194 protein-coding genes, 5 tRNA genes and 3 pseudogenes are annotated in these 201,375 nt (G+C 58.9%); 95 read left to right on the forward strand and 107 right to left on the reverse strand.

Annotated elements, in window-relative coordinates; all coding sequences use genetic code 11:
* Positions 1–138: 138 nt before the first annotated feature.
* Positions 139–1,371 (reverse strand): serine/threonine transporter SstT, encoded by a 1,233-nt coding sequence (gene sstT / locus ACZ9IM_RS20280; protein WP_008011408.1) that lies wholly within the window; start codon positions 1,369–1,371, stop codon positions 139–141.
* A gap of 335 nt (positions 1,372–1,706) precedes the next feature.
* On the opposite strand from sstT, the gene ACZ9IM_RS20285 reads away from it, so the two are divergent.
* Positions 1,707–2,861, forward strand: a complete 1,155-nt coding sequence (locus ACZ9IM_RS20285; protein ID WP_008073084.1) for an MFS transporter — start codon at positions 1,707–1,709, stop codon at positions 2,859–2,861.
* Between the two features lie 4 nt (positions 2,862–2,865).
* Here ACZ9IM_RS20285 and nhaR read toward each other — a convergent pair whose 3' ends face one another.
* Entirely contained in the window at positions 2,866–3,765 is a 900-nt protein-coding gene (gene nhaR / locus ACZ9IM_RS20290; RefSeq protein WP_476224832.1) for a transcriptional activator NhaR, read from the reverse strand.
* 181 nt (positions 3,766–3,946) lie between these two features.
* On the opposite strand from nhaR, the gene ACZ9IM_RS20295 reads away from it, so the two are divergent.
* Complete coding sequence (locus ACZ9IM_RS20295) at positions 3,947–4,189, forward strand: hypothetical protein (RefSeq protein WP_123496528.1); 243 nt, start codon at positions 3,947–3,949, stop codon at positions 4,187–4,189.
* A 28-nt stretch (positions 4,190–4,217) separates the two neighbouring features.
* Entirely contained in the window at positions 4,218–4,967 is a 750-nt protein-coding gene (locus ACZ9IM_RS20300; protein WP_008073087.1) for a TerC family protein, read from the forward strand.
* 79 nt (positions 4,968–5,046) lie between these two features.
* Here the strand turns inward: ACZ9IM_RS20300 and ACZ9IM_RS20305 are convergent, their stop codons facing one another.
* A complete protein-coding gene (locus tag ACZ9IM_RS20305) occupies positions 5,047–5,217 on the reverse strand; it encodes a hypothetical protein (protein ID WP_476224833.1) in 171 nt (56 codons plus the stop codon).
* Between the two features lie 171 nt (positions 5,218–5,388).
* Between ACZ9IM_RS20305 and ACZ9IM_RS20310 the strand changes: the two genes are divergently transcribed.
* From ACZ9IM_RS20310 to ACZ9IM_RS20320, 3 genes are all read left to right on the forward strand, one after another.
* Positions 5,389–6,117, forward strand: coding sequence for a cysteine peptidase family C39 domain-containing protein (locus tag ACZ9IM_RS20310; protein ID WP_476224834.1), 729 nt, complete (start codon positions 5,389–5,391; stop codon positions 6,115–6,117).
* Positions 6,118–6,211: 94 nt separating this feature from the next.
* Positions 6,212–6,430 carry a DUF6021 family protein gene (locus ACZ9IM_RS20315; protein ID WP_427622725.1) on the forward strand — a complete coding sequence of 73 codons (219 nt, stop codon included), beginning with the start codon at positions 6,212–6,214 and terminating at the stop codon, positions 6,428–6,430.
* 7 nt (positions 6,431–6,437) lie between these two features.
* The gene (locus ACZ9IM_RS20320; protein ID WP_007901789.1) at positions 6,438–6,662 is read left to right on the forward strand and encodes a hypothetical protein; all 225 of its coding nucleotides are present in this window, start codon (positions 6,438–6,440) and stop codon (positions 6,660–6,662) included.
* 67 nt (positions 6,663–6,729) lie between these two features.
* Here ACZ9IM_RS20320 and pbpG read toward each other — a convergent pair whose 3' ends face one another.
* Positions 6,730–7,668, reverse strand: a complete 939-nt coding sequence (pbpG, locus tag ACZ9IM_RS20325; RefSeq protein WP_123496540.1) for a D-alanyl-D-alanine endopeptidase — start codon at positions 7,666–7,668, stop codon at positions 6,730–6,732.
* 76 nt (positions 7,669–7,744) lie between these two features.
* Here pbpG and ACZ9IM_RS20330 point away from each other — a divergent pair, with 76 nt between their 5' ends.
* Positions 7,745–7,903: a hypothetical protein gene (locus tag ACZ9IM_RS20330; RefSeq protein ID WP_427622724.1), complete on the forward strand. Its 159-nt coding sequence runs from the start codon at positions 7,745–7,747 to the stop codon at positions 7,901–7,903.
* A 2-nt stretch (positions 7,904–7,905) separates the two neighbouring features.
* Here ACZ9IM_RS20330 and folD read toward each other — a convergent pair whose 3' ends face one another.
* A complete protein-coding gene (gene folD, locus ACZ9IM_RS20335) occupies positions 7,906–8,760 on the reverse strand; it encodes a bifunctional methylenetetrahydrofolate dehydrogenase/methenyltetrahydrofolate cyclohydrolase FolD (protein ID WP_008073092.1) in 855 nt (284 codons plus the stop codon).
* A 275-nt stretch (positions 8,761–9,035) separates the two neighbouring features.
* Between folD and ACZ9IM_RS20340 the strand changes: the two genes are divergently transcribed.
* The 12 genes from ACZ9IM_RS20340 to ACZ9IM_RS20395 all read left to right on the forward strand — a co-directional run bounded on the left by ACZ9IM_RS20340 (position 9,036) and on the right by ACZ9IM_RS20395 (position 19,674).
* Positions 9,036–9,112: transfer RNA gene (locus ACZ9IM_RS20340), tRNA-Arg, on the forward strand.
* A gap of 32 nt (positions 9,113–9,144) precedes the next feature.
* Positions 9,145–9,220, forward strand: a tRNA-His gene (locus ACZ9IM_RS20345).
* Between the two features lie 57 nt (positions 9,221–9,277).
* Positions 9,278–9,362 (forward strand) — tRNA-Leu (locus ACZ9IM_RS20350).
* Positions 9,363–9,440: 78 nt separating this feature from the next.
* A tRNA-His gene (locus tag ACZ9IM_RS20355) sits at positions 9,441–9,516 on the forward strand.
* Positions 9,517–9,916: 400 nt separating this feature from the next.
* Positions 9,917–11,227 (forward strand): trigger factor, encoded by a 1,311-nt coding sequence (gene tig / locus ACZ9IM_RS20360; RefSeq protein WP_476224835.1) that lies wholly within the window; start codon positions 9,917–9,919, stop codon positions 11,225–11,227.
* 93 nt (positions 11,228–11,320) lie between these two features.
* Complete coding sequence (gene clpP / locus ACZ9IM_RS20365; RefSeq protein WP_007901795.1) at positions 11,321–11,956, forward strand: ATP-dependent Clp endopeptidase proteolytic subunit ClpP; 636 nt, start codon at positions 11,321–11,323, stop codon at positions 11,954–11,956.
* A 113-nt stretch (positions 11,957–12,069) separates the two neighbouring features.
* A complete protein-coding gene (gene clpX / locus ACZ9IM_RS20370) occupies positions 12,070–13,353 on the forward strand; it encodes an ATP-dependent Clp protease ATP-binding subunit ClpX (protein WP_007946893.1) in 1,284 nt (427 codons plus the stop codon).
* 263 nt (positions 13,354–13,616) lie between these two features.
* A complete protein-coding gene (gene lon, locus ACZ9IM_RS20375) occupies positions 13,617–16,013 on the forward strand; it encodes an endopeptidase La (RefSeq protein WP_427622723.1) in 2,397 nt (798 codons plus the stop codon).
* 149 nt (positions 16,014–16,162) lie between these two features.
* Positions 16,163–16,435 (forward strand): HU family DNA-binding protein, encoded by a 273-nt coding sequence (locus ACZ9IM_RS20380; protein WP_002552737.1) that lies wholly within the window; start codon positions 16,163–16,165, stop codon positions 16,433–16,435.
* A gap of 53 nt (positions 16,436–16,488) precedes the next feature.
* Positions 16,489–16,565 (forward strand) — tRNA-Asp (locus ACZ9IM_RS20385).
* Between the two features lie 102 nt (positions 16,566–16,667).
* Complete coding sequence (locus tag ACZ9IM_RS20390; protein ID WP_427622722.1) at positions 16,668–18,539, forward strand: SurA N-terminal domain-containing protein; 1,872 nt, start codon at positions 16,668–16,670, stop codon at positions 18,537–18,539.
* A 280-nt stretch (positions 18,540–18,819) separates the two neighbouring features.
* On the forward strand, positions 18,820–19,674 hold the full coding sequence (locus tag ACZ9IM_RS20395; protein WP_427622721.1) for a DUF2242 domain-containing protein: 855 nt from the start codon (positions 18,820–18,822) through the stop codon (positions 19,672–19,674).
* Between the two features lie 385 nt (positions 19,675–20,059).
* On the opposite strand, the gene ACZ9IM_RS20400 is transcribed toward ACZ9IM_RS20395, so the two are convergent.
* Both ACZ9IM_RS20400 and ACZ9IM_RS20405 read right to left on the reverse strand, forming a co-directional pair.
* Positions 20,060–21,100: an AraC family transcriptional regulator gene (locus ACZ9IM_RS20400; protein WP_427622720.1), complete on the reverse strand. Its 1,041-nt coding sequence runs from the start codon at positions 21,098–21,100 to the stop codon at positions 20,060–20,062.
* A 4-nt stretch (positions 21,101–21,104) separates the two neighbouring features.
* Positions 21,105–22,235: a carbon-nitrogen hydrolase family protein gene (locus tag ACZ9IM_RS20405; protein ID WP_427622719.1), complete on the reverse strand. Its 1,131-nt coding sequence runs from the start codon at positions 22,233–22,235 to the stop codon at positions 21,105–21,107.
* Between the two features lie 209 nt (positions 22,236–22,444).
* On the opposite strand from ACZ9IM_RS20405, the gene ACZ9IM_RS20410 reads away from it, so the two are divergent.
* Together ACZ9IM_RS20410 and ACZ9IM_RS20415 are read left to right on the forward strand one after the other, a co-directional pair.
* Positions 22,445–24,484 (forward strand): 2,4-dienoyl-CoA reductase FMN-binding domain-containing protein, encoded by a 2,040-nt coding sequence (locus ACZ9IM_RS20410; protein ID WP_427622718.1) that lies wholly within the window; start codon positions 22,445–22,447, stop codon positions 24,482–24,484.
* 189 nt (positions 24,485–24,673) lie between these two features.
* Positions 24,674–25,651, forward strand: coding sequence for a 1-aminocyclopropane-1-carboxylate deaminase/D-cysteine desulfhydrase (locus ACZ9IM_RS20415; RefSeq protein WP_476224836.1), 978 nt, complete (start codon positions 24,674–24,676; stop codon positions 25,649–25,651).
* Between the two features lie 105 nt (positions 25,652–25,756).
* Here the strand turns inward: ACZ9IM_RS20415 and ACZ9IM_RS20420 are convergent, their stop codons facing one another.
* The 4 genes and pseudogenes from ACZ9IM_RS20420 to ACZ9IM_RS20435 form a co-directional block, all read right to left on the reverse strand.
* Positions 25,757–26,305 carry a cytochrome b gene (locus ACZ9IM_RS20420; RefSeq protein ID WP_038982411.1) on the reverse strand — a complete coding sequence of 183 codons (549 nt, stop codon included), beginning with the start codon at positions 26,303–26,305 and terminating at the stop codon, positions 25,757–25,759.
* Between the two features lie 190 nt (positions 26,306–26,495).
* Positions 26,496–26,678, reverse strand: a pseudogene (locus ACZ9IM_RS20425) (phosphonoacetaldehyde hydrolase); the annotation flags it as partial.
* Positions 26,651–26,776 (reverse strand): annotated as a pseudogene (locus tag ACZ9IM_RS20430) (hypothetical protein); the annotation flags it as partial. The pseudogenes ACZ9IM_RS20430 and ACZ9IM_RS20425, both read right to left, overlap by 28 nt.
* 175 nt (positions 26,777–26,951) lie before the next feature.
* Positions 26,952–28,376 (reverse strand): type VI secretion system Vgr family protein, encoded by a 1,425-nt coding sequence (locus tag ACZ9IM_RS20435; RefSeq protein WP_427622716.1) that lies wholly within the window; start codon positions 28,374–28,376, stop codon positions 26,952–26,954.
* 231 nt (positions 28,377–28,607) lie between these two features.
* Here ACZ9IM_RS20435 and ACZ9IM_RS20440 point away from each other — a divergent pair, with 231 nt between their 5' ends.
* Positions 28,608–29,312, forward strand: a complete 705-nt coding sequence (locus tag ACZ9IM_RS20440; protein ID WP_007903391.1) for a YebC/PmpR family DNA-binding transcriptional regulator — start codon at positions 28,608–28,610, stop codon at positions 29,310–29,312.
* A gap of 155 nt (positions 29,313–29,467) precedes the next feature.
* Here ACZ9IM_RS20440 and ACZ9IM_RS20445 read toward each other — a convergent pair whose 3' ends face one another.
* From ACZ9IM_RS20445 to ACZ9IM_RS20485, 9 genes are all read right to left on the reverse strand, one after another.
* The gene (locus ACZ9IM_RS20445) at positions 29,468–30,772 is read right to left on the reverse strand and encodes a leucine-rich repeat-containing protein kinase family protein (protein ID WP_427622715.1); all 1,305 of its coding nucleotides are present in this window, start codon (positions 30,770–30,772) and stop codon (positions 29,468–29,470) included.
* A 101-nt stretch (positions 30,773–30,873) separates the two neighbouring features.
* Positions 30,874–32,004, reverse strand: coding sequence for a cell division protein ZapE (gene zapE / locus ACZ9IM_RS20450; RefSeq protein ID WP_476224837.1), 1,131 nt, complete (start codon positions 32,002–32,004; stop codon positions 30,874–30,876).
* A 295-nt stretch (positions 32,005–32,299) separates the two neighbouring features.
* The gene (locus ACZ9IM_RS20455; protein WP_427622713.1) at positions 32,300–33,346 is read right to left on the reverse strand and encodes an ABC transporter substrate-binding protein; all 1,047 of its coding nucleotides are present in this window, start codon (positions 33,344–33,346) and stop codon (positions 32,300–32,302) included.
* 17 nt (positions 33,347–33,363) lie between these two features.
* A complete protein-coding gene (locus ACZ9IM_RS20460) occupies positions 33,364–34,479 on the reverse strand; it encodes an NAD(P)/FAD-dependent oxidoreductase (protein WP_427622712.1) in 1,116 nt (371 codons plus the stop codon).
* A complete protein-coding gene (locus ACZ9IM_RS20465; protein WP_476224838.1) occupies positions 34,476–35,831 on the reverse strand; it encodes an FAD/NAD(P)-dependent oxidoreductase in 1,356 nt (451 codons plus the stop codon). Before ACZ9IM_RS20465 ends, ACZ9IM_RS20460 begins: the two co-directional genes overlap by 4 nt.
* 151 nt (positions 35,832–35,982) lie before the next feature.
* On the reverse strand, positions 35,983–36,273 hold the full coding sequence (locus tag ACZ9IM_RS20470) for a (2Fe-2S)-binding protein (protein WP_427622710.1): 291 nt from the start codon (positions 36,271–36,273) through the stop codon (positions 35,983–35,985).
* A 7-nt stretch (positions 36,274–36,280) separates the two neighbouring features.
* The gene (locus ACZ9IM_RS20475; protein WP_007896923.1) at positions 36,281–37,075 is read right to left on the reverse strand and encodes an ABC transporter permease; all 795 of its coding nucleotides are present in this window, start codon (positions 37,073–37,075) and stop codon (positions 36,281–36,283) included.
* A 6-nt stretch (positions 37,076–37,081) separates the two neighbouring features.
* Positions 37,082–37,951, reverse strand: a complete 870-nt coding sequence (locus ACZ9IM_RS20480; protein ID WP_476224839.1) for an ABC transporter permease — start codon at positions 37,949–37,951, stop codon at positions 37,082–37,084.
* The gene (locus ACZ9IM_RS20485; protein WP_476224840.1) at positions 37,948–38,973 is read right to left on the reverse strand and encodes an ABC transporter ATP-binding protein; all 1,026 of its coding nucleotides are present in this window, start codon (positions 38,971–38,973) and stop codon (positions 37,948–37,950) included. Before ACZ9IM_RS20485 ends, ACZ9IM_RS20480 begins: the two co-directional genes overlap by 4 nt.
* Before the next feature lie 244 nt (positions 38,974–39,217).
* On the opposite strand from ACZ9IM_RS20485, the gene ACZ9IM_RS20490 reads away from it, so the two are divergent.
* Positions 39,218–40,054, forward strand: a complete 837-nt coding sequence (locus tag ACZ9IM_RS20490) for an IclR family transcriptional regulator (protein WP_476224841.1) — start codon at positions 39,218–39,220, stop codon at positions 40,052–40,054.
* A gap of 133 nt (positions 40,055–40,187) precedes the next feature.
* Here the strand turns inward: ACZ9IM_RS20490 and ACZ9IM_RS20495 are convergent, their stop codons facing one another.
* Positions 40,188–40,940 (reverse strand): anti-sigma factor family protein, encoded by a 753-nt coding sequence (locus ACZ9IM_RS20495; protein WP_476224842.1) that lies wholly within the window; start codon positions 40,938–40,940, stop codon positions 40,188–40,190.
* Positions 40,937–41,443, reverse strand: coding sequence for an RNA polymerase sigma factor (locus ACZ9IM_RS20500; protein WP_427622876.1), 507 nt, complete (start codon positions 41,441–41,443; stop codon positions 40,937–40,939). Before ACZ9IM_RS20500 ends, ACZ9IM_RS20495 begins: the two co-directional genes overlap by 4 nt.
* Positions 41,444–41,607: 164 nt before the next feature.
* Between ACZ9IM_RS20500 and ACZ9IM_RS20505 the strand changes: the two genes are divergently transcribed.
* Both ACZ9IM_RS20505 and ACZ9IM_RS20510 read left to right on the forward strand, forming a co-directional pair.
* Positions 41,608–42,702 carry a catalase family peroxidase gene (locus tag ACZ9IM_RS20505; protein ID WP_427622707.1) on the forward strand — a complete coding sequence of 365 codons (1,095 nt, stop codon included), beginning with the start codon at positions 41,608–41,610 and terminating at the stop codon, positions 42,700–42,702.
* The gene (locus tag ACZ9IM_RS20510) at positions 42,699–43,244 is read left to right on the forward strand and encodes a cytochrome b (RefSeq protein ID WP_427622706.1); all 546 of its coding nucleotides are present in this window, start codon (positions 42,699–42,701) and stop codon (positions 43,242–43,244) included. Before ACZ9IM_RS20505 ends, ACZ9IM_RS20510 begins: the two co-directional genes overlap by 4 nt.
* 99 nt (positions 43,245–43,343) lie before the next feature.
* On the opposite strand, the gene ACZ9IM_RS20515 is transcribed toward ACZ9IM_RS20510, so the two are convergent.
* Complete coding sequence (locus ACZ9IM_RS20515) at positions 43,344–44,570, reverse strand: MFS transporter (RefSeq protein ID WP_476224843.1); 1,227 nt, start codon at positions 44,568–44,570, stop codon at positions 43,344–43,346.
* Positions 44,571–44,666: 96 nt separating this feature from the next.
* On the opposite strand from ACZ9IM_RS20515, the gene ACZ9IM_RS20520 reads away from it, so the two are divergent.
* On the forward strand, positions 44,667–45,113 hold the full coding sequence (locus ACZ9IM_RS20520; protein WP_008073121.1) for a winged helix-turn-helix transcriptional regulator: 447 nt from the start codon (positions 44,667–44,669) through the stop codon (positions 45,111–45,113).
* Positions 45,114–45,173: 60 nt separating this feature from the next.
* On the opposite strand, the gene ACZ9IM_RS20525 is transcribed toward ACZ9IM_RS20520, so the two are convergent.
* Complete coding sequence (locus ACZ9IM_RS20525; protein ID WP_476224844.1) at positions 45,174–46,325, reverse strand: M14 family metallopeptidase; 1,152 nt, start codon at positions 46,323–46,325, stop codon at positions 45,174–45,176.
* Positions 46,326–46,807: 482 nt separating this feature from the next.
* On the reverse strand, positions 46,808–47,149 hold the full coding sequence (locus ACZ9IM_RS20530; RefSeq protein WP_123496598.1) for a DUF6124 family protein: 342 nt from the start codon (positions 47,147–47,149) through the stop codon (positions 46,808–46,810).
* 129 nt (positions 47,150–47,278) lie between these two features.
* Between ACZ9IM_RS20530 and ACZ9IM_RS20535 the strand changes: the two genes are divergently transcribed.
* Positions 47,279–47,944: a LexA family protein gene (locus ACZ9IM_RS20535; RefSeq protein ID WP_007896907.1), complete on the forward strand. Its 666-nt coding sequence runs from the start codon at positions 47,279–47,281 to the stop codon at positions 47,942–47,944.
* Positions 47,945–47,983: 39 nt separating this feature from the next.
* On the opposite strand, the gene ACZ9IM_RS20540 is transcribed toward ACZ9IM_RS20535, so the two are convergent.
* The 4 genes from ACZ9IM_RS20540 to ACZ9IM_RS20555 form a co-directional block, all read right to left on the reverse strand.
* Positions 47,984–49,939, reverse strand: a complete 1,956-nt coding sequence (locus ACZ9IM_RS20540; protein WP_427622703.1) for an acetyl/propionyl/methylcrotonyl-CoA carboxylase subunit alpha — start codon at positions 49,937–49,939, stop codon at positions 47,984–47,986.
* Complete coding sequence (locus ACZ9IM_RS20545) at positions 49,939–50,754, reverse strand: gamma-carboxygeranoyl-CoA hydratase (protein ID WP_007904070.1); 816 nt, start codon at positions 50,752–50,754, stop codon at positions 49,939–49,941. The genes ACZ9IM_RS20540 and ACZ9IM_RS20545 overlap by 1 nt, the downstream gene beginning before the upstream one ends.
* Positions 50,755–50,879: 125 nt before the next feature.
* Positions 50,880–52,487, reverse strand: coding sequence for a carboxyl transferase domain-containing protein (locus ACZ9IM_RS20550; RefSeq protein ID WP_008014290.1), 1,608 nt, complete (start codon positions 52,485–52,487; stop codon positions 50,880–50,882).
* Positions 52,488–52,499: 12 nt separating this feature from the next.
* On the reverse strand, positions 52,500–53,663 hold the full coding sequence (locus tag ACZ9IM_RS20555) for an isovaleryl-CoA dehydrogenase (protein ID WP_008014292.1): 1,164 nt from the start codon (positions 53,661–53,663) through the stop codon (positions 52,500–52,502).
* A 330-nt stretch (positions 53,664–53,993) separates the two neighbouring features.
* Between ACZ9IM_RS20555 and ACZ9IM_RS20560 the strand changes: the two genes are divergently transcribed.
* A complete protein-coding gene (locus ACZ9IM_RS20560; RefSeq protein WP_476224845.1) occupies positions 53,994–55,700 on the forward strand; it encodes an AMP-binding protein in 1,707 nt (568 codons plus the stop codon).
* A gap of 38 nt (positions 55,701–55,738) precedes the next feature.
* Here the strand turns inward: ACZ9IM_RS20560 and ACZ9IM_RS20565 are convergent, their stop codons facing one another.
* The 4 genes from ACZ9IM_RS20565 to ACZ9IM_RS20580 all read right to left on the reverse strand — a co-directional run bounded on the left by ACZ9IM_RS20565 (position 55,739) and on the right by ACZ9IM_RS20580 (position 60,166).
* Positions 55,739–56,800: a 2-oxoglutarate and iron-dependent oxygenase domain-containing protein gene (locus ACZ9IM_RS20565; RefSeq protein ID WP_476224846.1), complete on the reverse strand. Its 1,062-nt coding sequence runs from the start codon at positions 56,798–56,800 to the stop codon at positions 55,739–55,741.
* 781 nt (positions 56,801–57,581) lie between these two features.
* Positions 57,582–58,481 carry a hydroxymethylglutaryl-CoA lyase gene (locus ACZ9IM_RS20570; RefSeq protein WP_476224847.1) on the reverse strand — a complete coding sequence of 300 codons (900 nt, stop codon included), beginning with the start codon at positions 58,479–58,481 and terminating at the stop codon, positions 57,582–57,584.
* Between the two features lie 147 nt (positions 58,482–58,628).
* Positions 58,629–59,030, reverse strand: a complete 402-nt coding sequence (locus tag ACZ9IM_RS20575; RefSeq protein WP_008068244.1) for a MerR family transcriptional regulator — start codon at positions 59,028–59,030, stop codon at positions 58,629–58,631.
* Between the two features lie 206 nt (positions 59,031–59,236).
* Positions 59,237–60,166, reverse strand: a complete 930-nt coding sequence (locus ACZ9IM_RS20580; RefSeq protein ID WP_007904083.1) for a LysR family transcriptional regulator — start codon at positions 60,164–60,166, stop codon at positions 59,237–59,239.
* 164 nt (positions 60,167–60,330) lie between these two features.
* Here ACZ9IM_RS20580 and ACZ9IM_RS20585 point away from each other — a divergent pair, with 164 nt between their 5' ends.
* Entirely contained in the window at positions 60,331–61,560 is a 1,230-nt protein-coding gene (locus ACZ9IM_RS20585) for an acyl-CoA dehydrogenase (protein ID WP_030130892.1), read from the forward strand.
* A 165-nt stretch (positions 61,561–61,725) separates the two neighbouring features.
* Here ACZ9IM_RS20585 and ACZ9IM_RS20590 read toward each other — a convergent pair whose 3' ends face one another.
* Together ACZ9IM_RS20590 and xthA are read right to left on the reverse strand one after the other, a co-directional pair.
* Positions 61,726–63,060 carry a substrate-binding domain-containing protein gene (locus ACZ9IM_RS20590; protein ID WP_476224848.1) on the reverse strand — a complete coding sequence of 445 codons (1,335 nt, stop codon included), beginning with the start codon at positions 63,058–63,060 and terminating at the stop codon, positions 61,726–61,728.
* A 195-nt stretch (positions 63,061–63,255) separates the two neighbouring features.
* On the reverse strand, positions 63,256–64,068 hold the full coding sequence (gene xthA, locus ACZ9IM_RS20595; RefSeq protein ID WP_427622699.1) for an exodeoxyribonuclease III: 813 nt from the start codon (positions 64,066–64,068) through the stop codon (positions 63,256–63,258).
* A 329-nt stretch (positions 64,069–64,397) separates the two neighbouring features.
* On the opposite strand from xthA, the gene ACZ9IM_RS20600 reads away from it, so the two are divergent.
* From ACZ9IM_RS20600 to ACZ9IM_RS20630, 7 genes are all read left to right on the forward strand, one after another.
* Entirely contained in the window at positions 64,398–65,048 is a 651-nt protein-coding gene (locus tag ACZ9IM_RS20600) for a GNAT family N-acetyltransferase (RefSeq protein WP_476224849.1), read from the forward strand.
* 64 nt (positions 65,049–65,112) lie between these two features.
* Positions 65,113–66,840 carry an autotransporter assembly complex protein TamA gene (locus tag ACZ9IM_RS20605; protein WP_476224850.1) on the forward strand — a complete coding sequence of 576 codons (1,728 nt, stop codon included), beginning with the start codon at positions 65,113–65,115 and terminating at the stop codon, positions 66,838–66,840.
* Positions 66,837–70,511: a translocation/assembly module TamB domain-containing protein gene (locus tag ACZ9IM_RS20610; RefSeq protein WP_476224851.1), complete on the forward strand. Its 3,675-nt coding sequence runs from the start codon at positions 66,837–66,839 to the stop codon at positions 70,509–70,511. The genes ACZ9IM_RS20605 and ACZ9IM_RS20610 overlap by 4 nt, the downstream gene beginning before the upstream one ends.
* A 239-nt stretch (positions 70,512–70,750) precedes the next feature.
* Entirely contained in the window at positions 70,751–71,230 is a 480-nt protein-coding gene (locus tag ACZ9IM_RS20615; protein ID WP_007896150.1) for a MarR family winged helix-turn-helix transcriptional regulator, read from the forward strand.
* Positions 71,220–72,689: an efflux transporter outer membrane subunit gene (locus tag ACZ9IM_RS20620; protein WP_476224852.1), complete on the forward strand. Its 1,470-nt coding sequence runs from the start codon at positions 71,220–71,222 to the stop codon at positions 72,687–72,689. Before ACZ9IM_RS20615 ends, ACZ9IM_RS20620 begins: the two co-directional genes overlap by 11 nt.
* Positions 72,690–72,704: 15 nt before the next feature.
* A complete protein-coding gene (locus ACZ9IM_RS20625) occupies positions 72,705–73,907 on the forward strand; it encodes an EmrA/EmrK family multidrug efflux transporter periplasmic adaptor subunit (protein ID WP_476224853.1) in 1,203 nt (400 codons plus the stop codon).
* A 201-nt stretch (positions 73,908–74,108) separates the two neighbouring features.
* A complete protein-coding gene (locus ACZ9IM_RS20630) occupies positions 74,109–75,638 on the forward strand; it encodes a DHA2 family efflux MFS transporter permease subunit (RefSeq protein WP_427622694.1) in 1,530 nt (509 codons plus the stop codon).
* A gap of 126 nt (positions 75,639–75,764) precedes the next feature.
* Here the strand turns inward: ACZ9IM_RS20630 and lpxH are convergent, their stop codons facing one another.
* Both lpxH and ACZ9IM_RS20640 read right to left on the reverse strand, forming a co-directional pair.
* Positions 75,765–76,517: a UDP-2,3-diacylglucosamine diphosphatase gene (lpxH, locus tag ACZ9IM_RS20635; RefSeq protein ID WP_427622693.1), complete on the reverse strand. Its 753-nt coding sequence runs from the start codon at positions 76,515–76,517 to the stop codon at positions 75,765–75,767.
* Positions 76,514–77,017, reverse strand: coding sequence for a peptidylprolyl isomerase (locus ACZ9IM_RS20640; RefSeq protein WP_007896145.1), 504 nt, complete (start codon positions 77,015–77,017; stop codon positions 76,514–76,516). The genes lpxH and ACZ9IM_RS20640 overlap by 4 nt, the downstream gene beginning before the upstream one ends.
* Before the next feature lie 265 nt (positions 77,018–77,282).
* Between ACZ9IM_RS20640 and ACZ9IM_RS20645 the strand changes: the two genes are divergently transcribed.
* Both ACZ9IM_RS20645 and cysS read left to right on the forward strand, forming a co-directional pair.
* Entirely contained in the window at positions 77,283–78,980 is a 1,698-nt protein-coding gene (locus ACZ9IM_RS20645; RefSeq protein WP_427622692.1) for a glutamine--tRNA ligase/YqeY domain fusion protein, read from the forward strand.
* Between the two features lie 18 nt (positions 78,981–78,998).
* On the forward strand, positions 78,999–80,381 hold the full coding sequence (gene cysS, locus ACZ9IM_RS20650; RefSeq protein ID WP_008014309.1) for a cysteine--tRNA ligase: 1,383 nt from the start codon (positions 78,999–79,001) through the stop codon (positions 80,379–80,381).
* 111 nt (positions 80,382–80,492) lie between these two features.
* On the opposite strand, the gene ACZ9IM_RS20655 is transcribed toward cysS, so the two are convergent.
* Entirely contained in the window at positions 80,493–82,343 is a 1,851-nt protein-coding gene (locus ACZ9IM_RS20655; protein WP_476224854.1) for a sigma-54-dependent Fis family transcriptional regulator, read from the reverse strand.
* 455 nt (positions 82,344–82,798) lie between these two features.
* Between ACZ9IM_RS20655 and ACZ9IM_RS20660 the strand changes: the two genes are divergently transcribed.
* Genes ACZ9IM_RS20660 through ACZ9IM_RS20685 form a run of 6 tightly spaced genes read left to right on the forward strand, consistent with a single transcriptional unit; the run spans position 82,799 to position 88,736 of the window.
* Entirely contained in the window at positions 82,799–83,893 is a 1,095-nt protein-coding gene (locus tag ACZ9IM_RS20660) for an ABC transporter ATP-binding protein (protein WP_030130905.1), read from the forward strand.
* Complete coding sequence (locus tag ACZ9IM_RS20665; protein WP_476224855.1) at positions 83,893–84,990, forward strand: ABC transporter ATP-binding protein; 1,098 nt, start codon at positions 83,893–83,895, stop codon at positions 84,988–84,990. The genes ACZ9IM_RS20660 and ACZ9IM_RS20665 overlap by 1 nt, the downstream gene beginning before the upstream one ends.
* Complete coding sequence (locus ACZ9IM_RS20670; protein ID WP_008068280.1) at positions 84,987–85,853, forward strand: carbohydrate ABC transporter permease; 867 nt, start codon at positions 84,987–84,989, stop codon at positions 85,851–85,853. The genes ACZ9IM_RS20665 and ACZ9IM_RS20670 overlap by 4 nt, the downstream gene beginning before the upstream one ends.
* Before the next feature lie 8 nt (positions 85,854–85,861).
* Positions 85,862–86,662, forward strand: coding sequence for a carbohydrate ABC transporter permease (locus tag ACZ9IM_RS20675; RefSeq protein WP_007896138.1), 801 nt, complete (start codon positions 85,862–85,864; stop codon positions 86,660–86,662).
* A 10-nt stretch (positions 86,663–86,672) separates the two neighbouring features.
* Complete coding sequence (locus ACZ9IM_RS20680) at positions 86,673–86,945, forward strand: DUF2160 domain-containing protein (RefSeq protein WP_032830117.1); 273 nt, start codon at positions 86,673–86,675, stop codon at positions 86,943–86,945.
* Between the two features lie 48 nt (positions 86,946–86,993).
* Positions 86,994–88,736 (forward strand): ABC transporter substrate-binding protein, encoded by a 1,743-nt coding sequence (locus tag ACZ9IM_RS20685; RefSeq protein ID WP_123496647.1) that lies wholly within the window; start codon positions 86,994–86,996, stop codon positions 88,734–88,736.
* Between the two features lie 198 nt (positions 88,737–88,934).
* Here the strand turns inward: ACZ9IM_RS20685 and ACZ9IM_RS20690 are convergent, their stop codons facing one another.
* From ACZ9IM_RS20690 to ACZ9IM_RS20760, 15 genes are all read right to left on the reverse strand, one after another.
* Complete coding sequence (locus tag ACZ9IM_RS20690; protein WP_217857158.1) at positions 88,935–89,249, reverse strand: helix-turn-helix domain-containing protein; 315 nt, start codon at positions 89,247–89,249, stop codon at positions 88,935–88,937.
* Positions 89,239–89,589: a toxin gene (locus ACZ9IM_RS20695; RefSeq protein ID WP_476224899.1), complete on the reverse strand. Its 351-nt coding sequence runs from the start codon at positions 89,587–89,589 to the stop codon at positions 89,239–89,241. The genes ACZ9IM_RS20690 and ACZ9IM_RS20695 overlap by 11 nt, the downstream gene beginning before the upstream one ends.
* 317 nt (positions 89,590–89,906) lie before the next feature.
* Positions 89,907–91,370 (reverse strand): NADH-quinone oxidoreductase subunit NuoN, encoded by a 1,464-nt coding sequence (gene nuoN, locus ACZ9IM_RS20700; protein ID WP_007905081.1) that lies wholly within the window; start codon positions 91,368–91,370, stop codon positions 89,907–89,909.
* Between the two features lie 7 nt (positions 91,371–91,377).
* Entirely contained in the window at positions 91,378–92,910 is a 1,533-nt protein-coding gene (gene nuoM / locus ACZ9IM_RS20705; RefSeq protein WP_007905080.1) for an NADH-quinone oxidoreductase subunit M, read from the reverse strand.
* 39 nt (positions 92,911–92,949) lie between these two features.
* Positions 92,950–94,803, reverse strand: a complete 1,854-nt coding sequence (gene nuoL / locus ACZ9IM_RS20710; protein ID WP_007905078.1) for an NADH-quinone oxidoreductase subunit L — start codon at positions 94,801–94,803, stop codon at positions 92,950–92,952.
* On the reverse strand, positions 94,800–95,108 hold the full coding sequence (gene nuoK / locus ACZ9IM_RS20715) for an NADH-quinone oxidoreductase subunit NuoK (protein ID WP_007905077.1): 309 nt from the start codon (positions 95,106–95,108) through the stop codon (positions 94,800–94,802). The genes nuoL and nuoK overlap by 4 nt, the downstream gene beginning before the upstream one ends.
* A gap of 2 nt (positions 95,109–95,110) precedes the next feature.
* On the reverse strand, positions 95,111–95,614 hold the full coding sequence (gene nuoJ, locus ACZ9IM_RS20720) for an NADH-quinone oxidoreductase subunit J (RefSeq protein ID WP_007905076.1): 504 nt from the start codon (positions 95,612–95,614) through the stop codon (positions 95,111–95,113).
* Between the two features lie 9 nt (positions 95,615–95,623).
* Complete coding sequence (gene nuoI / locus ACZ9IM_RS20725) at positions 95,624–96,169, reverse strand: NADH-quinone oxidoreductase subunit NuoI (protein WP_008014903.1); 546 nt, start codon at positions 96,167–96,169, stop codon at positions 95,624–95,626.
* A gap of 12 nt (positions 96,170–96,181) precedes the next feature.
* A complete protein-coding gene (nuoH, locus tag ACZ9IM_RS20730) occupies positions 96,182–97,189 on the reverse strand; it encodes an NADH-quinone oxidoreductase subunit NuoH (RefSeq protein WP_008014900.1) in 1,008 nt (335 codons plus the stop codon).
* The gene (nuoG, locus tag ACZ9IM_RS20735; protein ID WP_427622689.1) at positions 97,186–99,900 is read right to left on the reverse strand and encodes an NADH-quinone oxidoreductase subunit NuoG; all 2,715 of its coding nucleotides are present in this window, start codon (positions 99,898–99,900) and stop codon (positions 97,186–97,188) included. The genes nuoH and nuoG overlap by 4 nt, the downstream gene beginning before the upstream one ends.
* 137 nt (positions 99,901–100,037) lie before the next feature.
* Positions 100,038–101,393 (reverse strand): NADH-quinone oxidoreductase subunit NuoF, encoded by a 1,356-nt coding sequence (gene nuoF, locus ACZ9IM_RS20740; protein WP_476224857.1) that lies wholly within the window; start codon positions 101,391–101,393, stop codon positions 100,038–100,040.
* Positions 101,390–101,887 carry an NADH-quinone oxidoreductase subunit NuoE gene (gene nuoE, locus ACZ9IM_RS20745; protein WP_007905058.1) on the reverse strand — a complete coding sequence of 166 codons (498 nt, stop codon included), beginning with the start codon at positions 101,885–101,887 and terminating at the stop codon, positions 101,390–101,392. The genes nuoF and nuoE overlap by 4 nt, the downstream gene beginning before the upstream one ends.
* A 2-nt stretch (positions 101,888–101,889) precedes the next feature.
* Positions 101,890–103,674, reverse strand: a complete 1,785-nt coding sequence (nuoC, locus tag ACZ9IM_RS20750; RefSeq protein WP_008014895.1) for an NADH-quinone oxidoreductase subunit C/D — start codon at positions 103,672–103,674, stop codon at positions 101,890–101,892.
* Positions 103,675–103,746: 72 nt separating this feature from the next.
* Complete coding sequence (locus ACZ9IM_RS20755) at positions 103,747–104,421, reverse strand: NuoB/complex I 20 kDa subunit family protein (RefSeq protein WP_007905053.1); 675 nt, start codon at positions 104,419–104,421, stop codon at positions 103,747–103,749.
* Between the two features lie 10 nt (positions 104,422–104,431).
* Complete coding sequence (locus ACZ9IM_RS20760; RefSeq protein ID WP_007905050.1) at positions 104,432–104,845, reverse strand: NADH-quinone oxidoreductase subunit A; 414 nt, start codon at positions 104,843–104,845, stop codon at positions 104,432–104,434.
* Between the two features lie 376 nt (positions 104,846–105,221).
* Here ACZ9IM_RS20760 and ACZ9IM_RS20765 point away from each other — a divergent pair, with 376 nt between their 5' ends.
* Entirely contained in the window at positions 105,222–105,488 is a 267-nt protein-coding gene (locus ACZ9IM_RS20765; RefSeq protein WP_476224859.1) for a hypothetical protein, read from the forward strand.
* Positions 105,489–105,494: 6 nt separating this feature from the next.
* On the opposite strand, the gene aceA is transcribed toward ACZ9IM_RS20765, so the two are convergent.
* The 9 genes from aceA to ACZ9IM_RS20810 all read right to left on the reverse strand — a co-directional run bounded on the left by aceA (position 105,495) and on the right by ACZ9IM_RS20810 (position 116,197).
* Positions 105,495–106,820 (reverse strand): isocitrate lyase, encoded by a 1,326-nt coding sequence (gene aceA, locus ACZ9IM_RS20770; protein ID WP_476224860.1) that lies wholly within the window; start codon positions 106,818–106,820, stop codon positions 105,495–105,497.
* A 509-nt stretch (positions 106,821–107,329) separates the two neighbouring features.
* Complete coding sequence (locus ACZ9IM_RS20775; RefSeq protein WP_476224861.1) at positions 107,330–108,091, reverse strand: secretin N-terminal domain-containing protein; 762 nt, start codon at positions 108,089–108,091, stop codon at positions 107,330–107,332.
* 235 nt (positions 108,092–108,326) lie between these two features.
* Positions 108,327–108,752: a GNAT family N-acetyltransferase gene (locus ACZ9IM_RS20780; protein ID WP_007905044.1), complete on the reverse strand. Its 426-nt coding sequence runs from the start codon at positions 108,750–108,752 to the stop codon at positions 108,327–108,329.
* Positions 108,745–109,914: a ribosomal protein uL16 3-hydroxylase gene (locus tag ACZ9IM_RS20785; RefSeq protein WP_427622872.1), complete on the reverse strand. Its 1,170-nt coding sequence runs from the start codon at positions 109,912–109,914 to the stop codon at positions 108,745–108,747. Before ACZ9IM_RS20785 ends, ACZ9IM_RS20780 begins: the two co-directional genes overlap by 8 nt.
* Positions 109,915–110,000: 86 nt before the next feature.
* A complete protein-coding gene (purB, locus tag ACZ9IM_RS20790) occupies positions 110,001–111,371 on the reverse strand; it encodes an adenylosuccinate lyase (RefSeq protein ID WP_123493780.1) in 1,371 nt (456 codons plus the stop codon).
* A gap of 127 nt (positions 111,372–111,498) precedes the next feature.
* Positions 111,499–112,122, reverse strand: coding sequence for a high frequency lysogenization protein HflD (gene hflD / locus ACZ9IM_RS20795; RefSeq protein ID WP_008068314.1), 624 nt, complete (start codon positions 112,120–112,122; stop codon positions 111,499–111,501).
* The gene (gene mnmA / locus ACZ9IM_RS20800; RefSeq protein ID WP_476224862.1) at positions 112,119–113,252 is read right to left on the reverse strand and encodes a tRNA 2-thiouridine(34) synthase MnmA; all 1,134 of its coding nucleotides are present in this window, start codon (positions 113,250–113,252) and stop codon (positions 112,119–112,121) included. The genes hflD and mnmA overlap by 4 nt, the downstream gene beginning before the upstream one ends.
* A gap of 59 nt (positions 113,253–113,311) precedes the next feature.
* Entirely contained in the window at positions 113,312–113,758 is a 447-nt protein-coding gene (locus tag ACZ9IM_RS20805) for an NUDIX hydrolase (RefSeq protein WP_007905033.1), read from the reverse strand.
* Between the two features lie 213 nt (positions 113,759–113,971).
* A complete protein-coding gene (locus ACZ9IM_RS20810) occupies positions 113,972–116,197 on the reverse strand; it encodes an NADP-dependent isocitrate dehydrogenase (RefSeq protein ID WP_305426269.1) in 2,226 nt (741 codons plus the stop codon).
* Between the two features lie 493 nt (positions 116,198–116,690).
* Between ACZ9IM_RS20810 and icd the strand changes: the two genes are divergently transcribed.
* A complete protein-coding gene (gene icd / locus ACZ9IM_RS20815) occupies positions 116,691–117,947 on the forward strand; it encodes an NADP-dependent isocitrate dehydrogenase (protein ID WP_007905029.1) in 1,257 nt (418 codons plus the stop codon).
* Positions 117,948–118,006: 59 nt separating this feature from the next.
* On the opposite strand, the gene ACZ9IM_RS20820 is transcribed toward icd, so the two are convergent.
* A complete protein-coding gene (locus ACZ9IM_RS20820) occupies positions 118,007–118,288 on the reverse strand; it encodes a cold shock domain-containing protein (protein WP_427622869.1) in 282 nt (93 codons plus the stop codon).
* A 224-nt stretch (positions 118,289–118,512) separates the two neighbouring features.
* On the opposite strand from ACZ9IM_RS20820, the gene clpS reads away from it, so the two are divergent.
* Both clpS and clpA read left to right on the forward strand, forming a co-directional pair.
* Entirely contained in the window at positions 118,513–118,875 is a 363-nt protein-coding gene (gene clpS, locus ACZ9IM_RS20825; RefSeq protein WP_015094394.1) for an ATP-dependent Clp protease adapter ClpS, read from the forward strand.
* A gap of 30 nt (positions 118,876–118,905) precedes the next feature.
* Complete coding sequence (gene clpA, locus ACZ9IM_RS20830; protein ID WP_007905018.1) at positions 118,906–121,176, forward strand: ATP-dependent Clp protease ATP-binding subunit ClpA; 2,271 nt, start codon at positions 118,906–118,908, stop codon at positions 121,174–121,176.
* A gap of 225 nt (positions 121,177–121,401) precedes the next feature.
* Here clpA and infA read toward each other — a convergent pair whose 3' ends face one another.
* The 4 genes from infA to trxB all read right to left on the reverse strand — a co-directional run bounded on the left by infA (position 121,402) and on the right by trxB (position 124,381).
* Entirely contained in the window at positions 121,402–121,620 is a 219-nt protein-coding gene (gene infA, locus ACZ9IM_RS20835; RefSeq protein ID WP_002553999.1) for a translation initiation factor IF-1, read from the reverse strand.
* A 258-nt stretch (positions 121,621–121,878) separates the two neighbouring features.
* Positions 121,879–122,586 carry an arginyltransferase gene (locus ACZ9IM_RS20840; protein ID WP_476224863.1) on the reverse strand — a complete coding sequence of 236 codons (708 nt, stop codon included), beginning with the start codon at positions 122,584–122,586 and terminating at the stop codon, positions 121,879–121,881.
* 87 nt (positions 122,587–122,673) lie between these two features.
* Positions 122,674–123,354, reverse strand: coding sequence for a leucyl/phenylalanyl-tRNA--protein transferase (aat, locus tag ACZ9IM_RS20845; RefSeq protein ID WP_476224864.1), 681 nt, complete (start codon positions 123,352–123,354; stop codon positions 122,674–122,676).
* 67 nt (positions 123,355–123,421) lie between these two features.
* Complete coding sequence (trxB, locus tag ACZ9IM_RS20850) at positions 123,422–124,381, reverse strand: thioredoxin-disulfide reductase (protein WP_008068332.1); 960 nt, start codon at positions 124,379–124,381, stop codon at positions 123,422–123,424.
* 306 nt (positions 124,382–124,687) lie between these two features.
* On the opposite strand from trxB, the gene ACZ9IM_RS20855 reads away from it, so the two are divergent.
* The 6 genes from ACZ9IM_RS20855 (at position 124,688) to cysG (ending at position 132,345) form a co-directional block, all read left to right on the forward strand.
* Positions 124,688–127,093 (forward strand): DNA translocase FtsK, encoded by a 2,406-nt coding sequence (locus ACZ9IM_RS20855; RefSeq protein WP_032830114.1) that lies wholly within the window; start codon positions 124,688–124,690, stop codon positions 127,091–127,093.
* Between the two features lie 68 nt (positions 127,094–127,161).
* Complete coding sequence (gene lolA, locus ACZ9IM_RS20860; protein ID WP_007904916.1) at positions 127,162–127,785, forward strand: outer membrane lipoprotein periplasmic chaperone LolA; 624 nt, start codon at positions 127,162–127,164, stop codon at positions 127,783–127,785.
* 172 nt (positions 127,786–127,957) lie between these two features.
* Positions 127,958–129,280 carry a replication-associated recombination protein A gene (locus ACZ9IM_RS20865; protein ID WP_008068335.1) on the forward strand — a complete coding sequence of 441 codons (1,323 nt, stop codon included), beginning with the start codon at positions 127,958–127,960 and terminating at the stop codon, positions 129,278–129,280.
* Complete coding sequence (gene crcB, locus ACZ9IM_RS20870; RefSeq protein ID WP_008008558.1) at positions 129,280–129,654, forward strand: fluoride efflux transporter CrcB; 375 nt, start codon at positions 129,280–129,282, stop codon at positions 129,652–129,654. The genes ACZ9IM_RS20865 and crcB overlap by 1 nt, the downstream gene beginning before the upstream one ends.
* 15 nt (positions 129,655–129,669) lie before the next feature.
* On the forward strand, positions 129,670–130,950 hold the full coding sequence (gene serS / locus ACZ9IM_RS20875; protein WP_427622867.1) for a serine--tRNA ligase: 1,281 nt from the start codon (positions 129,670–129,672) through the stop codon (positions 130,948–130,950).
* Positions 130,951–132,345 carry a siroheme synthase CysG gene (gene cysG, locus ACZ9IM_RS20880; protein ID WP_427622866.1) on the forward strand — a complete coding sequence of 465 codons (1,395 nt, stop codon included), beginning with the start codon at positions 130,951–130,953 and terminating at the stop codon, positions 132,343–132,345.
* Between the two features lie 169 nt (positions 132,346–132,514).
* Here cysG and ACZ9IM_RS20885 read toward each other — a convergent pair whose 3' ends face one another.
* The 9 genes from ACZ9IM_RS20885 to ACZ9IM_RS20925 form a co-directional block, all read right to left on the reverse strand.
* Entirely contained in the window at positions 132,515–133,513 is a 999-nt protein-coding gene (locus ACZ9IM_RS20885; RefSeq protein ID WP_476224865.1) for a glutathione S-transferase family protein, read from the reverse strand.
* Between the two features lie 90 nt (positions 133,514–133,603).
* Positions 133,604–134,605: a glycosyl transferase family protein gene (locus ACZ9IM_RS20890; protein WP_476224866.1), complete on the reverse strand. Its 1,002-nt coding sequence runs from the start codon at positions 134,603–134,605 to the stop codon at positions 133,604–133,606.
* Entirely contained in the window at positions 134,602–134,937 is a 336-nt protein-coding gene (locus tag ACZ9IM_RS20895) for a TusE/DsrC/DsvC family sulfur relay protein (RefSeq protein WP_007904907.1), read from the reverse strand. The genes ACZ9IM_RS20890 and ACZ9IM_RS20895 overlap by 4 nt, the downstream gene beginning before the upstream one ends.
* Positions 134,934–135,227, reverse strand: a complete 294-nt coding sequence (gene tusB / locus ACZ9IM_RS20900; RefSeq protein ID WP_427622850.1) for a sulfurtransferase complex subunit TusB — start codon at positions 135,225–135,227, stop codon at positions 134,934–134,936. Before tusB ends, ACZ9IM_RS20895 begins: the two co-directional genes overlap by 4 nt.
* Positions 135,227–135,589 carry a sulfurtransferase complex subunit TusC gene (gene tusC / locus ACZ9IM_RS20905; protein WP_427622849.1) on the reverse strand — a complete coding sequence of 121 codons (363 nt, stop codon included), beginning with the start codon at positions 135,587–135,589 and terminating at the stop codon, positions 135,227–135,229. Before tusC ends, tusB begins: the two co-directional genes overlap by 1 nt.
* 1 nt (position 135,590) lies before the next feature.
* Positions 135,591–135,983, reverse strand: coding sequence for a sulfurtransferase complex subunit TusD (gene tusD, locus ACZ9IM_RS20910; RefSeq protein ID WP_427622848.1), 393 nt, complete (start codon positions 135,981–135,983; stop codon positions 135,591–135,593).
* A gap of 223 nt (positions 135,984–136,206) precedes the next feature.
* Positions 136,207–136,911: a YoaK family protein gene (locus tag ACZ9IM_RS20915; RefSeq protein ID WP_476224867.1), complete on the reverse strand. Its 705-nt coding sequence runs from the start codon at positions 136,909–136,911 to the stop codon at positions 136,207–136,209.
* Positions 136,912–136,938: 27 nt separating this feature from the next.
* Complete coding sequence (locus ACZ9IM_RS20920; protein WP_476224868.1) at positions 136,939–137,268, reverse strand: DUF6388 family protein; 330 nt, start codon at positions 137,266–137,268, stop codon at positions 136,939–136,941.
* A gap of 2 nt (positions 137,269–137,270) precedes the next feature.
* Entirely contained in the window at positions 137,271–137,525 is a 255-nt protein-coding gene (locus tag ACZ9IM_RS20925; RefSeq protein ID WP_008008546.1) for a hypothetical protein, read from the reverse strand.
* Positions 137,526–137,687: 162 nt separating this feature from the next.
* Here ACZ9IM_RS20925 and ACZ9IM_RS20930 point away from each other — a divergent pair, with 162 nt between their 5' ends.
* Complete coding sequence (locus tag ACZ9IM_RS20930; protein WP_007904889.1) at positions 137,688–138,038, forward strand: hypothetical protein; 351 nt, start codon at positions 137,688–137,690, stop codon at positions 138,036–138,038.
* Between the two features lie 65 nt (positions 138,039–138,103).
* Here ACZ9IM_RS20930 and ACZ9IM_RS20935 read toward each other — a convergent pair whose 3' ends face one another.
* A complete protein-coding gene (locus tag ACZ9IM_RS20935; protein ID WP_427622845.1) occupies positions 138,104–138,532 on the reverse strand; it encodes a GNAT family N-acetyltransferase in 429 nt (142 codons plus the stop codon).
* A gap of 147 nt (positions 138,533–138,679) precedes the next feature.
* Between ACZ9IM_RS20935 and ACZ9IM_RS20940 the strand changes: the two genes are divergently transcribed.
* From ACZ9IM_RS20940 to ACZ9IM_RS20965, 6 genes are all read left to right on the forward strand, one after another.
* Positions 138,680–139,117, forward strand: a complete 438-nt coding sequence (locus ACZ9IM_RS20940) for a hemerythrin domain-containing protein (protein WP_476224869.1) — start codon at positions 138,680–138,682, stop codon at positions 139,115–139,117.
* A 158-nt stretch (positions 139,118–139,275) separates the two neighbouring features.
* Entirely contained in the window at positions 139,276–139,776 is a 501-nt protein-coding gene (locus tag ACZ9IM_RS20945; RefSeq protein ID WP_427622844.1) for a hypothetical protein, read from the forward strand.
* Between the two features lie 12 nt (positions 139,777–139,788).
* Positions 139,789–140,031 carry a hypothetical protein gene (locus ACZ9IM_RS20950; protein WP_019580101.1) on the forward strand — a complete coding sequence of 81 codons (243 nt, stop codon included), beginning with the start codon at positions 139,789–139,791 and terminating at the stop codon, positions 140,029–140,031.
* A 240-nt stretch (positions 140,032–140,271) separates the two neighbouring features.
* Positions 140,272–140,865 (forward strand): NUDIX domain-containing protein, encoded by a 594-nt coding sequence (locus tag ACZ9IM_RS20955; RefSeq protein ID WP_427622843.1) that lies wholly within the window; start codon positions 140,272–140,274, stop codon positions 140,863–140,865.
* Positions 140,866–140,990: 125 nt separating this feature from the next.
* Positions 140,991–141,530 (forward strand): kinase inhibitor, encoded by a 540-nt coding sequence (locus tag ACZ9IM_RS20960; protein ID WP_427622842.1) that lies wholly within the window; start codon positions 140,991–140,993, stop codon positions 141,528–141,530.
* Positions 141,531–141,535: 5 nt separating this feature from the next.
* Positions 141,536–142,354: a helix-turn-helix transcriptional regulator gene (locus ACZ9IM_RS20965; RefSeq protein ID WP_476224870.1), complete on the forward strand. Its 819-nt coding sequence runs from the start codon at positions 141,536–141,538 to the stop codon at positions 142,352–142,354.
* 151 nt (positions 142,355–142,505) lie between these two features.
* On the opposite strand, the gene ACZ9IM_RS20970 is transcribed toward ACZ9IM_RS20965, so the two are convergent.
* Positions 142,506–143,027, reverse strand: coding sequence for a methylated-DNA--[protein]-cysteine S-methyltransferase (locus ACZ9IM_RS20970; protein ID WP_033036799.1), 522 nt, complete (start codon positions 143,025–143,027; stop codon positions 142,506–142,508).
* Positions 143,028–143,178: 151 nt separating this feature from the next.
* On the opposite strand from ACZ9IM_RS20970, the gene ggt reads away from it, so the two are divergent.
* On the forward strand, positions 143,179–144,906 hold the full coding sequence (gene ggt, locus ACZ9IM_RS20975) for a gamma-glutamyltransferase (RefSeq protein WP_008068370.1): 1,728 nt from the start codon (positions 143,179–143,181) through the stop codon (positions 144,904–144,906).
* A 228-nt stretch (positions 144,907–145,134) separates the two neighbouring features.
* Complete coding sequence (locus ACZ9IM_RS20980) at positions 145,135–145,668, forward strand: cysteine hydrolase family protein (protein WP_476224871.1); 534 nt, start codon at positions 145,135–145,137, stop codon at positions 145,666–145,668.
* Positions 145,669–145,764: 96 nt separating this feature from the next.
* Here the strand turns inward: ACZ9IM_RS20980 and ACZ9IM_RS20985 are convergent, their stop codons facing one another.
* Positions 145,765–146,055, reverse strand: coding sequence for a DUF3630 family protein (locus ACZ9IM_RS20985; protein WP_063343122.1), 291 nt, complete (start codon positions 146,053–146,055; stop codon positions 145,765–145,767).
* 157 nt (positions 146,056–146,212) lie between these two features.
* Here ACZ9IM_RS20985 and ACZ9IM_RS20990 point away from each other — a divergent pair, with 157 nt between their 5' ends.
* Positions 146,213–147,235, forward strand: coding sequence for a helix-turn-helix transcriptional regulator (locus ACZ9IM_RS20990; RefSeq protein WP_476224900.1), 1,023 nt, complete (start codon positions 146,213–146,215; stop codon positions 147,233–147,235).
* 112 nt (positions 147,236–147,347) lie between these two features.
* Here ACZ9IM_RS20990 and ACZ9IM_RS20995 read toward each other — a convergent pair whose 3' ends face one another.
* Entirely contained in the window at positions 147,348–147,704 is a 357-nt protein-coding gene (locus ACZ9IM_RS20995; RefSeq protein WP_008068376.1) for a DUF6124 family protein, read from the reverse strand.
* Between the two features lie 576 nt (positions 147,705–148,280).
* Here ACZ9IM_RS20995 and ACZ9IM_RS21000 point away from each other — a divergent pair.
* The 5 genes from ACZ9IM_RS21000 to ACZ9IM_RS21020 all read left to right on the forward strand — a co-directional run bounded on the left by ACZ9IM_RS21000 (position 148,281) and on the right by ACZ9IM_RS21020 (position 155,184).
* Positions 148,281–150,149, forward strand: a complete 1,869-nt coding sequence (locus ACZ9IM_RS21000; RefSeq protein ID WP_476224872.1) for an amidohydrolase — start codon at positions 148,281–148,283, stop codon at positions 150,147–150,149.
* Between the two features lie 18 nt (positions 150,150–150,167).
* Positions 150,168–151,910: an amidohydrolase gene (locus ACZ9IM_RS21005; protein WP_476224873.1), complete on the forward strand. Its 1,743-nt coding sequence runs from the start codon at positions 150,168–150,170 to the stop codon at positions 151,908–151,910.
* A gap of 111 nt (positions 151,911–152,021) precedes the next feature.
* Positions 152,022–152,762 carry a TorF family putative porin gene (locus ACZ9IM_RS21010; protein ID WP_476224874.1) on the forward strand — a complete coding sequence of 247 codons (741 nt, stop codon included), beginning with the start codon at positions 152,022–152,024 and terminating at the stop codon, positions 152,760–152,762.
* Positions 152,763–152,958: 196 nt separating this feature from the next.
* On the forward strand, positions 152,959–154,371 hold the full coding sequence (locus ACZ9IM_RS21015) for a purine-cytosine permease family protein (protein WP_476224875.1): 1,413 nt from the start codon (positions 152,959–152,961) through the stop codon (positions 154,369–154,371).
* Positions 154,372–154,530: 159 nt separating this feature from the next.
* The gene (locus ACZ9IM_RS21020; RefSeq protein WP_007904854.1) at positions 154,531–155,184 is read left to right on the forward strand and encodes a peroxiredoxin; all 654 of its coding nucleotides are present in this window, start codon (positions 154,531–154,533) and stop codon (positions 155,182–155,184) included.
* A 225-nt stretch (positions 155,185–155,409) separates the two neighbouring features.
* Here the strand turns inward: ACZ9IM_RS21020 and ACZ9IM_RS21025 are convergent, their stop codons facing one another.
* Both ACZ9IM_RS21025 and ACZ9IM_RS21030 read right to left on the reverse strand, forming a co-directional pair.
* The gene (locus tag ACZ9IM_RS21025) at positions 155,410–155,907 is read right to left on the reverse strand and encodes a heme-degrading domain-containing protein (RefSeq protein WP_476224876.1); all 498 of its coding nucleotides are present in this window, start codon (positions 155,905–155,907) and stop codon (positions 155,410–155,412) included.
* 10 nt (positions 155,908–155,917) lie between these two features.
* Positions 155,918–156,919 (reverse strand): LacI family DNA-binding transcriptional regulator, encoded by a 1,002-nt coding sequence (locus tag ACZ9IM_RS21030; RefSeq protein ID WP_427622834.1) that lies wholly within the window; start codon positions 156,917–156,919, stop codon positions 155,918–155,920.
* Positions 156,920–157,147: 228 nt separating this feature from the next.
* Between ACZ9IM_RS21030 and ACZ9IM_RS21035 the strand changes: the two genes are divergently transcribed.
* The 3 genes from ACZ9IM_RS21035 to ACZ9IM_RS21045 are packed head-to-tail and all read left to right on the forward strand — an operon-like array spanning position 157,148 to position 160,675.
* Positions 157,148–158,287 (forward strand): Gfo/Idh/MocA family protein, encoded by a 1,140-nt coding sequence (locus ACZ9IM_RS21035; protein WP_476224901.1) that lies wholly within the window; start codon positions 157,148–157,150, stop codon positions 158,285–158,287.
* Positions 158,284–159,387 (forward strand): sugar phosphate isomerase/epimerase family protein, encoded by a 1,104-nt coding sequence (locus tag ACZ9IM_RS21040; protein ID WP_476224877.1) that lies wholly within the window; start codon positions 158,284–158,286, stop codon positions 159,385–159,387. Before ACZ9IM_RS21035 ends, ACZ9IM_RS21040 begins: the two co-directional genes overlap by 4 nt.
* A gap of 55 nt (positions 159,388–159,442) precedes the next feature.
* Positions 159,443–160,675, forward strand: a complete 1,233-nt coding sequence (locus ACZ9IM_RS21045; protein WP_476224878.1) for a nucleoside permease — start codon at positions 159,443–159,445, stop codon at positions 160,673–160,675.
* 220 nt (positions 160,676–160,895) lie between these two features.
* Here the strand turns inward: ACZ9IM_RS21045 and ACZ9IM_RS21050 are convergent, their stop codons facing one another.
* Entirely contained in the window at positions 160,896–161,756 is an 861-nt protein-coding gene (locus ACZ9IM_RS21050; RefSeq protein ID WP_427622830.1) for a CAP domain-containing protein, read from the reverse strand.
* A gap of 252 nt (positions 161,757–162,008) precedes the next feature.
* Between ACZ9IM_RS21050 and ACZ9IM_RS21055 the strand changes: the two genes are divergently transcribed.
* The 3 genes from ACZ9IM_RS21055 (at position 162,009) to ACZ9IM_RS21065 (ending at position 164,404) form a co-directional block, all read left to right on the forward strand.
* Positions 162,009–162,821, forward strand: a complete 813-nt coding sequence (locus ACZ9IM_RS21055) for an AraC family transcriptional regulator (RefSeq protein ID WP_476224879.1) — start codon at positions 162,009–162,011, stop codon at positions 162,819–162,821.
* Between the two features lie 90 nt (positions 162,822–162,911).
* Positions 162,912–163,298, forward strand: a complete 387-nt coding sequence (locus tag ACZ9IM_RS21060; RefSeq protein WP_030130977.1) for a cupin domain-containing protein — start codon at positions 162,912–162,914, stop codon at positions 163,296–163,298.
* A gap of 284 nt (positions 163,299–163,582) precedes the next feature.
* On the forward strand, positions 163,583–164,404 hold the full coding sequence (locus ACZ9IM_RS21065; protein WP_008008512.1) for a MinD/ParA family protein: 822 nt from the start codon (positions 163,583–163,585) through the stop codon (positions 164,402–164,404).
* 201 nt (positions 164,405–164,605) lie between these two features.
* Here the strand turns inward: ACZ9IM_RS21065 and ACZ9IM_RS21070 are convergent, their stop codons facing one another.
* Genes ACZ9IM_RS21070 through ACZ9IM_RS21080 form a run of 3 tightly spaced genes read right to left on the reverse strand, consistent with a single transcriptional unit; the run spans position 164,606 to position 166,272 of the window.
* A complete protein-coding gene (locus ACZ9IM_RS21070; RefSeq protein WP_476224880.1) occupies positions 164,606–165,091 on the reverse strand; it encodes an adenosine-specific kinase in 486 nt (161 codons plus the stop codon).
* A 47-nt stretch (positions 165,092–165,138) separates the two neighbouring features.
* On the reverse strand, positions 165,139–165,642 hold the full coding sequence (locus ACZ9IM_RS21075; RefSeq protein WP_192342661.1) for an SLATT domain-containing protein: 504 nt from the start codon (positions 165,640–165,642) through the stop codon (positions 165,139–165,141).
* A gap of 57 nt (positions 165,643–165,699) precedes the next feature.
* Positions 165,700–166,272: a thioesterase family protein gene (locus ACZ9IM_RS21080; protein ID WP_008075105.1), complete on the reverse strand. Its 573-nt coding sequence runs from the start codon at positions 166,270–166,272 to the stop codon at positions 165,700–165,702.
* Positions 166,273–166,513: 241 nt separating this feature from the next.
* Here ACZ9IM_RS21080 and yfcF point away from each other — a divergent pair, with 241 nt between their 5' ends.
* The gene (gene yfcF / locus ACZ9IM_RS21085; protein WP_427622826.1) at positions 166,514–167,146 is read left to right on the forward strand and encodes a glutathione transferase; all 633 of its coding nucleotides are present in this window, start codon (positions 166,514–166,516) and stop codon (positions 167,144–167,146) included.
* Positions 167,147–167,161: 15 nt separating this feature from the next.
* On the opposite strand, the gene ACZ9IM_RS21090 is transcribed toward yfcF, so the two are convergent.
* Positions 167,162–167,959 carry an alpha/beta fold hydrolase gene (locus tag ACZ9IM_RS21090; protein ID WP_476224881.1) on the reverse strand — a complete coding sequence of 266 codons (798 nt, stop codon included), beginning with the start codon at positions 167,957–167,959 and terminating at the stop codon, positions 167,162–167,164.
* Positions 167,960–168,092: 133 nt separating this feature from the next.
* On the opposite strand from ACZ9IM_RS21090, the gene ACZ9IM_RS21095 reads away from it, so the two are divergent.
* Both ACZ9IM_RS21095 and ACZ9IM_RS21100 read left to right on the forward strand, forming a co-directional pair.
* The gene (locus tag ACZ9IM_RS21095; RefSeq protein WP_476224882.1) at positions 168,093–168,482 is read left to right on the forward strand and encodes a c-type cytochrome; all 390 of its coding nucleotides are present in this window, start codon (positions 168,093–168,095) and stop codon (positions 168,480–168,482) included.
* Between the two features lie 131 nt (positions 168,483–168,613).
* A complete protein-coding gene (locus tag ACZ9IM_RS21100) occupies positions 168,614–168,949 on the forward strand; it encodes a hypothetical protein (RefSeq protein WP_008008496.1) in 336 nt (111 codons plus the stop codon).
* Between the two features lie 169 nt (positions 168,950–169,118).
* On the opposite strand, the gene ACZ9IM_RS21105 is transcribed toward ACZ9IM_RS21100, so the two are convergent.
* Together ACZ9IM_RS21105 and ACZ9IM_RS21110 are read right to left on the reverse strand one after the other, a co-directional pair.
* Positions 169,119–169,424: a panthothenate synthetase gene (locus tag ACZ9IM_RS21105; RefSeq protein WP_476224883.1), complete on the reverse strand. Its 306-nt coding sequence runs from the start codon at positions 169,422–169,424 to the stop codon at positions 169,119–169,121.
* A gap of 311 nt (positions 169,425–169,735) precedes the next feature.
* The gene (locus tag ACZ9IM_RS21110) at positions 169,736–170,128 is read right to left on the reverse strand and encodes a VOC family protein (RefSeq protein ID WP_427622823.1); all 393 of its coding nucleotides are present in this window, start codon (positions 170,126–170,128) and stop codon (positions 169,736–169,738) included.
* A 113-nt stretch (positions 170,129–170,241) separates the two neighbouring features.
* Here ACZ9IM_RS21110 and ACZ9IM_RS21115 point away from each other — a divergent pair.
* Positions 170,242–170,543 (forward strand): annotated as a pseudogene (locus ACZ9IM_RS21115) (arsenate reductase/protein-tyrosine-phosphatase family protein); the annotation flags it as partial.
* Between the two features lie 120 nt (positions 170,544–170,663).
* Here the strand turns inward: ACZ9IM_RS21115 and ACZ9IM_RS21120 are convergent.
* From ACZ9IM_RS21120 to ACZ9IM_RS21135, 4 genes are all read right to left on the reverse strand, one after another.
* Positions 170,664–171,143, reverse strand: a complete 480-nt coding sequence (locus ACZ9IM_RS21120; RefSeq protein WP_427622822.1) for a phage infection protein — start codon at positions 171,141–171,143, stop codon at positions 170,664–170,666.
* 209 nt (positions 171,144–171,352) lie between these two features.
* A complete protein-coding gene (locus tag ACZ9IM_RS21125; RefSeq protein WP_008074055.1) occupies positions 171,353–171,832 on the reverse strand; it encodes a YbaK/prolyl-tRNA synthetase associated domain-containing protein in 480 nt (159 codons plus the stop codon).
* Positions 171,833–171,848: 16 nt separating this feature from the next.
* Positions 171,849–172,607, reverse strand: a complete 759-nt coding sequence (locus ACZ9IM_RS21130) for a sulfite exporter TauE/SafE family protein (RefSeq protein ID WP_427622821.1) — start codon at positions 172,605–172,607, stop codon at positions 171,849–171,851.
* A 4-nt stretch (positions 172,608–172,611) separates the two neighbouring features.
* Positions 172,612–173,697 (reverse strand): TauD/TfdA family dioxygenase, encoded by a 1,086-nt coding sequence (locus ACZ9IM_RS21135; protein ID WP_427622820.1) that lies wholly within the window; start codon positions 173,695–173,697, stop codon positions 172,612–172,614.
* Between the two features lie 109 nt (positions 173,698–173,806).
* Between ACZ9IM_RS21135 and ACZ9IM_RS21140 the strand changes: the two genes are divergently transcribed.
* The 4 genes from ACZ9IM_RS21140 (at position 173,807) to ACZ9IM_RS21155 (ending at position 177,078) form a co-directional block, all read left to right on the forward strand.
* A complete protein-coding gene (locus tag ACZ9IM_RS21140; RefSeq protein WP_476224884.1) occupies positions 173,807–174,736 on the forward strand; it encodes a LysR family transcriptional regulator in 930 nt (309 codons plus the stop codon).
* Positions 174,737–175,049: 313 nt separating this feature from the next.
* On the forward strand, positions 175,050–175,526 hold the full coding sequence (locus tag ACZ9IM_RS21145) for a VOC family protein (RefSeq protein ID WP_427622819.1): 477 nt from the start codon (positions 175,050–175,052) through the stop codon (positions 175,524–175,526).
* 67 nt (positions 175,527–175,593) lie between these two features.
* The gene (locus ACZ9IM_RS21150) at positions 175,594–176,430 is read left to right on the forward strand and encodes an AraC family ligand binding domain-containing protein (RefSeq protein ID WP_476224885.1); all 837 of its coding nucleotides are present in this window, start codon (positions 175,594–175,596) and stop codon (positions 176,428–176,430) included.
* A 51-nt stretch (positions 176,431–176,481) separates the two neighbouring features.
* Entirely contained in the window at positions 176,482–177,078 is a 597-nt protein-coding gene (locus tag ACZ9IM_RS21155; RefSeq protein WP_427622818.1) for a LysE family translocator, read from the forward strand.
* Positions 177,079–177,179: 101 nt separating this feature from the next.
* On the opposite strand, the gene ACZ9IM_RS21160 is transcribed toward ACZ9IM_RS21155, so the two are convergent.
* The 6 genes from ACZ9IM_RS21160 to ACZ9IM_RS21185 form a co-directional block, all read right to left on the reverse strand.
* Positions 177,180–177,734, reverse strand: coding sequence for a lipid-binding SYLF domain-containing protein (locus tag ACZ9IM_RS21160; protein WP_476224886.1), 555 nt, complete (start codon positions 177,732–177,734; stop codon positions 177,180–177,182).
* A 259-nt stretch (positions 177,735–177,993) separates the two neighbouring features.
* A complete protein-coding gene (locus ACZ9IM_RS21165; RefSeq protein ID WP_476224887.1) occupies positions 177,994–178,494 on the reverse strand; it encodes a GNAT family N-acetyltransferase in 501 nt (166 codons plus the stop codon).
* Between the two features lie 48 nt (positions 178,495–178,542).
* Positions 178,543–178,863: an isochorismate lyase gene (locus tag ACZ9IM_RS21170; protein ID WP_063343151.1), complete on the reverse strand. Its 321-nt coding sequence runs from the start codon at positions 178,861–178,863 to the stop codon at positions 178,543–178,545.
* Between the two features lie 90 nt (positions 178,864–178,953).
* Positions 178,954–179,499 (reverse strand): histidine phosphatase family protein, encoded by a 546-nt coding sequence (locus ACZ9IM_RS21175; protein WP_427622815.1) that lies wholly within the window; start codon positions 179,497–179,499, stop codon positions 178,954–178,956.
* A gap of 89 nt (positions 179,500–179,588) precedes the next feature.
* Complete coding sequence (locus ACZ9IM_RS21180; protein ID WP_476224888.1) at positions 179,589–180,656, reverse strand: SDR family oxidoreductase; 1,068 nt, start codon at positions 180,654–180,656, stop codon at positions 179,589–179,591.
* Between the two features lie 10 nt (positions 180,657–180,666).
* Positions 180,667–181,083, reverse strand: a complete 417-nt coding sequence (locus ACZ9IM_RS21185; RefSeq protein ID WP_008074035.1) for an ester cyclase — start codon at positions 181,081–181,083, stop codon at positions 180,667–180,669.
* Positions 181,084–181,199: 116 nt separating this feature from the next.
* Here ACZ9IM_RS21185 and ACZ9IM_RS21190 point away from each other — a divergent pair, with 116 nt between their 5' ends.
* Positions 181,200–182,102 (forward strand): LysR family transcriptional regulator, encoded by a 903-nt coding sequence (locus tag ACZ9IM_RS21190; RefSeq protein ID WP_476224889.1) that lies wholly within the window; start codon positions 181,200–181,202, stop codon positions 182,100–182,102.
* A 122-nt stretch (positions 182,103–182,224) separates the two neighbouring features.
* On the forward strand, positions 182,225–182,851 hold the full coding sequence (locus tag ACZ9IM_RS21195) for a LysE family translocator (protein WP_476224890.1): 627 nt from the start codon (positions 182,225–182,227) through the stop codon (positions 182,849–182,851).
* Positions 182,852–183,484: 633 nt separating this feature from the next.
* Here ACZ9IM_RS21195 and ACZ9IM_RS21200 read toward each other — a convergent pair.
* From ACZ9IM_RS21200 to ACZ9IM_RS21210, 3 genes are all read right to left on the reverse strand, one after another.
* A complete protein-coding gene (locus tag ACZ9IM_RS21200) occupies positions 183,485–183,991 on the reverse strand; it encodes a P-loop nucleotide/nucleoside kinase family protein (RefSeq protein WP_123493927.1) in 507 nt (168 codons plus the stop codon).
* Positions 183,992–184,078: 87 nt separating this feature from the next.
* Positions 184,079–184,501 carry an MAPEG family protein gene (locus ACZ9IM_RS21205; protein WP_476224891.1) on the reverse strand — a complete coding sequence of 141 codons (423 nt, stop codon included), beginning with the start codon at positions 184,499–184,501 and terminating at the stop codon, positions 184,079–184,081.
* Between the two features lie 81 nt (positions 184,502–184,582).
* Positions 184,583–185,536, reverse strand: coding sequence for a diiron oxygenase (locus tag ACZ9IM_RS21210; protein WP_476224892.1), 954 nt, complete (start codon positions 185,534–185,536; stop codon positions 184,583–184,585).
* A 199-nt stretch (positions 185,537–185,735) separates the two neighbouring features.
* Between ACZ9IM_RS21210 and ACZ9IM_RS21215 the strand changes: the two genes are divergently transcribed.
* Both ACZ9IM_RS21215 and yiaY read left to right on the forward strand, forming a co-directional pair.
* Complete coding sequence (locus ACZ9IM_RS21215) at positions 185,736–186,692, forward strand: AraC family transcriptional regulator (RefSeq protein ID WP_007905716.1); 957 nt, start codon at positions 185,736–185,738, stop codon at positions 186,690–186,692.
* A 376-nt stretch (positions 186,693–187,068) separates the two neighbouring features.
* Positions 187,069–188,217 carry an L-threonine dehydrogenase gene (gene yiaY, locus ACZ9IM_RS21220; RefSeq protein ID WP_476224893.1) on the forward strand — a complete coding sequence of 383 codons (1,149 nt, stop codon included), beginning with the start codon at positions 187,069–187,071 and terminating at the stop codon, positions 188,215–188,217.
* A 218-nt stretch (positions 188,218–188,435) separates the two neighbouring features.
* On the opposite strand, the gene ACZ9IM_RS21225 is transcribed toward yiaY, so the two are convergent.
* Entirely contained in the window at positions 188,436–188,708 is a 273-nt protein-coding gene (locus tag ACZ9IM_RS21225; protein ID WP_048397200.1) for a hypothetical protein, read from the reverse strand.
* A gap of 386 nt (positions 188,709–189,094) precedes the next feature.
* Between ACZ9IM_RS21225 and ACZ9IM_RS21230 the strand changes: the two genes are divergently transcribed.
* The gene (locus ACZ9IM_RS21230; protein ID WP_427622807.1) at positions 189,095–189,688 is read left to right on the forward strand and encodes a sce7726 family protein; all 594 of its coding nucleotides are present in this window, start codon (positions 189,095–189,097) and stop codon (positions 189,686–189,688) included.
* On the opposite strand, the gene ACZ9IM_RS21235 is transcribed toward ACZ9IM_RS21230, so the two are convergent.
* The gene (locus tag ACZ9IM_RS21235) at positions 189,643–190,701 is read right to left on the reverse strand and encodes a beta family protein (protein ID WP_427622806.1); all 1,059 of its coding nucleotides are present in this window, start codon (positions 190,699–190,701) and stop codon (positions 189,643–189,645) included. The two genes, ACZ9IM_RS21230 and ACZ9IM_RS21235, sit on opposite strands and share 46 nt — an antisense overlap.
* Before the next feature lie 234 nt (positions 190,702–190,935).
* On the opposite strand from ACZ9IM_RS21235, the gene ACZ9IM_RS21240 reads away from it, so the two are divergent.
* Positions 190,936–192,294: an MATE family efflux transporter gene (locus tag ACZ9IM_RS21240; RefSeq protein ID WP_427622805.1), complete on the forward strand. Its 1,359-nt coding sequence runs from the start codon at positions 190,936–190,938 to the stop codon at positions 192,292–192,294.
* Between the two features lie 283 nt (positions 192,295–192,577).
* Here ACZ9IM_RS21240 and ACZ9IM_RS21245 read toward each other — a convergent pair whose 3' ends face one another.
* Positions 192,578–193,630 (reverse strand): alpha/beta hydrolase family protein, encoded by a 1,053-nt coding sequence (locus ACZ9IM_RS21245; protein ID WP_476224902.1) that lies wholly within the window; start codon positions 193,628–193,630, stop codon positions 192,578–192,580.
* A 360-nt stretch (positions 193,631–193,990) separates the two neighbouring features.
* On the opposite strand from ACZ9IM_RS21245, the gene ACZ9IM_RS21250 reads away from it, so the two are divergent.
* Entirely contained in the window at positions 193,991–194,707 is a 717-nt protein-coding gene (locus ACZ9IM_RS21250; RefSeq protein ID WP_476224894.1) for a class I SAM-dependent methyltransferase, read from the forward strand.
* A 107-nt stretch (positions 194,708–194,814) separates the two neighbouring features.
* Here ACZ9IM_RS21250 and ACZ9IM_RS21255 read toward each other — a convergent pair whose 3' ends face one another.
* Positions 194,815–195,084, reverse strand: a complete 270-nt coding sequence (locus ACZ9IM_RS21255) for a hypothetical protein (RefSeq protein ID WP_427622803.1) — start codon at positions 195,082–195,084, stop codon at positions 194,815–194,817.
* A gap of 273 nt (positions 195,085–195,357) precedes the next feature.
* On the opposite strand from ACZ9IM_RS21255, the gene ACZ9IM_RS21260 reads away from it, so the two are divergent.
* From ACZ9IM_RS21260 to ACZ9IM_RS21270, 3 genes are all read left to right on the forward strand, one after another.
* A complete protein-coding gene (locus ACZ9IM_RS21260; RefSeq protein WP_476224895.1) occupies positions 195,358–196,452 on the forward strand; it encodes an alpha/beta hydrolase in 1,095 nt (364 codons plus the stop codon).
* A 61-nt stretch (positions 196,453–196,513) separates the two neighbouring features.
* Entirely contained in the window at positions 196,514–197,569 is a 1,056-nt protein-coding gene (locus ACZ9IM_RS21265) for an alpha/beta hydrolase (RefSeq protein WP_476224896.1), read from the forward strand.
* A gap of 19 nt (positions 197,570–197,588) precedes the next feature.
* Positions 197,589–198,764 (forward strand): (R)-mandelonitrile lyase, encoded by a 1,176-nt coding sequence (locus tag ACZ9IM_RS21270; RefSeq protein ID WP_476224897.1) that lies wholly within the window; start codon positions 197,589–197,591, stop codon positions 198,762–198,764.
* Here the strand turns inward: ACZ9IM_RS21270 and ACZ9IM_RS21275 are convergent.
* Complete coding sequence (locus ACZ9IM_RS21275; RefSeq protein WP_427622800.1) at positions 198,752–199,645, reverse strand: LysR family transcriptional regulator; 894 nt, start codon at positions 199,643–199,645, stop codon at positions 198,752–198,754. The genes ACZ9IM_RS21270 and ACZ9IM_RS21275 overlap by 13 nt on opposite strands.
* 237 nt (positions 199,646–199,882) lie before the next feature.
* Between ACZ9IM_RS21275 and ACZ9IM_RS21280 the strand changes: the two genes are divergently transcribed.
* Both ACZ9IM_RS21280 and ACZ9IM_RS21285 read left to right on the forward strand, forming a co-directional pair.
* Positions 199,883–200,350, forward strand: a complete 468-nt coding sequence (locus ACZ9IM_RS21280; protein WP_427622799.1) for a hypothetical protein — start codon at positions 199,883–199,885, stop codon at positions 200,348–200,350.
* 149 nt (positions 200,351–200,499) lie between these two features.
* Entirely contained in the window at positions 200,500–201,240 is a 741-nt protein-coding gene (locus tag ACZ9IM_RS21285) for an NAD-dependent epimerase/dehydratase family protein (protein WP_008047277.1), read from the forward strand.
* Positions 201,241–201,375 lie beyond the last annotated feature (135 nt).

Here is a 201,375-nt window from a genome sequence, read left to right on the forward strand (position 1 = left end):
CTTGCCGCGGAACCTGTGGGAGCGGGCTTGCTCGCGAAGACGGAGTGTCAGTCGACATCATCGTTGCCTGATACACCGCCTTCGCGAGCAAGCCCGCTCCCACGTTTCGCCGGCAAGCCTGGCTCCTACAGGTGCGTTTTACGCCAAACGCTGCGCCTTCAACTCCTCACCTTGGCACGCCGCCGCGGTGAACAGCACGTCGGTGGAGGAGTTCAGCGCGGTTTCCGCCGAGTCCTGCAACACACCGATGATGAAGCCGACTGCCACCACCTGCATGGCGATTTCGCTCGGGATGCCGAAGAGGCTGCACGCCAGTGGAATCAGCAACAACGAACCGCCGGCCACGCCCGAGGCTCCACAGGCACAGATCGCCGCGACAATGCTGAGCAGGATGGCTGTCGGAATGTCCACGGCGATGCCCAGGGTATGCACGGCGGCCAGGGTCAACACGGTGATGGTGATCGCAGCGCCGGCCATGTTGATGGTGGCGCCGAGCGGGATCGACACCGAGTAAGTGTCTTCGTGCAGGCCCAGGCGCTTGCTCAACTCCAGGTTGACCGGAATATTCGCCGCCGAACTACGGGTGAAGAAGGCGGTGATGCCGCTCTCGCGCAGGCAGGTGAGTACCAGCGGATACGGGTTGCGACGCAGCTTCCAGAACACAATGGCCGGGTTCATCACCAGCGCCACGAACAGCATGCAGCCCAACAACACAGCCAGCAGATGCATGTAACCGATCAAGGCGCCGAAACCGGAGGTGGCGAGGGTCGAGGCCACCAGGCCGAAGATCCCCAATGGCGCAAAGCGAATCACCAGACGCACGATTAAGGTCACGCCATTGGACAGATCGCCCAGTACTTCGCGCGTCGTCTCGCCGGCATGGCGAATCGCAACACCCATGCCGATCGCCCAAGCCAGAATGCCGATGAAGTTGGCGTTCATCAACGCACTGACCGGGTTGTCGACCACGCTGAGCAACAGACTCTGCAACACTTCGCTGATGCCACCCGGTGCGGTCACCGCAACGTCTTGGGTCGACAGCACCAGGCTCGACGGAAACAGCGTACTGGCGATCACCGCCACCACGGCCGCCGCGAAGGTGCCCAGCAGGTACAGAAACAGAATCGGCCGGATGTGGGTTTCCTGGCCGTGCTTATGGTTGGCAATCGAGGCCATGACCAGCACGAACACCAGAATCGGCGCGACAGCCTTGAGCGCCGAGACGAACACTTTGCCGATGAAGGCGGTGGACTTGGCCAACTCAGGCGCGAACAGCGCCAGGGTAATCCCGGCGATCAGGCCGATGATGATTTGCGTGACCAGGCTGCTGTGTTTCAGGCGTTGCAAGAGAGAAGGGGATGAAGCGGTCATAACGGCATCTCTGATTTTATTAGGGTGCAGGGTTCCTTGGCTCATGCAGCAAAAAGCCGGGCAGGCCACATGGAGGGAACCGAAGGGGATCGCGACATCAATGCCAATGATTGGCCGATGAACAGGGTGTACGTACTGCAGGTCGCGGACTTTATCACAGCGTAGCCGTGATCCTTCAGACCTGTGACGATCTGCCACCCGATTGCTCAACGCGATTTGCAGGTTCGTGCAACCTCGTCCGGAAACACTCTGTTAAGCTTCGCCATCCTCATTTTCAAGTTCTGCCAGTGAGCCTTCGGGCTGTCGCTGGTGTCGTCGTTTTCCTGGAGTTCTGCATGCTGTTGCCCATTCTTCTGTTGTCCGCCGCCGGTTTTACGGTGCTGACCACGGAATTCATCATCGTCGGCCTGTTGCCGGCAATCGCCCGTGATCTGGACGTCAGCATCCCTCAAGCGGGTTTGCTGGTGACCCTGTTCGCCTTTACCGTGGCCGCTTTCGGGCCGTTCCTGACCGCCTACTTTGCAAGGTTTGAACGGCGCAAACTGTTTATCAGCGTGCTGATCATGTTCGGCCTGGCCAACACGCTGGCGGCACTGGCGCCGAACATCGGGGTGATGGCCGTTGCGCGATTGATTCCGGCGTTGGGGCTGCCGGTGTTCTGGGCATTGGCCAGTGAAACTGCAGTGGACATCGTCGGGCCGGACTACGCCGGGCGGGCCATCGCCAAGATTGGTTTCGGCATTGTCTGCGCCACGGTGTTCGGTATTCCGGTGGGTACGCTGATTTCCGATGCGTTCGGCTGGCGCAGTGCTTTCGGCATTCTGGCGGTGATCGCATTTGCCAAGGCGTTGCTGCTGTTTATTTACCTGCCGAAAACCAACCTGCACCAGCATCAGGTGAGTTTTCGCTCGCAGTTCAAAATTCTGCGCAGCCCGTTGATGCTGGGGCATGTGCTGTTATCGATCCTGGTGTTCAGCGGCATGTTCACCGCGTACACCTACCTGGCGGACATTCTTGAGCGGCTGGCCGGTTTCGACGGCACGGTGGTCGGCTGGTGCCTGATGGGCTTTGGTGCGGTCGGCTTGATCGGCAATTCGCTGGGCGGCCGTGCGGTGGATCGGCATCCGCTGATCGCTTCTGTGACGTTTTGTGCGTTCATGATTGCCGGCATGGTGGCCTTGGTGCCGAACATTCATTCACCCCTCGGTCTGGCGGCAGCGATGGGTATTTGGGGCGTGACTCAGGCCGCACTGTTCCTGGTCAGTCACGTGCGCCTGATGAAGGCTGCGCCTGAGGCTCCGGCTTTTGCTGCATCGCTGAATATCGCCGGGGCCAACCTCGGAATCGGTCTGGGCGCGATGGTCGGTGGGCGAGTGATCGACAGTGTGGGCCTGGGCGGCCTGGGTTTCGCGGCGGCTGGTTTTATTCTGGTCTCGATCCTGTTGGCGATGGCGCTGATGACCTTCAAACCTCGCGAAATCTGCGCCTGACGTCTCACATCTCGACAAACAACTCGCGTCGGGCACCTTCGGTAATGGCGACAATGCCGGGGTGCTTGACCTTGCGTTCCACTGAGATGGCGTAGAACGACTCGCGCACCGCGTCGGTCTGGCCGATCAACTCCACGTCGCATTGGCGTTTCACTTCGTCGGCAATCACGCTCGGGCCGATGAATATCCCGCTGCCGGATTGGCCGAAGGCCTGCATCAGGGCGCTGTCGTCGAATTCGCCGACGATCCGCGGCTGGATCTGCTGTTCGGCAAACCAGCGTTGCAAGCGACTGCGCACCACGGTTTCCGGTCCGGGAATCAGCAGTGGGGCGCCGTGCAGGCTGCGGGGGAATTGCTGGCCATATCGAGCCGCCAACTCTGTGGTGGCGAAGAAGCTGATGCCGCATTCGCCGAGCTTCTGGCTGTAGCCCTTGATGTCCAGATTCGAGGGCATCGGGCTGTCGGAGATCACCAGATCAAGGCGTTGAATCGCCAGGTCGGCAAGCAAACGTTCCAGTTTGTCTTCGCGACAGGTGATACGCAGGGGCTCGCTCAACTCCATGGTCGGTGCGATCAGGCGATAAACGATGGATTTGGGCACCACGTCGGCGACGCCCACCCGAAACAGAATCTGTTGCTCATTGGGCTGCGCCCGCAGCATCAACTCCAGTTCGCCACCGAGTTGGAACATCTGCTCGGCGTAAGGGAGCGTCTGACGTCCGGCTTCGGTGAGTTCCAGCTGTCGGCCGACCCTGCGAAACAACTCGATGCCATAGGTTTGCTCGAGCAGGGAAATCTGCCCGCTGATGGTCTGTGGCGTCAGGTTCAATTGCTCGCAGGCGCGCACAATGCTGCCGGTCTTGGCCACCACCCAGAAGTAATGCAGCTGTCGATAATTAAGCATGTTGGTGAAATCCCGTTGTTCACATCATCCGTAGGGCATACGCCATACACTGTATGGATTCGTTAAAACCGAAGTATAACCGCTAAAAATACGAATTTTCCTGAAGTGTTTGCTTCCTTAGAATGCCTCGCTATCGACGGATCGCCTTTTCGGTTCTGTCTGTTCTATCGAGGGAAGCATCATGAAGCTTAAAACCACAGCACTGCTGATCACGTCTTTACTGGTGCTGGCCGGTTGCGACCAGGCCGAGAAAAGCGCTCAGCAATTGATGGGCAAGGCTGCCGAAACCGCCAAACAGGCGATTGACGATACCCACAAGGCGGCAGAGCAAGCGCTCAGCGATGCCACGGGCGGTTTGATCAGCAAGAAAGAACAACCGGCCAAAGAGACGGACAAAACCGACTCTTCGTCCCAGGAAATCTAAACCGTTTACAACGAGTCAGGACTGACCCATGGAATACCTTTTAGAACTTGCTGCAAGCCCCACTGCCTGGGTCGCCCTGGCCACGCTGGTGGTGATGGAAATCGTGCTCGGCATCGATAACCTGATCTTTATCTCGATCCTCACCAACAAGCTGCCCGAACAGCATCGCCAGAAAGCGCGACGCATCGGTATCGGCATGGCGTTGATCCTGCGCCTGGCGCTGTTGAGCACCATCGCGTTCATCGTACAGTTGACGGAGCCGGTGATCGATATTCTCGGCCATGCGTTCTCCTGGAAGGACATGATCCTGATTGCCGGTGGCCTGTTCCTGTTGTGGAAGGCGACCACCGAGATCCATCACAGCATGGACCCGGCGCCGGATGATCCGACCTCGGCCACCTCGACCGTGACCCTGGGTTTTGCTGCTGCGATCGGTCAGATCCTGATGCTGGACATGGTGTTCTCCATCGACAGCATCATTACCGCCGTCGGCATGACCGAGCATTTGCCGATCATGATCATCGCGGTGGTGGTGTCGGTACTGGTGATGTTGCTGGCCGCTGACCCTCTGGCCAAGTTCATCAACGACAACCCGACGGTGGTGATGCTGGCGCTGGGCTTCCTGATCATGATCGGCATGACGCTGATCGCCGAAGGTTTTGGCGCCCACGTACCGAAAGGCTACGTCTACGCGGCCATGGCGTTCTCGGCCACGATCGAAGGCTTGAACATGCTGTCGCGTCGGGCCAGGCAGAAGCGCATCGCCGCTCAAGCGTAACCTTCGTTAAATGAAACGGCCGCCTGAACTCGCAAGAGTCCAGGCGGCCGTTTTAGTTTGGACGACCGAAAAGCGCCGGTCAGTGCGCGGTGGCGGGGCGGGCAGCCGGCTGATCGGTTTTCGCCACAGGCGCCGATTGAACCGGGTGGTGATGGTGCCGGTGGGTAATACGCAAAACGCCCCACAGCATGGCGGTGGCCACGGCCAGCCAGCCGGAGATCAACATTACAATGGTCATTGTCAGGCTCATCAGTGCCTCCTCTTTGCCCTGCATCGGGCACACACTCGTCCTTGGTAAATGACAGTCTAGCCGCTGCTGTATTTCAGGCTATTGACCAAAGGTCGCCTATAACCAACCAGTTCGCTCTATCGAATGCAATCAACTGCCGGTTAAGGCTATACCGCTGTCGCGCGGCATCCTATGATCGACGGCCAAGCCGGCTGTGCGATTGCCTGGCGTCTGAACAAGAGAGTGATGATGGTGCGGGTATTTTCTCGAATTCGATCTTTGGTGCTGATCGTTGGCTGCGTTGCCAGCCTGGCTGGCTGTGCGGGGAGCGTGGCGCCTGAGATCAAGCGTCTGCCGGAGCGGGTCGAACTCAGCGGTACGTTCTACCGTGGGCAAAGTTATCAAAGCGGGCCTCAGGTGCTGGCTAGTCTGCTGTCCCGGCAGGGCATCGTGATAACCCCGGGGCTGCTCGACAAACCTCTGCATTTGCCGGGTGCCGAAGACCGGTTGCAGCAGAACATGCAGAATCTCGCCCGCGAATACGGGATGGTGGTCTACCCCCTCGACAAAAATTTGCCGGCGCTGCTGACCCAGGTCGCCGCCGGTTATCCGGTGATGGTGCGCTTCACGGAAGGCTCGGCGTTTTGGGCGGAGCCGCGATACGCCATTCTCGCCGGTTACAATCGTCAGAAGCAGACGGTGTTGCTGCGCGCCGGGATGGAGCGTCGGTTGCTGATGGGGTTCAGCGCCTTTGAATCGGCGTTCGAGAATGCCGGTGGCTGGGCTGTATTGATCCAGAAGCCGGACCAGATTCCGGCCAATGTCGATCAGCAGCGCTGGCTGAAGGCGGCGAGCGATCTTGCCCAGTCAGGTCAGGAACAGGCGGCAGCCCGGGCGAAGAAGGCGCTGACCGCGCAGTAAGTTTCCGCTCGTCATCAGCATGGCACCGCCACGCTATGCTGAAGTCTCAAGTAGAGGGCCCGGATTTTTCCGGGACCATGAACAGGAGGCGTCCATGGCACAGTCCAATACCCCCACCGGCCCGCACTCGTCTGAGCATTCGTCTGATAATGAGTTGGGGTTCGACCCCGATTCTCCAGACCTCGCCGATCCTCAGGTCGACCCCATCGGGCCCGCCAAGGCGCCCAGGGATATAAAGCCGGGTGAGGCGGGCAAGAAGGCACCCGCGAAGCCTTACGACCCACTCGGTAATCTGAAACCCAAGTCTCAGTGAGGTGCGTATGTCTACCGATTCGAGCTTTGACGACAAACGTCCAGACCCTCCAGACAGTGTTCCGACAACCCCTGAAGCGGACCTGGACCCGGTGATGGATCCGGACAGCCCGTTAAGGGATCCCTTGGCCAGGCCGACAGTGGTGCCGACCAAGCATCCACAGGGCTGGAGAGACCCGAGTGCCGGGGATGGCATCCCGGATGACGATCAGATGCCGTTGCCCAATGATTAAACGTGGACAAAAAAAGCCCCGAACATTCGGGGCTTTCATTTACCGGCTGTTTACAGACGTTTCGACCTTATTTCGATGCTTCAACCACACCGCTCTGGCGATGCTTGAGATTCTTGTCGGATTTGTACTGCAGGGCTACGGACGGCACGTTGGCGCTCTTGCCGGTTTCGACCCAGCTGCGAATCCGGCTGGCATCGGCAAAGTGCGTGTACTTGCCGAAGGCATCGAGAATCACCAGCGCCATCGGCCGATCTCCCATGTGGGTCACCAGCACCAGGCAGTGACCGGCCGCGTTGGTAAAGCCGGTTTTGGTCAGTTTGATGTCCCAGTTAGGCTTGTTGACCAAATGGTCGGTGTTGCGGAAACCCAAGCTGTAGTTGGGTTTGCGGAACGAAACGGTTTTTTCCTTGGTGGTGCTCAATTGAGTCAATAGCGGGTACTTGTGTGCGGCGATCAGCAGTTTGCTCAAATCGCGGGCGGTGGACACATTGCGAGGAGAGAGGCCCGTCGGTTCGACAAAGTGGGTGCTGGTCATTCCCAGCGCTTTGGCTTTGGCGTTCATGGCGGCAATGAACGCGACATAGCCGCCCGGATAGTGATGGGCCAGACTCGCAGCGGCACGGTTTTCCGAGGACATCAGGGCAATCAGCAGCATCTCTCGGCGTGGCAATTCGCTTTTGAGTTTGACTCGGGAAAACACGCCTTTCATTTCCGGGGTATCGCTGATGTTGATGGAAAGATACTCGTCCATGTTCTGCCGGGCTTCTACCACCACCAGGCCAGTCATCAGTTTGCTGACGGATGCGATTGGCACTACGACGTCAGGGTTGCTGGCATAGATCACTTTGTTGGTTTGCATATCCATCAGCAAGACACTGCCGGAAGCGATCTTCAGTTGTGAAGTGTCTCGGGGGGCGGCAGTAGTTTCTGCAGCGTTGATCGTTGGCGTGGTGAAAGTCCCTGTAAATGCAAAAAATAGGCTCAGGATTGAAAGACGGATTTTCACGCTGGCGGACTCATAAAGGGTGGATATACCGTTTTGTAACGGGCTGTTTCTTTAAAAAGCGACGCATTTTAGGAGTATGGCTGAAGAACTGTCGATGGTTGTTCGATGTTCAGATGAAAGTGCCTGGGCGCCTGATAAAAACGGGCTTTTCCGGCGGATGGTCGAGCTTTTTCTGCAGGCAAAAAGAACCCCGCGACTGGCGGGGTTCCTTTATGCGGCGCTGCAAGCAGCGTGAACTCAGCCGTGCAGTGTTTCCGCGGCGTACAGCGTGTTTTCCAGCAGGCATGCGCGGGTCATCGGGCCAACGCCACCCGGTACCGGAGTGATCCAGCCGGCGCGGGGCAGGGCGGTTTCATAGATCACGTCACCGACCAGCTTGCCGTCTTCCTGGCGATTGATGCCGACGTCGATCACGATCGCGCCTTCCTTGATCCACTCACCTTTGACCAGGCCCGGCTTACCGGCGGCAACCACCACCAGGTCGGCGCGACCGACATGGTCCGCCAGATCTTTGGTGAAGCGGTGGGTAACGGTCACGGTGCAACCGGCCAGCAGCAGTTCCATTGCCATCGGACGGCCAACAATGTTGGAAGCCCCGACAATGATCGCATCCATCCCGTTTAGCTTGGCGCCGGTGCTTTCCAGCAGCGCCATGATGCCTTTGGGTGTGCACGGACGCAGCAGCGGGATACGCTGGGCCAGGCGGCCGACGTTATAAGGGTGGAAACCGTCGACATCCTTGTCAGGACGAATGCGCTCCAGCAATTTGGAGGCGTCCAGATGTTTAGGTAAAGGCAGTTGAAGCAGAACGCCGTCAATCGCCGGGTCATCGTTCAGGCGATCGATCAGATCGGTCAGTGCTTCTTGAGTGGTTTCGGCAGGCAGGTCATAGGCTTGCGAAAGGAAGCCGACCTCTTCACAGTCTTTACGCTTGTGCGAGACATAAACCTGAGAGGCAGGATCGCTGCCGACCAGGATCACCGCGAGGCCGGGTGTGCGCAGGCCTTGCTGGCGACGCTCGGCGACTCGTTTGGCGATCTGCTGGCGCAGGCTGGCGGCGATCGATTTGCCGTCGATTAGTTGTGCAGTCATTGCGCGTGATTAACCATCGAGAGGGGAAAAAAAGAGAGCGCATTCTCGCATGTCATGAGGTGAGGGCAAAGGCGCTTGGTCTGCAAATTCCCCTAACTCCTTTAATTAAATGAATTTTTTTTAAAAAGGATTTGACGACCTCTGGGGGGCTCTATACTATTCGTCGCACTTGTCGGGCACAGCCTAGCACTGGTTGAGAAGGTCGAGCGGAGTTACGCTTCCGCAAGGCTGAAAAGCACTTAGTTTGTAGTCCTTCAAGGGTACAGATTAACAAGGCGCCCGTAGCTCAGCTGGATAGAGCATCCGCCTTCTAAGCGGATGGTCGCAGGTTCGAGTCCTGCCGGGTGCGCCATTAGGCAACTTTGGCACAAGTAGCGCGATATGGTGGGCGTAGCTCAGTTGGTAGAGCACGGGATTGTGACTCCCGTTGTCGTGGGTTCGATCCCCATCGTCCACCCCATATTTCGAAAGGCGCCAGATTAACAGTCTGGCGCCTTTGCTTTAACAGCTTCAATCCGCGGATGTGGTGGAATTGGTAGACACACTGGATTTAGGTTCCAGCGCCGCGAGGCGTAAGAGTTCGAGTCTCTTCATCCGCACCAAATAAAGCTTCACTCTTGCCGCTTGGCTTGGTTGGGGCTCAGCAAAGAAGTTGTTTGGCTTCTTTGTCACGCAATATGGTGGGCGTAGCTCAGTTGGTAGAGCACGGGATTGTGACTCCCGTTGTCGTGGGTTCGATCCCCATCGTCCACCCCATATTTCGAAAGGCGCCAGATTTAACAGTCTGGCGCCTTTTTTGTTTCAGTTGTTTGAGTGTCGACGACTGCAGGTTGTGGGTCGCAGGGTCAGGTCGTTTCATCGTATTTATGTTTCTCGATGATGCACGATTTGTCCGTCGATCCCTTCGCGGGGTCGGCTGTCAGGGATGGATTGCCGATTCCTTCTATATATAGAAGGATGGGTGCAGAGCCTTGGCATGACTGGCTGTATTTGCTAACAGGGCGAGGCACAACCGTTTGTCCCCGCCTATAAATTGCCTGCTGCTTTTTTACCCGTTTTCAGTAGGGTGACTTCTTGAGTTTGACCCACTAGAATGCATGCCCTTGATTCTGGGGTCGGAAACGGCCGGCTAACGTCTGTGCAACGAGGAATATCCATGCAAGTTTCTGTTGAAAATACTACTGCTCTTGAGCGCCGCATGAGCGTCACCGTGCCGGCTGAGCGTATCGAGAGCCAGGTCAACAAGCGTCTGCAGCAGACCGCCCAAAAGGCCAAGATCGCTGGCTTCCGTCCAGGCAAAGTGCCAATGAGCGAAATCAAGCGCCGTTTCGGTGCTGACGCTCGCCAGGAAGCTGTAGGCGACGTAATCCAGTCTTCTTTCTACGAAGCTGTGGTTGAGCAGAAGCTGAACCCGGCTGGTCAGCCTTCGATCGAGCCTAAATCCCTGGAAGCAGGCAAGGACCTGGAATACGTAGCCGTATTCGAAGTGTTCCCGGAGTTCACCGTTGCCGGTTTCGAAGGTATCGCTGTCGAGCGCCTGAGCGCTGACGTGGCTGATGCCGATCTGGACAAGATGCTGGAAATCCTGCGCAAGCAGAACACCCGTTTCGAAGTCGCCGATCGCGCTGCTCAGAACGAAGATCAACTGAACATCGATTTCGTCGGCAAGGTCGACGGTGAAGTGTTCGCTGGCGGTTCCGCCAAAGGCACCCAACTGGTGCTGGGTTCCGGTCGTATGATCCCAGGCTTCGAAGACGGTCTGGTCGGCGCTAAAGCCGGCGAAGAGCGCGTTCTGAACCTGACCTTCCCTGAGGACTATCAGAACCTCGACCTGGCAGGCAAAGTCGCTGAGTTCACCGTAACCGTGAACACCGTTTCCGAGCCTAAACTGCCAGAGCTGACCGAAGAATTCTTCGCTCAATTCGGCATCAAGGAAACCGGTCTGGAAGGCTTCCGCACCGAAGTTCGCAAGAACATGGAGCGTGAACTGCGTCAGGCGATCAAATCCAAGGTCAAGAATCAGGTTATGGACGGTCTGCTGGCCACCAACCCGATCGAAGTACCAAAGGCTCTGCTGTCCAACGAAGTTGACCGTCTGCGCGTGCAGGCTGTTCAGCAGTTTGGTGGCAACATCAAGCCTGACCAGCTGCCGGCCGAGCTGTTCGAAGAGCAAGCCAAGCGCCGCGTTGTGCTGGGTCTGATCGTGGCTGAAGTGGTCAAGCAATTCGACCTCAAGCCTGACGAAGCCCGCGTTCGCGAGATGATTCAGGAAATGGCTTCGGCTTACCAGGAGCCTGAGCAGGTTGTGTCCTGGTACTACAAGAACGACCAGCAACTGAACGAAGTCCGTTCGGTTGTGCTGGAAGAACAAGTTGTGGATACTGTTCTGCAGAAAGCTAGCGTGACCGACAAATCGGTCTCTTACGAAGAAGCTGTCAAGCCGGTAGAAGCTCCACAAGCCGACTGATCGTTTTTGCGGTAAGAAGCACACACCATAAGCCAGCCTTCGTGCTGGCTTATGCGTATTCAAGACATAACTATTTGGGAGTGACTGCAGAGCATGTTCCGTAATTCCTATATTCAGCAGAACTCTGATATCCAGGCCGCAGGCGGCCTGGTCCCGATGGTTGTCGAGCAGTCTGCTCGTGGCGAGCGCGCCTATGACATCTACTCGCGCCTTCTCAAGGAGCGAGTGATTTTTCTGGTTGGTCCGGTAGAGGACTACATGGCCAACCTGATCTGTGCGCAACTGCTGTTCCTTGAAGCGGAAAACCCGGACAAGGACATCCATCTCTATATCAACTCCCCGGGCGGTTCGGTCACGGCGGGCATGTCGATCTATGACACCATGCAGTTCATCAAGCCAAACGTGTCGACCACTTGTATTGGTCAAGCGTGCAGCATGGGCGCGTTTCTTCTGACGGCCGGTGCCCAGGGCAAGCGTTACTGCCTGCCGAACTCGCGTGTGATGATTCACCAGCCACTGGGCGGTTTCCAGGGCCAGGCTTCGGATATCGAAATCCATGCCAAGGAAATCCTCTTCATTCGTGAGCGTCTCAACACGCTGATGGCCAAGCATAGCGGGCGCACTCTTGAAGAAATCGAGCGCGATACCAACCGCGATAATTTCATGAGCGCTGAAGCCGCGCGTGAATACGGGTTGATCGATGAAGTGATCAACCAGCGCCCCGCTTAATAATAAGCAGCTCAAAATAGGGTTGGTCAGCTGGTCTGATCACCGGCGGGCTTGAAAAAGCCCGCAATAGCCTTCATCTTGTGTTGCAAGCCTATCGGATTTGGATCGAACGAATGACTGACACCCGCAACGGCGAGGACAACGGCAAGCTGCTCTATTGCTCCTTCTGTGGCAAAAGCCAGCATGAAGTACGCAAATTGATTGCCGGCCCCTCGGTCTTTATCTGCGACGAGTGCGTCGACCTGTGCAATGACATCATCCGTGAGGAGGTGCAGGAAGCCCAGGCCGAAAGCAGCGCGCATAAATTGCCTTCGCCTAAAGAAATCAGCGGCATCCTTGATCAGTACGTGATTGGTCAGGAGCGTGCGAAAAAGGTTCTGGCCGTAGCGGTGTACAACCACTACAAGCGTTTGAACCAGCGTGACAAAAAGAATGACGACGTCGAACTCGGCAAAAGCAACATCTTGCTGATCGGCCCGACAGGCTCGGGTAAAACCCTGCTTGCCGAAACACTGGCCCGCTTGCTGAACGTTCCGTTCACCATCGCCGACGCAACCACCCTCACCGAGGCGGGTTATGTAGGTGAAGATGTCGAGAACATCATTCAGAAGCTGCTGCAGAAGTGTGATTACGACGTAGAAAAAGCCCAGATGGGCATTGTCTACATCGATGAGATCGACAAGATCTCGCGCAAGTCTGACAACCCGTCGATCACCCGGGACGTTTCCGGTGAAGGCGTGCAGCAGGCCCTGCTCAAGTTGATCGAAGGCACGGTCGCTTCCGTTCCGCCTCAAGGTGGTCGCAAGCATCCGCAGCAGGAATTCCTTCAGGTCGACACCCGTAACATCCTGTTCATCTGCGGTGGTGCGTTCTCCGGTCTGGAAAAGGTTATTCAAAACCGTTCCACCAAGGGTGGCATTGGTTTCAACGCGGAAGTGCGCAGCAAGGAAGAAGGCAAGAAAGTCGGCGAATCCCTGCGTGAAGTCGAGCCTGACGATCTGGTCAAGTTCGGTCTGATCCCGGAGTTCGTTGGTCGTCTGCCGGTACTTGCCACGCTGGACGAGCTTGATGAGGCTGCGTTGATGCAGATTCTCACCGAGCCGAAAAATGCTCTGACCAAGCAGTATGCCAAGCTGTTCGAGATGGAAGGCGTGGACCTGGAATTCCGGGCTGACGCGCTGAAATCGGTCGCCAAACGTGCCCTGGAACGCAAAACCGGTGCCCGTGGTCTGCGTTCGATTCTCGAAGGTGTATTGCTCGACACTATGTATGAAATCCCCTCGCAATCCGAGGTGAGTAAAGTAGTGATCGATGAAAGCGTTATAGAAGGCAAGTCCAAGCCACTGTATATCTACGAAAACAGTGAGCCGGCTGCCAAGGCAGCGCCAGACGCCTAAGCGTCACACTGCTGAAATAAAGAAGGGGCCTTCGGGCCCCTTTGCTATTGTGGGAGCTGGCTTGTCGGATCGCCGCACCGCTGCGAAGGCAGCATGACATCCGACCTTTTTGGATGTATCCGGACCCACGCAGGCGCTACCGTAAGCGGCGATCTTTAAAGTGGTTTTTTTATCCGCTTGTTTTTTTTGAAAACAGCCCCCATCTTGGTTTCAAGCTTACTTCCATCTGTTTACGGCCTTATGGCCGCCGTAGAGGCGAAATCATGAAGACAACCATCGAATTGCCTCTCCTGCCATTGCGTGATGTCGTGGTTTATCCGCACATGGTTATCCCGCTGTTCGTGGGGCGCGAGAAATCCATCGAAGCCCTCGAGGCAGCGATGACGGGCGACAAGCAGATCCTTCTGCTGGCTCAGCGAAATCCTGCTGACGACGATCCCGGTGAAGATGCACTTTATCGCGTAGGCACCATCGCCACCGTTCTGCAGCTGCTCAAGCTGCCTGACGGCACGGTCAAGGTTCTTGTCGAAGGCGAGCAGCGGGGCGCCGTGGAGCGCTTCAGCGAAGTCGACGGCCACTGCCGTGCCGAAGTTTCGCTGATCGACGAAGTCGACGCGCCTGAGCGCGAGTCGGAAGTGTTTGTCCGCAGCCTGCTGGCTCAATTCGAACAATATGTGCAGTTGGGCAAGAAAGTCCCCGCTGAAGTCCTGTCGTCGCTTAACAGCATCGACGAGCCAGGCCGCCTGGTTGACACCATGGCCGCGCACATGGCCCTGAAAATCGAGCAGAAGCAGGAAATCCTCGAAATCATCGATTTGTCGGCCCGGGTCGAGCACGTTCTGGCGTTGCTGGATGCCGAGATCGATCTGCTGCAAGTCGAAAAACGCATTCGCGGCCGCGTTAAAAAGCAAATGGAGCGCAGCCAGCGCGAGTACTACCTGAATGAGCAGATGAAGGCCATTCAGAAAGAACTGGGAGACAGCGACGAAGGCCACAACGAAATCGAAGAGCTGAAGAAGCGTATCGATGCCGCCGGTCTGCCGAAAGACGCGTTGGCCAAGGCTCAGGCCGAACTGAACAAGCTCAAGCAAATGTCGCCAATGTCCGCGGAAGCGACGGTGGTGCGTTCGTATATCGACTGGCTGGTTCAAGTGCCGTGGAAGGCCCAGAGCAAGGTGCGTCTGGACCTCGCTCGTGCCGAAGATATTCTCGACGCCGACCACTATGGTCTGGAAGAAGTCAAAGAGCGGATCCTCGAATACCTCGCCGTGCAGAAGCGCGTGAAGAAGATTCGTGGTCCGGTGCTGTGCCTGGTCGGTCCTCCCGGGGTGGGTAAAACCTCTCTGGCGGAGTCGATCGCTCACGCCACCAACCGCAAATTCGTGCGCATGGCCCTCGGTGGTGTGCGCGATGAGGCGGAAATTCGTGGTCATCGCCGGACTTATATCGGTTCGATGCCAGGAAGATTGATTCAAAAAATGACAAAGGTGGGCGTCCGCAACCCGCTGTTCCTGCTCGATGAAATCGACAAAATGGGCAGCGACATGCGTGGCGATCCGGCGTCGGCGTTGCTGGAAGTGCTCGATCCCGAGCAGAACCACAACTTCAACGATCACTATCTGGAAGTCGATTACGACCTGTCCGATGTGATGTTCCTTTGCACATCCAACTCCATGAACATTCCGCCGGCGCTGCTGGACCGGATGGAAGTGATTCGTCTGCCGGGTTACACCGAAGACGAGAAGATCAACATCGCTGTCAAATATCTTTCGCCGAAGCAGATTACGGCCAACGGACTGAAGAAAGGCGAGCTGGAATTCGACGCCGAAGCGATCCGCGACATCATCCGCTACTACACCCGCGAAGCCGGTGTACGTGGGCTGGAGCGCCAGATTGCCAAGGTTTGCCGCAAGGCGGTCAAAGAGCATGCGATGGAAAAACGCTTCTCGGTGAAGGTCACTGCCGACATGCTCGAGCACTTCCTGGGCGTGCGTAAATTCCGCTACGGCCTGGCTGAGTCGCAGGATCAGATCGGTCAGGTCACAGGCTTGGCGTGGACTCAAGTGGGTGGCGAATTGCTGACCATCGAAGCCGCGGTCGTGCCGGGTAAAGGCCAGTTGATCAAAACCGGTTCTCTGGGTGACGTGATGGTCGAATCGATCACCGCAGCCCTGACCGTTGTCCGCAGCCGTGCGAAGAGCCTGGGGATTCCTCTGGACTTCCACGAGAAGCGCGACACCCACATCCATATGCCTGAAGGGGCAACGCCGAAAGATGGCCCTAGCGCCGGTGTAGGCATGTGCACGGCCCTGGTGTCAGCATTGACTGGCATTCCTGTACGCGCAGATGTTGCCATGACCGGCGAAATCACCTTGCGTGGTCAGGTGTTGGCGATTGGTGGTTTGAAAGAAAAACTGCTGGCTGCTCACCGTGGTGGAATCAAGACGGTGATCATTCCTGAAGAGAACGTACGCGATCTGAAGGAAATTCCTGACAATATCAAGCAAGATCTACAGATTAAACCAGTTAAATGGATTGACGAGGTCCTGCAAATTGCGCTGCAATACGCGCCGGAGCCCTTGCCGGATGTGGTTCCGGAGATCGTTGCAAAGGATGAAAAACGCGAGACTGACTCTAAGGAAAGAATTAGCACGCATTAGTACGCATTTGCCTGGGGGGCTTGTTGACAGTTTTTTAGAGCCCTTGTTATAAAGCGGCTCTTAAGTGTCTGTAGGCCATTCAGCACTCGTTTTTTTGCTTTTACCAAAAAACTTAGAATCAAACTCAAATAGATATAAGGGGACTTAGAGTGAACAAGTCGGAACTGATTGATGCTATCGCTGCATCCGCTGATATCCCGAAAGCTGCTGCTGGCCGTGCGCTGGACGCTGTAATCGAATCCGTCACTGGCGCTCTCAAGGCTGGTGACTCTGTTGTTCTGGTTGGTTTCGGTACCTTCTCCGTAACCGATCGTCCAGCTCGCATCGGTCGTAACCCACAGACCGGTAAGACGCTGGAAATCGCCGCTGCCAAAAAGCCAGGTTTCAAAGCCGGTAAAGCACTGAAAGAAGCTGTCAACTAAGTTCGATTCAGGTTTTTGCCTATCCGGGTCGGGGTCATTCCTGACTTGGCAGCGGAGCGGTAGTTCAGTCGGTTAGAATACCGGCCTGTCACGCCGGGGGTCGCGGGTTCGAGTCCCGTCCGCTCCGCCAGTTACGAGAAGGCGCATCCTCGGATGCGCCTTTCTTCTATCCGGATTCTACCCACGCTCCACGGTTGCCTAATTTTGAAGTTCAACCGTTTCTGGGGGACGCATGCTGCAGAATATCAGGGACAATTCACAAGGCTGGATTGCCAAGACCATTATCGGGATCATCGTTGTACTGATGGCTTTCACCGGTATCGAGGCCATTTTCCAGGCGACGACCAACAGCCAGGATGCGGCCAAGGTCAATGGTGAAGAAATCAGTCAAAACGAGCTGAACCAGGCGGTTGATATGCAACGCCGTCAGCTCATGCAACAGCTTGGCAAGGATTTCGATGCTTCCTTGCTCGACGAAAAAATGCTGCGCGAATCGGCCCTCAAAGGCCTGATCGATCGCAAACTGCTGCTGCAAGGCGCAGAAAAATCGAAATTCGCTTTCTCCGAAGCGGCTTTGGATCAGGTGATCCTGCAAACGCCTGAATTCCAGGTGGAAGGCAAATTCAACGCCGATCGCTTCGATCAGGTGATCCGTCAACTGGGCTATAGCCGTCTGCAATTTCGCCAGATGCTGGCTCAGGAAATGCTGATCGGTCAGCTACGTGCTGGCTTGGCTGGTAGCGGCTTTGTCACCGATGCACAGGTTCTGGCCTTCGCCCGTCTGGAAAAACAGACCCGCGATTTCGCCACCTTGAACGTCAAGGCAGATCCAGCGGCGGTGAAACTGACTGACGACGAAGTCAAAGCCTACTACGACGAACACGCCAAGGAATTCATGACGCCGGATCAGGTGGTCATCGACTACCTCGAATTGAAGAAGGCGTCCTTCTTTGATCAGGTCAGCGTCAAGGACGAAGACTTGCAAGCGGCGTATCAGAAAGAAACCGCGAACCTGTCCGAGCAACGCCGGGCTGCGCATATTCTGGTCGAAGTGAACGATAAGGTGAGCGAGGCGCAAGCCAAGGCCAAAATCGAAGAAGTGCAGGCGCGTCTGGCCAAAGGCGAGAAATTCGAGGCTCTGGCCAAGGAGTTCTCCCAGGATCCAGGCTCGGCGAACAACGGCGGTGACCTCGGTTATGCAGGTCCAGGCGTCTACGATCCAGCGTTTGAAAAAGCCCTGTATTCGTTGGCCAAGGATCAGGTTTCGGAGCCGGTTCGCACTGACTTCGGTTTCCACCTGATCAAGCTGCTGGGCGTTGAAGCCCCTGAAGTGCCGACGTTTGCCAGCCTGAAAGACAAGCTGACCCGCGAGCTGAAAACCCAGCAGGTCGAGCAGCGCTTCGTCGAGGCGACCAAGCAATTGGAAGACTCGTCGTTCGAAGCCTCCGATCTGGCCCAGCCAGCACAAGACCTGAAGCTGACTGTCCACACGTCCGCGCCATTCGGCCGGGAAGGTGGCGAAGGTATTGCGGCCAATCGTGCCGTAGTGACCGCTGCGTTCAGTCCTGAAGTGCTGGATGAGGGTGCCAACAGCACCGCCATCGAGCTGGACCCGGAAACCGTGATCGTGCTGCGCGCCAAGGAGCACCGCAAGCCTGAGCAACTGCCGCTGGAAAGCGTGGCTGCCAGCATCCGTGCGCAGCTGACCAAGGAGCATGCCAGTGCTGCCGCCAAGACCAAGGCTGATCAACTGATCGTCAGCCTGCGCGATGGCAAGACTGCACTGGACCAGGCGATCGATGGCCAGAACTGGAAAGTGACTCAAGCTGCGACGCGTGCTCAGGAAGGGGTCGACCCGACTGTGCTGCAAGCGCTGTTCCGCATGCCCAAGCCTGTTTCCAAAGACAAGCCGACCTTCAGCAGCGTGACCCTGGCCGATGGTAGCCTGGTGATCGTGCGTCTGAACGCTGTGAACGAAGCTGCGGCGCCGACCGAAGAAGAGAAGGTTCAATACCGTCGCTTCCTCGCCTCGCGCATTGGCCAGCAAGACTTCGCGGCTTACCGCAAGCTGTTGGAGAGCGAGGCTGAGATCAAGCGTTTCTGATGCTTGACTGAGTTTCCTGCGACATAAAAAACCCTGGCCAGACAGCCGGGGTTTTTTTATGGGCGAAGATCGGAAGATCGCAGCCTGCGGTAGCTCCTGCCCGGGATTGCGTATAGCGGAAGCCACCGCAGGCTGCGATCTTTGGCCTCCGTCCGAGCGGGACTTTTTCCTGTCAATGACAGTCAGTAGACTTGTAACTGTGTCAAGACACTAAACGGTGCGACGCTAAGCATCGATCTGTTGCACAATACGCCCCGAACCGTTTTTCTCAGGATGTTCAATGTTTAGATCAATTCCCATGCATGTTGTCGGGCTGGCCTTGGTGCTGGCCGCCGCTGCCGGTTGTTCCTCGAAGAAAGCCGCCATCTACGAGCATGAGAACTTCGACGACTCCGGAACGTTCTCGCGCAGCTACCCGGTGACCGATGCGCAAACCTGCGAGGCGGCCCGCCGGGCTCTGCTCAGCCAGGGTTACATCATCACCAGCGCCGATCCGAAGCTGGTCAGTGGACACAAGAGCTTCCAGCAGACTGGCGATACCCACATGGAGATCAGCTTCAGCGTGGTCTGTGCCGATGACGGCAGCGAAGGGCATCACGCGACCATGTTCGCCAACGCCTTGCAGGACCGTTATGCGCTGAAGAAGACCAACAACTCCGCCAGCCTCGGTGTCGGTGTGTTGGGCTCGGTATCGATGCCGATCGGCTCGTCTGACGATTCGATGGTCAAGGTCGCCAGTGAAACCGTGTCCTCGGCCAAGTTCTACGAGCGTTTCTTTGCCCTGGTCGAGTTGTTCCTGCCACCGGAGGCGAAGAAGGCGGCACACATTACCGAGAAGCCGAAGACTGATCTGGGTGTGCCCGAAGCCAAGGCTGCGCCGGCTCAGTTGGCGCCGACCTCGACCCCAGCGGCAGAACCTGCGCCTGCTCCAGCGCCGGCAGCCGAACCTGCACCAGCTGAAACCGCTCCAGCCAGTTCGGAGCCTGTTGCGCCACCTGCCGAAACAGCGCCGATTACCCCGGCGCAGAGCAGCGAGCCGACTTCGTCCACCGAAACAGTGGCTCCACCGGCGGATTCAAGCACCATGCCGGCACCGACCGAGCCAATTTCGGCCATGCCTGTCTCCGGCCAGTAATAGCCTGATGTTACGGGATCGGGTCAGACGACTCCGATCCCGTAACACCTTCCAAGATTGATCCACATCAAATCGAGCCGTATTCCTACCGCTCGTATCGAAAAAATCCTGTGATAAATTCCTGACCACCTGCTACGTTTTATTCAGTAGCGATGTAGTGTCATGCCCGCGTCATTTTTCTTTCATACGGGCACTTTATGCTCAGGGCGCTGGTCATTTATTCAGACGATTTTTTCAGTAGGCGATGGGGGTTTAATAATGGACGATTATCAAGAAGAACTGCTCGAGTATCAGGCGTTTGAACTGGACCCGCTGGAACCGGCCGAAGACGCTACCGAGCTTTAGGGGGCGCCGCGGGGAAACTAATTGAGAACGCCCCCTAACCTTACGCGGATTGGCGATGACTGCGGCGAAACTCGCCGGGGGTCTGGCCGTTCCAGCGTTTGAAAGCCCGTTGAAAGGCTTCGGCAGAGGCAAATCCCAGCAGGTAGGCGATTTCCCCAAACGCCAGTTCAGTGTCGCGGATGTAGGTCATGGCGAGGTCGCGGCGTGTGTCGTTGAGAATTGCACGAAACTGCGTGCCTTCCTCGGCGAGTTTGCGACGCAAGGTCCAGGTTGGCAGCTTCAGGCGTGCCGCCACTTCTTCCAGGTCGGGTTCCCGACCACCATTGAGCAACGGCCCCAGTAACTGAGTGATGCGTTCACGCAGGCTGCGGGTGCGTGTCAGTTGCTCCAGTTCCCGTTCACACAGTTGCAGCAGGAGCCGCCAGGTGCTCGGGCAGTGTTCCGGGTTGCGCTGGGCGAGGCTCTCCAGGCTCAGGCGCAGTTGATTCTGTTCGGCGCCAAACTGAATCGGACAATCCCCCAGCACGGCGTAGGCCTCACGGTAATCCGGCGCCTGGAATTCGATCTCGATCCGTTCGGCGCGTAGCGGGGCAGGGCTTACGCTGGACAATTGCTGCAACCAGCCGGCGATGATCGAATCCACCACGAAGCGGTTGTAGGCATTGTAGGGACTGATCGAATAGAACCGCAGCCAAGCCCCCTGGGCGTCTTCATGAAAGCTCGATTGGCCGCGATAGTTGGAGCCATACAGCGCTTCAAAGCGAATCAGGCAGCGCGCCGCTTCCCGCACGGTAGGTGCCTGGGCGGCGGTGACTCCGGCCAGGCCGGCCTGGCTCAGACGGCTGAGCTGGCCCATGCGCAAACCCAGTGCCGGGTCGTCAGTCAGTTGAATGGCCCCGTGACCCAAGCGCATGTAGCGCGGGATCGAGAGGCGGGCGCCGGCCTCGGCCAGTCGCGCGGCGTCGAGGCCGTACTGTTCGAGCAGCGGTTGTGGGTCCAGGCCATGGCTGCGCACGGCGTCGGCCAGGCTATGGACGAAGCCCACCGACAAATCCCCGAGGCGCATCGGCTGCGGTTTCATCGGCTTACAGCCAGAGGTTCAGCAAACGGGCGCCCCGGGCATCGCCGTCGGCGAATTGTTGCCCGTTGCTGCTGAGGAAGCTTTGACCGGCGCTGCCCTTGTCCCAGAACTGACCGCGCAGGAACACGCTCATGCCGGCGATGGTCTGGCTGCCGGACGGTTGGGCAATCAGCGTCAGCCGATGCCAGGCCTGACCTTCGCTGAGTTCGCCAGCCTTGAGACTGACAGAGCTCGGCGTGGACTGGCCTTTGTAGCCGCGCCACGGTTGGTCCCAAGACCCGCGCCCGACGACGAACGCCGGGACCGCCACCAGTTGCGCGCCTTGATCGTCGAGTTTGCGATAGTTTTCCGGATACCAACTGTCGCTGCCGATCAACACGCCCAAGCGTCCGGCCGGTGTGTCGACGACGTTGATCGTGTGTTCGGAATTGGCATCGACGGTGTCGTGACCAGCGAAAGTCGGGTGCATTTGCCGCTGCGGCTGGCCGATCGGCAAACCGTCGCGACCGAACACTACGCTGCTGTTGTACAGGGCACCGCGGCCAATCTTCAGGGTGCCATCGCTGACACTCGGCTCGGGCAACACGATGGAACCCGCCACCAGAGTGATGTGGAATTCTTTTGCCAAGCCGCCGAACAGTGCCTGGTAACTCTTGGCCATTTTCCTGGCTTTCATCCGCAAGTGCGCATCGTCGAGACGGCTACCGCCCTCGGCACTGATCAGGGCGCGGATGAACTGCAACGGGTTGCTCACCGCCAGCCAGTTCATGGCCTCCTTGAGCGTGGTGGCCTGGTACAACTCATCTTTTTCGCCACTGATCATCAGCCAGGTACCGACATGTTCGGGCAGTACGACGATGGTCTTTTCATTCAGCAGGCCCTGATCCTGAGCCTTCTGCAAGTAAGCCGCGAGCTTGCGGTGCAAGCGTTCGGGGCTTTGATAGTCGGTGGGGAACAGCTCGGGCTGAATACCCAGCAGATTGCCGCGATCGGCAGGAGTGCCCTGATCAACCGCGAGACTGATGCGCAGGTCCGACAGGTAATGACCCACCGGACGGTCCGCGGCCCACATGGCGTAGGTCGTGAGGGCGGCGATCAACGCCATGGAGAGGGTCAGGTACAAAAGTTTGCGCATGGGGAAACAGTCAACGGCCGTGTGCAGGGTTCGCGACTAGGGTAGGGCCCATCCCCGCGCTTGCCAAGGGGCGCTGCACATTTGGATCAATAAGTTGTCAGTTACGGTCATTGAGTGACAGCGGTGCGACTCTTAGTCTGTCGAACATGACTGACGGGGGCCGAAGAGCTCCTGCATTTTTTCCGTGATCGCTCGTTGTGGAGTTACCGATGGCCGCCGCTCATTACCCGCACCTGTTGGCCCCGCTGGACCTGGGTTTTACCACGTTGCGCAACCGCACCCTGATGGGCTCGATGCACACGGGTCTTGAGGAAAAGCCCGGCGGTTTCGAGCGCATGGCCGCGTACTTCGCCGAGCGTGCCCGTGGTGGCGTTGGCCTGATGGTCACCGGCGGTATCGGCCCGAATGATGAGGGCGGGGTTTATTCCGGCGCGGCCAAGCTGACCACCGAGGAAGAAGCACTCAAACACCTGATCGTCACCCGAGCAGTGCACGAGGCGGGAGGCAAGATCTGCATGCAGATTCTCCATGCCGGGCGTTATGCCTACAGCCCGAAACAAGTGGCCCCGAGCGCGATCCAGGCGCCGATCAACCCGTTCAAGCCTAAAGAGCTGGACGAAGAAGGCATCGAGAAGCAGATCAGCGATTTCGTCACTTGCTCGACCCTGGCGCAAAAAGCCGAGTACGACGGCGTCGAGATCATGGGCTCCGAAGGTTATTTCATTAACCAGTTTCTCGCGGCTCACACCAACCATCGCACTGACCGTTGGGGCGGCGCTTACGAAAACCGCATGCGCCTGCCGGTGGAAATCGTCCGCCGGGTGCGCGAAGCGGTCGGCCCCAACTTCATCATTATCTTCCGCCTGTCGATGCTCGACCTGGTGGAAGGCGGCAGCAGCTGGGAAGAGATCGTGCAATTGGCCAAGGCCATCGAGCAGGCCGGTGCGACGATCATCAACACTGGCATCGGCTGGCACGAAGCGCGGATTCCGACCATCGCCACCAAGGTGCCGCGTGCGGCGTTCAGCAAGGTCACGGCCAAGCTGCGTGGAACGGTGAACATTCCGCTGATCACCACCAACCGCATCAACACCCCGGAAGTCGCCGAGCAGATTCTGGCCGAAGGCGATGCCGACATGGTGTCCATGGCGCGCCCGTTCCTCGCCGACCCGGATTTCGTCAACAAGGCTGCGGCCGGTCGTGGCGATGAAATCAACACCTGCATCGGTTGCAACCAGGCGTGCCTGGATCATACCTTTGGCGGCAAGTTGACCAGTTGCCTGGTGAACCCACGGGCCTGTCATGAAACCGAACTCAATTACCTGCCGGTGCAGCAGATCAAGAAAATCGCCGTGGTCGGTGCCGGCCCTGCCGGTCTGTCCGCCGCCACTGTGGCCGCCGAACGTGGTCATCAGGTGACGTTGTTCGATTCGGCCAGCGAAATCGGCGGCCAGTTCAACATTGCCAAGCGCGTGCCGGGCAAAGAAGAGTTCTTCGAAACCCTGCGCTACTTCAACCGCAAATTGCAGACCACCCACGTCGAACTGTGCCTGAACACCCGTGTGGACGTGGCGCAGCTGGTTGAGGGCGGTTACGACGAAATCATCCTGGCGACCGGCATTGCGCCACGGGTGCCGGCGATTCCGGGCGTCGAGCACGCCAAGGTGCTGAGCTACCTGGACGTGATCCTCGAGCGTAAACCGGTGGGCAAGCGCGTCGCGGTGATCGGCGCCGGCGGTATCGGTTTCGATGTGTCGGAATTCCTCGTTCACGAGGGTGTGGCCACCAGTCAGGACCGCGAAGCGTTCTGGAAAGAATGGGGCATCGATACACACCTGGAAGCGCGCGGCGGCGTTGCGGGTATCAAGGCTGAGCCGCATGCGCCGGCCCGTGAAGTGTTCCTGCTGCAACGCAAGAAATCCAAGGTCGGCGACGGCCTGGGCAAGACCACTGGCTGGATTCACCGCACGGGTCTTAAGAACAAGCAGGTACAGATGCTCAATAGCGTCGAGTACCTGAAGATCGACGACGAAGGCCTGCACATCCGCATCGGCGAAAGCGGCGAACCGCAGGTGCTGCCGGTGGACAACATCGTGATCTGCGCCGGACAGGATCCGTTGCGTGAGTTGCAGGACGGCCTGGTCGCGGCGGGGCAGAACGTGCATTTGATCGGCGGCGCGGACGTGGCGGCGGAGCTGGATGCCAAGCGCGCGATCAACCAGGGTTCGCGGTTGGCGGCTGAGTTGTAATACGCATAACTCTGTGGCGAGGGAGCTTGCTCCCGCTGGAGGCCGAAGGACTCCCTCTATCAGCGATGATGTAGTGTCAGGTTAATCAACTTCGCTGATTCTGTGGCTGCTGCGCAGCCAAGCGGGAGCAAGCTCCCTCGCCACAAGTCTGCTGCTAAGATACCGGCTCTTTACCCCGAGCCGGCATCAATGCTTTCCCCACCAACAGACTGGCTTCCCCAAGCCCCTCTCGAACCCCTTCACCTCGACTGGCTCACCACTGCCGGCATCGACGTCGCGATCCTGCGTCTGGATCAGATCGACCCGCTGATCAGCGGCAACAAGTGGTTCAAACTCATCGAACACCTCAAAGCCGCTGACCAGAATGGCGCCCAAGGCATCATCAGCCTGGGCGGTGCCCATTCCAACCATCTCCATGCATTGGCCGCAGCGGGCAAACGCTTCGGTTTCACCACGGTCGGACTACTGCGTGGGCATCCGCAAGACACTCCGACGGTAAAGGACTTGCAGGCATTCGGCATGCACTTGCACTGGTTGGGTTATGGCGGTTATCGAGCGCGGCACGAACCAGGCTTCTGGGCGCCATGGCGGGAGCAATACCCCGAGCTACATCCAGTGCCGGAAGGTGGCGGCGGTTTGCTTGGGGCGAAGGGCTGCATGCGGCTGAAGGAGATGGCCTGCGAGCAACTGAGTGCTTTGGTCTGGAGCAATTATGATGGCTGGTGGCTGGCCTGTGGAACGGGTACCACCCTGGCCGGTCTGGTTCTGGCCGAGGCGGGCGAACATCCGGTGTATGGCGCGCTGGCGGTGCCTGACGACCATGGCGTGGCGCAGCAGGTCGACATGATTGTGCAGGAAGCCGGACTGATCGATCCCGCCTATGAACTGCTGGACGCCAGCCGTGGCGGTTTTGCCAAAGTCGATCCGCTGTTACTCGAGTTCATCGAGCAGACCGAACAGGCCAGTGGCATTCCTCTCGAGCCGCTGTACACCGGCAAAGCGCTGCTGGCGCTCAAGCAACAAATCGAGGCGGGTAAATTTGCCCGGGGCACGCGCTTGATCTTCATCCACACCGGCGGTTTGCAGGGCCGCCGGGGTTTCAGTTCACAAACCTTTGTGGCGAGGGGGCTTGCCCCCGTTGGACTGCGCAGCAGTCCCAAAACCTAAAGATGCGGTGTGTCAGGCGCGACACGGTCACAGATTATGGGGCCGCTTCGCAGCCCCACGGGGGCAAGCCCCCTCGCCACAGGGATCAGTGGTTTCGGTAGCCGATCAACCGCGCTTGGGCATCATCCGCAGCAAGGTGTTATCGCGCACCACATAGTGATGATAAAGCCCGGCCACGGCGTGCAGTCCGATCAGCCAATAGCCGATCGTCCCGCCGAGCACATGCCAGCCCTCAAGCTGCTTGGCCAGCGGTTTGTTCTCTTCGATCAGCAACGGCAGATCAATGCCATAGAACATCACCTGATGCCCCTCGGCGCTGGTAATCAGCCAGCCCAGAATCGGCATGGTGATCATGAAAATATACAACGCCCAATGCATCAGTTTGGCGAGCAGGGTTTGCCAGCGAGGCGAGGCGGGGAAGATCTGCGGCGCTGGCCCCAGGCTGCGCGCGAACAGCCGCAGCCAGACCAGCACGAACACCGTCAAGCCGAGCATGAAGTGCGCTTCCTTGATCAGCGTCCGGCCGCCACTGCCTTTGGGGAATATCCCGCGCAATTCGATGCAGGCGTAAACCACTATTAGCAGTACCAGCATCAACCAGTGCAGCGCGATCGATACGGTGCTGTAGCGTGATTCGGAATTCTTCCAGGGCATACGGTGTTTCCTCACAGGTCTGGTCTGAAGTCACCGTTCTTGTTCGACGGCGTGGGTTAACTGTAATCCTGTTTGGGGGATTTGCCTGAGGCCAATGGGCTGTTCAATGCTCTGGATCAAGTGATCGGCCACAAAAAAGCGTCAGTTCCGTTAAGGGAGCTGGCGCTTTTTTATGAAACGAGAGGTGGAATCAGTCGGTTTGCGGCATCTCGCCCTTGGCCAGGCGCTTGTTGATGTCGGCAATCACCTCGGGCAAGTCGGTGATGGTGTCGATCATGTAGTGCGGCCGCGAGCCTTCGAACATCGCGTGAATGCGCTTGCGTTCGCTGGCCAGCTTATCGCTGCTCAGGGCGCGATAGCCTTCGTAACTTCCATCTCGCGCAGCACCTCGGCGACCACCGCCACCGCCGCGTGCATTTCGGCCTGGTTGACGTGGCCGATGCAGCCGACGCGGAAGGGCGTTTTTTGGGTTGGCGCCCGTCAGGTAGACCGAGGCGCGACGATCGCGGGCAAGCCACGCTCCCACAGGTTTTGCGTCGTTCACAAGATATGCGGCCAGCACAAATCCCTGTGGGAGCGCGGCTTGCCCGCGAAGAGGCCGGACCTGCCTACATCAGACTCCCGGTGTGCCGACAAGGATTGAAACTCAAGGGGCGAGATCCGAGCGGTTGACCAGCCAATCGAGCAGCAGACGGCCATCGCGGCGTGGCTCGGAAGCAGGCCGGGAAGGCTTTGGATGGCCCATGCCGGCACACAGCACTGGCCGGTCCGGATCGCTGTCGAGAAAACTGATCAGCACGTCGGTGCCGGCCGTGGGCAGCCTGGCCGGATCGATCCGACCGTCCGGCGCTGCGAGGGCGATCGGTAGCCAGAGACCGACGGATTCATCCGCCTCGAACGCCGGCGTCGGCCATAGCCTGACCTGTATCCGGCCTTGATCATCGAGTGCCGCCGGTTGCCCGGCGGGGCCGAGTACCCGGGCGATCTGATAGCCCGGGATGCTCGGCTTGATCTGTTTAAGCGCCGGCCTGAAGACCGTTGACCAGGGAATGGCCGTGAACTGATTGCTATAGCGCCGGGCACTGCCGGGCTGATCCTCGGCGAGAATCGAGGGCTGCTGCCCCTGGTGCCGGATATCGGTGAGCAACCACTGATCGTTGAAACTCGAGAGCGGATGCTGCGCCACTTGCAGGATCCGTCCACTGCGCAGTTCGCTCTGGTTGCTTTGGCCGTGGATCTGCCGTTGCGGGCAACGCAGGCGTTCCAGCCGTCGGCGGCTGAGCTGGTCGTGATGAAGCTGTGCAGGTGCAGGGCGTGCCGTGACCGGGCCCGTTCTGGCGAGCATGTGATTAGCCGCTCCATCGCCGACCACCGGCGCGCCGCGGTTTCTGGCTTCCCATCGTGCCGGGGCGGGGACCGGCTCATGGCGCTGGAACAGTTCGCTGATTACCGGCAAGACGGAGTCGTTGAATGCGTCGTCCTGGAACGGCATCAGCAGTGGCTCCTGGGGGAAACTCAAGCTGTCATCGGCCAGCACCAGTACGTGTCCATCGGGCTGATGTTCGAAGTGATAGTGGATGCCTTCTTCCTCACACAGCCGCTGCAGGAAGGCCAGATCGCTCTCATCGAACTGAATGCAAAAAGGCCGGGGCGGGTAGCAGCCGTTTGCCAGTTCGAAACGATAACTGTGCTCGGGCAACTGATGCTCTTCCAGCAACTGGCGCACGATCGCGGGGACGCTGAGACGATGAAACACCCGACGCAAACTGTGTCGATCCAAGTGTTGCAGATGGGGCGTCAGCACCAGGGAATAGCCGACCCGGTGCGGGCCGCGATGTTCGCGACTGACGCTGTGGATCATGCCGTGAATGCCTTGGTCATCCGCCAGCCGCAAAAACGCCGGTTGTTGTAACCATTGGTCGAGGTGCATCGCCGGTGCGAGGCCGATCACGTCGATGTCGAAGCGATAGGGCTGGTTGAGACCTTCACGGCCGCTGAACTGCAAGACCTGCAGACTCAAACCGCCGTCGAGCAGTGTCAGGGTAAAGGGGCTTTCCTTGTCGTTGTGCATCGAACGCGCTTCTGCCAGGGAGGATGGGCGCAGAGGGTACGAAACCACAGCCCTGAAGCGTCACCGCAAATCGACTTTTCAGAATCGCCCTACAAACACTGGTGAAGATGTCGATTCGTCACAGGGTGAAGATCTTGGAATTTTTGGTCGATTGGCGTCTTTAGGCCGTATAAACTTGCGCAACGCGTCGGCCAATAGATGTCTCGGCGCCACAGATCAAGAGAGTGAGTAATGGGCGCACAGTGGAAGGTTAAACACAAAGAAGCGGCAGCCAACGCCAAAGGCAAGATCTTCGGCAAACTGGTGAAAGAAATCACCATCGCTGCCCGCAACGGTGCCGATACCACCACCAACGCACACCTGCGTCTGGTGGTCGAACAGGCGAAAAAAGCCTCGATGCCCCGCGAAACCCTGGAACGCGCGATCAAGAAAGGCTCCGGCCAGCTCGGCGAAACCGTGCAATACCATCGCGTGACGTATGAAGGGTTCGCACCGCATCAGGTGCCGCTGATCGTTGAATGCGTGACTGACAACATCAACCGCACCGTCGCTGAAATCCGCGTCGCGTTCCGTAAGGGCCAGTTGGGCGCTTCCGGTTCGGTGGCCTGGGACTTCAACCACGTCGGCATGATCGAGGCGTCCCCGGACAGCCCTGACGCCGACCCGGAAATGGCTGCGATCGAAGCCGGTGCCCAGGATTTCGAACCGGGTGAAGACGGCGCGACGCTGTTCCTGACCGAACCTGCGGACCTGGATGCGGTACAGAAAGCGCTGCCAGAGCAGGGTTTCACCGTATTGTCGGCCAAGTTGGGCTACCAGCCGAAGAACCCGGTCAGCGGCCTGAGCGATGAGCAGATGGCTGAAGTCGAAGCGTTCCTCGAAGGCCTCGATAACCACGATGACGTGCAGGATATGTTTGTCGGGTTGGCGGGTTAAGCGGTTCCGACAGTTTGTGGTCTGACTTGTGGTGAGGGAACTTGCCTGTGGCGAGGGAGCTTGCTCCCGTTCGGTTGCGCAGCAGCCGTCGCTTTTGGGGTCGCTTCGCAACCCAACGGGAGCAAGCTCCCTCGCCACAGGTTTTGTATTTGCCGCTAGTTTAATTCAGCCAGTTCCCGCACAACCTCGCTGAACCCCGGTCGCGCCAGCACATTCGGCAGACAGCAACGCTGCTGTAGATCCTCTAACGCGACCCGCTGTTCATCACTCAACCCCGAGTCGATGCGCTCCAGCAATTCCCCCAGCAGCACCCCGAACGCCCGCACTTCGATCCGTTGCAGCGCGCGGCTTTCAAGGCTGACCGAAGTGGCATGGAAAGACGCCGCGCCAAAGTCGCCCAACAGGCAATCGCCGTGCTCGTTCCACATGATGTTGTGAGCATAGAGGTCGCCGTGGGTGATGCCTTGGTGGTGCAAATGTTCAGCCACCGAAGCAATGCCACTGGCGATGCGCAGTGCCACGCCAGCGCTGAACCGGGTGTCATTGGCGTAGACGTCGCGGGTGCAGGACGCCAGGCTCGGCAGCCCGGCCAGGTTGCGATAACTCGGATCGATCAGTTGCATCACCAGCCCGGCCGTTTGCTGGGGGTGATCGACAATTCGGCCCTCGACCCGGATCAGGTTGGGGTGGATGCCGGCAGTGATGCAGGCATTCATTTCGTGTAAAGGCGAGCCATCGCTGGTCATTTCGCCTTTGTAGAGTTTCACCGCGACCTGTTTCGTCTGCTCCCACAACGCCTGATGAATAACTCCCGACGCGCCTTCGCCGAGTTTTCTCTCCAGGTTTAGTTGGGACCAGGGAATGCTTGCCGTGGCTTCGAGGGCCGCGGCATCGGCTTCGGTTTCCAGCGGGTTACCGGCGTACGCCAGCCAGGTCAGGCTCGGCAGGGTCAGCAGCCATTCGGGAAGCTCGGTGAGCTGATTGGCGGCGATGCGGATCAGTTCGAGTTGATGACAGTGCCGCAGGCTTTCGGGCAAATGCTGTAACCGGTTGCCGGCGAGCATGAGTTTTTGCAGGTGCGGGCGCTCACCCAGTTCGGTCGGCAGCTCCGTGATGCAGTTATCGGTGAGGATCAGCCAGCGCAACAGCGGCGGCAGGGCGGCGCCCGGCACGTATTCGATGGCGTTGGCCTTGAAGCCGATCATCGTCAGCGCGGTGCACTGGCCAAGGCAAGCGGGCAGTTCGGTGAACTGATTGTCCGAGCAAAACAGCACACGTAAACGGGTCAGGCGATGCAGGTCGTCCGGCAGGCTGCGCAAGGCATTGCCGCTGAGGTTGAGCACTTCCAGCGAGTCCGCCAGATCGAAAATTTCCTGGGGGAACTCGGTCAGGCCGCAGGACAAGTCCAGACGGGTGATGCCCGACAGTTGGCCGGCGCGCAGTTGGGCGAGGGTATCCATGGGCAGGTTCGCTATTGATCAGAAGGAGGGCGTGGGGGCCTGGAAATGAGCGACATGATAGCGGGAAAGTTGGGGTGGCAGCCCAAACCCAATCTCCTCGGTCAAGCCAGATCCCTCACCTCCACCAACTGCCCCAACCGGCTGCGCGTGCGCGCCAGGTCGATAGCATCGCCACCCAGGCTTTCGCGCAATGACTGGTGACCGAGCAGAATCAGGTGCTTGTCCTGGTCGTACAAGACGTCGATCAGGTTGATGAAGCGCTGCTGGGCGGCGATTGAACAGTCGGCGAGACTGGGCAGTTTGTCGATGATCCAGCGGTCGAAACGCCGGCACAGTTCCAGGTAGTCCATGACCGCGGTGGGGTGTTCGCACAGGTCGGCGAAGGTGAAGCCGACGCTTCGCCCTTCACAGTATCGGGCTTGCAGGTGCCGTGTCCCGACGGGCAGCTGGATGGCCGGTGCGTCGTGTTCGAGCAGCTGCAACACCTGACGCTGCACCTCCGTGGCCGGCCAGATGTACCGGCCCTGGGTGAACAGCTGCTGTGCGTGGGTGCGCGCCTGACTGCGGTAATCATGCGGCCCGCCGACTTCCATCACCTGCATGCGCGTGTTGACCAGATCGATTACCGGTTTGAAACGGGCGTGGTAAAGCGGGTTGGGCAGCAAACCTTCCGGCGGGTAGTTGGAGGTCACCAGCAGCACAATCCCCCGGCGAAACAGCGCCTTGAACAGCCGCGTGATGAGCATCGCATCGCCGATGTCATGCATGTGGAATTCATCGAAACACAGCACCCGGCAGTCTTGCAGCAGTTCGTCGAGGGTGACCGCCAGCGCATCGGGCTGATCGCGATGGCTGAACATGCCTTGGTGCAGTTGCGCAAAAAACTCATGGAAGTGCAGGCGCTGTTTTTCCGCGATGGGGATGGCCTGGAAAAAACCGTCGAGCAACCAGCTCTTGCCGCGCCCGACTGCACCAAAGAGGTAAAGACCGGGGAGTGTCGGCGCTGATGTGCCCAGCAGCGCCGAAGCGTGCTGCGCCATGCAGTCGATCACTCGTTGCTGGCTATGGCTGAGGGTGTAGCCCTGGTTATGGGCCTTGCGGTGGAAGTAGTCGTGGATCACCCGGCCCTGCGTACTGCCACTGGCCGGCGTCGCAACTGCCTTGCCGAAGAAACGGCGTAGCGCGGGCCAGCGTGGTGTGAGTCGCGGAGGGTTGGGCGGTCGAACGGTCACTGTGAAGTCACCCCGTAGTCTTCAGGCCGGCTCACCCTGAGCCGCGGCGGCGTAGTTTAACCAAATGGGGAATTTGCCTTCCACTGGTGTTGCTGAAGCTACTGTGGTGAGAGGGCTTTTGTGGCGAGGGAGCTTGCCTGTGGCGAGGGGGCTTGCCCCCGTTCGACTGCGTAGCAGTCGCCCTCAACCATTTCCTCCCGGTATTTCTGATAAACCGGGGTGTATGGTTTTTGGGGCTGCTTCGCAACCCAACGGGGGCAAGCCCCCTCGCCACAGGTTTGGGGCGCTCAGTTATTTAGCGCTCGATACTGCGATTCCACCGGGCATTCCACGCCGGGCGCTGTTCGTTGACCTGATCCCAGTCGATGGCGATCGCGGTCGTCAGATACTGCTTCATCGCCTCGACCTGACCGCGGGTCTTGTCGGTGGTTGGCGTATTCGGGTTGGACGGAATCTGATCGCCGTCTTCAAGCGCGGCGGCTTGCGCTTCGGGCGTCAGCAGGAAGGCTGCGAGTTTCTGCGCCAGTTCCGGTTGGGTGTTGTTGGCGATGGCGCATTCGGCGACGTTGAGCACCACGGAGCCTTCCTTGGGCTGTGCATATTCCACCGGCATGCCCTTGAGTTTCAGCGCGGTGACCTGGGTCGGCGTCAGCGGGAACAGCGCCGCTTCGTCGGTCTGGAGCATTTCGGAGATCTTCGCTGAACTCGGAATGTACTCCAGCACGTTGCGCCCGACGGTGTTCGGCCAAGCCTTGAACCCCGGTTCGACGTCGGTTTCGCTGCCGCCCTGAATCCGGTTGAACATCAGGAAACCATGCAGGCCGAAGGTCGAAGATGCCATCGACTGAAACACCAGTTTGTCCTTGAAGCGCGGGTCGGCCATGTCCATCCAGGAGGTCGGTGCGTTCCAGCCTTTTTCCTTGAACAGCCGTGTGTTGTACGCCAGCCCGGTGACCCCAAGGCTGACCGCCACCGCTTGATCCTTGATGCGGCCCTTGGCCGGAATCTGCGCCAGGGTCGGGCTGTCTTCGAGTTTGTCGCACAAGCCCATGGCGATGGCGCGGTACATGATGCCGTCGTCGAGGAACATCACGTGCATCTGCGGGTTGCCTTTGCTGGCCTGGACCTTGGCCAGAATATCGGCGGAGGTTCCCGGCACGATCACCACTTTGACGTTGTTGGCTTTCTCAAAAGCCGGCAGCACCTTGTCGGCGTAGAGCCGCTCCATGGTTCCGCCGTTCATGCCCAGGTAAAGCGTCGGTTCGGCCTGGGCCTGGTTGACCGTGAGCATGGCGCCCAAGCAAGAGAAACCGAGCAGTGCACTGCGTTTGAAATTATTCATGGCGCGACCTTCCTCTATCAAGCAACGGAGATGGAGTGAAACCGGGTGATGGAAAACGCATCCAGCGGCGTCTTTGACGCGCCGCTACAGATGATCTCGGTGAGCGCCTGGCCCACCGCGGGCCCGATCTGAAAGCCCGCGCCGGCAAAGCCGAACGCGTGCAACAGACCGGGTTGGGTGCTGCTGTGGCCGATCACCGGTTGGCGATCGGGCAGATAACCTTCGGTGCCGCTCCAGGTGCGAATCGCCTGGGCGCCCTCAAGAAACGGGTAGAGTTCGACGGCCTGGCGCAGGATCTCGATGACTGCGTTCTGACCAGGCCGGGCGCGGGCGTCATCGAGGGCAAAGCCCTGGCCGCCGCCCAACACACAATTGCCGCGAGCGACCTGACGGGCATAAATGCCGCCACCCTCGACGCCGGTGCTGGCATTCATCACCAGCGGCAACGGTTCGGTGACCAGCATTGCCGGGTGCCCGGCGTGCATCGGCACTGCTTCGCCGAATTGTGCGGCGAGGCTGCCGGCCCAGGCGCCAGCGCAGTTCAGCAGCCAGGGGGCTTGCAGTTCGTGGCCGGTTTGAGTACTGACGCGAAAGCGCTGACCGTCATGCTCCACCGCCGTCACTGCGCATTGTTCATGGATTTGCGCACCGTGCCGACGCGCCGCCTGCGCGAAGGCGGGGGACACCAGTCGCGGGTTGGCGTGGCCGTCGTCCGGGCACAACGAGGCACCGACTGCGACCTCACCGACCCAGGGGAAACGTGCGCGCAACTCAGTGCGGTCAAGCACCTGCAAATCGAGGCCGAACCCCTGGCTGCTGGCGGCGTAATCCTGTAAGGCGTGCAGGTCGTTGAGGCTGCGGGCGAGCTTCAGGTGACCACTGCGCTGGTACTCGCCGTCGATGCCGATCAACTGCGGCAGTTGCCCCCAGATTTCGTGAGCCCGTTGCGACAGCGGTAATTGCGACAACGGCCGGCCCTGACGGCGCACGCCGCCGTAGTTCACACCGCTGGAGTGCGAACCGCAAAAGTCCCGCTCCAGCAACGCGACGCGACGGCCGGCCTTGCTCAAGAACAGGGCGGCGGAGGAGCCGACAATGCCGCCGCCAATGATGAGTGCATCGACCTCGATCATGGCTCGACCTCCAGACCGAACGGCAGGGGTTTGATCGGCGCCTGAGCCCGCAACCGGCCGATGTCGGACAGGTTGCGCTGGCTTTCGCAGGCGATGATTTCCGCTGCGGCGGCGCCACACATCCGTCCCTGGCAGCGACCCATGCCGACCCGGCAATGGGCCTTGACCCGATTGATCTCCCAATGGCCTTCGCGCACCACCTGGCGGATGTCGCCGGCGCGCACTTCTTCGCAGCGGCAGATCATCAGGTCATCCGCGGCGTCGGTGGCCCAGCTTTCGGGAAAGATAAACGCGCGCTCAAGGCCTTGGCGGAATCTGCCGATAGTGTTCAGCGACTGTTCCAGCCATGTGGCACGTTGCGGCGGGATCAGGTAACCGATGTCTTCGAGCAGCGCCAGGGCTGCTCGTTCACCGGCCATTTCCGCGGCGTCGGCACCCATGATGCCGGCGCCGTCACCGGCCAGGTACACCTCGGCGACACTGCTGCGACCGGCGCTGTCGCGCTGCGGCAGCCAGGCGCGGTTGAGTGGGTTCCAGGTGAATTCACAGCCCAGCAAGTCGGCGAGTTGGGTTTCGCTGCGCAGGCCGTGGGCGAAGGCTATGGCGTCGCAATCCAGCTGATGCTCGCCTTTCGAGTTGGACCAATTCAGCGATTGCACGCGGTGTTCGCCATCGATGCGTTTCAAAGTAGCGCCCTGGTGCACCGGGATGCCATGGGCGGTCAGCCAGGTGCGGTAATAAATGCCTTTGGCCAACGTGGTCGGTTGCGCCAGCAGACCGGGCAGGGCGCGGGCCTGCGCGCTGAAGGGCGAGCTGTCGAGCACGGCGATCACGTTGGCGCCGGCCTTGGCATATTGGTATGCCACCAAGTACAGCAACGGCCCGCTGCCGGCGAACACCACCCGTTCACCGATGGCACAGCCTTGAAACTTCAAGGCAATCTGCGCCGCACCGAGGCTGTATGTCCCCGGCAACGTCCAGCCTGGCACCGGCAGAATCCGGTCGGTGGCGCCCGTGGCGACGATCACCCGGGAGAATTCCAGCCGTGCGGCGCGGCCCTCATGCAAGGTGTCGAGCGCGCCAGCCTCGGCGTTCCATACCAGGGTGTCGGGGCGGTAATCGAGTTGCTCGCGCAGTTCGTCGATTGTTTGATGCAGTACCTTGGCCTTGCGTGCTTCGAAGCCATACAGCTTGATCGCCGAACGCTTGAAATTCGCCGGCTGACGCCGATAAATCTGCCCGCCACCGCGCGCGGCTTCGTCCAGCAGGACGGGGCGCTCGCCGTGGGCGACGAGGGTTTGCGCCGCACGGATTCCAGCGGGGCCTGCGCCGATGATGATCACAGACTTCATACCCACCTCATATGTGATCGACGCCGAACCCTTGTGGGAGCGAGCCTGCTCGCGATGGCGGTACATTCAACATCGGTGGTGGCTGACAGATTGCTATCGCGAGCAGGCTCGCTCCCACAGGGAAATGGGTTTCTGCAGGGGAAGTTGGTGTTCATACCGATCGCCCCGGTTCGCGGTTGATGTGCTGTCCGGCTTCAAGCAGCGTCGAGCAAGCCCGCACCCGGCGGCCATCGCCCAGGCGTACCCAGCAGTCCTGGCAGGCGCCCATCAGGCAGAAACCGGCGCGGGGTTCGGCGCTGAAGTCGCTGCCGCGCAGGTGTTCGCTGCAGGTCAGCACGGCGGTCAGCAGGGTGTCGCCGAGCAAGCCACGGGCAGGCTTGCCATCAAGGGTAAAGTCCAGGGCCGGGCGGTCGCCTTCGGCCAGTCGTTTCAGCAGAGCCATGGCGACCTCATTGTTTACCCACCAGCACCCGATCCAGGCCGTAGACCCGATCAAGCAGAATCATCGTCAACGCCGTCAGCGCGATCACCAGGGCCGACACCGCCGCCATCATTGGATCGATGGACTCGGTGGCGTACACGTACATGCGCACCGGCAGGGTTTGCGTGGCCGGCGAGGTGACGAAGATCGACAACGTGACCTCATCGAAACTGTTGATGAACGCCAGCAGCCAGCCACCGGCGACCCCCGGCAAAATCATCGGCAAGGTGATTTGCCGGAACAACGTGAAGCGTCCGGCGCCCAGGGATTGCGCGGCGTGTTCGGCACTTCGGTCCAGGCCGATGGCCGAGGCCAACACCAGTCGCAGCACGTACGGCGTGATCACCAGCACATGGGCGAAGATCAGCCAGGCGAAGCTGCCGTTGACACCCATCAGCGCAAACAACCGCAGCAACGCGACGCCCAGCACCAGGTGCGGAATGATGATCGGCGACAGGAACAGCCCGTTGAAAAAGTCCCGGCCGGGGAACTCGAATCGAGTGATCGCCAGGGCTGCCGGCACCGCGATCAGCGTCGCCAGCGTGGCGGCGCAGAACGCCAGGATCAGGCTGTTGTAGAACGCATCGACAAAGTCTGCGCGCTCGAACACTGCACGGAACCAGCGCAGGGAAAACTCCGTGGTCGGCAGGCTCAGGGTGTTTTCCGGGGTGAAGGCGACGAGGCACACCACCACCAGCGGCGCGAGCATGAACAGCACCACAAGGGTATGGAACAGCAGGGCGAAAGGACCGTTTCTGGACATGACGAATTATCCCAATGACTTCTTGTAGCGGCCTTCGATCATCCGGTTCCACGACAGCATGATCAGCAGGTTGAGCAACAGCAGCGCGACGGCAATGGACGCGCCCATCGGCCAGTTCAGCTCCGACAGGTACTGGTCGTAGATCAGCGTGGCGACCATCTTTATCCGGCGTCCGCCGAGCAGTCCGGGGATGGCAAATGAACTGGCCGCGAGGCCGAACACGATCAAGGTGCCGGAGAGCACGCCGGGCATGATTTGTGGCAGCACCACTTTGCGCATCACTGTGAGGTGGCTGGCGCCCAGCGACAGCGCGGCTTGTTCGGCGGCCGGGTCGAGTTTTTGCAGGGAGGTCCAGACCGGAATGATCATGAACGGCAGCATCACGTGAACCAACGCGATCACCACGGCGAACGGCGTATAAAGCAACTTCATCGGCGAGCCACCGAAGGCTTGCAGGGTCTGGTTGACCAGGCCGTCGGCGCCGAGCAACAGGCTCCAGCCGAAGGCGCGCACCACCACCGAAATCAGCAACGGCGTGAGGATCAGAATCAGGAAGATCGAGCGCCACGGCGGGCCCATGCGGCTGAGGATGTAGGCCTCGGGCACGCCGATCACCACGCAGAGCAGGGTGGTCAGGGCGCTGATCCAGAACGTCCTCAGAAAGATCTCGTAGAAGTACGGATCGCCCAGCAGGCTGCTGTAGTGATCGAGGGTGTAGGCGTCGCTGTTAATTCCCGAGCTGTAGTCGAAAACGTTGAACGACAGCACCAGCGTCAGGCCCAACGGGATGACCAGTAAACCGAGGTACAAGGCCAGGGCCGGTGCTGACAGCCAATAACCCTGGCGTCCCTGGCGAATGACGACAAGCGTACTCATGCCGACACCTCATCGACACTCAGCACCCGCAGCAGCGCCGTGTCCCAGTCGAGGCCGACCGCCGTGCCTTCGATCAAGGGCGCCGAACCGTCGTTGCGGCGCACTACGCTGAGTTCGCCCAACGATGTCGATACGCCGTACAGCCATTGGCTACCGAGGAAGAAGCGGCTGACGATCTTGCCTTGCAGACGGCCCAGGCCAACATCACGCAGATCGATTTTTTCCGGGCGCAGGCTCAGGGTCAGCTCGCCGTTGTCACGATTGCAGACCTGCACAACACCAGCGCTGTCCCGTTCGCCGGGTAGCAGATTGGCCTTGCCGACGAAACCGGAAATGAACTCGGTGCGCGGGTGTTCGTAGAGGGTGTAGGGCGCGTCGATCTGGGTGATGCGTCCGGCCTGCATCACCACCACTCGGTCGCTGATCGACAGCGCTTCGGACTGATCATGGGTGACCATCAGCGTGGTGATGCCGACCTCACGCTGGATGCGGCGGATTTCGAACTGCATCTCCTCGCGCAAATTGGCGTCGAGGTTGGACAGCGGTTCGTCGAGCAGCAGCACCGGCGGCTCGATCACCAATGCCCGGGCCAGCGCAACACGTTGACGCTGACCGCCGGAGAGTTCTCGTGGGTAACGCTCGGCGTGTTGATTCAGACGCACCAGTTTCAGCACCCGATCCACCCGTTGCTGCAACTCGCCGTTGGGCACTTTGCGCATGCGCAGGCCGAAGGCGACGTTGTCTCGCACGGTCATGTGCGGGAACAACGCGTAACTCTGGAACACCACGCCCAGACCACGACTGGCGGGTTTGGCGTGGGTGATGTCGCGACCGTCCAGCACAATGCGCCCGCTGCTGACTTCGACGAAGCCGGCGATCATTTGCAGGGTGGTGGTTTTGCCGCAGCCGGAGGGGCCGAGCAAGGAAACGAACTCGCCTTTTTCCACCGACAGATTGGTGGCGACGACCGCGTCGATCTCGCCGTAACGTTTGCCGAGGTTTTCAAGTTGCACGAAGGCCATGACTGCGCTCCACCTGAGATTGTTATGCGTCGCCAAAGGCGCGCTTTTTTGTATGGGCAGATACGAAAAGGATGTTGCCGGGGTGCGTTGGCGCTCGACTTCTGTCGGCTGCCGCTGTTGTTCGAATCGCCCCTGATGGACGCAGAGTAGGACGAAGAATAGGATGGGCTCAATGGCCTATTTCACTGAAGCGATGACTATTTTCAGTTTCATTCAGTGAGTAAATTTATTGTCGAGAAATCACATGCCTAATTCCATTGAGCGGAATGAAAATAAAAATGAAGTCGGTGTTGGTGCAGTCTCAAGACTGTTTGCAGTGCTGCGCAGTCTGGGGGACACCGTCGAAGGCGGAGAGCGCGTCACCCAACTGGCGCAGCGCATCGGTTTGTCGCAACCAACGACGCACCGCTTGCTGCGTAGCCTGATGGACGAGGGCATGGTCGAGCAGGATGCACGCAGCAAACGTTATCGCCTGAGCCTGGAGTTTTTTGCCTTGGCAGCCCGCGCCGGCAACACCGGCAATTTGCGCGAGCTGGCGCGGCCGGCATTGCTGCGGCTGTCGGCGTCGTTGGGGGACTCGTTGTTTTTGCTGGCGCGCAGCGGTTTTGATGCGATCTGTCTGGATCGTAGTGAAGGGCCGTTTCCGATCCGCACGTTTACCGGTGACATCGGCGGGCGGGTGGCGCTCGGTGTGGGGCAGGGCAGTCTGGCGATTCTGGCGTTTCTGCCGGAAGAGGAGCGCGACACGGTGATTCATTACAACTTGCCGCGGCTCAAGGATTTCCATCTGTATGACGAGGTGTTTCTGCGTTCGGAAGTCGAGAATGTGCGCACCCTCGGTTACGCCGGGCGCAACACCGGCGTATTGCAAGGCATGGCCGGGGTGGCCGTGCCGATTCTCGACCGCGAAGGCCGGGCGGTGGCGGCGCTGAGTGTGGCCACGGTCAGCGATCGCCTGGGGCCGGATCGCTTGCCGACAGTGGTGGAGATGCTCAAACGCGAAGCCGCCCTGATCGGGCCGCGGATCAATCCGTTCGATCCGCTGTTGCGAAGGCCTTCGCAGGTGTTTGGGCAGGGTTGAATGCAATCTCCAAATAATCGCTGACCCTGTGGGAGCGGGCTTGCCCGCGATAGCGGCGGATCAGTCACCATCAGTGTTGGATGTGCGGCCGCAATCGCGGGCAAGCCCGCTCCCACAGGGATCAGTGGCGTGATCAGAACTGCGCAGTTTGCTTGAGCATCTGCGCCGCCGGCGTGTCACTTGGGCTGACCATCGCATAGTTGTACCCGGCCCCCGACCAGTACTCGGCCTGCAACTCACCATCGCTGCGGCTACCCCGAGGCAGGAGGAAGTTTCTCGGCCCTGGCGGGCGGACGTAGAAGCTGATCTTGTGGCTGCTCTGATCCTCATACACCACCATCGCCGCCGGCCCTTGTTCGGTGCTGAGCAGCCGCCCGCTGATGGGTTTGTATCCAGCAGCGGTCAGGTTCGGCAGGCGTTGGGCCTGGCTGAAATATTGATCGAGCCAGCCCTGCATATCGCCGTCATCGCTGACTTTGTAGTCCGCCGGCAGGATGCCTTGCTGGGCAATCAGCCGGTAGGCTTGCATCGCATCAGTCATCGGCAGCGGGGCGCTGACCAGGGTCATTTGTCGCGCCTGCCAACCGCCCAATCCGCCGATGCTGACCGCAATCAGCAGCACCGCGGCGCTGGTCAGATGGCGGCGGGACTGGTGTTTGACTCGCTGGCGAATCATTGCCGGGTCGAGTTGCGGGTTGGCCGGTTGCTGCAAGGCGCCGCTCAGGGCCGCGCGCAACTGTTGGGCATCGTGCTGCCAGGCGCGTACTTGCGCGGCCACTTCGACGTTGCCGGCCAGATAAGTCTCCACCAGATGCCGGTCGGCATCGCTGAGTTGGTGATCGACGTAGGCGTGCAGGTCACGTTCACTGGGAGGCATGCTGATCATTTGAGTCTCCGCAGAGAAGGACGGGTGATTTCGCCGTCGCTGAGCTGGCGCAAGGCCTGGCGCGCGCGGGACAGGCGCGACATCACGGTGCCGGTGGGGACGTCGAGAATCTCGGCGACCTCCTTGTAACTCAAGCCTTCCACCGACACCCAGAGCAACAGCGCACGTTGTTCGGTGCTGAGTTGATCGAAGGCTTGCAAGGTCGATTGGGCGATCACGGTGCGCTCTGCCGAAGGCTGCGCATCGTCACGGCCAGTAAAGAATTCGAGCATCCGCGCATAACGCCGGGAGCGGCGATGAGCGTCGAGAAACTGCCGATAAAGAATCGAAAACAGCCAGGCACGCAAATCGCCTTCGGGGCGTTTTGCGCCCCAACTCGACAGCGCGCGCTCAAGGCAGGCCTGCACCAGATCGTCGGCGCTGCTGGGGTTGCGCGTCAGCGAAACGGCGAAACGTCGTAGCCTGGGAATGACTTCCCTGAGTTGTTCGTCGATATCGTTCATGGAGTTCTGACTAGTCACTACGCTGTGGTGAGTGTTCAGGAAGACGTCCGGCATTCGAGGTTATTCCACGCCTGGAAAAATAAACACCGGGCGATGGAATAAACCCTGACGCGGTTCGTCTGCCTGATTCTTCTCACTTGTGGCCGATGGCCCTGGAGTCATTCATGGTAGATCGCTCATCACCGCCAACGGGGCCTGGCCGGCCACCGCTGAGTGCCGCGAGCCTGACGTTGCGTCTGACCGGCATTGCCGTGGTGGTCACTGCGCTGGCCGGGGCTTTTGCCTACGTCAACGGCACACTCGACCCACAGCGCCTGACGCCGAAAGATTTGGTCAATGTACTGGAGAAAAACAACGGCGTGCACCCGGGATTCCGTCGCAATCATGCCAAAGGCGTGTGCGTGATCGGGCATTTCGAGAGCAGCAGCCAGGCGCGCGAGTATTCCACTGCCCAAGTGTTCAGCGAAGCGCGGACCCCGGTGGTCGGGCGTTTTGCGCTGCCTGCCGGCAACCCTTACGCGCCGGACAACAGCGTGCCGATCCGCAGCCTGGCGTTGCGTTTCACCCAGGCCAACGGCCAGCAATGGCGCACCGGGATGAACAGCATGCCGGTGTTCCCGGTGGGCACGCCCGAGGCGTTCTATCAGTTGCAACAAGCGCAGTCACCGGATCCGTCTACCGGCAAACCAAACCCGGCGGCTGTTCCAGCGTTTTTCGGTTCTCACCCGGAAGCCGCGCCGTTTCTGGCCTGGATCAAAACCGCCAAACCTTCGGCCAGTTACGCGACGGAAATCTATAACAGCGTCAACGCGTTTTACCTGGTGAACGCGGCCGGTCAGCGGCAAGCGGTGCGTTGGAGCATGACGCCAGTGGCCCAGGACGCGGCAGGTGCAACGGCCCCCGAGGGCGGTGATTTCCTTGAGAAAGACTTGGTGCAGCGTTTGGCCGCCGGACCGCTGCGTTGGCAGTTGAACATTACTTTGGCGAACCCCGAAGATCCGGTCAACGACGCGAGCAAGGCCTGGCCCGACGGCCGAAAAGTGCTGAACGCCGGTACCTTGGTGCTCGAAAGTACTCAGCCGCAACTCAGTGGTGAGTGCCGTGACATCAACTACGACCCACTGGTATTGCCCAGCGGTATCGAAGGCTCCGACGACCCGCTGCTTGCCGCTCGCTCAGCGGGTTACGCCCGTTCCTACCTGCGCCGCACCAGCGAAGTGACGCAATTGCCCAACGCTAAGCAGGAGTCTCGACAATGAGCGCACAACCGAATCATTTCGCGCCATTGGCGCGGCTGCTGCATTGGCTGATGGCGCTGATGATCATCTCGATGCTGTTTATCGGCGCGGGCATGGTGGCCTCGGTGTCCGAGCGTCATGAGTGGCTGATCCATCTGCACAAACCTTTGGGTGTTGCGATTCTGTTGCTGGTGATCGTGCGTCTGGCCGTGCGCTTTTCGACCCGGCAACCACCGCTGCCAGCGGACCTGCCGGGCTGGCAAGCGTTCGCGGCCAAGGCTTCGCATATCTTGTTGTACGCCTTGATGTTGATTTTGCCATTGCTGGGTTGGGCGATGATTTCGGCGGCTGGCGATCCGGTAATGCTCAGTAGTTCACTGCAATTGCCGTCGATCCTGCCGGCGAATGCGCAGGTGTTTGCGTTCCTGCGCCAGGCGCATGGGTATCTGGCGTACCTGCTGTTCCTGACCGTGCTGCTGCATTTGGCGGCGGCGTTGTTTCACGGTTGGGTGCGCCGCGATGACGTGCTGAACAGCATGCTGCGGGGTAAGGATCGCGGGTGATCAGGAGGCTGGCACGGCATTGTGGCGAGGGCGCTTGCTCCCGTCGGGCTGCGAAGCAGCCCTAAATGCGATAGGTCAGGCATACCGCGTTTAATCGATTTACGACTGCTGCGCAGCCGAACGGGGGCAAGCCCCCTCGCCACAGGATTTGCTCGGGGTTGGGGCCAACGTCATGCACCAATAAATCAGCGCCACGGCATTGATGCCCGCACCCAGCCAACACACCCCGATCCATCCCGCCCAGGCGTACATCGCCGTCGAACCGATAGAACCCAAGGCGCTGCCGATTGAATAGAACAGCATGTAGCCGGCGGTGAGTCGGCTTTGCGCTTCGGGACGCACGCTGTAGATCATGCTTTGGCTGGTGACATGAACGGCCTGCAAACCCAGATCCAGCGTAATCACCCCGAGCAGCAGCGCCCATAGCGAGGATTGGGTGAGAGCGATGGGCAGCCATGAGGCGAGCATCAGCAGCAACGACAGTCCACTGGTCCATTGACCCAAACCGCGATCGGCCAGATGCCCGGCGCGAGCGGCGGCCAGCGCACCGGCGGCTCCGGCCAGGCCGAACAGTCCGATTTCAGTGTGGGAAAGTGAAAGTGGCGGGGCACTCAGCGGCAGCACCAAGGGTGTCCACAACACCATGGCGCTGGCGAAGGTCAGCAGGGCGAGCATGGCCCGTTGACGCAATACCGGTTCTTCCTTGAACAACGTGAATACCGAGCCGATCAACGCACCGTAAGCACTATCCGGTCGCGGGTCTTCGTGCCTGGGCAGCACACGAAACAACAGCAGCGCCATCACCAGGGTCAACCCGGCGGATAGCAGATAAATCGAACGCCAACCGGCCAGATCGGCCATGCCGCCCGCGACTGTTCGTGCCAACAGAATGCCGACGACAATGCCGCTGGTGATCACGCCCACCACACGTCCACGTTGCGCCGGGATAGCCAGGGTCGCGGCGTAGGCCACCAGGACTTGCGTCACGACCGCCAGTAACCCGGTCAGCGCCATGCCGAGCAGTAGCCAGGCGCTGTTCGAGGCTAACGCGATCATCAACAAGGCCAGCGCCGATAGCAGGGTTTGCACGACGATCAGCCGGCGGCGGTTGAGCAGATCCCCTAGCGGAACCAGCAACAACAGACCCACGCCATAACCGATTTGGGTAAGGGTGACGACGATACCGATGGTTGCCCGGTCCATGGCGAAGGCCTCGGCCATGGCATCGAGCAGCGGTTGTGCGTAATACACATTGCCGACGGCCAGGCCGCAGGCAACGGCAATCAGCAGCACCACTGCGCCGCTTAATGGGTGGTCAGGTTTCATCACGGGCTTCCTTTTGTGGTTTCAAAATAAAACCAGTTGTACGGTAGGGAGTCTGGTTTTATATTGCAACCACATTGGTTGCCGGCGGACGCGGTCATGGTTAAACGTACAAGCATGGAAGGCGCCGAATGCCCGGTCGCCCGTTCACTGGACGCGATTGGTGATTGGTGGTCGTTATTGATCGTGCGCGATGCGTTCGATGGCTTGCGGCGATTCGGTGAGTTCCAGCGCAATCTGGGCATGGCCAAAAACATCCTCTCGGCACGCCTGCGCACGTTGGTGGCTCACGGGATTTTCGATCTGGTGCCAGCGTCGGACGGCAGCGCGTATCAGGAATACGTGCTGACGGAGAAGGGCAAGGGCCTGTTCCCGTTGATCATCGGATTGCGGCAGTGGGGCGAGGCGTTTTTCTTTGAGGCGGGGGAGGCGCATTCGCGGGTTGTCGATCGTGAGAACGGTCGACCGGTGCGGGCGCTGGAGTTGCGTGCCGAGGATGGGCGTTTGTTGGGGCCGCAGGATTGTGTGCGGATCGCTGCCCAGTGAAAACGTCAAAAGATCGCAGCCTTCGGCGAAAGCCTGCGATCTTTTGACGTTAAAGGACAATCAGCGCAGGGTATCGACCATGTCGGCGATGGTCGTCAGCACGTCCTTGCCCAATTGCTTGGAGCGTTTGCCGCACCAGCCGGTCAGCGGGTTCGGTGCGTCGTTGTGGTCTTTGAAGGGCATTTCCAGGGTCAGCGACAGGCAGTCGAACTTCTGACCGACGCTGTTGCAGGCCAGGGTCATGTTGGCTTTGCCAGGCTCGTCGCGGGTGTAGCCGTACTTGGTCTGGAAGTCTTTGGTCTGATGTTTCAGATGACTGCGGAAATGCTCTTCGAGTTTTTCGATCCGCGGCGTATAGCCCGGGTTGCCTTCGCAACCGGCGGTGAACACGTGGGGGATTTCTTCATCGCCATGGATGTCGAGGAACAGGTCGACGCCATACTTTTCCATCTGTTGCTGAACGAACAGCACTTCCGGGCTGACTTCCTGGCTGGCGCTCTGCCAAGCGCGGTTCAGGTCCTGGCCCATGGCGTTGGTGCGCAAATGACCGTGGAAAGCGCCGTCCGGGTTCATGTTCGGCACCAGGTACAGGTCGGCGCTGGCCAGGAGTTTTTTCAGCACCGGGTCGTCGTGTTTTTCCAGGCGCTCGATCACGCCTTCCATGAACCATTCGGCCATGTGTTCGCCGGGGTGTTGCTGGGCGATGATCCAGACCTTGCGCTGGCCTTCGGCTCCAGTACCTTTGCGCAACAACTGGATGTCGCGGCCTTCAACGCTCTTGCCGGTAGCCAGCAGTTCGGTGCCGGCCTTGGTGAGTGCCTGTTCGATCAGCCAGTCATGGCGGCCGCGGCTGTAAGGTTCGAAGTAGGCGAACCAGGCATGGGTCGCAGTGGCTTCGAGACTGAAACGCAGGCAGTCGCCTTCAAAGATGGTCGGCACCCGGAACCAATTGACGTGGTCATAGGACGCCACCGCCTGATAGCCATCCCAGGCTTTGTTGTACGAAGATTTACTGGCGTTGTTCAGGCGAAACCAATGCTCTTGACCGACGTGCAGACCGCTGGCCTTGAAGTGGAACCACTGGAAATGCTGGCTACGAGTGTCTGGCTTGATCGCCAGCAGTGCTTGCAAAGGATTGCTGATGTCCAGCACTTCGATGTTGCCACTGTCGAAGTTCGCGTTGATGTCGAAAGAAGATCTAGCCACGGCCATAATCAATTCCTGAATATGTTTTTTATGGCTGCTACTTTACACGCAAGGGAGGGAAAAACCGGGGGAAATTGCGAGGGTGAAAAGGGGGGGCGTCCTCCTTGACGCCGATGCAGCTTAGAGACTGTGCAAGTGATTCTCAAGTGCTATTTTGCGTTAGTTTGGCCCAATGCTACCGGGCCTCTCTTGCCAACAGATATTCTTTTGATATCATCCGCGCCAATCGGATTTTGCAGCACCCACAGACTTCATTAGCCTGAAGCCAAAGCCAGAATAACTGGCAAAAAAAGACCCGGCAAAAAGCCGGGTCAAAAACCGTGATTAGCCTGATGAGGAGATAGTCCAGGAGACCGACCTAAGGTCCCTGGTCCATCGACTGATCTCGCGACCAGCTGCCTGCAATAATAATCATTATCATTTGCAAGTCAAATGTTTTTATCTGCGTGATTGGAAAATTCTTTCCTTTCTACTCCTGCGTATTCGCCTCAACCCTGCTGTGCCCCTTCCAGGGATCGATCGACCATCGCCTTGGCCATATCGATCATGTGGACTGTCGAAAACGCCAGATCCCTGCTTGCGCCCTGCAGCTGGTTGGCTGATTCATGCGCGGTGGCGGCGGCACATCGCAATAGATCCGAAGCATGGACCAATGCCTCTTCGCTGCTGATGTTACGGTTCACATCGAAGAAACGTTCTTCGCCGGCCTGTTCTGACACAGCTGGTTTCAAGTAATAGTCCAGTGCCCGCTGCGCGGCAGCCGAGCCTTTTGGCGAGTTGAGTGTGGTGTCGAATTGCATGTCGGGCAGGGTAATGCTGGGGATGGTCATGACGATGGCAAGCTCCGTGAGAGATTCAAATCCGTGAGCCCAGCTTAGTACGTACTGTATTTGTGTCTTGAATTTAAATACTACAATTTGTGTTTTGTTGGTCGGAGTACCCCACGTATCGTGCCGCACATGGATAAATGGATTGAATTGGTCAAGGCCAAAATGAGTGAACTCAAAGTCACTCAAGAAATACTCGCCGAGCGCATCGGAATGTCCCAGGGCGGCGTCGGCCATTGGCTGAATAAACGTCGTCAGCCCCGCATCCAAGAGATGAACCGTGTCTTGCAGGCGCTGGGGATGGACTATCTGGAAGTCGCGATGGTGATCAGGGAACCGCAGATCTCACAGGATGAGGAGATCTCTCTGACGCAAAAGTACAACCCGTACTTTCGCTACCCGGTCAGTGACTGGCGGGAAACCGGAGAGGTGCGCGATGGAGAACTATCGGCTTACGGCGCCTCATCGACTGTCAGCAAGCCGCGCTTCGAGTTGTCCGATTACCATGCCCAGGGCGCAGCGTTCTGGCTGGTGGTGGTTGGCGATGCGATGACCGCACCCACGGGTGTGAGCATTGCCGCGGACATGTTGATTCTGGTGGACCCGGCCATCGTGCCCGAGCCTGGCAAACTGGTGATCGCCCAATGGCCCGGCAGCGCCGAGGCGGTTTTTCGCAAACTGATCGAAGAGGGCGGGCAGCGTTATCTGGTCCCGCTCAATCCGACCTATCCGAAAGCCCTTTTCACCGAGGAATGCCGAATTATCGGCGTAGTGGTTCAGGCGACTGCCAAATTCTAATCAGATCGGTCCTCGCAACGCGTAGGACCGATCTTCATTTCACGCGTGTTCCAACTCCACCAACGCACTGCCTTCGCTGACCATCTCGCCTTCCTGGCAATACAACGCCTTGATAATCCCAGCGTGGGGCGCGCGAATGCTGTGCTCCATTTTCATCGCTTCCAGCACCACCAATTGCGCCCCGGCTTCGACCGTTTGCCCGGCCTCCACCAGCACTCGCACGATGCTGCCGTTCATAGGCGCGGTGAGCCCGCCCTGATGGCTGTGACTGGCTTCGACGGCACTGATCGGGTCATACGACTCGATGCGGCGCAGCTCACCGTCCCATTGCAGATACAGCGTATGGCCCCGGCGGATTGCCCGATGCTGGCGGCGCAAGCCGTTGTGTTCGGTCAGCAGATATTCATCCTTGAGCTGCGCGGTATGAGCGTCGACATCGCCCAGGGTCAGCGCCCGGTCTTGCTCTTCGCAACTCAAATGCAGGGTGATTTCTGTTGGCAGTCCGGCACGGAATCCGTTGCCGATACCCCAAGGCGAACTCAGGTCATCAGCGCGGGTCGTGCTCGACTGACTCTGGGCAAATGCCTGCGCGGCCGCTTGCCAGAACTCATCGCTGAGGTCTGAAGGTGCTGGCAGCAGTTGTTCCTGATAACGCGGAATAAAACCGGTATCCAGCTCCGCCGCGGCAAATGCAGGGTGGCCGATGATTCGGCGCAGGAAGTTGATGTTGGTTTTCAGCCCGCCGATGGCAAACTCATCAAGCATGCTCAGCAAACGCAGCCGTGCCTGTTCACGGTCTTCGCCCCAGGCAATCAGCTTGCCGAGCATCGGGTCGTAGAAGGGCGAAATCTCGTCGCCTTCTTCGACACCACTGTCGACGCGACGCCCCGGTCCTGCGGCGGATTCACGATACAACGCCAGACGCCCGGTGGCCGGTAGAAAATCGTTGCCCGGGTCTTCGGCATACAGCCGCACTTCAATCGCATGGCCGATCAGCGGCACCTGGTCTTGAGTCATCGGCAGCGCTTCACCGCGGGCCACGCGAATCTGCCAGGCCACCAGATCGAGGCCGGTGATCGCTTCGGTGACCGGGTGTTCAACTTGCAGGCGCGTGTTCATCTCCATGAAGAAGAACTCACCGCGCGCATCCAGCAAAAACTCCACGGTGCCGGCGCCGACGTAACCGATGGCCTGTGCCGAGCGCACGGCGGCTTCGCCCATGGCGCGACGCAGTTCCGGGCTCAGACCCGGAGCCGGGGCTTCTTCGACGACTTTCTGATGCCGACGCTGGATCGAGCAATCACGTTCGTTGAGGTATAGGCAGTTGCCATGCTGGTCGGCAAATACCTGGATTTCCACGTGGCGTGGTTTGAGCAGGTACTTCTCCACCAACATCCGCGAGTCGCCGAACGAGGACAGCGCTTCACGTTGCGCCGAGGCCAGGGCTTCGGCCAGTTGGCTGACGTCCTCGACGACTTTCATGCCTTTGCCACCGCCGCCCGCCGTGGCCTTGAGCAGCACCGGATAACCGATGCGTTCGCAGGCGTCGCGGAAGGTTTCGAGGTCTTGGGCTTCGCCGTGATAGCCGGGTACCAGTGGTACGCCTGCGGTTTCCATCAAGGCTTTGGCCGCGGACTTGCTGCCCATGGCGTCGATGGCCGAGGCGGGCGGGCCGAGAAAAATCAGGCCGGCCGCTTCGATTGCGCGGGCGAACCCGGCGTTCTCCGAAAGAAAGCCGTAGCCCGGATGAATCGCCTGGGCGCCGCTGGCTTTCGCAGCGGCGATCAGTTTGTCGATTTGCAGGTAACTGTCGGCGGCTTTGCTGCCGCCCAGGTCAACGCGGATATCGGCTTCGCGGCTGTGCCGGGCATCCCGGTCGGTGGCGCTGTGCACGGCCACGGTGGTCAGGCCCAGGGCTTTGGCGGTGCGCATCACCCGGCAAGCGATTTCGCCGCGGTTGGCCACCAGCAAGGTGGTGAGAACAGGTGCGCTCATCAACGCGGCTCCTTGAGGGTGGTTTCGGCTTGCCAGGTTGGCGAGCGTTTTTGCAGGAAGGCGCGCAGGCCTTCCTGGCCTTCGGGACTGACGCGGATTCGGGCGATGGCGTTCTCGGTGTAACGTCGCAGCGCCGGGGTCAGCGCGCCATGGCCGACTTCACGCAGCAAGTCCTTGCTGGCGCGCATGGCCGCCGGACTGTTGAGCAGCAGGTTGTCGATCCACTGATCGACTTTCTGTTCCAGTTCAGCCATCGGGTAACTCTCCGACAACAAGCCGATTTCCCGAGCCCGTTGCCCGCCGAAACGTTCTGCGGTCAACGCATAGCGCCGTGCCGCGCGCTCGCCGATGGCTTGCACCACGAACGGGCTGATGACCGCCGGTGCCAGGCCGATGCGCACTTCCGACAGGCAGAATTGCGCGTCGTCGGCGCCGATGGCCATGTCGCAGCAACTGATCAGGCCCAGCGCGCCGCCATAGGCTGCGCCTTGCACCACTGCCACGGTCGGGATTTTCAGCTTGGCGAGGTTGTACATCAACTCCGCCAGTTCCCGGGCGTCGTCGAGGTTGGTGTGGTAATCGAGCTCGGCCGATTGCTGCATCCAGGCCAGATCAGCGCCGGCGCTGAAGTGTTTGCCACGCCCGCGGATCAACAGAAAACGCAGGCTGGCATCGCTCGACACTTTGTCCAGCGCGAGGATCAGTTCGCGGATCATTTCGGCGTTGAAGGCGTTGTTTTTTTCTTCACGGCTGAGCCACAAGGTCGCAAAACCCCTTGGATCGCTCAGCAGTTCGAGGGTGTTGAAGTCGCTCATATTTGTCCGTCTCCACAACTCATGTGGGAGCGGGCTTGCTCGCGAATGCGATCACTGGTTTACGATTGCTTCGCAATCGAACGGGGGCAAGCCCCCTCGCCACACAAGCCCGCTCCCACAAAAAATCACATCCGGAACACGCCGAAGCGGCTCGGTTCGATTGGCGCATTCAGCGATGCCGACAAGGCCAGGGCCAACACGTCGCGGGTCTGCGCCGGGTCGATGACACCGTCGTCCCACAGTCGAGCGCTGGAATAATAGGGATGCCCCTGTTCTTCGTATTGATCGAGGATCGGTTGCTTGATCTCGGCTTCTTGCTCGGCGCTGAAACCATGGCCACTGCGCTCAGCCTGCTCACGCTTGACCTGCACCAGTACGCCCGCCGCCTGTTCGGCCCCCATCACGCCAATCCGCGCGTTCGGCCACATCCACAGGAAGCGCGGATCGTAAGCCCGACCGCACATGCCGTAGTTACCGGCGCCGAAGCTGCCGCCGATGATCACGGTGAATTTCGGCACCTTCGCGCAGGCCACGGCGGTCACCAGTTTCGCGCCGTGCTTGGCGATGCCGCCGGCTTCGTATTTCTGGCCGACCATGAAACCGGTGATGTTTTGCAGGAACAGCAACGGGATGCCGCGCTGGCAGGCCAGTTCGATGAAGTGCGCGCCTTTCTGCGCGGCTTCGGCGAACAGGATGCCGTTGTTGGCGAGGATCGCGATCGGGTAACCGTGCAGGTGGGCAAAGCCGCAGACCAAAGTAGTGCCGAACAACGCCTTGAACTCATCGAACACCGAGCCATCCACCAGCCGCGCGATCACTTCGCGCACGTCGAACGGTTGCTTGGCGTCCGCCGACACCACGCCGTACAACTCGTCGCTGCTGTACAGCGGCGCGATCGGCGTGCGTTGTTGCAGTTCACCGAGCTTGCGCCAATTAAGGTTGGCGACGCTGCGCCGGGCCAAGGCGAGGGCGTGTTCATCGCTTTCGGCGTAGTGGTCGGCAACCCCGGAAATCTTGCAGTGCACATCGGCACCGCCGAGGTCTTCGGCGCTGACCACTTCGCCCGTCGCGGCTTTCACCAGCGGTGGGCCGGCGAGGAAAATCGTTGCCTGCTGACGAACCATGATCGCCTCGTCGGCCATCGCTGGTACATAAGCGCCACCGGCGGTGCAGGAGCCCATGACCACCGCAATCTGCGGAATGCCCATGGCGCTCATGTTGGCCTGGTTGAAGAAGATCCGCCCGAAGTGTTCGCGGTCCGGGAACACTTCATCCTGACGCGGCAAGTTGGCGCCGCCGGAGTCCACCAGATAAATGCAGGGCAGGCGATTCTGTTGGGCGATGGTTTGTGCGCGTAGGTGTTTTTTCACGGTCAGCGGGTAATACGAGCCGCCTTTCACGGTGGCATCGTTGGCGACGATCATGCATTCGACGCCTTCCACCCGGCCGATTCCGGCAATCACGCCAGCGGCGGGAACGTCTTCGCCGTACACCGCGTAGGCCGCCAATTGGCTGATTTCGAGAAATGGCGAACCCGGATCGAGCAGGCGATTGATCCGCTCACGGGGCAGCAGTTTGCCTCGCGATGTGTGGCGCTCTTGAGCCTTCGGGCCACCACCTTGCTGCACTTGCGCGAGCAGGGTGTGCAGGGCGTCGACCTGTTTGAGCATTGCCGCGCTATTGGCCGCGAACTCCGCCGAACGGGGGTTGAGCTGGGTATGCAGGATAGCCATGTGCAGCTCCGTTTAGCGGGTTTCGTTGAACAGTTCGCGACCGATGAGCATGCGACGGATCTCACTGGTGCCGGCGCCGATTTCGTACAGCTTGGCGTCACGCAGCAGACGACCGGCGGGGAATTCGTTGATGTAGCCGTTACCGCCGAGAATCTGGATCGCGTCCAGGGCCATTCGGGTCGCGCATTCGGCGCTGTAGAGGATGACGCCGGCGGCGTCCTTGCGCGCGGTTTCGCCGCGCTCGCACGCCTGGGCCACCGCATAGAGGTAGGCGCGACTGGCATTGAGTTGGGTGTACATGTCGGCGACTTTGCCCTGGATCAACTGGAATTCGCCGATGCTCTGGCCGAACTGTTTGCGGTCATGAATGTACGGAACGATCAAGTCCATGCAGGCCTGCATGATCCCGGTCGGGCCACCGGAAAGCACCACGCGCTCGTAGTCGAGGCCGCTCATCAGCACTTTCACGCCACCGTTGAGTACGCCGAGGATGTTTTCTTCCGGGACTTCGACGTCATCGAAAAACAGCTCGCAGGTGTTGGAACCGCGCATGCCGAGCTTGTCGAACTTGCTGCTGCGGCTGAAGCCTTTCCAGTCACGCTCGACGATGAACGCGGTGATGCCGTGCGGCCCTTTTTCCAGGTCGGTCTTGGCGTAGATCACGTAAGTGTTGGCGTCAGGGCCGTTGGTGATCCAGGTTTTGCTGCCGTTGAGTACGTAGTGGTCGCCACGTTTATCGGCGCGCAGTTTCATCGACACCACGTCGGAACCGGCATTCGGTTCACTCATGGCCAAGGCACCGATGTGCTCGCCGCTGATCAGTTTTGGCAGGTATTTGCTTTTCTGTTCGTGAGTGCCGTTGCGGTTGATCTGGTTGACGCAAAGGTTGGAGTGGGCGCCGTAGGACAGGGCGACCGAGGCCGAACCGCGGCTGATTTCTTCCATGGCGACGACGTGCGCCAGGTAACCCAGGCCCGCACCGCCGTACTCTTCCGGCACGGTGATACCCAGCAGGCCCATGTCGCCGAATTTGCGCCACAGGTCAGCGGGGAACAGGTTGTCGATGTCGATCTGAGCGGCGCGCGGGGCGATCTCTTTGGCGACGAAGGACTGAACCTGATCGCGCAGCATGTCGATGGTTTCACCGAGGGCAAAGTTCAGGGATGGGTAGCTCATGGGGCACCTTTTGGCTTTTTTGTAGGGTGGGGAGGGCAGTGATTCGGCTCTCACCTTTACGTTAACGTAAGCCTGTGTCGAATGGCTGTCAATGACCCTTTACGTTAACGTCAACTTGAGCGAGAGTAGAGCCAGTTCTGAAAGACCAGCGTCGCACTCTGTGGCGAGGGAGCTTGCTCCCGTTCGAGCGTGAAGCGGTCGCAAAGTCAGCATCCGAGGTGTGTCAGGCATCCCCCGATAGCTGATTTCACGACTGCTGCGCAGCCGAGCGCGAGCAAGCTCCCTCGCCACACAAGCCTCGCTCCTACAATAAAGACAATAGGGGTCGTCATGGATCAACCCAGTGCAAGCCCGCAGCGCAGCTATACCCGTGGTTCCCAGGATAAAGCCTTGCTGGCGATGACCATCGGGCAGGCGTTTGATAACACCGCCGCGCAACACCCGAACGGGGAGGCGCTGGTCGTGCGCCATCAACAACTGCGTTACACCTGGCAGCAGTTGGCAGAGACCGTCGACCTGCACGCCAGAGCATTTTTGGCGCTGGGCTTGCAGACCGGTGATCGGCTCGGTATCTGGGCGCCGAATTGTGCCCAGTGGTGCATCAGCCAGTTCGCCAGCGCGAAAATCGGCGTGATCCTGGTCAACATCAACCCGGCTTACCGCAGTTCCGAACTCGAATACGTGTTGAAGCAGTCCGGTTGCCAATGGCTGGTCTGTGCCGGTGCCTTCAAGACCTCCGACTATCACGGCATGCTGCAGGGGCTGGTACCGGAACTGGCGGAGCAATCCATCGGCCAGTTGCAGAGCGAACGCCTGCCGGAACTGCGCGGGGTGATCAGCCTGGATGCGCAACCGCCATCGGGTTTCCTGCCGTGGTCGCAGCTGACTGATCTGGCGGCCAGCGTGTCGGTCGAGCAATTGCGCGAACGCCAGGACAGCCTGCATTTCGATCAAGCGGTAAACATCCAATACACCTCCGGCACCACCGGTTTCCCCAAGGGCGCGACCCTCAGCCACTACAACATTCTCAACAACGGTTACATGGTCGGCGAAAGCCTGGGGCTGACGGCCGATGATCGGCTGGTAATTCCTGTGCCGCTGTATCACTGCTTCGGGATGGTCATGGGCAACCTCGGCTGCGTCACCCACGGCAGTACCATGATTTATCCCAACGACGCTTTCGATCCGTTGCTGACGCTGAGCACCGTCGCCGAAGAAAAAGCCACCGCGCTTTACGGCGTGCCGACCATGTTCATCGCCATGCTCGATCAGCCCAAGCGCGCTGAGTTTGATTTGTCGAGCCTGCGCACCGGGATCATGGCCGGGGCGACGTGTCCGATCGAGGTGATGCGCCGGGTTATCAATGAAATGCACATGAGCGAAGTGCAGATTGCCTACGGCATGACGGAAACCAGCCCCGTGTCTTTGCAGACCGGTCCGTCAGACGAGCTGGAATTGCGCGTCACCACCGTTGGCCGAACACAGCCGCAACTGGAAAGCAAAATCATCGACGAGGCGGGCAATCTGGTACCGCGAGGCACCATCGGTGAGCTGTGTACCCGGGGCTACAGCGTGATGCTCGGCTACTGGAATAACCCGCAAGGCACCGCCGAGGCTATCGATGAGGCGGGCTGGATGCACACCGGCGATCTGGCAAGCATGAACGACGAAGGCTACGTGTGCATTGCCGGGCGTAACAAAGACATGATCATCCGCGGTGGTGAGAATATTTACCCAAGGGAGCTGGAAGAGTTCTTCTTCACTCACCCGGCGGTCGCCGACGTGCAGGTGATCGGCATTCCTTGCTCCCGGTACGGCGAAGAGATCGTCGCCTGGATCAAGTTCCATCCCGGCCACAGCGCCACCGAGCAGGAGCTGCAAGCCTGGTGCAAGGAGCGCATTGCGCACTTCAAGACGCCGCGTTACTTCAAGTTCGTCGAGGAGTTTCCGATGACGGTGACCGGCAAGATCCAGAAGTTCCGGATGCGTGAGATCAGCATTGAGGAATTGGCCTCAACGGATCGCCAAGAGGTTTGAATGCCCTGACCGGTAATACCGGCCAGGGCACACTCAGCCTATGAGTGGGTTGCAATTTGCGGAGCTCGCTTGTCGCGCGCTTTCAGTTCTTCCAGCCGCGCGAGGCGATTCTGCTCGTGGATGCGTCGGGTGGTGATTCGATCCGGGTAGCAGCGCATGAACATATGGGTGAAGTGCTCGCCGTAATGAATGCGCTCTTGGCTGCCTGGTTCGAACAACGGTCGGGCAGAAGCTTCGAAACCCGGTTCGTGGAAGTACGCGCAGGCGAAGCGTTCACGAGTATTGAGCTTGACCTTGTGTGGGGTGGAAAGCAGGAAGCCATTGGTCATGAACTGCATGATGTCGCCAGGGAACACCGTCCACACCCTTGGCGTGGGTGTCACGAAAGTCCAGGGTTCCTCGTGTTCGAACAAGCCTGCCGAACTTTCTTCCGGCAGCCAGTTGCGGTTGCGCTTCTCGCCCTTGACCGGTGGGCGAATGTACAGACCGCCGACGTCGTCCTGGGCCGCGATAACCAGCAGGCCATAGTCCGTGTGCGCGCCAATGCCACGGGATGATTTAGAGGTTTCGGTTGGGAAGCGCAATACGCGCATGTGGTGCCAGCCATCGCGTGTCAGGTCGGTGAAGGTGCTGATTGGCAGCTTCATGCCCAGCGCCGTGAGCTTGAGTAGTTTCTCGCCTGTTGCGCCGAGCTCGTCCATGAACGCTTTCATGCGTTTGTGATAAACGCTATCGGGCCATGGCACCGGACCATGGCAAGGCCAGCCCTTCTGGACGCGCGGGTCACTCTCGGGCAAGTCTTTGCAAATGGTGAAAATCTCCGAGTAATCCGCTTGGCCGGCAGTGATTTCCTCGCCGGAAGCGATATAGCCGCTGTAGGCTGAATCGTTGATGCAACCGCTTTTGAAGGTTTGAGGTTTCTTGAAAAAGCGCTTGCTGACGGCTATTGCCGCTTGCGTCTTGCGATCCTGTTCTACAAGGGTCTTGATCTGGAAAATGCCATCTGTCTGCCAGGCGCGGATCAGTTGTTCTCCCAACGTGATATCGGCGGTGCTGCCCGTTACCTTGGCGGGCAGCTTGAAGGTTTTCAACGTGATCATGTTCGTCTCCTTTTATCCAGTAAAGGGACGTGTACTCATTCCAGAGACGTTGACGAACAGCGGTGGCCAACGGAACAGCTCCAGACCTTCATGGCATGGATCATGAGTGTCCCTGCAATCCCCGGAGGGAAGGCGAGTTATAGGACATCCGGGTTTTGATTTGACCTGTCATTTATGGCAGTTTCGACGAGCGGGGCAGTCAGAGGGTGTTGCGCAGGGGGTATACAAGGGGCAGAAAGCACAAAGGGGAGCCGAAGCTCCCCTTTAATTTTGTCGTACGTGCTCTTTTTTTATTATTGAGGGGCGGTCTGTTGTTGTTTTTGGCAACCGTGGCCCTTTACCGCTGTTTTTGTCGATCCCCATCCGGGATCAAGAGCAAACGTATTTTTTTGAGCGCTGATCTACTTTTTCGCTAAGCGATCCAACCAGTTCGGGAGCTACCTGAAGGTAGTTTTATTGTTCTCTGCCCGGTTGCGGGTTACTTCGAAAAGCACCCTGAAAAGCACATCCTCTCCAAAAAAATCTGTTAGCTGCGTCTCTGCCGTGTTGTTCTTGTTATGTCAGAGTCGTTACGTCTTATTTTTATTGGTTTGCAGTTTTTATTCTTGTTATGCCATAGAGATAGCAGAAGCCGTGCCAACTTTTAAAAATCCTTTAAATTCAATGAGTTGAGTTTTTAGTAGGATTTTTCATCCGACCAAAACCCGACAATTTGTTTCCGTGTTACTCGCTTCCGCCCACGTTTCTGCACACCCGGTAACACCCTGACACATCCACGCTGTCACTGTGCGCTGCGAGCCTTGGCCACGCGCGAACCGGTAGGGCGCCCCAGCACCGCGCAAATCTGTTGGCCGGCTCGAATCAAGGCGTCCAGGTCGATTCCGGTTTCAATACCCAGGCCGTTGAGCAGGTAAACCACGTCTTCGGTCGCGACATTACCGCTGGCGCCCTTGGCGTATGGGCAGCCGCCGAGGCCGGCGATGGAGCTGTCGAACACCGCGATGCCTTCCAGCAGGCTGGCGTAGATGTTGGCCATGGCCTGGCCGTAGGTATCGTGAAAGTGCCCGGCCAGTTTTTCACGTGGTACATCGGCCGAGACCACTTCGAACATCTTGCGGGTCGCGCCAGCGGTGCCGGTGCCGATGGTGTCTCCCAGCGAAACCCCGTAGCAGCCCATCGCATAGAGCTCACGAGCAACCCGGGCGACTTGTTCCGGTGCGATGTCCCCTTCGTAAGGGCAGCCCAGCACGCAGGACACGTAACCGCGCACGCTGACGCCATGTTGCTTTGCGGCGTCCATGATCGGCACGAAGCGCTCAAGGCTCTCGCTGATCGAGCAATTGATGTTGCGCTGGGAAAACGATTCGGACGCTGCGGCAAACACGGCGACTTCCTTGACCCCGGCGGCGATGGCATCTTCAAAGCCCCGCAGGTTGGGGGCGAGGGCGCCATAGGTCACGCCCGGCTTGCGCTGGATCTGCGCGAAGACCTCGGCGGAACCGGCCATTTGCGGCACCCATTTGGGCGAGACGAAACTGCCAACTTCTATATAGCCCAGGCCTGCGGCGGTCAGTGCGTCGACCAGTTGCACCTTGTCTGCAACGCTGATGGGCTGGGCTTCGTTTTGCAAACCGTCGCGGGGGCCGACTTCGACCAGGCGTACGTGGGTGGGTAGGGACATGGCAATGGACCTGTGCTGATTGTCTGAATGTTCAGAGAACCCTGTGGGAGCGAGCCTGCTCGCGATGGCGGTAGCACATTCAACATTGATGTCGACTGACCCGGCGCTTTCGCGAGCAGGCTCGCTCCCACAGGGGATTGTGTAGACCTATTGGACGGCCTGCTGGCTCTTGATTGTCTGTTCCAGCGCCTGGGTACAGCGCTCTTCGGCCGTGTCGAGTTCCAGTTTCATCTGTTCGATGTCCAGCAATTGCTGTTCAAGTTGTTCCCGACGCTCGGCGATTTTCGCCAGCATGCTGTGCAGTTGCTTGGTGTTACCGCTGGAGGGGTCATAGAGCTCGATCAGCTCGCGGCATTCGGCCAGGGAAAAACCAATGCGCTTGCCCCGCAGGATCAGCTTCAGGCTGACCTTGTCACGGGGCGAGTAAATGCGTTCCTGGCCACGACGCTCGGGGCTGAGCAGGCCTTGCTCTTCATAGAAGCGAATAGCCCGGGTGGTGATGTCGAGCTCGCGGGCGAGGTCGGAAATGCTATAGGTCTGGCTGCTCATGGAAGCGCTCGAAAAAGGTCATGGCGCTAAGCTAATGGCAGGTTGACGTTTACGTCAAGGGGCAGAGGTTTCCACTGTTCTTGCTGGCCCCATCGCGAGCAGGCTCGCTCCCACAATAGATCTACGGTGAACACAATATTTGTGTAAAACAGAGATTCCCTGTGGGAGCGAGCCTGCTCGCGATGAGGGCGCTGCGGTCCAAAGCCCTACACCTTATCGAGCTTCTTCTCATGCGCCGTAACCTGTTGGCACAACTCGATCATTTGCTCGCGCATCCAGCGGTTGGCCGGGTCCTGGTCGGTGCTTTCGTGCCAGTAGAGGTGGGTTTCCACCGGCGGAACTTCTTTGACCGGCAGGTTCACCGCGTACAAGTCATGGCGACGGGCGAAACGTTCCGGCACGGTCATGACCATGTCGGTCTGCTGCAACACCTGGGACGCCATCAAGTAATGCTGGGAGCGCAGGGCAATCTTGCGCTGGATGCCCATTTTGCCCAAGGCCAGATCGACATAACCCAGACCGCTGCGCCGGCTGGAGATGTGGATGTGGGTCAGGGACAGATAATCGTCGAGGGTGAATTTCTCTTTGCCCGCCAACGGATGGCCCTTGCGCATGGCGCACACGTAACGGTCTTCCATCAACTTGACATGACGCACCTGTGGGTCAGTGTTGAGCGGCGCATCCACCGCGAAATCGAGACGCCCGGCCGCCAGCTCCTTGGTGGTTTCGCGACGTTTGGACAGGAAGCTTTCGATGATTACCGTCGGCGCCAGGCGTCGCAGGCGCTGGAACAGCGGCGGCAGGATCACCGCTTCAGTGAGGTCGGTCATGCTGATGCGGTAGGTCTTGACCGCCTGTAACGGGTTGAAGATGCGGCTTTCCTGCACCGACACCCGCAGCAAAGAAAGGGCGTTACGCACCGGGCCGATGATGTTTTGCGCCATCGGCGTGGGCACCATGCCTTGGGCGGTACGCACGAAAAGCGGATCGTTGAAGGTCTCGCGCAGGCGGGCCAGAGCGTTCGAGACTGCCGGTTGAGTAATGCCGACAATTTGCCCGGCGCGCGTCAGGTTGGCTTCGGTGTAGATCGCGTCGAAGACGATGAAAAGGTTGAGGTCGACCTTGCTCAGATTCATTGCGCTGCGCTCTCTGCTCTTGTTTTAGGAAGGTAGCTCGATCAGTCGATCATATATCGGTGATGAATGTTAATACACGCCGAGAATAGGCTAGGTAAATTATCAACGCTGTTCTAGCATCGATTGCATGACCTGAACAACCTCCCTTTAGAAGGTAGCTGCCCATGGATTTCGCTTATTCGCCCAAAGTGCAAGAACTGCGTGAGCGCGTGACCGCGTTCATGGACACCTACGTTTATCCCGCTGAAGCGGTGTTCGAACGCCAGGTCGCCGAGGGCGATCGCTGGCAGCCGACAGCGATCATGGAAGAACTCAAACTCAAGGCCAAAGCTGAAGGCCTGTGGAATTTGTTTCTGCCTGAATCCGAACTCGGCGCCGGCCTGACCAACCTCGAATACGCGCCATTGGCGGAAATCATGGGCCGCTCGCTGCTGGGCCCTGAGCCGTTCAACTGCTCTGCGCCGGACACCGGCAACATGGAAGTGCTGGTGCGTTACGCCAATGAAGAACAGAAGCAACGCTGGCTCGAACCGCTGTTGCGCGGCGAGATCCGCTCCGCGTTCGCCATGACTGAGCCGGACGTGGCCTCGTCTGATGCCACCAACATGGCCGCCCGCGCTGTGCGTGATGGCGACGAATGGGTGATCAACGGCAAGAAATGGTGGACCTCTGGCGCCTGCGATCCACGCTGTAAGATCCTGATCTTCATGGGCCTGAGCAATCCGGATGCGCCGCGCCATGCGCAGCACTCGATGATTCTGGTGCCGGTGGATACCCCAGGCGTGAAGATTGTGCGTCCGCTGCCGGTGTTCGGTTACGACGATGCGCCTCACGGCCACGCCGAAGTACTGTTCGAAAACGTCCGGGTGCCGTACGAAAATGTCCTGTTGGGTGAAGGACGCGGCTTCGAAATTGCTCAGGGTCGCCTCGGCCCGGGCCGGATTCACCACTGCATGCGTTCGATCGGCATGGCCGAGCGTGCGTTGGAGCTGATGTGCAAACGTGCAGTCAACCGCACTGCGTTCGGCAAACCCCTCGCGCGTCTGGGCGGTAACATCGACAAAATCGCCGACTCACGGATGGAGATCGACATGGCGCGCCTGCTGACGTTGAAAGCGGCGTACATGATGGATACCGTCGGCAACAAGGTGGCGAAGAGCGAAATCGCGCAGATCAAAGTCGTGGCGCCGAACGTGGCATTGCGGGTGATCGACCGGGCGATCCAGATCCATGGCGGGGCAGGGGTTTCCAACGATTTCCCGCTGGCCTACATGTATGCCATGCAACGCACCCTGCGCCTGGCCGACGGCCCGGACGAAGTGCACCGCGCGGCGATCGGCAAGTTCGAGATCGGCAAATATGTGCCGAAGGAAATGATGCGTAGCGGTCAATAAGACTGGTGGGCTCTTGTGGCGAGGGAGCTTGCTCCCGCTGGGGCGCGAAGCGGCCCTAAAATACGGCAATCCGATTGTTTCAGATGTATCGGGTCGCCTGGTTTTACGACTGCTTCGCAGCCGAGCGGGAGCAAGCTCCCTCGCCACAGTTGTTCGCACTCCGTTTCAATACACCCAAACCTCAACCCGCCGATTCTTGATCCGTCCCTCATCCCCGCTGTTGTTCGCCACGGGCATCTCGGCGCCGAAACCGCGAATCTCGCGAAACACCACGCCGCTTTTCACCAGTTCTCGCCGCACCGCCATGGCCCGCAGTTTCGACAGCAGGTCCGCCCGCGCCGGATCGCTCTTGGCGTCGCCAAACCCTACCAGCGTCACTTGCCGATTGGTTTTGTCGTGCTGCTTTATATAGTCGAGCACCCGCGACAGGTCTTGTCGGGCCTTGTTGTCCAGCGTCGCGCTACCTTCTTCAAAACGAAAGTTCACCGTCAGCCGCTGGGCATGACGGCTGAGTGCCTGATAACCCTCGGGCATCAACACATTCGGCGTGACCGCCATGGCCTGAACAGTCTGTGCGATAAAGCCATTGGCTGCGACGATCGCCTGGCCTTTGCTGCTTTGCGCGAACTTCACCAAGGCCTTGGCCCAGGGATTTTTCCCATTCGGCGGCAGGTAAAAGAACAGCCGACGGGATAGCGGGTAATCTTCCGTCGCGATCAGGCTATTGACCGGCAGCATGGCCTGGGAGTCGCCATCGACAATCGCTACGGCTTTGGCCTGGCGCACATAAGGCAAGCCGATGAAGCCGATGCCTTGCGGGTCGAGACTGACGGCATCCGACAATTGCTCGCTGGATTCGAAGCGTTTCGCGTTGCTGCTCAGGGTTTTCCCACGCGGGCTGAGGACCAGTTCCTTGAGCGTGTCATAGGTGCCCGATTGATCATCCCGCGCGTACAGATGGATCGTCCCACCGCTGCTGCCGAGTGCTTCCCAGGTTTTCGCTTCGCCGCTGAAGATTCGCGCCAGTTGTTCGGTGTTGAGTTGCTTCAGCGGATTGTGCGGATGAAGGATGATTGCCAGCCCGTCGATGGCGATGACTTGCTCGGCAATCGGGCTTTTCAGGTCACCCAGCAGCTCAAGATCCAGCCGTTCGTTGTCCTTGATCGGGCGCGACGAAGCCGCGAGATCGGCAGAGGTGATTCTCAGGGCTTTGAACCCGGTGCTGGAACCATGGGCCGCGACCTCCACCTCGACTCGGCGTCCCTGAACGGTTTCGCCGACGATGCGTTGTTCGTTGGCTTTGTCCGGGGCTTCGCGGTGAACCTTGAGCAGGCCCTGTTCACGCATCAAGCCCTCGACCAGCGCCGGGCCCAATGCTGCGCCAATGGTGTTGGAGCCTTGAATGCGCAACACCGGCCCACGTTCGGACGTCGGCAAGTCGCCGGCCGACGCCGGCAGCACAGCGCCGAGCAGTAACAGGAACAACACGCGCAGCGTCATGCCGGTACCTAATGAAGCCAAAGAAAGTGCCGGGAGAATAAGTCAGTAAGGTTTCTGAACGATGACAGTGATCGTTCCCACGCTCTGCGTGGGAACGCCGCCGGGGACGCTCCGCGTTCCGCTCTTGATGTGACGCAGAGCGTCACGGGATGCATTCCCACGCAGAGCGTGGGAATGATCAGCAACGCCGCCGGATCAGCTCAACTCAAGCCAGATCGGTGCGTGGTCGGAGGGTTTTTCCATCCCGCGCAAGTCGTAATCCACGCCGGCATCCTTCACGCGCGGCAACAATCCATGGGATGCCATAATCAAGTCAATCCGCAGCCCACGCTTGGGTTCATCTTCAAAACCGCGGCTGCGGTAGTCGAACCAGCTGAAACGGTCGGCAACGTCCGGGTTCAGGTGACGGAAGCTGTCCACCAGGCCCCAATTCTTCAAGCGGGCCATCCATTCGCGTTCTTCCGGCAGGAAGCTGCATTTGCCGGTTTTCAGCCAGCGTTTCATGTTGTCCGGGCCGATGCCGATGTCGCAGTCTTCCGGGGAAATGTTCACATCGCCCATCACCACAATCGGCTGGTCGTTGCTGAACTGGCTTTCCAGCAACTGCTGCAAATCGTTGTAGAAACGTTCCTTGGCCGGGAATTTGGTGGGGTGATCGCGGCTTTCGCCCTGTGGGAAATAGCCGTTCATGATGGTTACCGGCACGCCATTGGCGTCGGCGAACGTGCCCCAGATGAAGCGCCGCTGAGCGTCGTCTTCATCGGTAGCGAAACCTTTGTACAGCGCAATTGGCTCCTGGCGCGAGAGCAGGGCCACGCCGTAGTGGCCTTTTTGCCCATGGAAATGCACGTGATAACCCAGTGCCTGAACCTCGGCCAGGGGAAACTGGTCGTCGTGAACCTTGGTTTCCTGCAGGCCGATCACGTCCGGTTGATGTTTCTCAATCAGCGCCGCCAGCTGATGCGGGCGAGCGCGCAGCCCGTTGATGTTGAAGGAGACGATCTTCATGGTCGGCAGTCCTGGCAAAAGTGCGATGCTAGCTGACATGTAGGAATGGGGCCAGCCTTGGGGTGAGGCGATTCGTTGTGTTCTGTCAGAGATGTGTTGGCAGATCGGGCCTCTTCGCGGGCAAGCCCGCTCCCACAGTATCCGTGTCGCACACAAGATCTGTGAACGCCACTGAAACTGTGGGAGCGGGCTTGCCCGCGAAGGCGTCAGCCCGGTCGATGAAGATCCCGGCTTGGTCTATACCTGTGTGGGGAACTGTGAAGCCACCCAAAGGCTCGTACCAATAAGAACGCGGCCTTCTGAGCCGCGCCCAGGGGAGAACTACCGTTATGCCCGAAACCTCGACCGCCATCGCCGACATTCACATGCTCGACAGCGGCTATTCCCGCGAAGCACGCTCCTTGTTGTATCAGGCGTACCGGCACGAGCCGACGTTCGGCTACCTGTTCGAAGCCGAACGCCCCGGTTATGAACAGCGAGTACGGGCCACGGTGCGCGAACTGGTCAAGCAACACTTTCTTCAGGAGTTGCCAGCCATCGGCCTGCTAGTGAATGACCGCTTGATCGGCATCGCCCTGATCGCACCGCCACAACGCCGCCTGGGCATTACCGAAAGCTGGGCCTGGCGTCTGCGGATGGTACTCAGCACCGGGTTTCGCTGTACCCGACGCTACCTCGATTACCACGCCGCCGTGATGGCGTGCGTGCCGTCCGACTCGGTGCACGTTTTGCCATTACTGGGGGTTCATCCGCAATTCCAGGGCAAGCACTTCGGCGAACAATTGCTGCAAGCGGTCCATAACTGGTGCGCGGTCGATGAGCACTCACAGGGTGTGATCCTCGACACCGGGAATCCTCGTTATCTGGAGTTCTATAAGCGACAGGGCTATGAGGAAATCGGCGAAGTAGCAGTAGGACCGATTCTTGAACACGTGTTTTTCCACGCGAATCCGCAGGTGTTACAAACGGCAACGGCATAACAGTAGAACTTTCACGGCAGGTCAGGCTCTATCAGGCCCCCAGGCTCGTGATAGCATCCGCGCTATGAAGTTTTCCGGAAGATTTACCAGTGGCGTGCTGATGCTGATCTCCAGCTGCGCGGCGCTGGCGCAAAGTGAATTGGATGTACGGATCAAACCATCCAACGATGAACTGAAAGCCAATATAGAAGGCTATATCGGTAGCCTCGGCGATCGCGATGAAGAAGCTTTGCTGCGCTTCAGTCGCGGCGCCGAAGAACAGGCGCGCAAGGCCGCCCAGGCCTTGGGTTATTACCAGCCGCAAATCGACAGCGACGTGAAGGGCGGCAAGACGCCGCGCCTGGTGCTGAACATCGACCCCGGTGAGCCGATCCATTTGCGCAACGTCACGGTGCGCATCGACGGTCCGGCGGCCTCCTTCAAATCCTTTCGTGTACCGAAAAGCGACCTGCTCAAACCCGGCGCAGTGCTTAACCATGGCCGTTACGAAGACGCCAAGCGGCTGATCCAGAACCAGGCCTCGCGCTACGGCTTTTTCAGTGGGCGCTTCACCCGCCAGAAACTGTTGGTGGACCCGAGGGCTGGCGTCGCCGACATCGAATTGATCTACGACAGCGGCCCACGCTATGCGCTGGGCAAGGTCAGTTTTGAAGGCGACACGCCGTTCGACGAAGACCTGCTGCAACGCATGGTGCCGTTCAAGGCCGGTGCACCCTATGACTCCGAACTGATCGCCGAACTCAATCAGGCGCTGCAATCGAGCGGTTATTTCGAGGGCGTGCGTGTGGACGCGGCGCCGACCGCGTCCAAGGACGACGTGATCCCGGTGGCGGTCAAACTGGAAACCCGCAAGCCACGGACCATGGGTCTTGGCCTGGGCTTTTCCACCGACGTCGGTCCACGGGTCAAAGCTAACTGGACCCGTCATTGGGTCAATCCTCAAGGGCATAGTTACGGCTGGGAGGCGGAGATTTCGGCGCCACGGCAGAACGTCGGGCTGTTTTACGACGTTCCGCTGGACCCACCGTTGACCGACAAACTGCGCTTTGCCGGTGGTTATCAATATGAAGAAATCGCTGGCACCGATACCCTCAGCAAACTGCTGACCCTCGGCCCCGAATGGCACAGCAAGTTGCCCAGCGGCTGGCAGCGGGTGGTATCACTCAAATGGCAGCGCGAGGAATACCAACTCGGTGACGATTCGGGGCTTAGCACCCTGCTAATGCCCGGCGTGAGCTATTCGTACCTGAAAAGTGACAACCGCATCGATCCGCACAACGGCTATCGCCTGCAATTCGAAACCAAAGTCGCCAAGGAAGGATTGGGTTCGGACACCAACCTGGTCTACGGCACGGCGCTGGTCAAAGGCTTGACCACGGTCTTCGACAAACACCGCTTGCTCGGTCGGGTGCAGGTCGGCGGCAGCGCCACCAACGGCTACAAATCGGTGCCGCCGTCCTTGCGCTTCTTCGCCGGTGGCGATCAGAGCGTGCGCGGTTACGACTACCAGAGCCTGTCTCCGGAAAACTCCGATGGCGACCGTATCGGTGGCCGCTACATGGTGGCCGGCAGCGTCGAGTATCAATACTCCATCGCCGAAAAATGGCGGGTCGCGACCTTCATCGACCAGGGCAACTCCTTCAACACACTCGAATTGCCGAACCTCAAAACCGGGGTCGGTATTGGTGTGCGCTGGGTTTCGCCGGTGGGGCCAATTCGCCTTGACCTGGCCCACGCGATGGACGACGACGGCGGCATTCGATTGCACTTTTCCATGGGGCCTGAGCTGTGAAGCGTGGTTTGAAAATAACGCTGCTGGCGATTCCGGCGCTGCTGATGCTGATGGTGCTGACACTGGTGACCGTGCTGGGCACTCCGACGGGCAGTCGCTGGGCGCTCGGGTTTGTGCCGGGTTTGACCGTGGAGAATTTCCAGGGCCGTTTGGGTGGGCAGTGGAGCGCCGATCATCTGGAGTGGCAGAAGGACAGCAGCCGGGTTGAGCTGAACAAAGCGATTTTCGCCTGGTCGCCGCTGTGCCTGATGCGCATGACGTTGTGCATTGAGCAATTGCAGGCCGAGCAGGTCAGCCTGCAATTCCCGCCGGGTGTGGAAGAGGAAAGCAGCGGGCCGATCAGTCTCCCGGACTTGAAATTGCCGCTGGCCATCGAATTGGGCGACGTCAAAATCGGCCGTCTGCTGTTCAACGGCAGTGAAGAGCTCAAGGGCCTGCAACTGGCGGCGCACTGGACCGAGAAGGGTTTGCAGATCGACTCGGTGCACTTGCAGCGTGACGAACTGAGCCTGAACCTGTCCGGCCTGCTGCAACCCAGCGGCAACTGGCCGCTGACCGCTGAAGGCAAACTGACCTTGCCGGCGCCGGGTACCGAACCATGGGCACTGGCCCTGAAGGTCGACGGCGATCTGCTGAAAACCCTGAACCTGAAAGCCGACAGCAGCGGCTACCTGAACGGCCAACTCACTGGCGAGCTGCAACCGCTGGTGGAAAACCTTCCGGCCAAAGTGCGCATCACCGCTGACGGCTTCAAGGCCAGCGCTGATCTACCGGACACCCTGCAACTCAATCAACTGGAACTCACCGGCGACGGCGACCTGAAAAACGGCTACCAGTTGCTCGGCAAAGCCACGCTGCCCGCAGAGCAAGGCCCGGTTGCGCTGTTGCTGCAAGGCAAGGTCGACGCCAAGGGCGCGCAGATCGCTGGCCTCGACCTGACGGCCAACGACAAACAGAGCCTCAAACTCACCGGGCAAGTGGACTGGAGCAAAGGCTTGAGTGCTGAAGCGAAAATCGACTGGCTGGATTTCCCGTGGCATCGCCTCTATCCGCTGATCGACGAGCCGCAAGTGGCGCTGCGCAGCTTCAACGGTGAAGTCTCCTACACCGACGGCAACTACATCGGTAACTTCAAAGCCGCACTGGATGGCCCGGCCGGGGCGTTCAGCCTGAACAGCCCGTTCAGCGGCAACCTAACCCAAATCCACCTGCCGCAATTCAAGCTTGAAGCCGGGCAGGGCAAGGCCGAAGGGCACCTGAATCTGCAGTTCGCCGACGGTATCGCCTGGGATACTGCGCTGGACCTCTCGGCAATCAACCCGGCGTACTGGCTCGCGGAGCTACCGGGCACGTTGGCCGGTCCCTTGCGCAGCAAAGGTGAGATGAAGAATGAAACGCTCAGCCTGACCGCCGACCTGGACCTGAAAGGCAAGCTGCGCGGGCAACCGGCGGTGATCCAGGCCAAGGCCGATGGCGCCGGCGAGCAGTGGAACCTCAATACCTTGCAGATTCGCCTCGGCGACAACAGCATCAACGGCAAAGGCAGCCTGCAACAGAAACTTGCCGGGCAGATCGACATTAAAATGCCGCGCCTGGCCCAGCTCTGGCCGCAACTGCGTGGTCAGCTCAATGGCCGGGTCGATGTCGCCGGCACGCTCAAGGCGCCTCAAGGCAAGCTGGGTCTGCAAGGCACGCAACTGGCGTTCGAAGACAATCGCCTGCAAAGCCTCAATCTGGACGCCACCCTCGACAGCGCCCAGCGGGCGAAAATCGACCTCAAGGGCAGCGGCATTCAGACTGGCGACACGTCACTGGGCACATTGACCGCCAGCGGTCAGGGTGACATCAAAAACCAGAAACTGGCCCTCGACCTGCAAGGACCAAAGCTGAAGCTGGCGCTTGGTCTCGACGGTGCGCTGGACAAGGGCAATTGGCGCGGGCGTCTGGCCAGTGGCGATATCCAGGCCGGCGGTCAGGACTGGAAACTGCAAAATCCGGCGAAGCTTGAGCGACTGGCGGACGGCAAGATCAACTTCGGCGCCCATTGCTGGATGTCCGGCCCGGCTAGCCTGTGCGGCGAAGACCAGCGCTTGATGCCCGAGCCAAAACTGCGTTACCACCTCAAGCAGTTCCCCATCGACAGCCTCGCGCAGTGGTTGCCGAAGGATTTTGCCTGGAAGGGCAAGCTCAACGCCGACCTGCAACTGGACTTGCCGGCCAGCGGCCCGAACGGCCTGGTCAGCATCGACGCCAGTGGCGGCACGTTGCGTATGCGCGAGAAGGAACAATGGCTGGACTTCCCGTACCAGACCCTGAAACTCACCAGCAAACTCACGCCAAAACGCATCGATACCGACCTCAACTTTGTCGGTGGCAAGCTCGGTGAACTGATGGTTCAGGCGCAGATCAATCCGCTACCGAAGAACAAACCGTTGACCGGTTCATTCCGCCTCAGTGGTCTGGACTTGTCGGTGGCGCGTCCGTTTGTGCCGATGGTCGAGAAACTCACCGGGCATTTGAGCGGCAGCGGCACATTGTCCGGCGGACTGCTGGCGCCGCTGGTCAATGGCAACCTTGAGCTGCGCGACGGTGAAATCTCCGGGCCTGAGTTGCCGATGGCGCTCGAAGCCTTGCAACTTCAAGCCGTGATTGCCGGCGAAACCGTGCAACTGAACGGCGGCTGGAAAAGCGGCAAGAGCGGGCAGGGCAGCCTCAATGGCAACATCGCCTGGGGGCAGGCGCTGGTGGTGGACCTGGCGCTCAAGGGCTCGCAGTTGCCGGTCACTGTCGAGCCCTACGCCGCGCTGGAAGTCGCGCCGGACCTGAAGATTTCCATGAAGGACGACAGACTGGCAATCGTCGGCAAAGTGCTGGTGCCCAAGGGCGAAATCACCGTGCGCGAGCTGCCGCCGTCCACGGTCAAGGTCTCCGATGACACGGTGATCGTCGGTCAGCAGACCGAAGAGGGCAAACCGCCAATGGCCATGGCGATGGACATCGATGTGGTGGTGGGGCAGGACAAACTCAGCTTTGCCGGGTTCGGCCTGACCGCCAACCTGCAAGGTCAGGTGCACATCGGCGACAACATGGACACCCGTGGTGAGCTGTGGCTCAACGACGGGCGTTATCGCGCCTACGGTCAGCGACTGACGGTGCGCCGGGCGCGCCTGTTATTTGCAGGTCCCATCGATCAGCCGTATCTGGACATCGAAGCGATTCGCCAGACCGATGATGTCATCGCCGGCATTCGCCTGAGTGGCAGCGCCGAGCAGCCGACCACGCAGATCTTTTCCGAACCGGCGATGAGTCAGGAGCAGGCATTGTCCTATCTGGTGCTGGGGCGTCCGCTGAGCACCACCGGTGAAGACAACAACATGCTCGCCCAGGCTGCCCTCGGGTTGGGTTTGATGGGCAGTTCGGGGGTGACCAGCGGCTTGGCCAAGGACCTGGGCATTCAAGACTTCCAGCTCGATACCCAAGGCAGCGGCGCCAACACCGCCGTGGTGGCCAGCGGCAACATCTCGGAAAAACTCAGCCTGCGTTATGGCGTCGGGGTGTTCGAACCGGCCAACACCATCGCCTTGCGCTACAAACTGAGCAAAAAGGTCTACCTCGAAGCCGCCAGCGGCGTGGCCAGTTCGCTGGACATCTTCTACAAGCGGGATTTCTAACCCCCAACCTGATCATTCCCACGCTCCGCGTGGGAATGCAGCCCGGGACGCTCCGCGTCCCTTCCCAAGCCGAACGCAGAGCGTCCGTTGAGGCATTCCCACGCAGAGCGTGGGAACGATCAGCGGTGCACCATTTATCAACTAAATAGAAAGCAACCTAACTATTGCGTTGACATTCTCTGCCTAGGCAGTAACATCTCGACATACATTCTCTGCCTAGGCAGCTAATCGGTGGTCAGATGAAACATTTCACCTCATACGATTTCCATAATTGCCATCTCGGCCTTTTGCTCGGGCGCGCCGCGCTGCTCAAGGACCGGATCATCGACACACACATGGAACCCCACGGCATCACCGCCGCGCAGTTCAAAGTGCTGATCATCATGGCCCAGTTCGGCGTCGATACCCCGGCCGAGCTGTGCCGTCACCTGTCGCTGGACAGCGGTTCGATGACCCGCATGCTCGATCGTCTGGAACAGAAAGGTTTCCTCGCCCGCCAACGCTCTGAGGCAGATCGGCGTCAGGTTCAGCTGGTGCTGACCGAACAGGGCCAACAGCTGACCGACCAGCTGCCGCAGATCGGCGCCGACGCGATGAATGAACTGGCCGGCGCCATCACCCCGGAAGAATTGAAAACCCTGGAACAGATCCTGAAGAAAATTCTGGTAGCCGCGGGTGACTCGATCACCCTGCTGCGGGTAGGTGGCCATGAACAGTAAAAGCCTGCGCAGCGGACTGAGCCTGGTGCTGTTGGCCATGAGCCTCGCCGGTTGCGCCAGTTACAGCGGCCTGACCACCGAAGGTGTCAGCCTCGATGCGAAAAATCTAAAGGCCGGGCAGTCCCTCAACGGCGTGACGCTGTCGCCCGCCGCGTGGCCAAAAAGCGACTGGTGGAAAAGCCTCGGCGATCCGCAGCTCGACGGCCTGATCCGCGAAGCCCTGCACGACAGCCCCGACATGCAAATCGCCGATGCCCGGGCCCATCAGGCCAGCGCCGCTGCCTATGCCGCCGACGCTGCGCGGATGCCGACCCTCGATGCCAGCGCCGGCGTCAGCCGTTCGCGTCTGGCTCGCGATCAGGACCCGAGCGGGCAGGGCGGCACCTACTCCACCGTGCGTAACGTTGGGGCCAGTTTCAATTACAACTTCGACCTTTGGGGCGGTCAGCGCGACGCCTGGGAAGCCGCATTGGGCCAGGCCCGTGCCGCCGAAGTCGATCAGCAGGCCGCGCAGCTGACCTTGTCCGCCGATGTCGCCCGCGCCTACAGCGATCTGGGGCAGGCGCACATCATCCATGACCTGGCCAGCGAAGACCTCAAGCGCACCCAACAAATGCTCGACCTCAGCCAGCGTCGCCTGAGCTCGGGGATCGACAGCCAGTACCAGTTCCAGCAGACCGAAAGCCTGGAAGCCAGCGCCGAAGCCAGCCTGATCGACGCCGAGAAACGCCTGCAAAGCGCGAAAATCGCCTTGGCGGTGCTGCTGGGCAAAGGCCCGGATCGCGGCAATGAAATCGCCCGACCGAAAGTTCTCCAGGCCAGCGCCGTGGCGTTGCCGTCGGTGCTGCCGGCGGAGTTGCTCGGTCGTCGCCCGGACCTGGTGGCGGCACGCTGGCGGGTTGAAGCCGCGAGCAAAAACATCGCGGCGGGCAATACTCAGTTTTACCCCAACCTCAACCTGAGCGCGGCGGCCGGTGTCGAATCATTGCTGGGCGATGCGATGTTCGGTTCGGCGAGTCGTTTCTTCAACGTCGCGCCGACGATCTCGGTGCCGATTTTCGACGGTGGCCGCCTGCGTGCCGACCTCGATTCCCGCGACGCCGATTACGACCTCGCGGTGGCGCAGTACAACAAAAGCCTGGTGAAAGCCCTGGGTGATGTCAGCGACACCATCAATCAGTTACGCGATATCGGCCGGCAAATCGGCGCCCAGCAGCACGCCACCGACATTGCCCAGGATTCTTACAACACCGTGGTCCAGCGCTACGGTTCCGGCATCGGTAACTACCTGGATGTGCTCAGCATCGAGCAGCAATTGCTCCAGGCCCAGCGTCAACTGGCCAACCTGAATGCCGAGCAGATCGACCTGTCGATTCAACTGATGCAAGCGCTGGGCGGCGGCTTCCAGGGCGAAACCCTGACCGCAGCCAACGCAACCCCAGCCACGCAGCACAACTAATTCAAGGGACCCGTCATGGCCACTGTCGATACATCCCAAGCCTCTGACAACGCTCAAGACACGAGCAATCCACGCAAGCGCAAAGTGATGCTGTTTGCACTGACCATCGTGGTGATCCTCGCCGGGCTCGGCGTGTGGGGTTATCAAGAGTTTTACGGTCGCTGGAATGAAAGCACCGACGACGCCTATGTGAACGGCAACGTGGTGGAAATCACCCCGCTGGTCACTGGCACCGTGGTCAGCATCGGCGCCGATGATGGCGACCTGGTTCACGAAGGCCAGGTATTGGTCAACTTTGACCCGAACGACGCCGAAGTCGGTCTGCAAAGTGCCCAGGCCAATCTGGCCCGCACCGTGCGCGAGGTGCGCGGTTTGTACAGCAATGTCGACGGCATGAAAGCCCAGGTCAATGCGCAACAGGCCGAAGTGCAAAAGGCCCAGGACAACTTCAATCGGCGGAAAAACCTCGCCGCCGGCGGGGCGATTTCCCAGGAAGAACTGTCCCACGCCCGTGATGACCTGACCTCGGCGCAGAACGCCCTGGCCAACGCCAAACAACAACTCATGACCACCAGCGCGCTGGTCGATGACACCGTGGTGTCGTCGCACCCGGACGTGATGTCCGCCGCCGCGCAATTGCGTCAGGCGTACCTGACCCATGCCCGTAGCACCTTGATCGCGCCGGTCACCGGTTACGTGGCCAAACGCAGCGTGCAACTGGGCCAGCGGGTCCAGCCGGGCACCGCGCTGATGGCGGTGATCCCGTTGGATCAGCTGTGGATCGACGCCAACTTCAAGGAAACCCAACTGCGTGACATGCGCATCGGTCAGCCGGTGGACATCGAGGCCGACCTCTACGGCAGCGACGTCAAATACAGCGGCACCATCGACAGCCTCGGTGCCGGGACCGGCAGTGCGTTTGCCTTGCTGCCGGCGCAGAACGCCACCGGTAACTGGATCAAGATCGTCCAGCGGGTGCCGGTGCGGATTCACATCAATGCCGAAGAGCTGGCCAGGCACCCATTGCGGGTTGGCCTGTCGACTCAGGTCGATGTGAACCTGCGTGACCAGAGCGGTCCGGTGCTGGCCCAACAATCGCCGCAAAAGGCCTCTTTCAGCACCGGCATCTACGACCGTCAGTTGGCCGAGGCCGATGCGATGATCACCCAGTTGATCCATGACAACAGCGCCGCGGTCAGCAAAACCGCGAACCGCTGATTGGTCATCACACCGACCCTGTGGGAGTGAGCTTTTGTGGTGAGGGAGCTTGCTCCCGCTGGGTCGCGAAGCGACCCCAAAAACTCTGCGACTGCTTCGCAGCCGAGCGGGAGCAAGCTCCCTCGCCACAAAGGCTCGCTCCCACAAGGTCAGCTGCGTCTGTAACAGGCGCAGCGCCAATCAGGTTTCAAAGGATTTGCGATGAGCAATAACGCGTCTTTCACGCCGCCCAGCCTACTGCTCAGTACCATCGGCCTGTCGCTGGCGACCTTCATGCAGGTGCTCGACACCACCATCGCCAACGTGGCCTTGCCGACGATTTCCGGCAACCTGGGCGTGAGTTCGGAGCAGGGCACCTGGGTCATTACCTCGTTTGCCGTGAGCAACGCCATTGCGCTGCCGCTGACCGGTTGGCTCAGCCGGCGTTTTGGTGAGGTGAAGCTGTTTCTCTGGGCGACAATGCTGTTCGTGCTGGCCTCGTTTCTCTGTGGCATCTCAACCTCGATGCCAGAGCTGATCGGCTTTCGGGTGCTTCAAGGCCTGGTGGCCGGTCCCTTGTACCCGATGACCCAGACGCTGCTGATTGCAGTCTATCCGCCCGCCAGGCGAGGCATGGCCCTGGCGTTGCTGGCGATGGTCACGGTGGTGGCGCCGATTGCAGGGCCGATCCTCGGCGGCTGGATCACCGACAGCTACAGCTGGCCGTGGATTTTCTTTATCAACGTACCGATCGGAGTTTTCGCGGTGATGGTGGTGCGCCAGCAACTCAAGGCGCGGCCGGTGGTGACCAGTTACCAGCCAATGGATTACGTCGGTTTGATCACCTTGATCATCGGTGTCGGCGCGTTGCAGGTGATCCTCGACAAGGGCAATGATCTGGACTGGTTCGAATCGAACTTCATCATCGTCGGCGCGGCTATTTCAGTGATTGCGCTGGCGGTGTTCGTGATCTGGGAAATGACTGACAAACACCCGGTGGTCAACCTGCGGCTGTTCGCTTACCGCAACTTCCGTATCGGCACCATCGTGCTGGTGGGCGGTTATGCCGGGTTTTTCGGCATCAACCTGATCCTGCCACAATGGCTGCAAACCCAAATGGGCTACACCGCCACCTGGGCCGGATTGGCGGTGGCGCCGATCGGTATTTTGCCGGTGCTGCTGTCGCCGTTTGTCGGCAAGTACGCGCACAAGTTCGACCTGCGACTATTGGCCGGTGGCGCGTTCCTGTGCATCGGTTTGAGTTGCTTCATGCGCGCCGGGTTTACCAACGAAGTGGACTTCCAGCACATCGCGCTGGTGCAATTGTTCATGGGCATTGGCGTGGCGCTGTTCTTCATGCCGACCCTGAGCATTTTGATGTCGGACTTGCCGCCGAGCCAGATTGCCGACGGCGCAGGCCTTGCGACCTTCCTGCGGACCCTGGGCGGTAGTTTTGCGGCATCGTTGACCACCTGGATCTGGATTCGCCGCGCCGATCAACACCATGCATATTTGAGTGAAAGCATTACCACGTATGAGCCGGCGACCCGGGAGGCGTTGAACACGCTCGGCGGGGCGGGTAACCCGGCTTACGCGCAACTGGATCATGTGCTGACCAGCCAGGCGTACATGCTCTCCACCGTGGATTACTTCACGTTGCTCGGGTGGGCGTTCATGGGGTTGATTCTGCTGGTGTGGCTGGCGAAACCGCCATTTGCGGCGAAAGCGGGCCCGGCTGCCTCCGGTCATTGAGCCCAGAAGATCGTTCCCACGCTCCGCGTGGGAATGCAGCCCGGGACGCTCCGCGTCCCATTCAAAGCCGAACGCAGAGCGTCCGTTGAGGCATTCCCACGCAGAGCGTGGGAATGATCGGGTCGATTAGGCAGAAGGGGCTGCCAGTTGTGGCGGCGGGGTGAAATCAAACGGCGCCAACGCAAACCCTTGCTCATCCACCTGCAACGCCCAACCCTGACGATCCCAATCCCCCAACACAATGCGTTTGGCTGCTTGCTCGCCAATCTGCAACTTGTGGATGGCCGGGCGATGGGTGTGGCCGTGGATCAAGGTCTTCACGCCGTACTGCTGCATGACCCGTGGCACTTCTTCCGGCGTGACATCGACAATGTCATTAGCCTTCATCCGCGTTTGCGCGCGGCTTTCGCTGCGCAGCTTGCGCGCCAGCTTATGGCGAGTGCGCAAGGGCAGATTTCGCAGGATGAACCGGGTGATCGGGTTGCGCAGGTAGCGCCGCAGCTTCATATACGCTTCGTCGCGAGTGCAGAGACTGTCGCCGTGCATCAATAGCACTGGCTCGCCGTAGAACTGCACGACACTCGGGTCTTTCAACAACGTGCAGCCGGCCTGTTTGCAGAAAGCCTGGCCGAGCATGAAGTCGCGATTGCCGTGCATCAGAAAAATGGCCGTGCCGCTGTCGCTGAGGTCGCGCAGGGCCTGGCAGATGGAACGCTGGAACGGCGTCATGGCATCGTCGCCAATCCACGCCTCGAAAAAGTCGCCCAGAATGTACAACGCACTCGCTGAGCGGGCACGTCTAGCGAGCAAATCCAGAAACGCCCGGGTAATGTCCGGGCGCTCCTCTTCCAGATGCAAGTCTGAAATCAGCAGTATCACTCAATGATCTCGGCTTTCTCGATGATCACGTCTTCTGCTGGTACGTCCTGGTGGCCGGCTTTGGAAGTCGTGGCCACGCCTTTGATCTTGTCGACCACGTCGGTGCCTTCGACTACTTTGGCGAATACGGCGTAGCCCCAGCCCTGAGTGGTTTTGCCACTGTGGTTGAGGAAGCTGTTGTCAGCCACGTTGATGAAGAACTGGGCGGAAGCCGAATGCGGCTCCATGGTGCGGGCCATGGCCACGCTATATTTCACGTTCGGCAGGCCGTTGTCGGCTTCGTTCTGGATGCTTGGGCGCTTGTCTTTCTTTTCTTTCATGCCTGGCTCGAAACCGCCGCCCTGGATCATGAAGTTGCCGATGACACGGTGGAAAACGGTGTTTTCGTAGTGACCGGCTTTGACGTATTCGATGAAGTTGGCCACGGTGATCGGGGCTTTCTCAGCGTTCAGTTCCAGGACGATGTCGCCATGGTTGGTGGTCAGTTTGACTTGGGTCATGATCGGTACTCTTTTTTCTATGAATTCGTGGGTTTCGGGGCGTTCAGGCCCTCAACCAGTCCGGCCAGTGTCGGCCAAGGCAGGCAGTTTAGCGTGCCGGGCGCGAATTTCGAGGCTGTTTTTCATCGCCGGCCGATTAAATGCAACCGATTGCCGGCCTGCTCTGTCAGCCACTTGACAGCATCGGCTATGATAAGCCCCTTTGATTTATAACAGCCGCTTTGATTTGGCCAACTGGCCGCGCACCTGTACGTTCAAGGATCCTATGAGCAAGCCCACTGTCGACCCTACCTCGAATTCCAAGACTGGCCCTGCCGTGCCGGTCAATTTCCTGCGCCCGATCATCCAGGCGGACCTGGACTCGGGTAAGCACACGCAGATCGTCACCCGCTTCCCGCCTGAGCCCAACGGCTACCTGCACATCGGTCACGCCAAGTCGATCTGTGTGAACTTCGGTCTGGCCCAGGAATTCGGCGGCGTCACGCACCTGCGTTTCGACGACACCAACCCGGCCAAGGAAGACCAGGAATACATCGACGCAATCGAAAGCGACGTCAAATGGCTGGGCTTCGAATGGTCCGGTGAAGTGCGCTATGCCTCGCAGTATTTCGACCAGTTGCACGACTGGGCGGTAGAGCTGATCAAGGCCGGCAAGGCCTACGTCGACGACCTGACCCCCGAGCAAGCCAAGGAATACCGTGGCAGCCTGACCGAACCGGGCAAGAACAGCCCGTTCCGTGACCGCTCGGTTGAAGAAAACCTCGACCTGTTCGCCCGCATGAAGGCTGGCGAGTTCAAGGACGGCGCACGCGTGCTGCGGGCCAAGATCGACATGGCCTCGCCGAACATGAACCTGCGCGACCCGATCATGTATCGCATCCGTCATGCCCATCACCACCAGACCGGCGACAAGTGGTGCATCTACCCGAACTACGACTTCACCCACGGCCAGTCGGACGCCCTCGAAGGCATCACCCACTCGATCTGCACCCTGGAGTTCGAAAGCCATCGTCCGCTGTACGAATGGTTCCTCGAGAACCTGCCAGTACCGGCGAAACCGCGTCAGTACGAGTTCAGCCGCCTGAACCTGAACTACACCATCACCAGCAAGCGCAAGCTCAAGCAACTGGTCGATGAAAAGCACGTTCACGGTTGGGACGATCCGCGCATGTCCACGCTGTCGGGTTTCCGCCGCCGTGGCTACACGCCGAAATCGATCCGCAACTTCTGCGAAATGATCGGCACCAACCGTTCCGACGGCGTGGTCGACTTTGGCATGCTTGAATTCAGCATCCGTGACGATCTCGACCACAGCGCCCCACGCGCCATGTGCGTATTGCGTCCGCTGAAAGTCGTGATCACCAACTACCCGGAAGGCCAGGTCGAAAACCTCGAATTGGCGTGCCACCCGAAAGAAGACATGGGCGTGCGCGTTCTGCCGTTCGCCCGTGAGCTCTACATCGACCGTGAAGACTTCATGGAAGAGCCGCCAAAAGGCTACAAGCGCCTGGAGCCGAACGGCGAAGTGCGCCTGCGCGGCAGCTACGTGATCCGTGCCGACGAAGCGATCAAGGACGCCGATGGCAACATCGTCGAACTGCGTTGCTCGTACGATCCGGAAACCCTGGGCAAGAACCCTGAAGGCCGCAAGGTCAAAGGCGTGGTGCATTGGGTGCCGGCTGCGGCCAGCGTCGAGTGCGAAGTGCGTCTGTACGATCGCCTGTTCCGTTCGGCCAACCCTGAAAAGGCCGAAGACAGCGCCAGTTTCCTGGACAACATCAACCCTGACTCGCTGCAAGTTCTCACTGGTTGTCGTGCCGAGCCTTCGCTGGGCAATGCACAGCCGGAAGACCGTTTCCAGTTCGAGCGCGAAGGTTACTTCGTCGCGGATATCAAGGACTCGAAACCGGGCGCTCCGGTATTCAACCGTACCGTGACCTTGCGTGATTCGTGGGGCCAGTGATTCAAGGAACAACATAAAGTGCTAACGATCTACAACACGCTCACCAAGAGCAAAGAAGTTTTCAAGCCGCTGGATGGCAACAATGTGCGCATGTACGTCTGCGGGATGACCGTGTACGACTACTGCCACATTGGCCACGGCCGCAGCATGGTCGCGTTCGACCTGGTGACCCGCTGGTTGCGTTTCAGCGGTTATAACCTGACGTATGTGCGCAACATCACCGATATTGAAGACAAGATCATCAATCGGGCCAAGGAGAACGGCGAGCCGTTCGATGTGTTGACCGAACGCATGATCACCGCGATGCACGAGGACGAGGCGCGCCTCAATATCCTCAAGCCGGACATGGAGCCGCGGGCCACCGATCATATCGCTGGCATGCAGAGCATGATCCAGACCTTGATAGACAAGGGCTACGCCTACGCACCGGGCAATGGCGACGTGTACTACCGCGTCGCCAAGTTCATGGGTTACGGCAAGCTGTCGCGCAAGAAGATCGAAGACCTGCGCATCGGCGCACGGATCGAAGTCGACGAGTCGAAACAGGACCCACTGGACTTCGTGCTGTGGAAAGGCGCCAAGCCGGGCGAGCCGAGCTGGCCTTCGCCGTGGGGCGACGGACGTCCGGGTTGGCACATCGAGTGCTCAGTGATGTCGACTTGCTGCCTCGGCGAGACCTTCGACATTCATGGCGGCGGCAGCGACCTCGAGTTCCCGCACCATGAAAACGAAATCGCCCAGAGCGAAGCGGCCACCGGCAAGACCTACGCCAACGCGTGGATGCATTGCGGCATGATTCGCATCAATGGCGAGAAGATGTCCAAGTCCTTGAACAACTTCTTCACCATTCGCGACGTGCTGGAAAAGTACCACCCGGAAGTCGTGCGTTACCTGCTGGTATCCAGCCACTACCGCAGCGCGATCAACTATTCGGAAGACAACCTCAAGGACGCCAAAGGCGCGCTCGAGCGTTTCTACCATGCGTTGAAAGGCCTGCCGAACGTGGCACCGGCTGGTGGCGAAGCCTTTGTCGAACGTTTCACTCAGGTGATGAACGACGACTTCGGTACCCCGGAAGCCTGTGCGGTGCTGTTCGAGATGGTCCGCGAGATCAACCGTCTGCGCGAGAGCGATCTCGATGCAGCGGCCGGTCTGGCGGCTCGTTTGAAAGAATTGGCGAGCGTGCTGGGTGTGTTGCAGCTTGAAGCCGATGACTTCCTGCAGGCCGGTGCCGAAGGGCGGGTCGATGCGGCTGAGGTCGATGCACTGATCCAGGCTCGTTTGACGGCTCGTGCCAACAAGGACTGGGCCGAATCCGACCGCATCCGCGACCAGCTCACCGCCATGGGTGTGGTGCTGGAAGACGGCAAGGGTGGAACGACCTGGCGTTTGGCTGACTGATGATCGTTCCCACGCTCCGCGTGGGAATGCCTCAACGGACGCTCCGCGTTCGGCTTTTGAAAGGGACGCGGAGCGTCCCGGGCTGCGTTCCCACGCGGAGCGTGGGAACGATCAGTCGCCTGACTGGCGCAATCGCTTGTAAAGGGTGTTGCGACTAACCCCGAGCCTGCGGGCTAAATGGGAAATATTCCCCCCAGCCGCCTGCAACTGCCGATTCAATTCCTCGGCATCATTGAGGTCGACGGTTATCGGCTCCGGCGAATCCACCGGCTCCATCTCCAGATCGACAAAGAAATCATCCGGCAAATGCTCCGGCCGCACCGGTTGTTCCTCGGCCATGGCCAGCGCTACTTGCATCACGCTGCTGACCTGGCGCAAATTCCCCGGCCACGGATGACGGCTGAACAGCTCCATCACTTCACGGCTCAAGCCAGCCCATTGGCTCGGTTCGCGGTGCTGTTCCCACAGCCGTTTGAACAACGCTTCCTTATCGCTGCGTTCCCGTAGCGGCGGCAGTTCAAGGGTCAAACCGCCGATGCGGTAATACAAATCCTCACGAAACCGCCCCAGCTGAACCTGTTCGCGCAACGAGCGGTTGGTCGCTGAAATGATCCGAATGTCCACCGGGAACAACTCGCTGCTGCCCACCGGTTGCACGCAACGCTCTTGCAATACCCGCAACAGCCGGGCTTGGGTCGGCAGCGGCATGTCGCCGATTTCATCGAGGAACAGGGTGCCTTTGTCGGCCTTGCGGATCAGCCCGATGCTGCCTTTCTGATTGGCACCGGTGAACGCGCCTTTCTCATAGCCAAACAGCTCGGACTCCACCAGTTCGGCGGGGATCGCGGCACAGTTGACGGCAATGAACGGTTGTTTGCTGCGTGAACTGGCCTGATGCAGGGCTTTGACGAAGACTTCCTTGCCGACGCCGGTTTCCCCATGGATCAACAGCGGAATGTCTTTTTCCAGCAAACGCTCGGCCTGGCGCACGGCTTTTTCCACGCGGCTATCGCCAAAATGCAGGGTGTTGAGGCTGATCGCGGCGGGCGCTGGCGCCGTGGGTTCAGCACGCTCAGGTTCAGAAAACAGACGAGCCCGAATCGGCGCCTGTTTCGGCCGCTTCAACAGGCACTGGAAACGGTTGCGCCCCGAGGCTTGCAGGGCAAACGGCAGGCCGTCCGGCTGGTTCAGCAGTTCCAGCAAAGAGACTTTGAACAGGCTTTCGACGCTGACCCGCGACAGGCTGATGCCCAGCAGGTTGTCGGCCCGGCGATTGGCGGACAGCACCTGACCGGTCTCATCGAAGATCAGCAACCCGGCCCATTGGCTGTCGAGGTTGTTCAGTCCGGTGTTGAAGGTCAGCTGGAAATGCTGGCCATGGAACAGGTTGAGGATCAGCCGGTTCTCCACGGTCTGGCTCATCATCTTGACCATGCCCAAGGTGTGGGACGGCGGCAGGTAGCTGTCGCTGGACACATCCAGCACCGCGATCACCTTGCGCTCGGCATCGAAAATCGGCGCGGCGGAGCCGGTCATGAAGCGGTTGGCCTTGAGAAAATGCTCATCGTGTTCGATGTGCACCGCCTGCTCGCAGGCCAATGCAGTGCCGATCGCATTGGTCCCGCTGCAACGCTCCATCCAGCTGGCGCCGGCGCTGAAGCCGCGGGTCAGGCTCGGCTCGATGAAACGTTGGGTACCCCAGGACGTCAGCACCTGGCCCTGATTGTCGGCGAGCATGATCAGGCAGTTGGAGTTGCTGAGGATGTTCTCGTAATACGGCAGGACTTCCTGGTGAGTGGTTTGCACCAGTGAGTGCTGGCTCTCCAGCAACTGGGCGATGCCATCGGCCGGCAGTTGATCGAACGCTGGTGCGCTCTGATGATCGAGCCCGAACGCGCGGCAGCGAGACCAGGAGTCCTGGATGATGGCGTCGTGGGAGAGCGGCGGGGCAGGTGCGGCCATGGCAGTCGATCTCTGAGCAAGCTTTTATTGTTTTTATGGGTTTTGCAAAACGTTCAGCGCGCCACAGAGCCTCTTTGGGCCACCGCGATATCACGCCGAAAACAATACCTGTAGGAGCTGCCGCAGGCTGCGATCTTTTGATCTTCGGCGTTTGTACAGACGCTAAAAGTCAAAAGATCGCAGCCTTCGGCAGCTCCTACAGTGGCCGCGTTCATCACGAGATGAATGCGGTGGATCACGCAAAAAGCATCTGTAGAGTGTTGTTCACATTTGTTCATTGTCAATCTTTTAACTGTTCAATTGTTCAGTCGCGGTTGTTCATTTCTGTTCAGCAACGAACGCGGTTTTTCCTCCATTTGAAGGATTTCCAAGCCAGATCAACCGCTTGGAATTTCTGGCACGAATGTCGCTGTAGTGCTCCGGTCGCTTGACTCCAATAATAAAAAGGCCGAGCCATGTCACTAATCCTGGAGCACGTCAGCCGTACCGTCGAGGGTCAAACCTGGATCGACGATGCGTGCCTTAACTTCGAACCCGGATCGTTCAACGTTTTGCTCGGTCGCACGCTGTCCGGCAAAACCAGCCTCATGCGCCTGATGGCAGGTCTGGACAAGCCCGACAGCGGTCGCATCCTGATGAACGGCGTCGACGTCACTCAACGCCCGGTGCGTTTGCGCAACGTGTCGATGGTCTATCAGCAGTTCATCAATTACCCGACCATGACGGTGTTCGAGAACATCGCCTCGCCGCTGCGTCAGTCCGGCGTTTCCAACGAGCTGATCCAGAGCAAAGTGCTGGAAACCGCGAAGATGCTGCGCATCGAGAAATTCCTCCAGCGTTATCCTTTGGAGCTCTCCGGTGGCCAGCAACAGCGCACGGCCATGGCCCGGGCGCTGGTCAAGGATGCCGAGCTGATTCTGTTCGACGAGCCACTGGTCAACCTCGACTACAAGCTGCGCGAAGAGCTACGCCAGGAAATGCGCGAGCTGTTCAAGGCCCGGCACACCATTGCGATTTACGCCACCACGGAACCCAACGAAGCCCTGGCGCTGGGCGGTACAACCACGATTCTTCACGAAGGTCGGGTGATTCAAAGCGGCAAGTCCTCCGAGGTGTATCACCAGCCACAAACCGTGCTGGCGGCGGAATTGTTCTCCGAACCGCCGATCAACCTGATGCCGGGGCGTATCGCCGGTAACGAAGTCAGTTTCGCCAATTTTGTGCACTTTCCGTTGAACGTCGATCTGCGGCCGGTGGGCGAGGGCGAGTTCCGTTTCGGCGTGCGCCCCAGCCACATTTCGCTGGTGCCGAGCAACGACGACGATCTGGAGTTGGCGGTGACCGTCGAGGTGGCCGAGATCAGCGGTTCGGAAACCTTCCTGCACGTGCGCAACGAGTATTTCCTGCTGGTGCTGCACTTGCCGGGTGTTCACGAATACGACGTCGACGCGCCGATTCGCATCTATATCCCGACCCATAAACTGTTTGTGTTCGATATGCAGGGGCGGCTGGTTCAGGCGCCCGGTCGGCGCATTGCGAGGGTTGCCTGATGGCCGAAATCCGTTTGCAGAACCTTGCCCACAGCTACACTCCTACGCCGACTGGCCCTGAGGATTACGCGATCCGCGAGATGGACCACGTCTGGGAGCAGGGCGGCGCGTATGCGCTGCTCGGGCCTTCGGGGTGCGGCAAGTCGACCTTGCTCAACATCATTTCCGGGTTACTCAGCCCGTCCCAGGGCCAAGTACTGTTCGACAGTAAAGTGGTTAACGAACTGACCCCGGAAAAGCGCAACATCGCCCAGGTTTTCCAGTTTCCGGTGGTCTACGACACCATGACGGTGTTCGATAACCTGGCCTTCCCGTTGCGCAATCAGGGCATGGCGGAAGCGAAAATTCACACCAAGGTGCAGGAAATCGCTGAAGTCCTCGATCTCCAGGCACTGCTGTACAAAAAGGCGCGCAACCTTACCGCCGATGAAAAACAGAAAGTCTCCATGGGCCGTGGACTGGTGCGCGATGACGTGTCGGCAATCCTCTTCGATGAACCGCTGACGGTGATCGACCCGCACCTGAAATGGAAACTGCGGCGCAAGCTCAAGCAGATCCACGAGCAGTTCAACATCACCATGGTCTACGTCACCCACGATCAGCTCGAAGCTTCGACCTTCGCTGACAAGATCGCAGTGATGTATGGCGGCCAAATCGTGCAGTTCGGCACGCCACGGGAATTGTTCGAGCGACCGAGCCACACCTTTGTCGGTTATTTCATTGGCAGCCCGGGGATGAACCTGATCGAGGTCCAGCCACAAGCCGGCGGTGTTGGTTTTGCCGGGACTCATTTGCCGTTGTCCGACGCGATGCAGAAACGAATCGCCGAGTCCGAATGGAAAACCCTGAAGGTCGGCATTCGTCCGGAGTTCGTCCATGTGTGGGACGAACCCTTTGATGACGCGATGCAGGCACAGGTCGTACACGTTGAAGACCTGGGGACCTACAAGATCATGACCCTGAACCTGGACGGCGTTCCTTTGAAAGTACGCCTGGCCGAAGACAAACCGGTGCCCGAAGGCACGGCATACATCAGTTTTCCGGCGCAATGGCTGATGGTCTATGCCGATGATTACCTGTTGGAGCTGCTGCCATGAACAAGGTGCAGAACAACAAGGCCTGGTGGCTGGTGTTGCCGGTATTTCTGCTGGTGGCGTTCAGTGCGGTGATCCCGATGATGACCGTGGTCAACTACTCGGTGCAGGACATCTTCGACCAGTCCAGCCGCTACTTCGTCGGCGCCGACTGGTACAAGCAAGTGCTGCTCGACCCTCGGTTGCATGACTCGCTGCTGCGCCAGTTCATCTACTCCGGTTGCGTGTTGCTGATCGAAATTCCGTTGGGCATCGCCATCGCCCTGACCATGCCGACCAAGGGCCGCTGGTCGTCGGTTGTGCTGATTATTCTGGCGATTCCGCTGCTGATCCCGTGGAACGTGGTCGGCACCATCTGGCAGATTTTCGGCCGCGCGGACATTGGTCTGCTCGGCGCCAGCCTCAAGGCCATGGGCCTTAACTACAACTATGCATCCAACACCATGGACGCCTGGGTCACGGTGTTGGTGATGGACGTCTGGCACTGGACGTCGCTGGTTGCGCTGTTGTGTTTCTCCGGTTTACGGGCGATTCCGGACGTGTATTACCAGGCGGCGCGGATTGATCGAGCGTCGGCCTGGGCGGTTTTCCGACACATCCAGTTGCCCAAGCTCAAGAGCGTGCTGCTGATTGCGGTGATGCTGCGGTTCATGGACAGCTTCATGATCTACACCGAGCCGTTTGTGTTGACCGGTGGTGGTCCGGGGAATGCCACGACCTTCCTGAGTCAGACTCTGACCCAAATGGCCGTAGGGCAATTCGACCTCGGCCCGGCGGCTGCATTCTCGCTGGTGTACTTCCTGATCATTCTGTTGGTGTCGTGGCTGTTCTACACCGCCATGACTCACTCTGACGCCAATCGGTGAGGCCCGCCATGAGCAAGAGAAAGCTGATTCCACTGCTGATCTACATCCTGTTCCTGCTGGTGCCGATCTACTGGCTGCTGAACATGTCCTTCAAGAGCAACACCGAAATCCTTGGCGGTCTGACCCTGTTTCCCCAGGATTTCACCTTCGCCAACTACAAGGTGATCTTCACTGACCCGAGCTGGTACACCGGTTATCTCAACTCGCTGTACTACGTGAGCCTGAACACGGTGATTTCCTTGAGCGTGGCGCTGCCGGCGGCGTATGCGTTTTCGCGCTATCGTTTCCTCGGTGACAAGCACCTGTTTTTCTGGCTACTGACTAACCGCATGGCGCCACCGGCAGTTTTCCTGCTGCCGTTCTTCCAGTTGTATTCCTCGATCGGGCTGTTCGACACCCACATCGCGGTTGCGCTGGCTCACTGCCTGTTCAACGTGCCGTTGGCGGTGTGGATTCTTGAAGGCTTCATGTCTGGCGTTCCCAAGGAAATTGACGAAACTGCCTACATCGACGGCTACAGTTTCCCCAAGTTCTTCGTGAAGATCTTCGTCCCGCTGATCGGCTCCGGGATCGGCGTCACGGCGTTTTTCTGCTTCATGTTTTCCTGGGTCGAGCTGTTGCTGGCGCGAACCCTGACCTCAGTGAACGCCAAACCCATCGCGGCGGTGATGACCCGCACGGTCTCGGCGTCCGGCATCGACTGGGGCGTGCTGGCGGCAGCGGGGGTGTTGACTATCCTGCCGGGCATGTTGGTGATCTGGTTTGTTCGCAACCACGTGGCCAAGGGCTTTGCCCTGGGCCGGGTATGAGGAACTGATGATGGAATGGATGAGTTGGACTGGCCCCACGGCGGCGTTCTTCAGCGTCATTGCCTTGATCCTGACGGGCATGACGACCTGGGAATTGCGTTCGCCGAGTATCCCTCGGCGTGGTTTTTTGCCGATTGCCACCACCCGTGGCGATCGGCTGTTTATCGGTCTTCTCGGCAGCGCCTACCTGCATTTGCTGGTAATCGGCGTCACCGACTGGAGCATCTGGGTAGCGTTCGCGTTGTCCCTGGTGTGGCTGTTGGCTGTGATGCGTTGGGGCTAGTCGAAATCGATCGGCATGCATGTCCCGAAACCTAAACAGGAGGTCTCTATGTTCGACAAAAACAATAAGCTGCGACATAGCGTTTCATTGGCAGCCATGCTGGCACTCAGCGGGTTGAGCGCTGCGGCCTGGGCCGATGCCTATGAAGACGCTGCCAAGAAATGGATTGGCAGCGAGTTCAAACCGTCCACCCTGACCGAAGCCCAGCAACTCGAAGAGCTGAAGTGGTTCATCAAGGCGTCCGAGCCGTTTCGCGGGATGAGCATCAAGGTGGTTTCGGAAACCATCGCGACCCACGAATATGAATCCAAAACGCTGGCCAAGGCCTTTACCGAGATCACCGGGATCAAGCTGACCCACGACTTGCTGCAAGAAGGCGACGTGGTGGAAAAACTGCAGACCCAGATGCAATCGGACAAGAACATCTATGACGGTTGGGTCAATGACTCGGACCTGATCGGTACGCACTTTCGCTACGGCAAGACCGAATCGATTACCGACCTGATGGCCAACGAAGGCAAGGCCTACACCTCGCCAACGCTGGACATCAAAGACTTCATCGGTATCTCGTTCACCACCGCGCCGGACGGCAAAGTCTATCAACTGCCCGACCAGCAGTTCGCCAACCTCTACTGGTTTCGCGCCGACTGGTTCGAGCGGGCGGATCTGAAAGCGAAATTCAAAGAAAAATACGGTTATGAACTGGGCGTACCGGTGAACTGGTCGGCCTATGAAGACATCGCCAAATTCTTCAGCGAAGACGTCAAGGAAATCGACGGCAAACGCGTCTACGGCCACATGGACTACGGCAAGAAAGACCCATCCCTCGGCTGGCGCTTCACCGATGCCTGGTTCTCCATGGCGGGTGCTGGCGATAAAGGCATACCCAACGGTTTGCCGGTGGACGAGTGGGGTATCCGCGTCGAGGATTGTCATCCGGTCGGCTCCAGCGTGACCCGCGGCGGCGATACCAATGGCCCGGCGGCGGTGTATGCGACCACCAAGTACGTAGACTGGATGAAAAAATACGCGCCACCGGAAGCGGCGGGCATGACCTTCTCCGAGTCTGGGCCGGTGCCGTCCCAGGGCAACATCGCCCAGCAGATCTTCTGGTACACCGCGTTTACCGCCGACATGACCAAACCGGGCCTGCCGGTGATGAACGCCGACGGCACGCCGAAATGGCGCATGGCACCCTCGCCAAAAGGTCCGTACTGGGAGGAGGGCATGAAGCTCGGTTATCAGGACGCCGGTTCCTGGACCTTCCTCAAGTCCACGCCTGAAAAGCAAAAACTCGCGGCCTGGCTGTACGCGCAGTTCGTGACGTCGAAAACCGTATCGTTGAAGAAAACCATTGTCGGTCTGACCCCGATCCGCGAATCGGATATCAACTCGCAAGCCATGACCGACCTGGCGCCGAAACTCGGTGGCCTGGTGGAGTTCTATCGCAGCCCGGCCCGCGTGCAATGGACCCCGACCGGGACCAACGTGCCGGACTATCCGCGTTTGGCGCAACTGTGGTGGAGCCACATCGCCGAAGCCGCCAGTGGCGAGAAAACGCCGCAACAGGCACTGGACGGTCTGGCCAAGGATCAGGACGCGATCATGACCCGTCTGGAACGTTCCAAGGTACAACCGACCTGCGGGCCGAAAATGAATCCGGAGCGGGATGCGCAGTACTGGTTCGATCAACCGGGTGCGCCGAAAGCGAAACTGGCGAACGAGAAGCCTAAAGGCGAAACCGTGAGCTATGCCGAACTGCTGAAATCGTGGGAGGCGGCGCGTAAGTAAGCGTCTGTAATGTGAAAGGCGAACGGCACCGTAAGGTGCCGTTTTTGTTTGTGCCTGTTCCACCGCCATCGCGGGCAAGCCCGCTCCCACAGTGGATAGGGAATGGTCATAAAATCTGCTACTAGCGCGAAACCTGTGGGAGCGGCGGTGCGGCGACCCGACTTGCCCGCGATGGCGTCATCGGACACAACAGTGGATTCAGGTCAGCGCCGCCAGTTGTTGAACCGTCTCCGGAAAGCGCTCAACCAGCCGGATCAGTGTTGTCGCCTGAGCATTAGGTTTCGCCCGCCCTTGCTCCCAGTTCTCCAGCGTCCGGGTGTTGGTGCGCAAGTACATCGCGAATACCGAACGGGAAAGGTTGAGCTGTTGGCGTATGGCTACCACTTCTTCGGCAGTGATTGGCACCAGTTTTGGCAGTTTGACCTTGTGGGTTCGCAGCGTGACCTTGCCTTGGCGCTCGTCGGCCAAGGCTTCAAGGCCTTCCATCAGTTCGGCAAAAATGTCACGTTTCATAGTGGGATCTCGTGTTGATTTCGCTATCTAGAGTTTGTCTGAAAAGTTTCTTCCGGGAAGGCGACAAGTCGTCTTGCTCGTTTTTGCCATATATGGTGAACAGCCAGAATTGATCAAAACCCGACCACCAGTAATAAATCACCCTTAGTCCACTGCGCTTGCCTTTACCTCGTCGCTGGTCGGAGAAACGGACCTTTCGCAACCCGCCCATACCTTCCACCAGGTCGCCAGTTTCCGGGTTTTTCAGCAGCTCCAGTTGAAAGCTGCGAAACAGTTCGTCGTCCAGGTAGTCATTTCGATGCTTTTGAAATGCGGGTAATTCGATAAAAAGAGCGTCCATGTTCTGTACGTTACCTGCGTATATTTCTATCACAAGAATCGAATAGGTCAAGGCTTCTGTGCCTGCCAATTCGGTCAAGTCATTACGTTAAAGTCGCAGGCAGGATCGGGATGTAGGACGCGGCTGATTCATCCGCGAGGCGATTCTGGATATCGGGGAGGAGAGGGGATTCAACATCAAAAGATCGCAGCCTTCGGCAGCTCCTACACGCTTGTAGGCGCCGCCGAAGGCTGCGATCTTTTGATGTTGAATCCCCAAACGCAAAAACGGCACCCGAAGGTGCCGTTTCTGTTTTCTACCGAGTATCGCTTACGCGATCAACCTGCCAACCCCGATTGCTGAACCAGGTTCAGCAGCGGCTGTGGATACAGGCCGAGGAAGAACGCCAGTACAGCAATCGCCAGCAGCATCACGCCGCCTGCACGTTGTTCCCAGTGCAGTTGCGCGTCGTGGCGACGCAGGTTCGGTTCCATCAGGTACAAGGTGACCATCACACGCAGGTAGTAGAAGACGCCGATGGCGCTGCCCAATACCAGGGAGCCGACCAGCCACCATTGGTGCGATTCGACACCGGTAGCGATGATGTAGAACTTGCCGATGAAGCCCGCGGTCAGCGGGATACCGGCCAGGGACAGCATCATCACGGTCAGGACGGCGGTCAGGTACGGACGGCGCCAGAACAGGCCGCGGTATTCGTACAGGGCATCCGCGTCACGGCCGTTGTACGGCGAGGACATCAGGGTGATCACACCGAATGCGCCGAGGCTGGTGATCACGTAGGTGACCAGGTACACGCCGATGGCTTCCACGGCCAGGCCTTTGCTCGCCACCAGGGCGATCAGCAGGTAGCCGAAGTGGGCGATGGACGAGTAACCCAGCAGACGTTTGAGGTTGCTTTGGGTCAGTGCCAGCAGGTTACCGAACAGGATCGATGCGATGGCGATGATGGTCAGTACGTCGCTCAGCACACCGCTGCTCGCCGCTGGCGAGATCTGGAACAGACGCACCATCACCGCGAACACAGCGACTTTTGACGCGGTGGCCAGGAACGCTGCCACCGGTGCCGGAGCACCTTCGTAAACGTCCGGGGTCCAGAGGTGGAACGGTACCAGCGACAACTTGAACGCTAGGCCGATCAGCATCATGCCCAGGCCCAATTGAGCCAGAGAGCTTGGCAGACCGGTGGCCGCCAGGGCCTGACCGATGCCGTTGAAGCTCAGGCTGCCAGCGTCGGCGTAGAGCAGGGCCATGCCGAACAACAGGAACGCGGAACCGGCGGCCGACAGCACCATGTACTTGATACCGGCTTCCAGCGAACGCTTGTTGAAGAAGGCATATGCCACCAGACCGTAGACCGGTACCGAGAGCAGTTCCAGACCGACGAACAACCCGGCCAGGTGCTGCGCGCTGACCAGCACCAGGCCACCGGCGGCGGACATCAGGATCAGCAGGTAAAGTTCTTCACGGTTGCCCGGGTAACCCGAACCGCCATCGCCCAGGTAGGCGTGGGCGAGGGTTACACAGGCGAGGGTGGCGACCAGGATCAGCGCCATGTACAGGCAGGCGAAGGTGTCGATCTGCAGCAATGGCGTCACGGCCAGTGGCGCGACTTTCAGGGCTGGCAGGATCGATAGCAACGCCAGGTTCAGGCCTGCCACCGACAGCAAGAAGGTCTGTGAGTGGTTGCGGCGCCATGCGATAGCCAGCATCACCACGATGATCGTGGCGCTGGTGATCAACAACGGCGCAAGCGCGATAAAGTGTTGAGTCGTGAATTCCATAGCGCTCTTACCGGGCCGAAGCGAGTTGAGTGAAGGCGGTGCCGAGCCACTGCTGCACGCCATGCATCGTCGCGGCAGAGGTATCGAGGAACGGTTGCGGGTACACGCCGATGTAGATCAGCAGCGCCGCAAGCCCAACCACCATGATCAGTTCGCGACCGTCCATGCCATGCAGCACCGCGTCCGATTTCGACGGGCCGAAGAAGGCACGGTGGACCATGATCAGCGAGTAGACCGAACCGAACACCAGGCCGGACGTCGCAATCACAGTGATCCATGGGGCGCTGGCGAAGGTGCCGATCAGGATCAGGAACTCACCGACAAAGTTACCGGTCGCCGGCAAGCCCAGGGACGCGGCGGCGAAGAACAGGCTGAGAGCCGGCAGGTAGGCAATCTTCGACCACAGGCCACCCATCTCACGCATATCGCGGGTGTGGGTACGCTCGTACAGCTGACCGGAGAGGATAAAGAGTGCCGCGGCCGACAGACCGTGCGCCAGCATCTGCATCACTGCGCCCTGCAGCGCCAGTTGGCTGCCGGAGTAGATGCCGATCAACACGAAGCCCATGTGGGAAACGGACGAGAAGGCGATCAGACGCTTGATGTCGGTTTGTGCGAAAGCCAGGAACGCACCGTAGAAGATCCCGATCAGACCCAGGGTCATCGCGAACGGCGCGAACTCGGCCGAGGCATTCGGGAACAGTGGCAGGGCGAAACGCAGCAGGCCATAGGCCGCAGTCTTCAACAAGATACCGGCCAGGTCCACGGAACCCGCGGTCGGTGCCTGGGCGTGAGCGTCAGGCAACCAGGAGTGGAACGGCACGACTGGCAGCTTGACCGCGAAGGCGATGAAGAAGCCGAGCATCAGGATGTACTCGGTGGTCGTCGACATCTTGGTTTTCAACAGATCGGCGTAGTTGAAGGTAATCACGCCAGTGTCGTTGAAGTTGACCAGTACCAGCCCCAGGATCGCCACCAACATGATCAGGCCGGAAGCCTGAGTGAAGATGAAGAACTTGGTTGCCGCGTAGATCCGGGTTTTCTTGCCGTCCGAAGAACTGTGACCCCAGAGCGCGATGAGGAAGTACATCGGCACCAGCATCATTTCCCAGAAGAAGAAGAACATGAACAGGTCGAGGGCGAGGAACACGCCAACGACACCGCCCAGGATCCACATCAGGTTCAGGTGGAAGAAGCCCACATGACGCTGGATCTCTTTCCACGAGCAGAGTACCGAGAGGACACCCAGCAGGCCGGTCAGCAGGATCATCAACAGCGACAGGCCGTCGAGGGCCAGGTGCACGTTGATGCCGAAGCGCTGGATCCAGACGTGCTTGAACTCAATCGCCCAGGTCGGATCGGCGCCAGGCGCCGGTGCAAATGAATAGTCACCGTTGGCCCACAGCCAGAGGCCAAGGGAGAGCAACAGGGACATGGTGATCAGCGCAATCCAGCGGGGGAGGGTGGCGCCGAAGCGCTCACCCATCCAGCACAGCAGGCCGCCGATGAAGGGGATCAGGATTAGCCAGGGCAGAATCATGACGGGCTCGTTTCCTTTCGCAAGTTCGCAAGGTTCATATCAGACCGCTACCAGCACGACGGCGCCGATTACCAGCACGGCACCAGCAGCCATCGAGGCGGCATACCAACGCAATTGACCGGTCTCGGTGCGGCTCAGGGCGGTGTGACCGCCTTTGGCCATACGCGGGATCAGACCGATGGTCTGGTCGAGCGGGTCTTTGCGCAGAATGTGGCTGATCGCAAGGTAAGGCTTGACGAACAGTTTGTCGTAGATCCAGTCGAAGCCCCAGGCAGCGAACCACCAGGCCGAAAGGAAGCGGCCGACGCCGCTGTTGGCGATGGCGGTGACGAAACGGCGCTTGCCGAGGAACAGCAGCGCGGCCAGCAGGATACCGGCCAGGGCGATGGCACCCGAGGCGATTTCCAGACTGTGCTTGGCTTCGCCGCCGGCATGGCCGACGCTTTGTGGCAGTACACCGTGCAGCGGCGGAACGATCATCGCGCCGACGAACGTCGACAGTACGATCAGCACCGACAGTGGCAGCCAGTGAGCAATGCCGTGACCGGCATGCGCTTCGGTCTTCGCTTCACCGTGGAACGCGATGAAGATCAGGCGGAAGGTGTACAGCGAGGTCATGAAGGCACCGACCAGACCGGCATAAAGCAGACCCTGGTTACCGCTGGCGAACGCTTCCCAAAGGATTTCATCCTTGGAGTAGAAGCCCGCAGTCACCAGAGGCAAGGCCGCCAGGGCCGCGCCGCCGACGATGAAGCTGGCGTAGGCCAGTGGCAGTTTCTTCCACAGGCCGCCCATCTTGAAGATGTTCTGCTCGTGGTGGCAGGCAACGATTACCGAACCGGACGCAAGGAACAGCAGCGCCTTGAAGAAGGCGTGGGTCATCAGGTGGAAGATCGCGCCGTCCCACGCACCTACGCCCAGGGCCAGGAACATGTAGCCGATCTGGCTCATGGTCGAGTAGGCGAGGATACGTTTGATGTCGGTCTGCACCAGTGCGGCAAAACCTGCCAGCACCAGCGTCACACCACCCACAACACCCACCAGGTGCAGGATATCCGGCGCCAGGGCGAACAGACCGTGGGTACGGGCGATCAGGTAGACACCGGCGGTCACCATGGTCGCGGCGTGGATCAGTGCCGAAACCGGAGTCGGGCCGGCCATCGCATCCGCCAGCCAGGTTTGCAGCGGCAGTTGCGCGGATTTACCGACAGCGCCGCCCAGCAGCATCAGGGTCGCCAGAACGATCCAGAAGTCACCGGCCTTGAAGTGCTCAGGCGCCTTGACCAGCAGTTCCTGAATGTTCAGCGTGCCCAACTGTTGGAACAGGATGAACAGGCCGATGGCCATGAACACGTCGCCGACGCGGGTCACGATGAAGGCTTTGAGTGCCGCGTTACCGTTGTTGCGGTTGCTGTAGTAGAAACCGATCAACAGGTACGAGCACAGGCCCACGCCTTCCCAGCCGAAGTACACGAACAACAGGTTATCGGCCAGGACCAGGAACAGCATGCTGGCGATAAACAGGTTGGTGTAGGCGAAGAAGCGCGAGTAACCGGCTTCACCGCGCATGTACCAGGACGCGAACAGGTGGATCAGGAAGCCGACGCCGACCACCACACCCAGCATGGTCAGGGACAGACCATCCAGGTACAGGGCGAAGTTAGGCGTGAAGCCTTCCACCGCCATCCACTGCCACAACACCTGGGTGTAGTGACCGCCTTCAGGTGGCGCAACGTTGAACTGCCAGATTATGTAAGCAGTGACGATTGCCGACAGGCCAATGGAGCCGACGCCGATCAGCGCCGAAAGGTTTTCCGAGAGGCGTCCACGGGAGAACGCCAGCAGCAGGAAACCAATGAGAGGGAATACGAAAGTCAGATAGAGAAGGTTCATCCGCGCATCTCGCTGGCAGCGTCGATATCGAGAGTGTGGAAGCGGCGATACAGCTGCAACAGAATCGCGAGGCCAATACTGGCCTCGGCGGCTGCCAGGCTGATCACCAGGATGAACATGATCTGTCCATCCGGTTGACCCCAGCGGCTACCGGCAACGATGAACGCCAAAGCGGAGGCATTCATCATGACCTCCAGGCTCATCAGCACGAAGAGAATGTTGCGCCGGACCATCAGGCCGACCAGACCGAGGCAGAACAGGATGCCGGCGACCGCCAGACCATGCTCCAAAGGGATAGCAGGCATCGTCATTGCTCCTTGGCTTCGTTGCGGCCCAAGTGGAACGCCGTGACGGCTGCGGCGAGCAGCAGCATCGAGGCGAGTTCGACCACCAGTAGATACGGACCGAACAGGCTGATGCCCACGGCCTTGGCGTCTACGGTGGTGTGGCCGATGGCCTGCCCGCTGGCATCGCTGAACAGCACATACAACAGTTCAACCAGCAGCAGGGTGCCGAGGGCGACGGGGCCCAGCCAGATACCGGGCTTGAGCCAGACGCGCTCTTGCTGAACCGAGGCCGGGCCCAGGTTCAGCATCATCACCACGAACACGAACAGCACCATGATGGCGCCAGCATAGGCGATCACTTCCAGTACACCGGCAAACGGTGCGCCGAGGGCGAAGAACGTCATGGCCACGGCGATCAGCGAAATGATCAGGTAGAGCAGGGCGTGCACGGGGTTGGTGTTGGTGATCACGCGAAGCGTGGACACAACAGCGATACCCGATGCGAAATAGAAAGCGAATTCCATCTTTCTTCCTTAAGGCAGCAAGCTCTTCACGTTGATCGGCTGGGCTTCATTCTGCGCGGCGCCTTTGGGCTTACCGGCAATCGCCATACCTGCAACACGATAGAAGTTGTAATCAGGGTTTTTGCCGGGGCCGGAGATCAGCAGATCTTCTTTCTCGTACACCAGGTCCTGACGTTTGAACTCGGCCATCTCGAAATCCGGTGTCAGCTGGATCGCGGTGGTCGGGCAGGCTTCCTCGCAGAGGCCGCAGAAAATGCAGCGCGAGAAGTTGATGCGGAAGAAGTCCGGGTACCAGCGACCGTCTTCGGTTTCAGCTTTCTGCAGCGAGATGCAACCGACCGGGCACGCCACGGCGCACAGGTTGCAGGCTACACAACGTTCTTCGCCGTCGGGGTCGCGGGTCAGTACGATACGGCCACGGAAGCGTGGCGGCAGGTACACGGCTTCTTCCGGGTACTGCAGCGTGTCGCGCTTGCGGAAGGCGTGGCCGAAGATCATCACCAGGCTGCGAAGCTGGGTGAAGAAGCCATGCACGATGTCAAAAATGTACTTCATGATTCTCTATCCTCACTGAGCCGCGACGGCGGGCGTGTTGAGCAACACGACCGCAGCGGTCACCAGCATGTTGACGAGGGTCAGCGGCAGGCAGAACTTCCAGCTGAAATCCATCACTTGGTCATACCGTGGGCGCGGAATCGAGGCGCGCAACAGGATGAAGAACATGATGAAGAACGCGGTTTTCAGTGCAAACCAGATGAACGGGATCTGCGGCAGAATGCCGAACGGACCGTGCCAGCCACCGAAGAACAACGTCACCAGCAGCGCCGAAATCAGCACGATGCCGATGTACTCACCGACGAAGAACATGCCCCATTTCATGCCGGCGTATTCAATGTGGTAACCGTCGGCCAGTTCCTGTTCCGCTTCCGGCTGGTCGAACGGGTGACGGTGAGTCACGGCGACGCCAGCGATGAAGAAGGTCAGGAAACCGAAGATCTGCGGAATGACGAACCACAGGTTCTGCGCCTGGTATTCAACGATGTCGCGCATGTTGAACGAGCCAACCTGGATCACGATACCCATCAGCGACAGGCCCATGAACACTTCATACGACACGGTTTGTGCCGAGGCCCGCAAGCTGCCCAGCAGGGCGAACTTGTTGTTGCTCGACCAGCCGGCGAACAGCACCGCGTAGACCGACAGACCGGCCATGGCGAAGAAGAACAGGATGCCGATGTTGATATCCGCCACGCCCCAGGTCGGGGTGATCGGGATGATCGCGAAGGCAATCAACAAGGCGCTCATGGCCACGACCGGCGCCAAGGTGAAGATCACTTTGTCGGCGAACGGCGGGGTCCAGTCTTCCTTGAAGAACATCTTGATCATGTCGGCGGCGATCTGGAACGCGCCGAACGGGCCGACGCGGTTCGGACCGTAGCGGTCCTGCCAGAGGGCGAGCAGACGACGCTCGACCCAGCTCAGCAGCGCGCCGCACACCACCACGGCGAGCAGGATCACGATGGCCTTGAGGACCGCGATGATTACGTCGATCACTTCAGGAGTGAACCAGGTCATAGCGCTGCCTCCTGCAGACCGTCAACGGATTTGCCGAAGATCGCTGGTGGAATGCCGGCGATACCGGCCGGCAATGCGACCAGACCGGCACCCAGCTCTTCGTTGATACGCAGCGGCAGACGCAGGGTCTGGCCGGCCACGTTCAGGCTCAGCAGGGCACCGTCATTGACACCCAGACGATCGGCTTCGGACTTGGCCAGCGACACGTAAGCGGCTGGAATGCGTTCTTGAACCGGCGCGGCTTTGGAAGAGTTCTCTTCGCTGCCGAACAGGTGGAAGAACGGCACGACCTGCCAGGTGCCCGGAGCCGGGTTGAACGCGCGCGGAACACTGGCGAACCAGTTCAGCGAATCACCGGTGCTTTCGATCAGGCGAGTGCCCGGGTCGCCAGCGCGGATGTGACCACCGACTTCGTCCTGGAACTTGTTCCAGGCTTGCGGCGAGTTCCAGCCCGGAGACCAGGCGAATGGTACTTGCTGACGCGGTTCGACCGAGCCCGAGTAACCTTCCATGGAGAACGAGAACGCGGTGTCGTTGTCCTGGGAAGTACGCGGTTCGTGCACGCTGATATCGGCGCGCATGGCGGTCCGGCCGCTGTAACGCAGCGGTTCGCGAGCCAGTTTCAGGCCTTTGATGCGGAACGCGGCGGACGGTGCGGCATCGACGATGCGCGCCAGTTGCGGTTTGCTCGCAGCAACGGCAGCGGTGACGTGGTCCAGTTGGGTCCAGTCGATTGGCTGGTTCAGCAGGGTCGAACGCAGGGCATGCAGCCAGCGCCAGCCTTCGTGAACCAGAATGCTTGCGTCGAGGTAAGTCGGGTCGAAGACCTGGAAGAAACGCTGGGCGCGGCCTTCCTGGCTGACCAGCGTACCGTCGCCTTCAGCGAAGCTGGCAGCTGGCAGCACCAGGTGCGCGCGATCGCTGGTGGCGGTCTTCTGATGGTCCGCCACGATTACCACTTTCGCGGCGTTCAGGGCAGCATCGACACGGGCTTTGTCGGTACGGGTGTACAGATCGTTTTCCAGCACGACGATGGCGTCCGCCTTGCCGTCGATCACCGCTTGCAGGGCTGCGTCGACCGAGTCACCACCGAGCATGGCCAGGCCGAGGCTGTTGGCCTCTGGCACGATCAGGCTGATGGAGCCGTTCTTCTCGCGCAGCTTCAGGGCCTTGGCGATGTTCGCCGCGGCTTCGATCAGCGCCTTGGAACCCAGTGAGGTACCGGCAATGATCAACGGACGCTTGGCAGCGAGCAGGGCGCTGGCGATGCGCTGAGCCAATTCGAGGGCTTCAGCGTCCAGGCCTTCAACGGCCGGCGCGCTGGCATCGAGGGCGTGAGCCACGGCGAAACCGATGCGGGCCAGGTCGTCGGGAGCTGCGTGAACGCATTCTTCAGCCACGTCGTCGAGTTTGGTTTCAGCCAGGCTGGCGATGAACAGCGGGTTCAGCGCGTTCTGACCGATGTTCTTCACCGCGGCATCGAGCCACGGCTGAACACGCATGGCGTCGGCCATGTCTTCGGCCTTGCCCTTGACCGATTGACGCAGGGCCAGGGCCATGCGCGCAGCAGTCTGGGTCAGGTCTTCGCCGAGGACGAAAATCGCATCGTGATCTTCGATGTCGCGCATGTTCGGGATCGGCAGCGGGCTGTCTTTGAGCACCTGCACAACCAGGCGAATGCGCTCAAGTTCAGCGGCTTCGATACCGGAGTAGAAGTGCTCGGCACCGACCAGTTCCAGCAACGCGTAGTTGCTTTCGAGGCTGGCGCGCGGCGAACCGATACCGACGATGTTGCGACCGCGCAGCAGGTCAGCGGCTTTATCCAGTGCTTCGTCGAGGCTCAGCTTGGCGCCGTTGGCCAGCAGTGGCTGACGCGGGCGGTCTTCGCGGTTGACGTAGCCATAGCCGAAACGGCCACGGTCGCACAGGAAGTACTGGTTCACCGAACCGTTGAAACGGTTTTCGATGCGACGCAGTTCGCCGTAACGCTCGCCCGGGGAAATGTTGCAACCGCTGGAGCAGCCATGGCAGATGCTCGGCGAGAACTGCATGTCCCACTTACGGTTGTAGCGCTCGGAGTGAGTCTTGTCGGTGAACACACCAGTCGGGCAGACCTCGGTGAGGTTGCCGGAGAACTCGCTTTCGAGGGTGCCGTCTTCAACGCGACCGAAGTACACGTTGTCGTGGGCGCCGAATACGCCGAGGTCGGTGCCGCCAGCGTAGTCTTTATAGAAGCGCACGCAGCGATAGCAGGCGATGCAGCGGTTCATTTCGTGGGAAATGAACGGGCCCAGTTGCTGGTTCTGGTGAGTGCGCTTGGTGAAGCGATAACGGCGCTCGTTGTGGCCGGTCATCACCGTCATGTCTTGCAGGTGGCAGTGACCGCCTTCCTCACAGACCGGGCAGTCGTGAGGGTGGTTGGTCATCAACCATTCAACGACGCTCGCGCGAAACACTTTCGCTTCTTCGTCGTCGATGGAGATCCAGCTGCCGTCGGTGGCGGGGGTCATGCAGGACATGACGATCCGACCACGCTTGTCGTTCTCGTCGGTGTACTGCTTGACCGCGCACTGGCGGCAAGCGCCAACGCTGCCAAGGGCTGGGTGCCAGCAGAAATAAGGGATATCGAGGCCTAGCGACAGACACGCCTGTAACAGGTTGTCTGCCCCATCGACTTCGAGCTCTTTGCCGTCTACGTGGATAGTGGCCATGGTTCAAAGTTCTTCGTTGGCCCGGTGTCAGCGGGCGTGGCTAATGGAATCTTGTTATTCGCGCGAATCTACACAGCCGTTTACGGCGTCATCGCACGAGAAGGCGAAGGGCACGGACCCTTCGCCTTTTTAAGCGTTTACGCGCCGACTACGATCGGCTTTGCCAGAGGCGGGACGACGGCGCTGGTAGGCGCGATGCCGGCTTCGAACTCTGGACGGAAGTATTTGATGGCACTGCCCAACGGCTCCACGGCACCCGGTGCGTGAGCACAGAAGGTCTTGCCCGGGCCGAGGAAACCGACCAGACCCAGCAGGGTCTCGATATCGCCGGCTTGCCCTTCACCGTTCTCGATCGCGCGCAGCAGCTTGACGCTCCACGGCAGACCGTCACGGCACGGGGTGCAGAAGCCGCAGGATTCGCGGGAGAAGAACTCTTCCATGTTGCGCAGCAACGACACCATGTTGACGCTGTCGTCCACCGCCATGGCCAGGCCGGTACCCATACGGGTGCCCACTTTGGCGATGCCGCCGGCATACATTTGTGCGTCCAGGTGCTCCGGCAACAGGAAACCGGTACCGGCGCCGCCTGGCTGCCAGCACTTGAGCTTGTAACCGTCGCGCATGCCGCCGGCGTAATCTTCGAACAACTCGCGACCGGTGACGCCGAACGGCAATTCCCACAGGCCAGGGTTCTTGACCTTGCCGGAGAAGCCCATGAGCTTGGTGCCCATGTCTTCGCTGCCTTCGCGGGCCAACGATTTGTACCAGTCCACGCCGTCGGCAATGATCGCCGGCACGTTGCACAGGGTTTCGACGTTGTTCACGCAAGTCGGCTTGCCCCACACGCCGACGGCGGCAGGGAAGGGCGGCTTGGAGCGCGGGTTGGCGCGGCGGCCTTCGAGGGAGTTGATCAGTGCGGTTTCTTCACCGCAGATGTAACGCCCGGCGCCGGTGTGGACAAACAGCTCGAAATCGAAGCCGCTGCCCAGGATGTTTTTACCCAGCAGGCCTGCTGCCTTGGCTTCTTCCACGGCACGGTTGAGGTGCTTGGCGGCGGTGGTGTATTCGCCACGCAGGAAGATGTAGCCACGGTAGGTTTTCAGCGCGCGAGCACTGATCAGCATGCCTTCGATCAGCAGATGGGGCAGTTGCTCCATCAGCATGCGGTCTTTCCAGGTGTTCGGCTCCATTTCATCCGCGTTGCACAGCAGGTAGCGGATGTTGATGGATTCGTCCTTGGGCATCAGGCCCCACTTCACGCCCGTGGGGAAGCCTGCACCGCCGCGGCCCTTGAGGCCGGAGTCTTTCACGGTCTGGACGATGTCGTCCTGGGCCATGTCGGCGAAGGCCTTGCGCGCAGCGGTGTAACCGTTCTTGGCCTGGTATTCGTCGAGCCATACGGCTTCGCCGTCGTCACGCAGACGCCAGGTGAGCGGGTGAGTCTCGGCCGAACGCTTGATGCGGTTGGCTGGACCGAAGGAAGTCAGGGTCATACGTAGCCCTCGAGCAATTTGGCAACACCGGCAGGCTGCACATCACCGAACGTGTCGTCATCGATCATCAACGCCGGCGCCTTGTCGCAGTTGCCGAGGCAGCAGACCGGTAGCAGGGTGAAACGACCGTCGGCGGTGGTTTGACCCAGGCCGATGCCCAGCTTGCTCTGGATTTCGCTGACCACCGACTCGTGGCCGCCGATGTAGCAGACCATGCTGTCGCAGACGCGAATGATGTGACGGCCCACCGGTTGACGGAAGATTTGGCTGTAGAACGTCGCCACGCCTTCAACGTCGCTGGCCGGGATGCCGAGGATTTCGCCGATGGCGTAGAGCGCGCCGTCAGGCACCCAGCCACGTTCCTTCTGGACGATCTTCAGGGCTTCGATCGACGCCGCGCGCGGGTCTTCGTAGTGATGCAACTCATGCTCGATGGCCGAGCGCTCGGTTTCGCTCAGGGCGAAACGGTCTGTCAGGATAAGCGTGCTGTTCATGCTTAACGGTCCACGTCGGCCATAACGAAATCGATACTACCCAGGTACGCGATCAAGTCCGCGACCATGCTGCCTTTGATCACCGAAGGGATCTGCTGCAGGTGCGGGAAGCTTGGAGTACGAATCCGGGTGCGGTAGCTCATGGTGCCGCCATCGCTCGTCAGGTAATAACTGTTGATGCCCTTGGTCGCTTCGATCATCTGGAAGGATTCGTTGGCCGGCATGACCGGGCCCCACGAAACTTGCAGGAAGTGCGTGATCAGGGTCTCGATGTGTTGCAGCGTGCGCTCTTTGGGTGGCGGCGTAGTCAGCGGGTGATCCGCCTTGTACGGGCCTTCCGGCATGTTGCGCATGCACTGCTCGATGATCTTGAGGCTCTGGCGCATTTCTTCGACGCGAACGATGCAACGGTCGTAGGCATCGCCATTGGCCGCCAGCGGGATTTCGAATTCGAAGTTTTCGTAGCCGGAGTAAGGGCGAGCCTTACGCAGGTCGAAATCGCAACCGGTGGAACGCAGGCCGGCACCGGTGACGCCCCATTCCAGGGCTTCTTTGGTGTTGTAGGCGGCGACGCCGATGGTCCGGCCACGCAGGATGCTGTTATCCAGTGCGGCTTTCTGGTATTCGTCCAGACGCTTTGGCATCCACTCGACGAAATCCTTGACCAGTTTTTCCCAGCCGCGCGGCAAGTCGTGAGCGACGCCACCGATGCGGTACCAGGCCGGGTGCAGACGGAAACCGGTGATGGCTTCGATCACCGTGTACGCCTTCTGGCGGTCGGTGAAGGTGAAGAACACCGGGGTCATGGCGCCGACGTCCTGGATGTAAGTCCCCAGGAACAGCAGGTGGCTGGTGATCCGGAAGAACTCGGCCATCATGATGCGGATGACGTCGACCTTCTCGGGCACCTTGATGCCGGCCAGCTTCTCGACCGAGAGCACGTACGGCAGGTTGTTCATCACGCCGCCGAGGTAGTCGATACGGTCGGTGTACGGAATGAAGCTGTGCCAGGACTGACGCTCGGCCATCTTCTCGGCACCACGGTGGTGGTAACCGACGTCCGGCACGCAGTCGACGATCTCTTCACCGTCCAGCTGCAGAATGATGCGGAACGCACCGTGCGCGGAAGGGTGGTTAGGACCGAGGTTGAGGAACATATAGTCCTCGTTCGCACCGGAACGCTTCATGCCCCAGTCTTCAGGCTTGAAGCGTGCGGCTTCTTCCTCAAGCTGTTGCTTGGCCAGGGTCAGGCTGAACGGGTCGAACTCGGTGGCGCGGGCCGGGAAGTCCTTGCGCAACGGGTGACCTTCCCAGGTCGGCGGCATCATGATGCGGGTCAGGTGCGGGTGACCGGCAAAGTTGATGCCGTACATGTCCCACACTTCACGCTCGTACCAGTTGGCGTTCGGCCAGAGACCGGTAACGGTCGGCACGCTGAGGTCGCTCTCGGACAAGGCGACCTTGATCATTACGTCACTATTACGTTCGATCGACATCAAGTGATAGAACACAGTGAAGTCGGCGCCGCTTGGCAGCCCTTGACGCTTGGTGCGCAGACGCTCGTCCACGCCGTGCAGGTCATAGAGCATGACGTACGGCTTGGGCAGGTTACGCAGGAAGGTCAGGACTTCGACAAGTTTGGCGCGGGCAACCCAAAGCACCGGCATGCCGGTGCGGGTAGGCTGGGCGGTGAACGCCTCCGGGCCAAAACGATTGTTCAGTTCGACGACCACATCCTGGTCGTCTGCCTTGTAAGGCGGGATGTACAGAGCACTGCCTGTAGTCATGGTTATTTATCGCTTTCGGTCAACGTAAAGAATGAAGCCAGTTTCTCGTTTCTTTGTAAGAACAGATCTGGATCAGACTTCGTCGGGGCTGCGCAGGTTGGTTACCTGAATACGCTGTTCGCGGCGCTTTTCCTTTTCGGAAGGCATCTCGGCGCGATAGACGCCTTGATCACCAACGACCCAGGAAAGTGGACGACGCTCCTGGCCAATCGACTCCTGCAACAGCATCAAGCCTTGCAGAAAAGCTTCAGGGCGGGGCGGGCAGCCAGGCACGTAGACGTCCACGGGCAGGAACTTGTCCACCCCTTGAACGACGGAGTAGATGTCGTACATGCCACCGGAGTTGGCGCACGAACCCATGGAGATGACCCATTTAGGCTCGAGCATTTGCTCGTAGAGACGCTGAATGATCGGCGCCATCTTGATGAAGCAGGTACCGGCGATAACCATGAAATCCGCCTGACGCGGCGATGCCCGGATAACCTCGGCGCCAAAGCGCGCGATGTCGTGGGGCGCCGTGAAGGCGGTGGTCATTTCCACGTAGCAGCACGAAAGACCGAAGTTATACGGCCACAGGGAGTTCTTGCGCCCCCAGTTGATCGTGCCGTTGAGCACGTCTTCGAGCTTGCCCATGAAAATGTTTTTGTGGACTTGATCTTCTAACGGATCGGAAACGGTTTCCCGTTTGCCAATCGGATACTGCTCGTTAGGAGCATCGGGGTCGATCCTGGTGAGATTGTATTGCATTGCCAAAGCCTCATTGTTTCAGCTTCGCTTGCCGCTTGCGCCGAGCTTCCGGAGCCCAGTCAAGGGCGCCCACTCGGAATAGGTAGACAAGACCTGCCAACAGAATTGCTATGAAAACGAGAGCTTCGACGAATCCGGTCCAGCCGCTTTCGCGGACGGACACAGACCAGGCAAAGAGAAAAAGGGCTTCGATATCGAAGATCACGAAGAGCATCGCGACCAGATAGAATTTGGCAGAGAGCCGCAAGCGGGCGCCACCGGTAGGTAGCATGCCGGACTCGAACGGTTCGTTTTTGCTGCGGCCCCAGGCTTTTGACCCGAGGAGGCTGGAGACGCCGAGCATGAAGGCGCAAAGGCCGCCGACACCCAGAAGGAAAATGGCAAAGCCCCAGTTGTGGGCCATGAGTCCGGTCGCTTCGGGCATGCTGGAAATCCTTAACAGAGAGCAAAGGTCTCTGAGCTTGAAAAGAAACAAAGCAGTGACGATATGTCGCAGCAATCAATCGCGGTGATTTTATGGCTAAACACCGAGCAAGTAAAATTCAGATAGCGAAATTATTTACAAGAATAAGGACATAGCGTGCCTCCAAAGCCCTGTAGCCCATGCCGCTCGGGCATTAGCGGGGGTTTTGTCAAATATGTTTTGTAGGGAATGTAACGAACATACTTGCCGCTAAATGATAATCAATATTATTTGTCACAGTTTTTAAACTGTTTAACGGGTGAGTGGCTGGGAAGTTGTCTTATATGCGCGTTACTGCAAGTAGCGAGCACGGTCGTTTTACCTGATTTTCCGGGTCATGAAACTGCTCTGGATCAATGTTTTTCGCAGGATTTTGTGGGTTGCCGCGTTCCCTGTGGGAGCCGGGCTTGCCCGCGATGGCGGTGTATCAGACGCAGTAGATGTTGACTGGCAGGTCGCCATCGCGGGCAAGCCCGGCTCCCACAGGGTTTTGCAGTGGTCAAAAAATCGCAGGCAAAAAAACGCCCCGAACCAGTCGGGGCGTCAGATATGCAGCGCTGCGGTTAGCTTTTATTCGGTCCGCGGCGGCCGTTTACTCAGATGAAGCAGATCAGTGGAACTGTTCTTCTTCGGTCGAGCCGGTCAGCGCGGTCACCGAGGACGTGCCACCCTGGATCACGGTGGTCATGTCGTCGAAGTAGCCGGTGCCCACTTCCTGCTGGTGAGCCACGAAGGTGTAACCCTTGGCAGCGTCAGCGAACTCTTGCTCTTGCAGCTTCACATAGGCAGTCATGTCGTTGCGGGCGTAGTCGTGCGCCAGGTTGAACATGCTGTGCCACATGTTGTGAATGCCGGCCAGGGTGATGAACTGGTGCTTGTAACCCATGGCGGACAGTTCGCGCTGGAACTTGGCGATGGTCGCGTCGTCCAGGTTTTTCTTCCAGTTGAAGGAAGGCGAGCAGTTGTACGACAGCAGTTGGTCCGGGTATTCCTTTTTGATCGCTTCAGCGAAGCGACGAGCCTCGTCCAGATCCGGCTTGGCGGTTTCGCACCAGATCAGGTCGGCGAACGGCGCGTAGGCCAGGCCGCGAGCAATGGCCTGGTCGAGACCGGCGCGCACTTTGTAGAAACCTTCCTGGGTGCGTTCGCCAGTCACGAATGGCTGGTCATACGGGTCGCAATCGGAAGTCAGCAAGTCGGCAGCGTTGGCGTCGGTACGGGCCAGGATGATGGTCGGTGTACCGGCAACGTCAGCTGCCAGACGAGCAGCGGTCAGCTTCTGCACAGCTTCCTGGGTAGGAACCAGTACCTTGCCGCCCATGTGGCCGCATTTTTTCACGGAAGCCAGTTGGTCTTCGAAGTGAACGCCGGCGGCGCCTGCTTCGATCATGCTCTTCATCAACTCGTAAGCGTTCAGTACGCCACCGAAACCGGCTTCAGCGTCAGCCACGATCGGCGCGAAGTAGTCGATGTAGCCTTCGTCGCCCGGGTTCTTGCCGGCTTTCCACTGGATCTGGTCAGCGCGACGGAACGAGTTGTTGATGCGCTTGACCACGGTCGGAACCGAATCCACCGGGTACAGCGACTGATCCGGGTACATCGATTCGGCGGAGTTGTTGTCCGCAGCTACTTGCCAGCCCGACAGGTAGATCGCCTGGATACCGGCCTTGACTTGTTGCACAGCCTGGCCGCCGGTCAGGGCGCCCATGCAGTTGACGAAATCTTTCTCAGGACGGAAGGACGGCTTGGCACCCTGGGTTACCAGGTTCCAAAGCTTGTCGGCGCCCATTTTTGCAAAGGTGTGCTCAGGTTGAGCCGAGCCACGCAGGCGGACGACGTCAGCAGCGGAGTAATTGCGTGTCACGCCTTTCCAGCGCGGGTTTTCAGCCCAATCTTTTTCGAGGGCTGCAATTTGCTGTTCGCGTGTCAGTGCCATGGGGATAAACCTCGTCGCGTCTTTAATCGAAAGTGGTTCTGGGTGGACAATTCCTGCGTGCCAAATACGCATTTTAAAGGGGCGTAAAGGCTGCTCGCTGACCAGAAGCTTAGGCGGTCAAGTCGGGTTCGGCGGGGATGGCGACGGGATGAACGATGGGCTCGAGGGGAAGTGAGCAGGTAAGGGCGAACTGGCGAGCGCATTCGGGCGTCGTGGGCCTTGGTGCGAACTTCAGTGTGGAGCCGGGTTACCTAATTACGCTTCCGTCCCTCGGGACAACTTCGTTCCAGTCGGCAACCTCGTCAAACACACCTTGTGGGCGGTACAGACACGAATCGGCTCGCGGGGTAGGTGCGAACAGCAACTCGAAAGCCCTTGCCAGGGCCTCTGATTAGCGGGAGCGAGGCCATCATGCCTTTGCTTTTTTGGCTCGTCAAACGTTTTGTAGTGCTTTTTTTTAAGCACTACATCTTTGGTCTAATACGACTAATCAGTCAGTTTTCGGTGGTTTAGTCCAAAGTATCGACTTTCACCCGCAGGGTCATGTCGTCCCGGCCCTGAGTCGAGTAGCTGCGGGTCTGGCCCTGTTTGTCGGCCTGAGTCTGGCGGTTCACGCCGGCCAGGGTGATCCATTCACCCAGTCGACCCGTGACGGTTGTGTCGGTACTTTGCACATTCACTACATCGGGACGTTCCTGGCTCATCCGGTCACGGTTAGTACTGATTGCCAGATGAACGATGTCGCCGGTGACGCTCGCGGTGACGTAGAAGCCTTGGGTGACATTGCGGTATTCGGTCTGGCTGCGCAGGTCGCCATAGCTGTCGGTCTGGGTGCTGGTGAGCGGCATGCTCTGGCCGACCTGGATCAGCGCCGGTGTGCCTTCGCTGGCCTGAACCTGCTGGATACCGCCGTCGCGGCTGTCGGTGCTGCGGTTGATGATGCGAGTCTGGCTCGGCTTGGCACCGTTTACCGAATAACCCTGATCACCCTGGAAGTTGTTTTCGTTGGTATCGACGGTGATCAGCAAGCGCTTGGCGGCCACATCGAGTTGGCTGATCAAGGCCTTAAGTTCGTCGATCGTGCGCTGTTCTGCGTTGACGATGAGCTGATTACCATAGGCGCTGACCTGGCCGTCCTTGCCAATGAAATTCTGCGCCACCGGCAACAGGTCGGCGCTGGTGCGATAGTTCAAGGGCACGATCTCGGTGGCGGCCATGACCGAAAAACTGCAGGTCAGCAGCAGCGTGGTGAGCAGGGTGCGTAGGGACATATCCGTTATCTCCGGCCTTTAAAGTCTTGATATTGCCAGTTTGTCGGCCTGCGGTGGGGCAAGTTGAATCGTAGACAGCAAAACGCCCCGACATCCGAGGATGGCGGGGCGTGATCGTTCCCACGCTCCGCGTGGGAATGCAGCCTGTGATGCTCCGCGTCACTGCCGCGAGGGGACGCGGAGCGTCCCAAGAGGCATTCCCACGCGGAGCGTGGGAACGATCAGTTACAGGGATTCAGGCGGAGTGACGCACCATGTCCACATGCGGAATCCCGGCTTCCAGGAATTCCTCACTGACCATGCTGAAGCCCAAACGCTCATAGAACGCCGTGGCCTGCACTTGCGCGCTCAGCATCTGCTGCTTCAGTCCGCGCTCTTCGGCTTCACCGATCACCGCTTGCATCAGCGCATCGCCGACTTTCAAGCCGCGCCAGTCCTTCAGCACCGACACCCGGCCGATGTGACCATCTGGCAACAGCCGAGCGGTGCCGATCGGGAAGTCGCCTTCAAAGGCCAGGAAGTGGACTGCCGTTGCGTCATCAGCATCCCATTCCAGCTCAGGCGGAACGGATTGCTCAGCGATGAACACCGTCTCACGAATGCGCCGGATCTCGGCGTTATCCTTTTGCCAGTCTGCGACACGTACGTGAATTTTATTCATCAGCAAACCCCAGGCTGCCTTGCTTGACCAGCTCACACAGCAGGCCGCGGCCGTCTTCGTCGTTCAGCCACTCGCCAAGGTTGTCGACGTGCAGCGCATCGGCGGCGCAGATCATCTTCAGCAGTTCGCGCAGTTTGCCCGGCAGGTAACGGCTCTGGCCGCTGGCAAACAGCAGCAGGTCATCATCGACTTCAGACCAGGCCAGGCGCGCGCTCGGGTTGCGGATCAGCACCGCGCCTTGTTCCAGGCTGGCGAGAAAGTCTTCTTCTTCGACTTCTTCCGGGCCGACGACCAGTTCCGGGTAACGCGGCTCGGTCATGTACTGGCCGAACCAGGTCAGCAGCAGGCGCTCGTCGCTCATGTGCTCGGCCAGCAAAGCTTTCAGGCGATCAAGGGCGTCGTGCTGAATCTGGTGTGGATCGACCGCCGGCAGGGCGTCGGCATCGGTGTAGCGCTCTTCATCGGTCAGGAACTGGCTGAGGAAGTCGGTGAAGTGAGTCAGCACTTCAGAGGCGCTCGGTGCACGGAAACCGACCGAGTAAGTCATGCAGTCGTCAACGGCCACACCGCAGTGAGCCAGACGGGGCGGCAAGTAGAGCATGTCGCCCGGCTCCAGAACCCACTCATCGGTGGCTTCGAAGTCGGCGAGGATGCGCAGGTCCGCGTGTGGCAGCAGCTTGCTCTCGGAATCGCACATCTGGCCGATTTTCCAGTTGCGCTTGCCGTGGCCCTGCAGCAGGAACACATCGTAGTTGTCGAAGTGCGGGCCAACACTGCCACCCGGGGCGGCGAAGCTGATCATCACATCGTCGACGCGCCAGCTCGGCAGGAAGCGGAAGTTCTCCAGCAGCTCAGCGACCTCCGGCACGAACTGGTCGACCGCTTGAACCAGCAGGGTCCAGTCACGTTCCGGCAGTTTGCTGAATTCGTCTTCGGCGAACGGACCACGGCGCAATTCCCAAGGACGCTCGCCGTTCTCGATTACCAGGCGCGATTCGACTTCTTCTTCCAGCGCAAGGCCGGCCAGTTCGTCGGCGTCGATCGGGCTTTCGAAATCAGGGATCGCCTGACGGATCAGCAGGGGTTTTTTCTGCCAGTAGTCACGCAGGAATTCGCGCGCCGTGATGCCGCCCAGAAGTTGAAGAGGAATGTCAGGATTCATGTGTAACCTATTGAAAAAAAGCACTTTTCAGACGGGAATAAAAACGCCCGGCGCTGCCGGGCGTCTCAAACGGGTAAAGCGGTCGATCAGATGCGTTTGGCTTGCGCTACAGCGTTGCCGATGTAGTTGGCCGGGGTGAGCAGTTTCAGCTCGGCCTTGGCTTGCGCAGGCATGTCCAGGCCATCGATGAAGGTCTGCAGCGCTTCAGGGCTGATGCCCTTGCCGCGAGTCAGCTCTTTCAATTTCTCGTACGGGTTTTCGATGTTGTAGCGGCGCATCACAGTCTGGATCGGCTCGGCCAATACTTCCCAGCACGCGTCCAGGTCAGCAGCAATCTTCTGCTGGTTGAGCTCCAGTTTGCTGATGCCTTTGAGACTGGCTTCGTAGGCAATCACGCTGTGGGCGAAGCCGACACCGAGGTTGCGCAGTACGGTGGAGTCGGTCAGGTCGCGCTGCCAGCGGGAGATCGGCAGCTTGCTCGCCAGGTGCTGGAACAGTGCGTTGGCGATCCCGAGGTTGCCTTCGGAGTTTTCGAAGTCGATCGGGTTGACCTTGTGCGGCATGGTCGAGGAACCGATTTCGCCAGCGATGGTGCGCTGTTTGAAATAACCCAGGGAGATGTAGCCCCAGATGTCGCGGTCGAAGTCGATCAGGATGGTGTTGAAGCGCGCGATCGCGTCGAACAGCTCGGCGATGTAGTCATGCGGTTCGATCTGTGTGGTGTACGGGTTGAAGCCCAGGCCCAGCTCGTCTTCGATGAAGGCGCGGGCGTTGGCTTCCCAGTCGATCTCAGGGTAGGCCGACAGGTGAGCGTTGTAGTTGCCGACAGCGCCGTTGATTTTGCCCAGCAGCGGAACGGCGGCGACTTGAGCGATCTGACGCTCCAGGCGGTAAACCACGTTCGCCAGCTCTTTGCCCAGGGTGGTCGGCGATGCCGGTTGACCGTGGGTGCGTGACAGCATCGGTACGTCAGCGAAACGGATCGCCAGTTCACGGATGGCTTCGGCGGTCTGGCGCATCAGCGGCAGCATCACGTCATCACGGCCTTCGCGCAGCATCAGGGCGTGGGACAGGTTGTTGATGTCCTCGCTGGTGCAGGCAAAGTGGATGAATTCGCTGACGGCAGCCAGTTCCGGCAGCTTGGCTGCTTGCTCTTTGAGCAGGTACTCAATGGCTTTGACGTCGTGGTTGGTGGTGCGCTCGATCTCTTTGACACGCTCGGCGTGCTCCAGAGAGAAGTTTTCCGCCAGGGTGTTCAACACCGCGTTGGCTTCGGCAGAGAACGCCGGCACTTCGCTGATGGCAGGGTGAGCGGCCAGGCGCTGGAGCCAGCGCACTTCAACCAGGACGCGAGCACGGATCAGACCGTATTCGCTGAAAATTGGGCGCAGGGCCTGGGTTTTGCCGGCGTAGCGGCCGTCAACAGGGGAAACCGCAGTGAGCGAAGAGAGCTGCATGGGGTGTTCTCGGACAGTCGGGCAACGAAATGGGGCGCGTATCATACATGAAAAAATCCGCCGGTCCGTTGCCAACTGACCGGCGTATTACGCGTTACTGACTACAAAACGGTATTGCGGGCGCGGTTCAGCTGCTGCGCATCAGCGGGTAAAGCTCTTTAAGCAGCTTGCGCCGGCTGATCACCAACTGCCAGCGATGACCGCCCAACTGCCGCCACAGGCGCGCCGATCGAATTCCGGCCAGTAACAGCGCGCGGATCTTCGAGGCATTGCTCGGTTGCTGCAGGTTGCGCATGTCGCCATGCACTTGAATCCGTTGGCGCAGGGTGCTCAGGGTGTCCTGATACAGCGCACCGCAGGCGGCGATCACGTTTTCGTGAGCCGGGCCGAAGTGTTCGACCTGGGACTGAATCTGCGGCAAACGCTTGCCGATCACTTCCAGCATGTCGTCGCGCTTGGCCAGCTGACGCTCCAGCCCCAGCATCGCCAGGGCGTAGCGCAGAGGTTCGCGCTGAAGGGTGCTGGGGTCGCGCTCCAGGGCACCGATCAATGCGCGGTAGCCTTCACGCAGATTGATGTCGTCACCGCCATAGACTTCCAGCGTGTCCTTGGGGTCGCGAATCAACAGGCTGCCGAGCATGCAGGTCAGGCCGGCTTCGTTGGTCTGGCCGCTCTTGGCGATCTTGTCGACCAGTACGGCGGCGAGAAACACGCCGCCCAGGGCCGTCAGTTGCTCTTGAGTCGGGCTCATGAACGCTGACCCTTGCTGGTCCAGGGTTCGGCCACTTCGATCACGCCGCCGCCGAGGCAGATTTCACCGTCGTAGAACACCACGGATTGACCCGGGGTGACTGCGCGTTGCGGGTCATCGAAGGTCGCGCGGTAGCCGCTGGCGGTCTTTTCCAGCGTGCAAGGCTGGTCGCTCTGGCGATAACGCACCTTGGCGGTCAGCTTGCGTGGCTCGGTCAAATCGATCGGGTTGACCCAATAGATGTCCGAAGCGAGCAGGGCGCGGGAGAACAGATAAGGGTGATCATTGCCCTGGCCAACGATCAGCTCGTTGTGTTCCAGGTTCTTGATCAGCACATACCACGGCTCGTCACCGGCGTCTTTCAAGCCGCCGATGCCCAGGCCCTGACGCTGGCCGATGGTGTGGTACATCAAACCGTGGTGACGGCCGATGACTTCACCTTCGGTGGTCTTGATCTCGCCCGGCTGGGCCGGCAGGTATTGCTTGAGGAAGTCGCTGAAGCGGCGTTCGCCGATAAAGCAGATACCGGTGGAATCCTTTTTCTTTGCGGTGGCCAGGTCGTGTTTCTCGGCAATCGCGCGCACTTCGGGTTTTTCCAGCTCGCCGACCGGGAACAGGGTCTTGGCGATCTGTTCACCGCCGACGGCGTGCAGGAAGTAGCTCTGGTCCTTGTTCGGATCCAGGCCCTTGAGCAATTCGGTGCGGCCATCGATGTCGCGGCGGCGCACGTAGTGGCCGGTGGCGATCAGGTCGGCGCCGAGCATCATGGCGTAATCGAGGAACGCCTTGAACTTGATTTCGCGGTTGCAGAGGATGTCCGGGTTCGGCGTTCGACCGGCCTTGTACTCGGCCAGGAAATGTTCGAACACGTTGTCCCAGTATTCGGCGGCGAAGTTGGCGGTATGCAGCTTGATGCCAATCTTGTCGCACACGGCCTGAGCGTCCGCCAGGTCATCCATGGCGGTGCAGTATTCGGTTCCATCGTCTTCTTCCCAGTTCTTCATGAACAGGCCTTCCACCTCATAACCCTGCTCGATCAGCAGGAGAGCGGAAACGGAAGAGTCCACGCCGCCGGACATGCCGACAATAACGCGCTTCTTTTGTGTGTCAGAAGGGGCTGGATCACGCATAGGGATTCAATGAGTGTCTTGAAAAAGGACGCGATTCTAGCAGGCTCAAGCCTGCAAGGCTAAAGAGAAGGGCGGATCAGCTCGAGGCTGAAGTGTTTACCGTCCAGATAATCATCGATACAGCGGATGATCAGCTCACTGCGCCAGTTTGCGCGCTGTTGCAGCAGTTCGTCACGCGTCAGCCATTTTGCGCCGACGATACCGTCATCCAGCTGATAATCCGGGTGGTGTTTGAGCGGTTTTGCGGTGAAGCAGACCCGCTGGTAAGTCACGCCATTGCTCGGGGCGGTGTAGAGATAAATGCCCACCACCCCGGTCGGCTCGACGTCCCAGCCGGTTTCTTCGAGGGTTTCACGCACGGCGGCGTCGATCAGGGTTTCGTCCGGGTCCAGATGGCCGGCGGGTTGGTTGAGTACCGTTTGTCCGTGCTTGAGTTCTTCGACCATCAGGAAGCGACCATTGTCTTCGACGATGGTGGCGACGGTGATGTGGGGTAGCCAGTCCATAAGACTTCCTCAATTTGGATGTTGAAACTCGATCCTGTGGGAGCTGGCTTGCCTGCGATGGCGGTGGGTCAGTCGATATCAATCTTGAATGATAAACCGCCATCGCAGGCAAGCCAGCTCCCACAGGTTCGGGTTCTGACAGATAAATATGTATGAACGCCACAAACACAAACCCCGGCACGAGGCCGGGGTTTGTGATGTTCCCTTACAACCTTAAACCAACGCAGCGATCGCGGCGTTGAAGGTGTTGCTCGGGCGCATGGCCTTGCTGATCAGCTCGGCATTGGCGTGGTAGTAACCGCCGATGTCCACTGGCTTGCCCTGCACGGCGTTGAGCTCGGCAACGATGGTCGCTTCGTTCTCGGTCAGGGTTTTGGCCAGTTCGCCGAACTGCGCTTGCAGTGCAGCGTCTTCGGTCTGGGCGGCCAGGGCTTGTGCCCAGTACAGCGCCAGGTAGAAGTGGCTGCCGCGGTTGTCGATGTTGCCGACTTTACGCGATGGCGACTTGTTGTTGTCCAGGAACTGGCCGGTGGCCTGATCCAGGGTCTTGGCCAGCACCAGCGCTTTAGGGTTGTTGTAGGTAACACCCAGGTGCTCGAGGGAAGCAGCCAGGGCCAGGAACTCGCCCAGGGAATCCCAGCGCAGGAAGTTTTCTTCCAGCAGCTGTTGAACGTGCTTCGGTGCCGAACCGCCGGCGCCGGTTTCGAACAGGCCACCGCCGTTCATCAGCGGCACGATCGACAGCATCTTGGCGCTGGTGCCCAGTTCCATGATCGGGAACAGGTCGGTCAGGTAGTCGCGCAATACGTTGCCGGTCACCGAGATGGTGTCCTTGCCTTCGCGGGTGCGGTCCAGGGTGAACTTCATCGCGTCGACGGGCGACATGATGCGGATGTCCAGGCCAGAAGTATCGTGGTCCTTCAGGTAGGCCTGAACTTTCTCGATCACTACGCCGTCGTGGGCGCGCATTGGGTCCAGCCAGAAAATCGCCGGAGTTGCGCTTGCGCGAGCACGGTTGACGGCCAGTTTGACCCAGTCCTGGATCGGCGCGTCTTTGGTCTGGCACATGCGGAAGATGTCGCCGGCTTCAACCGACTGTTCCAGCAGAGTGCGGCCAGCGCTGTCGGAAACCCGAACCACGCCGTTTGCCTTGATCTGGAAGGTCTTGTCGTGGGAGCCGTACTCTTCGGCTTTCTTCGCCATCAGGCCAACGTTTGGCACGCTGCCCATGGTGGTTGGATCAAAGGCGCCGTTAGCCTTGCAGTCTTCGATCACCGCCTGGTAGATGGTGGCGTAGCAGCGATCCGGGATCACAGCCTTGGTGTCGTGCAGCTGACCATCAGTGCCCCACATCTTGCCGGAGTCACGGATCATTGCCGGCATTGAAGCGTCGACGATGACGTCGCTCGGCACGTGCAGGTTGGTGATGCCTTTGTCGGAGTTGACCATGGCCAACGACGGACGGACGGCGTAGACCGCCTGGATGTCCGCTTCGATCTGCGCTTGTTGCTCGGCAGGCAAGGCCTTGATACGAGCGTACAGGTCGCCGATGCCGTTGTTCAGGTTAAAGCCGATCTGTGCCAGCACGTCAGCGTGCTTGGCCAGGGCGTCTTTATAGAACTCGGCAACGATCTGGCCGAACATGATCGGGTCGGAGACCTTCATCATGGTGGCTTTCAGGTGAACCGACAGCAACACGCCTTTTTGCTTGGCGTCTTCGATCTCGGCTGCGATGAAGCTGCGCAGCGCGTTTTTGCTCATGACTGCGCAATCGAGAATCTCACCGGCTTGCACGGTGGTTTTTTCTTTCAGGACGGTGGTGGTGCCGTCTTGAGCGATCAGTTCGATTTTGACGGCGTCAGCGGCGTCGATCAGGGCGGCTTTTTCGCTGCCGTAGAAATCGCCGGTGCTCATGTGAGCGACGTGGGACTTGGAGTCTTTGGCCCAGGCGCCCATTTTGTGCGGGTGCTTGCGCGCGTAGTTCTTGACCGACAGCGGTGCACGACGATCAGAGTTGCCTTCGCGCAGAACCGGGTTTACGGCGCTGCCCTTGATCTTGTCGTAACGCGACTTGGCGAGCTTGTCGGCATCGCTGGTCACGGTTTCCGGGTAGTCCGGCAGTGCGAAGCCCTGGGCTTGCAGCTCTTTGATCGCGGCCTGCAGTTGCGGAACCGAAGCGCTGATGTTCGGCAGCTTGATGATGTTGGCTTCAGGCGTAACGGCCAGGTCGCCCAGTTCGGCGAGGTGGTCGGCTACGGCTTTGTCACCCAATTGCTCGGGGAAGCTGGCCAGAATGCGCCCTGCAAGAGAGATATCGCGGGTTTCAACGGCGATATCAGCCGAGGCGGTGAAAGCCTCTACGATAGGCAACAGTGAATAGGTGGCGAGGGCTGGGGCTTCGTCGGTGAAGGTATAGATGATCTTCGAGCGGGTGGGCATATTCGGATTAACTCTCTCTTCTTTGCTAAAGCGTGCGCAGAAACTCGAGGGGCGCCGGGTAAGCGCGTTCGTTCAAAGTCATCCATGAGCCGAATGTCGAGTTTTCTTCGCGGTGATGTTGGGTGCATCAGTCGAGCGTCAAGCGGGTGGACTGCGGTAACAATCCGGCTTATTCGGGCCCAACGTCTTGTAATAGAGCGGTCGGCCGTCGTGACTCTGTGGTCAGCGGCGGCATTATACATAGGTAGCTGGCAATCTGCCGATGGTTCATATGCAACGTTTTTCGTCCATTGGTCTAAAGGTCGCAGGTGAGTGCGACGCGTAGAGTCGTTCGCCGTGCTTGAGTTTGGCGCTTTTCCCTTTGCTTTCAGGCTTGTACGTCGCGAACTGTGCAGCTTTGCGGCAGATGGGTGGAACATAGGGTTTGCGCGCCGATTTAACTGGGGTACGCTCGAACGCAGCCAGATGTTCAATCCAAACAATGGAGTACAGCATGGGATACAAGAAGATTCAGGTTCCAGCCGTCGGCGACAAAATCACCGTCAACGCAGACCATTCTCTCAATGTTCCTAACAACCCGATCATCCCCTTCATCGAAGGCGATGGTATTGGCGTTGATATCAGCCCGGTCATGATCAAGGTTGTCGATGCTGCTGTTAAGAAAGCTTACGGCGGCGAGCGCAAAATTTCCTGGATGGAAGTCTACGCCGGGGAGAAAGCGACTCAGGTTTACGATCAGGACACCTGGCTGCCTCAGGAAACCCTGGACGCGGTCAAGGATTATGTAGTTTCCATCAAGGGCCCTCTGACCACCCCGGTCGGCGGTGGCATTCGTTCGCTGAACGTGGCCCTGCGTCAGCAACTCGACCTGTATGTGTGCCTGCGTCCTGTGCGCTGGTTCGAAGGCGTACCGAGCCCGGTCAAGAAGCCAGGCGATGTCGACATGACCATCTTTCGTGAAAACTCGGAAGACATTTATGCCGGTATCGAATGGAAAGCCGGTTCGCCGGAAGCGACCAAGGTCATCAAGTTCCTTAAAGAAGAAATGGGCGTCACCAAGATCCGTTTCGACGAAAACTGCGGTATCGGCGTCAAGCCGGTGTCCCTGGAAGGCACCAAGCGTCTGGCGCGCAAGGCCCTGCAGTATGTGGTCGACAACGACCGCGACTCGCTGACCATCGTGCACAAAGGCAACATCATGAAGTTCACCGAAGGTGCCTTCAAGGAATGGGCCTACGAAGTGGCCGCTGAAGAATTCGGCGCGACCCTGCTCGACGGCGGTCCGTGGATGCAGTTCAAGAACCCGAAAACCGGCAAGAACGTCATCGTCAAGGACGCCATCGCCGACGCCATGCTCCAGCAGATCCTGCTGCGCCCGGCCGAATACGATGTAATCGCGACCCTGAACCTCAACGGCGACTACCTCTCCGACGCCCTGGCGGCCGAAGTGGGCGGTATCGGTATCGCGCCGGGTGCCAACCTGTCCGACACCGTGGCCATGTTCGAAGCCACCCACGGTACTGCGCCGAAGTACGCCGGCAAGGACCAGGTCAACCCGGGTTCGTTGATCCTGTCCGCCGAGATGATGCTGCGTCACATGGGCTGGACCGAAGCGGCCGACCTGATCATCAAAGGCACCAACGGCGCGATTTCCGCAAAAACCGTGACCTATGACTTCGAACGTCTGATGGAGGGCGCAAAACTGCTGTCGTCTTCTGCGTTTGGTGATGCGTTGATCTCGCACATGTAAACCAGCTGACAAAAAAACCGCCTTCGGGCGGTTTTTTTATGACTGGATGACGAGCTGCGTCAGCTCGACACTGTTTCTTGCCGGGTGGCAGGGGTGCTCTGTTCGTTCGAAGGGGTGGCAGCCGCGATCTTTACTGCATGCAGCCCTTTGGGGCCCTGAATGATCTCAAAGCTAACGATTTGTCCGGCCTTGAGGGTCTTGTATCCGTCCATCACAATGGCCGAATAGTGGGCGAAGAAATCGATTTCCTTTCCATCCTCGTCGCGGCCTTCTCTGGCGTCGGTGTTAATGAAACCGAACCCCTTGGCATTGTTGAACCATTTCACCTTACCGACAGCCATACCCATATCCCTCTGCAACAGACTCCATCACTGGAGTATCATCCAGTTAATCCGCAGTCTAATCTTGCAAATAGATTGACTCCGCGGACCTTTTTTACCCACTGTGGGCTCTATTGGTTGTAACACCGATTTTCCGATAGTCAAGGTGACCGGGCAGTCGGAGTTGAAAACGTTCATAACAGCCCCCACCACTGTATTTGCACAACTGACGAACCTTTCTTTCCATGCATGCAATTAGCCAGATTCGACTAACATTCAATCAGGATCGCCCTGATTTACACGACGACGATTCCGCAGGCATTGCTGTTCAGGAGGCTAAGCCTGCTCTACAGGCGCCACCGATGTACAAGGTGGTTTTGTTCAACGATGACTACACACCGATGGATTTCGTCGTCGAAGTGCTCGAGGTGTTTTTTAACCTGAATCGCGAGCTGGCGACCAAGGTCATGCTGGCCGTCCACACAGAAGGACGGGCAGTATGTGGAGTGTTTACCCGCGACATCGCGGAGACCAAGGCCATGCAGGTCAACCAGTACGCCAGGGAAAGCCAGCATCCGCTACTCTGTGAAATCGAGAAGGACGGTTAATCGCCGACCACTTGGGTATGAGGTGAAGCTATGTTAAACCGCGAGCTCGAAGTCACCCTCAATCTTGCCTTCAAGGAGGCTCGTTCGAAGCGTCATGAATTCATGACCGTCGAACACCTGCTGTTGGCCCTATTGGATAATGAGGCTGCCGCCACCGTTTTGCGTGCCTGCGGCGCAAACCTCGACAAACTCAAGCATGATCTGCAGGAGTTCATCGACTCCACCACGCCATTGATCCCTCTTCATGACGAGGATCGTGAAACCCAGCCAACCCTGGGCTTCCAGCGTGTACTGCAACGTGCTGTCTTTCACGTACAGAGCTCGGGCAAACGCGAGGTGACTGGTGCTAACGTGCTGGTCGCAATCTTCAGTGAGCAAGAGAGTCAGGCAGTGTTTCTGCTGAAACAGCAGAGCGTTGCGCGCATCGATGTCGTCAACTACATCGCCCATGGCATTTCCAAAGTGCCAGGGCATGGCGATCACTCTGAAGGTGAACAAGATATGCAGGACGACGAGGGCGGTGAGTCTTCTTCTTCAGGCAATCCTCTGGATGCTTATGCCAGCAACCTCAACGAACTCGCGCGCCAGGGTCGTATCGATCCGTTGGTAGGCCGTGAGCTGGAAGTCGAGCGTGTCGCGCAGATCCTCGCGCGTCGTCGCAAAAACAACCCGCTGTTGGTGGGCGAGGCAGGCGTGGGTAAAACCGCGATTGCCGAAGGCCTGGCCAAACGCATTGTCGACAACCAGGTACCGGATCTGCTGGCCAACAGCGTGGTGTATTCCCTCGATCTGGGGGCTTTGCTGGCCGGGACCAAATACCGCGGCGATTTCGAGAAGCGCTTCAAGGCGCTGCTCAATGAGCTGAAAAAACGTCCGCAGGCGATCCTGTTCATCGACGAGATCCACACCATCATCGGTGCGGGCGCTGCGTCCGGTGGCGTCATGGATGCCTCGAACCTGCTCAAGCCATTACTGTCTTCGGGCGATATTCGCTGCATCGGTTCGACCACGTTCCAGGAATTCCGTGGGATCTTCGAGAAGGACCGTGCCCTGGCTCGGCGCTTCCAGAAGGTCGATGTGTCGGAACCTTCGGTGGAAGACACCATTGGCATCCTGCGTGGCCTGAAAGGCCGTTTCGAAGCGCACCACAACATCGAATACAGCGATGAAGCCCTGCGCGCCGCTGCGGAGCTGGCCTCGCGTTACATCAATGACCGGCACATGCCGGACAAGGCCATCGACGTCATCGACGAGGCGGGCGCCTATCAGCGTCTGCAACCGATCGAGAAGCGCGTGAAACGTATCGAAGTGCCTCAGGTCGAGGACATCGTTGCGAAAATCGCGCGAATTCCGCCAAAACACGTCACCAGTTCCGACAAAGAGCTGCTGCGTAACCTTGAGCGTGACCTGAAACTCACGGTCTTTGGCCAGGATGCGGCGATCGACTCGCTGTCGACTGCGATCAAACTGTCCCGTGCCGGCCTCAAGTCGCCTGACAAGCCAGTCGGTTCGTTCCTGTTCGCAGGGCCGACCGGTGTCGGTAAAACCGAAGCCGCGCGGCAACTGGCCAAGGCGTTGGGTGTCGAGCTGGTTCGCTTCGACATGTCCGAGTACATGGAACGCCACACCGTATCGCGTCTGATCGGTGCACCTCCAGGCTATGTCGGGTTCGATCAGGGCGGTTTGCTGACCGAAGCCATCACCAAGCAGCCTCACTGCGTGCTGTTGCTCGATGAAATCGAGAAGGCGCATCCGGAAGTCTTCAACCTGCTGTTGCAGGTCATGGACCACGGGACGCTGACCGATAACAACGGGCGCAAGGCGGACTTCCGTAACGTGATCGTTATCATGACGACCAACGCCGGTGCCGAAACTGCAGCGCGTGCTTCGATCGGTTTCACCTATCAGGACCACTCGTCCGATGCGATGGAAGTGATCAAGAAGAGCTTCACGCCGGAATTCCGTAACCGTCTGGACACCATTATCCAGTTTGGTCGCCTCAGCCATGAGGTCATCAAAAGCGTGGTGGACAAGTTCCTTACCGAACTTCAGGCGCAGCTGGAAGACAAGCGCGTGCAGCTGGAAGTGACGGACGCAGCGCGCGGCTGGCTGGCAGCGAGTGGCTACGACACGGCAATGGGCGCTCGTCCAATGGCGCGTTTGATCCAGGACAAGATCAAGCGTCCACTGGCCGAAGAGATCCTCTTTGGCGAACTGGCCGACCATGGTGGTGTGGTACACATCGACCTCAAGGACGGCGAGCTGACCTTCGAGTTCGAGACCACGGCTGAAATGGCCTGACGTTAAACCGCAACAAAGCAGAAAGGCGCCGATTGGCGCCTTTTTGCTGTCTGCCATGATCGTTCCCACGCTCCGCGTGGGAATGCAGCCCGGGACGCTCCGCGTCCCTTCAAAAGCCGAACGCAGAGCGTCCGTTGAGGCATTCCCACGCAGAGCGTGGGAACGATCCGCATTCACGCACAAACAAAAACGCCCGGCATAGCCGGGCGTTTTGTATTGACTTGATTAGCGAGCGCGGTAGGTGATGCGCCCTTTGCTCAAGTCATAGGGCGTCAGCTCGACGCGCACTTTGTCGCCGGTAAGAATACGGATGTAGTTCTTGCGCATCTTGCCGGAGATATGCGCGGTTACGACGTGCCCATTTTCCAACTCCACACGAAACATGGTGTTGGGCAGGGTGTCGACGACAGTGCCTTCCATTTCGAAGCTGTCTTCTTTCGACATGCAGTAAAGCCCTCGGTGTCCAATGAATGGCCCGGTGCAACTGCGCCAGGCAAAAGCGGCGTGCATTGTGCCCGAAAAATGGGGTTTAAGCCAAGGGGTTAGTGTCCTGTCTCACAAATACGTTCCTCTTTTGGCGAGTGGCTGTTGTCGTCAGGCAAGGCGCCGCGACGAGTCATAGCCCGCTATGGCAAGGAGCGGCAACGCAGCATGATGACAACAGACGCCGTCAAAAAGGAACAGTATTTGCGAGACAGGGCACTAGCTCAGGATGACCCAACGTTGATTAATCAGCAGTTCGATAGGGCGATATTGGGTCTTGTAGCTCATTTTTTTGCAGTTTTTGATCCAGTAGCCGAGATAGACGGCTTCCAGCCCCAGGCGTCGGGCCTCGCCGATTTGCCAGAGGATTGCATAGCGCCCCAGGCTACGACGCTCCTCCGCAGCTTCATAGAAGGTGTAGACCGCCGACAGGCCGTTGGGCAGCAAGTCAGTGACGGCCACGGCCAGCAGGCGGCCTTCGAGACGAAATTCGTAGAAACGGGAGAATGGCAGATCACGTACCAGGAAGGTCGAAAACTGGTCGCGGCTCGGCGGATACATATCGCCGTCGGCATGACGTTGTTCGATGTAGCGCTGATAAAGGTCGAAGTACTCTTCGCTGAACTTTGGTCTGGCCGGACGCACCTGTAAGTCGGCATTGCGTTTGACAATGCGTTTCTGCTGACGGTTGGGGGTAAATTGCGCCACAGGAATGCGCGCCGGTACGCACGCATTGCAATGCTGGCAATGAGGCCGGTAGAGATGATCGCCACTGCGACGAAAACCCATTTCCGACAGGTCTGCATAGACATGCACATCCATGGGCTGACTAGGGTCGAGGAACAGCGTCGTGGCCTGCTCCTCGGGCAGATAGCTGCAAGAGTGGGGCTGAGTGGCATAAAACTTCAAACGCGCCAACTCGGTCATGATCAACCCTCGGGATAAGCTTTTGATTAGGGGGCGCTCTCAATGAGTTTCCCCGCATTAAGTGTAAGCCACACGCGCCAATGTCGCTCAGCAAACCCAAGTGGCGCGGCCCGGTTGATCCAGGTGCCGCGCAAGGTAGCCGGCAAATTCGCGGCGGGGAATCGCTCGGGCGCCCAGGCTGTGCAGATGATCGGTAGGCATCTGGCAGTCGATCAGCACAAAACCCGAGTCTTTCAGGTGTCGCACCAAGGTGGCGAAGCCATACTTGGAAGCGTTGTCGGCGCGGCTGAACATAGATTCGCCAAAAAATAACTGCCCCATAGCCAGGCCGTAGAGCCCGCCGACCAGCACGCCATCGTCCCAGACCTCCACTGAATGGGCATAACCACGCCTGTGCAGTTCGACGTAGGCATCCTGCATCTCTTGGGTGATCCAGGTGCCGTCAGCGTATTCGCGCGGTGCGGCGCAGGCGCGGATGACCGCGGCAAAATCCCGATCGAAGGTCACTTGATAGCGCTGTTGGCGCAGCAGTTTGTTCAAACTACGGGAGACATGCAGTTCGTCGGGAAACAGTACCGTGCGCGGGTCCGGCGACCACCAGAGAATCGGCTGGCCCTGCGAGAACCACGGGAAGCAGCCGTGACGATAGGCTTGAATCAGACGATCGGCGGACAGATCGCCGCCCGCGGCCAGCAGCCCGTTGGGGTCGCGCATGGCTTTTTCCAGCGGCGGGAAGGTCAGGGTGTTGCGTTGTAACCAAGTCAGCATGGCATCCGGGCTTGCAGAAGGGGAGGGCGGTAGCGGGCCGTTGAGCCCGCCTTGCGCAGGTTAACCGTCAAACGGTGGGGATGTCATCGAGATACTTCTCGGCATCCAGCGCGGCCATGCAGCCGGCCCCGGCGGACGTCACCGCCTGACGGTAAATATGATCGGCCACGTCACCGGCGGCGAACACGCCTGCAATGTCCGTGGCAGTGGCATCACCTTCGCTGCCGCCCTTGATCAGCAGATAACCGTCGCGCATTTTCAGCTGGCCCTGGAACAGGTCGGTATTGGGCTTGTGGCCAATGGCGATGAATACGCCGGCCAGCGGCAAGTCATTGGTTTCGCCCGTATGGCTGTGCCGCAGGCGGGCACCGGTCACGCCGCTGGCATCGCCCAATACTTCGTCCAGATTCTGGTTCCAATGCAGGCGGATATTGCCGTTGGCGGCTTTTTCGAAGAGCTTGTCCTGGAGGATCTTCTCCGAACGCAATTTGTCGCGACGGTGAATCAAATGAACTTCCTTGGCGATATTCGACAGGTACAGCGCTTCTTCCACGGCCGTGTTACCTCCGCCGACCACCGCGACCACCTGGTTGCGGTAAAAGAAGCCATCGCAGGTGGCGCAGGCCGAAACTCCTTTGCCGGCAAAGGCTTCTTCCGATGGCAGCCCCAGGTATTGGGCCGAAGCGCCGGTGGCGATAATCAGCGCATCGCAGGTGTAGGTGCCGCTGTCGCCGATAAGCTCGAACGGGCGCTGTTGCAACTTGGCCGTATGGATGTGGTCGTAAACGATCTCTGTGTCGAAGCGTTCGGCGTGTTTTTGCATGCGTTCCATCAGTACCGGGCCGGTCAGGCCTTCGACGTCGCCGGGCCAGTTGTCGACTTCGACGGTGGTGGTCAGCTGGCCACCTGCCTGTATGCCGGTGATGACAACGGGTTTGAGGTTGGCGCGAGCGGCATAAACGGCTGCGCTGTAACCGGCGGGTCCGGAACCCAGAATGATCAGGCGGGAATGCTTCGCTTCAGTCATAAAAACACCTCATAAGCCTTTGTCACAAAAGAGAATGCATGCTCAAATTGGACCGCGCCTACTGTGCTGTTGGCTATGCTGCACCCAAGGGTCTCAAGCATGGCATCGGGTGAACAAACCCGTACAATGCTCGCTTGTAACAGTGTTTGTATCAAAAAAGCGGTGCGTGCCGTATTTCGAAAAACCGGGGCGCAGTGTTAAAAGTAGTCCCAGTTGCGCCTGTTAACTTTTTTACCTGCCTGGATTGGGCAGTTTTTATAGTCATTCAACAGATGGACGCGCCATGGGCGCAGGAAAAGAAGCGTTTTGAAGAAATCCACCGCAGCACCTAAAACAGTCGTCCCGCTCTGGCGCCAGCAATTGCACTACCGGCTCAAGGAAGGTGCATTGATCGCCATCGGCGCCTTGTGCCTGTTCCTGATGATGGCTTTGTTGACCTATGGCAAAGACGATCCGGGCTGGAGCCATAACAGCAAGATCGACGATGTGCAGAACTTCGGCGGGCCGGCCGGCTCTTACAGCGCCGACATCCTGTTCATGGTCCTGGGTTACTTCGCCTACATTTTCCCGTTGCTGCTGGCGATCAAGGCGTATCAGATCTTCCGCCAGCGCCATGAGCCGTGGCAGTGGAGCGGCTGGTTGTTCTCCTGGCGCCTGATCGGCCTGGTGTTTCTGGTGCTGTCGGGTGCAGCGCTGGCCCACATCCATTTCCATGCGGCGACCGGTCTGCCGGCCGGCGCGGGCGGCGCTTTGGGCGAAAGCCTCGGCGATCTGGCCCGGAACGCGCTGAATATCCAGGGCAGCACGCTATTGTTCATCGCGCTGTTCCTGTTCGGCCTGACAGTGTTCACCGACCTGTCGTGGTTCAAGGTGATGGACGTCACCGGCAAGATCACCCTTGATCTGTTCGAACTGTTTCAGGGCGCGGCCAATCGCTGGTGGGCGGCCCGTGTCGAACGCAAGCAACTGGTTGCCCAGTTGCGTGAGGTCGATGATCGCGTGCATGACGTGGTCGCGCCGACCGTCACCGACAAACGCGAGCAGGCCAAGGTCAAGGAGCGCCTGATCGAGCGTGAGCAAGCCCTGAGCAAGCACATGTCCGAACGCGAGAAGCAGGTACCTCCGGTGATTGCCCCGGCTCCGCCCAAACCGGCAGCTCCCAGCAAGCGCGTGGAAAAAGAGAAACAGGCGCCGTTGTTCGTCGACAGCGCCGTGGAAGGCACCTTGCCACCGATCTCGATTCTCGACCCCGCGGAAAAGAAACAACTCAATTATTCGCCTGAATCCCTCGCGGCCGTCGGCCACTTGCTGGAAATCAAGCTCAAGGAATTCGGCGTCGAGGTCTCGGTGGATTCGATTCACCCGGGCCCGGTCATTACCCGTTACGAAATCCAGCCAGCGGCCGGCGTCAAAGTCAGCCGCATCTCCAACCTGGCGAAAGACCTGGCCCGTTCCCTGGCCGTGACCAGCGTGCGTGTCGTGGAAGTGATTCCGGGCAAGACCACGGTCGGTATCGAGATTCCTAACGAAGACCGGCAGATCGTGCGGTTCTCCGAGGTCTTGTCGACCCCCGAGTACGATAACTTCAAGTCCCCGGTCACCCTGGCCCTGGGTCATGATATCGGCGGCAAGCCGGTCATCACCGACCTGGCGAAAATGCCGCACTTGCTGGTGGCCGGTACGACCGGTTCCGGTAAGTCGGTGGGTGTGAACGCGATGATCCTGTCGATTCTGTTCAAGTCTGGCCCGGAAGACGCCAAGCTGATCATGATCGACCCGAAAATGCTTGAGCTGTCGATCTACGAAGGCATTCCGCACCTGCTGTGTCCGGTGGTCACCGACATGAAGGACGCCGCCAACGCCTTGCGCTGGAGCGTCGCCGAGATGGAACGGCGCTACAAGCTGATGGCGAAAATGGGCGTGCGTAACCTCTCGGGCTTCAACGCCAAGGTCAAGGAAGCCCAGGACGCCGGCGAGCCGTTGAGCGATCCGTTGTACAAGCGCGAAAGCATCCACGACGAGGCACCCCTGCTGCAAAAACTGCCGACCATCGTCGTGGTCGTCGACGAATTCGCCGACATGATGATGATCGTCGGCAAGAAGGTTGAAGAGCTGATCGCCCGTATCGCCCAGAAGGCCCGTGCGGCCGGTATCCACTTGATCCTCGCGACCCAGCGTCCGTCGGTGGACGTGATCACCGGTCTGATCAAGGCGAACATTCCGACCCGTATGGCGTTCCAGGTATCGAGCAAGATCGATTCGCGGACCATCATCGACCAGGGCGGCGCCGAACAACTGCTGGGCCACGGTGATATGTTGTACATGCCGCCGGGCACCAGTCTGCCGATTCGTGTTCACGGCGCGTTCGTGTCCGATGACGAGGTTCACCGGGTGGTTGAAGCCTGGAAACTGCGCGGTGCGCCGGAATACAACGACGACATCCTCGCCGGTGTCGAAGAGCCCGGTAGCGGCTTTGAAAACGGCGGCGGTGGCGGTGACGATGATGCCGAAACCGATGCGCTCTACGACGAAGCAGTGCAGTTCGTCCTGGAAAGCCGTCGTGCGTCCATCTCTGCGGTTCAGCGCAAGCTGAAAATCGGCTACAACCGCGCGGCGCGCATGATCGAAGCCATGGAAATGGCCGGGGTCGTAACATCCATGAACACCAACGGTTCGCGTGAAGTCCTGGCCCCTGGCCCGGTGCGCGACTGATCCGGTTTTGAAAGGGGCGGTGTCTTGAGACGCCGCCCGCACTCCCACGAATGTTTATGAGGACTCCCATGCGTCTTATCCGCATGTTGCTGCTGCCGGTACTGGCTTTGACCACGCTCTCGGCCCACGCCGATGACAAGGACGTGGCGCGTCTGACTCAACTGCTGGAAAAATCCCAGACCCTGACCGCGCGTTTCTCCCAGCTGACTCTTGATGGCAGCGGCACCCAGTTGCAGGAAACCGCCGGTCAAATGTCCTTGCAGCGCCCGGGCCTGTTCTACTGGCACACCGATGCGCCGCAAGAGCAACTGATGGTGTCCGATGGCAAGAAGGTTTCCCTGTGGGACCCGGACCTGGAGCAGGTCACCATCAAGACCCTCGACCAGCGCCTGACCCAGACTCCGGCCCTGCTGTTGTCCGGTGACGTGTCCAAGATCAGCCAGAGCTTCGACATCAGTGCCAAGGAAGCCGGCGGCGTGATCGACTTCACCCTGAAGCCGAAAACCAAAGACACCCTGTTCGACAGCCTGCGTCTGTCGTTCCGCAACGGTCTGGTCAATGACATGCAACTGATTGATAGCGTCGGTCAGCGCACCAATATCCTGTTCACCGGCGTGAAGGCCAACGAGCCGATTCCGGCGTCCAAATTCAAGTTCGACATCCCTAAAGGGGCGGACGTGATCCAGGAGTAAGACGCATAACCTGTGGGAGCGGGCTTGTGTGGCGAGGGAGCTTGCTCCCGCTGGGGCGCGCAGCACCCCCAAAATGGGACTGCTGCGCAGTCCAGCGGGAGCAAGCTCCCTCGCCACAGGATTTTGCCAGACTTGAGAACTACGTAAAAAAACGAGGTTTCAACCGCACGTGATGGACCTGTTTCGCAGCGCCCCGATTGCTCAGCCCTTGGCCGCACGCCTGCGCGCGACCAATCTGGACGAGTACGTCGGTCAGGAACACCTGCTCGCTCGCGGCAAGCCTTTGCGCGAAGCCCTGGAGCAGGGTGCCCTGCATTCGATGATTTTCTGGGGGCCGCCGGGGGTGGGTAAAACCACGTTGGCGCGGCTGCTCGCGGAAGTTTCCGATGCGCACTTCGAAACGGTTTCGGCAGTACTGGCCGGCGTGAAGGAAATCCGCCAGGCGGTGGAAGTCGCCAAGCAGCAGGCCGGGCAGTACGGTAAACGCACCATCCTGTTCGTCGACGAAGTGCACCGCTTCAACAAGTCCCAGCAGGATGCGTTCCTGCCATACGTTGAAGACGGCACGCTGATTTTCATCGGCGCAACCACCGAAAACCCCTCGTTCGAACTCAATAACGCGCTCCTGTCCCGGGCTCGCGTCTATGTGCTCAAAAGCCTCGACGAAGCGGCCCTGCGCAAACTGGTGCATCGCGCGCTGACCGAAGAGCGTGGGCTGGGCAAGCGGCAACTGACCCTCAGCGATGAAGGTTTCCAGATGCTGTTGTCCGCCGCCGATGGCGATGGCCGGCGTCTGCTCAACCTGCTGGAAAACGCCTCGGACCTGGCCGAAGACAACAGTGAAATCGGCGTCGATCTGCTGCAAAGTCTGCTCGGTGACACCCGTCGGCGCTTCGACAAGGGCGGCGAAGCCTTCTACGACCAGATCTCCGCGCTGCATAAGTCGGTGCGCGGTTCCAATCCCGATGGCGCGCTGTACTGGTTCGCGCGGATGATCGACGGCGGTTGCGACCCGCTGTACCTGGCCCGGCGCGTGGTGCGCATGGCCAGCGAAGACATCGGCAACGCCGACCCTCGCGCCCTGAGCCTGTGCCTGGCGGCGTGGGAAGTGCAGGAGCGGCTCGGCAGCCCCGAAGGTGAGTTGGCAGTGGCCCAGGCCATTACGTATCTGGCCTGCGCGCCGAAAAGCAATGCGGTGTACATGGGCTTTAAAGCCGCGATACGTAGCGCCACCGAACACGGTTCGCTCGAAGTGCCGCTGCACTTGCGCAATGCGCCGACCAAGTTGATGAAGCAATTGGGTTATGGCGATGAATACCGTTATGCCCACGATGAACCGGATGCCTACGCCGCTGGCGAAGACTACTTTCCGGACGAGCTCGAACCGCAACGGTTTTATCAGCCCGTGCCCCGCGGCCTGGAACTGAAAATCGGCGAAAAGCTTAATCACCTCGCGCAGCTTGATCGTCTAAGCCCCCGGCAGCGGAGAAAATAGTGATTCCATTGATCGTTGCCGTTTCTGTCGGCGGTGTCGCCGGCACGCTATTGCGCTTCGCCACCGGTAACTGGATCAACGCGAATTGGCCGCGGCACTTCTATACCGCGACGCTGGCCGTTAATATCGTGGGCTGTTTGCTGATCGGCGTTCTATACGGTCTGTTTTTGATTCGCCCGGAGGTACCGTTTGCGGTGCGCGCCGGGTTGATGGTCGGCTTCCTCGGGGGGCTGACGACTTTTTCATCCTTTTCACTGGATACGGTGCGCCTGCTGGAAACCGGGCAAGTGCCGCTGGCCCTGGGCTATGCGGTCATCAGCGTATTCGGCGGGCTGCTCGCCACCTGGGCTGGCCTGTCCTTGACCAAACTTTGATAACGAGAAACCGACATGCTCGATTCCAAACTGTTACGTAGCAACCTTCAGGACGTAGCGGACCGCCTGGCATCCCGTGGCTATGCTCTGGATGTTGCGCGCATCGAAGCGCTGGAAGAACAGCGCAAGACCGTCCAGACCCGCACCGAAGCTCTGCAGGCTGAACGTAACGCGCGCTCCAAGTCCATCGGTCAGGCCAAGCAGCGCGGCGAAGACATCGCGCCGTTGATGGCGGACGTCGAGCGCATGGCGGGTGAGTTGAGCGCCGGTAAAGTCGAGCTGGACGCGATCCAGACCGAGCTGGATTCGATCCTGCTGGGTATTCCGAACCTGCCGCACGAATCGGTGCCGGTCGGCGATGACGAAGAAGGCAACGTTGAAGTGCGCCGCTGGGGCACGCCTAAGGCCTTCGATTTCCCGGTTCAGGACCACGTGGCCCTGGGCGAGAAGTTCGGCTGGCTGGACTTCGAAACCGCCGCCAAGCTGTCCGGCGCCCGTTTCGCCCTGCTGCGCGGCCCGATCGCCCGTCTGCACCGTGCGCTGGCGCAGTTCATGATCAACCTGCACATTAACGAACACGGTTACGAAGAGGCTTACACCCCGTACCTGGTGCAGGCGCCTGCGTTGCAGGGCACCGGTCAGCTGCCGAAATTCGAAGAAGACCTGTTCAAGATCAGCCGCGAAGGCGAAGCCGATCTGTACCTGATCCCGACCGCTGAAGTGTCGCTGACCAACATCGTCGCCGGCGAAATCGTCGATTCGAAACTGCTGCCGATCAAGTTCGTGGCGCACACGCCGTGCTTCCGCAGCGAGGCCGGTGCATCGGGTCGCGATACTCGCGGCATGATCCGTCAGCACCAGTTCGACAAGGTCGAGATGGTGCAGATCGTTGAACCATCGACCTCGATGGAAGCGCTGGAAGGCCTGACTGCCAACGCCGAAAAAGTCCTGCAACTGCTGGAACTTCCGTATCGCACCCTGGCGCTGTGCACGGGCGACATGGGCTTCAGCGCGGTCAAGACCTACGACCTGGAAGTGTGGATTCCAAGCCAGGACAAATACCGCGAAATTTCGTCGTGCTCCAACTGCGGCGATTTCCAGGCCCGCCGCATGCAAGCGCGTTTCCGCAACCCGGAAACCGGCAAGCCTGAGCTGGTCCACACCCTGAACGGTTCCGGCCTGGCGGTCGGTCGTACCCTGGTGGCGGTGCTCGAGAACTACCAGCAGGCCGACGGTTCGATCCGTGTGCCTGAGGTGCTCAAGCCGTACATGGGTGGCCTTGAGGTCATCGGCTAAATGGACTATCTGCCGCTGTTTCATAACCTTCGCGGCAGTCGTGTATTGGTCGTCGGCGGAGGGGAGATTGCCTTGCGCAAATCCCGCCTGCTGGCCGAAGCCGGTGCGCTGCTGCGGGTGGTTGCACCGCAAATCGAACCGCAACTGCGCGAGCTAGTGGTCGGCAGCGGTGGCGAGTGCCTGGTGCGTGGCTACGTCGAGGCGGATCTGGACGGTTGCGGGCTGATCATCGCCGCCACCGACGACGAACCGCTGAACGCGCAAGTCTCCGCCGATGCTCATCGGCGTTGCGTGCCGGTCAACGTGGTGGACGCGCCTGCCCTGTGCAGCGTGATCTTCCCGGCGATCGTCGATCGTTCTCCGTTGATCATCGCGGTGTCCAGCGGCGGCGATGCGCCGGTGCTGGCGCGGTTGATTCGCGCCAAGCTGGAAACCTGGATTCCTTCCACCTACGGGCAACTGGCTGGTCTGGCGGCGCGTTTCCGCACTCAGGTCAAAGGCCTGTTTCCGGATGTGCAACAGCGCCGGGCGTTCTGGGAGGATGTATTCCAGGGCCCGATTGCCGACCGGCAACTGGCCGGGCAGGGCGCCGAGGCCGAGCGCTTGATGCTGGCGAAAATCAATGGCGAAGCGCCTGTCGCTACCGGCGAGGTTTATCTGGTGGGTGCCGGGCCGGGTGATCCCGACCTGTTGACCTTCCGCGCCTTGCGTCTGATGCAGCAAGCCGATGTGGTGCTGTATGACCGTTTGGTAGCGCCGGCGATTCTGGATTTGTGCCGTCGCGATGCCGAGCGAGTCTACGTCGGCAAGCGCCGCGCCGATCACGCCGTGCCTCAGGAGCAGATCAACCAGCATCTGGTGGATCTGGCCAAGGCCGGCAAGCGCGTGGTGCGCTTGAAGGGCGGCGATCCGTTCATTTTCGGGCGCGGCGGTGAAGAGATCGAAGAACTGGCGGCCCATGGCATTCCGTTCCAGGTCGTTCCGGGTATTACCGCTGCCAGTGGTTGCGCGGCCTATGCCGGGATTCCACTGACTCACCGCGATTACGCGCAGTCGGTGCGGTTTGTCACCGGGCACCTCAAGGACGGTTCCACCGATTTGCCGTGGGCCGACCTGGTCGCGCCGGCGCAAACCTTGGTGTTTTACATGGGGCTGGTGGGCCTGCCGATCATCTGCGAGCAGTTGATCAAGCACGGTCGCGCGGCCGATACCCCGGCGGCGTTGATCCAGCAGGGCACCACGGTCAATCAGCGGGTGTTTACCGGCACCCTGGCCGACCTTCCACGGCTGGTGGCGGAGCATGAAGTACATGCGCCGACGCTGGTGATCGTCGGGGAAGTGGTGCAACTGCGCGAGAAACTGGCGTGGTTTGAAGGGGCTCAGGGGCAGGTCTGATTTGTGGCGAGGGGGCTTGCCCCCGTTGGGGCGCGTAGCGGCCCTGAAAGCGTCGTACGGGGTCTCACTGAAAGTCCGCGTCCGCCGGTTTGCGACTGCTTCGCAGCCGAACGGGGGCAAGCCCCCTCGCCACAGTTGATCGTGATCATTTTCAGGTTTCAGTGTTCTGTCAGGCCTTGCGCCAAACCCCTTTCCCCTTCAACCGCTCCCGATCATGAGCTGCAGTGAAATCCTGCGCCGGCCCTTTAGGCACGATCCCGGTTGGATTGATGGTCTTGTGGCTACCGTAGTAGTGATTCTTGATGTGCTCAAAACTCACCGTTTCGGCTATCCCCGGCCACTGATAAATCTCCCGTAGCCAGTTCGACAGATTCGGATAATCGGCAATCCGCCGCAGGTTGCACTTGAAGTGTCCGAAGTACACCGCATCGAAACGAATCAGCGTAGTGAACAGCCGAATATCCGCTTCCGTCAGGTATTCACCCGTAAGGTACCGGTTCGCGCCCAGCAATTGCTCTAGCCGATCCAGCTCACCAAACAGTTCGTCGAACGCTTCTTCATAAGCCTGCTGCGAGGTGGCAAATCCGGCGCGGTACACGCCGTTGTTTACCGCCGGATAAATCCGCTCGTTCATGGCGTCGATATCGTTTCGCAAGGGCGCCGGGTAGAAATCCAGGTCATTGCCGGTCAGCTCATCAAAAGCGCTGTTGAACATGCGGATGATCTCCGCCGACTCATTGTTGACGATGCGATTTGTCTGTTTGTCCCACAGCACCGGCACCGTGACGCGGCCGGTGTAGTCGGCAGTATCGGCGGTGTAGCGCTGGTGCATGAAATTGAAGTGATCGAGCTTGTCGCCGGTCGAGCCCAGGTTCTTGTCAAAGGTCCAGCCGTTTTCCAGCATCAACCAACTGACTATCGACACGTCGATCAGATTTTCGAGGCCTTTGAGTTTGCGCAGGATCAGCGTGCGATGGGCCCACGGGCAGGCGAGGGAGACGTAGAGATGATAGCGACCGGCCTCGGCGGCAAAACCACCGCCGCCGGTCGGCCCTGGCTTGCCGTCGGCGGTCAGCCAGTGGCGACGCTGCGCCTGTTCACGCTGGAACGTGCCGTCCTTGCTTTCATACCACTGATCTTGCCAGCGGCCTTCGACTAACAAACCCATGTTCAAAACTCCTCAACCGATAAGCGTTGGAGAGGAGTCTATGCGCATGGGTTCGAACAAAAAGCGCAAAGGTTAGGCAGTTATGATCGGTTAAATCGATTTGTCCCGGGCGTCCCAGTACTGCTGGGCGGTTTCGAACGCTTGCTCGCGAGGCTGACCGAGGCCGCGCAACGCCAGGGCCATGGTCGAAATCAACGCCATTTGCGGGTAGCTATCGACCACGTCGCCACGCCACACCGCTTTCAAATGCTCCGGATCGAGGCTGGCCGGTTTGACGTGGCGCTGGGTCGACATCTGCGGCCACTCTTCATCCCAGCTTTCGCCGCCAGTGGTGCCATACAGGTGACTGTCGGCATCCGGGTTGATCTCGATTTCACCGCCATCGCCCTTGATGACGATGGCAGTGTCGCTGAGCAAACCGCTGGCCTCGCGATGTACGGCCTGATAGCCGGGGTGGAAAATGCTCTGCAGGCCGCAACGGGCGCCCAACGGATTAAGAATCCGCGCCAGGGAATGGATCGGCGAGCGCAGGCCCAAGGTGTTGCGCAGGTCGATCATCCGCTGAAGCTGCGGGGCCCAGTCCACCAATGGCATGAACGCCAGACCGCCTTGATTGAGCGCAGCGTCGACCTGCTGCCAGTTGCGGCACAGTGGAATGTTCAGCGTCTCGAGCAGTTGTTCGCTGTACAGCCGACCGGCCGTGTGCGCGCCGCCGCCATGCATGAAGATGCGCACGCCGTTCTGCGCCAGGCACTTGGCCGCCAGCAGGTACCACGGCAAGTGACGCTTCTTGCCGGCATACGTCGGCCAGTCCAGATCAACCGCCAGCGCTGGCGGATTCAGGCGTTCACGCACGGCTTCGGCGAACCCGGCCATTTCCTCGGCGCTTTCTTCCTTGTGCCGCAACAGCATCAGGAAGGCGCCGAGCTGGGTGTCTTCGACCTTGTCGTCGAGTAACAGGCCCATGGCCTCGCGGGCTTCTTCGCGAGTCAGGTTGCGGGCACCGCGTTTGCCCTTGCCAAGAATCCGCACGAACTGGGCGAAAGGGTGCTCTTCGGGCGTTTCGAGGGTCAGTGCTGGATAGTCGGTCATAAGCAATTCGTCGGTTTGGGCAGGCCCGCCAGTTTCGCGGCGAGTTTGGCAGGGGTGCCTTTGAACAGTCGGTTCAGGTGCAGGCTGTTGCCCTTGTCGGGGCCGAGTTTCAATGCGGTGTACTTGATCAGCGGGCGGGTCGCCGGGGACAGCTGGAATTCGTCGTAGAAACTGCGCAGCAGTTCGAGAATTTCCCAGTGTTCCGGGCTCAACTCGATGTCTTCGGCAGCGGCGAGGGCGGCGGCCACCTCGGCAGACCAGTCGCTCAGTTCGACCAGGAAACCGTCCTTGTCCAGTTCAATGGCACGGGCGCCGACCGTCATGGATTTCATAGCCAGCTGTTGACCTTGTCGTAGTGAATCGACAGTTCGACGAAGGCCGGGTAATCGATGGCCTTGGCCCAGTCCGGGACTTGCAGAGCCCGCGCTTGAGCATCTTCGGCCAGTACGAACAGATTCAATTGGCGGGCGTGCAGCGCGCCGAACGGCGCAGTGCCTGGCTGCAAGGCATAGGCCGCATCGCCACTGAGCAGCAGCGCATCGTTGGCGCCGATCACGCGCAGGCAACTGCTCAGACGTTCATCGCCAAAAGGGGAATGAGACAACACATGCAAAGTCGACATCAGAGGGTGATCACCTGGTCGTAACGGTCAATAAGGGCGGTGATTTCCTGGGCGGTCAGCACCCGGGCTTCTTCAAGTGACAGGTTTTCAGGGTCCAGGCCACGGGTCGCGGCGCTTTCACCGCAGACGAACAGGTCTTCGACGCCAAACATCGGCAAGGCTTGCAGGTTGGCGCTCAGGTCTTTCTGTTGCAGGGCCTTGGCGTTCTGTTCATTGGCGAGCTGAAACACGCCGTCATCGAGAAACAGCAGGCCGATCGGCAGATCGAAGGCACCACCGGCCAGCACGATGTCCAGCGCTTCGCGCGCATTCGGCCCGGACCACGGCGCCTGACGGCTGATAATCAGCAAGGATTTAGCCATCTCACGTGCCTCCGAAACAGATCAAGCGGTCAGCGTCCTGCACCGCGTCATGCAACTGGCCGAGGCCGGACAATTCCCACGGCGCACCCACCGCTACCGCTTCACGCTGATAGCGCTGGGCTTCTTCCTCGTTCAACACCCCACGGCGCAGGGCGGCGGCGATGCAGACCACGCCATCGAGTTGATGCTCAGTGACAAAGTTGCGCCATTGCTTGGGCAAATCCTGCTCGTCCTGAGGCGTGACCACGCTGCCGGACGCGTTGTAGACGCCATCCTGATAGAAAAACAGCCGGACAATCTCATGCCCGCCGGCCAGCGCGGCCTGGGCGAATAGCAGGGCACGGCGCGAGGAGGGCGCATGGGCGGCGGAAAACAGCGCAATGGCGAATTTCATGATGGGCTCGATCAGCAAAACTGCGGCCATGATAAAGCTTTATCGGCGGGGCGGCGAAGGGCGTTTATTCGTAGACCGAGTCGCTGCTATCGCGAGCAGGCTCGCTCCCACAAGGGATTTGTGTCGTACAGAACACTGAAATCCACTACAGACCCCTGTGGGAGCGAGCCTGCTCGCGATAGCGGAGTGTCAGGCAACATCAATGCTGAATGTGATAACCCGATCAGCGCGGCATATAACCCAACTGCCAACGCCGCGGTATCTTCAATGACAGCACCCCCAGCGCTCCTGCCAGCAGCCCGCTGACAAACAGCGCCTTGAGCCCAAGATGCTGTTCCAGCAAAGCACCCAGCACCGCGCCGGCAAACATCCCGGCCCACGGGATCAATTGCACTCGCCAGCCGTTGCGCCGCTCGCCAAGCATCCACCGCCCCAGCCCACGGCCAAATCGCGACAACGCGCCAGTGACGTAAGTCAGCCCGACCGGCAGGCCGTTCACTTCTTCCACGGCGGCATTGAGCATGCCCATGGCGATGATTGCCGCCAGCAGCGCCGGCAATTGCGTCTCATAGGGCCAGGCCGCAGCGCCGCAGAGCAACGTGGCGATGCACAGCATCAATGGCAGCGCCCGTCGGCCACCGAACCGGCTGACGACAATGCCCAAGGCATTACCGATGACGAACGTGGCCACGAGAATCAGCAGACGCAGGGTCAGCCCGAGGTCGCCATCGCTGATCGCCACGGCCAGACGGGTGGTGTTACCGCTCATGAAGGACACGAAGTCGCCGCTGGCCATGAAGCCGATGGCATCGGTCATGCCGGCGAGCACCGACAAACCGGCGACTAGCGCCAGGCCGATGCGTCCGCGCCATTTATGGGTATGCAGATGGCCCGGCGTGGCCCGGGTGCCTGACGGAGAAGGCAACATTGAAGAGGACTTCCTTGAGCCGCGAGATTATTTGGTTAACCCATATAACTCGTAATACTCCAGCCAGTCCATGCCGGCCATCTCCGCGACTTCCTTGTGCACCTCCAGGCGTTGGGCCTGGTAATCCTCAGGCGTGGGGGCAGTCAGTTGCAGCGTCAGCTCCCAGGCAAACAAACCCAGGCGCTCAGCCTCGGCTTCGAACGCTTCATGCAAGCGCTCGTCGCGGTACTGCTCCACTGTCTCGCCCTTGGCCTGGGCCAACAGTGGATTCAGGTTGTCCAGTTCGACGCGCAGCTCAGGACGCTCATCGAGAAACTTTTTCAGCGCCTGCTCGTGTTGCTGTTCGGTTGCCGCCATGGTCACTCCTTGGAAGACTGCTTTTTGCTCGCCTTGGCAGCCGCGGCCAGACACTCGAGAGCAAACTGCTCGGGGTAGGTCATCTGGATCGGCGTGGTTTCGCCTTTGACGGTTCTTTCGCCATCGAGAATGTAACGAATCCGCTTGTCGGTGACGCCAATTCGCTTGGCGATCCAGGAAGGCGTCTGACCGATCTGGCTGATCAGCTTGTCGGCGTATTCAGCGGTTGGTTTGTAGTATTCGGCGTTGGGTGTCATGACCTTTCCAGAAAAATGCGCCCGAAAAAATGGGCGATGCGGCGTTAATGGCGCGACAGGGTGCGCGAATCGTTGCGCGGTGTCGCGGTATAAATGAAGTAAAGCAGAACGATACGCCGCGCCGCGGTGATACAGTCCGCTTTTTCTTGATGAGCGAACGCAATGCGAATTCTGATGGTGGCGCTGGCCGCAACCTTGCTGGCGGGCTGCGCCGGATCGGCGATGAATGACGCCCGCACCAAAACCCCGTACAAAACCCTGACCTCGGACAAACCGGAAAAAGTCGTCGCCCAGTGCGTGCAGTTTGCATGGCAGGACGAAGCGGTGTTCGGCGTCGATGCGGGCGCGTATTTGCAGCCGGGCAAGAAGGGTGGCTCGACGGTGTATACCCGTTCGGCCGAGTCCTTCGTGGACGTGACCACCGACGCCTCCGGTACAGCGTTGAGCTACTACGCGCAGCATGACGACTTTGTCGCCAAGCGCCGATTGGCGGCGTTGGCGACCTGCTTGTAAGCAAGATCAAAAGATCGCAGCCTTCGAAGGCTGCGATCTTTTGGGGCCCCCCCGAAAATCGAAGGTTACAAATCCACCAACCGCTTCTGGAAAAAGAAGCGCTTATGGCCCGGCGGGTAATCGGCAATGTGCCCCAACTCGCTGTATCCGTGTTTTTTGTAAAACTCCGGCGCCTGGAAGTCGAAGGTGTCCAGCCAGATCCCCACGCATTCCTTTTCCCGCGCCAGGTCTTCGGCCATCTGCATCAGCTTCGAGCCCATCCCTTGTCCCCGGGCCTGCTCCGGCACCGACAACAACTCAATGAAAAACCACTGGTAAAACACTCGGCCATAGAGCCCGCCGAGAATCTCGTCGCTGTCATTGCGTACCAGCAAAGCAATCTGCTCCGACACCGTGGCCCCGGCCTTTGAGGCGTTGTAGGCGCGCAGCGGTGTGAGGATCGCCTCGCGCTCTTCCGGGGTGGCATTTTTCGACAATTCGATTCGCAGGGTCATAGGCAACACATCCTTATGGCAGTGAACACGGAGCCTATCCCGGTTGTGGCGATTGTTCTATCCCCCGCAACCGAAGGAACCCCCGGGGCCCCGGGAATGTCTAGCCTGAACAGCATCGTTGTTGAACGCAGCCATTGAGGACAGCCCGTGAACATTTTCGAAGCCTTGCGCGAAAGCCACGACCGTCAGCGCCGCTATGCCGATGCACTGATTCAAACCCGGGGCGACACCCCGGAACGGGTCGAGGCTTACAAGCGGCTCAAATCCGAGCTTCAGGCCCACGAAACCGCTGAAGAACGCCATTTCTACATGCCGCTGATGGAGTTCGACAATGGTGTGGATCTTAGCCGCCACGCCATCTCCGAACATCACGAAATGGACGAGATGATGGAAACGCTGGATGCGACCGAAATGTCCAGTCCGTCCTGGTTGGCAACGGCGAAAAAGCTCTCGGAGAAGGTCCATCACCACTTGAAAGAGGAGGAGCAGAAGTTCTTCCAGATGGCCGGTAAGTTACTCGACGAGCAACAGAAAGAAACCCTCGCCGGGCAGTATCAGAAAGAATACAAGGCGCAACTTTCCTGAGGATGAAAGCGCCGCAATGCGGTTCACTCAAGAGAGTCTTGAGTCAGTAAGAACTTGTGGCGAGGGAGCCAACACACCTTGCCGGCAAGGTGAAATGATTTGAATCCAATGCGCTCCTTATAGAGAATCGCCATCTTTGCCTCGAAAGGATGCGCGCGATGAAGTTCGAAGGGACTTTCCAATACATGGGCACTCACGGGATCGTCTTCAACGTCTCGCAGATCACCCTCACCGACAGCGAGCGCGGACGCCTGCGCGAGCTGCATTTTGGCGAGGCGAAAAGCGCCCACTATGAGGTCAACAGCAAGGTCGTCGAGGTGTACGACAAGATGCAGGCCAAGAGCCTGCCGTGCGTGATGATGATCGGCATCTCCAAGCCGCTGACCCGGCAACAGGGCGATGTCCTCAATGCCCAACGCACCAAGATCGCCAACCTGGCCGCCTCCGCCTTCGGTGGCGCTGCCGGTACTGTGGGCGGTTTAGCCGGACCTGCAGGCAGTGTCGCCGCAGGTACTGTTGTAACGGCGGGTGTGCGCTCGTACGTCAATGACGCTCTGCCCACCTACCATGCTGGCGACGTAATCGTCAGCATCCAGGCGCAGGTCAATGGTGGGATTGGCCCACAGCGCTCTTCCGAATCCCTGATCATCAAGACCTGAGTGGGGCTGCACATGTCCGAAATTACCCAGACGGTCATCGTTGTGGCGCTGGCCTTTCTACTTGATCGGTTTCTTAAGCCGTACCCGCTGCGCAAGTGGCTAGGGGTGACGCTGGTGGTGGCAGGCGCAATCGGCTGCGTTGCAGTGAGCCAGACCCAGTTGCTGGGCTTTGACTTGGGATTGATGTCGGTCCTTGCCGTGCCGGTGGGCGCGGGGCTGTTCGTGACCAGGCGGCGGTTCGAGCAGATTGGCTGAAGGTCAGGAAGGTGTGTTGACCGGACGGATACCTTGCTCCCGCTTGAGTGCGTAGCGCTCACAAAAATCGCAATGGTTGTCAGATTTTTGGGGCCGCTACGCAGCCCAGCGGGAGCAAGCTCCCTCGCCACAGGTTTCTCTGACTCAAGATTCTCTTGGGAGCGCCATTACGGCAGTCGCCGGGCTTTTCTGTTTTCGCCTAACATGGACGCTTTCTGACGAACATAAGGATGGATTGTCATGTCGAACACAGCCGAGCGGGTCAACATCATCGAGTCCCAAGTGCTGTCCCACGACTGGTATCTGCTGAAGAAAATCACTTTCGATTACTTGCGCAACAACGGCGACTGGCAGCGTCAGACTCGCGAAGTCTACGACCGGGGCAATGGCGCGGCGATTCTGCTGTTCAACCGCGAGAAGAAAACCGTCGTACTGACCCGCCAGTTCAGGCTGCCGGTGTTCGTCAACGGCCACGATGGTTTGCTGATCGAAGTGGCGGCGGGGCTGCTGGAAGGCGTTGCGCCTGAAGAGCGCATTCGTGCTGAGGCCGAGGAGGAAACCGGCTATCGCGTCCACCATGTGCAGAAGGTTTTCGAAGCCTACATGAGCCCCGGTTCGGTGACTGAAAAGCTGCATTTCTTCATCGCTGAGTACGACGCGTCTTCGAAGGTCAGTGATGGCGGCGGGCTGGAGGAAGAAACCGAAGAACTGGAAGTGCTGGAATGGACGTTCGACGAGGCGTTGGCGGCGTTCTATCGCGGGGAGATCTGCGATGCCAAGACCATCATGCTGCTGCAGTATGCGGCGATGAAGAATGTCTTCGGAGCGGTTTGAGCAGGATTGGATTGGCCTCTGAATTGAGAGAGCGTTCAGGCACAATGGTCGAGCATTTCGGCACAGTAACCAGCCTTTGCTCTCTCTAAACTCGTGCCTCACGCCAACACTCAGATGAGGTCACGATGAACATCAGAATAATCCTATCCGCATTGTCCATGGGCGTCGTGCTCACGGGACACGCTGCCGAGTTCTCGCTGACAAGCCAGGATATTGCTGAAAACCGCCCGCTGACCAGTCGCGAGGTGTTCCAGGGTTTCGGTTGCGAAGGGGGTAATACTTCGCCCGAGCTTTCCTGGCGCAACGCCCCGGCGGGTACCAAAAGTTATGCGATCACGGTCTACGATCCTGATGCGCCGACCGGCAGCGGCTGGTGGCATTGGACGGTGGTCAACTTACCCGCTTCAACCAGCAGTTTGCCAAGAGGGGTCGGCTCGAACCTGCCTGCCGGAGCAGTACAAGGGCGAACCGATTATGGCCAACCGGGATTTGGCGGGGCTTGCCCTCCAGTAGGGGATAAGCCGCATCGCTATCAATTCACCGTATGGGCGCTGAAAGTCGATAAGCTACCACTCGACAACCAGGCCAGCGGCGCCTTGGTGGGCTATATGCTCAATGCCAACGCCTTGGCCAAAGCGACCATTACTTCAACTTACGGACGTTAAGAACGATGCGCCCTTGTTTCGGCATACAGCACCGGGAAAATATTATCGATGCGTGTGTCATACGGGCGCGACAACCCCATACATTGCAACGGGTGCCGATATTCGCTACCGCCTTGTGTCGAGTGCGGCAGGGGGAAAAACTGCTGCAATGGGATGACCGGCAGATGCGTGCAGGGCCGCAACATCTGATTCTGATGCCGGCCGGGCGCGAGCTTGGCATCTCGAACTTCCCGGGCCTTCACGGTCACTACATTGCCGATGTGGTGACCTTTCCCGGTTCGACATTGCGTAACTTCAGCAGCCGATATGGCCAGCAGCTCATCAGCCATCGCCATGCCCAGAAGACAGACCTGTGTGTCCCTCTGGACAGGCATACCACACAGGCATGGGATCAGTTATTGGCCTCCATCAATGCGGATGCTCCGGATGCATTACGCACCCACTATGGGGAAGCGGTGCTTCTGAGCCTGTGCCTTGGCGGCCAGGCTGGACCGCTGCTGATGGATCGCAACGATCCACTGTGCGAACGGGTGCAGCAGCTGGTAATGGGCAGCCCGGAAAGAGACTGGACTGTTGCGCACGTTGCACAACACCTGAACCTGGGGGAGTCGACGTTGCGTCGCCAACTGGCCAATGAGGGGGACAGTTTCAGGAATATCCTGGAAAACGTTCGGCTGGCGACGGCGCTGCAATGGTTGCAAACCACGTCTCGCCCCATCGGTGAAATTGCCGGTGCCAGCGGTTACGCCTCGGCCTCACGTTTTGCAGTGCGCTTTCGCTCACACTATGGCTTGTCGCCACGGGAATTGCGGGCGACGATTTAGGTAATTCCTGTGAGATGTTCCCTGTCTTTTTGAAACTGTGCGTTTTGTGGCGAGCGAGCTTGCTCGCGCTGGGCGTGAAACGCCCCTTGTCGAAGATTTTGCCAGCGCTACGCACTGGAGCGGGAGCAAGCTCCCTCGCCACAAGGGCTCATTAGCTCAAAAACAAATCATCCATCTTGCCGGTCCCTGACCATTCGCAGCCCTCCAGCGTCAGCAACCGCTCTTTCGCCTCGAGCCCACCGGCAAACCCCGTCAGTTTTCCCGACGCACCAATCACCCGATGACAGGGCGCGATAATCGAAATCGGATTCTTGCCATTAGCCGCCCCCACCGCGCGAACCGCACTGGGATTGCCGATCTGCCGGGCAATCTCGCTGTAGCTACGCGTTTCGCCAAACGGAATGGTCAGCAGCGCCTGCCACACCTTCTGCTGAAATTCCGTCCCGGCAAAATCCAGTTCCAGTTCGAAACGGTTACGCGTGCCGGCGAAGTATTCCTGCAACTGCTGTGCGGTGCGCACCAGGATCGGGTTGTCCGCTGCTTCAGTCATCGGTCCCAGCCTTACCCGGCCCGGTTTGTCGTTTTCCCAGAGGATGGCCGCCAGTCGCGCGCCTTTCGCCACCAGTTTCAATTCGCCGACCGGAGACGCCAGGGTGGTGAAGGTGTAGGACATGCCGGCGGACTCCGCAAAAGTGCTGAACAGGGGCCCAGCATACTGCCTCGTCGGGGAGGCGCAATACGCAATCCCAGCCATACTTGCCTACTGCTCTTGAACCGTTCCTGCTGTTTTTGAACAGAACCTGAAAACAAAAAGAGACCGACTCATGAAGTTCGAACCTTTTACCAAATCGCTCGTGGCAACCGCATTGGCGCTGAGTTGCCTGACGGCCCACGCGGCCTCCGTCGCCCCGGTCGCAGCCGAAAACGGCATGGTCGTCACCGCCCAGCATCTGGCCAGCCACGTCGGCGTCGATGTGCTCAAGAATGGCGGCAACGCCGTCGATGCCGCCGTTGCGGTGGGTTATGCGCTGGCGGTGGTGTACCCCGCGGCGGGCAACCTGGGCGGTGGTGGTTTCATGACGATTCAATTGGCGGACGGGCGCAAGACGTTCCTCGACTTCCGTGAAAAAGCCCCGCTGGCCGCGACCCCCGACATGTACCTCGACAAAGCGGGCAACGTCATCCCGGACCTGAGCACACGCGGCCATCTTGCCGTTGGCGTGCCGGGCACCGTCTCGGGCATGGAACTGGCCCTGAAGAAATACGGTACCAAACCCCGCAAGGAAGTGATCGCCCCGGCCATCAAGCTTGCCGAAGACGGTTTTGTGCTGGAGCAGGGCGATGTCGATTTGCTGGAGTACGCCACCGACGTCTTCAAGAAAGACATGCGCGACTCGGGCTCGATTTTCCTGAGCAATGGCGAGCCGATGCAAGTGGGCCAGAAACTCGTACAAAAAGACTTGAGCAAAACCCTGCGGGAAATTTCCGAGAAGGGCGCCGACGGTTTCTATAAAGGCTGGGTGGCCGACGCCATTGTCACCTCCAGCCAAGCCAACAAGGGCATCATCACCCAGGCTGACCTCGACAAATACCAGACCCGCGAACTGGCGCCGATCGAGTGCGATTACCGTGGCTATCACGTGGTCTCGGCGCCACCGCCAAGCTCCGGTGGCGTGGTGATCTGCGAGATCATGAACATTCTCGACGGCTACCCGATGAAAGACCTGGGCTTCCGCTCGGCTCAGGCGATGCACTACCAGATCGAAGCGATGCGTCACGCGTATGTGGACCGCAACAGCTACCTCGGCGACCCGGACTTCGTGAAAAATCCGATCGCCCATTTGCTGGATAAAAACTACGCGACCAAAATCCGTGAAGTCATCGATCCGCAAAAGGCCGGCGTGTCCCGCGAGATCAAACCCGGCGTAGCGCCCCACGAAGGCAGCAATACCACCCATTACTCGATCGTCGACAAATGGGGCAATGCGGTGTCGGTGACCTACACCCTCAACGACTGGTTCGGCGCCGGCGTCATGGCGAGCAAAACCGGGGTCATCCTCAACGATGAAATGGACGACTTCACCTCGAAAATCGGCGTGCCGAACATGTACGGTCTGGTGCAGGGCGAAGCCAACGCCATCGCCCCCGGCAAGGCGCCGCTGTCGTCCATGAGCCCGACCATCGTCACCAAGGACGGCAAAGTCGTCATGGTCGTCGGCACTCCCGGTGGCAGCCGCATCATCACTGCAACCCTGCTGACCATCCTCAACGTGATCGACTACGGCATGAACATCCAGGAAGCGGTGGATGCGCCGCGCTTCCACCAGCAATGGCTGCCGGAAGAAACCAACCTGGAGAACTTCGCCACCAGCCCGGACACCAAGAAGATGCTCGAAAGCTGGGGGCACAAATTTGCCGGGCCGCAGGACCCCAACCATATCGCAGCTATTCTGGTAGGTGCGCCTTCGCTGGAAGGCAAGCCAGTGGGCAAGAACCGCTTCTATGGCGCGAACGATCCACGGCGTAATACCGGGTTGTCACTCGGTTACTGAAACAGGCGATCACCGGCCACCTGAACTCCCGGGTGGCCCCGATCCCCGTAGGAGCTGCCGAAGGCTGCGATCTTTTGCCTTTGATGTCAGCGAAAGCAAGATCAAAAGATCGCAGCCTTCGGCAGCTCCTACGGGGCTCGAACGTAGCCTCGCAAACTCGACAGTTGCTACAGGTTAAAAAGGGAGTTGAATTCCATCGTTCTACCGACCTATCTAAGGAAGGAAGCCATGAGCACCGCACTCCTGATCATCGATGTCCAACGCGCGCTGTGCACCGGCGAATACGAATGCTTCGACATCAATCGAGTCATCGACACCATCAACGACCTCAGCACCAAAGCCCGGGCCGCCGACATGCCGGTCATCCTGATCCAGCACGAAGAAGAGGGCGACCTGCTGCAATACGGCAGCGAAGGCTGGCAACTGGCCGAGGGTCTGAAGACTTCACCCCAAGACCTGCGGCTGCGCAAAACCACCCCGGATTCGTTTTACCAGACCCACTTGCATGAACAGCTGCAAGAGCTGGACGCCGACCGCCTGATCATCTGCGGCCTGCAAACCGACTACTGCGTCAACGCCACCGTTCGCCAGGCGCATCAGTTGGGCTACGACGTCGTGCTGGTGGCCGACGCCCATTCCACCATCGACAACGGCACGATGAGCGCCGAAGACATCATCGCCGAGCACAACAAGGATCTGGCGCACCTGACCGGCTCCGTGGCGCGAATCGATGTGATGCCGGCCAGTGAAATCAAAGTCTGAACACCGCTAGACGAGCGAGTTTGCTCGGTCAGGTTATTCTCAGATGTGATTTTTTCTTTAAGTAAAACGGGCGCCGATCATGGCGCCCGTTTTCGTTCAATCCGTCTGCAACCGCCGCACCACTGCCTGAAAACGCTCCGACGCGACCCAATTCGGATCCGCGTCCTCCACAAGCAGCATGATTCCCAGATAATGTTCCAGATGCAGCGTAATCGTTTGCCCCTCGACTACCAGGTCCCAATAACGCTGATCCAACCCATTGATCTGTGCCGTCCAGGTCCCGCCCAGCCCTTGCTCCAGTTCACTGGCAATGCGATTAAACAGTTCCCGGTCGGATGTCTCCGAGAGATAAATTTCCCGCAGTGGTGGGGACAACGGATGAGTCATGTTTTGCTCCTTGATGACGATCGTGACTTTACGCTTCCTGCGGAGTTTGTGATGAGCGACTTTGGTGTTCGACAACCTACCCAGAACTGGACGCAATCACTGCGCCTATGGCATGGTCAAAAAAATAATACGCCATGTAGCGAACAGGATCAGAACGATGGAGGAGGGTGATGAGGTCGGTGCCAAGGCGTCGATGACAACATTGCAGGCATTCAATCTTTGCGTATTGCACCTGGGGCGTCTTGCCCGAGATCGCGGTGCATCCCGGTTCATCACCGACGGCCTGCAGGCATTCAGCCAACTGGTGCCTTTCGCTTCGGCCTGGTGGGGCGAGATGTCCGGGTCAGGCGTCGATGTTTCGCCCAGAAACTGGATGCACGGGCGAATCAATCTGCCCGAGTCGTTTGCCGCCGAGTGGCACACGTGTGCGCGCAACGACAAATTCTCCCAAGACACCATGAGCCGACCCGGTGAGGTCGTGCGCGACAGCGGCTTCACCGACCCCAATGAAGAAGTGAACGCCTTCGCTCGGCGCCACGACCTCTACTACCTGATGTGCATCACCTTCGAGTTACCCGAAAGCGGCTTGATGTTCTTCGTCTGTCTCTACCGAGGCATTGACGCCTCGGCTTTCAACGACAACGAGGCCGATCTGTTTTCCGCCTTCTGCGACCACCTGTTGCAGCTGTGGCGATTCCAGGTGCAGGACATGATCCGATTCGACACGGGCAACGGGGCTTCGGACTTTGGTGTCGCGCGCATGGACGGCAGCTTGCTGTACGTGGGGGCAACGCTGTGTGCAGCCATTGAGCGTGAGTTACCCGGCTGGAACGGTTCAATGCTTCCCGCGCAGGTGATCGCGCAACTGCAAAAGGCGCCCTGCGTCATGCGCCTGGGCCGCTGCGCCCTGACACTGAGCCCTAACGCCGAGCACGTTATCCTGTCGCTCGAAGCCCAGTCACGCGGGGCGATGCTTGCGCCACGGGAGCGAACGGCAGCGATGCTGTTCGCCGCCGGCCATTCCTACAAGGAGATTGCCAAAATCCTTGAATTGAGCCCTGCGACAGTGCGCACCTATCTGCGCAACTGCTACCTGCAACTGGGCGTGAAGAGCAAGGTGGAACTGGGTTCAGTCCTGCGTTCCGCGACCTCGCTCGCGGATGCGACGCGCCCCTTGTAGGCGCGAGGCTTGCCCGCGAAGGCGTCAGGTCTGGCGCATCGCGTAATCGTTCTTCGCGGGCAAGTCGGATCGCCGCACCGCTCGCGCCTATAGGGGAGTGGAGCTCACATTTCTAAGGTGTATTGATTTTATCCAGCACCCGGTTCGCCGTGATCTCCGCCACCATGATGCTGTTCGAAATGCCCAGCAGGGCATAGCGCGATTCACCCTCCAGATGATCCACCAACTGATGGACCATCACATCGACCGAGGCCAGCGTCTCGACCAAAAAAACCGCGAGTGTTTCGGCTGTGGCCTGTGGGTCCACGGAAAACATAGTGCTGGGTGTACGCGCGGTGGCTTTGATGTCGGCATTCGACGGGAAGTGGAAGTCGAGGGCGCGTTCTGCGGCCTCATTGAGCTTTTTTGAATCGGGTTCGTACGGGGAGATCGGATCGGTGTCCGGCGGATTGGGTGTGACTTTGAACATAGATGAAAACTCCTTGTTGCAGATTTTAAGGAGCCATCACCCTCGCTACCAAACGAAGGGTGGCGGCCATACGCGGGTTGGTAGACCGGCTGCAACAGGAAACCCGGCGCCCACAAAGGAGCCCCACGCATGACCACCATAAAAGCAGAGTCCCAAAAAAGAGACGGCATAAGGTGTTGCCATACGGCTGTTACAAGGCGGGCTACCAAACCCGATCACTGTTTTTCAGTGACAGGGAAACGATATAGCCCGCCCCATAGCCGCACAAGCCGGCGGATTCTGGTGCAGCCGTAGGCAACGGCGCAAGGTTTTGTAGCTTTCAGGAAGTAACTTTCAGGTCTTTTAAACAAGCCTCTTCGATCAATGTTGACTGTGCCGCCGTCTTCGCGAGCAAGCCCGCTCCCACAGGTTCCGCCGCTACACCAAATCGGATGCCTGCCATCTAATTGCCTCACCCCTCCTCATTTGTAGAGGTCCATCCGACGCCTGCGCCCTATAGGGTATGCCCTGCATATCAGAGGCTTGCGGCCGTCTGTTCGGGCCACTTCCAAAACTATAAAAATAGAGGTGAGGCAGTTGAAATTTTCCAGGCTGTTTATCGCCGTTGCGTCGACAACGGCATTTTCCTGCATGGCGCTGGTGGGGTGTCAGACACAGGGTTCGACACCGGCTGACATGGTGATGCGCAACGGCTATGTCTACACCGTCGATGGCAAGAACTCCGTGCAACAGGCGATCGCCGTCACGGGCGGGAAGATCGTCTATGTCGGCAGCGATGAAGGCGTTGCTTCGTACATCGGCACGCAGACACAGCTGATCGATCTGGCTGGACGCATGTTGATGCCCGGCTTCGTCGATGCGCACATGCATCCGGGGGACGGCGGTCGCGCCATGACGTTGTGCGACCTGAAATACCAGACGATGACCCGCAAGGTTTTCCAGGAAACCATTCAGGCGTGTCTGGATGCCGACAAGGGCAAGGGCCCCGATGTCTGGCTTGAGGTGGGCAGCTGGGACCGCATGGGCATGACCGGGCTCGACGGCGATCCCGACAAGTCGACGCTGGATGCACTCAAGACCAATCGCCCGATTCAGGTCCGTTCCACCGACTTCCATACCGTGCTGACCAACTCTCGCGGCCTGGCGGTCGCGGGTATCAACAAGCACACGGTCAATCCGGGGGATGGCAAGTACGTGCGCGACAGCGCCGGCAACCCGACCGGTATCTGCGAAGACGGTGCCGCCGATGCCATGGCCGCCGTGGTGCCGCCAGCCAGCGACGCAGAAAAACTCAACCAGACCCGCGCGGCGCTCGATGCCATGCGCCAGCAAGGCATCACCAGTTTCTTCGATGCCTTGTCGGGGCCTGAAAATGGCAAAGCGTTTACCACCCTGCAACAGTCGGGCGAGCTGACCGCTCGGGCCTTGTTGGCGATCAAACTCGACCCTGCCGCGGCCGCTGCAGACCCGGCGAAAACCATTGCCGAGGCCAAGGCATTGGCCAACACCTACGACCAGGGCGAAGCCAAAGTCGCGCCGGGTGTGAGCATGCGTCACGTCAAATTGTTCATGGACGGCATCATCAACGCTCCAGCGGATACCGGGGCAATGTTGACCCCGTACTTGCGCAATGCCGGCACCGATGCCGCGCCCAAGTGGACGCCTGGCAAGAACATCGGTGAGCTGTATTTTCCGCCGCAAGTGCTCAATCCGCTGCTGTTGCAAGCGGTGCAGGCCGGCCTCGACCCGCACCTTCACGCCACCGGGGACCGAGCGGTGCGTGACTCGTTGAACGGTATCGAATACGTGCGCCAGCAACTGCCGGGCAACGGCTTTCGTCCGGCCATTACTCACGCCGAGTCGGTGGACCCCGCCGACTATGCACGCTTCAAGGCGCTCGATGTGACCGCCAACATGTCGTTCCAGTGGGCCCAGCAGGCGCCGTCCACGGTCGACGGCACCAGCGATCATCTCGGCCCGACGCGTTTTGCCCGCATGGAACCATCGGGCAGCATCAGCCGCGCGGGTGGCCGGGTTGCTTACGGCAGCGACTGGCCCGTCGACCCGCTCGATGAATTCCTGGCGCTGAAGATCGGTGTCACCCGTTCAGGCGATCCGCTGAACCCGCATAGCTATGGCCCCAAGTATGCCGGCAGGTTGAATGCCGACCCGGCACTGACGCGCACCGACGTGTTGCGCACCATCACCATGAACGCCGCCGAGCAGCTGAAACTGGAGGCTGTCGTCGGTTCGGTCGAGGTGGGCAAGTTCGCCGACTTGATCGTGCTGGACAAGAACTTCATGCAGGTGCCGGAGGACGAGCTGGGCCGAAACGAGGTGCTGCTGACGGTGGTCGGCGGCAAGGTCGTGTGGGCCAAGGCGCCGTTCGTTGGACTTGATCCGAAGGCATTGTCACAAGCGTCCACATCCCGAACCGCCCAATAAAAACAAGAGAGTGTTCCGATGCAACTATTCATTCCCAACCTGTTGGCCGCAGCCCTGGCCCTTTCCTCGGTGCAGGCCATGGCCGCCGCTGATCTTGTGCTGTTCAACGGCAAGGTCTTTACCGCCGAACCCGGTCAAGGACTGGTTCAGGCCGTGGCGGTGCAAGACGGCAAGATTCTTAAAGTGGGCAGCAATGCCGAGATCAACGCCTTGGCCGATGCCCAGACGCAACGAATCGATCTGGCGGGCAAAGTGCTGATGCCTGGAATGATTGATACCCATAGTCACCCGGTCGTTGCGGCCTTCAACAGCCAGGGGGCCAACCTGCTGGATGAAGTAAAGCCGTTGCCGGAACTTGAGCAATGGGTGATCGAGCAGGATGAAGCGGGGCGGGCACGGGCCGGTGACGTGATCAGCATTGCCGGGGTGAGTTCGGCCTATTGGGAGAAAAGCCGCGAGCTCGGTCAGCGCTTCAATCAGGGACGCTGGGCGGACCAACCGGTGGTCCTCAGCGGGATTGACGGGCATACCGGCTGGGCCAACAACGCGATGCTCAAGCGTCTGAAGATCGACGCGACATTGGTAAAAGGTCTGTCGGAACAGGACCGCAGCTTCGTGGGGCACGCAGCGGACTTCACCCCCAATGGTTTGTTCGCCGAGTCGCGCTGGGACAAGGTACGCAGTCAGATCCCCGCGCCCGGCAACGAGGTCATGCTCAAGGCTGCCCGCGAGGCGGTGAAGGTCAATAATCAATATGGCGTTACCGCCTGGATGGACGCGGCAGCGAATGCCGGAAGTGGTGATTCGCTGTTCGATTTCCAGGCCACCGAGCAGAGTTACGGTGTTCTCCCGCTTTACCGCGAACTGGCGGAGAAGGGCGAGCTCAATGCCCACGTCGCGGCGCTGCTGCTGGCCAACCCAAAAAGCCGGCCGGCCGATCTGGAAGTGCTGGCCAAGGTGATGAAGAAATTCGAGGGCGTGCCCAACCTGAGCTTCCCTGGCATCAAGGTCTTCGCTGACGGCGTCCTGGAGTTTCCGGGGCAGACGGCAGCGGTGATCGTTCCGTTCACGAACAGTCACAAAAACGGTCAGTTGCTGATCGACCCGGCACACTTTGGTGAATTGGTCGTCGCGGCGGAGAAGCGTGACTGGATTGTGCACATGCATGCGGTCGGCGACCGTGCCGTACGTGAGTCACTCAATGGCTTTGAATACGCGCGCAAACTCAACCCGACACCGATGGCCCACAGCATCACGCACCTGCAACTGGTCAATCCAAAGGAGTTTCCGCGCTTCAAGCAGCTTGGCGTGATCGCTTCCATGCAGCTGCTGTGGGCCACCGGCGAGTCTTACACGGTGGAGTTGGTCAAACCGTATATCAGCGCGTTCGCTTACGGTTATCAGTATCCCGCCGGGTCCCTGCATAACGCCGGTGCGGTCATCGCCGGTGGCAGTGACTGGCCGGTGTCCAGCCCCAACCCGTGGAATGCCATCGCCCAGGCCAGCACTCGCAAAGGGCCGCTGGGTGTGTTGAATGCCAAAGAAAGCATTGATCGCCAGACCATGTTCTACGCCTACACCCTCAATGCCGCCAAAGCCCTGCGGCTGGAGCAACAGATTGGTTCGCTGGCGCCCGGTAAACAAGCCGATCTGATCATCCTCGACCGTGATGTGTTCAAGGTCAGCGACGACGAACTGTTCGACACCAAGGTCCTGAAGACTTTCTTCGCTGGCAAGCAGGTTTACGCGCCCGCGTCCTGACGACTACCTGCCGGTAGCACCGAAAAAAATGCTCCTGCTCCTCGCATTGCGAGGGGCAGGGCAACGCCGTGCCCGAAATCACCCGCTGATCCATAAAAATAAGAGACTTGTATGAACGTACGCTCAGCATTGACCCTTGCCAGCCTTGTATTGGCTCCCCTGACCAGCCAGGCACTGACGCTTAACGATGACTTCAGCCTGGACATGACCCTGGGCGTTGTCAGTGACTACCGCACCCGTGGCATTTCGCAAACCCTGGGGGATCCGGCGGTTCAGGCCGGCGCCACGCTGGTGCACAGCAGCGGCTTGTACGTTGGCGCCTGGACCTCGAATATCGATTTCGGCGGCCCATACAAAACCCGGCAGGAACTCGAGTACTACGCGGGCTACTACTGGCAGGCGACCGAGGCAATCAGTCTGGATCTGGGGTACATCAAGTACGACTATCCAAAGGAAGGCCAATTCAACATGAGTGAGGTCTACGCCATCCTTGACGTTTATGGCGTGAAGCTCGGCGCCAACTACTCAAACGATACGCCGAACTTCTTTGGCGAGGACCAGGACACCCTCTACACCTACCTCAGCTACAAAATCGAATTGCCGGCCGAGATCGGCCTGGACCTGCGCGTGGGTCGCAACGATGTCAAAGACCCGGCTTTCTGGTCCGCCAACGGCGAAAGCCGTGATGCCTACACCGAGTGGGAAGCCAAACTGACCCGTGATTTCGTGGGCGTGACCTGGGGCTTCAGCTACATCGATACCGACCTGTCGAAAAGCGAATGCGCGAGCTGGTACGGCTATGGCGATCTATGCACTGCCACCGTGGTCGCCAGTGCCAGCAAGGCCTTCTAAGCGTTAAAAGCTCCGTCAGTCAGTTAACAGTCAAGCGATCAATTGTGGCGAGGGAGCTTGCTTGTGGCGAGGGGGCTTGCCCCCGTTCGGTTGCGCAGCAGCCGTCGCTTTTGGGGCCGCTTCGCAGCCCGGCGCGAGCAAGCTCGCTCGCCACAGAACACCTTTGTCCGTCTGCCCCTCAGAAGAGAACACCGTAATGACCAAGGTCAGTGATAGTCAGCAGCGAAGTCCCCTGATCGAGACACGTTCGATCGATTACATTCCCGAGGCCGAGCGTCATGGCAGCCTCTACAGCCAGTTCACCCTGTGGCTCGGCGCCAACCTGCAGATCACCGCGATCGTCACCGGCGCTCTGGCCGTGGTGCTGGGTGGCGATGTGTTCTGGTCACTGATTGGTTTGCTGATCGGCCAGTTGCTCGGCGGTGCGGTGGTTGCCCTGCACGCGGCACAAGGACCGAAGCTTGGGCTGCCGCAGATGATCTCCAGTCGCGTGCAGTTCGGCGTCTATGGGGCGGCGATCCCGATTGTGCTGGTGTGCCTGATGTACCTCGGTTTCAGCGCCACCGGCGCGGTACTGTCGGGGCAGGCCATTGCCCAATTGATCGATGTCAGCGACAGCGCCGGCATCCTGATTTTCGCCTCCTGCATCGCGTTTCTGACGATCTTCGGTTATCGGGTCATCCACTTGGTCGGACGGGTCGCCAGCGTGCTGGGCATCATTGCCTTCGTCTACCTGTTTACCCGGTTGATGACGCTCAACGACATCGGCCTGTTGCTGGAAAATCGCCATTTCGGCTGGAGCACTTTCCTGCTGGCGGTATCCCTTTCCGCCTCCTGGCAGATCGCGTTTGGCCCTTATGTGGCCGACTACTCACGCTACCTGCCGAGCAAGACCTCGTCCTGGAAAACCTTCGCCGCCGTAGGCCTGGGAACGGTGCTGGGCGCTCAGGCGTCAATGGTACTCGGGGTGTTCGCTGCGGCATTGGCGGGCACGGGTTTTCGTGGGCATGAAGTCGCCACCATCGTTGGTTTGGGCAGTACCGGCGTGATCGCTTCCTTGCTGTATTTGAGCGTGGTATTCGGCAAGGTCACGGTGTCGACCCTCAACGCTTATGGCAGCTTCATGTGCGTGGCCACCATCATCAGTGGCTTTCGTCGTGGCTTGGAGATATCCGCCGGTAAACGCATGCTGTTTGTGCTGGCGATTGTCGGTGCGTCCACCGCGCTTGCATTGCTGGGGCAGCACTCGTTTCTCACCACGTTCAAATACTTCATCCTGTTTTTGTTGACCTTCTTCACCCCGTGGAGCGCGATCAACCTGGTGGATTATTACTTCATCAACAAAGAGCGTTATGACATTCCCGCGTTGTCCGACCCGGCGGGGCGTTATGGCCGCTGGAATGTGTTGGGGATCAGCGTGTATGTCTTCGGTGTGCTGGTTCAGCTGCCATTTGTCGACACGCACTTCTATTCCGGACCGATGGTCGCGCAGCTCGGCGGCGTCGATATTTCCTGGATCGTCGGGCTGGTGGTGCCGGGCATTCTCTACTACGGGCTGGCCAGGACATCCGGGCTTGCGGTGTCGGTCGAAGGCAACTCGAAGGCTTGAAGGCCCCGTCGTTCAGGGGCTGCAGAGTGGGCGCGGCGATAACTCCCTTGTGTTCAAGCGTCTCCTATACTGATCCGCGTTGACAGGTTCAACGCAGATCCTGAATGCCGTTGGAGCAGCCAGCGGCTTCCCTACGACTCAACAGTAAGGAGAACGAATATGGCAATCCGTATTGGCGACGAAGCACCGGACTTTACCGTCGAAAGCACCGAAGGCCCGCTGCATTTCCACGAGTGGATCGGCGACAAGTGGGCGATCCTGTTTTCGCACCCCAAGGACTTCACCCCGGTGTGCACCACTGAGCTTGGCTACATGGCAGGGCTCAAGCCGGAGTTCGATAAACGCAACACCAAGATCGTCGGGCTCAGCGTCGACCCTGTCAGTAACCATCAGACCTGGGCCAAAGACATCGAAGAGACCCAGGGGCACGCGGTCAACTATCCGATGATCGGGGACGAGAATCTGGTGGTGGCGAAGCTCTACGACATGATTCATCCGAATGCCAGTGGCGGCGCACGGACTGCCGTGGACAACGCTACGGTGCGTTCAGTGTTCATCATCGGCCCGGACAAAAAGGTCAAGGCGATGCTGATCTACCCGATGAGTGCCGGGCGCAACTTCGATGAAGTGCTGCGTCTGCTCGATTCTCTGCAATTGAACGCCAAGCACACCGTCGCCACCCCGGTGAACTGGCGTCCGGGCGAGGACGTGATCATTCCCACTTCGGTCTCCGATGAGGACGCCAGGAAGAAATATCCGGATGGCTTCAAAACGCTGAAACCTTATTTGCGCACGGTGGCGCAACCGAAGTAACCGATCCGTCGGGAGACCCCAATGCCAGTCAATTAAGCGAAATCCATGTGGGAGCGGCGGTGCGGCGATCCGACTTGCTCGCGAAAGCGGTGTGTCAGGCGACATCTATGTTGACTATGCCGCCGCCTTCGCGGGCAAGCCCGCTCCCACAGTGACCGGTGTTGTTCGCAAAATTTGTGTACGTTGCTAATTCATTTGTGGGCAAGACTCAGTGGCGACTGCGCACTACTCGCCCTCAAGCGCGAGTTCGCTCGGGTCGGCCCCGCACATCTGTGCCAACACCTGAACCACCAGGGCATGATCCTCACGCTGGGGCAGCCCTGAAACGGTGACGGCGCCAATGCACCCCACGCCTTTGACCGATATCGGGAAGCTGCCGCCATGATCGGCGTAATCACGCAGGGGCAACCCCATCAAACCTTCGAGTGAGTCGCCCTGAAGCGCAAAGGACCGGCCTACGCGGTATGAGCTGAGTTCCATCAGTTCCACGACATTTCGCTTGCGTCGTGCCCAGTCGGCATTGCTGGCGGAGGTTCCGGGCATCGAGTAGAAGAACACGGTGTCCCGCGCCAGCCTGACCTCAACCGTGGCGGACACGCCTTGCTCCTCGCAGGCGGTTTTCAAACGGGTGCCCAAGTCCCAGGCCGTCGCTTTGTCGAAGCGCTCAAACTTCAGGGTTTCTTCCTGGAGTGCGATGCGTTGCAGGTCGGTTTTGATGTCCATGATTTCTCCCTCATCCCTTTCGGGCGGTCGTGCTGTTACGCACGGTTAATGTGAACGGCAGCACCACATGGCGGTCCGGGATGGGCTTTTTTTCAATGAGGGCGATCAGCATTTCAACGGCCTTTTGGCCAAAGATTTCGGCGGGTTGCGCGATGGTCGTCAACGCTGGATCACAGTAGGCTGCGAACGGAATGTCATCGAAACCGACCAGAGAAATATCTTCGGGTACCCGCAAACCCTGTTGTTTGATGCGCTTCAATGCACCGATCGCCATTTCATCGTTTTCGCAAAAGAATGCGGTCGGACGGTCGGGCAGTTCCAGCAGCATTCCCGCGCCATCAAAACCGGCCTTCAACGTGAAGTCCCCGTGGCAGATCAATTGCGCGTCCGGGGCGATTCCGGCCTGGTGCAATGCATCTTGATAACCGGCCACACGGTCGCGTGTGAGCGGGCTGCTTTTCGGGCCTTTGATCAGGCCGATCCGGCGATGGCCCAGATCGATCAGATGCTCCGTCATGGCTTTGGCCGCCGCCCGGTTGTCGAGGCTGATGGTCGGATGCCGCCCGCCTTGAATCACCTCGCAGGCATTGACCAAGGGCGGTGATTCGCCGTTGGGGAAGGGCGATTCAAAAGGGTCGTAGGCGCGCAACTGAATCACGCCGTCGGCCTGGTGGGCGTACGCCAGCGCGGCAAATTCTCGCTCGATTTCCTCGCGGCCCTGGGTGTCGCACAGCAGCAGTCGGTATCCGGCCGCCTGTGCCGCCTGTTGGGCACCGCTGATCACCCGTGCGAAAAACGTGTTGGCGATGGCCGGGACCAGAATCACCAGATTGCCGGTTCTGCGCGAACGAAACTGCACGGCCATGAGGTTCGGCCGGTAGCCGGCCTGTTCCACGGCTGCATTGACCTTGTCCCGGGTTTCGGGGAGTACGCGCTCGGGCGACTTCAGCGTTCTGGACACGGTGGCCACCGAGACGCCGGCCAGCCGGGCTACTTCACGGATATTGGACAAGACGACCTCGTTATCGAACCGGCAGATGTAAGCGTGGCCGGCGAGCTTACCGCAGTCCGGCTGTGCGCTGAAATGAGCTTCATTTTTAATCCCGGGTTTGACACCTGAAGTAACTGAGCCTAAATTTCCGGCATGATGTAACCGGTTACATCATAGTCAAACCCGAAGCGTTAATCCGCCCCGAACAAGAGAAAATTCGCGATGAGTGTTGCAACGGCAAAAATAAGAATGGGGTTTGTCGGGGGCGGCGAGGGTGCCTTCATCGGCAAAGCCCACCGCCAGGCCGCCGGCCTCGATGGTCGTTTTGAACTGGTGTGCGGTGCATTCAGCCGAGACGCCCGCAACAATCAGGACACCGGCGCCGCGCTGGGGTTGTCCGCCTCACGCTGCTACAGCGACTGGCAGCAGATGCTCGATAGCGAGCGCGCACTGCCTGCCGACCAGCGCATGGAGCTGTTGGTCATCGTCACGCCCAATCACTTGCACGCGCCGATCGCCAGCCAGGCACTGAATGCGGGTTTTCATGTGTTCAGCGAAAAGCCCGCGGCACTGAATCTGTCCGAACTGCTGGCGCTCAAGGCGGTGGTGAAGAGCAGCGACCGCCTCTATGGACTGGCCCACACGTATCTGGGTTACCCGATGGTCTGGCAGGCGCGCAAGATGGTGCGTAGCGGCGTGATCGGCGCTGTGCGCAAGGTCATCGTCGAGTACCCGCAAGGCTGGCTGAGCCGGGATGTGGCCGGGCAGGGCAACAAGCAGGCGAGTTGGCGCGATCAGCCCGAGCAGTCCGGGTTGGGCGGCTGCATTGGCGACATCGGCACCCATGCCTTTTCACTGGCCGAATTCGTCGCGGACCAACCCATCGAACAGGTGTGCGCAACCTTGGGTTCGCACATCGCCGGGCGGCAACTGGACGATGACGCGGCGATGCTGTTCAAGATGGCCGCCGGGGCCAGCGGGGTGTTGATCGCCAGCCAGGTCTGCGCCGGCGAAGAGAACCCGTTGAAGATCCGCGTCTATGGCGACAAGGGCGGGCTGGAGTGGCGTCAGGAAGAGCCCGCGAGCCTGATCCATCGCTCCCTTGATCAACCGTTGAGCATCCTTCGTTCCGGTGTCGGCCAGCCCTGGTTGTGCGAGGCCGCCAGCCAGCGCATGCGTTTGCCCGCCGGGCATCCCGAAGGTTATCTCGAGGCCATGGCCAATCTCTATGGTGATTTTGCCTCCGCGATCCGCAGCAAGGTCGAAGGCAACGATGCCCCCGGCGTGCCGGGCATCGACGTCGGGTTGCGCGGCATGGCGTTCATCGAGGCGGTGGTCGCCAATCATCGCGGCGACGCGAAGTGGACCGAACTGGTCTGCAACCCATGAATCCAGAGAGCCTTCCCGTGAACCACACCTCCCCAACACCGGCAGGCCTGCGCGGCCCGGGTATTTTCCTCGCGCAGTTCATGTCCGCCGAAGCGCCCTTCGACACGCTCGCAAACATTGCCCAGTGGGCCGCGGCGCAGGGTTACAAGGCCATTCAATTGCCGACCCTGGGCACGCAATATATCGACCTGGCGCGCGCCGCCGACAGTCAGGATTACTGTGATGAGTTGAAAGCCGTCTGCGCCCAGGCTGGTGTCGAAATCAGCGAACTGTCGACGCATCTGCAGGGCCAACTGGTGGCGGTGCATCCGGCGTTCGATACGTTGTTCGATGACTTTGCCCCCGCGCATGTGCGCGGCCAGCCTCAGGCCCGCACCGAGTGGGCCATCGATCAGTTGAAGCTCGCCGCGCGCGCCAGCCAGCGCTTGGGGTTGAAGGCGCACGCGACGTTTTCCGGGGCGCTGCTGTGGCCCTACGTCTACCCGTGGCCGCAACGGCCGAGCGGTCTGGTCGAGCAGGGTTTTGCCGAGCTCGCCAAGCGCTGGTTGCCGATCCTCGATTGTTTTGAAGAGGCCGGAGTCGACCTCTGCTACGAGATCCATCCCGGCGAAGACCTGCACGACGGCGCCTCGTTCGAGCGTTTCCTTGAGGCCGTCGATCACCATCCGCGCGCCGCGATCCTCTACGACCCGAGCCACCTGCTGCTTCAGCAAATGGACTATCTGGGCTTCATCGATCGCTACCACGAGCGCATCCGCATGTTCCACGTCAAGGACGCCGAGTTTCGGCCCGACGCCCGTTCGGGTGTCTACGGCGGTTATCAAGGTTGGGTCGATCGGCCTGGCCGCTTCCGTTCCTTGGGCGATGGGCAGATCGATTTCAAATCGATTTTCAGCAAATTGACTCAGTACGACTTTGCCGGCTGGGCGGTTCTGGAATGGGAGTGTTGCCTGAAGGATTCGCAGCAGGGCGCCGCAGAAGGAGCGGCCTTCATCCGGCAGCACATGATCAGCAAAACCCGAAAGGCGTTTGACGATTTCGCCAGCGTGGCGTCCGACGAGCATTTCAATCGACGGCTATTGGGTTTGCCCGACGCCTGAAAACCGTGTTTGCCCCTCTCTCCCAAAAAAGAAAAACAATAAGGCGGTGACTGATATGACCATGATGAGTGCGCGATTAAGCGTAATGATGTTCTTGCAGTTCTTTATCTGGGGCGGATGGTTCGTGACCCTCGGCACCTTCCTCTCCAGTAACCTGGGGGCCAGCGGCGGGCAGATCGGCATGGCGTTCTCGACGCAGTCCTGGGGGGCGATCATCGCGCCGTTTGTGATCGGTTTGATTGCCGACCGCTACTTCAATGCCGAGCGCATTCTTGCGGTGTTGCATCTGATCGGCGCGGTGCTGCTGTTGCAACTCTATCGAGCGCCTGACTTCAGTGGGTTTTACCCGTTCGTGCTGGCCTACATGATGATCTACATGCCGACGCTGGCATTGGTGAATTCAGTTGCGTTCCGGCAGATGCGCGACCCGGCCCTGGAGTTCTCGCGGATCAGAGTGTGGGGCACCATCGGCTGGATTGTGGCGGGCGTGGTGATCAGCTTCGTGTTTGCCTGGGATTCGCAACAAGCGATCTCATCCGGTGGCTTGCGCAACACGTTTCTGATGTCGGCCATTGCCTCATTCGTGCTCGGAATTTACAGCTTCAGCCTGCCGCGTACCGCGCCACTCAAACCTGAGCCGGGCAGTGTCGGCTTAAAGCAAATGCTGGGGCTGGACGCCTTGGGTTTGTTGAAGGACCGCAGTTACCTGGTGTTCTTCATCGCCTCTATTCTGATCTGTATTCCATTGGCGTTTTATTACCAGAATGCCAACCCGTTTCTGGCGGAAATCGGCGTGACCAATCCAACCGCCAAGATGGCGATCGGGCAAGTCTCGGAAGTGCTGTTCATGTTGCTCCTGCCGCTGTTCATCCAGCGTTTCGGCATCAAGATCGCGCTGCTGGTGGGAATGCTGGCGTGGGCGTTGCGCTACCTGTTGTTCGCCTACGGCAACAACGGGGACCTCGCTTTCATGTTGTTCACCGGCATCGCCTTGCACGGCATCTGCTACGACTTCTTCTTTGTTTCGGGGCAGATCTACACCGATGCCAAAGCCTCGGAGCGTTTCAGAAGCTCCGCGCAAGGCTTGATCACGCTCGCGACGTACGGCTTGGGCATGCTGATTGGCTTTTGGGTGGCCGGGGCGGTCACCGATCACTATGCGTCGGCTGACAGCCATGACTGGAAAAGCATCTGGCTGTTCCCGGCAGGGTTTGCGTTGGCGATATTTTTGTGTTTTTCGCTGGCCTTCAAAGGACGGCAAAGCGTGGCAGCGCCGTCGAGTATTTGAATCATGCCCGAATACCGGCGGAACCTGTGGGAGCGGGCTTGCCCGCGATGGCGGTGGGTCAGGCGACATCGATGTTGACTGTGCCGCCGCCTTCGCGAGCAAGCCCGCTCCCACAGTGGTCGGTGTCGTTCGCAAAATTTGTGTACGTCGCCAATCCATTTGTGGGAGTGGGCTTGCGATTAACCGATTGGCATTTTTGGGGTGATGGAACGCGCCTGATTCAAGGCGCACCAAACAACATCGTCCAATAAACACCTTTATCGCTGCGCGAATCGGCGGCATAGGCTGCGCCGACCTGGGTAAACATCGGGTTCATCAGGTTGGCGCAGTGCCCGGGGCTGGCCAGCCAGCTGGCCATCGCTTTGTTCGGTGAGCTTTGCCCGGCGGCGATGTTTTCGCCGATCTGCCGGCCTCGATAGCCGGCGGCTTTGGCCCGATCCAATGGCATATCACCGTCAGGATCGCGGTGGGCGAAGTAATTGCCGTAGGCCATTGCCTTGCTGTGGCCTTGCGCGGCGGCGCCCAAAGCGGGACTCCAGGACAGTGGCCGTGCGGCGGCGAAGCGTTGGCGGCCGCACATGCGCGGCCTGGCCCGTGCCGCATTGACCTCGGCCAGCAACGCCTTGCCCGCTGCTCGCGAATCACCGGCACGTCCGTCGAGCACCGGTTGCGCCAGTACCACCTGCCATTCGCTACGGGAGCGCGTGACGCCGATGTCGGCGAACTGAGTATCGAGCAGCGCCCCGCAATAGTCGCTCTCAAGCATGTCAAACGCCTCATCGGCATCTTGCGCGCCGACTACGCGAATGGTGCGCACCGTCACCGCTTGATAGCCGTTGGCCTTCAAGGCACTTCGCAAACCGCCGCCATAACCGACCGGCAAGGCCAGGTTCGATTTCAGCGACAGCGGCCGTAACGGCTTGACCGTACGCCCCGCGCAGCGATCGGGATCGGCGCGGTAGTCATTGATGACCTCCACCAGTTGCCGTTCACCACTGGCATGGGCGGGGCTGGCGAGTAGCGGGAGCAAAGGCATCAGGCACAGAGAGATAAAGCGACAGCGGCGGACGGTTGGGCGCATGAACGGACAGCTCTGATGAGATGACGACGATAGGGGGAGAGGAACGAGCAATGACCGTAGGAGCGCTTCGTTGGGTGAGCTTCTTTTACGGCACGGCTAAGACTGCGGGTCTGAAGACTGGTTCACGAGGGGAAGAGACAAATTTGGCACCGCCGCCGTGGGGGCCGATTCAGGCATGCACGGGTCAGCCCTGCGGGGACATCGGACACGCGGGCTGGTACCGTACTGACATCATTCAGGTGGTACAGGGACATGACGAAAGCCAGGGGTGACAAGGATTGGGTAAAGCGCTCGGCTCAGCCGTTGAAGATCGAGCGCATCGAAGCCTTTTTTTGCGGCCATGGGTTTACGCCGCATCGCCACGATACGTACGCCATCGGACGAACGCTGTCGGGTGTTCAAAGCTTCCAGTACCGCAACACCAAGCGTCACAGCCTGCCCGGGAAAACCATCGTTTTGCATCCGGACGAGGTGCATGACGGTGAAGCCGGCACCGAAGCGGGTTTTCATTATCGGATGATCTACATCGAACCTGCTTTGATTCAGCAAGTATTAGGCGGCAAGCCCTTGCCCTTCATCGAGGGTGGTATATCTAGCGACCCACGGCTTTATGCCGCGACCCAGGTGCTACTGCAAAACCTCGACGCTTGCATCGAGCCCCTGGAAGAAGACGATGCCATTTACGATCTCGCGCAGGCGTTGGATGTGAACTCGGGGCAACGCGGGCGGCGTAAGTCGTTTGATTTCGCAGCGGCCGAACGCGCGCGTGCGCTGATTCATGAGTCGCTGGATCGAGTCATTACCCTGGAGGAGTTAGCGCAGGCCAGTGGTCGAGACCGCTGGAGCCTGAGCCGTGATTTTCGTGCGCTGTACGGTACTAGCCCCTATCGATACATGACTCAACGACGTCTCGATCTGGCAAGAGCACTGATGTTCGGCGGCTACTCGATGGCGGAGGCGGCCGTCTGCGCAGGCTTTTTCGATCAAAGCCACATGACGCGTCAGTTCGTCCAGACGTATGGCGTCTCACCCGGTCGATGGATGAAAAGGCTGGGCCTTGTTTAAGGGGGCTCGACTTGCACAATCATGCAATACGCAGTGCTGGTCCTCTCCTAAAGTCAGACCTCGATAACTTGTCTAGTGAAGGCGACTCAAATGCATTCCCAACCCGGCGTGACAACCTGCACCGCGATTAACTTTGCCGAAAAATTTGCTTTGTTCAGCGAGCAATGGGCGCCCAAGGTCATTGCCGAAATGAACGACTACCAGTTCAAGGTGGTGAAAATCGAAGGCGATTTTGTCTGGCATTCCCATGCCGATACCGATGAAACCTTCATCGTCCTTGAAGGCGAGCTTCGCATTGATCTTCGAGAGGGGGCCGTCGTGGTCAGGCAGGGAGAAATGTACGTTGTCCCCAAGGGCGTCGAACACAAGCCTTACGCCGAGCGAGAGGTGAAAATGTTACTGATCGAGCCGCGTGGCGTGCTGAATACCGGTGATCAGGAGGGAGAAAGAACCGCAATCAATGACGTCTGGATTTAGACGTCTTGGTAGTTTCTTCATCTCTGGGTGAGCAGGGCGCCTGAGAGCCTGGTGCCAGTTCAGCCGCCTCTATCGGTACATCTGCCAGCGATCGTTCAGGAGCGCAGTGTCATCCTCTGAATCAACCCATTAGCGGCGTTTTCGTTGAAAAGGGTCGATGGTATGTGGCGATGTGCCTCTCGTCGGGAGACAAAGCAGCAATTTTGCGCTTTTCAGCTATTCTTCCGGCATCAGGATGGTGCCATTACGTACTGGCACACAATGCGCAGGGAAGGGAAGGCAAAATGGATGATGTGCATTGCGTGCAAGTTATCGCGGTAACTGGCGGTAAAGGTGGCGTGGGCAAGACAACGGTGGCGGTTAACCTGTCGCTGGCGCTGGCCAAAATGGGGCGACGCGTCGTATTGCTCGACGCTGATCTGGGCCTGGCGAATATCGATATTCTGTTGGGGCTGACCCCGCGCTACACACTGGCTGATGTCATTGAAGGGCGTTGCGAGCTGTCCGAGGCGCTGTTGCCTGGGCCTGGAGGCATTCGTGTTGCCCCGGCCTCTTCGGGCTTGCAGAGCATGATTCATCTGGAGCCTGCGCAATACCGTGCGCTGATCCAGTCCTTTAGCGACATTGGCGATAAGCTGGATGTGCTGGTGATCGATACGGCCGCCGGTATTGGTGGCTCAGTGGTCAACTTCATCCGCGCGGCGCAGGAAGTGATGGTGGTCGTGTGCGATGAACCCACCTCGATCAGCGGCGCCTACGGGCTGATCAAGCTGCTCAACCTGAACTACGGTCTGCACCGTTTTCGGGTGTTGGTCAACATGACGGGCAGTCCGTCGGAAGGCCGCAATCTGTTTGCCAAGCTGGAAAAGATTACCGACATGTTCCTCGATGTCTCGCTGCAATACGTCGGCGCGATACCCAACGATGAATGTGCGCACAAAGCCGTGCAGAAGGGGCGTGCAGTGCTTGAAGCCTTTCCCCGTTCCAAATGCGCTCAAGCCTTCCAGGCCCTGGCTCACAACGTCGACACCTGGCCGTTGCCGACTCATCCGAGAGGGCATGTGGAGTTTTTCGTTGAGCAACTTGTGCAGAATTCGGGCAGGTGAGTCTCAAGGCCTTGTAACGTTGTTCACTTAAGCGCTCATCAGTCATACCTGCCTTTGTGGCGAGCGAGCTTGCTCGCGTTGGGCTGCGCCGCGGCCCCAAAAAATCTGACAACTATTGCCGATTTTTGTGAGTGCTACGCACTCAAGCGGGAGCAAGCTCCCTCGCCACAGGTTTCTCACTGACTCAAAACCAGACTCAAATCACAACTTGTAGCCGATCTGCCGCAACAGATTCTTGCGCCACAGAATGTCTTCATCGCCTTCAATGTCTTTGGCACAAAAGCCATCCACCACGCCCAGAATCGCTCGCCCCTGTTCCGTCTCAGCAACAATCACTTCGGTGGGATTGGCCGTTGCACAAAAAATACGGCACACCTCTGGCACCATTTTGACGGTGTTCAACACGTTCAGCGGATAGAAACCGTCGCCCAGGAAAATGATGAAGCTATGGCCCGCGGCAATGGCTTGAGCGTTTTTCTGCGCAAGTTCGATCATGGCGGTATCGGTGCCGGACCATCGCACCAGGCATTTGCCAGAGGCTTCACAAAAGGCCACGCCAAACTGGATACCTGGCACGGCGTTGACCAACGCTTCATGAATATCCTCGATGGACTTGATGAAATGCGTCTGGCCCAAAATGAAGTTCGTCGCTTCTGGCTTGTCGATTTTCAACGTGATGAGTTGCATTGCAAACGCCTCCTTTCACGATGCTGCGGGCCAAGTCTGGCCGTTGATCAAGCCGGGACGGTGTCTTGCCCCGCTGGCGGTGGCTCTGTGTAGACGCGAACATCCCCCAGTCTCCTTATCGTCGACTTGGGCAAGGTCGGCGCATCAAGCAGAATCGAATCAATGCGCTTGCGGATGTCAAAAACGATTGGGCCCAGGATAGCCTCGTCCTTGCCACTGGCGATTTCGTCCTGAATCTCACGCGATATCGCCCCGAGTTTCTCGGCGGTGTCTTTGTGCCCGGCAGCCCGGGTGTCAAAGTTCAGGAAGGTCTGAACCGAACTCAACACCAGGGTCAGGAGTGACAGGACACCGGCTACGTATTGGAGCCACACGGGCGAGGAATCACTGATCGAGCCGAAGACGCTGGCGCTGACGATCGCCGACAGCACCACGCAGGGAATGCCCAGTTTCCAGCTGAACTTCTCGAAATCCCGGGCACTGATTTCGTGTTCAATCTGCAACCGAACAATCATGCGATTCCATTTGGTCAGTAGCTCGAGCCGGCTCATGGTTGCAGTCCTTGGCAGGGGGATTCAGAGGAATATTAGCTTCTATTTGGCCGCCTGTTAGGGTTCGGAGACAGGATGAAGCTGAGGCGCCAGGCCTTCTTCCTCTCGGAGTTGGCGGCTCATATCGTCGCAGCTTTGCGACCAGGTTGTCAGCCACGGCGACATCTCGGGTGACTGTTCAGCCAATCCCAGCTCCCGGACAAACTCGGCAGGTGCGACCGTGCCTTTGGCCGCGCGGAACAGGCCCCGCATGATGACGACGCCAACTACCCGTCCTTTGCTCACGAAGCGGTGTTCCATAAAGCTCCACTTATCGTCCCAGCCGAGTATGCGGGTATGAATCTCAAACGATTCGAACAGCTTCAGCTCCCTCCGAAACTTGCCCCAGGTATCCCCAACGATCGGCACCGCCCTGTGACGCAGGGCTACGCGGTAGGCACCGCTGCGCAGGACGAAGTCCATGCGGCCTATGTCGGCCATAGTGAAATAACGGCCATTGGTGACGTGCCGGTTGAGGTCAAGATCGAGCGGCCAGACGCGCATGCGGATGACGGTAGTGGCCAGTCCATCAACCGGCTTGCGCCATGGGCGACGAAACAGCATCAGGAACAGTCGAAACCAGAGATTCATAAGGATGCCGAGGGTTGAGTAGATAGGTGCACTTTAGGGTGGGGAATGCGAGCGAGATAGGTGCACAAATGACTTTTTTCATGTGAAAAGCGCAATTGGATCATTCATGCGCTGAGGCAGTCATTTCAGCGGGTGCCCGCCAACCAGATATTCCGCTCAGGAATGCCCCCATAAAAATCATGCATTTTCTTTATGGCATTGGATCTCGTAGCGTGTCTGCTCACCATATGGAGATGACCCCGTGAATGACTCCCGCCTGCGCCTGTACGTTGATGCTCAATTCACCAGCCCCTATGCCATGTCGGTTTTCGTGGCACTTCGCGAAAAGGGCATCGAATTCGAACTGAGCCCGCTGGACCTCGACGCGTTTGAAAACCAGACACAAGACTATGCCAACCTCTCGCTGACCCAGCGCGTACCGACGCTGGTGCATGGCGATTTTGCCTTGTCTGAATCGTCGGCGATCACTGAATACCTGGAAGACGTTTTTCCTCAGAAGCCGGTTTACCCGCAAGAGCTGATGCAACGCGCGAAGGCACGACAAGTCCAGGCGTGGCTGCGCAGTGATCTGCTGCCCATCCGGCAGGAGCGCTCCACACTGGTGGTGTTTTATGGCCTTAAATCAGCGCCCTTGTCGCCCGCTGCCGAGTCGGCCGCGCGCAAACTGATCGGTGCTGCACAAGCGCTACTGGCTGACGGCCGCGAGTACCTGTTCGGGCAATGGTCGATCGCCGATGTGGACCTGGCCTTGATGCTCAACCGGCTGATACTCAACGGCGACGCCGTGCCATCCGCACTGGTGGAATACGCGCAGCGTCAATGGCAGCGGCCTGCGGTGCAGGAGTGGGTCAAACTGCAGCGTCCTGCGCTGTAATGGTGTGAAATCAGGTCAATTGCGCTCAACAAATTGCACGATGACCTGATTGACGATTTCGGGATGCGTAATCGGCCCCATATGACCGAGCCCCTCGAGTTCTACCACTTCAACGTTCGGCAGTGTGCCGGTCAGTAGCCGCGCCACTGCCCGTGAGGATGCCGGCGAATCCTTGCCGACCATGAAAAGCACCGGCAGGTTGAGCGAACGGAACGCCTGCAATGGCGTCGGCTCGTTCAACAAGGCGTGAGCCCAGCCCTGCACATTGGCCACCGCGGCGGCGATGGAAGGCTTGCGTTGTTCCGGGGTTTGCTCCCAGGCCCCGGCACCCATCCAGTAGTCAATGAAGTGCTGGGCCGCTGCGTCCAGGTTACCCGCCTCAAGTGCCAGCCCGGCGTTTGCGACGACTTCACGAATGGCATCCGCCTCATTGGGTGGGGGCGATTCGGCGTCGAGCAGGGCAAACAATGTCGGCTCATACAAAGCCATGGCGCGCACCCGGCCAGGGTTCTGCAACGCCGTAATCAACGCCACCGCCCCACCATAAGAGTGACCGACCAGAATGAGCGGTTCGCCGGCGCGGGCGAGCACCGGCTCGGCGAAACGCGCTTCTTCACTGAGGGTGATGATTCGATCGGTGGGCCACGCCGGGCTCTTGCCGGCGCCAAACGAATCGAGCGCCAGAACACGAAACTTTGCGGCCAGGTGATCTTGCAGTCCACGCCATTGCACCGAGTGACTCGCATTGGCGTGAAAGCAGACAACGCCCGGGCCTGCGCCAGCGTCCCGATAAAAGGGTTCGACGGGTTTCATTCTGGCTCTCCTGCAACGACGTTAAAGGGACGAAGAGGGTTATAGATTAACTTCAAGGCTTCGGTGTAGCAGCCAGTCATGATGAAATAGCCGCCCGTTTTTGCTGTCATCGACACCTGATTTGGAGCACCACATGAAAAACGTCGCCGTCCTTACCTTCGCCTTGATGCTCAATACCGGGTTATTCAGCATGCAAGCCGAAGCGGCGGGGGATGCTGAAGCCGGTCAGAAACTGTTTAACCGTATCTGCGGCGGCTGTCATCAAGTAGGGACTTCGGCACGGGGTTCTTTTGGTCCGCAACTCAATGCCATTTTCGGGCGTCCTGCGGGAAGCACGACGGACTACCAGTACTCAACCGCGATGAAATCATCAGGCCTCATCTGGACTCGCGAAACACTTACCGCCTACATCGAAGCGCCAAAAGAAGTAGTCCCCGGAACCCGGATGATTTTCTGGGGCCTCAGCGATCCGGAGAAGATCGAAAATCTGCTGGCCTACCTTCAGACATTTCAGCCGCAATAATCTGTGCCTCATCAACCTGTTCTTGCAGTGCTGCATAAAGCCTGTACGGGTGATATCAATGAGCCACTTCATCCGTTAAAGTATGTGCCGCCCGAGAGACGGATCCCGGGTATTTCTAATGGAGTGACTCAGTGAATTACCTCAGCAAAGTAGTTGCCGTAGCCCTGTTCGGTCTGGTTCTGGCGGGTTGCACCGGCACCCCGATGAAGACTCAGCAGTACGACAGCAACCAATACACCGTTGTCGGCCACAGTGAAGCGACCGCCACTGGCCTCCTGCTGTTCGGCGTCATTCCGATCCAGCAGAACAACCGTTTCATCCGTGCTCAGAATGCCGCGATCAAGGCCAAGGGCGGCGACGCGATGATCAATACCCAGGTGCAGGAAAACTGGTTCTGGGCTTGGGTTCTGACCGGTTACACCACCACAATATCCGGTGATGTGGTCAAGCTGAAAACCGTTCAGTAAGCGACAGGCTCTGCCTTTGTGGCGAGCACGCTTGTGGCGAGCGAGCTTGCTCGCGCTGGGCTGCGTAGCGGCCCCAAAAAACCGACACAATTGCCGATTTTTGTGAGTGCTACGCACTCAAGCGGGAGCAAGCTCCCTCGCCACAGGTTTCTCACTCATTGATCGCACCTCACGCCCAGGCTTTACCGAGCTCCTCCAGACCGGCGTTTTGCAGTTCCAGCGGGCTCATGACCACTCGGAATTTGCAGTTGGCCTGGAAGTTGAGAAAGAAGGGTTCCGCATAGCCGGGAATTTCGGAAGGGTCTTCTACATCGATCAGAAAAATCCCACTTCGCATTCCATCCTGCTCAGTGAAATAAGCCGCCTCCGGCTTAATGGTTTCCAGAACGCGGTTCATGACTTCGCCGACCTTCCCCGACCTGACAAGCACGTTGAAAGGCTCATGGGGAAACTCGACCATCAGTAGCATTTTCATTATTCGATACTCTGTTGAGGTGGCGTGCTCCTTACCCGGATCCTTACTCCTGACGATGATGCCGCAAGCCGGGCGTTCAGCCGTGCCAGCGGTGGTGTGTGGTTAAGAATAGCGAAGGGTTCGAGGCTGCCGGGGCAGAGTTACGGACGGTCGTTCTTGATGATTCAGTGGCGAGGCGAAGGGGCAGGGCTTGTTGGCTGAAGTCATGCAGTTCTGTGATGAAGGCAGCTTTATGCAGCGCGGCTTTGGACGTTCAAAGAGGGACTCGCCAGCATCGCCTATAGAGGCGATGCCGACTCACCGATCCCCGATTATTGCTGTAGCGGTGTGCAGAGTTCTACCAACGTTCCGTCAGGGCATCGAACGTAGGAGACGATTTGTCCCCAAGGCTTGGCGCTTGGTGCGGAAATTTCGCTGGCTCCCGCCTTCAACGCTCTGGCATGCGCCGCCGGAACGTCCTCGGTCACCAGGCCTACTTCGATTCCAAGTGGTTTGGCGGACGAGTGTGCCGAGACATGTCCCGTGCTGAAGTTCATCGCGGCCAGTTCATCGGCGGCGAATGCCAGCGCGGTTTCCCCTGTTTCGAGTTCGCCGTAGGTGTTGGATTCATGGAGGAAGCGAACGCCAAGCCCGAAGGCTGACGAAAAGAACTGGAGTGAGGCAACAACGTCCGGGACGTAGATGATCATGTAGCCAAATTTCATAAGCGGGCATTCCTTGTCGTGTTTATTGAGTGGCAAATCACGGTTACCCAGGCAGGTTAGCCCGGTGTCTGTTCTTTCGAAAAGGTTAGAGGGTGTCATCATGATGTCATCGAACCGCCGGTCTTGTGGCCAGTGAGGTTGACGCTCGCACGCTGGAGTCACTCGATCACGTAGGCATCGACACCACGGGGTTACGCAGTAAAGCCATCGATGAGTTTGAGGGGCAGCCGTTCCATTATGTGATTACGCTGTGTGACAAGTCCTCCGAAGAGGCTTCGCGGATGCCCAGCGCCGGAGAAGTGATCGTGTGGAATTTCGAGGACCCCGTCACCAGTGAAAACATGATCCGTTCCGTCATGCCATTCAGGAGATCCATGATCGCATCAAAATGTTCATCACTGTGAAGACCCGGTAGAGATGCTCGAGTACCAGCGCTGACCATCTTTAATGATCCCGTCGAGCACTAAAAACGCATGAAAAAACCCGGCTGATGAGGCCGGGTTTTTTGGTTGAGTGTTGCGATAAAGCCACTCATTCATGCCGCACGATTCTGAATCAGGCGATCCGAACCACCTTCAGCGACGCGGTTCTCGATCAGGCGATCCGAACCACCTTCAGCCACGCGATTCTCGATCAAACGATCCGAACCACCTTCAGCAACGCGATTCTCGATCAGACGATCCGAACCACCTTCAGCGACGCGATTCTCGATCAGACGATCCGAGCCACCCTCAGCAACGCGATTCTCGATCAGACGATCCGAACCACCTTCAGCGACGCGGTTCTCGATCAGACGGTCCGAACCACCTTCAGCAACGCGATTCTCGATCAGACGGTCCGAACCACCTTCAGCAACGCGATTCTCGATCAGACGATCCGAACCACCTTCAGCGATGCGACTTTCGATCAGACGATCCGAGCCGCCTTCAGCGACAACCGGGTGAGTAGAAGACGCGGCAAAAGCGTTAACTGCAAAAACCGAGAAAGCGATACTGAGGATGATTTGGCGTTTCATGATGGTGTGCTCCGGGGTGTTATTGGTTGGGTATGGAGCGGATGTTACGCCGAGGATTTTTTATGAGAACTTCATTGACGTGATGGTGACTATCGATGCCAGCAATGGTTGAAACGTAGTGGGCAAATGGCGCGTCCACACCGAGGCACGCCGGCGCCATGAGCGCCCCCTTGCTTGAGCGGCATTCTCCCCACGCGGTAGCGGTGTGCTCAGGCCTGGCTGATATCCAGCAACCGAGGCTTGGCAATCGCCAGATAATCCTGCGTATCGAGCACCATCGACGCATCCAGCCGACCAGCATTGAAGGCGATTTCGCTGTAGCCGGTGGTCAGGGCCGGATCGACGATCAATTGAATCCGCTCATCGAAGACGAAAGGAGGGATGGCGCCGATCCGGCATCCGGTCAGTTCCATGGCGGTTTCGGCCTTCACCAGTTCGGCTTTTTTCCCGCCGAGGGCCGCACCGACCTTCTTCATGTCGAGCTTCTGGTCTCCCGGCAGAATCACCAGAGCATACGGTTCGGCCTGACCCTTGAGCGAGCAGAGCATGGCCTTCGCGCCTTGGCCGGGCTCGGTGCCACGGATTTCGGCGACCCGCGCCGACTGGCCCTCGGCATCGTGCATCAATACCCGGTAAGAGGCTGCGCGGGCATCGAGTAGCGCCACTAGGCGATCGAACATGGGATGCATGTGATTTTCCTCAGGTTTACAGGAACAGGTCGTAGGACAGTTTGCTGATCAGAATCACCAGCAACACCAGGAACAGAGCCCGGACAAAAGGCACGCCTTTATGAACCGCCAGCCAGGTGCCGGTCAGCGCGCCCAGGATGTTGAATGCCGCCATGGGGATTGCGATCAGGTAGAGCACATTACCCGTCGGGATGAAGAATATCAGCGCCGCTACGTTGGTCGCGATGTTCACCAGCTTGGCCGACGCCGAGGCATGCAGGAAGTCGAAGGCGAAGCAGCGGATAAACAGGAAGATCAGGAAGCTGCCAGTGCCGGGACCGAACAGTCCGTCGTAGAAGCCGATGGCACCGCCGATGACGATCGCCAGCAGTTTCTCCTTGGTACCGATGTGCATGGGCTTGTGCAGGGCGCCGAAGTCCTTTTTCCAGAAGGTGTAGATCGCCATCAGCACGATCAACACCAGCACCGCCGGCCGGATCATCGACTGGGGTACGAACGACACCGTGGCCGCTCCGAAGAAGGCCATGACAAAGGCCGCACAGGCGGCGGGAACCACCAGACCCCAGTCGATCACCACCTTGCGCACGAAGGACCTGGCCGCGAATGCGGTGCCGCAGGCTGCCGCGACCTTGTTGGTGCCCAGCAGCGCCGCCGGTTGTGCCGAGGGCAGCACGTTGAATAGCGCAGGTATCTGGATCAGTCCGCCGCCGCCCACCGCCGCATCGATCAGGCCAGCGGCGAAGGCGAACACGCAAAGGATGACAATATCGACCATGAAATCAGGCTCTGACTATGTAGGGTTGGTGAGGGTCCAGCGGCATCACGCGTGCCGGGTCGTTGACCCCGAAGACGCGCAGCATCCAGCGATCCCGGCCGTCGTAGCGGGGGGTAAAACCGTCCCGGGCGTGCAGGGTTTGCTGGTTCTTGAAGATCAGCATGTCCCCCGGTTGCAGCAGTATGTGGTGCACGACATCGGGATGATTGGCGGCGGCGGAGAACAGTTGCAGGGCAAACTGCGCATTGGCGCAGGTTGCTTCGACACTCGCCTTGTTGTAGCGGCAATACAGTCCACCGGTTGCGTTTCTGTACAGCAGGGGGACGTTTTCCAACACATTACCCTGCTTGCCGAAGGAGGCCGGTCGGCGAATGGAGAAGTTCGGTCGTGACAATTCTTCTTCGACGGAGGCCGGCAGCATGGCCAGCACCTCGTCAATGGCGATGATGCGCGTCGGCACGTCGAGCTCGCATCGCAGGCCGGTCAGAGTCAGGTACTCCGGACAAGCCGACAACTGCGACACGGGTTCGCAGGTCAAGGGCAGGTGAGGGTTGTCGACATGCATGTCCAGATCCGCGCGCGAGCCATAGGAACTCTTTTCGGTCTCTCGCTTGTGCTTGGGTGATACGTGGCGGAACACCGTGTCGTCGCTTTCACCCTCGTACGCCAGCGGACGGGTTTGCAGGGTTTGCAGAACGGACAGGATCGCCCCGGCCAGAACCGACAGGTTCTCGATACCTGGTTCCAAGTCGTAGGGCGTGGCGGGCAGCTGCGGGTCCAGCGGCAGCCCCCTGACGATCATCGCCACTGCACGGGCTTGGGGAAAGTTGCGCAACTGCTGGATTTTCTCGGCGTACAGGACACTCTCCAGCAACTGCCCCAAGGCCGGCATGTGGCGGATGCCCGAGGCGCTGTCGGTCACGGCCAGCGATGCCAGGCCGGCTTGAAGTGTGCGCTGTTCTTCGAACGACACATGAATTTGCGGTATCTCTTGTCGGGTCGGAGTCGCTGATTTTTTTCCCAGCCACCCATGAATTTCTTCACCGATACGGGCGGCGGATTTCCCGACTACTTCATCCAGCTTCGACACGTCCTTCTGCTCCTGTTTGCCCCATCCTTGTGGGTTGAGCAGGAAGGTTAACGGAAGGGATTTTAATGTGTTGCAATACCACGTTGTGAAAAGTGCAACGAGGTGGCGCATGGCATTGGATATGTTGGGGGAACTGGAAGCCTTCGCGACGGTGGCTCGCAAGCGCAGTTTCATCGCGGCGGCACGTACTCTGGGGCGCTCCCCCAGCGCGCTGACCCGCGCCGTTCAAGCCCTGGAGGAAAGTGTTGGGGTCAAGTTGTTCAATCGCTCCTCCAATGCCGTGAGCTTGACCGAGGCGGGTGAACGCTTGTTGCCCCACGCCTACAAAATGCTGGATCTGCAACGTGAGGCGGATGAAGACCTGGCCGGCATCAGCGGCCAGGCCTACGGCTGGGTCCGCTTTTCCGCCCCCGAGTTTCTCGGACACGGGGTATTGCCCCGGTTGATCGCGCAGTACAGCGAGCGTTATCCAGACGTGAACGTCGATGGGATTTTCACCGATGAAACCATCGACCCGGCCAAGAGCAAACTGGATTTCTCGATTCGTGGCGGGTATCCGCAATCCAGTGACCTGATCGGCTATCCACTCTGGAGTTATTCACGTTACCTGTACGCCAGCCCCGGGTACCTGGAGCGGCGCGGGACGCCCGACTCTATCGAAGCGCTGGAGGCGCACTCGCTGATCCTGCACACGGCACCGCGGATTCTCAAGGAATGGAATTTTCGCAGTGAGGCGCAAGCCATCAGCTTTCGGGCTGATCCCAAGTTTCGCTTCAACTCCGGTTCGGCGGTGTTCCAGGCTGCCCTGGCGGGCCTCGGCATCGCCCGACTGGCGGACTGGATGGCGGAGCCCGAAGTGGAAGCGGGGCGCCTGCTGCGGGTCTGTCCCGAGTACAAACTTACCTCCAGCGGCGGTGAAAGCCCGCAGATGCACGCGGTGTACCCGGCCGGGAATCTGCCGCTGCGGGTGAAGTCGTTGTTGGAAGTGATCCGTGGTTTTGGCGACAGCCTTGGTCGAAAGCATGCGGGGACACTTTAGGCGGCTGGACTGCAAGGCACCTTGAACTGAATGGCCGTTTTTGGCCGACTCTGTTGAAAAAGTCGGCCATGGTTTCCATGGCAGAAAAGTACACGCTTGAGATTGAAATCTTTACTTTGAGTAGAGGATTCCGGGCTCAGATTTCGCGTAGCTGCGCGCAAAAAGGCTGTTTCAGTATGCGAGCAGTCCGGAAGGACCGACTCTTCCAACAGAATCGACCGAATGCAGACATCAGTAGCTATCGCAAAGGTTAGCGAATCAGAATACCCGGACTGACAGCAAACGAATCGTATGTCTGAAAAGGGTGAGGCCATTGAAATTAAAGTTCAGCCACGTGGATGTTCTCGTCGAAGACCTTGAAGAAGCGTGCGGGTATTACGCCCGAGTCTTCAGCGCCAGGATTTCAAAGACACTTGATTGGCAACGCGACGGTTTGCATGTGCGCTATGCGATCGTCATGTTTGGAACGGAGCGCCTTATGTTAGTGCAACCGTTTACCGGAAATCTCAAGGCGCTGATGGACTCCAACGGCGAAGGCACGATCTATCGTCACTGCTATTCCACACCAGACATTGAGGCAGCGTACGACGAATTGATCGATGCAGGAGTCCAGCCGGAAAATGAGAACGGAAAACCACTGTCCCGCGATAATCTGCAATCGCCAAGCGGGACACGCATAATTTGGTTACCGAAACGCTTTGGGCATTTTTCTATTGAGCTGCTTGAAGAGAAAGAGCTGGAGGCATTCATTAAGGATGCATTTGCCGAGGAGCCTGCACAAATCTTCTAAACGTCATTTCCATTGCGCGGTAATTTAGTCGTCCGCACAGATAAACGCTGAACCAATGGAGCCTTCCGTGGATAGACGCAACTGGATTGAGCTGTCCCAGGACGCCGATACCGGGATTGAATCAATTCGTGCTCATTTTCAGGGGCATGCCTACGATCCGCATTGGCATGACAGTTTTCTGGTGGGGGTCACCGAGCAGGGCGTGCAGCAGTTCAATTGCCGGCGCGTTCGCCACCTCAGTACGCCGGGCAAGGTATTCATGCTGGAGCCGGGGGAAATCCACGATGGGCACGCGCCGACCGAGGAGGGGTTTACCTATTCCATGCTCTACCTCGATCCGCATTGGCTGGAGCGGGAGTTGCACGCGTTGTTCGAGCATGCGCCGGCCAACAGTCAGCCGGGTTTTGCCGACACCCTGAGCCAGGATCCGCGCCTGGCCACTGCCATTTTTCAAGCCTTCCACGCGCTCCATGAGGGCGATTTGCGCATTGTGCGCCAGAGCGCCATCGACACCTTGTTGGGGGCGCTCACTGGCCACCTTGATTGGCGCAAACGTCAGGCTTTTGATCCGCGCCTGCCGTGGGTGGCCCAGGTGGCGCGTGACTATTTGCATGCCCATGTTTATGACGACATTGGGCTGGATGATCTGGCCAAAGCCTGTGGTGTCGATCGCTTTCGCCTGACGCGGGCTTTCAAGGCAGCCTTTGGGCTGGCGCCTCATGCTTATTTGATCCAGCTGCGCCTGGCCAAGGCGCGACAGCTGCTGGCGCGGGGCGAGTCGCCGGCGCAGGTGGCCAGTGCCCTCGGGTTCGCCGATCAAAGTCATATGGGGCGCTGGTTCCGCCGTGCCTACCAGCTCACACCCGCGGATTACCGCAAGCGCTGCTCAAACCTTCCTGACTGAATTTCGCTGATCCGCGACCATGGATTCCTATCTGATCAAGGAGTCCATGCCATGGAATCGTTGCTGCCTTTCCTGCTGTTTGCGTTCGTTGCCTCGATTACCCCGGGGCCGACCAATATTCTGGTGTTGAGCCACAGTTCGCGGCGGGGGCTGGGGGCCACACTGCCCATCATTTTTGCTGCCTGCGGGGCGGCGGCGCTGATTGTGTTTGCGGTCGGGCTCGGCGTGGGCGAAACGCTGCTGCGGTTTGCGCGTGTGCAGCAGGCAATGGCGTGGGCCGGGGTGCTCTGGTTGAGTTGGCTCGCCTGGCAGATCTTTCAAAGCGCGCCGCCGTCCATGGACCTGACCACCTCGCGCGACGAAGGTGTCAGCGTGTTCGGTGCCGCCACCCTGCAATTGGTCAACCCCAAGGTCTGGATGATGGCGGTGGCGGTAGTGAGCGTATTTGTCGGTGGCGGTGACAAGACCCTGCGGCTGATGGTGTTGTCGCTGATATTTTTGTTGGTCTCCGTGCCCTGCATGACCCTGTGGGCGTTGCTCGGCGTGGGCAGTGCCCGGGCTTTTGGTTCGCCGCAAGCATTCAAACGTATGAACACTGCACTGGCTTGTTTGCTGCTGGTATCGGCCTGGTTAACCGTGCTGGTGTAGGTCGTTGGCTGGGCCGGTCGCTTGAATCAGCTACTGGACCCCGCATGGCTTCAAGCGGGCGCATTTATGGATTGGCGCATCCCTGCGCCAAACGACCGGTGTTAGCGCTTGATCAGCGAAATCTTGGTTCCTTCGATGCTGATCCCGGCCATCAGCCCCTGCTGGTCGAAAATGAACGCGTAGGCATCGTCCTTCACGGTCGTGCTGGACAGATTCTTCGCGACCCCTTCATCAACCATTACAACGGTGGGTCCTACGCCGACTTCCCAACCCTTGGATTTGCGTATGTAGTCCACGGCTTTGTCGGTCATCAGGAAAACCGCATAGCCATACGACTGGGCGCCTGCTTGCAGCCCCCAGGACCCGGTTACGGAGTTGTAATAATTCTCTACTTTCTTGTCCTTCAACAATACGCCTTCGCCATAGCTGCCGCCGAACACAAGGCCCGCCTTGATGATTTTCGGAAAGACAAGAATCGCTTTGGCGTTGTGCGAAATGCTTTCAGCAAATGGCGAGGACTTGTACAGAGTTTGCAACGCTTGCCGAGAGTCGACATCCAGATCCTCGGCAGTTGCCGCACTAGCAGTGTTCAAGAAGCTGGCCGATGCCAGTGTCGCAAGGACGATCGATAGGAAGAACCGCATTGACTGAGTCATGTTAGTACTCCGATACGGGAGCATTGGATATGAGCAGCAGTCAGCACTTGCCCCTCGGAACAATCCGAGCCTGCTGAAACTATCCGGCGCACCCTAAAATATGTGAGCTACTGACTTCGCCCTTGAATGAGGCCTTCGATCATTGGCGACGTCATCACCTGCTTTGACCTCTGTGTATCAGCCGGGTTCGTCGTCAGAAACTGCGATGATCAACTGTAAAAAAAACGGACACCTGACAAGGCGCCCGTTTTTCAATCATCTAAATCGAAAGATCAAACCGATATTCATGCTCTGTCGTTTCTTGCCGGGATAGAGGTTCGATCAAAAAGCCACACCGTTCGAGTACTTTTGCCGAACCCATATTTCCAGCGTAGACGTTGGCAACCAGTTGTTTAAGGTTCCAATGTAACTGCGCCTCCTGAATCAGATGCCTCACCGCCAGCGTTGCCAGTCCCCGCCCGCAAGCGCTTTGAGCAATCCGATAGCCAACTTCTGCCGACCGCTCGGACATATCGATGCCTTTCAGGTTCGCTCGCCCAACTATTTTTCCGTCAATATCTTCGAGGACAAATGGGTGCCAGGTTCCGGCGGTAAAACCAGATAAATAAGCCGCAATGTGGTCAGTGACGCCCTGCACCGTGTAAAAAGCAGCATCGCGCGCGTCAATGAAACGCTCGAACCACTCGCGATTGTCCAATTCAAATGTCAGCAACGCCTCAGCATCAGTACTTTGGAGGGTACGAATTCTGACGGGTTTCATAAGGTCGCTTCCCTTTCTGGTAGAACTGCTTGGTCGTTGCGCAATGGATCAGTTTTCGGATTGATGAGCCGCCCAGTGTTTCATCTCTTCGGCAATGAAGTGGTTCACCAGGTCGCTGTACATCTTCTCGATGGCATCCGGGCTCAAGCCCTCGGTCTCGGCCCACTCGCGACGTGTCGCCAGCATCGCCTTGAAACGCTCCGGAGCACGCACCGAAGTCGCCGAGGTCTTGAACTTCGAGGCAGCCAGCACGTACTGAAAACGCTTGCCCAACAGCTTGATAACGGCGTGATCAAGGGCATCGATTTCGCGTCGGATGTCCTCCATGCCTTCACATTCTGCGGGTTGTAATTGATTGATGACTTCCATGTAAGTGACTCCATTTTCTGAAAAAGATCGTGGGACTTCGGAAGGGATATTGGTGGATTACCGCGACGCGTAGCAGTCGTGAGGCACCTCTCAAACACCGCCATATTGATACACCGTCGCACTCCAATACTGGCTGCCGTTACGTTTTTGCCGAGTCCATCCATCTGCCACCAGTTGTTTGGCGATCATTCGATTCATAAAGCCATGACCGAGCAGTAGAACCGGTCCTTCGCTGGCAGCAAGGGACTGAAGTCGTTGAGCTGCCGTGCTGGCGCGCATCTTCGCAGTGGCGACGGATTCGACGCTGCGTGAGTAACCGCACAACCATAAGACTCGAAGGATAAATGCCCAGGTAAACGGCGATAGCCGTGGCAGTTTCCAGTGACCATAAGGCAGTTGCGCTTCACAGAAAAGCGCGTCGACGAGGCCGGGCTTCAGGCCAAGAGCCTGGACGGAAGTCAGCGCACGAGGCGAGTTGCTTGAGACAATCACCGTGGCGGTTGCGGCGAGCTGCATGCTGGCATCCGGGACGGGTTGGCTGGTGATTTCGGACCGGTTGTAGTGTTCGATCCAGTCTTTCATATCGAGCGCTGACATTTTGTTGGTTGCGACCAATTTTGGCTGGCCGTGACGCATCAGGATTATTTTCCTGCTCACAGTATGTTTACGTCCTTGTCCTGGTATGCGGTGAATGTGGAATCCGACGGTCATCTTATCTGCGAAAGTCAGTCGTCGACCATGACGGATGTGCGTTTTTCCGGCGACGGAGGCGCACTGCGATTTTCAAACCAACCGTGATCGCGGTACCACGCCACGGTGTCACCGAGTGTCAGCTCCAGCGCCCGGAAACTCAGACCAAGCTCTTGTTCACTCTTGCTGTGGTTGAAACAGGTGCGGTCCTTCTCTCGTACCAACAGGCGCAGTGTGGCCATGCTCAGCAGAATGGGCTTGCCGGTGACACGCGCATAAATCTCCTGCACCGCCGCCAAGGTGTATAGAAAGGGCAGTGGTAGTTGTCGAGCGGGTGTCTTGACGCCAGCTATGCGTCCCAGAACAGGCACCAGCTCACGCATGGTCATATGCCGGCCCGCCGCGAGATAGCGCTCACCACGCCGTCCAAGTCTGGCTGCGGCAATCTGCGCCATTGCCACATCGCGGGCATCGACAACGGAGAAACTGCCGGGGATCAGTCCGGGCAATTTGCCACGCACGACGTCGTTAACCAACTGTCCGGAGGAGGTCGGGCCAATATCGGCAGGGCCCCACATCCAGCCAGGCAGGACCATGCAGGCATGCATCTCGGGATGGCGTTCCAGGAACGACAAGACGACACGGTCGGCGAGGATCTTGCTGCGGTAGTAGTCATCCGCGTCGGCGTCGGCCCGCAGGCAAGTTTCATCGATTGACGTGCCGGGTGCGCCGTCGAGCACGGCGATGGAAGAGGTATGGATGAAACGTCGGATACCGGCGTTGTAGGCCTGGGCAAGCAGGCGCCGCGTACCCTCCACGTTAATCTTTTCGAGTTCCTTCCAGTGGCTGCCGCCCTTGTAGTTATCGCGAAAGAACGCGGCGGTATGAAACACCGTATCGCAGCCTTGCAGCGACGCTGCGAACGCGTCGACATCGGCCATGTCGCCAACGACCAGTTCCACACCCTGCAAATGCTTGAACTGCTGTTCACCTTTGGCTCTTGAACGAACCAGGGCTTTGACCGCGCAACCACGAGCGATCAGTTCTCGCACCAGGTTGTTGCCCAACAGGCCGGTCGCGCCAGTGACGAATGTGCTATGCATAGGTCAACCCTCACGCTGATCGGCTAAAAAATGACATCAACACCGCACTGTCGAAGAAGGCCTCTTCACGGATGGCCAGCCCGTCTTTGAAGGTGAAGTGTGCGGCGTAGTACACGGCAATATGGCGGCCATGGGGTGGAATCACCCGGTCCGGCAGCACTAATGGTGCGGTGAAGGTGCCGGTCAGGAAGGCGGTCAGTGCCAAACGATCGTCACTGACGGCAAATGGGCTGAAGGTCAGCTGGGCATCAGGGAAGGCTTCGAGTAATGCGATTTCTCGTTTGCGCATGGATTCGCGACCGGTTTGCATCCCCATCCCATCGAAGTAGATGAAGTCTTCGCAAACCAGCGTAAGCATCGCTTCCACATCACGGCGATTGAAGGCGCTGGCGGCGCGTTCCGCAAAGTCGTTAGGGCCAGTAGTCATACAGTCCGTTCCATTCGTTTCGAGGACGTGTAGATATACCGTTGACGCCTCTGCCGAAAAACAGCGACTGCTGCATAATGGCTTTGCACATTTGCAAATCAGGGAAGATATGAAGCATGGCTTTGCAAGCAAACTGGGACGATCTTCGCCTGCTGTTGGCAGTCTCGCGACGTGGCAGCTTTCTTCAGGCCGGCCAATTGCTGGGGATCGCTGCGTCTACTGTGTCGCGACGGCTGACCCAACTTGAAAGGGCACTGGGCGAACCACTCGTGGAGCGGGGCGTTGAAGGATGCTGGTTAACCCCGCGAGGCCAATCCCTCGTGGACGTTGCCCTGGCTGCGGAAGCGGGCTTGAGGCGTCAAACCGTTACGGGCATGTCCGAGCCACACACAGAGTTATCTGGCACAGTCGTGGTCAGTGCAGGGGAGGGGTTCTCGTCTTGCGTGCTGGAGGCAGCGAGTCGCTTCACCTGCGCGCACCCGCGATGCTCGGTGGAGTTGCTGATAACAGCCGACTTTCACAAGATCGTCCGCGGCGCCGCAGACATTGCCGTACGCACAGCTCATCTGGGCGAGCCGTCGCTGATTTATCGCCCCTTGGGCAAGCTCGCTTACGGTGTCTTCGCCGATGCAAGTTATCTGAAGCGGTTTCCAGGAGTGACTCCGACCACTGCGGTCAATATTGCCTTGCTTCCTCCGCTGGATATGTTGCCGCAAATGTGTGTGGCAAAGGCCGCGGGTCTGGAACACACGCAGATCAGCGTGAACTCGTTCGCGGCTCAGCTCGAATCGGTGAGGCGAGGTATGGGCGTGGCAGTGCTGCCCTGTATTCTGGCGAAGGACCTGATCGGGTTGTTCCCGGATATCCAGCTTCCAGATATGGAGGTCTATCTGGTGACCCGGCCGCAGGCGTTGAAGCAGGCTCACATCAAGTGTTTTTTTGTCATTCTGGAGCAGGTGCTGCTGGAAGCCATTTCCATAGAATGTGTCGAAGATTACCCATTGGGGGAGGCGCCCTGAAATGGGTGAATAAGGGCAAATACATCTTCTAAAATTCAGTGGCTTTGACTTTGCAATCTGGTAGGGGCACAGTCTGGCGCTACGTGAGGATGGATGCCTCGGTGAAGCTTAAGGAGAATGCCGTGTTTCCGATCAATATCTGGCTTACCTATACTGCCGCGTGCTTGCTATTGGTACTCGCACCAGGCCCGGACAATCTGCTGGCCGTAGGCCGAGGACTCAGTCAGGGCAGGATAGCCGCTATCGTATCGGGCATGGCATCCGGGGCGGGAATTCTCTTTCATGTGGCAACCGCTTCACTCGGATTGACTTTGCTTATGCAGACGTCTGCAGTTGCCTTCTGGGTCGTCAAGCTCATCGGCGCCGGTTATCTACTTTGGCTTGGCATAAAAGTCCTACACTCTCGTAGCCTGATTAGCTTCCAGCCAGCGACTCGGCAATCACTGCCGAGCATTTTCCTCACGGGATTACTCTCGGCAGCGCTCAATCCGAAGCCTGGGTTTTTCGTTCTTGCATTCATCCCTCAGTTCGTCGACCCACAACGCGGCTCAGTGAGCGTGCAGATGCTGGTATACGGCATATGGTTCGCCGCACTGACGGCAGTGGGATTCGCACTTATGGGTGTATTTGCCACTGCACTGTCCCGATTTCTGCGTCAGAGGCCACGATTGGTAAATGGCCTGAACGTAGGGGCAGGACTCACCTTCGTTGCTTCGGGAGTATCGATAGCGGCACTCAGCCAAAAATAGGATCAGTATATTGGCGTCGCGGAGCTAAGATTTCAGCCTCGCTGAGCCCCGGTGATTATGAAAGCTGACGACTTTAAGACTTATCTTTCAGGGCTGAGATCATGGCTCTGTATAGCCGCGAAATTGTCATTCGCCGTCAGAATCTTGTTCGCATGCTGCCCTTTGATCGCAACCGCTAATCACATCCGTGCAGACGTTTCGCATGGATTGTTCTGGGACTACGGATACGGGCCTGGCACTTACTTGGGCAGCCGTATTTTCTGGGGGGCGCTTACGTTTTTTGACCCGATTGCAGCATTGCTACTATTCATCAAGCCAAGAGCCGGAATCGTGCTTACGGCAGCGATTATTTTGGTCGACGTAATCCACAACACTTTTTACGTCGCGTTGAAGCAACAGTGGCTGGAGCCGTTCTACCTGTCCCAGGTAGCTTTCCTTATCGTAGTATTCCTACTCTCACCCATCGCTTGGAATGACCCTGTTCGGGACGTAGCGCTCACCAATTCATTCCGGCTGTGATTCGCTCCACACGCCTGCCGACACAGCGAGCGAGTGAGATAGGGCAACTGCTGCCGCATCAGTGAGTGGCGGCGTCGGTTGATCACACCTTGCTACGTTGGGCTTTAGCGGGTGCTACTCCCCGGATAAAAATCGTTTGGTGATCATTGCCACTGCCTCCGCTGGAGATGTCAGGGCTGTGTCTATATTAAATGGGGCGTTATCCCACGCCTCATATTCATGATCCAATACAGACTGCCAGGTTGGTGGCGTCAGCCCGGGAATATCAATCTTCCTGGTTTCTACCCGTCTCCGGTGTTCATGTTTATCAGAGCAAACCACCTGGATATTCACTAATGGAGCACCAGAGCGTGTGGCGATTTCGCTCCACGCCTTTCGGCTTTCGATTACTGGGTTAACGCAGTCGACTATGACCGTGCTGCCAAAACGAAGATTGCTTAGAGCAAGCTCATTAGCGACCATGTAACCGCTCCGCCCCACGTCTTGTGCCAGAGCACCGGAATTTCGGATAGCCTGCTCAATCGTATCGATCCGCAGATACACGGCACTTGTTCTGGTGGCAAGGTCACTTGCGATAGTCGTCTTTCCGGTACCCGGAAGGCCGCTGAAGACAATGAGCATTTTATGTCCCTCGGTTAGTGAGTTAACCCAGTCCAGGCGGTTGCCTGATTTGCAGGACCAAGCCAGGAATCCCTTGATTCAAGAGATTCATACGCCATAACTAGCGGCTATAACAATGAGCGCGAGAAAACAGACCAACTGAACGAAAAAGAAGGCAAACCGAACCGCCACGAACGTATTGGTTTGCACATGGGATACGTGAACCACAGACTGGCACACGCGAGCGATCAGGACGATTACGGACAAGTAGCTCACTGCAGGGTCGTCGACACCAAGGGTTGAAATCACCCACACAATGGCGCCAAAGACCGGCAGATTTTCCACACAGTTCGCGTGTGCTCTTATCCCACGCCGATACCAATCCTCGCCTTCGAGCTGATCGCATTGGAAAGAGGCAATCGGAACATTCGAGAACAAGATTCTGACCCAGCGATACACCCCGACGGTTGCCATCAACAGCAGCAAAGTCCAGGTCGCAAATCCAAGCAACATCCACATCGGTATTGTCATGGCTGCCAGCCTCGATAAATCGTTTTCAACACGTCATCCCACAGCCGCGCGGCCGACGTACGGTCGGCCGCCCCCTGTCGATCAATTGCTCATGATTGGCGCCAGCGCGGTCTGAATCGTGGACATCTGTGCAGGTGTTGTCATGCGCGTAAGCAGTCGGCCAAAGTGTGGATGCTCCACGCCCGAGATAATGTATTGCCAGCGGTAGGCGCTCAGCACGCAGGCTTTGATTTGCGCTGTGTCATCGACACTGAATGACCGTGAAACATTGCGAATAAAGTAGTCGGCATCGGATGCCGATTGTGCCTGCAGTATTCCGTCGACGGCCGCCACCAGCGCAATCAGATCGTTCACTGCCTGGTCGCGCTCGGCTGGCGAGAGTTTCGCGTGCTCCGCCTTCCACTCCAGTTCATCGAGTACGACGTGCCGGCTTTCATCCTTCCAGTGAAACTTGAAAATATCCTTGAAGAGTGGGCACAACTCCTCACGCGGGGCGATGCTTTGCACGTAGTGCGCCTGAACAAACAGCTCGATATGACAGGTCAACGCCAACACTGACCAGGTGCTGGCTGCAAGTACCGAGCGCGCCACATCGTTTGGATCGGCAACTTGCCGATACCCCGCTGGCAAGTGCGAACTAATCATCGTCTCCATACGCCGGAACAGCTCCTGGTGCTTGATCTCGTCATTAGAGAAACGCACTAGCGCTTCGAGTGCGAGCTGATCGTCAAAGACATGGGCTCGACCTTGATCGAGCATTTTGGCGCTGATAAAACGCTCGACCAAGCCAAAGATATACGCATAGGTTCGGCCCTGAATCTGACTGAGCAGGCGCGCCTCATCCGCGTCGAGAAAGGTCAGGCGGTCGATCCGCGACAGTCCGTCGGGCAAGAATTTGCGCGAGAAGTCGAAGCTCCGATCCTGTAGCAAATCACGATCGATCTGCCATTCCGCTTTCTTCGATGATCTGACAAGTTGAGCATAACGGTCGGCGTTGCCCGAATCTGAGCTGGGCATGGTAGCAACGGTGTTCATATCGATCTCCTGCTTGCCTGGTCGAGTTGGAATGGGGCAATTACGGTTAACGTCGGAGCCAATGACCATCGGTGAAGCGTCTGGGGATCGTCTCGATCACGGAGTCCGCGTTGGTGCTAATCTAGGCCTCGCAGTTCAGGCGATGAATGACCAGTGCGCCTGATTACATGCTCCGGACTCCGGAAAGGAGGGCTGGCAATTGTTGGATGCGTTTTCTGATGTGTTGCGTGTGATTCGGCTGTCTGGAGGGGTTTTTCTCGAGGCGGAATTCACTGCGCCCTGGTGCATCAAGGGAAGAATCTCTGCGGACGATTGCAAACCGTTCCTGGCGGCACCTCGACATATCATTGCGTCGCATTTTGTCGCCGCAGGGCATATGCAATTACAAGTCGACGGCGGTGCCGCCATCGACGTGCGGGCAGGCGAACTCGTTCTGCTTCCTCACAATGACGCTCATTCTTTTGGCAGCGATCTAAGCATTGCGCCCATGCTGGCGGGCGAAGTTATTCAGCCGCCGGAAGTTGGCGCTATTTCACGAATCAAGTACGGCGGGGGCGGCGAGGTCACGCAACTATTGTGCGGATTCCTCGGCTCTGAAACCCCCTTCAGTCCGTTGCTTTCGTCGCTGCCATCCTTATTGAAACTAGACTTGCGCGCGACGGCTTCGGGAGCCTGGATTGAAAGCTCATTCCGTTTCGCTGTCAGTGAGATTGCGGCGGGGCGCCTCGGCTCGACAACAGTCATCGCCAAGCTCTCCGAATTGCTATTCGTCGAAGCCGTCAGCCAGTACGTCGCGAGCCTCCCCGCTGAGCGACGCGGGTGGCTGGCGGGTTTGCGAGATCCGCATATCGGGCGCGCACTGGCGCTGCTCCATGCCCGTCCAACCGAGGGCTGGACTGCAGAAGCCCTGGCGCTTGAAGTGGGCATGTCGCGCTCGGTATTCGCGGAGCGATTCACGGCATTGGTCGGACAGCCACCGATGCAATACCTGACGCTCTGGCGTATGCACGTGGCGGCTCAACAGCTGCGCGAAGGTCGCGGTAATGTGGCGCAAATCGGCTTTGCAGTGGGCTATGAATCCGAAGCCGCGTTCAGCCGCGCATTCAAACGCCAGTTCGGCACATCACCCGGCACTTGGCGCAGACAATCAGCGTGAGGTGGGGCCGGTGCTGATGGACACTCTGATCAAGCCAGGCAGCAAAAGTCTCATCACGGCCAATTCATCTACCCAGTCTCGCGCCGGCCTTGTCGGGGCGCATTACCTCCCAGTACTAAAGGAGGTGCCAATGAACGCTAAAGGACCATTCCAGTCTGGCGTCATAGGTTTAGGCTCAATCCCACGATCAAAAGATACCGGCTGCAATGGCCCATCCATCACTGCATCTTAAAACACTGTTCGCCTGAACACTTGATGTAGCACCGTCTCCCGCTGAACGTTGTCAATGATGACAATCAGACGAGCCTCACAGCCTGCGATATGAGTAGAAAACCTCACCTGATTTCCGGGTTTCCAGAATAAAAGAGGATTTATCATGAGCAGCACCTTCTTCATTCCATCCGTGAACATGATGGGCATTGGCAGTCTCGACGAAGCGATGCTCGCCATCCGCAAATATGGTTTCCGTAAAGCCTTGATCGTCACTGATGCCGGCCTGGCCAAAGCCGGCGTGGCCGCCAAGGTAGCCAGCCTTCTGGCCCAGCAGGACATCAACTCCACCCTGTTTGATGGCGCCAAACCGAATCCGACGGTCAGCAATGTCGAGAAAGGCCTCGAGCTGCTTGGTCGTAGCGATTGTGATTTCATTATTTCCCTGGGCGGCGGCTCACCCCATGACTGCGCCAAGGGCATTGCCCTGTGCGCCACCAACGGCGGGCACATCAGTGATTACGAAGGCGTGGATCAATCCGCCAAGCCACAGATGCCGTTGATTGCGATCAATACCACCGCCGGCACGGCGAGTGAAATGACCCGTTTCTGCATCATTACCGACGAAGTCCGGCACGTTAAAATGGCCATCGTCGACCGTAACGTCACCCCACTGTTGTCGGTCAACGATCCTTCGCTGATGGCAGGCATGCCCAAAGGCCTGACCGCCGCAACCGGCATGGACGCGCTGACCCACGCTATCGAAGCCTACGTGTCGACTGCGGCAACGCCGATCACCGATGCCTGTGCACTCAAGGCCGTGGAATTGATCTCGGCCAACCTGCGCACTGCCGTTGCCCAGGGTGACGACATGACCGCCCGGGAAAATATGGCCTACGCGCAATTTCTTGCCGGCATGGCCTTCAACAATGCTTCGCTGGGCTATGTCCACGCCATGGCGCACCAACTGGGTGGGTTCTACGACCTGCCCCACGGCGTCTGTAATGCGATCCTGCTGCCCCATGTCGCCAGCTTCAACGCCAGCGTATGCCTGGCCCGGTTTAAAGACATCGCCAACGCAATGGGTGTCGACACCCAGCATCTGGATGCGGAAAAAGGCGCCGCCGCAGCCATCACCGCCATCCGCAAACTGTCTTCGGATGTCGGTATTCCGAGCGGTCTCGCCGAACTGGGCGCCAAGGCCGACGATATCCCGATCCTTGCAGCCAATGCCATGAAGGATGCCTGCGGCTTTACCAACCCGCGTCCTGCCAATCAGGACGAGATCGAGCAGATTTTCCATACCGCGATGTAACCGATGTGAAGTAACGCCAGCCAGCTCAAAAGCCCCGCCTTCGGTTGAAGTGCGGGGCTTTTAGCAGCCAGCTGTCTCGTCCTGAATAAGGTTTACACCTTCTGACTTCTTATCAGGAAGGTATTCACTGTCCTTGCGAAGTGAGGTGAGCGATGGATTCTATGCTTCTGCTCGATCTCCGACAAAAAAACGGGTGCCCGCAAGGCACCCGTTTTCATTTACTCCGCCGCCTGCGCCCGCAAGCGTCGGCCGATCACATCCATCAAATCACAGCCATCGCGCAATGGAATGGCCAGTAGTTTGGAGAAGTCCGACAGCACCACCGTGTCGCAACCGATCTCGGCGCGGAAGGCGATGTTTTCCAAGACTTGGGTGACCGTGCGGATGCGGTAGTCGGCCATGGCGTGCAGGACGTCGAGTGGGGCTTGGGTGTCGATGAGCAGGGAGGCCGGGATCAGGTCGATTCCGGTGAGGGGCATGTATCTATCCATGTTTGAAAACTCCGATCAAATGCAAAGGTTGACTGTCCCTCAAATCGTCGCCAAACGAATGGGTGACAGCTGTACGCAGGTTGGCGAACCGGGATCGGAATACCGGCAGACCCGAAGGTCTCCCGCGCACAGCTGCCATAAAGACAGCTTTGCGAGCGCGCAACAGCATCTGCAATAAAGCACAGAGCTTTTGCACCCGATCGAACAGGTCGCCAAACCTGGTCGCCATTTGGGCGACGGGCGGACTATAAGCGTCAACGGGCTAGGCGGGCAAGGTGCAAGGGGCTGAGCTTCGTGTAGGAAGTGGTGGACGAACCTTTCCTTGCGTCTCTTGGAATCATATGGCGCATAGGTTTCAGAGGGGAGAGAAGCTATACTCCTGCGCCATGCACAATCCAGATCATATCCGCGAACTGCTCAAAAAATGGGTCGCCAAGACCATGCCTCATGGTGAGGGCGATGTCTTCATTGGGGAGCTTTGCTTCATCAACAAAGCAAGGCGCGCAGATCTTGTGCATGCCAACGGCCAGCTAACGGCGTTCGAAATAAAATCAGCCGCAGATAGCTTGTCCCGATGGGAAGGGCAGCAAGATGCGTATCTCAGTTGTTTTGATCAGGTTTGGCTTTGCTGTCATTCCAAACACATAGAGAAAGCGTTCGGCGTAACTCATAGGAGCGTCGGAATTCTTGTGGTTGATGATCTTGGATCTATCGCTGTGGTCAGGAAAGCAACTCACAATAAATTGCGCGATAAATTTACCCTCACAGGGCTTCTGTGGCGGTCGGAATTAGACGAGATCTGCAAAGAATTTCAACTTGAAACGAAAAGTGCTATGAGGATAAAGGAGGTGCGCCTCGAAGTGACCGAGGCGCTGGAGTGGGAGCTTATTCGAGATAAGGTTTTAAGCAGTCTTAAGGTTCGTTATTCTGGAGGTCAGAATATGTCGTCGATGGATACGTTGTCGCCATCATCTTGCTGAAGGAACTGGAGCGTCGCGCAAATATGCTGATTGGCTCTTAGGCCGTTCCACACTCCATTGTTACCATACCGCTCACTAGTTTGGCTGATACGTCCATATTCTCTGGTCGCCCAGCAAAAATCATCTCCGTGGTAGTCGGGCAACTGACGAATATCTCTTGCTAACTGAACATAATTTTCGAATTCTTTATCTCTTCCTAGACGTTTCAACCACCATTCATTAGGTGTGTAATAACTGGCGAAGGGTATGACGGCCATGCCTTGGATATACTCTACTGCGGCGCCAGGGTTGGTGCCCGCGTAATCGCCATAAATTAAGTTTATTGAGCCATTTAACTGTTTGGCCTCAGCTTGCCAAACAATATCGTGACATATGGCGGTGCTGGAGCTTCCTGATTGAGGTTTTTGACTAGGGAATGATGAGCTGATTAGGGTTGTACTATGAACTTCGTAGTTGTTTATGGTAGATAAAATGTGATCGAGAGTGCCGCCATTGATAGTGGAAATTGGAGATCTATCTCCAAAATCCAAAATGACAAGTATGTTTTCTGGGGTTGATATGGCGTCTAGAATATTTATGACCCTGTCCCAGCTTGGGCCAACTATTTCGGTGGGACAAACAACCCTGACTGCGATGACGTTGAAGTCTATTAGCAATAGTCTTGCCAGTTGTATGATGTCTCGGGCGTTGTCAGTATCCAGCCAGGATACGACTGGGATTAATGAGTTGTTTTTTACTTTTACCTCTGCGAACCAATTGCGTTTATTTTCAAAGTGGTTGTTGGAGTTATGCAGGTCTCTTTCACCTATCACGTCGCTGGCAATGTCAAGCGGAGATCTAGATATATCCATCAAATAAGGGTAGTCACCCCAGTTCGCGAGAAAATCATTAAGATGACGCTCCATGCCTCTCATGTTGAGAAGAGGGGATATCAATTCTTTACGTGGATCTTCTAGATTTATCAGAGCTTTTACATCGTTTTGGCCTACCTTCATACACGGTGTATAAAGCATGGGTACCTTCCTTTGGTGGTGTGCTTAACCCGTCTGGGGTTGGATTGAGCGTAGATGCCTTTTCCGCCACCGAGATCCTAGTGATGTATCTGCGTATTTCTGTTCGGCTTCCCTAGCGAGTACATTAAAAAAAGCAATCTCACTGGCATCAGGTTCCGTTATTCATGCCTACGTAAATCCAATTACAATCCTCCGATTACGTCGTGTCCTATCCCCACCCGAGACGGAACCTCAATGCAAACCCCCACCACCCAACACCCCCTCTGGCAAACCTACCTCCTGTTCCTCGCCCCCATGGTCCTTTCCAACTTCCTCCAATCCATGTCCGGCACGATCAACAGCATCTACATCGGCCAAATGCTCGGCACCCAAGCTCTCGCGGCGGTATCAGGCATGTTCCCCGTAGTGTTCTTCTTCATCGCCCTGGTCATCGGCCTCGGCGCTGGCGCTGGGGTGTTGATCGGTCAAGCCTGGGGCGCTCGCGAGTTGCATTTGGTGAAGGCCATTGCCGGTTCGACGTTGCTGTTGGGGGCGATGATCGGGTTGGTGGCGGCGGTGTTGGGCAGTGTGTTTGCCCGGCCGGCGTTGCAGGGTTTGGGCACGCCGGTGGATGTGCTGGACGATGCGGTGGCGTATGCGCATGTGATGATGTGGATCTTGCCGTCGCTGTTGGTGTTTGTGTTGTTCACGCAGTTGCTGCGTGGGGTGAGCGATACGGTGTCGCCGTTGTTGGCGCTGGTGGTGTCGACGTGTGTCGGGCTGGCGCTGACGCCGGCGTTGATTCTCGGGTGGTTGGGGTTGCCGCCGATGGGGATTCAGAGTGCGGCGTGGGCGGGGTTGGCGGGTAACTTGGCGGCGATGGGGTGGCTGGCGTGGCGATTGATTCGCAAGGGGCATCCGTTGGCGCCGGATCGGGAGATGTTTGCGTCGATGCGGCTGGATCTGGAGATCCTCGGCAAGGTGTTGCGTATCGGGCTGCCGACCGGGTTGCAGATGGTGGTGCTGTCGTTGTCGGAGCTGGTGATTCTGGCGCTGGTGAATCAGCACGGTTCCCAGGCGACGGCGGCGTACGGGGCGGTGACGCAGATCGTCAATTACGTGCAGTTCCCGGCGCTGTCGATTGCGATCACGGCGTCGATTCTCGGTGCGCAGGCGATTGGGGCAGGGCGCATCGAGCGCATGGGGCCGATTTTGCGCACGGGGCTGTTGATCAACGTGTGCCTGACCGGTGGTTTGGTGGTGTTGGGTTACTTGCTGTCGCACTGGTTGCTGGGGTTGTTCCTCACGGATGATTCCACCCGGGCGATGGCGGAACACCTATTGCACATCATGCTTTGGAGTCTGCTGGTGTTTGGCTTTCAGGCGATTGTCGGCGGCATCATGCGCGCCAGCGGCACGGTGTTGGTGCCGGTGGTGGTTACGATCGTTTGCGTGGTCGGGGTGCAGTTGCCGGTGGCGTATCTGCTGGATGCGCGCTTTGGGCTGCAAGGTGTGTGGATGGCGTTTCCGGTGGCCTATCTGGGCATGCTGATGCTGCAGACGCTGTATTACAAAATGGTCTGGCAGCATCAGAAGATTGAGCGGTTGGTGTAGGGCGTTCGTTTGAGTGCGAAATTGCACTCCACTTGACCACCTGTTTGCATTCGACCTGACCAATAATTTGCATCGCTTCTGACCACCGGTTGCATGGGATTTGACCGTCATGCTTCGTAACCGTGATCGGCAGAGAATTGCGCATTGCAGCCCTTCTCGACAGGCAGCAATCGGCCGAGGCTGTGTAAAAACGTTTTTGATCGTAATAGGTGGCTGGATTCGACACAAAAATTGCGCTCCTACGCAAATTTCAGGTCTGCTGAGTTGCCGAGTGCCAGCAATCCTAGAACTCCACTTTGTTGTTCGCGGACTGCGTCAAAAACTCGGTAATCAGTGACGTAACCTGCTGTTGGATTACCTCGCGCGGGCGAGCATTGTCGCCATCCCCGCAAATGATGCCATCGCCAGGCATGTCCTCTTCGAGCAATGCCACGGCATCTGGTTTGCAAATCGGCAAGAAGCTGAAATGGCTGGCGTCACTGATCTCGACATAGCGGCTGGACGCTTGGGGCAGGCGTGTGGCCAGGTTGGCGGACTCCAACTGAGCAGGCAGTTCCACCGATGGTGCGCCGGCAGCGATAACTAGCACCGGCACCGGCAGTGCCGCAAGGCTCTCATCGGTCATCCCGCGCGAGAGTCCCAGGTCCAAAGAAACCACAGCGGTGACCCGTTGATCGCGCAAATCGCCGGCCAGAGCAGCCTTTAATGCCGGAGTACTCTCAGGGTTGATCTTTTGATAATTGGTGCAACTGGATAACTGCGGATGGAGTTTGCAGTCACGGGCAAACAGGGCCGGGTCGAAACGAGCACCGGCGATCTCCATTGCAGTCCAGCCGCCGAGTGAATGGCCCACTACAGCAATTTGACGCTTTGCGACCACGCCAAATTTTTCAGGTTGAGTGGTGACCGCCTCAATGGCCCGATGCAGGTCAATGGGCCGCTGCCATAACTGCGCCGCCGCTTGCGGGCTGCGATCATGGGTCGTGGTGCCGGGGTGGTTGACCGCTGCGACAATGTAACCCTTATGGGCCAATGCACTCGCCAACCAGTTCTGATTGTTCCAATTGCCTCTGAATCCATGGGAGAGCACCACCAATGGGTGCTCTCCAGCGGAGGGTGGCGCGTTGCGAACCGCAGAAGCACCGACAAACACCACATCGTCGCCGATCAACTGTGGGGTGACGGTCGTTGTACTGGGATACCAGACGACCATCTCCAGCGGACGCTCATTGTGTGGGTCCGGCAGGGTGGAGGATTGGAAGCCGACAGAGTTGACGTCAGCGAGAGCGCTGGTCGTCAGACAGGTTAAAAGCAGGGCGCCGAGAGCTGTTTTCAATGGGGTTTGTCTTCCTTGATTTAGATAGGGGTTCAGAACCTGAAACCCACCGATAGCGTGCATCACATCTCGCAAGTTATAGAAATCCAGCGCCGTGAGCAGGTGAATCTGCACCGACATTAAAGCCGATACTCCGACTGACATGCATAGTTTTCGTTATCTGCATTGACCGGTCAGCAGCCGGGCTTTCGGGGCAAGTCCGAAGGGCCGCGACGGCCAGCAATCGACCAAAGCTGACGGTCGACCAAGCAAGCTCAGAGCCAAAGATGCATTCCCAATAGGAATGCATTGCATAAAATTAATGAATTTTTATTATCGCCCTGTATGACCTAACTTGATTCAAGGACATGGAGAAGCGCCTTGAAATCATTACCGCTCAACTCAGCTGAAAAATTTGATACCCATCGGGCCAATGAGTACGGAAGACAGAGTCGTATCGCATTAGCAGGCTATGACGCCTGCCACGATCTTGTTGCGTGCATGCTATCGGCAAGCCTCGGCGATACAAATTCGGCGAAAGTACTGGTGGTTGGCGCTGGCGGCACTGCGCAGGAAATTGTTGCGATGGCAACGCTGGAGCCTGTCTGGCGCTTCACTGCCGTTGATCCATCCGCGCCCATGCTGGAGGCTGCGAAGCACCAGTTGGAGGCCAACGACTTGCTTGAAAGAACGGACCTGCATCTTGGGCATGTTGAAGACCTGGCAGCAGGCCCGTCCTACGACGCAGCCACCTTGATCGGTGTCCTGCATCATCTCGAAGGTGATGATGCCAAGCACCAGCTTTTACGTTCCATTCGGGCTCGTCTGAAACCCGATGCGCCACTGATTGTCGCGGGAAATCAGTACGCGTATGCCAGCCAACCGCTATTGCTGGCTGCCTGGGGCCAACGGTGGCGGCAGCACGGAGCCAGCCCGGATGAAGTGAAGGTCAAGCAGGGAAAAATCCTCCAGGGCGCTGACCCGCCACATTCTGAGGCGGCGGTTCAAAAACTGTTGAACGACGCCGGGTTCGGGGACGCTACGCGTTTCTTCAGCAGCCTGTTCTGGGGTGCCTGGTTGACGTGCAAAAGGGTTTGAAGGTGGACGCGACAGGCCGCAAATGGCCGTTCTCTACCAGTCGTGTGAGACAGAAAGCGACCCAATATAGATAGTCCGTGTCGAACGCGACAAACCGTCGGGATGAATTACTCCCCGGATTGCAAGCGCTCGATAGCTTCGAGAAGCTGGCCGTCGAAGTACTCGGTTTCATCTCGTTCCTGGTCTTTCATGCGGCGCTTCGCCTCGATGAGCAGGTGTTTGGTCGCGATGTTCTGATTCAAAAAAGTAGCGACCATAAGATCATTCAAACTCTCTAGAGGTGTGTCCCATGCCTCCCTGCAACGCTGAATTAGTCCTGTGGGGGCATCCCCACGCCATGGACCTAAAATATCCGAGACTGCCAGGGTGGAGGTCATGAGCCTGCCTTTGAGAGAAATTGAAGGGCTGGTAATTTCGCACGCTCGGGAGATTGATGAATAGCGAAATCGAATGCCCGCTTCTGGCCGATTTCTGCCTGTCGTGACGGGCAGCAATCGACCTAACGCTGCCCCTCTTGCAAGTGGCGATTTTTACGTTTTACTCATCATATTTATGTGAATTTGGTATTAGTGCTATGTGATTAGCGCGGTTTATCGATTAATCATTGAAAGGTAATTTGCTTCTCGGCGAAATCAAATCGAGAGCAAGTCATGATCCAGAGCTTCATCCGCCAAAACATGCCCGCTGCTGCAAAGGCCGGCAGTCTTTGTTTCGCACTGGGTGCCAGTGCGTTGGTCAGCGCTGACGATCACGCCCCGCTGATCATCAAGGATCAGGGCAGCGTCATAGCCGGCGGTGGATTGATCACCCAACCGGGAACCTTCGACCCCTACAAACCGTTGATGCCTGATGGCCAGACCTATCACGGCGACCATGTGTATGCGTTCTATCAGGTTCCCGTCGACGCTCGTCCGCTACCCATTCTCATGCTGCATGGCGCGGGGCAGTCCGCGAAGTCCTGGGAGACAACGGCCGACGGCCGTGAAGGGTTCCAGAACATTTTCCTGCGGCGAGGATTCTCCACGTACCTGATCGACCAGCCGCGCCGTGGCGATGCGGGACGCAGCCTGGTTGAAACGACGATCAAACCGGTGCCGGACGAGCAGCTGTGGTTCAACCAGTTCCGCATCGGCCTGTGGCCCGAAAGTTTCAAGGGCAGCCAGTTTCCTCGTGGGCCGGCAGCCCTTGAGCAGTTCTTTCGGTCGATGACGCCCAATACCGGGCCTTACGACATTGATGTCGTATCCAATGGCGTTTCCGCGCTGCTGGAAAAGACCGGGCCGGCCATCTTGTTCACCCATTCTCAGGGTGGCGGCCCCGGTTGGCTGACGGCGATCAAGAGCCGCAACGTGCGAGCCATCGTGGCCTTCGAACCGGGCAGCAGCTTCGTGTTTCCAGAAGGTGAGGTGCCCACACCGATTGCCAGCGCGTTCGACACGCTCGCGGGTCAGGCCATATCGGCGGAACAGTTCAAAGCACTGACCAAAATCCCCATCGTTATTTTCTACGGCGACAACATCCCCGACCAACCGGTTCGGTTACCAGCCCAGGACAGCTGGCGCGCGCGGCTCGAGATGGCGCGCGTGTGGCGCGATACGGTGAATCGACAGGGCGGTGACGTGAGGCTCGTTCACCTGCCGGAGATCGGTATCAAGGGCAATAGTCACTTTCCCTTTTCGGACATGAATAACGTCGAGATCGCTGATCTGGTTTCGCAGTTTCTCGCTGAAAAAAATCTGGATTGATCAAGGACGCGGCGATATCGGCCAGCCCTCTCACACACTTGAAGTATCAGGGGTATTCCTAATGATGCGAACTACGCTGAAGGCCACGTTGATGGCGGCCATGATCGGAATGTCGGGCGTCGAAGCCGAGGCGGCGGACTACAAGCAGAACCCATTCACATTGACCTACGGCGGCGCGCTGACCAAGAACGAACCGGGCAAGGTCAACATCCACCCGGTCACCTACAAACTCAATGGACTGGACATTGCTGCCAACGTTTACACCCCGGCGAACTATGATGCGGCGAAAAAATACCCGGTCGTCGTCGTGGCGCACCCCAATGGTGGGGTGAAGGAGCAGGTCGCGGGCCTGTATGCCCAACGCCTGGCAGACCAGGGCTACATCACGATCGCGGCGGATGCGGCGTATCAAGGGGCCAGTGGGGGTGAGCCGCGCAATGTGGACAAACCGACGCATCGCATTGAAGACATCCATGGCATGGCTGATTTCATTGCCAGCTATCCCGGCGTCGACAGCAAGCGTCTGGGCTTGCTCGGTATTTGCGGCGGTGGCGGTTATTCATTGGCGGCGGCGCAAACCGACAAGCGCTTCCAGTCAATTGCGACCTTGAGCATGTTCAACTCTGGGTTGGTTCGCCGTAATGGCTACCAGGATTCGCAGCTGTCGACGATTCAGGAACGCTTGCAGCAGGCGTCCGCGGCCCGCGCCCAGGAAGCGGCGGGTGGAGAAGTCCTCTACGTCGGTGATGCCAGGCTGACTGATGAACAGATCGCCAAGCTGCCGTTTGATCTGTATCGACAGGGCTTCGAGTACTACGGCAAGACCCACGCTCACCCCAACTCGACTTTCCGTTACACCCAGAGCAGCCTGATGGACCTGATGAGCTTCGATGCCACGGATCAGATCGAGCTGATCGACAAGCCGTTGCTGATGATCGCGGGCAGCAAGGCCGACAGCCTGTACATGTCGCAACAAGCCTTTGCCAAAGCCACCGGCACCCAAGATAAAAAACTGTTCACCATCGATGGCGCGACCCATATCGACACCTACTGGGTGCCTGCGTATGTGGACGTCGCCATGGACAAGCTGACCGCGTTTTACGCGAGAACGCTTTGACTTGAAGGGATACGTCCTCATGAAGAACACTTTGATAGGTATCGCGGTGTGTGCCGCGGCCCCCTTCGCCGACGCCGCCGGGGCAGACGATGCCAGTGAGTCCCGCCGAACCGAGCAGCAGATCAGCCGGGCGGGTACTCAGGCTGCAGTTGCGGGACCTGCGGACTATTTCACTGGGCGGGTACGCGTCGATCCTTTGTTTCCGGCCACGGACGAGATTCATGCTTCCGGCGCTTATGTCAGTTTCGAACCGGGCGCACGCTCGGCCTGGCATACCCACCCCGCAGGACAGCGATTGGTGGTGACTTCTGGCGTGGGGCGGGTCCAGGAGTGGGGCAAGCCGATGCAGGAAATCCACCCTGGCGACGTCATCGTCTGCCCTCCGGGCGTCAAACACTGGCATGGCGCCGCTCCGGCGAGCGCCATGACGCACCTCGCCGTGACGGGCTCGGTGGATGGCAAGAGTGTGCAATGGCTGGAGAAAGTGACCGAGGAGCAATACAACGCCCAAGGTTCGGTGGCACCGAAAGCCGAGCCTGCAAGCCAATCGGTGTCCGAGACGCTGTCCGCCAAGCAACAGGCCATCCCGTTGATGGCCGCCGCCATGGCCACGAGCAACATGTCCGGGCTCAATGCCGCGTTGAATCAGGGGCTTGATGCGGGCCTGACGGTCAGCGAGGCGAAGGAAATCCTGGTGCAACTCTACGCCTACAGCGGTTTTCCACGCAGTCTCAATGCACTTGGCGAACTGATGAAGGTGGTCGAGGCACGCAAGCAACGTGGCATTCAGGACGATCCGGGGCGTGAGCCCGGTCGGGTCATACCCGTCGGCGATGAACTCCTGGCGGCGGGCAAAGCCAATCAGACGCGAATCGCCGGTGCGCCGGTTCAGGGCCCGTTGTTCGACTTCGTTCCGGTCATCAACCAGTACTTGCAGGCGCATCTGTTCGGCGACATCTTCGAGCGCGATAACCTGGACTGGCAAAGTCGTGAGTTGGCCACCGTCGCTGCTTTAGCCGTCACTCCCGGTGTCGAGGCGCAACTGCGCTCGCACATGGCCGCCAGCCTGCGGGTCGGCCTGACGGCTGCGCAGTTACGTCAGCTGGTTCAGCTGCTGGCTGAGCAAGGTGATGCCGCCGCGGCCAAGCGTGCCGGTGAAGCGCTGGATAGCGTCCAGGCCAATCAACCCAAATAGCGCAGGGCTTCGCGCAGCAAGGTGAAGGCCGGTGAACTCTGGCGCCGGCTCGGATAATAGAGGTGGTAGCCAGAGAAGGGTTCGCACCAGTCTTTGAGCACGTGAACCAACCGACCTTGCGCCACATGCTCCAGCACCAGGTCCTCCGGCATGTAGGCCAACCCCAGTCCCTGAAGGGCCGCCTCCAGGCGCATGGCGATGTTGTTGAAAACCAGCTGGCCTTCGACCCGTACTTTCAGTTCTTGCCCGTCTTTTTCGAACTCCCAGAGGAACAGGCCGCCGTAAGTCGGCATACGCAAGGTGATGCAGTTGTGCACCGTGAGATCACTCGGGATGACCGGCTCGGGATATCGGGTGAAATAGGCCGGGGAGCCCACCACTGCCATGCGCATGTCAGGGCCGATGCGCATGGCGATCATGTCCTTGGCCACTTGCTGACCCAGCCGTACGCCAGCGTCGAAACCCTCCGCCACGATGTCGGTAAGGCCGTAATCGACGATGATTTCGATATTCAGATCGGGATTATCGGGCAGCAGCTTCGCCAGCACCGGATGCAACAACGTGATCGCCGCGTGCTCACCGGCCGTGATGCGTAATTTGCCGGCCGGTTTGTCGCGGAACTCGCTGAGCAACGCCAGTTCACTGTCGATTTCTTCAAACCGGGGGGCGATAACCCGCAGCAGATGTTCGCCGGCTTCGGTGGGGGAGACACTTCGAGTGGTGCGAGCAAGCAACCTGACCCCCAATCGCTCCTCCAGCTGGCGCATGGCCCGGCTCAAGGCCGGTTGAGACATGCCGAGCCTGGCCGCCGCGCGGGTGAAACTACGTTCTTGGGCCACGGCCGAGAAGATCGCGAGTTGGTCGTAGCTTTCGACGATCATTTATACGCCCCTGTTATAAACAGTCTGCGATTATGCCATCAATGCGATTTATCGTCCGTTCCCTTAGGGGGCGAAGAATAAAATATACCGATCATGACCGTCCGCTTTTGGCCGTTTTCTGCCGGTCACGAAGGGCTACAATCGGCCAGGAGCGGACGGCTCCCGGAAAACATTGCTAGCATTTTGCTACTATTAGATACTCTTGCCATTGGCTCGGTATAAACACTAGGTTTTTCCATGTTCGACAGAAGCGACTTTGATCAACTCTCCAGCGAGCAACTGATTCACCGGAAAGCGCACAATAATTGTCCCGGTTTCCATTATGTCACCTATCCATCCATCGCTTTTCTATTCTCAGAATCTGAGGAGACCATCAGGGTAACCCGTGCCCACAAGCGGCAAGGCGAGAACGGATTAAACTTCTGGCTTCGCGCGGAATGGATCGATTGGCGGCCTGGAGGAGAAAGTTATTTCGCGGGATACGTTTCCGACGCTAAGTTTGAGGAAATCTCGGAAGCCGTTTTCAATCAAATGGTTGCGGATCAGACGATCGATTTGATCGCTCCGCTCAAACAACCGTTGCATGAGCCCATCGGTTTCGTAGGAGCGCTATTGATGTACTCAATGAAAACCGATTTCATCGTTTCGCTGTTCGCGGAGTATGAAGATGAGTACATCCATTTCCATTGGGACACGACTGCATGAGTGGCAGTTAAGGGGCGTTTTCAGCCGGTGGCGACCGGCAGAAATCGGCCAGAAGCGGACGTGTTGACGCTTGTTACTCTCATTGGAGGTTGTCAACCGACCACGACGCAGGGAAGCTACAGTGACGTTTACCATAAGGACATGCTGAAATGAACGCGCGAAAAATTTTAATCACAGGTGCTGCGGGCCGAATCGGCAGCGCTTTTTGGAAAGCGCATTACGATAAGTCAGATTTGCGTTTAGCCGATATAGATGTATCAACACTTCCGCAATCGGCACAACGTTTCGCTCTCGACATCAGCGTTCAAGCCAGTTGCCTTGAAGCTTGCGAAGGCATACATACAGTGATTCATCTAGCTGCTGACCCTCGCCCAGACGCCGATTTCATGACATCCCTGCTCCCTGTGAATATTGTGGGCACCTACAACATGCTATTCGCCGCAAAGGCTCAAGGCTGCGAGCGCTTTATATTTGCGAGCAGCGCTCAGGCTATCGAAGGTTATCCAGAGGATGTCCAGGTACATGAATGTATGGCACCTAAGCCAGGCAATCTATACGGGGTCAGCAAAGCGTTCGGGGAAGCTCTGGCTTCGATGTATGCAAACGATGGTCAAATGACAACAATCGCAGTCCGTATTGCAAACGTAGCTATATTTCACCAAGGGGAAAACCACAGTCACAGGGATGTAGCTGCTTTTATTAGTATCAGGGATGTTGTCGCACTACTTAGTAATTGCGTCGAGGCCGAGCTGAGCGGATTTCATGTTATCCACGGGGTCTCAGATAACAGATATAAGCGACTTTCTATCGAGAAGACCAGAAAAGTTGTGGGGTACGCTCCCTTTGATGATGGATTTGAGATTCTGGAAGGACACGCTCAACCTGACTGAACTACTTCATTAATTGCTGCCCCTTCGACTGTCCGCTTCGGGTCCAGGCTGTGTGAAAACGCACTGAATACGTCGAAAGTTGAGAGCTACGGGTGTTGCCTGCGAAACCAGCAGACTGAAGCGCGAATTGCCCTG

Source organism: Pseudomonas sp. TE12508, assembly GCF_056279485.1.

Bases quoted from the DNA above. Each gene is read 5' to 3' on its own strand.
- nuoG (WP_427622689.1), bottom strand. From the start codon at position 99,900: ATGGCCACTATCCACGTAGACGGCAAAGAGCTCGAAGTCGATGGGGCA.
- ACZ9IM_RS20680 (WP_032830117.1), top strand. From the start codon at position 86,673: ATGGAATGGATGAGTTGGACTGGCCCCACGGCGGCGTTCTTCAGCGTC.
- ACZ9IM_RS21035 (WP_476224901.1), top strand. From the start codon at position 157,148: ATGGGGTTTGTCGGGGGCGGCGAGGGTGCCTTCATCGGCAAAGCCCAC.
- ACZ9IM_RS21255 (WP_427622803.1), bottom strand. From the start codon at position 195,084: ATGACCTCCACCCTGGCAGTCTCGGATATTTTAGGTCCATGGCGTGGG.
- ACZ9IM_RS21180 (WP_476224888.1), bottom strand. From the start codon at position 180,656: ATGCATAGCACATTCGTCACTGGCGCGACCGGCCTGTTGGGCAACAAC.
- ACZ9IM_RS20510 (WP_427622706.1), top strand. From the start codon at position 42,699: ATGAGCGCACAACCGAATCATTTCGCGCCATTGGCGCGGCTGCTGCAT.
- ACZ9IM_RS20580 (WP_007904083.1), bottom strand. From the start codon at position 60,166: ATGAATCTGAGCAAGGTCGACCTCAACCTTTTCATCGTCTTCGACGCG.
- ACZ9IM_RS20625 (WP_476224853.1), top strand. From the start codon at position 72,705: ATGGCCACTGTCGATACATCCCAAGCCTCTGACAACGCTCAAGACACG.
- clpS (WP_015094394.1), top strand. From the start codon at position 118,513: ATGCATGCAATTAGCCAGATTCGACTAACATTCAATCAGGATCGCCCT.
- ACZ9IM_RS20300 (WP_008073087.1), top strand. From the start codon at position 4,218: ATGGAATACCTTTTAGAACTTGCTGCAAGCCCCACTGCCTGGGTCGCC.
- ACZ9IM_RS20410 (WP_427622718.1), top strand. From the start codon at position 22,445: ATGGCCGCCGCTCATTACCCGCACCTGTTGGCCCCGCTGGACCTGGGT.
- ACZ9IM_RS21240 (WP_427622805.1), top strand. From the start codon at position 190,936: ATGCAAACCCCCACCACCCAACACCCCCTCTGGCAAACCTACCTCCTG.
- ACZ9IM_RS21090 (WP_476224881.1), bottom strand. From the start codon at position 167,959: ATGAAACCCGTCGAACCCTTTTATCGGGACGCTGGCGCAGGCCCGGGC.
- hflD (WP_008068314.1), bottom strand. From the start codon at position 112,122: ATGAGCCCGACTCAAGAGCAACTGACGGCCCTGGGCGGCGTGTTTCTC.
- lolA (WP_007904916.1), top strand. From the start codon at position 127,162: ATGCGTCTTATCCGCATGTTGCTGCTGCCGGTACTGGCTTTGACCACG.
- folD (WP_008073092.1), bottom strand. From the start codon at position 8,760: ATGACTGCACAACTAATCGACGGCAAATCGATCGCCGCCAGCCTGCGC.
- ACZ9IM_RS21160 (WP_476224886.1), bottom strand. From the start codon at position 177,734: ATGACTCAGTCAATGCGGTTCTTCCTATCGATCGTCCTTGCGACACTG.
- clpP (WP_007901795.1), top strand. From the start codon at position 11,321: ATGTTCCGTAATTCCTATATTCAGCAGAACTCTGATATCCAGGCCGCA.
- ACZ9IM_RS20310 (WP_476224834.1), top strand. From the start codon at position 5,389: ATGATCGACGGCCAAGCCGGCTGTGCGATTGCCTGGCGTCTGAACAAG.
- ACZ9IM_RS20525 (WP_476224844.1), bottom strand. From the start codon at position 46,325: ATGGCCGTGGCTAGATCTTCTTTCGACATCAACGCGAACTTCGACAGT.
- nuoI (WP_008014903.1), bottom strand. From the start codon at position 96,169: ATGAAGTACATTTTTGACATCGTGCATGGCTTCTTCACCCAGCTTCGC.
- ACZ9IM_RS20760 (WP_007905050.1), bottom strand. From the start codon at position 104,845: ATGCCCGAAGCGACCGGACTCATGGCCCACAACTGGGGCTTTGCCATT.
- aceA (WP_476224860.1), bottom strand. From the start codon at position 106,820: ATGGCACTGACACGCGAACAGCAAATTGCAGCCCTCGAAAAAGATTGG.
- ACZ9IM_RS21260 (WP_476224895.1), top strand. From the start codon at position 195,358: ATGATCCAGAGCTTCATCCGCCAAAACATGCCCGCTGCTGCAAAGGCC.
- ACZ9IM_RS20785 (WP_427622872.1), bottom strand. From the start codon at position 109,914: ATGAATCCTGACATTCCTCTTCAACTTCTGGGCGGCATCACGGCGCGC.
- ACZ9IM_RS20960 (WP_427622842.1), top strand. From the start codon at position 140,991: ATGAACATCAGAATAATCCTATCCGCATTGTCCATGGGCGTCGTGCTC.
- ACZ9IM_RS20695 (WP_476224899.1), bottom strand. From the start codon at position 89,589: ATGGACGCTCTTTTTATCGAATTACCCGCATTTCAAAAGCATCGAAAT.
- nuoF (WP_476224857.1), bottom strand. From the start codon at position 101,393: ATGACCCTGACTTCCTTCGGTCCAGCCAACCGCATCAAGCGTTCGGCC.
- ACZ9IM_RS20890 (WP_476224866.1), bottom strand. From the start codon at position 134,605: ATGACCGACTATCCAGCACTGACCCTCGAAACGCCCGAAGAGCACCCT.
- ACZ9IM_RS20620 (WP_476224852.1), top strand. From the start codon at position 71,220: ATGAACAGTAAAAGCCTGCGCAGCGGACTGAGCCTGGTGCTGTTGGCC.
- ACZ9IM_RS20485 (WP_476224840.1), bottom strand. From the start codon at position 38,973: ATGGCCTTCGTGCAACTTGAAAACCTCGGCAAACGTTACGGCGAGATC.
- ACZ9IM_RS20935 (WP_427622845.1), bottom strand. From the start codon at position 138,532: ATGACCCTGCGAATCGAATTGTCGAAAAATGCCACCCCGGAAGAGCGC.
- ACZ9IM_RS20415 (WP_476224836.1), top strand. From the start codon at position 24,674: ATGCTTTCCCCACCAACAGACTGGCTTCCCCAAGCCCCTCTCGAACCC.
- ACZ9IM_RS21130 (WP_427622821.1), bottom strand. From the start codon at position 172,607: ATGGTCGATATTGTCATCCTTTGCGTGTTCGCCTTCGCCGCTGGCCTG.
- ACZ9IM_RS21110 (WP_427622823.1), bottom strand. From the start codon at position 170,128: ATGAAATTTGGCTACATGATCATCTACGTCCCGGACGTTGTTGCCTCA.
- infA (WP_002553999.1), bottom strand. From the start codon at position 121,620: ATGTCGAAAGAAGACAGCTTCGAAATGGAAGGCACTGTCGTCGACACC.
- ACZ9IM_RS20980 (WP_476224871.1), top strand. From the start codon at position 145,135: ATGAGCACCGCACTCCTGATCATCGATGTCCAACGCGCGCTGTGCACC.
- ACZ9IM_RS21285 (WP_008047277.1), top strand. From the start codon at position 200,500: ATGAACGCGCGAAAAATTTTAATCACAGGTGCTGCGGGCCGAATCGGC.
- ACZ9IM_RS20575 (WP_008068244.1), bottom strand. From the start codon at position 59,030: ATGAGCAGCCAGACCTATAGCATTTCCGACCTCGCCCGCGAGCTCGAC.
- mnmA (WP_476224862.1), bottom strand. From the start codon at position 113,252: ATGCGTGATCCAGCCCCTTCTGACACACAAAAGAAGCGCGTTATTGTC.
- ACZ9IM_RS20495 (WP_476224842.1), bottom strand. From the start codon at position 40,940: ATGATCAGCATGCCTCCCAGTGAACGTGACCTGCACGCCTACGTCGAT.
- ACZ9IM_RS20295 (WP_123496528.1), top strand. From the start codon at position 3,947: ATGAAGCTTAAAACCACAGCACTGCTGATCACGTCTTTACTGGTGCTG.
- tusC (WP_427622849.1), bottom strand. From the start codon at position 135,589: ATGGCTAAATCCTTGCTGATTATCAGCCGTCAGGCGCCGTGGTCCGGG.
- ACZ9IM_RS20465 (WP_476224838.1), bottom strand. From the start codon at position 35,831: ATGAAGTCTGTGATCATCATCGGCGCAGGCCCCGCTGGAATCCGTGCG.
- ACZ9IM_RS20605 (WP_476224850.1), top strand. From the start codon at position 65,113: ATGAAGTTTTCCGGAAGATTTACCAGTGGCGTGCTGATGCTGATCTCC.
- tusD (WP_427622848.1), bottom strand. From the start codon at position 135,983: ATGAAATTCGCCATTGCGCTGTTTTCCGCCGCCCATGCGCCCTCCTCG.
- ACZ9IM_RS21185 (WP_008074035.1), bottom strand. From the start codon at position 181,083: ATGACTACTGGCCCTAACGACTTTGCGGAACGCGCCGCCAGCGCCTTC.
- ACZ9IM_RS20320 (WP_007901789.1), top strand. From the start codon at position 6,438: ATGTCTACCGATTCGAGCTTTGACGACAAACGTCCAGACCCTCCAGAC.
- ACZ9IM_RS21210 (WP_476224892.1), bottom strand. From the start codon at position 185,536: ATGAACACCGTTGCTACCATGCCCAGCTCAGATTCGGGCAACGCCGAC.
- ACZ9IM_RS20535 (WP_007896907.1), top strand. From the start codon at position 47,279: ATGGATAAATGGATTGAATTGGTCAAGGCCAAAATGAGTGAACTCAAA.
- ACZ9IM_RS20520 (WP_008073121.1), top strand. From the start codon at position 44,667: ATGGTTAAACGTACAAGCATGGAAGGCGCCGAATGCCCGGTCGCCCGT.
- ACZ9IM_RS20420 (WP_038982411.1), bottom strand. From the start codon at position 26,305: ATGCCCTGGAAGAATTCCGAATCACGCTACAGCACCGTATCGATCGCG.
- aat (WP_476224864.1), bottom strand. From the start codon at position 123,354: ATGCTGACTTGGTTACAACGCAACACCCTGACCTTCCCGCCGCTGGAA.
- ACZ9IM_RS20470 (WP_427622710.1), bottom strand. From the start codon at position 36,273: ATGGCTCTGCTGAAACGACTGGCCGAAGGCGACCGCCCGGCCCTGGAC.
- ACZ9IM_RS20885 (WP_476224865.1), bottom strand. From the start codon at position 133,513: ATGGGTTTGTTAGTCGAAGGCCGCTGGCAAGATCAGTGGTATGAAAGC.
- ACZ9IM_RS20500 (WP_427622876.1), bottom strand. From the start codon at position 41,443: ATGAACGATATCGACGAACAACTCAGGGAAGTCATTCCCAGGCTACGA.
- ACZ9IM_RS21235 (WP_427622806.1), bottom strand. From the start codon at position 190,701: ATGCTTTATACACCGTGTATGAAGGTAGGCCAAAACGATGTAAAAGCT.
- ACZ9IM_RS20820 (WP_427622869.1), bottom strand. From the start codon at position 118,288: ATGGCTGTCGGTAAGGTGAAATGGTTCAACAATGCCAAGGGGTTCGGT.
- yiaY (WP_476224893.1), top strand. From the start codon at position 187,069: ATGAGCAGCACCTTCTTCATTCCATCCGTGAACATGATGGGCATTGGC.
- ACZ9IM_RS20455 (WP_427622713.1), bottom strand. From the start codon at position 33,346: ATGAATAATTTCAAACGCAGTGCACTGCTCGGTTTCTCTTGCTTGGGC.
- ACZ9IM_RS20445 (WP_427622715.1), bottom strand. From the start codon at position 30,772: ATGGATACCCTCGCCCAACTGCGCGCCGGCCAACTGTCGGGCATCACC.
- ACZ9IM_RS20990 (WP_476224900.1), top strand. From the start codon at position 146,213: ATGGAGGAGGGTGATGAGGTCGGTGCCAAGGCGTCGATGACAACATTG.
- ACZ9IM_RS21095 (WP_476224882.1), top strand. From the start codon at position 168,093: ATGAAAAACGTCGCCGTCCTTACCTTCGCCTTGATGCTCAATACCGGG.
- ACZ9IM_RS20665 (WP_476224855.1), top strand. From the start codon at position 83,893: ATGGCCGAAATCCGTTTGCAGAACCTTGCCCACAGCTACACTCCTACG.
- ACZ9IM_RS21055 (WP_476224879.1), top strand. From the start codon at position 162,009: ATGACGAAAGCCAGGGGTGACAAGGATTGGGTAAAGCGCTCGGCTCAG.
- ACZ9IM_RS21070 (WP_476224880.1), bottom strand. From the start codon at position 165,091: ATGCAACTCATCACGTTGAAAATCGACAAGCCAGAAGCGACGAACTTC.
- ACZ9IM_RS21075 (WP_192342661.1), bottom strand. From the start codon at position 165,642: ATGAGCCGGCTCGAGCTACTGACCAAATGGAATCGCATGATTGTTCGG.
- ACZ9IM_RS21050 (WP_427622830.1), bottom strand. From the start codon at position 161,756: ATGCGCCCAACCGTCCGCCGCTGTCGCTTTATCTCTCTGTGCCTGATG.
- nuoN (WP_007905081.1), bottom strand. From the start codon at position 91,370: ATGGAATTCACGACTCAACACTTTATCGCGCTTGCGCCGTTGTTGATC.
- ACZ9IM_RS20555 (WP_008014292.1), bottom strand. From the start codon at position 53,663: ATGAGCTACCCATCCCTGAACTTTGCCCTCGGTGAAACCATCGACATG.
- ACZ9IM_RS21010 (WP_476224874.1), top strand. From the start codon at position 152,022: ATGAACGTACGCTCAGCATTGACCCTTGCCAGCCTTGTATTGGCTCCC.
- ACZ9IM_RS20995 (WP_008068376.1), bottom strand. From the start codon at position 147,704: ATGTTCAAAGTCACACCCAATCCGCCGGACACCGATCCGATCTCCCCG.
- ACZ9IM_RS21200 (WP_123493927.1), bottom strand. From the start codon at position 183,991: ATGCTCATTGTCTTCAGCGGCCTTCCGGGTACCGGAAAGACGACTATC.
- ACZ9IM_RS20490 (WP_476224841.1), top strand. From the start codon at position 39,218: ATGCCTAATTCCATTGAGCGGAATGAAAATAAAAATGAAGTCGGTGTT.
- nuoH (WP_008014900.1), bottom strand. From the start codon at position 97,189: ATGACCTGGTTCACTCCTGAAGTGATCGACGTAATCATCGCGGTCCTC.
- ACZ9IM_RS20590 (WP_476224848.1), bottom strand. From the start codon at position 63,060: ATGACGCTGCGCGTGTTGTTCCTGTTACTGCTCGGCGCTGTGCTGCCG.
- ACZ9IM_RS21025 (WP_476224876.1), bottom strand. From the start codon at position 155,907: ATGGACATCAAAACCGACCTGCAACGCATCGCACTCCAGGAAGAAACC.
- clpA (WP_007905018.1), top strand. From the start codon at position 118,906: ATGTTAAACCGCGAGCTCGAAGTCACCCTCAATCTTGCCTTCAAGGAG.
- ACZ9IM_RS21190 (WP_476224889.1), top strand. From the start codon at position 181,200: ATGGCTTTGCAAGCAAACTGGGACGATCTTCGCCTGCTGTTGGCAGTC.
- nuoJ (WP_007905076.1), bottom strand. From the start codon at position 95,614: ATGGAATTCGCTTTCTATTTCGCATCGGGTATCGCTGTTGTGTCCACG.
- ACZ9IM_RS20965 (WP_476224870.1), top strand. From the start codon at position 141,536: ATGCGCCCTTGTTTCGGCATACAGCACCGGGAAAATATTATCGATGCG.
- ACZ9IM_RS20755 (WP_007905053.1), bottom strand. From the start codon at position 104,421: ATGCAATACAATCTCACCAGGATCGACCCCGATGCTCCTAACGAGCAG.
- ACZ9IM_RS20330 (WP_427622724.1), top strand. From the start codon at position 7,745: ATGGCTGAAGAACTGTCGATGGTTGTTCGATGTTCAGATGAAAGTGCC.
- ACZ9IM_RS20655 (WP_476224854.1), bottom strand. From the start codon at position 82,343: ATGGCCGCACCTGCCCCGCCGCTCTCCCACGACGCCATCATCCAGGAC.
- ACZ9IM_RS20675 (WP_007896138.1), top strand. From the start codon at position 85,862: ATGAGCAAGAGAAAGCTGATTCCACTGCTGATCTACATCCTGTTCCTG.
- ACZ9IM_RS20955 (WP_427622843.1), top strand. From the start codon at position 140,272: ATGTCGAACACAGCCGAGCGGGTCAACATCATCGAGTCCCAAGTGCTG.
- ACZ9IM_RS20395 (WP_427622721.1), top strand. From the start codon at position 18,820: ATGTTTAGATCAATTCCCATGCATGTTGTCGGGCTGGCCTTGGTGCTG.
- ACZ9IM_RS20285 (WP_008073084.1), top strand. From the start codon at position 1,707: ATGCTGTTGCCCATTCTTCTGTTGTCCGCCGCCGGTTTTACGGTGCTG.
- ACZ9IM_RS21060 (WP_030130977.1), top strand. From the start codon at position 162,912: ATGCATTCCCAACCCGGCGTGACAACCTGCACCGCGATTAACTTTGCC.
- ACZ9IM_RS21140 (WP_476224884.1), top strand. From the start codon at position 173,807: ATGGCATTGGATATGTTGGGGGAACTGGAAGCCTTCGCGACGGTGGCT.
- ACZ9IM_RS20640 (WP_007896145.1), bottom strand. From the start codon at position 77,017: ATGACCCAAGTCAAACTGACCACCAACCATGGCGACATCGTCCTGGAA.
- ACZ9IM_RS20560 (WP_476224845.1), top strand. From the start codon at position 53,994: ATGGATCAACCCAGTGCAAGCCCGCAGCGCAGCTATACCCGTGGTTCC.
- cysG (WP_427622866.1), top strand. From the start codon at position 130,951: ATGGACTATCTGCCGCTGTTTCATAACCTTCGCGGCAGTCGTGTATTG.
- ACZ9IM_RS21015 (WP_476224875.1), top strand. From the start codon at position 152,959: ATGACCAAGGTCAGTGATAGTCAGCAGCGAAGTCCCCTGATCGAGACA.
- trxB (WP_008068332.1), bottom strand. From the start codon at position 124,381: ATGACTGAAGCGAAGCATTCCCGCCTGATCATTCTGGGTTCCGGACCC.
- ACZ9IM_RS20315 (WP_427622725.1), top strand. From the start codon at position 6,212: ATGGCACAGTCCAATACCCCCACCGGCCCGCACTCGTCTGAGCATTCG.
- ACZ9IM_RS20435 (WP_427622716.1), bottom strand. From the start codon at position 28,376: ATGCACAACGACAAGGAAAGCCCCTTTACCCTGACACTGCTCGACGGC.
- lon (WP_427622723.1), top strand. From the start codon at position 13,617: ATGAAGACAACCATCGAATTGCCTCTCCTGCCATTGCGTGATGTCGTG.
- ACZ9IM_RS21155 (WP_427622818.1), top strand. From the start codon at position 176,482: ATGGAATCGTTGCTGCCTTTCCTGCTGTTTGCGTTCGTTGCCTCGATT.
- ACZ9IM_RS20810 (WP_305426269.1), bottom strand. From the start codon at position 116,197: ATGCCCACCCGCTCGAAGATCATCTATACCTTCACCGACGAAGCCCCA.
- xthA (WP_427622699.1), bottom strand. From the start codon at position 64,068: ATGAAGATCGTCTCCTTCAACATCAACGGGCTGCGCGCTCGCCCGCAT.
- ACZ9IM_RS21170 (WP_063343151.1), bottom strand. From the start codon at position 178,863: ATGGAAGTCATCAATCAATTACAACCCGCAGAATGTGAAGGCATGGAG.
- ACZ9IM_RS20950 (WP_019580101.1), top strand. From the start codon at position 139,789: ATGTCCGAAATTACCCAGACGGTCATCGTTGTGGCGCTGGCCTTTCTA.
- ACZ9IM_RS21040 (WP_476224877.1), top strand. From the start codon at position 158,284: ATGAATCCAGAGAGCCTTCCCGTGAACCACACCTCCCCAACACCGGCA.
- ACZ9IM_RS21175 (WP_427622815.1), bottom strand. From the start codon at position 179,499: ATGCGTCACGGCCAGCCAAAATTGGTCGCAACCAACAAAATGTCAGCG.
- ACZ9IM_RS20550 (WP_008014290.1), bottom strand. From the start codon at position 52,487: ATGGCTATCCTGCATACCCAGCTCAACCCCCGTTCGGCGGAGTTCGCG.
- ACZ9IM_RS20570 (WP_476224847.1), bottom strand. From the start codon at position 58,481: ATGTCCCTACCCACCCACGTACGCCTGGTCGAAGTCGGCCCCCGCGAC.
- ACZ9IM_RS20685 (WP_123496647.1), top strand. From the start codon at position 86,994: ATGTTCGACAAAAACAATAAGCTGCGACATAGCGTTTCATTGGCAGCC.
- ACZ9IM_RS20440 (WP_007903391.1), top strand. From the start codon at position 28,608: ATGGGCGCACAGTGGAAGGTTAAACACAAAGAAGCGGCAGCCAACGCC.
- ACZ9IM_RS21125 (WP_008074055.1), bottom strand. From the start codon at position 171,832: ATGCATCCCATGTTCGATCGCCTAGTGGCGCTACTCGATGCCCGCGCA.
- ACZ9IM_RS20405 (WP_427622719.1), bottom strand. From the start codon at position 22,235: ATGCGCAAACTTTTGTACCTGACCCTCTCCATGGCGTTGATCGCCGCC.
- nuoC (WP_008014895.1), bottom strand. From the start codon at position 103,674: ATGACTACAGGCAGTGCTCTGTACATCCCGCCTTACAAGGCAGACGAC.
- ACZ9IM_RS21265 (WP_476224896.1), top strand. From the start codon at position 196,514: ATGATGCGAACTACGCTGAAGGCCACGTTGATGGCGGCCATGATCGGA.
- ACZ9IM_RS20970 (WP_033036799.1), bottom strand. From the start codon at position 143,027: ATGTCCTACACCTTCACCACCCTGGCGTCTCCGGTCGGCGAATTGAAA.
- ACZ9IM_RS20985 (WP_063343122.1), bottom strand. From the start codon at position 146,055: ATGACTCATCCGTTGTCCCCACCACTGCGGGAAATTTATCTCTCGGAG.
- ACZ9IM_RS20920 (WP_476224868.1), bottom strand. From the start codon at position 137,268: ATGGCGGCAACCGAACAGCAACACGAGCAGGCGCTGAAAAAGTTTCTC.
- ACZ9IM_RS21120 (WP_427622822.1), bottom strand. From the start codon at position 171,143: ATGAAACGCCAAATCATCCTCAGTATCGCTTTCTCGGTTTTTGCAGTT.
- ACZ9IM_RS20775 (WP_476224861.1), bottom strand. From the start codon at position 108,091: ATGTCCCTACGCACCCTGCTCACCACGCTGCTGCTGACCTGCAGTTTT.
- nuoE (WP_007905058.1), bottom strand. From the start codon at position 101,887: ATGAACAGCACGCTTATCCTGACAGACCGTTTCGCCCTGAGCGAAACC.
- ACZ9IM_RS20540 (WP_427622703.1), bottom strand. From the start codon at position 49,939: ATGAGCGCACCTGTTCTCACCACCTTGCTGGTGGCCAACCGCGGCGAA.
- ACZ9IM_RS21165 (WP_476224887.1), bottom strand. From the start codon at position 178,494: ATGAAACCCGTCAGAATTCGTACCCTCCAAAGTACTGATGCTGAGGCG.
- ACZ9IM_RS20915 (WP_476224867.1), bottom strand. From the start codon at position 136,911: ATGTTGCCTTCTCCGTCAGGCACCCGGGCCACGCCGGGCCATCTGCAT.
- ACZ9IM_RS21020 (WP_007904854.1), top strand. From the start codon at position 154,531: ATGGCAATCCGTATTGGCGACGAAGCACCGGACTTTACCGTCGAAAGC.
- ACZ9IM_RS20615 (WP_007896150.1), top strand. From the start codon at position 70,751: ATGAAACATTTCACCTCATACGATTTCCATAATTGCCATCTCGGCCTT.
- ACZ9IM_RS21225 (WP_048397200.1), bottom strand. From the start codon at position 188,708: ATGGATAGATACATGCCCCTCACCGGAATCGACCTGATCCCGGCCTCC.
- ACZ9IM_RS21005 (WP_476224873.1), top strand. From the start codon at position 150,168: ATGCAACTATTCATTCCCAACCTGTTGGCCGCAGCCCTGGCCCTTTCC.
- serS (WP_427622867.1), top strand. From the start codon at position 129,670: ATGCTCGATTCCAAACTGTTACGTAGCAACCTTCAGGACGTAGCGGAC.
- ACZ9IM_RS21065 (WP_008008512.1), top strand. From the start codon at position 163,583: ATGGATGATGTGCATTGCGTGCAAGTTATCGCGGTAACTGGCGGTAAA.
- ACZ9IM_RS20565 (WP_476224846.1), bottom strand. From the start codon at position 56,800: ATGATCACGTTGAAAACCTTCAAGCTGCCCGCCAAGGTAACGGGCAGC.
- ACZ9IM_RS20840 (WP_476224863.1), bottom strand. From the start codon at position 122,586: ATGACCGAGTTGGCGCGTTTGAAGTTTTATGCCACTCAGCCCCACTCT.
- nhaR (WP_476224832.1), bottom strand. From the start codon at position 3,765: ATGCTTAATTATCGACAGCTGCATTACTTCTGGGTGGTGGCCAAGACC.
- ACZ9IM_RS20400 (WP_427622720.1), bottom strand. From the start codon at position 21,100: ATGAAACCGCAGCCGATGCGCCTCGGGGATTTGTCGGTGGGCTTCGTC.
- nuoL (WP_007905078.1), bottom strand. From the start codon at position 94,803: ATGAACCTTCTCTATCTGACTTTCGTATTCCCTCTCATTGGTTTCCTG.
- ACZ9IM_RS20945 (WP_427622844.1), top strand. From the start codon at position 139,276: ATGAAGTTCGAAGGGACTTTCCAATACATGGGCACTCACGGGATCGTC.
- nuoM (WP_007905080.1), bottom strand. From the start codon at position 92,910: ATGATTCTGCCCTGGCTAATCCTGATCCCCTTCATCGGCGGCCTGCTG.
- ACZ9IM_RS20780 (WP_007905044.1), bottom strand. From the start codon at position 108,752: ATGAATAAAATTCACGTACGTGTCGCAGACTGGCAAAAGGATAACGCC.
- ACZ9IM_RS20600 (WP_476224849.1), top strand. From the start codon at position 64,398: ATGCCCGAAACCTCGACCGCCATCGCCGACATTCACATGCTCGACAGC.
- tig (WP_476224835.1), top strand. From the start codon at position 9,917: ATGCAAGTTTCTGTTGAAAATACTACTGCTCTTGAGCGCCGCATGAGC.
- ACZ9IM_RS20505 (WP_427622707.1), top strand. From the start codon at position 41,608: ATGGTAGATCGCTCATCACCGCCAACGGGGCCTGGCCGGCCACCGCTG.
- ACZ9IM_RS20925 (WP_008008546.1), bottom strand. From the start codon at position 137,525: ATGACACCCAACGCCGAATACTACAAACCAACCGCTGAATACGCCGAC.
- ACZ9IM_RS20515 (WP_476224843.1), bottom strand. From the start codon at position 44,570: ATGAAACCTGACCACCCATTAAGCGGCGCAGTGGTGCTGCTGATTGCC.
- icd (WP_007905029.1), top strand. From the start codon at position 116,691: ATGGGATACAAGAAGATTCAGGTTCCAGCCGTCGGCGACAAAATCACC.
- ACZ9IM_RS21230 (WP_427622807.1), top strand. From the start codon at position 189,095: ATGCACAATCCAGATCATATCCGCGAACTGCTCAAAAAATGGGTCGCC.
- ACZ9IM_RS20765 (WP_476224859.1), top strand. From the start codon at position 105,222: ATGAAACTGCTCTGGATCAATGTTTTTCGCAGGATTTTGTGGGTTGCC.
- tusB (WP_427622850.1), bottom strand. From the start codon at position 135,227: ATGTCGACTTTGCATGTGTTGTCTCATTCCCCTTTTGGCGATGAACGT.
- ACZ9IM_RS20585 (WP_030130892.1), top strand. From the start codon at position 60,331: ATGGATTTCGCTTATTCGCCCAAAGTGCAAGAACTGCGTGAGCGCGTG.
- ACZ9IM_RS20690 (WP_217857158.1), bottom strand. From the start codon at position 89,249: ATGAAACGTGACATTTTTGCCGAACTGATGGAAGGCCTTGAAGCCTTG.
- ACZ9IM_RS20475 (WP_007896923.1), bottom strand. From the start codon at position 37,075: ATGTCCAGAAACGGTCCTTTCGCCCTGCTGTTCCATACCCTTGTGGTG.
- ACZ9IM_RS20530 (WP_123496598.1), bottom strand. From the start codon at position 47,149: ATGACCATCCCCAGCATTACCCTGCCCGACATGCAATTCGACACCACA.
- ACZ9IM_RS20930 (WP_007904889.1), top strand. From the start codon at position 137,688: ATGCGAATTCTGATGGTGGCGCTGGCCGCAACCTTGCTGGCGGGCTGC.
- ACZ9IM_RS20460 (WP_427622712.1), bottom strand. From the start codon at position 34,479: ATGATCGAGGTCGATGCACTCATCATTGGCGGCGGCATTGTCGGCTCC.
- ACZ9IM_RS20390 (WP_427622722.1), top strand. From the start codon at position 16,668: ATGCTGCAGAATATCAGGGACAATTCACAAGGCTGGATTGCCAAGACC.
- ACZ9IM_RS20645 (WP_427622692.1), top strand. From the start codon at position 77,283: ATGAGCAAGCCCACTGTCGACCCTACCTCGAATTCCAAGACTGGCCCT.
- nuoK (WP_007905077.1), bottom strand. From the start codon at position 95,108: ATGCCTGCTATCCCTTTGGAGCATGGTCTGGCGGTCGCCGGCATCCTG.
- clpX (WP_007946893.1), top strand. From the start codon at position 12,070: ATGACTGACACCCGCAACGGCGAGGACAACGGCAAGCTGCTCTATTGC.
- ACZ9IM_RS20805 (WP_007905033.1), bottom strand. From the start codon at position 113,758: ATGGACTGGCTACCCCACATCACCGTCGCCACCATCGTCGAAGACAAT.
- ACZ9IM_RS21270 (WP_476224897.1), top strand. From the start codon at position 197,589: ATGAAGAACACTTTGATAGGTATCGCGGTGTGTGCCGCGGCCCCCTTC.
- ACZ9IM_RS21045 (WP_476224878.1), top strand. From the start codon at position 159,443: ATGACCATGATGAGTGCGCGATTAAGCGTAATGATGTTCTTGCAGTTC.
- ACZ9IM_RS21205 (WP_476224891.1), bottom strand. From the start codon at position 184,501: ATGACAATACCGATGTGGATGTTGCTTGGATTTGCGACCTGGACTTTG.
- ACZ9IM_RS20305 (WP_476224833.1), bottom strand. From the start codon at position 5,217: ATGAGCCTGACAATGACCATTGTAATGTTGATCTCCGGCTGGCTGGCC.
- purB (WP_123493780.1), bottom strand. From the start codon at position 111,371: ATGCAGCTCTCTTCGCTCACTGCGGTTTCCCCTGTTGACGGCCGCTAC.
- ACZ9IM_RS21280 (WP_427622799.1), top strand. From the start codon at position 199,883: ATGTTCGACAGAAGCGACTTTGATCAACTCTCCAGCGAGCAACTGATT.
- ACZ9IM_RS20480 (WP_476224839.1), bottom strand. From the start codon at position 37,951: ATGAGTACGCTTGTCGTCATTCGCCAGGGACGCCAGGGTTATTGGCTG.
- ACZ9IM_RS20895 (WP_007904907.1), bottom strand. From the start codon at position 134,937: ATGAAATCCATGACGGTCGGCGCCCGTGCCATTGAACTGGACAAGGAC.
- ACZ9IM_RS20630 (WP_427622694.1), top strand. From the start codon at position 74,109: ATGAGCAATAACGCGTCTTTCACGCCGCCCAGCCTACTGCTCAGTACC.
- ACZ9IM_RS21080 (WP_008075105.1), bottom strand. From the start codon at position 166,272: ATGAATCTCTGGTTTCGACTGTTCCTGATGCTGTTTCGTCGCCCATGG.
- ACZ9IM_RS21105 (WP_476224883.1), bottom strand. From the start codon at position 169,424: ATGAAAATGCTACTGATGGTCGAGTTTCCCCATGAGCCTTTCAACGTG.
- ACZ9IM_RS20670 (WP_008068280.1), top strand. From the start codon at position 84,987: ATGAACAAGGTGCAGAACAACAAGGCCTGGTGGCTGGTGTTGCCGGTA.
- ACZ9IM_RS20865 (WP_008068335.1), top strand. From the start codon at position 127,958: ATGGACCTGTTTCGCAGCGCCCCGATTGCTCAGCCCTTGGCCGCACGC.
- ACZ9IM_RS20660 (WP_030130905.1), top strand. From the start codon at position 82,799: ATGTCACTAATCCTGGAGCACGTCAGCCGTACCGTCGAGGGTCAAACC.
- ggt (WP_008068370.1), top strand. From the start codon at position 143,179: ATGAAGTTCGAACCTTTTACCAAATCGCTCGTGGCAACCGCATTGGCG.
- ACZ9IM_RS20545 (WP_007904070.1), bottom strand. From the start codon at position 50,754: ATGAGCGACTTCAACACCCTCGAACTGCTGAGCGATCCAAGGGGTTTT.
- sstT (WP_008011408.1), bottom strand. From the start codon at position 1,371: ATGACCGCTTCATCCCCTTCTCTCTTGCAACGCCTGAAACACAGCAGC.
- ACZ9IM_RS21275 (WP_427622800.1), bottom strand. From the start codon at position 199,645: ATGATCGTCGAAAGCTACGACCAACTCGCGATCTTCTCGGCCGTGGCC.